Source organism: Herpetosiphon gulosus (assembly GCF_039545135.1).
Lineage (GTDB): Bacteria > Chloroflexota > Chloroflexia > Chloroflexales > Herpetosiphonaceae > Herpetosiphon > Herpetosiphon gulosus.
Window position 1 is genome coordinate 115,343 of sequence record NZ_BAABRU010000005.1, and the last position, 230,686, is coordinate 346,028.

At 50.4% G+C, this 230,686-nt stretch carries 172 protein-coding genes, 3 tRNA genes, 2 pseudogenes, 2 riboswitches and 1 other annotated feature (2 of these 180 cut by a window edge); of the genes and pseudogenes, 88 read left to right on the forward strand and 89 right to left on the reverse strand.

What is annotated here, in order from left to right; translation table 11 throughout:
• Positions 1-1,491, forward strand: partial view of a phosphoenolpyruvate carboxykinase (GTP) gene (locus tag ABEB26_RS08145; RefSeq protein WP_345721474.1) — the 3' portion only. Its footprint begins 339 nt before the window's first position; 1,491 of the gene's 1,830 nt are visible here — the last part of the coding sequence; its start codon lies beyond the left edge, outside the window; the stop codon is at positions 1,489-1,491.
• A 344-nt stretch (positions 1,492-1,835) separates the two neighbouring features.
• On the opposite strand, the gene ABEB26_RS08150 is transcribed toward ABEB26_RS08145, so the two are convergent.
• Positions 1,836-2,888, reverse strand: a complete 1,053-nt coding sequence (locus ABEB26_RS08150; protein WP_345721475.1) for a ParB/RepB/Spo0J family partition protein — start codon at positions 2,886-2,888, stop codon at positions 1,836-1,838.
• A 143-nt stretch (positions 2,889-3,031) separates the two neighbouring features.
• Positions 3,032-4,510, reverse strand: coding sequence for a phytoene desaturase (locus tag ABEB26_RS08155; RefSeq protein ID WP_345721476.1), 1,479 nt, complete (start codon positions 4,508-4,510; stop codon positions 3,032-3,034).
• A 119-nt stretch (positions 4,511-4,629) separates the two neighbouring features.
• Between ABEB26_RS08155 and ABEB26_RS08160 the strand changes: the two genes are divergently transcribed.
• A complete protein-coding gene (locus ABEB26_RS08160; RefSeq protein WP_345721477.1) occupies positions 4,630-5,415 on the forward strand; it encodes a tetratricopeptide repeat protein in 786 nt (261 codons plus the stop codon).
• Here the strand turns inward: ABEB26_RS08160 and ABEB26_RS08165 are convergent.
• The 3 genes from ABEB26_RS08165 to ABEB26_RS08175 form a co-directional block, all read right to left on the reverse strand.
• Entirely contained in the window at positions 5,412-6,182 is a 771-nt protein-coding gene (locus ABEB26_RS08165) for an ABC transporter substrate-binding protein (protein WP_345721478.1), read from the reverse strand. The two genes, ABEB26_RS08160 and ABEB26_RS08165, sit on opposite strands and share 4 nt — an antisense overlap.
• A gap of 10 nt (positions 6,183-6,192) precedes the next feature.
• Positions 6,193-8,049 (reverse strand): MutS-related protein, encoded by a 1,857-nt coding sequence (locus ABEB26_RS08170; protein WP_345721479.1) that lies wholly within the window; start codon positions 8,047-8,049, stop codon positions 6,193-6,195.
• Between the two features lie 287 nt (positions 8,050-8,336).
• Entirely contained in the window at positions 8,337-8,594 is a 258-nt protein-coding gene (locus tag ABEB26_RS08175; protein WP_345721480.1) for a hypothetical protein, read from the reverse strand.
• Positions 8,595-8,915: 321 nt separating this feature from the next.
• On the opposite strand from ABEB26_RS08175, the gene ABEB26_RS08180 reads away from it, so the two are divergent.
• From ABEB26_RS08180 to ABEB26_RS08190, 3 genes are all read left to right on the forward strand, one after another.
• Positions 8,916-10,979 carry a hypothetical protein gene (locus tag ABEB26_RS08180; protein WP_345721481.1) on the forward strand — a complete coding sequence of 688 codons (2,064 nt, stop codon included), beginning with the start codon at positions 8,916-8,918 and terminating at the stop codon, positions 10,977-10,979.
• 186 nt (positions 10,980-11,165) lie between these two features.
• Positions 11,166-11,600 carry a Fur family transcriptional regulator gene (locus ABEB26_RS08185; RefSeq protein WP_345721482.1) on the forward strand — a complete coding sequence of 145 codons (435 nt, stop codon included), beginning with the start codon at positions 11,166-11,168 and terminating at the stop codon, positions 11,598-11,600.
• A gap of 139 nt (positions 11,601-11,739) precedes the next feature.
• Positions 11,740-13,659 (forward strand): heavy metal translocating P-type ATPase, encoded by a 1,920-nt coding sequence (locus ABEB26_RS08190; RefSeq protein ID WP_345721483.1) that lies wholly within the window; start codon positions 11,740-11,742, stop codon positions 13,657-13,659.
• On the opposite strand, the gene ABEB26_RS08195 is transcribed toward ABEB26_RS08190, so the two are convergent.
• Together ABEB26_RS08195 and ABEB26_RS08200 are read right to left on the reverse strand one after the other, a co-directional pair.
• A complete protein-coding gene (locus ABEB26_RS08195) occupies positions 13,656-13,922 on the reverse strand; it encodes a hypothetical protein (protein ID WP_345721484.1) in 267 nt (88 codons plus the stop codon). The two genes, ABEB26_RS08190 and ABEB26_RS08195, sit on opposite strands and share 4 nt — an antisense overlap.
• A gap of 97 nt (positions 13,923-14,019) precedes the next feature.
• Complete coding sequence (locus tag ABEB26_RS08200; RefSeq protein ID WP_345721485.1) at positions 14,020-15,552, reverse strand: CHASE4 domain-containing protein; 1,533 nt, start codon at positions 15,550-15,552, stop codon at positions 14,020-14,022.
• Between the two features lie 430 nt (positions 15,553-15,982).
• Here ABEB26_RS08200 and ABEB26_RS08205 point away from each other — a divergent pair, with 430 nt between their 5' ends.
• The 4 genes from ABEB26_RS08205 to ABEB26_RS08220 all read left to right on the forward strand — a co-directional run bounded on the left by ABEB26_RS08205 (position 15,983) and on the right by ABEB26_RS08220 (position 20,792).
• Positions 15,983-18,460 (forward strand): S8 family serine peptidase, encoded by a 2,478-nt coding sequence (locus ABEB26_RS08205; protein ID WP_345721486.1) that lies wholly within the window; start codon positions 15,983-15,985, stop codon positions 18,458-18,460.
• 130 nt (positions 18,461-18,590) lie between these two features.
• Complete coding sequence (locus tag ABEB26_RS08210) at positions 18,591-19,199, forward strand: TetR/AcrR family transcriptional regulator (RefSeq protein ID WP_345721487.1); 609 nt, start codon at positions 18,591-18,593, stop codon at positions 19,197-19,199.
• 4 nt (positions 19,200-19,203) lie between these two features.
• Complete coding sequence (locus ABEB26_RS08215; RefSeq protein ID WP_345721488.1) at positions 19,204-20,058, forward strand: ABC transporter ATP-binding protein; 855 nt, start codon at positions 19,204-19,206, stop codon at positions 20,056-20,058.
• Positions 20,055-20,792, forward strand: a complete 738-nt coding sequence (locus ABEB26_RS08220) for an ABC transporter permease (protein WP_345721489.1) — start codon at positions 20,055-20,057, stop codon at positions 20,790-20,792. Before ABEB26_RS08215 ends, ABEB26_RS08220 begins: the two co-directional genes overlap by 4 nt.
• 108 nt (positions 20,793-20,900) lie before the next feature.
• Here ABEB26_RS08220 and ABEB26_RS08225 read toward each other — a convergent pair whose 3' ends face one another.
• The 11 genes from ABEB26_RS08225 to ABEB26_RS08275 form a co-directional block, all read right to left on the reverse strand.
• Positions 20,901-22,016, reverse strand: a complete 1,116-nt coding sequence (locus tag ABEB26_RS08225; protein WP_345721490.1) for a DUF3048 domain-containing protein — start codon at positions 22,014-22,016, stop codon at positions 20,901-20,903.
• Between the two features lie 52 nt (positions 22,017-22,068).
• Positions 22,069-23,442 carry a hypothetical protein gene (locus ABEB26_RS08230; protein WP_345721491.1) on the reverse strand — a complete coding sequence of 458 codons (1,374 nt, stop codon included), beginning with the start codon at positions 23,440-23,442 and terminating at the stop codon, positions 22,069-22,071.
• Positions 23,443-23,501: 59 nt separating this feature from the next.
• On the reverse strand, positions 23,502-24,773 hold the full coding sequence (locus ABEB26_RS08235) for an ABC transporter ATP-binding protein (protein WP_345721492.1): 1,272 nt from the start codon (positions 24,771-24,773) through the stop codon (positions 23,502-23,504).
• Between the two features lie 11 nt (positions 24,774-24,784).
• Complete coding sequence (locus ABEB26_RS08240) at positions 24,785-26,497, reverse strand: ABC transporter permease (RefSeq protein WP_345721493.1); 1,713 nt, start codon at positions 26,495-26,497, stop codon at positions 24,785-24,787.
• Positions 26,464-28,254, reverse strand: a complete 1,791-nt coding sequence (locus tag ABEB26_RS08245; protein ID WP_345721494.1) for a polysaccharide deacetylase family protein — start codon at positions 28,252-28,254, stop codon at positions 26,464-26,466. Before ABEB26_RS08245 ends, ABEB26_RS08240 begins: the two co-directional genes overlap by 34 nt.
• An 89-nt stretch (positions 28,255-28,343) precedes the next feature.
• The gene (locus ABEB26_RS08250) at positions 28,344-29,042 is read right to left on the reverse strand and encodes a 4'-phosphopantetheinyl transferase family protein (RefSeq protein WP_345721495.1); all 699 of its coding nucleotides are present in this window, start codon (positions 29,040-29,042) and stop codon (positions 28,344-28,346) included.
• A 127-nt stretch (positions 29,043-29,169) separates the two neighbouring features.
• Complete coding sequence (locus ABEB26_RS08255; protein WP_345721496.1) at positions 29,170-34,620, reverse strand: non-ribosomal peptide synthetase/MFS transporter; 5,451 nt, start codon at positions 34,618-34,620, stop codon at positions 29,170-29,172.
• Positions 34,617-35,930 carry a glycosyltransferase family 4 protein gene (locus ABEB26_RS08260; protein WP_345721497.1) on the reverse strand — a complete coding sequence of 438 codons (1,314 nt, stop codon included), beginning with the start codon at positions 35,928-35,930 and terminating at the stop codon, positions 34,617-34,619. The genes ABEB26_RS08255 and ABEB26_RS08260 overlap by 4 nt, the downstream gene beginning before the upstream one ends.
• Positions 35,927-37,816, reverse strand: a complete 1,890-nt coding sequence (locus tag ABEB26_RS08265; protein WP_345721498.1) for a non-ribosomal peptide synthetase — start codon at positions 37,814-37,816, stop codon at positions 35,927-35,929. The genes ABEB26_RS08260 and ABEB26_RS08265 overlap by 4 nt, the downstream gene beginning before the upstream one ends.
• A 243-nt stretch (positions 37,817-38,059) precedes the next feature.
• Positions 38,060-40,948, reverse strand: a complete 2,889-nt coding sequence (locus ABEB26_RS08270) for an FAD-binding and (Fe-S)-binding domain-containing protein (protein ID WP_345721499.1) — start codon at positions 40,946-40,948, stop codon at positions 38,060-38,062.
• Positions 40,949-40,951: 3 nt separating this feature from the next.
• Positions 40,952-41,593, reverse strand: a complete 642-nt coding sequence (locus ABEB26_RS08275; RefSeq protein ID WP_345721500.1) for a cysteine hydrolase family protein — start codon at positions 41,591-41,593, stop codon at positions 40,952-40,954.
• 437 nt (positions 41,594-42,030) lie between these two features.
• Between ABEB26_RS08275 and ABEB26_RS08280 the strand changes: the two genes are divergently transcribed.
• The 6 genes from ABEB26_RS08280 (at position 42,031) to ABEB26_RS08305 (ending at position 48,052) form a co-directional block, all read left to right on the forward strand.
• Complete coding sequence (locus tag ABEB26_RS08280) at positions 42,031-42,360, forward strand: FmdB family zinc ribbon protein (RefSeq protein ID WP_345721501.1); 330 nt, start codon at positions 42,031-42,033, stop codon at positions 42,358-42,360.
• Positions 42,361-42,442: 82 nt separating this feature from the next.
• Positions 42,443-43,204 carry a serine O-acetyltransferase gene (gene cysE / locus ABEB26_RS08285; RefSeq protein ID WP_345721502.1) on the forward strand — a complete coding sequence of 254 codons (762 nt, stop codon included), beginning with the start codon at positions 42,443-42,445 and terminating at the stop codon, positions 43,202-43,204.
• Positions 43,205-43,229: 25 nt separating this feature from the next.
• On the forward strand, positions 43,230-44,630 hold the full coding sequence (gene cysS / locus ABEB26_RS08290) for a cysteine--tRNA ligase (RefSeq protein WP_345721503.1): 1,401 nt from the start codon (positions 43,230-43,232) through the stop codon (positions 44,628-44,630).
• A gap of 154 nt (positions 44,631-44,784) precedes the next feature.
• Positions 44,785-45,750: a 50S ribosomal protein L11 methyltransferase gene (locus tag ABEB26_RS08295; RefSeq protein WP_345721504.1), complete on the forward strand. Its 966-nt coding sequence runs from the start codon at positions 44,785-44,787 to the stop codon at positions 45,748-45,750.
• A complete protein-coding gene (locus ABEB26_RS08300) occupies positions 45,750-46,493 on the forward strand; it encodes a 16S rRNA (uracil(1498)-N(3))-methyltransferase (protein WP_345721505.1) in 744 nt (247 codons plus the stop codon). Before ABEB26_RS08295 ends, ABEB26_RS08300 begins: the two co-directional genes overlap by 1 nt.
• 140 nt (positions 46,494-46,633) lie before the next feature.
• Positions 46,634-48,052: a S41 family peptidase gene (locus ABEB26_RS08305; protein WP_345721506.1), complete on the forward strand. Its 1,419-nt coding sequence runs from the start codon at positions 46,634-46,636 to the stop codon at positions 48,050-48,052.
• A gap of 43 nt (positions 48,053-48,095) precedes the next feature.
• Here ABEB26_RS08305 and ABEB26_RS08310 read toward each other — a convergent pair whose 3' ends face one another.
• The 4 genes from ABEB26_RS08310 to pepF all read right to left on the reverse strand — a co-directional run bounded on the left by ABEB26_RS08310 (position 48,096) and on the right by pepF (position 53,205).
• A complete protein-coding gene (locus ABEB26_RS08310) occupies positions 48,096-49,274 on the reverse strand; it encodes a copper amine oxidase (RefSeq protein WP_345721507.1) in 1,179 nt (392 codons plus the stop codon).
• A gap of 10 nt (positions 49,275-49,284) precedes the next feature.
• Positions 49,285-50,049 carry a hypothetical protein gene (locus ABEB26_RS08315; RefSeq protein ID WP_345721508.1) on the reverse strand — a complete coding sequence of 255 codons (765 nt, stop codon included), beginning with the start codon at positions 50,047-50,049 and terminating at the stop codon, positions 49,285-49,287.
• A 178-nt stretch (positions 50,050-50,227) separates the two neighbouring features.
• Positions 50,228-51,331: an aminopeptidase gene (locus ABEB26_RS08320; RefSeq protein WP_345721509.1), complete on the reverse strand. Its 1,104-nt coding sequence runs from the start codon at positions 51,329-51,331 to the stop codon at positions 50,228-50,230.
• Between the two features lie 62 nt (positions 51,332-51,393).
• The gene (pepF, locus tag ABEB26_RS08325) at positions 51,394-53,205 is read right to left on the reverse strand and encodes an oligoendopeptidase F (protein ID WP_345721510.1); all 1,812 of its coding nucleotides are present in this window, start codon (positions 53,203-53,205) and stop codon (positions 51,394-51,396) included.
• Between the two features lie 229 nt (positions 53,206-53,434).
• Here pepF and ABEB26_RS08330 point away from each other — a divergent pair, with 229 nt between their 5' ends.
• From ABEB26_RS08330 to ABEB26_RS26925, 6 genes and pseudogenes are all read left to right on the forward strand, one after another.
• Complete coding sequence (locus ABEB26_RS08330; RefSeq protein WP_345721511.1) at positions 53,435-53,959, forward strand: hypothetical protein; 525 nt, start codon at positions 53,435-53,437, stop codon at positions 53,957-53,959.
• 103 nt (positions 53,960-54,062) lie between these two features.
• Positions 54,063-55,043, forward strand: a complete 981-nt coding sequence (locus tag ABEB26_RS08335) for an ABC transporter ATP-binding protein (RefSeq protein WP_345721512.1) — start codon at positions 54,063-54,065, stop codon at positions 55,041-55,043.
• Positions 55,040-57,328 carry an ABC transporter permease subunit gene (locus ABEB26_RS08340; protein ID WP_345721513.1) on the forward strand — a complete coding sequence of 763 codons (2,289 nt, stop codon included), beginning with the start codon at positions 55,040-55,042 and terminating at the stop codon, positions 57,326-57,328. The genes ABEB26_RS08335 and ABEB26_RS08340 overlap by 4 nt, the downstream gene beginning before the upstream one ends.
• A gap of 70 nt (positions 57,329-57,398) precedes the next feature.
• Positions 57,399-59,480 (forward strand): CHAT domain-containing protein, encoded by a 2,082-nt coding sequence (locus ABEB26_RS08345; RefSeq protein WP_345721514.1) that lies wholly within the window; start codon positions 57,399-57,401, stop codon positions 59,478-59,480.
• A 72-nt stretch (positions 59,481-59,552) separates the two neighbouring features.
• A complete protein-coding gene (locus ABEB26_RS08350) occupies positions 59,553-60,116 on the forward strand; it encodes a hypothetical protein (RefSeq protein ID WP_345721515.1) in 564 nt (187 codons plus the stop codon).
• Between the two features lie 278 nt (positions 60,117-60,394).
• A pseudogene (locus tag ABEB26_RS26925) lies at positions 60,395-60,694 on the forward strand (YbaN family protein); the annotation flags it as partial.
• A 4-nt stretch (positions 60,695-60,698) separates the two neighbouring features.
• Here ABEB26_RS26925 and ABEB26_RS08355 read toward each other — a convergent pair.
• Entirely contained in the window at positions 60,699-62,078 is a 1,380-nt protein-coding gene (locus tag ABEB26_RS08355; RefSeq protein ID WP_345721516.1) for a replication-associated recombination protein A, read from the reverse strand.
• A gap of 41 nt (positions 62,079-62,119) precedes the next feature.
• Between ABEB26_RS08355 and ABEB26_RS08360 the strand changes: the two genes are divergently transcribed.
• From ABEB26_RS08360 to ABEB26_RS08370, 3 genes are all read left to right on the forward strand, one after another.
• Entirely contained in the window at positions 62,120-63,376 is a 1,257-nt protein-coding gene (locus tag ABEB26_RS08360; protein ID WP_345721517.1) for a PQQ-dependent sugar dehydrogenase, read from the forward strand.
• Between the two features lie 315 nt (positions 63,377-63,691).
• Complete coding sequence (locus ABEB26_RS08365; protein WP_345721518.1) at positions 63,692-64,276, forward strand: putative pterin-binding protein; 585 nt, start codon at positions 63,692-63,694, stop codon at positions 64,274-64,276.
• Positions 64,276-65,415 (forward strand): STAS domain-containing protein, encoded by a 1,140-nt coding sequence (locus ABEB26_RS08370; protein WP_345721519.1) that lies wholly within the window; start codon positions 64,276-64,278, stop codon positions 65,413-65,415. The genes ABEB26_RS08365 and ABEB26_RS08370 overlap by 1 nt, the downstream gene beginning before the upstream one ends.
• A gap of 150 nt (positions 65,416-65,565) precedes the next feature.
• Here ABEB26_RS08370 and trmD read toward each other — a convergent pair whose 3' ends face one another.
• Complete coding sequence (gene trmD / locus ABEB26_RS08375; RefSeq protein ID WP_345721520.1) at positions 65,566-66,306, reverse strand: tRNA (guanosine(37)-N1)-methyltransferase TrmD; 741 nt, start codon at positions 66,304-66,306, stop codon at positions 65,566-65,568.
• A 135-nt stretch (positions 66,307-66,441) separates the two neighbouring features.
• On the opposite strand from trmD, the gene ABEB26_RS08380 reads away from it, so the two are divergent.
• The 3 genes from ABEB26_RS08380 (at position 66,442) to ABEB26_RS08390 (ending at position 72,576) form a co-directional block, all read left to right on the forward strand.
• On the forward strand, positions 66,442-69,015 hold the full coding sequence (locus ABEB26_RS08380) for a choice-of-anchor I family protein (protein WP_345721521.1): 2,574 nt from the start codon (positions 66,442-66,444) through the stop codon (positions 69,013-69,015).
• Positions 69,016-69,220: 205 nt separating this feature from the next.
• Complete coding sequence (locus ABEB26_RS08385; protein WP_345721522.1) at positions 69,221-71,545, forward strand: hypothetical protein; 2,325 nt, start codon at positions 69,221-69,223, stop codon at positions 71,543-71,545.
• The gene (locus tag ABEB26_RS08390) at positions 71,542-72,576 is read left to right on the forward strand and encodes a hypothetical protein (RefSeq protein WP_345721523.1); all 1,035 of its coding nucleotides are present in this window, start codon (positions 71,542-71,544) and stop codon (positions 72,574-72,576) included. The genes ABEB26_RS08385 and ABEB26_RS08390 overlap by 4 nt, the downstream gene beginning before the upstream one ends.
• A 232-nt stretch (positions 72,577-72,808) precedes the next feature.
• Here ABEB26_RS08390 and ABEB26_RS08395 read toward each other — a convergent pair whose 3' ends face one another.
• Complete coding sequence (locus tag ABEB26_RS08395) at positions 72,809-75,112, reverse strand: lytic transglycosylase domain-containing protein (RefSeq protein ID WP_345721524.1); 2,304 nt, start codon at positions 75,110-75,112, stop codon at positions 72,809-72,811.
• Positions 75,113-75,336: 224 nt separating this feature from the next.
• On the opposite strand from ABEB26_RS08395, the gene ABEB26_RS08400 reads away from it, so the two are divergent.
• Positions 75,337-75,702 carry a DUF4180 domain-containing protein gene (locus ABEB26_RS08400; RefSeq protein WP_345721525.1) on the forward strand — a complete coding sequence of 122 codons (366 nt, stop codon included), beginning with the start codon at positions 75,337-75,339 and terminating at the stop codon, positions 75,700-75,702.
• On the opposite strand, the gene ABEB26_RS08405 is transcribed toward ABEB26_RS08400, so the two are convergent.
• A complete protein-coding gene (locus ABEB26_RS08405) occupies positions 75,699-76,601 on the reverse strand; it encodes an ATP-grasp domain-containing protein (RefSeq protein WP_345721526.1) in 903 nt (300 codons plus the stop codon). The two genes, ABEB26_RS08400 and ABEB26_RS08405, sit on opposite strands and share 4 nt — an antisense overlap.
• Before the next feature lie 368 nt (positions 76,602-76,969).
• Here ABEB26_RS08405 and ABEB26_RS08410 point away from each other — a divergent pair, with 368 nt between their 5' ends.
• From ABEB26_RS08410 to ABEB26_RS08455, 10 genes and pseudogenes are all read left to right on the forward strand, one after another.
• Positions 76,970-77,326, forward strand: coding sequence for an NADH-quinone oxidoreductase subunit A (locus ABEB26_RS08410; RefSeq protein WP_041304584.1), 357 nt, complete (start codon positions 76,970-76,972; stop codon positions 77,324-77,326).
• Complete coding sequence (locus ABEB26_RS08415) at positions 77,317-77,856, forward strand: NADH-quinone oxidoreductase subunit B (protein ID WP_345721527.1); 540 nt, start codon at positions 77,317-77,319, stop codon at positions 77,854-77,856. Before ABEB26_RS08410 ends, ABEB26_RS08415 begins: the two co-directional genes overlap by 10 nt.
• Positions 77,857-78,008: 152 nt before the next feature.
• Complete coding sequence (locus ABEB26_RS08420; protein WP_345721528.1) at positions 78,009-78,524, forward strand: NADH-quinone oxidoreductase subunit C; 516 nt, start codon at positions 78,009-78,011, stop codon at positions 78,522-78,524.
• 6 nt (positions 78,525-78,530) lie between these two features.
• Positions 78,531-79,799 (forward strand): NADH dehydrogenase (quinone) subunit D, encoded by a 1,269-nt coding sequence (gene nuoD, locus ABEB26_RS08425; protein ID WP_486348299.1) that lies wholly within the window; start codon positions 78,531-78,533, stop codon positions 79,797-79,799.
• Positions 79,800-79,812: 13 nt separating this feature from the next.
• Positions 79,813-80,337: a complex I 24 kDa subunit family protein gene (locus ABEB26_RS08430; protein WP_345721529.1), complete on the forward strand. Its 525-nt coding sequence runs from the start codon at positions 79,813-79,815 to the stop codon at positions 80,335-80,337.
• A 92-nt stretch (positions 80,338-80,429) separates the two neighbouring features.
• The gene (nuoF, locus tag ABEB26_RS08435) at positions 80,430-81,698 is read left to right on the forward strand and encodes an NADH-quinone oxidoreductase subunit NuoF (RefSeq protein WP_345721530.1); all 1,269 of its coding nucleotides are present in this window, start codon (positions 80,430-80,432) and stop codon (positions 81,696-81,698) included.
• Between the two features lie 115 nt (positions 81,699-81,813).
• Positions 81,814-82,185, forward strand: a pseudogene (locus ABEB26_RS08440) (GxxExxY protein).
• 95 nt (positions 82,186-82,280) lie between these two features.
• Positions 82,281-85,022, forward strand: coding sequence for an NADH-quinone oxidoreductase subunit NuoG (gene nuoG, locus ABEB26_RS08445; RefSeq protein ID WP_345721531.1), 2,742 nt, complete (start codon positions 82,281-82,283; stop codon positions 85,020-85,022).
• A 3-nt stretch (positions 85,023-85,025) separates the two neighbouring features.
• Complete coding sequence (gene nuoH, locus ABEB26_RS08450) at positions 85,026-86,099, forward strand: NADH-quinone oxidoreductase subunit NuoH (protein WP_345721532.1); 1,074 nt, start codon at positions 85,026-85,028, stop codon at positions 86,097-86,099.
• Positions 86,100-86,235: 136 nt separating this feature from the next.
• A complete protein-coding gene (locus tag ABEB26_RS08455; RefSeq protein WP_345721533.1) occupies positions 86,236-86,784 on the forward strand; it encodes a GNAT family N-acetyltransferase in 549 nt (182 codons plus the stop codon).
• A gap of 244 nt (positions 86,785-87,028) precedes the next feature.
• Here the strand turns inward: ABEB26_RS08455 and ABEB26_RS08460 are convergent, their stop codons facing one another.
• The 9 genes from ABEB26_RS08460 to ABEB26_RS08500 all read right to left on the reverse strand — a co-directional run bounded on the left by ABEB26_RS08460 (position 87,029) and on the right by ABEB26_RS08500 (position 95,502).
• Positions 87,029-87,910: an SDR family oxidoreductase gene (locus ABEB26_RS08460; RefSeq protein WP_345721534.1), complete on the reverse strand. Its 882-nt coding sequence runs from the start codon at positions 87,908-87,910 to the stop codon at positions 87,029-87,031.
• 96 nt (positions 87,911-88,006) lie between these two features.
• A complete protein-coding gene (locus tag ABEB26_RS08465) occupies positions 88,007-89,152 on the reverse strand; it encodes an NAD(P)/FAD-dependent oxidoreductase (protein WP_345721535.1) in 1,146 nt (381 codons plus the stop codon).
• A complete protein-coding gene (locus ABEB26_RS08470; RefSeq protein ID WP_012190628.1) occupies positions 89,149-89,535 on the reverse strand; it encodes a response regulator in 387 nt (128 codons plus the stop codon). Before ABEB26_RS08470 ends, ABEB26_RS08465 begins: the two co-directional genes overlap by 4 nt.
• Positions 89,536-89,661: 126 nt before the next feature.
• Entirely contained in the window at positions 89,662-90,030 is a 369-nt protein-coding gene (locus ABEB26_RS08475; RefSeq protein WP_345721536.1) for a response regulator, read from the reverse strand.
• Positions 90,031-90,042: 12 nt separating this feature from the next.
• Positions 90,043-90,441: a hypothetical protein gene (locus ABEB26_RS08480; RefSeq protein WP_012190630.1), complete on the reverse strand. Its 399-nt coding sequence runs from the start codon at positions 90,439-90,441 to the stop codon at positions 90,043-90,045.
• Between the two features lie 137 nt (positions 90,442-90,578).
• Positions 90,579-92,084, reverse strand: a complete 1,506-nt coding sequence (locus ABEB26_RS08485; protein WP_345721537.1) for a S1 RNA-binding domain-containing protein — start codon at positions 92,082-92,084, stop codon at positions 90,579-90,581.
• Positions 92,085-92,290: 206 nt separating this feature from the next.
• Positions 92,291-93,145, reverse strand: a complete 855-nt coding sequence (locus tag ABEB26_RS08490) for a vWA domain-containing protein (RefSeq protein ID WP_345721538.1) — start codon at positions 93,143-93,145, stop codon at positions 92,291-92,293.
• Positions 93,146-93,264: 119 nt separating this feature from the next.
• The gene (locus tag ABEB26_RS08495; RefSeq protein WP_345721539.1) at positions 93,265-94,359 is read right to left on the reverse strand and encodes a magnesium chelatase ATPase subunit I; all 1,095 of its coding nucleotides are present in this window, start codon (positions 94,357-94,359) and stop codon (positions 93,265-93,267) included.
• A 285-nt stretch (positions 94,360-94,644) separates the two neighbouring features.
• Positions 94,645-95,502 (reverse strand): DUF1028 domain-containing protein, encoded by an 858-nt coding sequence (locus ABEB26_RS08500; RefSeq protein WP_345721540.1) that lies wholly within the window; start codon positions 95,500-95,502, stop codon positions 94,645-94,647.
• Positions 95,503-95,618: 116 nt separating this feature from the next.
• Between ABEB26_RS08500 and ABEB26_RS08505 the strand changes: the two genes are divergently transcribed.
• On the forward strand, positions 95,619-96,710 hold the full coding sequence (locus ABEB26_RS08505) for a methyltransferase (protein ID WP_345721541.1): 1,092 nt from the start codon (positions 95,619-95,621) through the stop codon (positions 96,708-96,710).
• A gap of 217 nt (positions 96,711-96,927) precedes the next feature.
• Positions 96,928-97,884, forward strand: a complete 957-nt coding sequence (locus ABEB26_RS08510) for an SPFH domain-containing protein (protein WP_345721542.1) — start codon at positions 96,928-96,930, stop codon at positions 97,882-97,884.
• Between the two features lie 65 nt (positions 97,885-97,949).
• On the opposite strand, the gene ABEB26_RS08515 is transcribed toward ABEB26_RS08510, so the two are convergent.
• Complete coding sequence (locus ABEB26_RS08515; RefSeq protein WP_345721543.1) at positions 97,950-98,567, reverse strand: sulfite oxidase-like oxidoreductase; 618 nt, start codon at positions 98,565-98,567, stop codon at positions 97,950-97,952.
• Between the two features lie 126 nt (positions 98,568-98,693).
• On the opposite strand from ABEB26_RS08515, the gene ABEB26_RS08520 reads away from it, so the two are divergent.
• The gene (locus ABEB26_RS08520) at positions 98,694-102,323 is read left to right on the forward strand and encodes a GAF domain-containing protein (protein WP_345721544.1); all 3,630 of its coding nucleotides are present in this window, start codon (positions 98,694-98,696) and stop codon (positions 102,321-102,323) included.
• 72 nt (positions 102,324-102,395) lie between these two features.
• Here ABEB26_RS08520 and secF read toward each other — a convergent pair whose 3' ends face one another.
• The 17 genes from secF to ABEB26_RS08605 form a co-directional block, all read right to left on the reverse strand.
• Complete coding sequence (secF, locus tag ABEB26_RS08525; protein ID WP_345721545.1) at positions 102,396-103,364, reverse strand: protein translocase subunit SecF; 969 nt, start codon at positions 103,362-103,364, stop codon at positions 102,396-102,398.
• A 40-nt stretch (positions 103,365-103,404) separates the two neighbouring features.
• Positions 103,405-104,925 carry a protein translocase subunit SecD gene (secD, locus tag ABEB26_RS08530; RefSeq protein WP_345721546.1) on the reverse strand — a complete coding sequence of 507 codons (1,521 nt, stop codon included), beginning with the start codon at positions 104,923-104,925 and terminating at the stop codon, positions 103,405-103,407.
• 215 nt (positions 104,926-105,140) lie between these two features.
• The gene (locus ABEB26_RS08535) at positions 105,141-107,039 is read right to left on the reverse strand and encodes a M14 family metallopeptidase (RefSeq protein WP_345721547.1); all 1,899 of its coding nucleotides are present in this window, start codon (positions 107,037-107,039) and stop codon (positions 105,141-105,143) included.
• 644 nt (positions 107,040-107,683) lie between these two features.
• On the reverse strand, positions 107,684-110,155 hold the full coding sequence (locus ABEB26_RS08540) for a beta-mannosidase (RefSeq protein ID WP_345721548.1): 2,472 nt from the start codon (positions 110,153-110,155) through the stop codon (positions 107,684-107,686).
• Positions 110,156-110,479: 324 nt separating this feature from the next.
• Positions 110,480-111,460, reverse strand: coding sequence for a type I phosphomannose isomerase catalytic subunit (locus ABEB26_RS08545; protein WP_345721549.1), 981 nt, complete (start codon positions 111,458-111,460; stop codon positions 110,480-110,482).
• Positions 111,457-112,443: an acetylxylan esterase gene (locus ABEB26_RS08550; RefSeq protein ID WP_345721550.1), complete on the reverse strand. Its 987-nt coding sequence runs from the start codon at positions 112,441-112,443 to the stop codon at positions 111,457-111,459. The genes ABEB26_RS08545 and ABEB26_RS08550 overlap by 4 nt, the downstream gene beginning before the upstream one ends.
• 5 nt (positions 112,444-112,448) lie before the next feature.
• Positions 112,449-113,699: an AGE family epimerase/isomerase gene (locus tag ABEB26_RS08555; protein ID WP_345721551.1), complete on the reverse strand. Its 1,251-nt coding sequence runs from the start codon at positions 113,697-113,699 to the stop codon at positions 112,449-112,451.
• On the reverse strand, positions 113,699-114,712 hold the full coding sequence (locus ABEB26_RS08560) for a glycoside hydrolase family 5 protein (RefSeq protein WP_345721552.1): 1,014 nt from the start codon (positions 114,710-114,712) through the stop codon (positions 113,699-113,701). The genes ABEB26_RS08555 and ABEB26_RS08560 overlap by 1 nt, the downstream gene beginning before the upstream one ends.
• Before the next feature lie 145 nt (positions 114,713-114,857).
• A complete protein-coding gene (locus tag ABEB26_RS08565; RefSeq protein ID WP_345721553.1) occupies positions 114,858-116,633 on the reverse strand; it encodes a DUF5060 domain-containing protein in 1,776 nt (591 codons plus the stop codon).
• A gap of 48 nt (positions 116,634-116,681) precedes the next feature.
• Positions 116,682-118,034 (reverse strand): sugar ABC transporter substrate-binding protein, encoded by a 1,353-nt coding sequence (locus tag ABEB26_RS08570; RefSeq protein ID WP_345721554.1) that lies wholly within the window; start codon positions 118,032-118,034, stop codon positions 116,682-116,684.
• Between the two features lie 230 nt (positions 118,035-118,264).
• Positions 118,265-119,263: a glycoside hydrolase family 130 protein gene (locus ABEB26_RS08575; RefSeq protein WP_345721555.1), complete on the reverse strand. Its 999-nt coding sequence runs from the start codon at positions 119,261-119,263 to the stop codon at positions 118,265-118,267.
• A gap of 23 nt (positions 119,264-119,286) precedes the next feature.
• Entirely contained in the window at positions 119,287-120,327 is a 1,041-nt protein-coding gene (locus tag ABEB26_RS08580) for a LacI family DNA-binding transcriptional regulator (RefSeq protein WP_345721556.1), read from the reverse strand.
• 492 nt (positions 120,328-120,819) lie between these two features.
• Positions 120,820-122,928 (reverse strand): two-component system response regulator, encoded by a 2,109-nt coding sequence (locus tag ABEB26_RS08585; protein WP_345721557.1) that lies wholly within the window; start codon positions 122,926-122,928, stop codon positions 120,820-120,822.
• Positions 122,929-122,938: 10 nt separating this feature from the next.
• Positions 122,939-125,557, reverse strand: a complete 2,619-nt coding sequence (locus tag ABEB26_RS08590) for a histidine kinase dimerization/phosphoacceptor domain -containing protein (protein ID WP_345721558.1) — start codon at positions 125,555-125,557, stop codon at positions 122,939-122,941.
• A 128-nt stretch (positions 125,558-125,685) separates the two neighbouring features.
• Positions 125,686-126,552, reverse strand: coding sequence for an alpha/beta fold hydrolase (locus ABEB26_RS08595; RefSeq protein WP_345721559.1), 867 nt, complete (start codon positions 126,550-126,552; stop codon positions 125,686-125,688).
• Entirely contained in the window at positions 126,552-126,773 is a 222-nt protein-coding gene (locus ABEB26_RS08600; protein WP_345721560.1) for a hypothetical protein, read from the reverse strand. Before ABEB26_RS08600 ends, ABEB26_RS08595 begins: the two co-directional genes overlap by 1 nt.
• 2 nt (positions 126,774-126,775) lie before the next feature.
• Positions 126,776-126,973, reverse strand: coding sequence for a hypothetical protein (locus tag ABEB26_RS08605; RefSeq protein WP_345721561.1), 198 nt, complete (start codon positions 126,971-126,973; stop codon positions 126,776-126,778).
• Between the two features lie 138 nt (positions 126,974-127,111).
• On the opposite strand from ABEB26_RS08605, the gene ABEB26_RS08610 reads away from it, so the two are divergent.
• Positions 127,112-128,566 carry a protein kinase domain-containing protein gene (locus ABEB26_RS08610; protein ID WP_345721562.1) on the forward strand — a complete coding sequence of 485 codons (1,455 nt, stop codon included), beginning with the start codon at positions 127,112-127,114 and terminating at the stop codon, positions 128,564-128,566.
• Positions 128,567-128,592: 26 nt separating this feature from the next.
• Entirely contained in the window at positions 128,593-129,633 is a 1,041-nt protein-coding gene (locus tag ABEB26_RS08615) for a glycosyltransferase family 4 protein (protein ID WP_345721563.1), read from the forward strand.
• 70 nt (positions 129,634-129,703) lie between these two features.
• Here the strand turns inward: ABEB26_RS08615 and ABEB26_RS08620 are convergent, their stop codons facing one another.
• From ABEB26_RS08620 to egtB, 5 genes are all read right to left on the reverse strand, one after another.
• Positions 129,704-130,117 (reverse strand): hypothetical protein, encoded by a 414-nt coding sequence (locus tag ABEB26_RS08620; RefSeq protein ID WP_345721564.1) that lies wholly within the window; start codon positions 130,115-130,117, stop codon positions 129,704-129,706.
• 44 nt (positions 130,118-130,161) lie between these two features.
• A complete protein-coding gene (locus tag ABEB26_RS08625) occupies positions 130,162-130,569 on the reverse strand; it encodes a hypothetical protein (protein WP_345721565.1) in 408 nt (135 codons plus the stop codon).
• Between the two features lie 49 nt (positions 130,570-130,618).
• Positions 130,619-130,990, reverse strand: a complete 372-nt coding sequence (locus ABEB26_RS08630; RefSeq protein ID WP_345721566.1) for a hypothetical protein — start codon at positions 130,988-130,990, stop codon at positions 130,619-130,621.
• Positions 130,991-131,072: 82 nt separating this feature from the next.
• Complete coding sequence (gene egtD / locus ABEB26_RS08635) at positions 131,073-132,053, reverse strand: L-histidine N(alpha)-methyltransferase (RefSeq protein ID WP_345721567.1); 981 nt, start codon at positions 132,051-132,053, stop codon at positions 131,073-131,075.
• The gene (gene egtB, locus ABEB26_RS08640) at positions 132,050-133,354 is read right to left on the reverse strand and encodes an ergothioneine biosynthesis protein EgtB (protein ID WP_345721568.1); all 1,305 of its coding nucleotides are present in this window, start codon (positions 133,352-133,354) and stop codon (positions 132,050-132,052) included. Before egtB ends, egtD begins: the two co-directional genes overlap by 4 nt.
• Before the next feature lie 263 nt (positions 133,355-133,617).
• Between egtB and ABEB26_RS08645 the strand changes: the two genes are divergently transcribed.
• Positions 133,618-133,830: a hypothetical protein gene (locus ABEB26_RS08645; protein ID WP_345721569.1), complete on the forward strand. Its 213-nt coding sequence runs from the start codon at positions 133,618-133,620 to the stop codon at positions 133,828-133,830.
• On the opposite strand, the gene ABEB26_RS08650 is transcribed toward ABEB26_RS08645, so the two are convergent.
• Positions 133,827-134,267: a YccF domain-containing protein gene (locus tag ABEB26_RS08650; protein WP_345721570.1), complete on the reverse strand. Its 441-nt coding sequence runs from the start codon at positions 134,265-134,267 to the stop codon at positions 133,827-133,829. The two genes, ABEB26_RS08645 and ABEB26_RS08650, sit on opposite strands and share 4 nt — an antisense overlap.
• Before the next feature lie 259 nt (positions 134,268-134,526).
• Here ABEB26_RS08650 and ABEB26_RS08655 point away from each other — a divergent pair, with 259 nt between their 5' ends.
• Positions 134,527-135,201 carry a DUF4397 domain-containing protein gene (locus ABEB26_RS08655; RefSeq protein WP_345721571.1) on the forward strand — a complete coding sequence of 225 codons (675 nt, stop codon included), beginning with the start codon at positions 134,527-134,529 and terminating at the stop codon, positions 135,199-135,201.
• A gap of 201 nt (positions 135,202-135,402) precedes the next feature.
• On the opposite strand, the gene acs is transcribed toward ABEB26_RS08655, so the two are convergent.
• A complete protein-coding gene (gene acs / locus ABEB26_RS08660; RefSeq protein ID WP_345721572.1) occupies positions 135,403-137,364 on the reverse strand; it encodes an acetate--CoA ligase in 1,962 nt (653 codons plus the stop codon).
• A 340-nt stretch (positions 137,365-137,704) separates the two neighbouring features.
• On the opposite strand from acs, the gene hemW reads away from it, so the two are divergent.
• The 11 genes from hemW (at position 137,705) to ABEB26_RS08715 (ending at position 153,006) form a co-directional block, all read left to right on the forward strand.
• Complete coding sequence (gene hemW, locus ABEB26_RS08665) at positions 137,705-139,030, forward strand: radical SAM family heme chaperone HemW (protein WP_345721573.1); 1,326 nt, start codon at positions 137,705-137,707, stop codon at positions 139,028-139,030.
• A gap of 256 nt (positions 139,031-139,286) precedes the next feature.
• Positions 139,287-139,430: riboswitch (cobalamin riboswitch) on the forward strand.
• A gap of 136 nt (positions 139,431-139,566) precedes the next feature.
• Positions 139,567-140,598: a cob(I)yrinic acid a,c-diamide adenosyltransferase gene (cobO, locus tag ABEB26_RS08670; protein WP_345721574.1), complete on the forward strand. Its 1,032-nt coding sequence runs from the start codon at positions 139,567-139,569 to the stop codon at positions 140,596-140,598.
• Positions 140,598-144,902, forward strand: coding sequence for a cobaltochelatase subunit CobN (locus ABEB26_RS08675; protein WP_345721575.1), 4,305 nt, complete (start codon positions 140,598-140,600; stop codon positions 144,900-144,902). Before cobO ends, ABEB26_RS08675 begins: the two co-directional genes overlap by 1 nt.
• Positions 144,899-145,663, forward strand: a complete 765-nt coding sequence (locus ABEB26_RS08680; protein ID WP_345721576.1) for an SAM-dependent methyltransferase — start codon at positions 144,899-144,901, stop codon at positions 145,661-145,663. Before ABEB26_RS08675 ends, ABEB26_RS08680 begins: the two co-directional genes overlap by 4 nt.
• Positions 145,656-146,594, forward strand: a complete 939-nt coding sequence (cbiB, locus tag ABEB26_RS08685; protein WP_345721577.1) for an adenosylcobinamide-phosphate synthase CbiB — start codon at positions 145,656-145,658, stop codon at positions 146,592-146,594. The genes ABEB26_RS08680 and cbiB overlap by 8 nt, the downstream gene beginning before the upstream one ends.
• A 109-nt stretch (positions 146,595-146,703) precedes the next feature.
• Positions 146,704-147,729, forward strand: coding sequence for an ABC transporter substrate-binding protein (locus ABEB26_RS08690; RefSeq protein WP_345721578.1), 1,026 nt, complete (start codon positions 146,704-146,706; stop codon positions 147,727-147,729).
• A 77-nt stretch (positions 147,730-147,806) separates the two neighbouring features.
• Positions 147,807-148,841, forward strand: a complete 1,035-nt coding sequence (locus tag ABEB26_RS08695; protein WP_345721579.1) for a FecCD family ABC transporter permease — start codon at positions 147,807-147,809, stop codon at positions 148,839-148,841.
• Between the two features lie 166 nt (positions 148,842-149,007).
• Positions 149,008-149,817, forward strand: coding sequence for an ABC transporter ATP-binding protein (locus ABEB26_RS08700; protein WP_345721580.1), 810 nt, complete (start codon positions 149,008-149,010; stop codon positions 149,815-149,817).
• Entirely contained in the window at positions 149,805-150,350 is a 546-nt protein-coding gene (gene cobU, locus ABEB26_RS08705) for a bifunctional adenosylcobinamide kinase/adenosylcobinamide-phosphate guanylyltransferase (protein ID WP_345721581.1), read from the forward strand. The genes ABEB26_RS08700 and cobU overlap by 13 nt, the downstream gene beginning before the upstream one ends.
• A complete protein-coding gene (locus ABEB26_RS08710) occupies positions 150,350-151,564 on the forward strand; it encodes a pyridoxal phosphate-dependent aminotransferase (RefSeq protein WP_345721582.1) in 1,215 nt (404 codons plus the stop codon). Before cobU ends, ABEB26_RS08710 begins: the two co-directional genes overlap by 1 nt.
• On the forward strand, positions 151,546-153,006 hold the full coding sequence (locus ABEB26_RS08715) for a cobyric acid synthase (protein ID WP_345721583.1): 1,461 nt from the start codon (positions 151,546-151,548) through the stop codon (positions 153,004-153,006). Before ABEB26_RS08710 ends, ABEB26_RS08715 begins: the two co-directional genes overlap by 19 nt.
• A gap of 204 nt (positions 153,007-153,210) precedes the next feature.
• On the opposite strand, the gene ABEB26_RS08720 is transcribed toward ABEB26_RS08715, so the two are convergent.
• From ABEB26_RS08720 to ABEB26_RS08740, 5 genes are all read right to left on the reverse strand, one after another.
• Positions 153,211-154,020, reverse strand: coding sequence for an ECF transporter S component (locus ABEB26_RS08720; protein WP_345721584.1), 810 nt, complete (start codon positions 154,018-154,020; stop codon positions 153,211-153,213).
• Positions 154,017-154,988 (reverse strand): RluA family pseudouridine synthase, encoded by a 972-nt coding sequence (locus tag ABEB26_RS08725; RefSeq protein WP_345721585.1) that lies wholly within the window; start codon positions 154,986-154,988, stop codon positions 154,017-154,019. Before ABEB26_RS08725 ends, ABEB26_RS08720 begins: the two co-directional genes overlap by 4 nt.
• A gap of 24 nt (positions 154,989-155,012) precedes the next feature.
• Complete coding sequence (locus ABEB26_RS08730) at positions 155,013-155,369, reverse strand: TraR/DksA family transcriptional regulator (protein WP_345721586.1); 357 nt, start codon at positions 155,367-155,369, stop codon at positions 155,013-155,015.
• A gap of 158 nt (positions 155,370-155,527) precedes the next feature.
• A complete protein-coding gene (locus ABEB26_RS08735) occupies positions 155,528-156,604 on the reverse strand; it encodes a TolB family protein (RefSeq protein WP_345721587.1) in 1,077 nt (358 codons plus the stop codon).
• 76 nt (positions 156,605-156,680) lie between these two features.
• Positions 156,681-159,299, reverse strand: a complete 2,619-nt coding sequence (locus tag ABEB26_RS08740) for a bifunctional metallophosphatase/5'-nucleotidase (RefSeq protein ID WP_345721588.1) — start codon at positions 159,297-159,299, stop codon at positions 156,681-156,683.
• 378 nt (positions 159,300-159,677) lie between these two features.
• Between ABEB26_RS08740 and ABEB26_RS08745 the strand changes: the two genes are divergently transcribed.
• On the forward strand, positions 159,678-160,808 hold the full coding sequence (locus tag ABEB26_RS08745; RefSeq protein ID WP_345721589.1) for a M23 family metallopeptidase: 1,131 nt from the start codon (positions 159,678-159,680) through the stop codon (positions 160,806-160,808).
• A gap of 134 nt (positions 160,809-160,942) precedes the next feature.
• Positions 160,943-161,734: an E3 ubiquitin ligase family protein gene (locus ABEB26_RS08750; RefSeq protein WP_345721590.1), complete on the forward strand. Its 792-nt coding sequence runs from the start codon at positions 160,943-160,945 to the stop codon at positions 161,732-161,734.
• Positions 161,735-161,736: 2 nt separating this feature from the next.
• Here ABEB26_RS08750 and ABEB26_RS08755 read toward each other — a convergent pair whose 3' ends face one another.
• The 3 genes from ABEB26_RS08755 to ABEB26_RS08765 all read right to left on the reverse strand — a co-directional run bounded on the left by ABEB26_RS08755 (position 161,737) and on the right by ABEB26_RS08765 (position 165,524).
• Positions 161,737-163,689 (reverse strand): hypothetical protein, encoded by a 1,953-nt coding sequence (locus tag ABEB26_RS08755; RefSeq protein WP_345721591.1) that lies wholly within the window; start codon positions 163,687-163,689, stop codon positions 161,737-161,739.
• 107 nt (positions 163,690-163,796) lie between these two features.
• The gene (locus tag ABEB26_RS08760) at positions 163,797-165,047 is read right to left on the reverse strand and encodes a M48 family metallopeptidase (protein WP_345721592.1); all 1,251 of its coding nucleotides are present in this window, start codon (positions 165,045-165,047) and stop codon (positions 163,797-163,799) included.
• An 81-nt stretch (positions 165,048-165,128) separates the two neighbouring features.
• On the reverse strand, positions 165,129-165,524 hold the full coding sequence (locus tag ABEB26_RS08765) for an acyl-CoA thioesterase (RefSeq protein WP_345721593.1): 396 nt from the start codon (positions 165,522-165,524) through the stop codon (positions 165,129-165,131).
• A 195-nt stretch (positions 165,525-165,719) separates the two neighbouring features.
• Between ABEB26_RS08765 and ABEB26_RS08770 the strand changes: the two genes are divergently transcribed.
• From ABEB26_RS08770 to ABEB26_RS08800, 7 genes are all read left to right on the forward strand, one after another.
• A complete protein-coding gene (locus tag ABEB26_RS08770; protein ID WP_345721594.1) occupies positions 165,720-166,271 on the forward strand; it encodes a DnaJ family domain-containing protein in 552 nt (183 codons plus the stop codon).
• Between the two features lie 2 nt (positions 166,272-166,273).
• Positions 166,274-167,191, forward strand: coding sequence for a cation diffusion facilitator family transporter (locus tag ABEB26_RS08775; protein ID WP_345721595.1), 918 nt, complete (start codon positions 166,274-166,276; stop codon positions 167,189-167,191).
• A gap of 109 nt (positions 167,192-167,300) precedes the next feature.
• Positions 167,301-167,377, forward strand: a tRNA-Asp gene (locus tag ABEB26_RS08780).
• 32 nt (positions 167,378-167,409) lie between these two features.
• Positions 167,410-167,486: transfer RNA gene (locus tag ABEB26_RS08785), tRNA-Asp, on the forward strand.
• A gap of 59 nt (positions 167,487-167,545) precedes the next feature.
• On the forward strand, positions 167,546-167,881 hold the full coding sequence (locus tag ABEB26_RS08790) for a hypothetical protein (protein ID WP_345721596.1): 336 nt from the start codon (positions 167,546-167,548) through the stop codon (positions 167,879-167,881).
• A 55-nt stretch (positions 167,882-167,936) separates the two neighbouring features.
• Complete coding sequence (locus ABEB26_RS08795) at positions 167,937-168,977, forward strand: sensor histidine kinase (RefSeq protein ID WP_345721597.1); 1,041 nt, start codon at positions 167,937-167,939, stop codon at positions 168,975-168,977.
• 11 nt (positions 168,978-168,988) lie between these two features.
• Positions 168,989-169,630 carry a response regulator gene (locus ABEB26_RS08800; RefSeq protein ID WP_345721598.1) on the forward strand — a complete coding sequence of 214 codons (642 nt, stop codon included), beginning with the start codon at positions 168,989-168,991 and terminating at the stop codon, positions 169,628-169,630.
• 63 nt (positions 169,631-169,693) lie between these two features.
• Here ABEB26_RS08800 and ABEB26_RS08805 read toward each other — a convergent pair whose 3' ends face one another.
• On the reverse strand, positions 169,694-175,195 hold the full coding sequence (locus ABEB26_RS08805; RefSeq protein WP_345721661.1) for an RHS repeat-associated core domain-containing protein: 5,502 nt from the start codon (positions 175,193-175,195) through the stop codon (positions 169,694-169,696).
• A gap of 498 nt (positions 175,196-175,693) precedes the next feature.
• Between ABEB26_RS08805 and ABEB26_RS08810 the strand changes: the two genes are divergently transcribed.
• From ABEB26_RS08810 to ABEB26_RS08825, 4 genes are all read left to right on the forward strand, one after another.
• Positions 175,694-177,139, forward strand: a complete 1,446-nt coding sequence (locus tag ABEB26_RS08810) for an MFS transporter (protein WP_345721599.1) — start codon at positions 175,694-175,696, stop codon at positions 177,137-177,139.
• Between the two features lie 117 nt (positions 177,140-177,256).
• Positions 177,257-178,153 carry a lipoyl synthase gene (lipA, locus tag ABEB26_RS08815; protein WP_345721600.1) on the forward strand — a complete coding sequence of 299 codons (897 nt, stop codon included), beginning with the start codon at positions 177,257-177,259 and terminating at the stop codon, positions 178,151-178,153.
• Positions 178,154-178,352: 199 nt separating this feature from the next.
• Positions 178,353-178,609 (forward strand) — a binding site (T-box leader).
• A 44-nt stretch (positions 178,610-178,653) separates the two neighbouring features.
• Positions 178,654-181,839: an isoleucine--tRNA ligase gene (ileS, locus tag ABEB26_RS08820; RefSeq protein ID WP_345721601.1), complete on the forward strand. Its 3,186-nt coding sequence runs from the start codon at positions 178,654-178,656 to the stop codon at positions 181,837-181,839.
• A gap of 75 nt (positions 181,840-181,914) precedes the next feature.
• A complete protein-coding gene (locus ABEB26_RS08825; RefSeq protein ID WP_345721602.1) occupies positions 181,915-182,250 on the forward strand; it encodes a DUF952 domain-containing protein in 336 nt (111 codons plus the stop codon).
• Positions 182,251-182,470: 220 nt separating this feature from the next.
• On the opposite strand, the gene ABEB26_RS08830 is transcribed toward ABEB26_RS08825, so the two are convergent.
• From ABEB26_RS08830 to ABEB26_RS08840, 3 genes are read right to left on the reverse strand one after another with little or no spacing between them, the layout of a single operon-like run.
• Entirely contained in the window at positions 182,471-183,556 is a 1,086-nt protein-coding gene (locus ABEB26_RS08830; protein WP_345721603.1) for a phosphotransferase, read from the reverse strand.
• 25 nt (positions 183,557-183,581) lie between these two features.
• The gene (locus ABEB26_RS08835) at positions 183,582-185,231 is read right to left on the reverse strand and encodes a PAS domain-containing protein (protein ID WP_345721604.1); all 1,650 of its coding nucleotides are present in this window, start codon (positions 185,229-185,231) and stop codon (positions 183,582-183,584) included.
• Between the two features lie 54 nt (positions 185,232-185,285).
• Positions 185,286-186,143 carry an alpha/beta fold hydrolase gene (locus ABEB26_RS08840; RefSeq protein WP_345721605.1) on the reverse strand — a complete coding sequence of 286 codons (858 nt, stop codon included), beginning with the start codon at positions 186,141-186,143 and terminating at the stop codon, positions 185,286-185,288.
• Positions 186,144-186,238: 95 nt separating this feature from the next.
• On the opposite strand from ABEB26_RS08840, the gene ABEB26_RS08845 reads away from it, so the two are divergent.
• The gene (locus ABEB26_RS08845; protein ID WP_345721606.1) at positions 186,239-186,850 is read left to right on the forward strand and encodes a TetR/AcrR family transcriptional regulator; all 612 of its coding nucleotides are present in this window, start codon (positions 186,239-186,241) and stop codon (positions 186,848-186,850) included.
• On the opposite strand, the gene ABEB26_RS08850 is transcribed toward ABEB26_RS08845, so the two are convergent.
• The 11 genes from ABEB26_RS08850 to ABEB26_RS08900 form a co-directional block, all read right to left on the reverse strand.
• Positions 186,847-187,680, reverse strand: a complete 834-nt coding sequence (locus tag ABEB26_RS08850; protein ID WP_345721608.1) for an alpha/beta hydrolase — start codon at positions 187,678-187,680, stop codon at positions 186,847-186,849. The genes ABEB26_RS08845 and ABEB26_RS08850 overlap by 4 nt on opposite strands.
• A 198-nt stretch (positions 187,681-187,878) precedes the next feature.
• Positions 187,879-189,165 (reverse strand): glycosyltransferase family 4 protein, encoded by a 1,287-nt coding sequence (locus ABEB26_RS08855; protein ID WP_345721609.1) that lies wholly within the window; start codon positions 189,163-189,165, stop codon positions 187,879-187,881.
• 9 nt (positions 189,166-189,174) lie between these two features.
• Complete coding sequence (locus ABEB26_RS08860) at positions 189,175-190,389, reverse strand: phospholipase D-like domain-containing protein (RefSeq protein WP_345721610.1); 1,215 nt, start codon at positions 190,387-190,389, stop codon at positions 189,175-189,177.
• A 153-nt stretch (positions 190,390-190,542) separates the two neighbouring features.
• Positions 190,543-191,034: a hypothetical protein gene (locus tag ABEB26_RS08865; RefSeq protein WP_345721611.1), complete on the reverse strand. Its 492-nt coding sequence runs from the start codon at positions 191,032-191,034 to the stop codon at positions 190,543-190,545.
• Between the two features lie 43 nt (positions 191,035-191,077).
• Positions 191,078-192,886 carry a Stk1 family PASTA domain-containing Ser/Thr kinase gene (gene pknB, locus ABEB26_RS08870; RefSeq protein ID WP_345721612.1) on the reverse strand — a complete coding sequence of 603 codons (1,809 nt, stop codon included), beginning with the start codon at positions 192,884-192,886 and terminating at the stop codon, positions 191,078-191,080.
• A 7-nt stretch (positions 192,887-192,893) separates the two neighbouring features.
• A complete protein-coding gene (locus ABEB26_RS08875; protein WP_345721613.1) occupies positions 192,894-193,442 on the reverse strand; it encodes a ribonuclease H-like domain-containing protein in 549 nt (182 codons plus the stop codon).
• A gap of 148 nt (positions 193,443-193,590) precedes the next feature.
• Positions 193,591-195,108, reverse strand: coding sequence for an anthranilate synthase component I (trpE, locus tag ABEB26_RS08880; RefSeq protein ID WP_345721614.1), 1,518 nt, complete (start codon positions 195,106-195,108; stop codon positions 193,591-193,593).
• 130 nt (positions 195,109-195,238) lie between these two features.
• The gene (locus tag ABEB26_RS08885) at positions 195,239-195,667 is read right to left on the reverse strand and encodes an RrF2 family transcriptional regulator (protein WP_345721615.1); all 429 of its coding nucleotides are present in this window, start codon (positions 195,665-195,667) and stop codon (positions 195,239-195,241) included.
• An 84-nt stretch (positions 195,668-195,751) separates the two neighbouring features.
• Complete coding sequence (locus ABEB26_RS08890) at positions 195,752-196,267, reverse strand: tetratricopeptide repeat protein (RefSeq protein WP_345721616.1); 516 nt, start codon at positions 196,265-196,267, stop codon at positions 195,752-195,754.
• A gap of 25 nt (positions 196,268-196,292) precedes the next feature.
• Positions 196,293-197,633, reverse strand: a complete 1,341-nt coding sequence (gene selA / locus ABEB26_RS08895; protein WP_345721617.1) for an L-seryl-tRNA(Sec) selenium transferase — start codon at positions 197,631-197,633, stop codon at positions 196,293-196,295.
• A 9-nt stretch (positions 197,634-197,642) separates the two neighbouring features.
• A complete protein-coding gene (locus ABEB26_RS08900; protein ID WP_345721618.1) occupies positions 197,643-199,352 on the reverse strand; it encodes a serine/threonine-protein kinase in 1,710 nt (569 codons plus the stop codon).
• A gap of 152 nt (positions 199,353-199,504) precedes the next feature.
• Here ABEB26_RS08900 and ABEB26_RS08905 point away from each other — a divergent pair, with 152 nt between their 5' ends.
• On the forward strand, positions 199,505-200,161 hold the full coding sequence (locus tag ABEB26_RS08905; RefSeq protein ID WP_345721619.1) for a winged helix-turn-helix domain-containing protein: 657 nt from the start codon (positions 199,505-199,507) through the stop codon (positions 200,159-200,161).
• Positions 200,162-200,380: 219 nt separating this feature from the next.
• The gene (locus ABEB26_RS08910; RefSeq protein ID WP_345721620.1) at positions 200,381-202,132 is read left to right on the forward strand and encodes a dynamin family protein; all 1,752 of its coding nucleotides are present in this window, start codon (positions 200,381-200,383) and stop codon (positions 202,130-202,132) included.
• Positions 202,133-202,188: 56 nt separating this feature from the next.
• Here ABEB26_RS08910 and ABEB26_RS08915 read toward each other — a convergent pair whose 3' ends face one another.
• Positions 202,189-203,763: an alpha-amylase family glycosyl hydrolase gene (locus ABEB26_RS08915; protein ID WP_345721621.1), complete on the reverse strand. Its 1,575-nt coding sequence runs from the start codon at positions 203,761-203,763 to the stop codon at positions 202,189-202,191.
• A 440-nt stretch (positions 203,764-204,203) separates the two neighbouring features.
• On the opposite strand from ABEB26_RS08915, the gene ABEB26_RS08920 reads away from it, so the two are divergent.
• The 10 genes from ABEB26_RS08920 to ABEB26_RS08965 all read left to right on the forward strand — a co-directional run bounded on the left by ABEB26_RS08920 (position 204,204) and on the right by ABEB26_RS08965 (position 218,485).
• Positions 204,204-207,389, forward strand: coding sequence for a M14 family zinc carboxypeptidase (locus ABEB26_RS08920; protein ID WP_345721622.1), 3,186 nt, complete (start codon positions 204,204-204,206; stop codon positions 207,387-207,389).
• A gap of 432 nt (positions 207,390-207,821) precedes the next feature.
• Positions 207,822-208,982 carry an ROK family protein gene (locus ABEB26_RS08925; RefSeq protein ID WP_345721623.1) on the forward strand — a complete coding sequence of 387 codons (1,161 nt, stop codon included), beginning with the start codon at positions 207,822-207,824 and terminating at the stop codon, positions 208,980-208,982.
• Positions 208,983-209,041: 59 nt separating this feature from the next.
• On the forward strand, positions 209,042-210,052 hold the full coding sequence (locus ABEB26_RS08930; protein WP_345721624.1) for an ROK family protein: 1,011 nt from the start codon (positions 209,042-209,044) through the stop codon (positions 210,050-210,052).
• 136 nt (positions 210,053-210,188) lie between these two features.
• Positions 210,189-211,646: an ABC transporter substrate-binding protein gene (locus ABEB26_RS08935; RefSeq protein ID WP_345721625.1), complete on the forward strand. Its 1,458-nt coding sequence runs from the start codon at positions 210,189-210,191 to the stop codon at positions 211,644-211,646.
• A 462-nt stretch (positions 211,647-212,108) separates the two neighbouring features.
• Complete coding sequence (locus ABEB26_RS08940) at positions 212,109-213,206, forward strand: carbohydrate ABC transporter permease (protein WP_345721626.1); 1,098 nt, start codon at positions 212,109-212,111, stop codon at positions 213,204-213,206.
• Positions 213,207-213,208: 2 nt separating this feature from the next.
• Positions 213,209-214,054: a carbohydrate ABC transporter permease gene (locus tag ABEB26_RS08945; RefSeq protein ID WP_345721627.1), complete on the forward strand. Its 846-nt coding sequence runs from the start codon at positions 213,209-213,211 to the stop codon at positions 214,052-214,054.
• A gap of 4 nt (positions 214,055-214,058) precedes the next feature.
• The gene (locus ABEB26_RS08950; protein ID WP_345721628.1) at positions 214,059-215,858 is read left to right on the forward strand and encodes a beta-N-acetylhexosaminidase; all 1,800 of its coding nucleotides are present in this window, start codon (positions 214,059-214,061) and stop codon (positions 215,856-215,858) included.
• On the forward strand, positions 215,851-216,312 hold the full coding sequence (locus tag ABEB26_RS08955; protein WP_345721629.1) for a GNAT family N-acetyltransferase: 462 nt from the start codon (positions 215,851-215,853) through the stop codon (positions 216,310-216,312). Before ABEB26_RS08950 ends, ABEB26_RS08955 begins: the two co-directional genes overlap by 8 nt.
• Positions 216,309-217,445 (forward strand): N-acetylglucosamine-6-phosphate deacetylase, encoded by a 1,137-nt coding sequence (gene nagA, locus ABEB26_RS08960; RefSeq protein WP_345721630.1) that lies wholly within the window; start codon positions 216,309-216,311, stop codon positions 217,443-217,445. Before ABEB26_RS08955 ends, nagA begins: the two co-directional genes overlap by 4 nt.
• A complete protein-coding gene (locus ABEB26_RS08965) occupies positions 217,439-218,485 on the forward strand; it encodes an SIS domain-containing protein (RefSeq protein ID WP_345721631.1) in 1,047 nt (348 codons plus the stop codon). The genes nagA and ABEB26_RS08965 overlap by 7 nt, the downstream gene beginning before the upstream one ends.
• Before the next feature lie 78 nt (positions 218,486-218,563).
• Here the strand turns inward: ABEB26_RS08965 and ABEB26_RS08970 are convergent, their stop codons facing one another.
• Positions 218,564-219,064, reverse strand: a complete 501-nt coding sequence (locus tag ABEB26_RS08970; protein WP_345721632.1) for a hypothetical protein — start codon at positions 219,062-219,064, stop codon at positions 218,564-218,566.
• A 311-nt stretch (positions 219,065-219,375) separates the two neighbouring features.
• Between ABEB26_RS08970 and ABEB26_RS08975 the strand changes: the two genes are divergently transcribed.
• The 3 genes from ABEB26_RS08975 (at position 219,376) to ABEB26_RS08985 (ending at position 221,272) form a co-directional block, all read left to right on the forward strand.
• Positions 219,376-219,714: a hypothetical protein gene (locus ABEB26_RS08975; protein ID WP_345721633.1), complete on the forward strand. Its 339-nt coding sequence runs from the start codon at positions 219,376-219,378 to the stop codon at positions 219,712-219,714.
• A gap of 1 nt (position 219,715) precedes the next feature.
• Positions 219,716-220,120 carry a type II toxin-antitoxin system VapC family toxin gene (locus tag ABEB26_RS08980; protein ID WP_345721634.1) on the forward strand — a complete coding sequence of 135 codons (405 nt, stop codon included), beginning with the start codon at positions 219,716-219,718 and terminating at the stop codon, positions 220,118-220,120.
• A gap of 156 nt (positions 220,121-220,276) precedes the next feature.
• Complete coding sequence (locus ABEB26_RS08985) at positions 220,277-221,272, forward strand: aldo/keto reductase (RefSeq protein WP_345721635.1); 996 nt, start codon at positions 220,277-220,279, stop codon at positions 221,270-221,272.
• A gap of 39 nt (positions 221,273-221,311) precedes the next feature.
• On the opposite strand, the gene ABEB26_RS08990 is transcribed toward ABEB26_RS08985, so the two are convergent.
• Positions 221,312-222,019, reverse strand: coding sequence for a hypothetical protein (locus ABEB26_RS08990; RefSeq protein ID WP_345721636.1), 708 nt, complete (start codon positions 222,017-222,019; stop codon positions 221,312-221,314).
• A gap of 333 nt (positions 222,020-222,352) precedes the next feature.
• Between ABEB26_RS08990 and ABEB26_RS08995 the strand changes: the two genes are divergently transcribed.
• Genes ABEB26_RS08995 through ABEB26_RS09005 form a run of 3 tightly spaced genes read left to right on the forward strand, consistent with a single transcriptional unit; the run spans position 222,353 to position 226,251 of the window.
• Positions 222,353-224,434, forward strand: a complete 2,082-nt coding sequence (locus tag ABEB26_RS08995; RefSeq protein ID WP_345721637.1) for a hypothetical protein — start codon at positions 222,353-222,355, stop codon at positions 224,432-224,434.
• Between the two features lie 12 nt (positions 224,435-224,446).
• Positions 224,447-225,490 (forward strand): RluA family pseudouridine synthase, encoded by a 1,044-nt coding sequence (locus tag ABEB26_RS09000; protein WP_345721638.1) that lies wholly within the window; start codon positions 224,447-224,449, stop codon positions 225,488-225,490.
• Positions 225,487-226,251, forward strand: coding sequence for a sulfite exporter TauE/SafE family protein (locus ABEB26_RS09005; protein ID WP_345721639.1), 765 nt, complete (start codon positions 225,487-225,489; stop codon positions 226,249-226,251). The genes ABEB26_RS09000 and ABEB26_RS09005 overlap by 4 nt, the downstream gene beginning before the upstream one ends.
• A gap of 172 nt (positions 226,252-226,423) precedes the next feature.
• Here the strand turns inward: ABEB26_RS09005 and metH are convergent, their stop codons facing one another.
• The 3 genes from metH to ABEB26_RS09020 all read right to left on the reverse strand — a co-directional run.
• Positions 226,424-229,966 (reverse strand): methionine synthase, encoded by a 3,543-nt coding sequence (metH, locus tag ABEB26_RS09010; RefSeq protein WP_345721640.1) that lies wholly within the window; start codon positions 229,964-229,966, stop codon positions 226,424-226,426.
• Between the two features lie 100 nt (positions 229,967-230,066).
• Positions 230,067-230,169, reverse strand: a riboswitch (SAM riboswitch).
• A 97-nt stretch (positions 230,170-230,266) separates the two neighbouring features.
• Positions 230,267-230,342, reverse strand: a tRNA-Ile gene (locus ABEB26_RS09015).
• Between the two features lie 167 nt (positions 230,343-230,509).
• Positions 230,510-230,686: the 3' end of a S9 family peptidase gene (locus ABEB26_RS09020; protein WP_345721641.1), read on the reverse strand. 1,710 nt of this gene lie beyond the right edge of the window; 177 of the gene's 1,887 nt are visible here — the last part of the coding sequence; its start codon lies beyond the right edge, outside the window — the gene reads right to left on this strand; its stop codon occupies positions 230,510-230,512.

The window sequence follows — 230,686 nt, forward strand, 5'->3', positions numbered from 1 at the left end:
CGTGGTCGCACCATGTACGTCGTTCCATTCAGCATGGGACCACTTGGCTCGCCAATCGCCCACATTGGGGTTGAATTGACCGACTCGCCCTATGTTGTGGTCAATATGAAGATTATGACCCGCATGAGCAGTGATGTCTATGCGGTGCTGGGCGAAACAGGTCACTTTATTCCTTGTTTGCACTCGGTTGGTGCACCACTGCAACCAGGCCAAGCCGATGTTTCGTGGCCGTGTAACGAAAAAGAAAAATATATCGTGCACTTCCCCGAAGAACGCTCGATTTGGTCGTATGGTAGTGGTTATGGTGGCAATGCCTTGCTTGGCAAGAAATGCTTCGCCCTGCGGATTGCCTCGAATATGGCTCGCGACGAAGGCTGGTTGGCCGAACATATGTTGGTACTTGGGGTTGAATCGCCAGTTGGTGAAAAAACTTATGTGGCTGCTGCCTTCCCAAGTGCTTGTGGCAAAACCAACTTTGCAATGCTGATTCCACCAACCGCAATGGATGGTTGGAAGGTAACCACGGTCGGCGATGATATTGCTTGGATTAAACCTGGCAAAGATGGCAAATTGTATGCAATCAATCCAGAAAGCGGCTACTTTGGCGTAGCTCCAGGCACGTCTGAGGAAACCAATCCAAACGCCATGGCCGCCTTGAGCAAAAATACAATCTTTACCAACGTTGCGCTCACGCCTGAAGGTGATATTTGGTGGGAAGGTATGACCAAAACCCCACCAGCCAAAGCAATCGACTGGACGGGCCAAGAATGGACTCCTGACTGTGGCCGCAAAGCTGCGCACGCTAATGCCCGCTTTACCGCACCAGCCAGCCAATGTCCAAGTATCGACCCAGCTTGGGAAGATCCCCAAGGTGTGCCGATCGAGGCCTTTATCTTTGGCGGTCGCCGTAGCACCTTGATGCCATTGGTTTACCAAGCCTTCAACTGGACATACGGGGTTTATCAAGCAGCAACCATGGGTTCGGAAACCACGGCAGCAGCAATGTCGGCAGTTGGCGAAGTGCGCCGCGACCCAATGGCAATGCTTCCATTTGTGGGCTATCATATGGCCGACTACTTCAACCACTGGTTGCAGTTTGGTCGTACCATTCCAAACCCACCACGGATCTTCAGTGTCAACTGGTTCCGTAAAGACAAAAATGGCAAGTTCCTGTGGCCAGGCTTCGGCGAAAATATGCGGGTGCTCAAGTGGGTGGTCGAACGTGCTCACGGTCACGCAGTCGCCATCGAAAGCCCAATTGGCTGGATGCCACGCTACCAAGATCTTGATTGGAGTGGCCTAAACTTCAGTGAAGACCAATTCCATGAGTTGATGTCGGTTGATCGCGACGATTGGAATAAGGAAATTCTTTCACACGAAGAATTGTTCATCAAACTTTACGACCGCTTGCCAAAAGAATTTCTCTCGATTCGCGAGCTAATTCTTTCAAGCTTGTGGCGATCACCTGAACACTGGGAAGCGTTCGAATAAGCGTTGGCTTGATCAGCCATAACCCTAATCGTCAAAGGCGGTTGCAAGGTTACTTGCAGCCGCCCTTGTTATCAGTAAGGGGTCAGTTGTCAGGGGCTAGGGGTCAGCAACCGCGAAGATTGATCCACGAAGAGCACGAAGGACACGAAGGAACGGAACCGCGAAGCACGCGAAGATCGCGAAGGCTTCTTTAGCCACAGATTCCACAGATTTACCCTCGTCCTTCATCCCTCATCCCTCAGCCGTCATCCTTCTCAACGCTCTGCGCCGCTGCGTTAAAACCTAACCCTACTTCCTGACCCCTGACCCCTCGCCCCTAAATCCTCGCCCCTAAATCCTTCGGTTCACTCCTCGTTTTCCCAGCCTTGGTCTTGCAAGGTGCTGCGCAGAGCTTTGCTCAGGGTTTCGATTTGCTTGAGCACGAGCCGTACTTTGAATGGCGCATTTTCATCGCTTTCCAGCCATTTGCTGAAATCGCCCTCGTGCACTGCCCGTGAAATCCGATCAGTTTCATCGACCATTTGATCGAGCGAGCGAATGCGGAAAACCCGTGATTTATTCTTCTTGGCTTCGGTTTCTTCAACGACCGCGAAGAATTGATCGTGCTCTTGCTGAATGCGCTCGTCTTCATCATCCCAAATATCAGCATCATCGGGGTCAAGGCCAGCGCTCTCGGTCGAGCCACGGCTTAATCGTCCACCAGTTTGCTCGACTTCGCCGATGCGTTCGGTGCGTAATTCCAAGCCACCTTCGAGCGCATCGAGGGCGGCCTCAACCGAAAGCTCGGGGTTGGCAGTCAGATAGGCAGCCAAGCCGCTAATTTGGGCCGCCGACATACCTTCATCAGCAGCATAACGGGCTAGCTCAACTTGGCGGCGTTCGTTGGGCAAACGCCGAATATGCTGAGCTTGGGTTACATTCAAATCGCCATTGCGCAGCAAGGCTTGAACTTCCTCAGGTAGATCAAGCAAGCTCAAATAGCGGCGCACCGAGCGGCCAACCAAGCCAACTCGCTTGCCAACTTCCTCATCGAGGTCGCCATTTACCCCAACTTCATTCAGTTGATCGCGTAGTCGTTTGAAGGCCACGGCTTTTTCTAAATCATTCAGATCCAAGCGAGCCACATTTTCGGCCAATTGCTGGGTTAGGCGGTCAGCTTCTTGCAGATCAAGCTTGATGCATGGCACGCGTTCGTAGCCGAGCGAGCTAATTGCTGCCAAGCGTCGCCCGCCATAAACCACGCGATAGCGATCTGCGCCAATGCCGATAACCCCAAGTGGTTGCAACAGGCCTTGTTCGGCAATCGTTGCGGCTAGCGCGGCAATATCGCCTTGATCTTGGCGAATCCCGTTCGGGTCGGCTTCTAGTTGATCTAAGCTTAAATAGAGTAATTGCATAAATTTGGAGCCTCGTGTTGATTTGGCAAAACACCGTGATTATAGCACACCTATTCTGGTTCAATCTAGTCGCTTGCTGGCGGTTAAAGCAAACTCACCACGATTAAGCCATAATCGTGGTGAGGTCTCAACGAATAATTGATTTAGGCTCCAATCAAATCTTCGACGATTTTGGCGCTGGATAATACGCCTGGCAAGCCAGCCCCAGGATGGGTTCCCGCCCCGACAAAGTAAAGATTGGGGATTTCTTCCGAGCGATTGTGCGGACGGAACCATGCCGATTGAGTTAGGATTGGCTCGACCGAGAAGGCGCTGCCTTGGTAGCTATTTAGGGTTTCGGCAAAATGCAAGGGCGTGATCATATGCTCGCTGACAATGTGTTTGGATAAATTGGGCAAGTAGCGATCTTCCAAAAAGTTCATAATTCGGTCGCGATATGGCTTGGCTGCTTGCCGCCAATCGGTGCCCGAACCAAGGTGCGGTACTGGCGAGAGCACATAAAAAGCCTCACAGCCTGCTGGTGCTAATGAAGGATCGGTCAAGGTTGGCATATGCAAATACAGCGAGAAATCATCGGCAAGCTGTTTTTTCGTGAAAATATCATCAAGCAAGGGCTGGTAGCGTGGTCCCAAAATAATATCGTGATGGGCGAGTTTTGGCCCATCTTGGCCGCGATATTGCCGATCAGTGCCAAAATAGATCACGACCAGCGACATCGAATAGCGCATACGAGCGAGCTTGCGGTCAGTGTATTTTTTGCGCACACTGCTAGGCAAGAGGTTTTGGTAGGCCCAAGCCACTTCGCTATTGCAAACCACTGCATCGGCTTTGATCTCGCTGCCATCGCGCAGGCGCACGCCCGTGGCCTTGCCATTGTAGGTGCTAATTTCAGCCACATCGCGATTGAACTCGATTTTGCCGCCCAAATCTTCAAATAATTTGACCAAGGCTTGAACGAGTGCCCCTGTGCCGCCTTTGGCAAACCACACGCCCCATTTACGTTCGAGAAAGTTGATCAAGGTATAAATGCTGGTAGTTTGGAAGGGGTTGCCGCCGACCAGCAACGGGTGAAAACTGAGCACTTGGCGCAAACGCTCATCTTGCACAAATTTAGAAACAAAGCCATAGACCGTGCGATACGACTCAAGTTTGATCATATCGGGCACAATTTTGAGCATATCAGCCAATTTCAAAAAAGGCTGATCGGCTAATTCAGTAAAGCCTTTGTTGAAAATCTGCTCGGCTCGGCGCACAAACTCCAAATACCCATCAACATCAGCAGGGTTCCATTCGCGAATTTGGCGCACCATGCTTGGTAGGTCATCGGAATAATCGAAATGGCTTTGATCGTGGAAAAAGATTCGATAAAATGGACTGACTGGCATCATCGTGACATAATCTTCGGTTTTGCGGCCCGCCAAGGTAAATAAATCATCAATCATAAATGGCGCGGTGATCACAGTTGGCCCGCCATCAAATTTAAAACCATCTTGCTCATAGACATAAGCTCGACCACCAGGCTTATCGCGCTTCTCCAAAATCGTCACATCGTGGCCTTTGGCTTGCAAGCGAATCGCCGCACCCAAACCGCCGAACCCACTGCCAATCACAACAATTCGCATCGAAATATTCCTCAAACAACCAAAAAACGGTATGATTAACGCTAATAAGCGCATTCTATGCCATGCTACGCGGATCATCGTGCGCTGGATGGTTGTAGAGGCCATGAAAGGAGAATTTTGTGCTTGACCTTGAACAAACTGAAGATGTTGGAACCTTGTTGAGTGCTGGGCGTGAGGCGGCGCAACGTGGCGATAAAACGACTGCCCGTAATGCCTTGCGTAAAGCCAATCGGCTTGCTCCAAATGATGTCGCTGTGTTAATTGCTTTGGCTGAAGTAGTGGGGACATTTAACGAGCGGCGGTTGTTGCTTGAGCAGGCGCTGCAAGTAGAGCCAGAAAATATTGCCGCCCAAGGAGCGTTGGCGGCGCTCAAAAGTGGCGCGGCTAATCCACACCCAGCGGTTAATTTGCCGCCGATTGACCCAACCCCGTTGATGGCTCCCACGAGCGAAACGCTCTATTGCTATCGCCATCCGACGGTCGAAACCGGCTTGCGCTGTATTCAATGTGCGCGGCCAATCTGCTCGAAATGCAGCGAACGCACGCCTGTGGGCTTTATTTGCCCTGAATGTCGTAAAGAACGCCGATCGCCAATTTACCAAGTTGAGCCGCTTGATGCAGTTAAGGCTGGGGCGATTAGCTTGGTGATTGGTGGAATTGGAGCCTATATTTGTAGCTTTTTCCCGCTGTTTCTCTTCTTTTTTATGGGTGCTGTGATTGGCGAAACAATTATGCGGGTGATCGATTGGGCCACGCGTAAACGTGGCTTGATGATGCAGATTGCTGGGGCGGGTGCGTTTGCCGTTGGGGCGATTTTGGCAGCACTATTTGCCGTTGGCTTCAATATTGGGCTAATTATTTTCTTGGTGATTGGGGTTAGCACGCTGGTGGCGCGTTTGCGCTAAGGAAACCATTTCTGGTTGAGCTTGGCGATCCAGCCTTCGGTGTGGAGTTGACCAAGCTCACGATTAATTTGGTTATGCAATTCGTAGGCAGTAATTGGCATCGCCAAGACAAATGGCTCGTAGCTGAGGCTTGCAAGGGTACGGGTTTGCTGGCGATTGTTGGTTTCTAAGGCGGTTAGATTCCCAACAATCGCTGCATCTGAAAAACCCCGTACCACCAGATCGGCAGTAGCAATTTCGATGTATGGGCTATTGTCGATCTGTTGCGGGTTGAACATTTGGCGGGCTAAGCTCTCACCTGGCGAGCCAAGTTGGACTGAAATCAAGCCAGTTAATTGGTTTTGTTGGGTGATTGGGTTGTTAGAGCTAACCAACAATTGTTGGCCGCCATCAAGGTAGGCTTGGCTATAGCGTGCCCGCCACCCCTCAGCTGGATTCTGAATAATTCCGGCGGCAATCAGATCAACTTGATTGGGATTGACTGGATCAATCGCCGGAAACAAGCCATCGTAGCCAATTTGCCGCCATTCAACGGTTAAATCGAGGCGGCGAGCGATTTCCTCAACCAAATCCACATCGTAGCCCGTTGGTTGTTGGCCTTCTAATTGGGCAAATGGCAAGAAACCAAAATCGGTGCCAACCACCAAGACACCCCGCGCCTTGGCACGTTGCCAGACGGGATCATCAGCGCCACCTTGGCTGCGAGTTGCCAGCCAAGCGTAGCCCAAAAGCACACAAATTGCCAAAATATCAAACAGTCGGCGCATAATGGGCCTGCTAACTATTGGCGGCAACGTTCAGCGGCACATCCTGATCAACCAACCCAACGATTTCCATCAGTTTGAGGGCGTTGGTACTGGGCGCTAAACCAGCTCGCAATTGATAATCGAAGGTCATGCTTGGGCCGTCTTCGCCACGCTCGAAATGCTCAGTCAGATACCACGGTTGGCTGATGGCGGCAATATCGGGCGCGGTTGCCAGTGACAAATCATGAGTTGAAACCGCGCCAATCGCACCCAAGCCAATTAAGCGGGCAATAATATGGCGAGCAGCAACGGTACGCTCACGGGTATTGGTGCCATGCAAAATCTCATCCAACAAGAAGAGCGCTGGTTGGCCTGCTGCCCGCGCCTGTTCAACCTCGCCCAAAACCATTTTGAGCCGCAACAATTCGGCCATATAGTACGAAACGCCTTGTTCTAGCGAGTCGTTGATGCGCATGCTGGTGGCTAGCCGTAGCACTGGCAGTTGCAAATTGCTGGCACATACCACGCTGCCCGTTTGAGCTAGCACAATATTGAGGCCGATAGCTCGCATCAAGGTGCTTTTGCCTGCCATATTCGAGCCAGTAATCAAAAAGAGCGTGCCTGCTGGCCCGATGCTGAGATCATTTGCCACCGCTTTATCTGGCCGCAACAACGGATGGGCCAAACCGGTAGCAATAACCTGATCGTTGGTCTGCAATTGGGCTTGCGTCCAATTCGGATGGTCGGCTTGCAAAGTGGCGAGGGCAGCCAGCGCTTCAATTTCGCCCAAGGTTGTGAGCCACGCGCGGGCTTGACCACGCACATCGCGCTGCCAACGCTCAAGCAACCAGCCGATGTGAATATTCCACAAACTAAAGCCTTGCAACACAATATAAAAATAGCTAAATCGCTGATCGGCAAGGCTCAACAAGCGGCTCAAACGAGCCATCTGATGATCGGCGCGAACCTCATTGGCAGTTAATTGGCTTTGGGCTTGGCGCAACAAAGTGGCTTGAAATTGTGGCTCGTTGATTGCTCGAAACAATGCGCCAAAGCCAGCAAAGCCTTTGCGCCGCGCACTGACCGCCATAATCACCTGATTGGCCCATAAGCCTAAGCCATTGCTGACGATGATATTGAGAATAAACAACACCAACCAATAGGGCACATTCGTCCAGCCAGCCAAATAGGCCACCAAGCCAGCAATTGGCCCGATTGGCAACAACCGTGCTAGCCAAACCACCCACATACGGTTGAGCACTCGGGCTGGCTGTTCTGTCCAAACCAGAAATTGCTCAAAATCGGCACGTTCAGCGCTGACATGATGGGCTGCTACGTGCAAATCTTCGCGCAATTGTAAGTTTTGGGCTAGCTCAGCAATGGCCTGTTGGCGCGATGTAATGGTGCTGGGGGTTGCTGGAGCCAGTAGCCAACTCAAAAGCGTATCCAAACCCAAGGCCGTAGGCAGATGCCCAAGTAAGTGCAATAACGAAGCGCGACCCACCAAATCCAAATCGTTGGCATATGAATCGGCAGGAATTTCGAGGCTTGGCAGGCGCAAGGGCAAATTAACCCAATCGCGCTCCAAGCGTTGCACGCCATATTGATTTAATTGATAGAGTGCTTGGCTGCGTTGGCGCTGCTCTTCAACCGTATTATGTTGAATCAAAATCCAGACAAAGCCAATCAGCAAAGCAGCCGCCACTACAAACCACCATGGTGCATTGGCAAAGCCAAAAATCACCGCAAATAGCGCTGTGCCGAACAATACTAATCGGAGATTGGCAAAGCGATCCGAGCGTTGGCGGAGCTGCTCTAATTCAATCTGATAGCTGGCACTGCGTTGGCGATAGGTCTCGATTGGGGTGGCTTGATTTGGGAGTGACATGATTGTTCCTGCGCTACTCGACTCTTTGGTGGGTAAACCCATGTCATCATACCATATAGAGTAGGGGTCAGGGGCTAGATTGGATTTACGAAGGATACAGCAGGCTCTAGGCTATGGGCTTTTGGCTATCGAAGATCATAGGGAAGGCTCAAATTGTTCCGATAGCCGATAGCCTTTAGCCAATAGCCATCGCTCCTCTGCGTCTCTGCGCCAAAGTCCTGACTGCTGCTCCCTAGCCCCTGACGGCTGGCCCCTACTCCCGATCCCCAATATCATAATAAACCAAGCTACGTATTTGGCCATGGGTTGGGTAGTAATTTCAAGCGAACCAGCAAGCGCGATAACAATGTATTGCGATATCGAAATGGGATGACGCTAAGCGGCAGGGCTGCGCCTGTTTCAGTATCATAGGCAGCACTTGGGGCGAGGAGTGGTCGCGTGCCTGGCCCAATGGCAATCCACTCGCTTAGAGGAGTTTCAATAGTACCAAAAGGATGATTAATCGTAACCATAATGTGGTCGAGATCAGGTTTACGTTGCTGCATGTTGTTAGCTCCAAAATTGTTGGGTTAGGCTGTTTGATCCACGAAGGACACGAAGAGCACGAAGGATACAGCAGGCTCTAGGCTATGGGCTTTTGGCTATCGAAGATCATAGGGAAGGCTCAAATTGTTCCGATAGCCGATAGCCTTTAGCCAATAGCCATCGCTCCTCTGCGTCTCTGCGCCAAAGTCCTGACTGCTGCTCCCTAGCCCCTGACGGCTGGCCCCTACTCCCGATCCCCAAGCCCAAAATCGTGCGCACAATCCGATTTAGCTAGCGTATAGTAAAGCAATCGTGTGTGTGTAGTAGGAAGGATGATTGCAGTGGCAAGAAAACCATTTCGAACGCTGGTCAGTTTGACCTTGGCCGTGGGCGTGATGATGGGCGGAACGTTGTTGAGTGCAGTAGCTGAACAATCAGCCACATTGCCCCCAATTAATGGTACGTGGGATAGCTCGCTTGGCAACAGCTTTCAAAAAGCTGGCTCGATTGATTCATTGACAGTTGATGCGAGTAATAATCTCTATGTTGCAGGCGATTTTAACTTTATCAATCAAACGGAAGTGAATGGTTTAGCTCGTTGGAATGGCACAAACTGGAATGGCTATGGGCTTCAGCCAAATGATGTTGGCAAAATTCACAAAGTATTGCCATTTGAGAATGAGCTATTTGCGATTGGCGATTTTGAGCGCTTGCAACAAGCCCAAAACAAAATTGCCCGTTGGAATGGTACAAGTTTTCAGCCAATTGGCAATGGCATTACCGGATTATTGCATCGTTTTTCGCCAGATATTACGGTCGCAACCTTGCATAGCTATAGCGAAACCCTCTATATTGGCGGCGAGTTTAGCCAATTTGCTGGCGAATTTGCCTATGCAATTGGGCAATGGAATGGCGCTGTCCAACCGCAAGCCACAATCTTCGATGGTAAAGTTACCAGCTTTGCCTCTGATGCTGATGAATTAATTGCTGGTGGCTATTTTACCCAAATTGATGGCGTGGATAGCCGTTTGGCGCGTTTGGTCGATAATCAATGGGTAGCGCTTGATGTAGGCATTGCTAATAGTGCCTTTACGGTCTACTCAGCGAATAATACGATTTATCTCGTGGGCTATAATCTCACTAATCAAACCTACCAACTGTATAGCTGGGATGGCTCAAACGCAGTTAGTATTGGCAATGTGCTTGATAATTCGATTGATAGTTTAGTGGGTTTAGGCTCCGATCTCTATATTCAAACTAATCAGCAATTATTGAAATTGCAAAATAATCAATGGCAAGCAGCCAATTTGCCATTGACGATTACGAAATTGACCGCCTTGGCCAGCAATGGCTCGACCCTTTACCTTGGCGGCGAATTAGTGCTGAATGCTAATCCAAGCCAAATTGTTGCTTGGAATGGCACCCAAGCCCAAAGTTTGGCGACCTTGACGGTAATTGATGATCAACACTTGGTCAGTGGTGATGCTGGTCGTCCAGTAATTACCGATTATGGAGTTGGTAGTGCCCAAGGTTCAATTCAACGCTGGAATGGCACGAGTTGGGAAACCTTGGCAACCGATACTAACGATTCGTTTGGCCTTTCACAGTTTTATCGCGCCAACAATCAACTTTATAGCTTTTTCCTTGAGCCGCAAGCCTTGGCTACTGGTCAAGCGGCTAGTAATGTTTGGCGTTTGAATGGCACAACCTGGACGAGCGCAAATATTAATGTTTCAGATACAGTTTATTGGTATGAATCAGGCCAACAGATCTTTGCTTATCTGGCTCAACCACAAGCCAGTCAACCAATCACTGGTATTTTGGAGTTTGACGGCACGAGCTTGAATCCACGGCTCCAACCAGATTGGTTCAATCGCTCGGATTATCTCTTTTTCTTCGAGAATAATTTCTATGCAATTAATCTACTCAATGATTTAGACTCGAAATTTTTAGAAATTCAGCGTTGGAATGGCCAAAATTGGCACGAAATTCAGTTTATGGAAGTGCCTAAGGCCCGTTATAGCCTTGACATGTGGCGCGGCCAACTGTTCATGGTCAATACTGCTGGCAATTTCTACGAAATTAATCCCGATGGCAGTTTGGATGAAATTGCTACAGCTGACGGTGGCATTTATACCATGGCTGGGCGTGATGATGGTGCGCTCTATCTTGGCGGCGATTTCAGCACCATTGATGCGGCGACAACAGGCCCAATTGCGAGCTTTGATGGCACGAATTTCCGGGGCTTGCTGAGCCAGCCCAATGGTCGCGTCAACTCACTGAGTGTTGATCGCAATCATGTGTATGTCGCTGGCGATTTTACCAAAGTGGGCACGGTAGCATCGTTGGGTGTGGCGGTCTTTGTGCCGACCAAGCAGGTCTATTTGCCTGCGGCAATGCGTTAATAATCTACGGGGTTAGCTTTAAATCTATGGATGAATGCTACTGAGAGATTCTGATAACAATTGGGGTTTGGCTCTTGCCAAACCCCAATTGTTGTCGAAGCTTAACTTGACGTTACCCGCAAATATTGCTAAAAATGAATCCTGATGCTAGAATAGTAATTAGAATCATTCTAAGGTTGAAGCACAATGGCAATTATGCAACCTGAAGAGCGGGCGCGTCGCCTATTACGCGAATTGGAACATCATGGCTATCGGCCAACGCCGCAGCGCGAAGCGGTTTGTTGGGCGTTGGCTCGTCATGGCGGGCATCCTACTGCTGCTGAGATTGTCGAAGTCGTTAAGCAGCATGGCATTGGTCAGGCCACGGTTTATAACACGATTACAACCTTGGAAAAGCTGGGGGTTATTCAGCCAATGCCGTTGAATACCGATGAGCACACCCGCTATGACCTCGATACAACTCCGCATATGAACTTTGTGTGTTCGCAATGCGGCGCGATTATCGATTGTCATGCACCACAGCTTGATTTGATGCTGGCACAGATCGCCTCAACCGCCGGAGCAACCTTTGAATCAGCCAATGTGGTGGTCTACGGGCGTTGCGAACGTTGTAAAAATTAAATCAGTAAAGAGTGCTTCGGCACTTTTTATTTAGACTCAATTTAGAATCATTCTAAATAAAACTAATAAAACAGGTTTAATAGCCGAAATTTTTTTATCAGCAATTTAGAATGATTCTCATTGCTAAGGAGCAGGTATCATGACTACCACAAGTGTTAATAGCCGCCACCTGCATGCTGAGGCCCAAGCCGAGCTTGATGAGCTAGCAGCATTGCCATGGATGATGCGCCTAACCGCGATTTGTTTGATCGCCACAGGTTTGGGCTGGGTTGCCGGAAGTGTTGCGGGCGTGCCAACTTGGTTGCCTTGGTTATTGTATGTGGTAGCGTTTGCCAGCGGCGGCTGGTTTCCGCTGGGCAATGCATGGGAAAGCCTGCGCCAACGCGAATTCGATGTTAATTTCTTGATGATTGTGGCAGCAATCGGGGCAGCGGCAGTTGGTCAGCCCCGCGAAGGCGCAATTTTGATGTTTTTGTTTGCGCTTTCCAATACGCTCGAAACCTATGCCATGGGTCGAACTCATCGGGCCGTCAATGCACTATTGGAGATGGCTCCCGACCAAGCAACGCTGATCGCTGCCGATGGTACGCAACAAGTGGTGGCCGTCGCCGATTTAGCGATTGGCGATCGGGTATTGGTGCGGCCTGGCGAGCGGATTCCGGTTGATGGGGTTGTGCGGATCGGCGCTTCGTCAATTAACGAAGCAGCAATTACTGGCGAATCAGTGCCAGTTGATAAAGGCGCTGGCAGCAAGGTCTTTGCTGGCACGCTCAATACCACTGGCGCACTGACCATCGAGGTAACCGTGGCGGTTGGTGATACGACCTTGGCACGAATTATTGAAACCGTGGCCGAAGCTCGCAGCCAAAAAGCCAAAGCCCAAGATTTTACCGATCGGGTAATTGGCCAATATTATGCCTATGCCGTGGTGGCCATGACCTTGTTGGCGATTGCGATTCCGTTGCTGTTTCTCGATTGGAGCGTTAAAACCACGCTCTACCGCGCAATGGCACTGATGGTCGTGGCCTCGCCCTGTGCCTTGGTGATTTCAATTCCAGCGGCGATGCTTTCGGCCATGGCCAATGCTGCCCGCCACGGGATGTTATTCAAAGGTGGGCGCTATCTTGAAGCTGCTGCTAAAATTAAAGTCGTGGCCTTGGATAAAACAGGGACGCTCACGACTGGCCAATTGAGCGTGATGCAAACTGTGGATCTTGGTCAACGCTCAACTGAACAATGGCTAACCGCAGCAGCAGCGGTCGAAGCCTTCTCAGAACATCCCTTGGCGAAAGCGATTGTCGCCCATGCTCAAGATCAGAAACTGAACGTCCCAATTGCGGTTGATTTCCAATCGATCACTGGGATGGGTGCGCAAGCTGATGTTCATGGCGAATTGGTGCAGGTTGGTCGGCCCCGTTTATGGGGCGAGGCGGTGCTCGCCCAAGCTGCCAAACTTGAAGCCCAAGGCGCAACCGTGATCGGTGTTGGCACTACCGAACAAGTATGGGGCTTAATTGCCTTGGCTGATACGATTCGGCCTGATGCCAAGCAAGCGATTGCCGCGCTGCACGCTGCGGGTGTGGAACGAGTGGTGCTGTTGACTGGTGATAATCAAGCTGTAGCCCAGCATGTGGCCAGCCAAATTGGCATTGATGATGTTCGTGCTGAACTTTTGCCTGGTGACAAAGCCCAAATTATTGAAGAATTGCAACAACGCTATGGTCCAGTTGCGATGGTTGGCGACGGCGTGAATGATGCGCCAGCCTTGGCTACTGCTCAACTGGGCGTGGCAATGGGCGTTGCTGGCACTGATGTGGCTGTGCAAAGTGCCGATGTGTTGTTGCTGAGTGATGATTTGCTGAAATTGGCTGAAGCTTTACGGCTTGGCCGTCGCACCCAACGCATTGTTTGGCAAAATATTGCCTTTGCTGGCGGCGTGATTGTGGTGCTGATCGCTTCAGCCTTGTTTGGCAATATTCCCCTGCCGTTAGGCGTGGTTGGCCATGAAGGTAGCACGTTATTGGTGGTTGCCAATGGTTTGCGCTTGCTGCGCCGCTAACCAAAGAGCATAAAGGCAAACAGCGACAGCATTGCTGCTAACATAAACCAGGCTAAAGGGTCCTTGCGCAATTGACGATTCAAATTGGGCAAGGGCTTTTTATAGGTATATTCATAGCCACAGTCAATGCACTGGACATAATAGCGAAACATGTGAATACCCGAGGTCAGTAATGGTTTCATCGTTTGCTTCTTGCTACCACATTCAGGGCAAGCAAAACTGACGTGGGTTTGAGCTGCATGCGGAACATGATAATCGGCCATACTTCTGCTCCTTGATTTGGTTCGGGTAAACATTAATAATGGGGAACAAAACTGTTCCCCATCATAGCATGGCCAAAATTGCTTGAGAAGAGCGAATTTAGCGTCGAATACTCCAAGCAATGCCTGCCTGCAAGGTGCTAAATGTGGTAAGTTGGTTCAACTGCTGGCCGAAGCCAACCAACGATTGAGCAATCTCTGGGCTGAGGCCAGTTAGCACTAATTGAGCGCCGAGCAAACGTACAGCCTTGGCGGCTTTGAGCAACATCTCGGCGGTAAAGCCATCAATTTGGGCGACCCCAGTAATATCGATGATGGCGATCCGAGCGTGTTGTTGCTCAACCCCTTGCAATAATGTGCCCAAAATGTGGTTAGCACGGGCTTGATCGATCGCGCCGACCAAGGGCATCACCAGCATATCATCACGGAAGGGAATCAACGGCGTAGCTTGCTCGGCGATCACAAATTCTTGGGCTTTGATCAATTGTTCTTGGAGTGCAAGTTGTTCGGTTTGGGCAGCTAGGGTATTGGCTTGCAGTTGATTGCGCTCAGCTTCTGCGGCTGCGGTTGCGAGCTGCGCTTGTTCGAGCACATTCAAGGTTTGATTAATGCTGGTCGCCAAGCCCGCAACCTCATCGTTGCCCACCACTGCTACCCGTTCATGCAGATTATTGGCAACGTGTTTGATTTCGTTACTCAAGCGCAACACGCGGTTGATGACCACTCGATTGAGCAAAAAATACAATACCAAGCCACCAATAGCCGTCACCACAAAGGTCAAAATCACCACAAACTGCAAGGCATGATGACCTTGGTTGTAGATTGTGCGTGGCCGAATAATATTGATAATCAGGGCTGGGTTACCTTGGAGATCGTTGATTTGCTGCAAGCCACGTAAGGCATGCTCATCGATTGGGATGATTTGGCGGGGATTGACATCGCTCAATTGCTGAATGCTGCTTGTCAGATCGCTTGGTGGATTGAGCACATCTTCCAAACTGAAGGGAAATAATGTGACCGCAGCTAAATCATTAAGCACCTGTTGGTCAAGGTAGCGCCCAAAAATCACCGTGCCGCGAATTGGCCCTTGACCTTGGCTATCAATAATCGGGCGAGCAGCAACCAACACAATTCGCTCTTGAAAACGCACAATGCCCAAGTTGCGTTGGCTGGAGTCACTAAACGTCGTTAGTTGCGGAATTTGCTGCACAAATGGTAAAAAGTTTTCTGGTAAGTCGCTAAATGTATCTGCATCGGCCATTCGTCCATACACCAAGGCTTGTTGTTGGTTGAGAAAGGCCATAATATTAAATGTATAGGTTGCGAAAACATCATCGCCAGCATTGTTGCTAATATAATCAGCATCGGGAGCCTCGATAAAGGCATAGGTATCATCCCAGGTTGACCATGAAACCAAGGCCGTGTCGAGCCGATTTTGCTCAAACTGTAAGGCATTCAATACCCGATCAAGGTCGGTTTGCATTGAGGTCGTTTCAAGCTCGGCAAACGATTGGAGCAGCAACATGCGCAGTGGGAAAATAAGCACAACTACCAGCAGCACGAGGCTGGCTCCTAGCACAATTTTGGTTTGGCGACGCAGCGAGGTCGTGCCAGTTGATGGCGCAGATGTCATAATACGATGCAACCTATCTAGATTGGCTGGGTAGAATTGTGCGCCTATGATAGCACGTTCTCTAGTTAATTGGGGTAGGTTGATCTGCGAAGGAGCACGAAGAGCACGAAGGGGCGAGGGGTCAGGGTTCAGGGACAAGGAGTCTGTTTTGAATTAGCTGGACAATCAGCAATACTGACTCCTGATTGCTGACCCCTGACCTCTATCACCCTCTACGCCTCAGCGGTAAATCCGCTTGCCTGAAGCCTGATTCCAATTCATAGATTCTTTGATCTTTCATCCCTCATAATTCATCCTTCATCCTTTACTCAAATTCACCCTAGTAATTTGGGTAAAAATTTTTTATACTTATACAATTGATTTCCCTCAACGGTGTGCAATATTTATAATTCTCTCGTGGCACACCTACCACAACCACCTGGAGGTCGGCATGCGAATATTTCATGGTCTTTTACTGCTAGGCTTAATTTTTTTAAGCCTAGGAAGCGCGGCTAGCAAACCCCCTAGCGCGACAATCCCGCCCAAGTTGTATCTGCAACGCGGTACGATCGATCTCAACGTGGTGAATCAGGCCAACCAAAATGATCCGTTGTTACAGGCGGTTGCCGAGTATGCGGTTATTCAATTTAGTGGGCCAATTTTGCTCAAGCAGCGGCAAGCACTCGAAGCTACTGGGTTAAGCATTATTGAATATCTACCTGATTATGCCTATTTGGTGCGTGGCTCGGCTGCCCAACAAGCTGCCGCTAGTCGGCTCGATGGTTTTTATGCCCGTGGCGATTGGACGTTGGCTGATAAGTTTCAGCCTGGTTTGTTGAGGCTAATCCAAACTGGGAGCTACCAAGGCTTGCCCTTACGCACAATTGGCTGGGATAACCAACTGGCCAGCGCTGAGCAAGCGGTCAAAGCCCAAGGCCTCAAGCTCGATGCCATCACGACGATTGATCAACTGCTCCAGCTTGCGCGGATTAACGAAGTACGCTGGATTGAAGTATCAAGCACACCTAAATTGGCTGATCAATATGCTCGTCAAGTTCAACAAGTCGAGCCGGTTTGGACTAACCACCAGTTGTATGGCCAAAATCAAATTGTAGCCTACACCGACACAGGCTTGGATACTGGCTCGTTGGCAACGGTCAGCAACGATTTTGCCAATCGAATTCAAGCGACCCATGTGCTCTCTGCTGGAGCGCATTGGGATGATAACCATGGCCACGGAACCCACGTTGCTGGCTCGATTGCTGGGAATGGCGCACTTTCTGGCTCAAACCCAGCTACGCATAGCTATACTGGTTCGATGGCGGGGATTGCGCCTGAAGCTAAGTTAGTCGTCCAAGCCTTTGAGGCTGACCTTAGTGGCAACATTATTGGCCTGCCTACCGATTTTTACCCCATGTTCCAACAAGCCTATGACGCAGGTGCTCGTATCCATAGTAATAGTTGGGGCGATCTGACTGGACCTGTGACTGATACCGAGGCTTCGTTTGGTGGTTACCCCTATAGTGCTCAGCGTACTGACCAATTTCTGTGGGAACACCCCGATTATACGATGCTGTTTGGGGCTGGCAATAGCGGAGCCGATGGAACGGTTGGTGAATTAGGCTTTTGTACTGGCGGTGATGGCGTAGTCGATCCTGATTCGTTATTAGCACCGGGTACGGCCAAAAATGTGATTACGGTTGGCGCTAGCGAAAGCCCACGCCCAACGGGTGGTTATACGGGCTTACCTTGGCTGTTGCTCAGCTTTTGTTTTGCAACCGAGCCAATTCTCTCCGATACGCTTTCTGATGATGCCAATGGCATGGCGGCATTTTCATCGCGTGGGCCAACTGATGATGGCCGAATCAAACCCGATTTGGTTGCGCCTGGCACAAATATCGTTTCAACGCGCTCCTATGGTAGTGGTGCTAGCACCTTATGGGGCGTGCACGAAACCAATGGCAACTATGTGTACTCGGGTGGTACTTCGATGTCCACACCGTTGGTTGCTGGTACGGTTGCGCTTATTCGCGAATGGCTGGCGACCCAAGGTATGATTACCCCAAGTGCAGCAGTGATCAAAGCAATTGCCCTGAATACCACGGTTGATATTGCGCCAGGTCAATATGGCACGGGCGTAACCCAAGAAATTCCCTACAATCGACCAAATAGTGTGGCTGGCTGGGGTCGCAGCAATTTAAGCTTTATTACCAAACCTGCCCCCTATCATTTGTGGGTGGCCGATCGAACTGCTGGCTTGAGCACAGGCCAAACGATTACCTACAATCATACTGCCAACCAGCCGCTAACTGTGCTGACCAATACTCAACCGTTGCGGGTTATGCTCAACTGGACAGATCCGCCAGCCTCGTTGGCAGCGGCCCAACAATTGGTTAACGATCTTGATTTGGTGGTGATTGGGCCTGATGGTACGCGCTATTATGGCAACAATCAGAGCACTGGCGATCGCACCAATAACGTCGAAGGGGTCATTATCAATAATCCGCAAATTGGGGCTTATCAAATTGAGGTTAATGCGCATAATGTGCCAATTGCTAGCCAACCCTATGGCTTAGCCGTAGCTGGCCCGTTGCGCGAAGGCACTGGCGGTAGTACGCCAACTCCAACGCCAACCGCGACAGCAACCAACACACCAACGGCCACGAACACGCCAACCAACACTGCAACGAATACGCCGACCAATACGGCAACGGCCACCAATACACCGACGAATACAGCAACGGCCACCAATACACCGACGAATACAGCAACGATAACTAACACGCCAACCAACACACCGACGGCAACGAATACACTGACGAATACGCCAACCAACACACCGACGAATACACCGACTGACATACCAACTCCGACGAGTACGGCTGTGCTCAACGAGTATGATGTTTGGATACCGTGGGCCAGCAAGTAGCCTAGGCTCCAGCAAAAACGCGATCAAGTTTTTTGATCGCGTTTTTGTTTGTCCAAAATTCCCCTTGACAGCCCTATTTAGATTAGTTATACTCTTGATTGAACGTTCAATCAAGTTTTTGAGGTAAGGTATGACTGATGAACAACAGCAACGGCGCGAGGCTATTCTTGAGGCTGCACGGGCCGAATTTGCCGAAAAAGGCTTTCGGGGGGCCACGATCAAATCAATTGCCGCCCGCGCCCAGATTCAGTCGCCAGCCTTGATCTATTGGTATTTTCCGAACAAAGATGCGTTGCTCGAAGCAGTGATGCAAGTTCAAATGCCGATCTTGCAAAATATGCAATCGCTTGATGGCTTGTTTGATCTAGAGCCACGGCAATTGCTGGGATTATTGGCCAAAGGCTACCTGCAAGCAGGCGATAATCCGCGCACTGTGCAGATGATGCGGGTGCTTTTGGGTGAAATGCTGTTGGGACGTAACCCAACTGAGGTGATCAACCAACAGATTGTGCCGCAGATCAAGCAATTTCTGGAAGGCTATTTGATCCATCAAATTCAGCTTGGCCGGATACGCCAGCACGATACCCGCGCCAGCACCCGCGCCTTTATGGGGATGCTCATGCCTCAAATGCTGAGCAAAGTAATTTTGCCCAGCTTGCAGGCCGATGGATTAACCGACGACGAACATATTGCAACGATTATTGATATTTTTCTGAATGGACTCAAGCCAGAGGAGTAAACCCATGAACGCTGTTGAAGTTCGGGGACTCACCAAACGGTACGGCAATGTCCAAGCCCTTCAAGGTGTCGATTTGACGGTGCCTGAAGGCATGATTTTCGGCTTGCTTGGCTCGAATGGGGCTGGCAAATCAACCTTGATTAAGGCCTTGGTTGGCGCACTCAAGCCCAATAGCGGCGAATGGCAGGTGCTTGGCCTTAATCCATTACGTGATCAAGCTAATCTCCGTGCCTTGATTGGCTATATGCCCCAAGGCGTGGCGCTGTATGAAGATCTCTCGGCCCGCGAAAATTTACGGTTTTTTGGCAGTGCTCACGGCGTGCCCGAGTTGGAGCAACGGATTCAAGCGGCACTTGAATTTACCGAATTAACTGGCCGCGCAGATCATCCGGTGTATGGCTTTTCGGGCGGCATGAAAAAACGGGTCTCGTTAGCCTGTGCTCTGCTGCACAAACCACGTATGCTCTTTCTTGATGAGCCGACTGCGGCAGTCGATCCGCATCTTAAGGTGCGTTCGTGGCAGCTCTTTCGCGAATTGGCGAATGCTGGCACAACCTTATTTATCAGTACCCACTTGATGGATGAAGCCTTGCTCTGCGACCGCCTTGCTATCCAACAAACTGGCAAAATTTTGATTGTCGATACGCCCCAAGCGATTTTGGAGCATGGTCAAACCCGATTAATCATCAAACAAGCTGAGCAAACCACTGACCAGCAAATTGTTAGCACGCCCGACGCATTAGCCGAAGCCTTACATAGCTATGGGCTGAATCCAACAATTCAAACGTTGGCGTTACACCCCGATTCGCTCGAAACGATTGTGCTGCGCATGCTGCAAAAAAGCGAGGTGACCGAATGAGCCGTATTTTAGTTGTTGCCAAACGGGTGCTAACCCAGCTGCGCCACGATAAACGCTTGCTTGGGTTATCGGTCATGGCTCCGTTGCTAATTATTTATCTGTTGAAAATTTTCTTCGATACCATGCCCAAGGGCTTCAATAATGCCCGCTATATCATGCCGATCACTGCATTTATGGTGCATTTTTTGGCATTTTTGCTCTGTGCAATTGTCTTAGTCCAAGAACGCACCGCCGGAACACTAGAGCGGATGTTTATCAATGGCTTTCGGCGGATTGAAATTATCGGCGGCTATGTGCTGGGCTATATTCTGCTGGCCACTTTCCAAGCAGCAATTGCCTTGGCGCAAGCTCTGTGGTTGTTCGATTTAGAATATGCTTGGGCTGATTTGGCGATGTTGTTTGGGGTAATTTGGTTGCTGGCAATTACCTCGGTGATGTTGGGGATGTTTATCTCGACCTTCGCGCGGCATGAAGGCCAAGTTTTCCCCTTTATTCCGATGATTATCCTGCCGTCGGTGTTTCTTTCGGGCTTGTTGATTAATCCTGAGCAATTGCCAACCTGGGCTAATTGGCTTGGTCATGCCTTTCCATTGTTCTATGCCAACGATGCAATTCAAGAAATTATTGGCAAAACGCCCAGCGCGAGCGTGATCTGGACGAATATAGCGATTTTGGTCGGCTATGGCTTGTTTTTATTAACTTTGGCCTCGCGCACCTTGAAAGATGTTGAATGATTGATCCACGAAGGACACGAAGCACCACGAAGATTAATTATTTCGTGCTCTTCGTGTCCTTCGTGGATCAAACCTGATCCCTGACCCCTAACCTCTGATCCCTCGTCCCTACTGATAACTTACATTATCCAAGCTAGGCATGGCGGCGATCCAGATTGGTCCAGCTGGAAACATGATTTCAGCGTTACTCTGATCATAAAAACGCAATGGAGCCGATTCGGAATCCTTGCGCCACGTAGCTTCTTGGAGCGAGCCATTGGCGAAAACCAACGCTCGACCTTCGCCAATCACCTGCTGATCGATGCGGCCTTTATCATCGCCGATGATCGGAGCTTCGAATACTTCCATCGTCACAACACTTTTGAAGGTTAGCTGTGCTCCGCTGACCGCATCGACGTGCGCTGCACCGCGTCGCAAACGGGCATATTCGTTGGTGGCAGGGTCGTAGCGCCAGCCCGCCGGATCTTCGGGGTAGATGAAGAAATAATCAATTGTGCTAACTGGCTCAGCCACCGGAGCTTCTGGCTCAAATAAAAAGCCCACGTCGTTAACATCGGCCTCAGCGCTGTCGCTCGCCCGATCATCAACATATTGGGCAATTTGAGCAGCGCTGGTATACAAATTATGTGGAGCCTCGCGCTGTAACGAGCGGCGGGAGTAATCGAAAATCTGGCGGCTTTCCAAGCTAACCAAATCGATATCAATCACCAAATCATTAGGATCGGCGGCGAGGCGTTCGAGGCCTTCGGGGCTACCACCAGCGTGGGTATAGACCGCTCGAAAACCCATGGCCCATTGCACAAAATAAAGCCGAGCCGAGCGAACTGGCCCCAGATCGCCTGCAACCTCAGCCAATTCGGGCGTAAAAACTGCCATATAGCGAGTAACGCCGTATTCCGCCAAGGCCTCAAACACAACTGCTGCCTGATCCAAGCCAGTTTGCGGATAAGCCGCCGGAAAGTTATCGATCATGGTGATGTAGGGGCGTTGGGTTAGTGTGCCTCGGGCCATGGCAGGTCGCCCAGTGCGGGGGTCGCTGCTGATCGGAGTGGCAGTTGGCACACTGGTTGGGCTAGGCTGGGTTGTCGCCGTTGGTGCTAGGGTTGGGCTGGCCGCTAGCGTGGCGGTTGGGCTGGGTTGGGCTGGCACAGTGGCGGTGGGTGTTCCGGTTGTGCTGCATGCTGTTACAATCAACAGCAAACTGATCGAAAACCATCGACGCATGCAAAACCTCCCTGACGATAATCCAATTTCTTGGCAATATCGTTGAACTAGGCTATGGGCGAGAAAATACTTGATAGGTTTGATTTTGACTGATTACCTGCCAATTATCGGCTTGCAGGTTTTTGCCAATTGGGCTGCCAATTTCTACTAAGGCACATTCAATATTATATTGTTCAAATAATGGTTGATATTGCCCATTATCTTCAGTTTGCATACTGGTATTCATGAAATCGGTCGGATAGGGATCAAAACGATTATCGATAAAAACAGGTCGTTCTGGCAAATACCAAATTAAATCGCCGCCACTATTATAGGTATTATAGATATTCCCAGGACAATTCTTCATTGAATCAAGAATCGCTGGTGATAATAATGGTGTGCGTTGCAGCCAACTAAAAATGACTAAGCCAATTGCAATAATCGCCGTTAAGCCTAAAATAACTCCTTGCATTGGCTCAAAGGCACTCAATTTGCCTGGCTTGTAGGGCGTTACTGCATAGATCTTGAATAATAATAACACTGCCAGAACATCAAAAAAGACATTTTGACGTACTGAACGGAATGCCATTATGCCAAATAAAATTGTTGCAAGCACTAAAAACCATTCATAATTGGTGCTTGGCTTATAACGTCGTCGATACCAAACTAAACCAAGCACCGTAACCAGTAGAAAATAAGGATAGCTCGCAAATTTAGTAAACTTTTGCGGTTGCCATTCTTCGATATAAGCATAGGTGCTGCTATCAAGCGAATTAAGCGTGAATAACCATAATTCATAGCCATGCGGATTGCATAAGCTTGCCAAAAATGAGAGCGCACTGATAGCGAGCCAACGCACAACATCTTGGCGCTGGACAATATTTACCGCAGTAATAATACCAATTAATACCATTCCAACCACGAAGCCAGCATGCAGATTGGCCCAAACCAGCATAAATGGAATAATCCACCAATGATATTTACGATTTTGAATCATCAAAATTAATAGAACAAATAAACAAATGGTGATAATTTGTGGCCGAACACTCCAGCCTTTAGCATTATCTACAATTCCAAGGGTTAGAAATAGAATTGCTAATTTTGGATTGATTTTTTCTGAACGATAGATTAAATGCCATGTAAATACAATGATGCCCGCAAATACCCCAACTAGTAGTGGGAAACCACCAATTGCATAGAATAAATACATTAATGTTTGAGTTAACCATTCGTGATTGGGCCAAAAATTCCCTTGATTGGTCCAGCTATACAGGTCGGTGGTAATAATCGTGCGTTGCTGCACAATATCTTGGCCTGTGCGCAACAACCACCACGTATCACTTTGTAAAGGAACTAATAACGCCATTCCCAGCAGCATTAATCCAGCAATCCATAGGAGAAACCGATCAAACGACCATTCTTGTGGTTTGAGCCAAGTTTTGAGCATAAAGTTCTCCCTGCATTAAACTATTGCGGATTAACCAGCGAATGCTGCTGTGATCCAGTTTATTTATGCCAAGACCATTGCGAAGGAATATAAATTGCGCCAAATTGTTCGCCAATCGAGGCCGCGTAAACCCGTAAATCATGCTTACGGTCTTGATGATCATAGGCATGAGTCAGGGTATGATCATACAATGCTACCGAAAGTTCATAATTGCCTTCCAGCAAAGGCAGGTTTTCGATTTGATAATCAACATAGCCTTGTTCGGCGATTTGGGGAATTTCTAGCCCAGCAAAGCGCGAATTTGGCCCATTGATGTGAAAGCCTGTGCGATGGTGAATCGCCACGCCAAAAACCGGTTTTTCAATTGGTTGGTGGGCTTGATAGTGCATGCGAATGGTTAAGGCTTGGCCTGTGGTTGCGGTCTGAATGACTTCACCAGCAGCATTGAGCAATTCCACCTTGGAGATTTCAGCCTCGCGACTGCCCCAGCGGCGTGCATCAAACTCAATTTCTTCAGCACTTTTGGCTTCTTCTTCGGTGCTGGGTGTTTCTGGTTCGGGGTTTTCGGCGGCTTTTTCGGCCTCGATCCTCGCGGCATCACGTTGGTTGGTTTCCGCTAAATAAGCGTCGATCGCTTCGGTTGGGGCACTGTCAGTCATCAAATTGCCATGGTGAAACCACAAGGCTCGATCACATAAGTCGCGCACTTGGCCCAAGGCATGCGAGACAAATAAAATTGTTTTGCCACGCCGTTTGAGTTGATAAATTCGATCCAAGCATTTGCGCTGAAACAGCTCGTCGCCAACCGCGAGCACTTCGTCGGTGATCAAAATATCGGGATCGACGTTGATTGCCACGGCAAAGCCCAAGCGCATATACATCCCCGATGAATAGTGCTTGACGGGCATGTCGATAAATTCTTGCATCTCGGAGAAGCGAATGATCGCTGGCACTTTTTCGGCCATTTCGATGCGATTGAAGCCGAGCAGTGAGCCATTCAAGAAGATATTTTCGCGACCTGTTAGATCGGGGTGAAAGCCTGAACCAAGCTCAAGCAAGGCCGAAACACGGCCATCGACAATTACCTTGCCGCTGTTGGGTTGCAAAATCCGTGTAATGAGCTTGAGTGTGGTCGATTTACCCGAACCATTGTGGCCAATCAAGCCAACCGTTTCACCACGATTGATCGTAAAACTGACATCGCGCAGCGCCCAAAAATCCTCGTCGGGCATAACTTGGGGCTTGAATAAACCGGCGATGCGTTCCTGAATGCTATTGCGCCGATCACGCTTGATCGTAAAATGCTTGGAAACATTTTCAAAAATAATCATAATTGCCTCGCTTAGAGTTCTTCGCCAAATCTGGCGCTGTAATGGTTGAACACATAGGCTCCGAAACACAGCACAATCAGGGCGGTCAGGCCAGTTCGGGCAACTCCATCGAGGCTGGGCAAGCCAGGCGTTGGATAATCGGGAATCGTTGTGACCCCACCATAGGCAATATCGCGATAGAAATCGACAATCGAGGCCATGGGATTGAGCCAGCGCACCAGTTTGGCATAATTGGCACTGGCAATATTATCTAAAGGATAAAATACTGGCGTGATAAAAAACCACAGTTGCAGCACAATCCCCATAATATGCGAAACATCGCGATAAAACACGATCACCGATGATAAGAATAAAATCATGCCCAAAATAAACATGCTTTCGATCACAATAATCACCGGCATCAATAAAAGTGTGGCTTTGATTGGTGCACCAGTGATGAACATAATCAAAAACATGATCGGTAAGGCCAGCATAAAATTCACCAAATTCGAGATTAATGTGGTGATTGGTAGAATTTCACGTGGAAAATAGACCTTTTTGACCAAATTGGCATTGCTGATTACGCTCATCATCCCTTCAGCCATGCCGCCGATAAAGTAATTCCACGGTAATAACGCCACCATCAAGAAAATATGAAAATGGCGAATATTGGAATTCAGCAGTAGGCCAAAAATTAAATAGAAGATCGAAATCATCAACAATGGATTGAGCAACGACCAAACATAGCCCAAAGCCGAGTTTTTGTAGCGTGAGCGTAAATCGCGCAGCACCAAGTTGCGAATCAATTCGCGATATTCCCACAGCTCACGAACTTTATCGACGATGCCGATTGCCCGATCGGCTAGTACTAACAAAAAGCCGCCAACAATCCCAACAATCAAGGCTAAACCGAATTTAAGCACAAAATTTTGTGAACGAGCTTCGGTTGGCAAGATTGCCGCTTGTTTGACATACGCAGCGCTGATTTGGCTATCGTCTGATTGGTAGCGTGGGTCGGAGTAGAGCACATCGGTTAAGATCGTGCCAATCAAACCACGGGCAGTTTTGAGATCGCGTGCCCGTTCGACAGGCAAATCTGGTTGACGTAACTCAAAAGCAATTTGATCAAAACGCACTTCAAATGCCCGAATCAGATCATTCAAATCTTCGGCATTGATCGTTGGCAGTTCAGTGCTGGCATGCAGCGAAAAATCAAAGGCTTGCACGCCGATTAATTCGCGCAAACGTCGCCCAAGCTCATCGTTGGCGGGCTGATTCTTGAGCAACAAGCCCAGTTCATACTCCATCAAACGGCGCAAACTATCACGACCACCAGCCGCGCGAATTTGCTGAATCAGTTTTTGGGCGGTGTAATCGGCGGCAGCTTGGGCATTTTCGGGCGAAGTGGCTTGAGCGGTTAATACCAAACTGCCATCAGCGGCGGGCGCGGCGCATGCCGAACCAAAGGTATTGCTACCAAATTTGGGCAAAATGCTTTTGACTACATTGCGGCTCGCATCACACAACTGATTTTGTAAAGCTTGCTCGGCCATAAAACTGCGATAGCGCTGGGCATCGAGCTGAATTGTGGCGCTGGCATCGTATTGAACCGTTTGAAAAAACAGAGTTGGCGCTGAAATCAGCAAGGTCATGCCAATCGTCAGCAACAACAAAAACCAATGAAAGCCGCCCAACCGACGACGTTGGCCATTTACGGTACGTGCGGCGTTGATGGTTTGAGCCATATCGTAATCTCCTCGGCGGAGTTTGCTGGTAAATCAAGAATCAGCCGATGGTTAGCCTGATCAAAGTTGCCTCTATCGCTGCCAATGCTCTCAGCCGGAAGCCGCAAGCTAAGCTGGGCTAAATCGAAACGACTGGGATTGGCGAGCTGAAGCCGAAGTTGATCAGGAGTTTGTTTGATGGTGATTTGGAGCGTTTGGAGTGCTCGCCAGCGGTCGGCAATCTCTGGAACCGTGGCGATCCACGCTTGCGCATCTATGGCCTGTTGAATTGCCGTTTGCCAAACGCCAATTTGCTCAGGGTTGTAAATTTCGTAATTATGGGCATAGATATCGATCACGCCGCCGCTAGCGATCGCTCGCTGCAAATAGTTGGTTGCAGTCACGGCAGTTTGTGGGGTCAGGTAGACATCGGGCAAGGCAACCAGATCGTGGCCTGGCAATTGGCGCGGTTGCCACCAGAGCCGATCGATCAACAAGTGGCGATCATTCAAGCCGCGCTGCAAGTTGCTGGCATCGAGCACGCGGGTGCGCACGACGGTGCGAATGCCTGCGGCCTGCAAGGTTTGCCAGTGGGCTTCGGTCATTCCATCGCTGCCGCCATACGGAAAAGCTAAACTGCTAGCAGGTGCAATGCCTTGGCTGATTGCTAAAGCCTGCCACTCGTCGCTGTCGCTAGCTAACTCTTTGGCATGGGCAAATCCAACGTACATATGGCTAAATGTATGACTTTCGATCGTTTGCTGTGCCGTTTGCAGCGGTTCGAGCAAATCGCCAAAATACCAGGCTGGATCGCTCGCGACCGTGCCATAGGGATCATAGCTGAACCACGGGGTTTGCGACCAATCGATGGTTTGCCAACGGCGCGGCGTGCTGGCAGCCCAAGCAAAGGTTGGATCGCCCATCCAAGTGCGGCGCTCTTGGTTGCCAAATAAAAAATTATAGCCATTGCCAAACCATGTGCCGCGAATCTGATGCGGCGCAAACAAGTCCAGCAAATTGTATGTGCCTTGGCGAGCTTGCAAACCCAAGGTTGTGGCGCTGCTGATCGCATTGGTTGGTAAGCTGAGCGAGTGAATCGCCCCGCCCATGGCAGTTTCCCAATCGACGCTAAAACTCACGGCGGCAATTGCGCCCTGCGGATAGGGTTCGATGTAAATGCCAGCCGCTGCCATACTCAAATTATCAAGATAAATTGGGTCATCAGAAAGCGCGTGGATTGAAATTGCTAGCCACGTCGCTTGATTGGGGCTGGGTTCAGTTTCAACCAGCACGGGAGTCCAAGTTGGTGCACCTTGGTTATCGAAGCCCAGCAAAACGGGGGCTTGTTTATCCAGCCGAATATCATCGCCAGCTGCATCGACCCAATGTACCCAAACCTGAATTTGTGCGCCCACGCTACTGCGCTGCGTGCCAGGATCGATCAAGGCTTGAAAACCTAGTCGATAGCGCTGGCCTGCTTGGGTAGTTAAGCGCGGTGAGCGGGCAAAACTATTGACCCCATATAACTGCAAGCTATATTGATCATCGAGCACATAGCCATTGGTGGTGTCGGCGCGTTTGAGGCCATTGCCCGACCAACCGTCAGGAATGCCATTATCGGCGGCGCTGTGCCAATCGGCGTTGGCCAAAATATTGCCGCCTGTCCAGATGCGGGGTGAACGATCAGGGCGTAACCATTGAGCGATCAACAGGCTGCCAAGGCCCAATAAAGCCATGGTCAGAAGAAGAATGATCGAAGATTGGAGAAACCGCTGCATCAAAAGCCCTTCAAGCTAGTGCGTGCTCAACGCAATAGCGCATTTTAACACAGGGCTGGCGGCTTGACAAAAAATGAGGCTTTCACGCTTTACTCGGGCAAGCCCAGCCAATCGCGCTGTTGCACCTGCATTGCTCCAACTACTCGTGGGCAAGCGAGGGCAGCGGCATAGCCAGCGGGTGCGCTGAGTGGCTGAATATGCCATTGATCGACGGTGTTTTCGCGGTTCCATTCGAGGGCTTGGGTAATTTCTGGCTCGATCGAGACCGCAAAGCTAGAGAGTGGCAATGACAAACCCATGCCATGGGCTTTGATATAGGCTTCTTTGCGTGTCCAGCAGCGAAAAAAGGCGGCAGTCTGATCATCAGCATTCAGCACGGCTTGGCGTTCGCTGGGAGCAAAATAATGCTGAGCAATGCCTGCCAAGTCGTCAAGCTGGCGTTGTTCTTCAATATCCACGCCAATTGTTGCGAGTTGGCTGAGGCCAAGCATTCCATAGTTGCCAGCATGTGAGAGGTTAAAGCTCAAATCAACATCGGCCAACAAGGGCTTGCCATAGTTGTTTTGGCTAAATTCGAGGCTGCTTGGATCACGGCCAAGATATTCGGCCAAAATCAGGCGCATTGCTCCACGGCAAATCGTGTAGCGGGTTTGATCACGCTCGAAGTGAAAGCGCAAGGCTCGCGCTTGCTCCTCAGGGTTGAGCACAGCCCAAAAGCGGCTACGTTGAGGTCGCAGCCGCGTTAAGTCGAGGAGCCAAATGTCGATAGTGTTAGGGCTTAAGAGCATAGAACATAGAACATAGAACATAGAACATAGAACATAGGATCAGTTGATCCACGAAGGACACGAAGAGCACGAAGGTTGAATTGGCTATAGCCTATAGTTTAATTTTTCATCCCTCATCCTTCATACTTCATCCTTTCATCGTCACGGCGATTATACCATCGGCTTGGGCTTGAATCGTATCGCGGTCGCTGGCAATTTCAGCGTCAGGGATGGCATCGGGCAGGGCATCTTCCATGTAGCGCAACGGGCGATAGTTGAAGCCGATCAAGGCCCAAATTGCTGCCCCCAAGCCAACCACCACCATCAACAGGCCAATCCCACGATCAGGGCCAACCCCGAAGATCCAACCCAAACTGCTACTGAGTGCACCGTTTGTTTCGAGCAAAGGGCCAAACAATTTATCGGCCAACGGGCCAGCCAGCCAATAGCCTAGCGGGATGCTGAGCATCGCCAGCATTTGGTTGGTTGCTTGGACCCGCCCTTGTAGCTCCAAGCCAACTTTGGTTTGGATGAGCACTTGCCAGTGGGCGTTGACCAACGAAATTGCAAACCACATACCAAACATCGCTAAGGCCACCAGCCATACCGAAGGCCGCAATCCCGCCAAGGCAATGAAAAAGCCTTCGAGGATGACGAAGCCAACCATGCCTTCGGCACGGCGCTGCAAGCCGCCCCATAAGCTCATAAATAAGCCGCCGAGGAAGCCACCCAAAGCACAGGCTGCGCTGACAATGCCCAGCTCGGCAGGCCCGCCAAACGAGAGCACCAACGGACTCATACTGATGCTGGCGATGCCAAACCAAATATTGCCCAAGGCGAAAAACAGCACCATCGCCACCAAACTTGGCCGTTTGATGATATATTCCCATCCGCGCACAATTTCACGCAACAATGGTTCTTCGCGCTTGTGGTAGAGCGTGTTAGGGAAGCGCACCAAGAACAATACCCCGATTCCTAAGCTAAACGAGATGAAATCGAGCAAAAAGACTCCGCCCAAGCCAAAGAAGGCCACCATGCCGCCAGCAATAAATGGCGCAATCAAGCCGCCCGTGGCTGAACCAAGCTGAATCACGCCGTTAGCATGGCCAAGATATTGTTTGGGCACAAGTTGGGTCATGGCTGCGGCATACGCTGGACGCTGGAAGGTTCCAGCAATCGAGCTAATTGCCGCTGTCAGGTAAATATGCCAAACCTCTAGTTTATTGGCCCACAGCAGCATGGCAATTACAATTGTCGAAAGCGCCGAAATCGTATCAGCAATAATCATTATCCAGCGCCGATCCCAGCGGTCGGCGATTGCTCCAGCCAATGGTGAAACCAGCAAACTTGGTAGCATCGAGGCGATTGCGGTAAAGGCAAAATCGCTGACTGTACCAGTGCGTTGATAGATCCAAATGCCCAAGGCAAAGCTCGATAAACTTGAACCAAGCATCGAAACCAGCTGGCCCAAGGCAACCATAAAGAAAATTCGTAGGCTGGGCAGGCTGGTTTTATGCGATTTTGCTTTGGCGGCGGTTGGCTGAATTGGCCTTGGTTGTTGCCATTGTTCAGTTTGTTGCTCGATAATTTGGCCCAATTCAGCCGCTTGGTGTTTAAGAAAATAATGGCCAGCATGGGGAATCACATGCAGCGTGACGTTGTTGCTGAAATATTCCCATTCGCGGTAGCGCTCTTGGTAATATTCGGTCGCCCGATCCATCTCGCCGATAATACAGGCGATTGGCGCTTTGAGTTGTTGCGGCTGTTTTTGGGCAAATGCTTGGGTGAAATAGCGCTCAACTTCACGGGCATCGTGGCGCAAGCTACGCATTACAAACGTTTGTTCTGCTTGATCAACAATTTCGGTGAAGCCTCCCAAAGCGCGGAGAAAATCGCGATATGTCCGATCCGACATCCAACGATCGGCGGGCATAAGTTTGTTGAGCCATTCAAAGAAACGGCCTGGCACTCGCGCCGCCGGAAAATTGCCACCAAGCACAATCCCTTGAACTTCGCGGCCTGCTTGTTCCAACAAGCGCCCAATTTCTACGGTCATGGCGCTGCCAACACAATGGCCATAGAGCACAATTGGGCCTTGGGTTTTGGCTTGAATTTCGCTGGCAAGCTGACTAGCAACCACTTCCAAGGCTTGCAATGGCTCGTCGGGGCGGCTGAAATCGTGGCCAGGTAGCTCAGCGGCCAATAAACGATAGCCCTTGGGCATGGCTTGGGCCAATGGTTGATAGGTGATCGCGCTGCCGCCACCATAGGGAATTGCCACAATCGTGGTGTATTGCTTAGCTTGGGCTTTGGTCAATTCATAGAGCATGCCGCCGCTCTCAGCGCTGCTTGCACCCGAGAGATGGGCGGCCAATTCACGTACTGTCGGATATTTGAACAGGGTCATAACGCTGATATGACTACCAATTTTGCGTACAACCCGAATTGCTTTAAATGATTCGCCGCCTAAATCGAAGAAATTATCGTCGATCCCAACTTGATCTAGCCCCAAAACTTCGGCCCAGATTCCTGCCAATTCGTGTTCAGTGGCGGTTTGCGGGGCAACGTAGCTATCGAGATTGCGCTCGTTGCTGGGGGCAGGCAAGGCACGGCGTTCAATTTTGCCATTGGGATTAAGTGGCAATCCATCCAATTCAACAAAGGCGGTTGGCACCATATAATCGGGCAAACTGTTGCGTAGTGCCTCGCGAATGCTGCCAATATTTAGGCTTTGGCCTGCTTCTGGCACGATATAGGCGACCAGCCGCTTATCGCCTGGCGTGTCTTCGCGCAAAATCACCACGCTATTGGCAACCTGGGCTTGGGCCTGAATCGCAGTTTCGATCTCGCTTAACTCAACCCGATAGCCACGAATTTTGACTTGCAGATCGATCCGACCCAAAAATTCAATCGCGCCATCAGGCTGATAGCGTACCAAATCGCCGCTGCGATAGAGCCGCGCTCCTGCCTCAACACTAAATGGATTTGGTACAAAACGCTCGGCGGTCAGATCGGGCCGCCCGATGTAGCCGCGACCCACGCCAGCGCCACCAACGTAGAGTTCGCCTGGCACACCTTGCGGCGTTGGCTGCAACTGACGATCGAGCACATAAATTTGTACATTGCCCAAGGGTCTCCCAAGTGGCACGGTGCTGCTGGGGTAGCGCGGTTGGCTGGGGATTGGGTAGGTCAGCATCGAAACCGTGGTTTCGGTTGGCCCATAGTGGTTTTGCAGTTGCACACTGGGCTGAAGTTGGCGAATATCCGCTAATTGCTCCCAAAAACTGGCTTCACCCGCCAAAATCAAGCGCTGCTTGGGAATGACATCGGCCAAATTGCTCAAGCCGCGCATGGCTTCGAAATGGCTTGGCACAAGTTTCATCACATCGATGCGATGTTGGCGAAAGTAGGCTGCGAAGGCTTCGGGATCGGTGGCGCGTTCGTAGGCCACAATATGCAATTCGCCGCCACTGCACAAGGCTCCATAAACGTTGGTAGTGCCAAGATCGGCGGCAAAGGTCGAAACCAAGGCATAGCTCCAGCCATCTTCGGCTTCGATCCGTTGCAATAAGCCTTGAATATAATTGACATAATTGCGGTGCTCGATCGCCACACCTTTGGGGCGGCCAGTTGAGCCAGAGGTAAACAGCACATACATCAAACTGCGCGGATCAAACTCCAAATTCAAGTTATGGGTTGGTGCTTGGGCAAGCGTTGGCCAAGCATCGTCAAGGCAAAGCACCTCAAGATCGAGCGCTGGTAAATCGGCGGCTAGCTCGGCATGCGTAATCAGCAAACTCACCGCGCCATCTTCGAGCATGGCGCTAATGCGATCTTGGGGGTAAATTGGGTCGATTGGCACATAGGCCGCGCCCGCCTTGAGAATCCCCAAAGCTCCCACCAACAAATCCAACGAACGATCAATAAACAACCCAACTCGCATATCGCTGCCGATGCCGCGTTGGCGCAAGCTATGGGCTAGTTGGTTGGAGCGTTGATTGAGTTCAGCGTAGCTGAGGGTTTGGCCTTCAAAATGCAAGGCCGTGCGCTCTGGCACTCGCGCCGCCTGGGCTTCGAACAAACTCACAATTGAATCGACTGCTGGATAATTGGCGCTGGTGTTGTTCCAGGTTTGCAGCAATTGTTGGCGTTCGCTGCTGCTCAGCAAGGGCAAATGCTCGATGCTGGCATCGGGATGGGTCACCGCATATTCCAACAAGCTATGGAAATGGCTGGCCATGCGTTCGATCGTGCTACGCTCAAATAGATCGGTGTTGTATTCAAAGGTGGCGCGATTGGCGGCTAAATTCAGATTAATATCAAATTTAGCGCTGCCAGTTTCGATTGCCCCGCCAAATTGCAAGCCAAATTCACCTGAATCGACCGTTTGAATGCTGGTGGTTTGATGCACAAACAAGGCTTGAAATAGTGGGTTATGGCTCAAACTACGTTCAACCTTGAGCACATCAATCAAGTGTTCGAGCGGCATATCTTGATGCTCGAAAGCGGCCAACGAGGTTTGGCGAACTTGGGCAATCAGGTTGCGAAAGCTGGGTGAGCCAGCCAAATTGACCCGAATTGGCAGGGTATTGACGAAAAATCCAATTAAATCTTCGATTTCGCGGCGGGTGCGGTTGGCAATCGGCGTACCAATAATTAAATCGCTTTGGCCCGAATAGCGATAGAGCAAAACTTGAAAGGCTGCCATAAACAGCATAAACGGTGTGGCTCGTTCTTGGCGGCTCAAGCGCTCAACCGCCTCGACCAAACTCCAAGGCAGATGATATTCGACGGTTGCCCCAAGATCGCGTTTGACCGCAGGTCGAGCATGGTCGGTTGGCAAATTGAGCAAGGGTAGCGTGCCGCTTAATTGGGTTTGCCAAAAATTTAAATGTTGCTGATACACTTGCTCAAGCACATAACGTTTATGCCAAACCGCAAAATCGGCATATTGAATTGGCAGCGCTGGTAGCTCAAGCTGCTCGCCGCGTAACCCAGCTTCGTAGAGTTGGCCAAGCTCGCGCAACAAGACCCCAATCGACCAACCATCGCAAGCAATATGGTGAATCGTCAATACCAATTCAGCATGATCATCAGCCGTGTGCAGCAACAACCCGCGCAGCATTAAGTCTTTAGTTAGATCAAATGGCTGCTGACTGTGGCGTTCGATCTGCTGCTGGCGTTGGCTGGCTTGCTGCTCGTTGCTCAGCCCACGGAGATCCAAAATTTCTAACTTAAAGCTACGAAATGGCTGAATAACCTGCATTGGCTCGTCGTTGAGCACTTCGATCGTGCTGCGTAGCACTTCATGGCGCTGAATAATCGTATCAAGACAAGTTTGCAATACAGAAACATTAATTTCACCAGCAATGCTGAATGTTGCTGGAATGTGATAAGCAGCGCTTTCTGGTTGCCACTGGCTTAAAAACCACAAGCGTTGTTGGGCAAACGAAAGTTCAAAGGCTGGACGTTCGCCGATGCGGGCCAGCGCTGGAATGCTGGGTACTGGCTTGGCAGCTTGGCGTTGGCGCAAACGTTGGGCCAACAACGCACGGCGTTCGGGCGAAAGATCTTCAAGCTGGCGTGCGACTTCGGTCATACTTGCTCACCTCGGCGTTGTTTCAGGCGTTGGGCTAAGAGCGCCCGTTGTTCAGCAGGCAGGGCTGCCAACTGAGCGGCTCGTTGCACTTTGGGGTCGGGAGTCAAGCTTGGCACGACGCTAGTTTGGCGCGGTTGCAGGTTGAGAAAATAGCGTTCGAAATGTTCGATGCCAATGTTGTTGATAAAATTGAGCGCAGCGGCTTGCGAACGTTGAGCCAAATCGTTGTAATGCTCACGATCGTTCAGCAAACGCCGCAAGGTGGTTTCCCACGGCGTAACATCTTGGGCTGGCACAACTGGAATTGCCGTATAGACTTTGGCTGAAATGCTGCTATATTCGCGAATTTGGGTGACTGGCAGCAGATATTCCACGCCTAGTTTGGCTTCGGGCAAGCCACCAACATCGCTTGCCAATACTGGAATGCCGCGCAACATTGCATCAACCACCACCTGGCCGAACGATTCGCCCCACAGCGACGGCACCAGCAGCACTTTGACATGCTTGAGCACCTCGTTCATATCGGGTGAGGGCTGAATAAATTGCACATTGGGCAGAGCTTCGAGAATTGCCCGATCTTTGCCAGTGGTTGACCACGTTGGCACGGCGGCAAACTGGACTTCGGGCATGCGCTGGGCTAATTCAATAAAAATTGGGCTGCCCTTGAGCAGCGACGGATTGATCATCGTGACCGCGCCTTGATCGAAGTTGGCAAGGAACGGAAATGGGCCTGTGCCATACGATGGAAAGCGCAGCACGGTCGAATCGAGATTGCCCCATTCTTTGGCATAGCGTTGCAAGTATTCGCTAACGCAGATTAAATCGGCCATTTGTTGCAAGGTACGGGTTTTGGTCGGGTCGTCAACGAAGCATTCGGGGCCGAATGGCAGGGTTGCTTGGCTATGCGAGAGAAAAATAGCGCGGCCTGGATTAGCTTCGTGAGCCACCTCGACCCATAAAAATGAGCGATCTTCGGTGACAATCGTCCAATCGATGTTAAATTCGTTGGTAATCCGATGAATAAGTTTGGTGAAGAAGCTCAGCGAGCCGCCTGAGGCATAGACATCAACCCCGTTCATGTGGTAATGCACCATGTCGGGATGGCTGGCATCAACCACCTGAATTTGGCGTTGTTCCAATTGCTTGAGCAACTTTTCTTTACCATTTTTCTCGCGATTTTCTTCCAGCGGGTAGAGCACGATGCATTTGTGGCCGCGCTGTACGAGGCCTTCCATCAAAAAACGATTGGCTTTATGTGCCCCGCCAGAGACAAACAAATAATCAAGCGGCTGAATCAGCAAAAAGTTCATGCGGTGAGCGCTCCTTCATCAGCTAACAAGGCTTGAATTTCTTCATCGGAGAGGCCATCGAGTTCGTTCAACAGGTCGGCTAGCTCGGCATCATCAGCATTGGCAATTTGATATTGCTCGATCAATTGGGCAGTGGCGGCGATAGTTGGTTCAACTCCGAGCAAGACTGAGAGCGGAATTTCCACCGCAAAAGTGCTGCGAATTGCTGAAACAATTTGGGTTGCCAGTAGCGAGTGGCCGCCAGCATCAAAGAAATCATCAAGCACACCGATGTTGGGGGTATCCAAAATATCTTCCCAAATTGCAGCGATCTGCTGTTCAAGCGGTGTGCGCGGGGCTACATAAATTTCACTAACGGTCAGCAACGCAAAATCTGGCTCGGGCAAGGCGGCTAAATCGAGCTTGCCATTGGGCGTGCGCGGCAATTCTTTTACAACGGTATACGAGAGCGGGACCATATATTTGGGCAGCATGCTCTCCAAATAGCGGTAAATATCACGATAGTAGGGCATCACTTCGCCGTGCAGCACCAAATACGAAACCAAGCGCTCGGTCTGGTTATGGTCGTGATGCAGCGTCACCACGGCGTGGCGCACATTGGGATATTCCATCAACAACATTTCAATTTCACCTGGATCGATGCGATAGCCACGATGTTTAATTTGATGATCGATCCGTCCGCGAAACTCAAGGCTACCATCGCTCAAGCGTCGCACCAAATCGCCAGTGCGATACATGCGACTGCCAGCTTGTTCGCTCCATGGATTAGGCAAAAAGCGCTCGGCAGTTTGCTCGCCAAGGCCAAGATAGCCATGTGCCAAGCCAACACTGCTGACCAATAATTCGCCAACCGCCTCGCCTTCGACCAAATTTAAGTGTTCATCAACGATATAGGTTTGGCTGTTGCTGATCGCATTGCCAATACTGACGGCCATACCATAGCGCAAGGGCTGGCTCATCGTGGTGCAAACCGTGACTTCGGTCGGGCCATAGGCATTGATAAAACGGCGGTTTGTGCCCCAACGAGCCACAATTTCAGCGGTGCATGCCTCGCCAGCCGAAACGATGGTTTGTAAATTGGGCAAGTCGCGTGGGTCGAGTAAAGCCAGCACCGAAGGCGGCAAGGTGGTAACTGTGATTTGGTGATCACGCAGGGTTGTCAATAAGTCTGGGCCGGGTAAAAGATCGTTCGTTGGGGCTACAAACAAAGTCGCAGCCTGAAAAAAAGCCGTTAGCATTTCAGAAATCGAAGCATCGAAGCTGGGCGAGGCAAACTGCAAAATTCGTGATTGGCTGTTGATGTCAAAGCGCTCAGCTTGGGCAGCCGCCAAATTGGCCAAGCCGCGATGGGGTACGAGTACACCTTTGGGCTTGCCAGTCGAGCCAGAGGTATAAATGATGTAAGCCAGATCATCAGGCGTGAGTTGGTGTTCAGGGGCATGGCTTGGCTGTTGTGCCAGCTCAGTGGCTAATTGCTCAAAAATATGCAATTGTTGCTCGGGAAATTGGCTGGCGGTGAGTTGCGTTGCCAGCACCAAACTTGCGCCGCTGTTGCCCAACATATATTTAAGCCGTTCTTGAGGATAACTCGGATCAAGCGGTAAGTAGACTGCGCCTGCTTTCCAAATCGCCACGGCGGCGATCATTGCTTCGACCGAGCGTTCAAAGCAAGCGCCAACCGTGTGGCCACGGCGCACTCCTTGGTGGTGCAAATAATGGGCAAGCTGATTGGTGCGCTGTTCAAACTCAGCATAACTCAACTTGAATTTGCTGGTAGCAATGGCAATAGCCTGTGGTGAATGCTGGGCGTGCGTGCTGATAACATCATGCACAAAAACTGTGCCTGTGCGGTCGGCGGTGATCGGCGCTAATGTCTCTATTGACATAACACGGCTCCTTCGCATCGTTTTAGATTGTAGTTTTAGAATTGTTGCGATGCCTATGGAGCAGCGATAGCCTCAGCGCAACCGCCAAATAGCCCCGTAGGCAGGGCATGGTGATCGGTTAGGGGAATCAAAATACACACGACTCTTCAAGGCCATACTATACGCCAAAGCCATGGCTTTTGTCAATTTGTTGGATGAACAAACAATTGAACAAAGATGAAAATTCCTACGATTGCTTGTAGCTTAATCAGCTAAACAATCGGCCAAAAACACGATTGGATGCTGGGCGATTACGCCTGTGCCAGCCTCAATTTGATGGCGACAGGACATGCCTGCCGCGAGAATTGGCTGTTGGCTGCTGCGAACTGCCGGAAATAGGCGCTGCTCACCACAAGCCATTGAAACCGCGTAATGCTCGCGTTCATAGCCAAACGAGCCAGCCATACCACAACAACCGCTTTCAATTTCGTGGACTGCCAAGTTTGGCACAAGCCGCAACATCGCCAACAATGGGTTGGTGCTGATCAAGGCTTTTTGATAGCAATGACCATGGACTAAAACCTGATCGGCTGGTAATTGTTCTTTCCAAGGCCAAGCAACGCCTTCAGCCGCCAGTTTGACCAAAAATTCTTCAATGAAATAGCTTTGCGCCGCCACAATGTTGGCAGCATTGGTTGATACGAGGGCTGGGTATTCATCGCGAAAACTGGCGATACAACTTGGCTCTAGGCCAATAATTGGCACGCCCAACTCAGCAAATGGCGCAAGCAGTTCGATATTGTGCTCAGCATTGGCACGAGCTTCGGCCAACATTCCCTTCGAAATTAATGGCCTGCCACAACAACGCCGATCTTCGATTAAATAGACCTTGTAGCCAGCGGCGCTAAGAATTTTGACCGCAGCTTGTCCGATTTGTGGTTCGTTGTAAAGCGTAAAGGTATCATCCCACAGAATTAATGGGCCACGCGGTGCGGCTTGAGTTTGGCTTTGGCGTTTAAACCATGTCCGAAATGAGCTAAGCGCTAAGGCTGGCAATTGCCGCCGTTGATCAATGCCCAAGCTGCGATCGAGCAGCCAACGGGTGATTGGTTGGGCCAAAACCCAATTATTCAAGCGGGGAACCAGCATTCCTAGCTGATTGATTTTGGCAATCTGGCCAAACAAACGACTGCGCCACGGCACGCCATGGGTTGCTTGATACTGGGCCAGCCACTCCGATTTAAGCCGTGCCATATCAACAATCGATGGGCATTCACGTTTACACGCCTTGCATTCAAGGCATAAATCCATCGCTTCATTCAATTCAGGGCTGCTCAAACCCTCGGTTCCAAGCTGACCAGTCATCGCTGCACGCAGCGCATTGGCACGGCCACGAGTCGAATTGGCCTCATCGTGAGTCGCCATATATGATGGACACATCACGCCAGCATCATCTTTGCGGCAAACCCCTTGGCCATTACACATCTCAACTAAGCCTGCAAAACCGCCATCGGGCGTAAAATCGAAAAAGGTTACGCTGGGCGCATGCGGCGTTTGGTAGCTGGGGTTGATCCGCAGGATTTCAGGTTGCCATGGCTGGGGTGCTGCTAAAATTTTGCCTGGATTGAAGATTTGGTTGGGGTCGAACAGTTGCTTGATTTCGCCAAAGGCTTGGTGCAATTCTGCGCCATACAATTGTTGGTTGAAGGCTGATCGCGCTAAGCCTTCGCCATGTTCGCCCGTCGTCGTACCGCCAAGGCTCATTGCTAAGCTAGCAACGGCCTGCGAGATTTGAGCCATCTGGGCCAAGCCCTGCTCAGTTTTCAAATTAATTAATGGATTGATATGTAAGCAGCCAACCGAGGCATGAGCATAAAATGTGGCTTCAGTGCCAGCGTCGCGGCAAATTGCTTCAACGCCACGGGCATATTCGGCCAAACGAGCGACTGGCACGGTTGCATCGTCAACAAACGCTAAGGGTTTGGCATCGCCGCGCTGGCTCATCAACAAGCCTAAGCCAGCTTTGCGCACCGCCCAAACATTGGCAATGGCGGCGGGTGTGGTTTCATGCACAATCAGGCCAGTTTCGCCAAGCGCTCGTAAATGCGCTTCTAAGGCGGCATCGTTGGCGGCTAATTCGTTGGAATCGGTTCCCGTCCATTCAACAATTAAGACCACGCGTGGCTCGCCCACCACAAAACTCAAGCGCGAACCATACTCAGGGTTTTGGCGGGTCAAATTAATAAAATAGCGATCAAATAATTCGACCGCACTTGGGTTAAAGCGCAATATTTCGGGTACTAAAGCCAAGGCTCGTTGGAGATCATCAAAATGCCAGAGTGCCAACCGAGTGACCTTTGGCCGTGCTACCAAACTGAGTTGGGCGGCAACCGTCAAGCCGAGCGTGCCCTCGCTACCAACCAAAATTGGCACAGCACTAAACGGTTGTTGCTGTTGCTGATGTTGCAGCATACGTTGGAGATTGTAGCCAGCCACATTGCGCCAAACCTGCGGGTAATCACGCTCGATTGCTGGCGCATACCGCGCCACAATCTGGCCAAGTTGGGCTTGAATCTGCTGTTGGCGGGGATTGTTGGCTGCTTGGGTTGACCAAATTGCCACCGAACTATCATCTAAAATCGTTTCCATGGCGAGAGTATGATCAACGGTCAGGCCATACACAATCGAATGCGAGCCAGTTGAATTATTGCCGAGCATGCCGCCGATCGTGGCCGAAGCACTTGATGAAGGGTCGGGGCCAAACATCAAGCCATGCGGTTTAAGGAAATGATTCAAACGATCAAGCGTGCAGCCAGCTTCAACCCAAATCTGGCGGCTACTCGAATCAAAATCGCCAATTTGGCCGAATGAACGTGAGAGATCAACGATAATTCCCGCGCCAATCGCTTGGCCTGAGAGGCTTGTGCCACCGCCACGCGGCACAATTTGCGCACGGTAGCGTTGAGCAATTTCGACGATTGCCTGCAAATCGTCACGATCGCGCGGAATAACCACCGCTTTGGGCATGACGGCATAGGATGAGGCATCGGTGCTATACAGCGCACATGTCAAGCGGTCGGCGTGAACCTTGCCACGAACCGACCGCTGAAGTGCAGCCAAAACCTCAGCCTGAAGTTCTGCTGCGTGATTCATTGATTAATAGCCGCGACTAGCATTAACCATGGCACTACGTCCGCTCAAAATTTCGAGGAATTGCTGATGATCCATGGGATGCGAGAACATTGGGTAATCTTTGCTGATTGCGCCTTGTTGCTCTTCAGCGCTGGTGGCGGCCACACAATCGGTCAGGGTAATTACATTGTAGCCGCGTTCATAACCTGAGCGCATGGTCGATTCGACGCAGCAGTTGGTCAAAAAGCCCGCCAAAACCAAGTTGGTCAAGCCCCGGCTACGCAAAATAAAATCAAGATTGGTGCTGGCAAAAGTGTCGAGGCCACGCTTGCCCTCGATCACAATATCGTTGCTTGCTGGGGTCAGCACATCAACCAATTCTGCGCCCCACGTGCCCTTGCGAAAGGCGTTGTTATCGACCACGCCTTTAAGAATGCCATAGGGGTGGCTGGTAATTTCGCGGTAGCCTTCGGCAAATGAAATTGGCGCATGAATGATCGTCACGCCTGCTTCCCGCGCTTGTTTGACCGTTTCGATCGCGTTGGCTAGCATATTGGTGGCTTGCATACTTTCGGCGACAGCGCCGTGGAGCGCCCCACCTTCCGAAGTGAAATCGTTTTGAAATTCGATCAAGACGAGCGCGGTTGTGGATGGATCGATCTGCATACTATCTCCCTTGTGGCTGAAATGGAGAACGCTGATCGGGCGGCATTAATGTGAGCTACATTGCCCAATCCCATTATCACAAAGAACCAATTGAAGATCAAGAGCAGGAAAAGGATGAAGGATGAGGGATGAGGGATGAAGATCCAGGAGTTAGGGGCTGGGAATCAGGGGTCAGCGAATCAAGCAAATCTGTGCAATCTGTGGCTAAACATAACCTTCGTGATCTTCGCGATCTTCGCGGTTACAACACGTTGTGTCCTTCGCGAATCAAAACCGATCTCTAGCCCCTGATTCCTGACCTGACCCCTATATTCTATGTTCTTTGCTCTATGTTCTTTGCTCTGGTTGATCAGCAACCATAATTACGGTAAAATGAGCCAGAGTGCCTTTTGGGGCTTTGTTACGTTAAACTTTCATCCTGTCGGAGGTATGGTAGCGTGCCAACCTATGTGTATGCGTGCCAAGCATGTGGCGCACAATTCGAGCAATTTCAACGCTTCTCTGACGAGCCGCTGACGATCTGTCCGCGCTGTCAAGGCACGATCAAGCGTGTGTTTCAACCGGTTGGCGTGGTATTCAAGGGTAGTGGATGGTATATTAATGATAGTCGTGCAGGCAATAATAGCAGCAACAGCAGCAAATCAAGCACTCCAGCACCAGCCAGCAGCGATGCTAGCAGTGCCACGCCTGCTGCTGCTACCAGCGAAAGCAAGCCTGAAGCACCCAAAGCCGAAGCCAGCAAATCAGAATCATCGGCTGCGGCCTAAAGCGACATTCAAGAACCCAAGGTACTTGGCTTAAGGCTAATGGCCTTGGGCTTTCTTTTTGTCTGCGAAAGGATGGATCGTTATGCGGCATTGGTGGCGTTTGGTTCGTGAAGATATTCGGACAATTTTACACAATGATCCTGCTGCTCGCTCAATTTTTGAGGTGCTACTGTATCCGGGTTTTCAAGCGGTGCAAATCCATCGGCTAACCCACTGGCTTTGGGGCATGAACTTGCCGTTTATTCCGCGCTTGCTCTCGCAAATCACGCGTTTTTTCACAGGCATTGAAATTCACCCAGGGGCCACGATTGGCCATCGTCTATTCATTGACCATGGCATGGGCATTGTGGTTGGCGAAACGGCGATTATCGGCGATGATGTGGTGATGTATCAAGGTGTGACCCTCGGCGGGACGGGTAAGGAAATCGGCAAGCGCCACCCAACCATCGGTAATAATGTGGTGATTGGAGTTGGAGCCAAGGTGCTCGGGGCAATTACGATCGGCGATGGCGCTCGGATTGGCGGCGGCGCGGTGGTGGTCAAGCCGGTGCCAGCTCATTCGACCGCGATTGGCGTGCCTGCGCGGGTCGTCGCCACCCGTGATCCGCAAACTGGCCAAACCAACCGTGTCGAAATGTTGCCCGACCCTGAGGGCGCGATGCTGCGCTCCTTGCACGAATCAGTTCAACATTTAAATCAACGGGTGGTTGAGCTTGAAAGCGCTATGGGTAGCCAAGCCTACCATATTGCTGCGCTCAGCGCCCAACGCACCAATGGCGATGATCCCTTCGATTGCCTTGATGATTTGCAAAGTTATGAGATGCACTACGCTGACGGTATTTAATTTTTTGTGTTGAGGAGCCACACTTATGGCATTAGCAATTTACAACACGCTCACCCGCCAGACCGAGCCGTTTACACCGTTGGTTGCTGACCATGTGTCGATGTATGTCTGTGGGCCGACGGTGTATTCTGATGCGCATATTGGCCATGCCATGTCAGCGGTGGTGTTCGATGTGGTGCGGCGCTATTTGGAATGGTCGGGTTATACGGTGCGCCACGTGATGAATTTTACCGATGTTGACGATAAAATTATTCGCCGTGCCAACGAGCAGGGCCGCGACCCCATGGAATTGGCTGAGAGCTATACCTTGGCATTTCTTGATCAATTGGGCCAATTGAATGTGCTGCCCGCCACAGCCTATCCACGCGTTTCAACCACCATCCCACAAATTATTCAATTTATCGAAGGCCTGATTGCCAAAGATGCGGCCTATCACGCCAGCAATGGCGATGTGTATTTTCGGGTGCGAGCCGACGAAGATTATGGCAAACTTTCGCGCCGTGCTGTCGATGATATGCGCTCCGGCGCTCGAATTGCTCCCGATGAAGCCAAAGATGATCCGTTAGATTTTGCGCTTTGGAAATCGGCCAAACCAGGTGAGCCAGCTTGGGAAAGTCCATGGGGTCAAGGACGACCTGGTTGGCATATCGAATGCTCGGCCATGAGTTTGCACGAATTAGCTGAGCAGATTGATATTCATGGTGGTGGCAACGACTTGATCTTCCCCCACCACGAAAATGAAATTGCCCAAACCGAATCATTAACTGGCAAAAATTTCGCCCAAGTGTGGATGCACAATGGCATGCTGCAATTGGCTGGCGAGAAAATGAGCAAATCGCTGGGCAATTTGATCACAATTGATCAATTTTTAAGCGAGCACTCTGCCGATATTATGCGCTTGCTGGTACTTTCTGGCTCGTATCGTGCGCCATTGGTTTATAATGATGAGGTTTTGGCTGATACCCAACGCAAACTTGAGCGCATTATGTCGGCGTTCAAGCCCGCTCATGGCACGGCAACCAGCGGCCCAGTCGTCGATACGCTGAATGCGATTGTTGCCAAAGCGCCAGCCGATTTCCGCGCAGCGATGGATGCTGATTTCAACAGCGCGGCGGCCTTGGCGGTCTTGTTTGATCTGGTGCGTTCGATCAACGCTGCCCGTGATGCAGGCGTTGGTGGTGAGCCGTTCGCAGCAGGTCAAGCCCGTTTACGCGAATTAGCTGCCGTGCTGGGTTTACGCTTAGAGATACATAGCGCCAGCAAAACCGATGCTGCACCTTTTATCGAATTGTTGATTGAGCTACGCGCTGAGTTGCGCAAAGCCAAACAATGGGCACTCTCCGATTTAGTACGCAACCGCCTGAGCGAGCTTGATGTCCAACTCGAAGATGGCCCTAACGGCACAACCTGGACGACGAAAGGATGAGGGATGAGGGATGAGGGATGAGGGATGAGGGATGAGGGATGAGGGATTTATTGTAACGTTGAATTATTTTGGCTATCAAAAAAAGGAGTGAAAGGCTGAGGAATGCTATTTATCCTTCATCCCTCATCCTTCATCCTTCTAAACAGGGGTTTTTATGCAGTGGCTCGAACTGAGCGTGACCGTCGATACCGAAGCGGTCGAAAGTGTGTCGGAATTATTTGCCCAATATGGCTATAACGGTGGTGTGGCAGTCGAAGAGGCGATCATTCCATCACTCGACTCACCTGAATATCAAATTGATACCAATAAACCAGTGATTGTGCGTACCTACCTGCTGGCCAACGAGCAAGCCGCCGATGCTCAAACTCAGATCGAACGCGGTTTGTGGGTGCTGGGCATGATGCGCCCAGTTGGCGATTTGCACGTCAAAACTATTGCTGAGGAAGATTGGGCCAATGCATGGAAGGAGCATTATCGTACTCGCCGCATCGGCCAACGCTTCGTAATTGTACCCTCGTGGCTCGAATATCAGCCTACTGAAAACGATGTTGTGTTGAATCTCGACCCTGGCATGGCCTTTGGCACTGGCTTGCATCCCACCACCCAGCTCTGTCTTGAGTTGATGGAATTGATCGAATTTAACAACACTACAGTGCTTGACCTTGGCTGTGGCTCAGGCATTTTAGCAGTTGGTGCGGCCAAACTTGGCTCCCAACGAGTTTTGGCCTTGGATACCGACCCAATCGCGGTTAAAGCGACTGCCGAAAATGCTCGCATTAATCATGCCGAAACCTTGGTAACCGCCTTGGAAGGTAGTTTGGGCGCTGCACCGTTGGAGCATTGGCTCGGTTGGGAAGGCGCACAACTTGGCACACCCCAAAGCTATCGCCATCACAACGAGTTTGATGTAATTTTAGCAAATATTTTGGCTAAAGTGCATGTTGTGTTGGGCAATGATTACCTCGCAGCGCTCAAACCAGGCGGCGTGCTAATCACCTCGGGCATTATCAACGAGCGCGAAGCCGATGTAGTGGCGGCCTTTGAAGCAGTTGGCTTAGAGCAAGTTGAACGGCGCACCCAAGGCGATTGGGTTGCGTTTACCCATCGCAAACCAGCCTAATGAAAAATACCTATCGCTTTTTTGTGCCCGCCGAGTCGATTCAGGGCGAAGCGTTATTTGTGGCCGAACGTGAATTGCTGCACCAATGGAACAACGTGCTGCGTTTGCGGGTTGGTCAGCATATTGCCTTGCTCGATGGGCTTGGCATGGGCTATATTGCTGAATTGACTAGCCTGAACAAGCGTGAAGCGCAGGGTCGGATTTTGCAACGCTATGCAGCGAATGGCGAGCCAAGCATCAATGTTACGCTTTATTTAGCCCTGACCCGAGGCGAACGTTTTGAAATTGCCTTGCAAAAATGTACCGAACTGGGCGCAACCGCCTTTGTGCCCTTATTGTGTGAGCGTTCGCAAGCTGATGTTTCGGCGACCAAACGCGAACGCTGGCAACGGATTATTCGCGAGGCGGCTGAGCAAGCAGGCCGTGGGCGTTTGCCAAGTTTGCACGAAGCCCAAACCGTAGCCCAAGCCTTGCCTCAAGCCCGTGGCCATTTGCTCTTGGCCGAAACAGGCCAAACCTTGTCCTTCAAGGCGGCATTGGCCTTAGAGCCACGCCAAGAACTAGCAATTTGGAGCGGACCCGAGGGCGGTTGGAGCGACAACGAGCTTGAGGCTGCTCACCAAGCAGGCCTTATAAGCGTTAGTTTAGGCTCGCGCATTTTACGGGCTGAGACAGCTCCGATTGCCGCTTTGGCAGCAGTTATGTTTCAATTTGATCAATGGTTTAGCCCAAATTCGTGCTAGCATGAACCATAGCCTGAGCGTCAACGCGGCCCACCCATTCGATTGCTAATGCCAACCTAACCTACAACTAGGTGCTTAAGTTGTACACTGCTAGACAGGCTGGATTAGCCTAGGTTAAATTGCATGAAACGAGGTTTTCTATGAGCGAATTCCAGCCCACGTCGGGCGGTAACTCTGCATCATCATCAAAAGTATGGGTGGTGTTGAGTGGGATTGTTGGAGTCTTGCTGGTGGTCGCGATTGCCCTTGGGGCTGGCTATTATTGGGGGAGCACCTCGAAAGAACAGGTGATGACGGCGGCTAATCAAGTTTTGGCTACCGAAACTGCCATGATTATGCAAGCTACCGCTCAGGCGTTGCCACCTGCGGGCGCTGATAAAGATTTTCAAACCTTTTGGGAAGTTTGGAATCTGGTCAATAAAGAGTTTTACCATACCGAGCCAATCGACGAAAAACAAATGATGTATGGCGCAATTCGCGGCATGCTCCAATCGCTTGGCGATGATTTTACTGGTTTTCAAGAACCTGAAGCTGCCGAACGCTCACGCGAGGATATGCGCGGCAATTTCGAGGGCATCGGCGCTTATGTCGAATATAAAGAAGGCCAGATCTTAATTGTTTCGCCGATCGAAGGCTCACCTGCTGAAAAAGCCAATGTGCGAGCTGGCGATATTGTGGTCGCGGTCGATGGGAAGCAAATTAGTGAAGTCATTGCGGATCTTGAACGCGATCAAGCGCTTTCCGAAGCAATCAAGCTGATTCGTGGCCCCAAAGGTTCGCAAGTAGTGATCACGGTCTATCGTACCAGCGAAGAGAAACAAATCGATATTACAATTGTGCGTGATACGATTCCATTGATCAGTGTGCGCTCAACCATGATTGGCGATATTGGCTATATTCAATTGAGCGAGTTTAAGCAAACCTCTTACGATGAATTGGATCAAGCGATTGCCAAACTCAAGCCCAATAATCCCAAGGCGATTATTTTTGATTTGCGCAATAACCCAGGCGGTTATGTTACCCAAGCCCAAAATATTCTTGGTCGCTTTACCAAAGATAGCGTGACCCATTATCAAGAAAATAGCAATGGGGTCCAAAGGGAATATCGCACCTTGCAACAAGGCACGCCCCAAGAGTTGTTTGATATTCCAGTCGTGGTTTTGGTGAATGGTGGTTCGGCCAGTGCCTCAGAAATCGTCTCTGGTGCAATGCAAGATACCAAACGCGCAACCTTGATTGGTGAAAAAACCTTTGGCAAGGGTTCAGTCCAAAGTGTGCATACTCTGACTGATAAGTCAGAAGCCCGTATTACCGTGGCCCATTGGCTAACTCCCAACAAGCGAGCGATTCATACGCTGGGGATTACGCCCGATTATGTGGTGCCATTCTCGGATGATGCAAGCCAATATCCGGTTGAATGTATTTTGAATCGCACCCCAGCCGATGGAGCAACCAGTTGTGCCGATTCACAATTGTTCTGGGCGCTGAAGTTCTTGGATGAACAGCAAACGCCGCCACCACCACCAACCCCAACGATTACGCCAACTCCTGGCAAATAGCCATAAAAAACGCCCGCTCAAGCTGAGCGGGCGTTTTGATGTTTTAGCGTTGTTGGCTGGCGTATAAGTCGCGGGGAACCATTTGGAAGCTGCTCCAGTGTGATGACATTAACGGGTCATCCTCGTCGCGGGGCAGGTGATGGAAGGTAATCCCAAACCAAACAATCGGGTCAGTCAGGGTTTGGTTGTTGACAAAACCACTGACATCGTCAGCACAACCACTGCCGTTATTGTGCGAAACCCAACGTTCACATGAGTTGTTTTCGGTCACATACACATCATTATTCGTCCAGGGCTCGAAGGTTGGGCCACGGAATACATGATCCGAATTGGGAATCAACTCGTAGGAAATTGGGTGACCATCAGCATTGGTGACCGTTTTGTTCTTAACCCGCCATGAGCGGAAGGTTTCTGGGTTGAATTTAACTGCGGTTTCGGCGGTGTAGTCTTGCAATTGAAGATTACGCTGAGCAGCACCACTCGAATCGAATTCGATCTGCTCAACCACGTTATTGGTATTGCCACCAAGGGCAAAATCGATTCGCCAGTAGTAATTGTGAATGTGTGATGTGCCATATTGACAGCTACTTGCATCGATTTTCCAGCCATATTTGGCGACATTGGTACATTTTTGCAATTTACCAGTCGCGCCGATGCCTGGCTCAATCGTGGCATCGTCGTGAAAAATCCATTGGCTAACATAATTATATGCACCAATGTGCGAAACCGAGCGCAGTACCAAGGCCGAGCCTTGTTTGACTTGGGCATAGTATTTGTAGGCATAACCAGTTGGTACAACCGTTGCACACAGCACATTGCGATTATTATTTTGAATCAATGTACCATCGGGACAATCTGCTGCCACCATATTATTCAGGTGACCGCCACCCAAGCCATAATCCGAGAGATCATGGAAACGTGCAGTATTATCGTCGTAGGGTACGTGAATTTGGGCCAAATTGATTTGGTTGATCACCGAAATTTGGCTACCACTGGGTGGCGTATAGCGAATGCCGCGCAACACGATGCCTTCGCTACTGCGTTCTTCCCAACATAATGTCCAATTAGCGCCATTTGCCAAGGTTTTATTAATCACAAAATTGCCGCCTGAGCAGCGGTCGCGGGTCTGGGCATTGGCTTCTTGCTGAGTCTGGGTGCTAAACAAACTGACTACAATTAATAGCATCCCAAGCAGCATGCCCCAACGTGCTGAAAGCTTCATCACCAAACTCCTAACGATTCAAACTAACCACAAGGCCATTCGAGAGATCGACAATCGGGGTGCTATTGACCGCCCATTCATTATCGGCGCTGAGCAACAATTGCACACAACGATTTTGTTGGCAACTTCGCAGCACTGCGGCGTTATCAATTTGGGGTTCGGCGATATACACAAAACCAGCAGCGTGAAGTTGGCTAGCTTTGGTCAGGCTCTTTTTCGTCAAGGCTTGGTATTCACCGCGCAGTTGTGGCCCAAATGCTGGGTGATCGAGCACTAATTGTAAGGCGCGAGCGGTTTCACGATCAGTTGGGTGTGGTTGGCTGCCACGGGCTTGCTCCAAGGCATCGACTTTGCCTGTGCTAAGGTTGACCAACACGGCCACCAAGCTATTTTTGGCATAATCGAAAATCAGTACATCAGCGCGACGTTGCCATGAACCCTTATCATAGACAGCTTGGATTTCTTCGTGGCGCTCGGTTTTGACAAACTCTAATTGGGCATCAGCAGGCACGGCCTTATTTTCAACAAATTTGCCGCGTTTGGCTTGCCATTCGGCTAGGGCTAACTTTTGGGCTTGTTCGATTTCGGCTAACGACAATGGATCATAGCCACCCCGATTGCTCTGGTTGGCAATTTCGACCTTACCAGTGGTGATGTTCGGGGCGGCGGTGGCCTGCGGATCACGCCGCAGATAGACGATCAGTAGGGCGATCAACGCGCCGCATGTCAGCCATGCAACGTTTTTGAGCACTGCCCGTGAGCGAGATACGACCATCGGACTCTCCTTACAGCAGAAATGGTTCAATAATCAAGCAGCCGCATTGCGATGGGTGTTGGGCCAGAAACCAACATAACCCAGAACTTGCGTCACTGCCTGAATGATAGCCTAAAGGGTATGAACAGTGTTGTTCATACCCTCGAACATGCTTTAGTTGGGAGTAAAAAGGGAAAGTTTAGACCACGAATGTGCCATTTTTTTGGAACAATTGACCATCGACATAGACTTCGCTATTTTGGCGTAAATCGCAAACCATGTCCCAGTGGATTGCCGATTGGTTTAAGCCGCCAGTTTCAGGGTAGGAAGCGCCGACTGCCATATGGATTGTACCACCCATTTTCTCATCGAATAAGATGTTACGGGTGTAATTTTTGATGTTGGGGTTGGTGCCAAAGGCAAATTCGCCCAAAATCCGTGCGCCAGCATCAACATTCAACATTTGCTCAAGGAAATCTTGGCCGCTCTTGGCTGTTGCCTTGACTACTTTACCATCTTCGAAGGTTAATTGCACATCTTCGACTTCGCGTCCATTATAGATCGCTGGGAACGAAAAGCGTACAACGCCATTGACATTGGTTTCTTCGGGGCCAGTAAAGAACTCGCCATCAGGGAAGTTGGCATCGCCAGCACAATTGACAAAGCTGCGTCCAGCGATCCCCAGCCGAATATCGGTGCCCTCACCTAGGATATGCACTTCGCGCTTATTTTGCAAGAAATTGATCAAATGGGCTTGCATATCGTGAAGTTCTTGCCATTTGGCGATTGGGTCAGCCTCGTTCAAGAAGCATACACCATAGACAAAATCTTCAAAATCGGGCAAGCTCATGTTGGCATCTTGGGCCAAGCCTTCGGTTGGAAACAGTGTAACACACCAACGAAAATTGCCAGCATGAGTGCGCGACATCAATGTGCCCATCAATTCGCGCCGCGATTTTTGAAACACCGATTGGCGCTCGGGGTCCACCTGCGAGAGTTCGCGGGTGTTGCTTTGGGCATCGATTCGAATCCGCACATCGGCGGTTTCAATTCCCAAACGATCGTAGGGCGAGATCCATTGCAATTGTTTATCGTTACCATGATTGAGCAAAATTCGCGAAAGCCCAGGCATAACCGTGTGGGCAACTGGATGCCCGCCAGCCAGCAAAATTTCGCGATACATTGCTTGAACTAAGGGCGCAGCAGCAGGCTCACTCTGCAACACCACCAATTCGCCCTCTTTGATTTTCATCGAATAATTGACCAAGGTATGAGCCATTTTGAGAACCCGTGGATCGGCCATGCCAACTCCTTACACAACACACGCACTCGCCCTTCACAACGAAGGGCGAGCATGAAAGGCGATTAGGCGGTTAATTCATCGAGTTTGGTCACCAAATCGCCGAAGCGATTCATGGCCCGATGAATTGGGTCGGGGGTGGTCATATCAACCCCAGCCCCTTTGAGCAGATCGATTGATGATTTGGAATTACCACCCCGCAAGAAGTTGACGTAATTTTCAGCAGCGCCAGCGCCTTCGGTCAAAATCTTGTCGGCCAAGGCCAAGGCTGCTGAGATGCCTGTGGAATATTGATAGACATAGAATGAGCGATAGAAGTGGGGAATTCTAGCCCATTCAATATCTAATTCTTCGTCGATAACCAATTCAGGGCCATAGTATTGCTCGATCAAACGGCGATACAAGGCGCTCAGATTATCGGCGGTCAGCGCTTCGCCATGCTCGACCATGCGATGGGTTTCGCGCTCGAACTCGGCAAACAAGGTTTGACGCAATAATGTGCCGCGAATATCATCAATTTGCTGGGTAACTAATTGCAAACGCAAAGCTGGGTCATCGCTGGTTTTGAGCATATATTCGGCCAGCAAGGCTTCGTTTAAGGTTGAAGCAACTTCGGCCACAAACAAGGTGTAATGGCCATAGGTGTAGGGTTGATATTTGCGGGTCATCAACGAGTGCATCGAGTGACCAAGCTCGTGAGCCAGGGTAAAGAGGCTATTCAAGTTATTTTTGTAGTTCATCAAAATAAAGGGTTGCGAGGTGTAACAACCCCATGAATAGGCTCCCGAACGTTTATTTTTATTTTCGTAACGATCAACCCAGCGCGATTCTAACCCATGGCCGAGGCTTGAGCTATATTCAGCTCCAAGTGGCTCCAAGGCGCTCAAAATCAACGAAGCACCTTGTTCAAAGTCGATTTTGGTTGGGGCTGCGCCGTTTAATGGCACAAACCAATCGTAGGCGTGCAAGCTATTAACTCCTAAAATGCGCTTGCGAACTGCGCCATAGCGATGCAATTTGGGCAAGTGCTCGTGCACCGTGCTGATCAAATTGTCGTAGACGCTCATGGGAATTTCTTTGGGTTTTAGGCTAGCATCCAAGGCTGAATCGTAGCCACGAGCTTTGGCATAGAAAATATTGCTGCGCACATTGGTAGCATAATTAGCCGCCAACATATTGCGAAATTGGCGATAGGTACGGTGGATGCTCATAAAAGTGTCGCGGCGGATACGTTGGTTGGGATTTTCCAGCAAAACTGCATAGCGGCCCATGGTTACTTCGAGCGGCTTGCCCTGCTCATCTTCAATCGGCGGAAATTTGAGGTCGGCATCGCTAAACATGTTGAAGGTGGTTTGAGCGCCACGACTAATCTCGCCACTTTGGGCTAATAACTCTTCAACTTCGCCTGAACGGGTGTGCTGGCGCAAGCGAATTTGCTCTTCTAAGGCGCGGCGATAGTGTTCGAGGGCGGGCAAACTGCTAATGTAGCCCAGAATTTGCTCATCAGAAAGAGCTAAAAGCTCGGGTTCGATCCATGAGGTAGCGGCACTAACTTTAATTGAGAGGGCAGCGGCGCGTTCTTCGAGCGCTTGGTAATGTTGGTTGGCGGTATCTTCGTCGGCCCGTAGGCTGGCATAGACATAAATTTGTTCGAGCACCATGCCAAGGGCTTCTTGGGCTTGAAAGACTGCCAACAACGCCTCAGGACCATTGGCGAGCGTGCCTTGCAGGCTGGTCAAGGCTGGCAGCAAAGCGTTGCTAATTCGTTCAACATCAGCCTCCCAAGCCGCTTGGTCTGCATAGAGACTACTAATATCCCAAGTGTCTTCGGCGCTTACTTCCTCGCGGGTTGGAACCTGTTCTTCAACCATGGTCATGAGGGATTCTCCAATTTCATGTCAATGCTTCAGTATTGCACCATTGCAGTACTGTTCCAGCAGGCGTAATGATCAATGGATACGGTATGCTGATTTTAGCATAAACTTGGTGATTTGCACTACCCGACTTTTGGCTGAACTGCTGTTAATTTGCTGCAAATCTGCTACTTGGCACAACTTACTGTCGCTATAGTAAAGCAAGATCAATCATTCAAGCAAAAGTGAGGGCATGATGGATTATCACGTTCCTACAATTGAACCTTCTGGCGCAGTTCGTTGGCAACGTTGGTTTTGGCGTAGTTGGGGTCGGCTGATTCTGACCGCGATCGTAGCAAATCTGGTTGGAGTAACGATGTCCAACCTGCTGGGATGGGTGTGGCTCAGCATTTGGTTAGGCGATAAACTGCCCAACCGTGAGTTTTGGCAGATCATGGGTATTAGGCGATATGATTCATATGCTTCGGCAGGGTTGCTCATGGGATTATTTTTTGGATTTTGGATTAGTGCCTTTACGACCTTGCTGCTGCGGAAAAAACTACCTAAACGTTACCAACTCTTTTGGTTTGTGCTGCATTATATGGTTGGGGCTGTAGTTGTGGTTGTGATTGGGTTGTCACTCATCCAGCTCAAGTTTCCGGATATTACGATCTTTCAATTCCAACATCTATTTGAGTTGCCGATAGCAAGTTTTACTGTAGCCAGTGGCTTGGTTGGCTGGCAGATGCAGCGCTGGTTGAAGCGACCTGAGCACTAGCAGCCCAATTGGACTATTGTGCCCTTGACAAGCGAGCGTTTTTGCGGTCTGGTATTGATACGCCCTTTTTGATGATGGTGGCGGTTTGGATAGGAGTTCTGCAATGATCATTGCTGAAGAGTTACGTAAGCAATTTGGAGATTTTCACGCTGTAAAGGGCGTATCGCTTGAAGTTAAGCCTGGCGAAGTCTTGGCATTACTTGGCCCAAATGGTGCTGGCAAAACTACCAGCATCCGCATGCTAGCGGCGATTCTCAAGCCAACCAGTGGGCGGGCAATCGTTGGCGGCTTTAATGTTGAAACCCATGCCCGTGAAGTGCGCCATGCGGTTGGCTTGCTGACTGAATTTCCTGGCCTCTACCATCGCATGAAATCGCTCGATTATTTGCTGTTTTTTGGGCGTTTGCAAGGCATGAATGATCGTGATTGTGGCAATCGGGCAGTGCAATTACTGCAACAATTTGGCCTATGGGAAGCCCGCGAAAAACGCATCGACGGCTATTCCAAAGGCATGAAACAGAAATTAGCCTTGATTCGGGCGATGATTCATGACCCTAATATTTTGTATCTCGATGAGCCAACCACTGCTATGGACCCGCACTCAGCCCGAACCGTGCGCGATGCGATTGCAGGCTTGCGCTCGGCTCAGCGCTCGATCATTTTGTGTACCCATAATTTGAACGAGGCCGAGGAGTTGGCCGACCGCATTGCGGTGGTGCACGATGGTGGAATTGCGGTGCAAGGCACGATTGCTGAGCTGAGCCAACAATTGATGGGTGACCCAATTTGGGAGCTGCGCCTCGCCCAACCCCAACCAGAGCTGGCCAAACGCCTGGCCAATTTGCTAACAATTGAAGATGTTGGTGCTGATTGGTTGCGCTATCGCACGACTGAGCCACATCAGCTTAATCCCGTGTTGATTCAACGGATTAGCGGCTGGGGCTGGCCATTAGTCTCAATCAACGAAGTACAGCGCTCGTTAGAAGATGTCTATCTGACGATTGTTGGTCAAACCCATCGCGAACGGGTCAGTGCTACGCTTGAGCAGCCCAATGCGGCGGCAGTTGCCGAGGTCGCCTTATGAGCAACCAAGCTTTGACGATTACGCGGCGCGATTTACGCGATACGCTCAGCGATTGGCGCACCTTGATTCCGCTATGTATTCTTTCGGTGCTATTACCGCTCATTTTGCGGTCGGGCGTGGCCCAAGCAGTTAGTTTTCTTGACGATGAATTTATCAGTCGCAGCTTAGTGCCGCTTGGTTTGTTGATTGCTGGCTTCTTGCCTGCCTCGCTTTCCTTGATTGGCCCCTTAGAATCGTTTGTCGGCGAGCGCGAACGCTCAACCCTTGAATCGTTGTTGGCGATGCCGATGAGCGATCGTGGCTTATATCTGGCCAAGTTTTTTGCCGCACTCTTGCCACCGGTTGGTTCATCAGCGGTGGCGATGGTCATTTATAGCTTGGCGATTGAACTAGGGCGGCCTGTGCGCATGGCCGCGCTGCCAAATCGAGTTTTTCTGAGCGACTATTTGACCAATGCGTGGATTCTTGGGATTACGGCGATTTTGCTGATTAAAGTCTTCACCATGGTTGCGGCAGCGGTCTATGTTTCTTCGCATACCACCAGCATTCGGGCTGCCAACTTGCTGGCGAGCTTCATCCTCATTCCGATGGCAATTTTGGTGCAGATTGAAGCGCTGATCATCATTAATGGCATGTTTTTGCCGATTGTGCTGATTAATGGCTTGCTGTTGGTGGTTGGCCTGACCATGGTTGGTTGGGGCATGTATAGCTTTAATCGTGAAGAATTGCTCTCGCGTGAGCACGAAACGATCAGCAAACGAAGCTCAACCCAACGCCTGAGCCAATCGACCAAAATCTATGGCCCAGTTATGACAATTCTGCAACGCGAAGCAACCGATACCCTGAGCGACTGGCGGATTTTGATTCCGATTGGGTTGCTGACCTTTTTGGTGCCGATTGGCGCCTTGTTTGGCTCGATCTATGCTTTTTCAAATGTTGATACGCCCGATGGGGTGGTCAATCTGATGCCCTTCATTGTGTTGTTGGTTGGCTTTTTGCCAGCCTCGTTTTCGCTGATTGTGGCACTTGAGGTTTTTGTTGGCGAGCGCGAACGTGGCTCGTTGGAATCACTTTTTTCGATGCCAATCAGCGATGATCAGTTGTATCGTGGTAAGTTGTTAGCGGCGATTGTGCCGCCAATTGGTGCAAGCCTGATTGCCATGCTGCTGTTTGGGGTTGGCCTGAGTTTATTTGCCCCAGCCGCCTTGCTTGAGCGGATCAACCTGAGCATCTTTAGCCAAATGGTGCTGCTGAGCATTGCCCAAGCCTTGGCGATGGTCTCGGCGGCAGTGGTGATTTCGTCGCATACTAATACCGTGCGTTTGGCCAACTTATTAGCCAGTTTTATTTTGGTGCCAGTCGCAATTATGGTACAGCTTGAGGCTGTGCTGATCATCGGCGAACGCTTCGACGTGCTGAATGCGATTATGGCGGTGATGTTAATTTTGACGATTGTGCTAACTCGTACTGGGATTGGCAGTTTTAAGCGCGAATCAATTCTCTCACGTGAGCATTTGGCGCTAAACGTTAGTCAAATCAATCGGGCCTTCAATGCCTTTTTCAGCGAAATTCGCCCAGCAGGTAGCAACCCCGATAACCACTTAGGCGTGTTTTATGTTGAAACTGCACGTGGACCAGAACGCAATGCTCGGGCATGGCTCAAACGCTTCTATCGCCAGGAATTAGCGGTAGTTTGGCGCGAAACCCGACTAGCTTTGGTGGTGGTGCTGCTTTGTTGCGTAGCAGCAATCATTTTTGGCAGCCAATTTACGCCAGTCAGTGATCGCGAACAATCATTAGCGAATCTTATGAGCCGTTTAGACACCAATCAAGCTACGCTGTGGAGTCCCTCGTTTGGCGTGACGGTTGTGCGAAATAGCTTTTCGCTCTTCTTTGCTGGGCTATTTTCAGCGATTAGCCTCGGCTTTTTTGGCCTAACGACTCCAGTGATCAATTTGATGAGCATTAGTTTTCGGGCCAGCACGTTAGCGGCAAGTGGCGGGCTAGCCACAGGTTTAAATTATCTATTAGCCTATGAGTTGCCGCATGGCCTATTGGAAATTCCCTTAAGCATTATGGCAGCGGCGTTAGCGTTACGCTTGGGCGCTTCCTTGGCCTTTGTGCCACCAACCTATAGTGCTGGGCGGCATTTACTCTGGGCTTGGGCGATGTATCTCAAAGTATTTTGCTTAGTGATTGTGCCTGGGCTAGTGCTGGCGGGCTTGATTGAAGTGTTGGTAACCCCAGCTGTCTATCAGATGGTCTATGGGTTTCTACAGATTTAGCCTGTTGACAAGCCATGAAGCTGCTACGTACAATGGAGCTATCACTTGGTACTGCTAGGAGGGTACTTCGATGGTGGCTCCTTCTGCGCTTGCGTTAATTTTGCCTGCGGGTATGCCATTGGCAACCGCTTTGATGATTGTCAATCAACGCCAGATCGATTGGGTGGTGATCACGCCAACTCCCAACCCCAAAGAGGGCGATGCAGCAACGCTGATTGCTGTAGCTGAGCTGAAACAAAGCAATGTTTCGGTGGTTGGCGCATTGGCTGGCCTAACCGTCACGATCACGCGGATCTTTCCGGATCGCACGGTGCATTGGCAAGGCGAAGCAATCACAACCAAACATAATGATGATCGGCGTGGCGATAATGAGGGCATTGAGCCAGAGCCAACTACGCCACGGGTGGTTAATGCAGCACTGTATTATGCCGATGATCCCCCTGATTTAGTTGCCCCAACCACGACCTTAGCAGTCGCAAGTCGTTACCATTTGCGGATTAATATCGGTGAACGGCGGAGTGATTCACGTTTAACTGATGCCCAAGCCTTGCCAACTCCCGATATAAGCGAAGATTTGCCCTTATTTATCAGCGTTGCCAGTCGCGGCGAATATGTGGTGTTTGATGCGCCGATGCAGCGCCTGAGTTTGCCGCCTGCTGGCGATAGCGCCAGCTTGCAATTTAGCCTAACTGCCAAACAGGCAATTGATGATATTCCTATTTGGATCAATGTTTATTACAACTGGACTTTGCTGCAAACCCTTGAATTGCATTTCAAAATTACGCCTGTTGAAGCCGATTTGGCTGCACCGTTGTTGGCGCGGGTCAGCTATTCGCGCACGGCTGGCTTTGCTGATTTAGCGGCAATTCGCCCCAAAAAAATTACTTGTAAATTAACTGGCGATGGCGAATTTTATCGCATGAACGTGGCATGGCCCGATGAAGGCACAAGCACGCGCCGCGAACAACGCGGCTTGAATTTGGTGCTGCCAATCAATGCGGCGAGTCTGAGCAATGAAATTGTGCAAGCACGAAATACGCTCTACGATATTACTTGGCAACCATCGTATCGCCAAGGCAGCCGTGGCAAATTGGCCGAGCGCCGTGAAAGTTTGTATCAACTGGCGGTTGTGGGCAATCGCTTGTATGCGGCTTTATTTGCGCCCAGCGGAGCCAGCGCCGAGCAAGCTGAATCGTTGGCGGCGCTCCGAAGCTGGCTGGAAACAATTAGCGCCGATCAGACCTTGCCAGCCTTGCAAATTATTCACGAAGGCATGCCTAGCGGCGTGCCATGGGGTTTGCTCTATCCTGAGCCAGTCAACGATCCTAACAGCGTTGATTTGAATAAGTTTTGGGGTTGTCGTTATCGTTTGGAAATTATGACCCCGCAACTGGCCCAAAATGCTCAGCAAGCGCCAACCGCCCAAGCCCAATTGCAAATTAGCGGCGGAACCTACAACTTCCGTGTGCCAATCGCCGATACGGTTGTTGATGTGACCCAGCAACATCGTGAAGCGCTGCAAACGTGGAGTACAACGCGGGGCAATGTGGCGCTCGATTTACGCGAAGCAGGCGATAAAAATAGCCTTGGCGGCTTATTCGGCAAAAGCGATATTGTTTATATGTATTGCCATGGACACACCGCCAAAACTCCCGACGATACCTCGGATTGGTTGGCCAAGTTTCGCGATCAAATGGCGCGGTTGGATGACAGCGTGCGCAGCAAATACAGTGATTTGCTGAGTTTGAGCCAGAAAGAATATCAGCCAAGCGACCCAAATATTAGCGATAGCTGGCTGAAATGGAATCAAAGCCTGTTGCCGTTGCGCTTGCTGAGCCAATGGGGATTAAAACTCGAACGCAAACCGTTGGTGATTTTGAATATGTGTGAATCGGCCCAAGTGCTGCCAACCTTGAGCAGCGGCTTTATTCCATTTTTCAGCCAATTGGGGGCGCGTGGTATTTTGGGTACTGAATGCCCGATGCTGGCACCATTTGCTGCCGCCTTTGGCCAAAAACTGATCGAACGTTTGGGGCAGGGCGAGGCGATTGGCGATATTTTGCCAGCGCTCCGCCGCCATTTTATCGAAGAAGAGCGCAATCCCTTGGGCTTGGCCTACACCTACTATGGCGATGCCGATGCCCATGTTTAGGAGTGTGACGTTGGGGCTGTGCGATAACCTTTATCAGCAGCCAAGCATCATTGAGTTATTTAAGGAGTTGCTGTGAGCGATTCAACTAATCAACAAGCCGTGTTGGAAAGCCAAGTTCGTTCCTTGGTGGAGCTTTCGGAAGATGATTTGTTTCGCAAACTTGGGATTCAAGTCAAGCAAGCTGAAGAAGCCGATGCCGCTGCACTAGAAGTAGCCCAAGCCGAAGGCGCATTTGCTGAGCCAGTTGGGGTTGAAATGGGCTTGGGCGAAAATCTACGGGCTTTTGGGGCACGCTGGTGGGCCGAAATCGAGCCAAAACTTTACAATTTGTTGTGTGCGAGCGAAAGCAAAGAGCGCAGCCAAATTTTGGCTCAATTGCCTGAATCGAAGGGTGGCACAGCAGCGGCGGTAGTTGGTGGCGATAGTGGCAATGCAGCCGCCGATAATATTGCCACGGCCTTAGCGCCCTTGTTGATTGGCCTGTTGCCCTTCAATTTGCCAATTATTGCCTCGGTTGGTGCAACGATTGCCGCCAAAATGATTTTGAGTTCAGGCCTCAAAACCACCTGCGAAATGTGGCAAGAATCAATTGAGGCTCGCGAAGAAGCCAAGGCCAAAGAGAAACCTGCCGAATAGCGTTCCCTCACCCCTCACCCCTCACCCCTCTCCCACTGCGGCGGGAGAGGGGCATTCCACCCTTGATGTTATGGTGGTTCCCGCTCGCTCGCTTGGCGGGAGAGGGGGCTAGGGGGTGAGGGCATCGCTATAAGCATTCAGCGCAGCAGAACATTGACCTGCTGCGCTTTTTTGTGGGCAATCGTGATGATGTTTAAGCAAATTAGCCAACAAAAGTTACGGAAACGGCTCCCAAGCAGCGCTATAATAGCAGTAGTATAGATTGAAGGATTCGTGGTATGACATCAATTCGCAAACTGCTTTGGATTAGTCTTGGGACTATTTTTCTAATATTAGGTGTAATTGGCATTTTCGTGCCGTTAATTCCCACTACTGGGCCGTTGTTGGCTTCGGCGGCCTGCTATATGCGTGGCTCACAGCGCTGGTACAACTGGCTGATCAACAATCGCTATTTGGGCAGCTATATTCGCAATTTTCGCGATAAACGGGGCATGCCCTTGCGGGCTAAGGTTGTCACATTGGTGATTTTGTGGCCAACCTTAGCCGTTTCAGCCTGGGCCAAGCCAGTTTGGTGGCTTTGGCTCATCCTTTTGGCGGTGGGGATTGGGGTGTCGTGGCTGATGTGGAAGCTTCCGACATTGCAGCTTGATCCTCAGGGTAACGCCATGCCAAGCGTTGCTGAACCCGCGCCTCATAGCCATGATCTGTCGGGTAGTAATAGCGATGCCCCGCTAAATTCGGCGGTAGATGCTCCTGTTCAACCTGGGCATCTTTGAAATCGTGGGCATATTGGTAGCCCGATCCATAGCCTAAACCCTTCATCAAGCCAGTGACCGCGTTGCGCAGATGCAGCGGCACTGGTTCGTTGCGGGTAGCCTCAACATCGTGTAGCACTGCGCCATAAGCTCGATAAACGGCGTTACTTTTAGGTGCTTGGGCCAGATAAACCACGGCTTGGGCCAACGCCAATGCCCCTTCACCAGCACCCATAAAATGCACAGCTTGCTGGGCCGCCACACAAATTCCCAAGGCCAGTGGGTCGGCTAAGCCAATATCCTCAACCGCCATGCGAATTACGCGGCGGGCCACATACAGCGGGTCTTCGCCGCCCTCAAGCATCCGCGCTAGCCAATATAAGCCGCCATCAGGGTCGCTATCGCGTACTGATTTATGCAAGGCCGAAATCGCGTCGTAATGCAATTCGCCGGTTTTGTCGTAGGCTACGTTGCGGCGTTGATAGGCCTCAACAATCGCCTCAAGATCGATCAGGCGCTGGCCGTTTGGCTCAGGAACTTGGGTTAATGCGGCGGCTTCGAGCGCGGTCAAGGCGGCGCGGGCATCACCACTCGCCAGATGAATCAACATATCGCGGGCTTCGGGGCTAAGTTGAACCTGCTGTTGGCCCAAACCACGTTCGTTGTCGTTTAATGCACGTTCGATAATCGCATCGATCGCGGCATCTTCCAAAGCTTCGAGCACAATCACCCGACAGCGTGAAAGCAAGGCCCGATTGATCTCAAATGAAGGATTTTCGGTGGTTGCCCCAATCAAGGTGACCGTGCCATCCTCAACGGCTGGTAGCACGGCATCCTGTTGCGCTTTATTCCAACGATGAATTTCATCGATAAACAACACCGTGCGCTTGCCGTACATTCCACGGCGTTCTCCAGCCTCTTTAACGACTTTGCGTAATTCGGCCACGCCAGCGCTGACCGCCGATAGTGGCTCGAAATGTGCAGACGATGCTCCAGCGATAATTCGCGCGAGGGTCGTTTTGCCAGTGCCAGGTGGTCCCCATAAAATCAGCGAAATCAATTGATCGCGCTCGATTAGGCGACGCAACAAGCGCCCTTCACCCACAATCTTGGTTTGGCCCTCGTATTCGGCGAGAGTTCGCGGGCGCATGCGAGCCGCCAAGGGGGCATCATTGCTTTGGCTAGCTTGATAGCTAAATAAATCCATGAGTTGTGATACCTTTCTTATGATGATGTTTAGGAGGTACCATGCGCAAAGCTCTGCTTTTGATAAGTTTGCTTGGTTTGTTGGCCGCCTGTGGCGAGCAACAAGTCGATGCGCCGATTGCACCAACCACCGTGCCGCTCAACCAAGCCGCTGGCAGTTCCACCACACCAGTTGCCACCGCAACAACCAGTATTGTACCAAGCCCTGAGCCAACAACAAGTGCTGGCAAACCTGCGCCTAATGCGCCAACCGCTGTGGTCGAGCCAACCGATACGGTTACTTTGCCCGATGGCTTTGGCATTAGTGTGTTTCAGAGTAAACTGGCTGGCCCACGCATGTTGGCAATTGGCCCAGATGGCGCAATTTATACCGCCGAACGTGGCGAGGATCGGATTGTACGCTTGCCCGATCGCAACGCCGATGGTTTGGCGGATGGGGTTGAGGTGATTGCTGATGGCTTCGATTCGCCATCGAGCATGATTTTCGACCAAGCTGGCAATTTGTATGTGGCCGAAACTACCAAAGTGATTAAGTTGACTGAGCCTGACGCTGAGGGCAAATATACCCAACGCCAAACGATCATCGATGGCTTACCTGCTGGTGGTCATAGTACTCGCACCTTGTTATTCAGCCCTGATGAAAGCAAGTTGTATGTGGCGGTTGGCTCATCGTGCAATGTCTGTAACGAAGAAGATGAGCGACGGGCAACCGTGATGGAATATGATCCCGATGGCAGCAATGGCCGAATTTATGCCAAGGGCTTGCGCAACGCCGTGGGCATTACTTGGCGGCCTGGCACAAACGAATTGTGGGCTACCAACAATGGTCGCGATATGTTGGGCGACGACCAACCACCAGAAACCGTCAACGTAGCAACTAGTGCTGGCCTGGATTTTGGCTGGCCTCGCTGTCACTCTGGGCGGATTGCCGACCCTGAATTTGGCAAAGCTGCGAATGCCTGCCAAGGTGTTACGCCGCCTGCGGTCGAGATGCAAGCCCACAGCGCCCCGCTCGGCTTGGCGTTTGGTAATGGCAGCAACTTCCCCGAACCCTATCAAAGCGGCTTGTTTGTGGCCTTCCATGGCTCATGGAATCGCTCAAGTCCAACTGGCTATAAAGTGGTGTTTATTCCAGTGACTGATGGCAAAGCTGGCAATGCCCAAGATTTTGCCACAGGCTGGCTGACTGATGCTGGGGCCGTTTGGGGCCGACCAGTTGACGTAATTGTTGGCCGTGACGGCAGTTTGTATATTTCCGATGACGCTGGCGGCGCGATTTACCGCGTCTTTGCCAAATAACCAAGTTCAGGTTTGCTTACCAAGGGTTGTTGCATAACAACCCTTTTTTGGTTAAATCGGCACTAAACTAACACCAAGCCAACATTTGGTTTAATTTTGGTTTAAGTGTAAAAAATTATTGGCCTGCTGCATCCCCTATGTGGTGGATGAATTTGGTTCAACTATTCCCAATAATGGGGGATGATGGCTACATTAAGACACGACTTTGGGCAAATTGCACAAATTGCTATCTTGGCGTAGCATAGCTATAGGACATATTGCGCTCAAGATTACTTTACACTTTGTCGTTCGCTGTTGGTTTGAGGAGGTTGCCGCATGGGCCGCGCGTTTCACACTGGGTTTCGGTTATTGATGGTTACTATGGTTGTTTTGGGGAGTTTGGTTGCTTGTGGTGAAACCACGATTGATCCGGCGAGCACCTACAAGGTTATTACTCCAGCCTCGATTAAAGCGGGTGAAGCGATTCCTGCTCCAAGCTCAGAGGTTATTTTGAGCCTCAGTGGCCTGATTGGCCAAACCAACAATGCCCAACAACTCGATTTTAGTATGGACACGCTTGAGCAATTGGGCGTGGTTGAATATACCCTCGAAGATCCTTTTTTGGGTCGCACGGTCACCTATCAAGGGGTTTTGATCAGCAGTATTTTTGAGGCGGCTAAGGTTGCTGAGGGAGCCAAAACAGTCAAAGCCGTAGCGCTGAATGACTATAGCATTGATATTCCAATCGATGAATTACGCACAATGCCCGTCATCTTGGCGACCCGCCTTGATGGTGAGCGCATGGCTGTTGCCGATAAAGGCCCGCTAGAAATTGTTTTTCCATACCACGCCTACAAGCTTGAGCATGAAAAATATGTTGGCATGTGGATCTGGCAGTTGCGGAGTATGGAGATTAAATAATGCAACCTCGCCGTTGGATTCAACGATTGGTGCTTGCTGGCACAAGCTTGATCTTTTTGGTCTTGCTTGTACTGTTGGGCTTTAATTTACAAACTTTAGGCGTGGCCACCCGTTTTTTTACGCTTGATGGTGGGATCTGGAACCCAACTCAGCTTGAGCGTGAAATTCTGCGTTTGAGGGTGATTGCCAACGAAATTAGCATGGGCACGCCCAATTTAGGCAATGAGTTTGTGCTGCGGCGTAATTTGGTTGGCAGCCGCATTAATGTGTTGAGTGATTTTTATCGGGTTGAGCAAGATGATCAGCGTAGCATGCTCGAACGGAGTTCATTTGAAGTGATTAAGCGTGAATTCTTTACGCTTGAAAATCAAACCCGCTTCAATATTTCAGAGAATTCAGTGCAAGAATTAATTCCAGTATTAATTAATATGGAATCGAATGCCCGCACGATGGTTAACGAGCGTCGCCAAATTGTTGATCGGGCTTCGCAATTCCAACGTCAATCGCTTGAACGCTTGCGAGTCACGCTCTTATTTATGCTTGGTGGGATTTTAATTCAAGTACCGATTTTCTTTTTGTTAACGCGTCGCCGTTTTGATACTACTCTACAAAAAGCCTATAGCACGTTGCAAGAGCGTTCGACCGCGCTTGAGCAATCGCAGCGCGAATTAGCCAGCTCGCATGCCCATGCCCAGCAACAAAATGAGGCTTTGCAACAAACTTTGGCCGATTTAGAGCAAAGTATGGCTGAACGTAGCGCCTTGCAAACCACCGTTCAGCAGATGCAGTTTCCAATTATTCCGTTGCGCAACCGGATGGCGATTATGCCAGTGATCGGCAATTTATCAGCCGAGCGGGTTCAAATTGCGATCGAATCGGCGACCCATTATGTTGAAGTCAAACGAATTAAAATTCTGCTGTTTGACATAACTGGGGTTTCGGCGATTGATCAAGCGGCGGCGGCCAGCATGCAGCAATTATTGCAAATGTTGCGTTTGCTCGGCTGTGAGCCAGTCTTGGTTGGCGTAACGCCCGCTGTGGCCGAAGAATTAGTCCACACAGGCTTGAGTCAACAGAGCTTGCAAACCTATGCTAACTTGCAGCAAGCAATTGAGGTTACCGCCAAAACGATTGAGTAGGGGCTAGGGATCAGGGATCAGTTGTCAGGGTTGAGCTATTGGCTCTCAAACAATGATTCGTGAAATTCAGGGCTAAAAAGTTCTAGCCCCTGATTCCTGACCCCACTCCCTCTCTGCACCTCTGCGTCAAAGCCCTTCATCCCTCATCCTTCATCCTTCATCCTTCATCCAGCCCCATTCGTTGAGCAATTGACGATCTTTTTTGGAGAGTGTGGCATGGCGCAACATATCGGGGCGACGTTCCAAGGTGCGGCGTAAACGCTGCTCATGTCGCCATTGAGCAATCTTGGCGTGATGTCCACTCAGCAAAATTGGCGGTACGGCAACCCCATCCCACTCGGCGGGCTTGGTATAATGCGGGTATTCCAATAACCCATCGTCGTGGCTTTCGTGAGTTAGCGATTCAGGGTCGAGCACCTCGGGCACCAGGCGGCCAACTGCATCGACAATTGTCATGGCTGCCAATTCTCCGCCAGTTAGCACAAAATCGCCCAGCGACACTTGATCGGTCACATAGCGTTCGATATAGCGCTCGTCGATGCCCTCGTAGTGACCACATACCAACACCAAACGCGGCAGTTGCGCCCATTCGCGGGCGAGGGTTTGGTTAAACACGCGTCCGCTGGGAGTCATCAGTACCACCGGAGCCGGATTGGGATCGGCAGCCAATACGGCTTCGGTGCAGAGCGCCAACGGCCCCGGCTTCATCACCATCCCTGCCCCGCCGCCAGTTGGCGAATCATCGACCATTTTATGCTTGTCGGTGGCGTAATCGCGAATATCATGCAAGTGAAATTGTAATAATTCAGCTTGAGCCGCCCGTTTCAAAATGCTTTCAGTCAGTGGGCCAGCAAACATGGCCGGAAACAAGGTCAAAATATCAAAACGCATTGCAAAAATCCTATCGTAGCAGATTTAACCTGTTGATTGTTGTTTGTTAATCAACGCCTATGATACTCGATGGCTTAGGGCTGGTGCAAAAAATCGCTGTGTGAATAGTATTTATTCTATGAGGAGCAATCGGCTATGCGTTTTCGGCGAACAGCATACGGGCTAGGATTAAGTTTATTGTTAGCAACCCTCCCCCACGCAAGCTTGGCAACCCCAGCGCTCACTACCACTGGCGTTCCAACCGACCCCACTCCGGCAATCAAACTCACGCGAATTGGCCGTTACAACCCAGGCCCGTTTCGTAGCGCTGATCCACGGGCGGCGGAAATTGTTGATTTTGATCCGCAAAGCCAGCGCATGGTCTTGATCAATGGCTTTAACAGCGCCTTAGATATTGTTGATTTGAGCAATCCGGCCAATCCACAGTTGCTTACAACGATCGCCATCACGCCAACCAGCAGCAATGTGCCCAATAGTGTGGCCGTCCACAATGGCTTGGTCGCGGTGGCCGCCAATGCTGCCGTCAAAACTGAGCCTGGGCGGGTGGTGTTGTTCAATCGCGATGGTGTGTTTTTGAATGAAATCACGGTTGGGGCAGTACCCGATATGCTGACCTTCACGCCCGATGGCCGCCGGATCGTGGTGGCGATCGAGGGCGAACCGAACAGCTATAACCAAGTTGATTCGGTTGACCCTGAGGGCGCGGTGGCGATTATCGATTTGCCGCAAAATTTTGCCAGCATTACGACCACCAGCGTGCTTTCCTCAAGTTTGGTTGGTTTTACCGATTTTAATCTTGGTGGCAGCCGCCATGCTGAGCTTGACCCACAAATTCGGATTTTCGGGCCAAATGCTAGTGTTGCCCAAGATTTGGAGCCGGAATATTTAACTATCTCAGCCGATTCGAGCAAGGCCTATGTTACGCTGCAAGAAAATAATGCTTTGGCCTTGATCGATCTCAATGCAGGGCGAGTGCAGTGGCTAAAAGGCTTGGGCTATAAAAATCACAATATCGTGGGCTATGGGCTTGATCCCAGTGATAGCGATGGTGCGAATGCAATTGCGCCATGGCCGGTGTTGGGTATGTATCAACCAGATACGATTAGTAGCTATGATGCCAACAACCAAACCTATTTGGTAACTGCCAATGAAGGTGATGCCCGCGATTACACAGGTTTTACTGAAGAGGTGCGGGTAAAAAATGTCGTGCTTGATTCGAGTGTGTTTACCAATGCAACCAGCCTGCAACAAGATGCCCAGCTTGGCCGCTTGAATATCACGAATACCAAGGGCAGCTTTGGCGGTCTACACCATGCGCTGTATGCATTTGGCGCACGCTCATTTTCAATTTGGGATGGCACGACAGGTCAGTTGGTGTTTGATAGTGGCGATGATTTGGAAACCCGGACTGCCGCCGCTTTTCCAAATAACTTTAATGCCAATAACACCGCCCACAGCCGCGATAACCGCAGTGACGACAAAGGCCCAGAGCCAGAAGCCTTAGCAGTAGCGACGATTGATGGTCGTAGCTATGCTTTTGTCGGCTTGGAGCGGATGGGCGGAATTATGGTCTACGACGTGAGCATCCCGCAAGCGCCGCAATTTCTCGAATATTTCGCTGCGCGTAGTTTCCCCAGCAGCTATGTCACGGGCACACCTGATGATCTTGGGCCTGAAGGTATGCATGTGATCGCAGCCGAAGATAGCCCAACTGGCAAGCCCTTGTTGTTGGTTGCCAACGAAGTTAGCGGCTCGGTCTCGATCTATCAAATTACAGCCCAAACTCCCCACATGTACTTGGGCTTGAGTGATGGTTTGACCAGCGTGCAACCCAACACTCCGGTTATTGCCTCGCTGAGCTTGAATAATCAACAAACTGAGCCAAACGCCCGCCCCGCGACTGAGCTGCAGGTGCAGTATCTTATGCCAAGCCAATTAACCTACAACGATTGTACAATTTCCAGTCCCTTGGTGGGCACATGTAGCCAGCAAAATGGCATAGTAAGTTTCAATCTGACCACGCCATTTTCCTCGGCCAGCCAAGGTTTGTTGCAAGTTTCCACCACGGTCAAGCCTAATGCCACAGGCACAATTGAGCATCAAGCCAGCCTCAGCTATCGCGATACTGGTGAATTGCAAATAACCGTTCAAGCCAGCGATACGACCACAATTGGCATTGCTCCGTTGATTACCAGCGGATTGCCAGCGGCGGCGAGCTATGGCGCGGCCTATAGCCACACGCTAACGGCAAGCGGCATCCCAACCCCAACCCTTAATTTGGTTGGAAACTTGCCAGCAGGCTTGACCTTCGATAGCCAAAGCGGAATCTTGGCGGGTACGCCGACCACCAGCGGTAGTTTCCCAAATTTGATCTTCCAAGTAAGCAACGGAATTGGTACAATGGTAACGCAAAGCTTTACGCTGACTGTTGCCAAAGCGCCATTGCAGGTCGTTGCTGATAACCAACGTCGTTTATTCGGCCAACCCAACCCGCCCTTGAGCTATCAAGTAACTGGCTTGCGCTTGCAAGATACGGCTGCAAGTGCATTAACTGGCACATTAACCACAACCGCAACCCTCACCAGCCCGCTTGGTGAGTATCCAATTAGCCAAGGTAATTTGCAGGCTCAACACTACCACATTAACTTTAGCGCTGGCACACTCACCATCGCAGCCAATGCGGTTTACCTACCCTTGATTGGGAAATAAGCACCAGCAACGATTCGTCAATAGCTCAAAGTGACATACACATGCCCAATCAACAACCTTTAATTGATTGGGCAATACAACGTAAAGACCAAGCGTCGGATTACCCATCGGTGATCCGACGCTGCGCAACCTCACGATCTGACCAGGGTCTTTACGCATAACCGTTTGAGGTGCAGCCATGGCTGGGCTTTAACGGGAGGTAGCTATGATGAGCCGACGTGCTGGAATTTTGATTATTGCCATTCTCAGTTTGGCGCTGCTGGTTGGCCTGATTGGCTATGCCTTATTGGTGCAGCCGGTTGTCGCCCAACTTTCGCCAACGCCGCCAACCCTGTTTACCCAACTGCAATACCCTTTTAATCAGAGTTTGATTCCAGTGGGCAAAGTGCTGACCGTGCATTCGCGCTCGTGGGGCAGCCAGCCGATCGAGAACGTCGAATTATGGGCCGATGGGCAGCCATGGGCGATGCAAGTGGCCAATAATGTCACGCTGTACGAGGGCTTGTTTGCTTGGCAATCGTTGGGCTTAGGCGACCATAGTTTGGTCGCTCGCACCAACGATAGCACTAAAATTCCCTCAACCTCAGCGATTGTACGCTTGAATGCCGTGCTGCCATATGAGCCAGTCGCGACCTTTCAGGTGCAACAATCAGCAGGCGAGAGCCTCGAAAGCCTAAGCAAAGCCTTTGATGTTGCGCCCCAAACCCTACTGAAACTCAACCCCCAACTAGGCAATTTGCCCTTAGACCAAGCCTTGGGTAGCGATCAGAGCATCACAATTCAGCTTGCTGGTCAATTTACCCCAATCAGCAATACCACCAGCCTGAGCACCACTCAAGCGCCACTTCCAGTTGATGTTGCCAGTTTGCCCTTGGCCACGCCCTACGACCCCAATGCTATTTGGTTTGATTTGCAGCGGCGTTTTGGCACAGCTAATTTGCCCTTAGCCCCTGAGGCATTGGTTGGCAGCAGCAATTGCCAAACGCAGTTGGTGTTTACGCCCACCTCAGATGATGCTGATGGCTTTTTTATCTATCGCGCTGGACCGACTCAAAGCCACTTTGAGTTGGTGGCAACCGTTGCCGCCAATGGCGCTAGTCCACAGCTTTGGCAAGAACCAGCCGATTTTGGTCAAACGCTCTATTATGTGGTGGCGTTTAATCCAGCTGGCGCAGCGGCTAGCCCCGTGATAGCGCTAGAGAATGCTGATACGGCCTGTGCCACGCTGCAAGTGCCCCAATTTGCCACCTTGCTGCTTACTCCCAAAATAGCCGTGAGCGATGTTTATTGCTATAGCTCGTTGGCGAACGGCCCATGGCAACGGGTGCCGAATCAAGGCTTTTTGCTGCCAATTGCAGGCGGCTACGATTTAGCTAGCGCCCTACCACTAACCGCGATCAGCGCTAGCCAAAGCTGGAATTTGGAATGTTGGGGCTGGAATGGCACACAGCCACAATTACTGGGCAACACCAGCACCACATTAAATCTTGGGCAGGAGCAAATAATTGCCCTTGATGCTGATTTATTCAGTTTGCAAGGCCAATTAAACACCAGCGCCCAAATCCAGCAAGTGCCTACGCTTAGTACAATTGCGCCACCAATCAACCTCAGTTTGACTACCGATCTTGAAGCATGCGTGCAAGCAGCACCACAGGATGACGATTTTTGGCGGACTGCCTGTAGCACCAATCTAGCGGCAGGGGCAACTGTTTTAACTTGGCAATGGAGCGAACAAACCTGTTTTCCAAGCGACGGCGGCCAAGATTGCAGTGCCAACGCCAATCTCGAAGGCTTTCAAATTAACGATCGTTTGGCTGGAACGCCGCTCGAATTAACCCGAGTTAATCCTGAACAACGCCTGGTGTTTTTGGCTCCACGCACCATGCCCAGCCCAACCGACGAATGTTTGAGTGTGCAAGCCTTTCGTGGTTTGGCCGTTTCGCTGCATAGTGAAGTGCTCTGTTTGCCTGCGCTTAAATTGGCAGCGGGCAGCTATACCCTCGCCCCAAGTTTGTTTAATTTGAATGCAGGTGTGGCTCAGCAAACAGTTGGTGATGGCTGTCCGGCCTTGCCGATCAACCAAAGCCACTCAACCAAACTCAATTATCCCTATGTTAGCAGTTTGTTGCTGCTTCAACGCAATGCTGTAGCCGAAACTGCTTGTCGGCGTTACACTGCCAGCTGGTTTGATGGAAGTGTGAGCTTTATGTTACCGCGACTCGATCAATCAGTCGGTGGCTTGGAATTAAGTTTTAGGGTCACAAGTCAACGTGAGCCAGCCAACGAAGCTTGCCCCGCCAGCGCCAGCTTGCAAATTGGGAGCGCTAGCCAAACAATTGATTTAGCTGCTTGGCCCACGAATGGCGTGGTTACCATAGCTGTTGATCAAGCCTTGCTCGAACAAATTAGGCAATCGAATGACCCCAAATTGAACTTCACGCTTCAAGCCGAGCGCCAACTTGCCAACCGCAACCAACGTTGCAGCAGCGAGCTAAGCGATTTTTCATTGAAACTAACGGTGCAACCATGAAACGATGGCTTGGAATTTTGTTAATTGGCCTCTTGGCTGCATGTCAACAGCAATCAGCAACCGCGCCAAGTCAAGCCCAAATTATGCCGCAAGTCTGGATCGATGCACCACTCACTGGCAGCGCTTTGGAACTAGGCGAGATTCAAGTGCTGGCCCATGGCTATCATCCAATGGGCCTGAGCACGATTGAATTAAGCGTTAATGACCAAGTTGTGGCAACCCAAACGCCAACCATGCGCGGTTCACAATTTGGCTATGCTACCCTTAAATGGCAGCCGAGCCAAGCCGCCGCCTACCGTTTAGTCGTGCGTGCCCAAAGCAGCCAAGGCCAATGGAGTGATCCGGCGAGCGCTGAGGTGGCAGTTGGTCAGATTAATACCCTGCGTGTGGTGGCCCTGCCCAGTGCCACCAGCGTGCCGAGTGTCACCACAACCCCAACCACAACCCCGACTGCTACGCCAACGAGTTCACCAACGTTAACTGCAACACCAACCCGACTAATTCCCAGTAGTACGCCCCGCCCATCGTCAACGATCGTTCGGCCATCAAATACGCCTGTGCGCAGTACCAATACACCAGTGCCGCCGACGACGACCGATACGCCCGTACCGCCAACGCCAACTGAAACGCCTGTGCCACCAACTGCAACCGATACGCCCGTGCCGCCAACGCCAACCGACACGCCTATGCCAATTCTGCCGCCGATTATTGGCGAGCCTGTAGCCTCAACTCGGGCCTTTGCCGAACAAAATCTCTGTGGCATGCCCGACCAAATTACGATCAGCGTGTCAGTCGATAATTTGCCTGCTGGCGATGTTAGCTTGTACTATCACGCTGGGCCAAGCCGCTGGCAATCGACGGTCATGCAAGGTGGTGCTGGTAATTGGAGCCGTACTTTGCTTGCCAGTCGCGAAATGTCAGGCCAACGTTTTGGTTCATTCGAATACTATATTTTGGCTCAAGGTAGCGATGGTCAATCAGCTAAATCACAAGTCTATGGCGGCATCGAGTATTTGCCATGTAACCCTTAACCCAAGGAGGACGGATGAAGGATGAGGGATGAAGAGAAGAATATAGAACATAGGGTTTTTAACGCAGAGGCACAGAGTATTAGGCTATCGGCTATCGGAACGGTTTTTGATTATTTCAAAAATTCTCTACTCCAAAAGCCGATAGCCCAACCTCTCTTTGTGTAGCTTCGTGTCCTTCGTGGATCGATACTCCCAATCTCCTATGTTCATGCTGGTTGTTCTATATTCTTACTTATGGTTGCTGATACAAGCGCCGATAGGCTCCATAGTTGGCGTAAACCACTTCAACATAGTGGCGAGTTTCAGCATAATCAATAATTTCAATAAAACGGTCGGGATCAGCCACAACTCGACCATCTGCCCAACGCTCGGCATTGCCAGGCCCACCGTTATAGGCGGCAAATGCGCCGGGTAGACTGCCACTCATATATTCAATTTGGGCATCGATATAATAAGCTCCAAAACGAATTGAGGTCACCGGATTATACAAATCATCGACACTAAAGCCTTCGATGCCTAAATTCTGGGCAATACCCTCGCCAGTGCTGGGCATCACTTGGGCCAAGCCACGCGCCCCCACCCATGAAGTTGCATTGGGGTTAAAAATACTCTCTTGGCGCATAACTGCATATAACACCCGTGGATCAAGCCCAAACTCTTGGCTTTTGGTCACAACCGCGCTGGGATACGGCGTGGGATAAAGCAATTGGCGAATTGCCACACTTGGCTCCCCAGCCTCAATTGGCGCAAGTTGCACCAACTTTTGAGCTGTAGTCACGGTAGCATAGGGCATATCGCTACGCAACGCTGCCAATGCCACCCGATAGATACTAAATGGATTATTCAAGGCAGCATCACGTGCCGCAATCCACTCGGTTTGGGCTTCGCTATGCAAATCAGTCCAGCTTAGTTCTTCGGCACGCAAACTATATGGCTCAGTATCTAAGGTGTCACTGGTTGGCGCAGTTGACCAACTGGCGATCCATTGCCAGCCTGCTTGCTCAGCCTCGGGGCTAATTGGTGAACCAATCGGCAATTGATCGCCATCGTTAATATTGAGGGCATCAGCAACCCGCGCCGCATAGTAGGAATTGGGATCAGCCGCTTGGGCCGAACGTAGCAATTGTTCGCCTTTTTCCCGATTACCACGGCTAATTTCCAAGCGCCCAAGCCAATAATAGCCCTCAGCGCGGGGCGGCCCAATATTGCTATCACCCAATAATTGCCAAACTGCCGCTGCCTGCTCAACTTGCCCAGTATCCCACGCATAACGGCCTGCGGCATGCAAAGCTTGCTGGCCTTCGTGGCTCCAAGGGTAGCGCTGACCAAGCATAATTTGTGCATTCGCCGTTGCCGCCGGATCGCCGCTCCACGAGATAATTTCGACTATGCGGCGTAAGGCTTCGGGTGCTAACGGATCATCGGGATAGCGCTCGGCAAAATCGAGATAGGCCAAACGCGAACCTTCACGATCACCAGCTTGGCCTTGAGTCTGAATCGCATCAAGTCGTGCTTGGCGGCCAATCGGCAGCTCTGCAAAACGCTCGGCGATGCTATTGAAGGCTGCTTGCGCCCCAGCATAATCATCAAGCTGGCGCAATGCCAAAGCCCGTTTGCGCTCGATTTCAGCGGCTTCTTCGCCAGCAAGACCATTGGCAAGCACTTGGTCGAACAAACTGACAGCATCAAGATATTGACCATGGTTGTAGGCAATGCCAGCGGCAGCCAGCACTGGGGTTGATTCACCCAAAGCAGCCAGTTCATCAATCGCAATTGGCGCTTCGCTCAAACTGGGATGTTGGTTAATGATTTCGCGCAGCCATGTTCGAGCTTGTTCAGTTTTGCCCAAGCGCTGAGCACGTCGTGCCGCATCAAGCAAGGTTGTTGAGCGAAAACTCGGGGTGCGGGCAAAGCTCAAAATAACTTCGATTTGGGCCAATGCTTGTTCAGCCTGACCCGTTTGGTCATAAAATTCTAAGGCTTTGTTTAAACTGGTGACTCGCTGTGGACCAGCCATATCGTAGCGTCCGCTGGCAGCATAGGCCGCAATCGCTTGCTCGGTTTGGTTGGTCGCTTGCAATTGGGCGGCGCGGCGCTGAGCAGCATAGCCACTCAACAAGCCTTTAAGATCTTCATATTGTTGATAGGCTTCGATCGCGATCGCATGATCGCCTTGAATTTCCGCGACCCGTCCCAGCAAAAAGAGCGCTCGCAAATGCCATTGATCGTGGGTTTGCACGTTGATAAAGGCACTTAATTGCGACCACGCAGCGGCCCAATCTTGGCGTAAGAAGGCACTATAAGCCACGCCAAATTTGGCTACTCGTGCTTCGGGCGCATCAGGATATTGCAATAAAACCTGTTGATAATCGCTCAAGGCCAAATCAACTTGGTTGGCTTGTTGATGTTGTTCGGCTTGTTGCAACAATTGGGCAGGGGATGGTAGAGGCGTGGTGGTTGGTTGGCCCACAACATCGCGGCTACAACTAGCTAAAAGCAGCACAATCAAGGCTACGTGTGGAATTTTTTTAAGCATAATAATCTCATCGCGCTTCATGGCAGCCATTGTAGCATAGCGAGCTTGCAAACTCCGTGCCAACTGGCTAAGAACTTGATGAGATTTTTCAGTATTTCGCTTAACAATTGCCAAATCCCGCTTGATACCTAGGCCAAATGCACCCAAAGCCCTAGCGCAATCGCTTAATTGTATGGTTCAATAGCAGCATTGATTTTTGAAATGTGAGATAAGGAGCGATTTCGATGAACTTTGGGCTTGTGGAAAAACCACCCCTACGCTATCTGCTTGGGCCACAGCAACAACCAGTGTTGCAAAAACTGAGTGAAATTAACTTGCTTTTAGAATATTGTTTTGGCGAAAGTTGCGATAATTTAGCATTGTATCCTGAAAATTTAACTGCTGGCTTTTTTGATTTAAGTAGCCGTGAGGCTGGCGAAATTTTAACCAAGCTGCGCCAATATAATATCCATGCCGCAATTATTGTTGATTTAACCACCTATGCCCATAGCCAATATTTTGCCGAAATGGCGTATGAAGAGAATAAACGGGGCTTTTGCTATTTCTGCGCTACGGTTGCCGAAGCAGAGGCTTGGTTTGCCCGCCGCTAATCTGCGAAACGTTGCGCCAAGGCTTGAAATAGCTCTTGGGCGTTAGTATGGTCGGGCAAGCCCGAAACTTGGCCGTCGCCAAGCTCGATAATCAGCCAATCGCCTGTTTGGGTCAAGGCCAGATCTAATGTCCAAAAACGACTTTGGATTTGTTGGGCCAGCGCAGTATAGCGCGACCAATCAGGGTTTGGCTGGCTTGGCTGATGATCCCAGTAGGGTGTAGCCCACAACATCGTTCCATCAAGCCAAAAGCTACGATACTCGTAGGCCAAGGCTAAGCCACTTTGCTGGTGCGTTTGCCAAATCTGCAATGGATGCCATGCCCGTAACACCACCCCGCCAACCAAGGCCTCAGCTTGGCGTTGAATAAATGTTTGAATCACGCGGGCACTTTGGGCTTGGTCTGTGGCGTTGGCAATAAAGCAGGCTTCGTACCATTCATGTTTGCGCGATTTTACATAATCTTTGATGATTAAGGCTTGCTGATCAAAATAGATCGCTGCCCGTGCTGCAATGCTGGCAGCATCCAAACCTTGCTCCTGTGGAAACACCAAACTAGCCGGAGTCTGGTCGCCAAGCAAGGGTAAGACATTCGGCAAGTGATGACAAGCGGCATATGCAGCGGCATCATTAATTAATTGGTAGTTTTTAGCGGCCAAGCCTTGTGCGAGTTGTTGATACTGTGCAAGGTTGAGTATCCACCCACGATAGATTGCGAGGGTTGGTTCAGAAGTAACAGTCACACGGCGCAAGGCCTGCTTGATCGCACCCTCAAGCAACGCCTCAAGATCGATTACCGCCCAAGTCAGCCCTAGTGTTTCGGCGGCAACAGCTTCCGCTGCATACACAGCATCAACGTTGGGCAAATTAAATGGCTCGGCGGGGAAAAGGATTAGCATTATACAGTACCTTTTATTGGTTTATAGTTTGTGTTGAGTGTAGCATACCAAGTTAGTAGTAGCATTTAACGCAGAGGCGAGAGAAAATTAATACTCTGCGCCTCTGCGTTAAACCTAGCCCCTCGCCACTGACCTCTGATCGCTAAACGATACCTTTTGGACTTCATCCCTCATCCCTCATCCTTCATCCTTTTATCAGCTACTCAAAATTGGCTGAATCGGGTATCATAGGCAGTAGAACGCAAAGTCAATTTAGCCGCGTCAGATTGCCGCAAAACGCGGGTGAGCGTACTTTGTCCTTTTTGACACAATCATCAATAAGGATATAATTCGTTATGCCGATTGTGTCCGTGCCGGAGGAGCAGCTTATGCTACGGCCATTTTTGCCGATCTTCATTATCTTTGTTGTTGGGGTGGTGATTCCCGTGGCAGCCTTGGTGCTGTCGGCCATCCTTGGCCCCAAAAAAGCAACAAAGCGCAAACTCATCCCTTACGAATCAGGGATGACCCCGCTGGGCGATGCTATGCAACGGATGCCAGTCCGTTTCTATGTGGTTGCCATGCTGTTCATCTTGTTCGATATTGAAATTATCTTTTTAATGCCCTACGCACTTTATTTCCGCCAAATGGGCCTATTTGGGCTAGCCGAAATGGGCGCATTTATGGGCATTCTGCTAGTTGGTTTTGTCTACATCTGGCGGAAAGGGGCGCTCCGATGGGATTAGAAGAAAAAGCTGGCGATTTGGGGATTGTTACGACAACCCTCGAAGGTGTCGTCAATTGGGGTCGCACCAAGGCCATGTGGCCGATGTTGTTTGGGTTGGCTTGCTGTGCAATCGAAATGATGGCCGGTCAAGCCTCAAATTACGACATGTCACGCTTTGGGCTGGAGTTGATGCGGGCCTCACCGCGCCAAGCCGATTTGATGATTGTGGCTGGGCGGGTCAGCCGTAAAATGGCTCCAGTGTTACGCCGCCTCTACGACCAAATGCCCGAACCCAAGTGGGTTGTGGCCATGGGCGATTGTGCCTCGTGTGGTGGGGTCTACAACAACTATGCGATCGTGCAAGGTGTTGACGAAATTGTGCCAGTCGATGTCTATGTAGCTGGCTGCCCACCCCGCCCTGAAGCCTTGATCGACGGGATTTTGCAATTGCACGAGAAGATCAAGCGCGACAAAATTACCGATCACGCCGATGGCAAGCCGATTCGGCTCGAACAAGCAGAACGTGGCGCACTTAAGCCACTTGGCTAAATTTCGCCAATCTGTCGTGGGGCAATGGGCCTTGATCACCGGCGATCAAGCGCTAAGGCATTGCCCTACGTTGTATTTGGTGCAACCATTACGCTGGCAACGCCCTGTTGCAGCGTCTCGCCGTGGCTGCGTCACTCTTCATTGAGGAAGCTATGATTGATAGAGCAACCTTGGAGCAGCGCGTTTCTGCCCAATTCCCTACCGTTCGCATTGGCGATGAATCCGGCGATTTGTGCTTCACCGTCGAACGCCAGCAATTGCCAGCGCTGGCTGGTTGGCTGCGCGATGAGCCTGATCTCGCCTTTACCTTTTTAAATCAATTATGTGGGGTCGATTACCTCGGACGTGATCCACGCTTTGAGGTAGTGGTTCATTTGACCTCATTTCAAAATAAAATGCGGGTAACGTTGCATATCGAAGTGCCCGAAGCCGAACCAACCATTCCAACTTTGGCTCGGCTGTTTCCAACTGCCAACTTCCAAGAGCGCGAAACCTACGATATGTTTGGCATCATCTTCACGGGGCATCCGGGCTTGGAACGCATTTTGATGCCCGAGGACTGGTTAGGCCATCCCCAGCGCAAGGATCATCCCTTGGGCTATGAGGAAGTGGCCTTCACCCATAACGAAGATTGGATTTATGCCAATAAGCCCTTCGCGAAGGAGTAATGCGCTATGGTGATGCACGCACATGCGTATCCCGATATTGAAATTCCAACACCTTCGCAGATTGCGGCGGTGGCATTAAATAACCAGCCAGATGAAAACGGCGAGCAATCCATGGTGCTAAGCATGGGGCCACAACACCCTTCAACTCACGGGGTGCTACGGCTAGCCGTCGAACTCAATGGCGAAAACGTGGTGCAACTGGCTCCCGACGTGGGCTTTTTGCACACTGGCATCGAAAAAACCATCGAAACCAAAACCTACACCAAATCAATTGTGCTGACCGACCGCATGGATTACCTTGCGCCAATGTCGAACAATATGGTGTATGTGGCGGCGATTGAAAAATTGATGCAGCAAGATGTGCCAGAACGTGCCCAAACCTTGCGGGTGTTGTTGCTGGAACTGACACGGATCAACTCGCACTTGGTTTGGTTGGGCACGCACGCGCTCGACTTGGCCGCAATGAGTGTGTTTTTCTATGCGATGCGCGAACGTGAGTATATTCTCGATATTTTCGAGATGCTAACTGGCGCACGCATGATGACCAGCTATTTCCGCGTTGGCGGCTTGGCATGGGATATTCCCGCCGACTTCATTCCAACTGTGGAAGATTTCTTGACCCACTTTTTGCCCAAGGTCGATGAATATGAAGATTTGTTGACCAACAACTTGTTGTGGAAACAACGCACCAAAGGCGTTGGTGTGGTCAATGCTGCTGATGCAATTGCCCTCGGTTTGTCGGGTGCGAACTTACGCGCCAGCGGTGTCGATTGGGATTTGCGCAAAACTATGCCCTACAGCGGCTACGAAACCTACCAATTCGATGTCCCAGTCGGCCAAGCTGGCGATATTTACGATCGCTATCGCTGTCGGGTGCAAGAAATGCGCGAAAGCGTCAAGATTGCCCGCCAAGCAATCGAACGGGTCAAGCAAATGCATGGCCAGCCCTATGTGACCGAAAATCGTAAGGTTGCACCACCACCCAAGAGCGAAATTACCTACAGCATGGAATCGCTGATTCACCACTTTAAGCTGTGGACGGAAGGCTTCCGCCCACCGCGTGGTTCGGCCTACGCGGCAATCGAATCACCCCGGGGTGAAATTGGCTGTTATGTGGTGAGCGATGGCACTCCCAAACCATGGCGTGTCCACTTCCGCGCACCGTCATTTATTAATTTGCAAGCCTTGCCCCACATCGCCAAAGGCAAATTGATGGCCGACTTGGTGGCATTGATTGCGAGCATCGATCCGGTGCTTGGTGAAGTGGATCGTTAAGAAGGAGCCTCGGGTGCTGTACGAACAACACAAGGCTGAAATTGATGGAATTTTGGCCCGTTATCCTGTAGATCGCAAACGCTCGGCCTTGTTGCCGTTGTTATATTTGGCCCAAGATGTCTATGGCCGCTTGGATCGCGATTCGATTCGCGAAGTGGCCGAGATTCTCGATTTGCCCTATACCGATGTTTTTGAGGTCGTAGGTTTTTATACACTCTTTTATAACGAAGAAGTTGGCAAGGTTGTGCTCGATGTCTGCGACGACGTGCCATGCTGCTTCTGTGGTGCTGAAGAGTTGGTCGCCGATTTGGAAAATCGCCTGGGGATCAAAGCTGGCGAAACCACCAAAGATAAGGTCTTTACCTTGCGCCGCGTGAAATGTATTGCTGCTTGCGATCAAGCCCCAGTGCTGCAAGCCAACTTAGAGTTTCACAACCGCGTCTTGCCCGATAAAGTCGAAGCTATGCTCACCAAGCTGCGCAACGATGTCGAATCTGGCAAGCCCGTGAGCATCTCTGGCCGCCTTGCAGAACGCTAATATAAAGGATGCAGGATGAGGGATGAAAGATGAAGTAGCTACGGTTATGTTCATCCTTCATAATTCATACTTCATCATTCGTGAGGGTGCTTATGCCTAAGACAGAACTCAAAGAATATATTGTGATGCGCAATCGCGAAATTGAAAATATTCGCGATCTTGATGTGTATCTGGCAAATGGCGGTTATTCAATGGCCAAGCAAGCCTTGACCAGCATGACTCCAGCCGCGATTATCGACGAAGTGAAAAAATCGGGCTTGCGCGGTCGTGGCGGCGCTGGCTTCCCCACCGGGGTTAAATGGAGCTTCGTTCCTAAGGAATTAAACCCCAAATATTTGGTGGTTAACGCCGACGAGAGCGAGCCAGGCACGTTCAACAACCACGAAATTATCGATGAAAATCCGCATCAATTGCTCGAAGGGATTGTGATCAGTGCCTTTGCAATTGGTGCACATGTCGCTTATATCTACATTCGCGGCGAATTTGCCTATGGGGCACGCTTCCTTGAGCAAAAAATTGCCGAAGCCCGCGCCCGTGGCTTAATCGGTAAGAATTTGTTTGGCACTGGTTATGATGTGGAAATTTATGTCCATCGCGGAGCTGGAGCTTACATTTGTGGCGAAGAAACCGCTTTGCTCGAATCGCTCGAAGGCAAGATCGGCCAGCCACGCTTGAAGCCACCATTCCCAGCCGTCGCTGGTTTGTATGCCAAGCCAACCGTGGTCAACAACGTTGAAACCTTGACCAATGTGCCGCGCATTATCGAAAAAGGCGCTGATTGGTTCCGCTCGTTTGGCACCGAAAAATCGCCTGGCACCAAAGCAGTTTCAATTAGCGGCCACGTCAAAAACCCGGGCAACTATGAAATTCCCTTGGGTATCACGATTCGCGAGTTCATTTTCGATTGGGCTGGCGGCATGCGCGACCCTAATTTGCCCTTGAAGTTCATTATTCCAGGCGGCGCTTCATCCAACTGGCTCACCGAGCAACACCTCGATTTGCCCATGACTTGGGATGATATGGCCGCTGCTGGCACAATGCTTGGCTCAGGCGCGATGGTTGTGCTGGATACCTCGGTTCCAGTGGTGCGAGCGGCCTTGAAGGTTGACGAGTTCTTCAAACACGAATCGTGTGGCAAGTGTTCGCCCTGCCGCGAAGGCACGCACTTCTTGGTCAAGGTGTGGGAGCGGATCGACGAGGGCCACGGACGAGTTGGCGATATTGAATTATTGGCTGATGTTGGCAAGCAAATGCTTGGCAAGTGTTTCTGCCCACTGGGCGATTCATCAGTTTCAGCCGTCAATAGCGCGATCAAATTCTTTCGGCCTGAGCTTGATGCAGCGATCGATGCACAACACTAAGCATTATTGATCGTTTCAGTTGAAATTTATTTCGCGCACATTTTTAGCCACAGATTGACACAGATGACACAGATGACCATCGATTGGCATTGTGCGAATCACTAAAGGTGTCAAGATGCCTAAATTTATACACGGTGAGTTGACCTACACGCTTATTGGGGCCACGATGGAAGTTCATCAGCAACTTGGGCCAGGTCTGCTAGAATCGGTATATCAAAAGGCCTTAGCTTATGAGTTGCAACAACGCCATGTTCTTTTTGTCGAACAGCAACATTTGCCTGTTTGATATAAACAAATCGTTGTTGGTGATTTTATTGCAGATTTTGTAATTGAGCAGAGCCTCATTATTGAGATTAAAGCAATTGATAAATTGCATCCCAATCATGTTGCGCAAACACTTAATTATTTAGCAATTACACGATTGAATATTGCCTTGTTACTTAATTTTGGCAGTACATCGTTGCAATATAAGCGTTTAGTGCGCTAAATTATCTAATCTGCGCTAATCTGTGCTAATCTGTGGCTAAAAAGTTCGTGGCTAAAGACTAATGAAACGTACTTTATACAAGAAAGGGCAGCCTCATGCCTGATATGGTTACGTTGACGATTGATGGGCAGACGGTCTCGGTGCCAAAAGGCACCTTGGTCGTCGAAGCTGCCCGTCAAGTCGAAAATCTGATTCCGGTGTTCTGCTATCACCCCAAAATGGCTCCCGTTGGCATGTGCCGCATGTGTGTGGTCAAGGTGGGCACGCCTAAAATGGACCCCGCCACCCGCCAGCCAGTCGTTGATGCTGATGGCAAATCAGTGATTGCGATGATGCCACGTTTGCAAACCGCCTGTACCACGCCAGTCAGCGAAGGCATGGTCGTGGTAACCCAAGATGCCGAAGTTGAGCACGCGCAACGTGGGGTTTTGGAAGCATTGCTTACCAGTCACCCGCTCGATTGCCCAGTTTGCGACAAGGGCGGCGAATGCCCATTGCAAAACTTGACCATGGGTTGGGGGCCGGGCAAAACTCGCTTCGACTACAACGATAAAGTTCACTTTGAAAAACCAGTGCCACTGGGCGATTTAATTTATCTCGACCGCGAACGCTGTATCTTGTGCGCCCGTTGTGTGCGCTTCCAAGATGAAATTGCTGGCGATCCAGTGCTCGGTTTCTATAATCGTGGCCGCGCTTGGCATATCATCTCGCAATCCGACCCCGAATTTGATAGCAAGTTCTCGGGCAACACCACCGATATCTGTCCGGTAGGCGCGTTGACTTCAGCCGACTTCCGTTTCAAAGCGCGGGTTTGGGAATTACAGCCAATTCCAACCGTCTGTAATCACTGCTCGGTTGGCTGTAACATGACCTTCGATACCCGCTCCAATGAAATCAAACGGGTCATGCCACGCGAAAACGATGCAGTTAACGAAATTTGGTTGTGTGATCGTGGCCGCTTCGGCCATCACTTCACGAGCAGCAAGCAACGCCTGACCACGCCATTGGTACGCAAGGCGGGCAAACTGCAAGAAGCCTCGTGGGAAGAAGCCTTGACTCTGGTTGCCCAACAACTTGATGGCATTCGCAGCACGACTGGCGGCAAAGCCATTGGTGGCTTGGCAGGCACATCGTTGGCCAACGAAGATCTGTATGCCTTCCAACGCTTCTTCCGCGAAACGCTTGGCTCGGCCAATATCGATCATCGCTCAGGCTCAGCTTTAGATCTGCCGCTTGACGACGTTGGCGCACTCTATGGCATTCGTAGCGGCACCGATCTCTCGACGCTAGGCAAAGGCACGGTCGTGCTGGTATTCGGCGCTGATCCCGAAGAAGAAGCGCCAGTTCATTTGCTGCGGATTCGCGGAATCAACACGCGTGGCGGCAGTGTAATTACCCTCAACGGTCGTCCAACCAAACTCGATAGCATCGCCAAGCAAGCTTTGCGCTACAAATATGGCAGCGAAAGCAGCGTTTTGGCCGCCTTGCTCAAGCCATTGATCGATAGCACCCCAGCCGATGGCAAACGGGCGACCTTGCGCGGCTTCAACGATTTAGTTGCCACACTCAAAGGCTTCAGCCTCGATGAAAACGCTAGCGGCATTAGCGCCGACAAGCTCAAAGCGGTCGCTGATTTGATTGGTGCTGCTGAAAACTTGGTGATTTTCTATGGCCGCGATGCCTTGACGGCTGGCGCAAGTGTGCCTGCTGGCTTGGCCAACCTCTTGGTGATGACCCGCAAAGCTGGTGCTGCCAATAGCGGCTTGATCAGCTTACTCAAAGGCGCAAATGCCCGTGGAGCACTTGATTTGGGCGTGCGGCCTGATCGTGGGCCAAATTATGCCGCCTTGAACAATGCTGGCCTTGATGCCAAGCAAATGCTCAGCGCCGCCCGCGAAGGTAAACTTAAAGCTCTCTATGTGGCTGGGGTCGATCCAGTTGGCGATAATCCTGCCGCTGCTGATAGCTTGAAGAAGCTTGATTTGTTGGTCGTGCAAGAATTGTTCTTGACAGAAACTGCCAAGATGGCCGATGTGGTCTTGCCAGTCTTGAGTGTTGCTGAGCGCGAAGGCACCTACACCAACGCCGAGCGCCGCGTCCAACGCTTCCGCCAAGCGATTCGCCCAACGATCAATGCCCGCCCCGACTGGCAAATTTTGCAAGCTTTGGCTAATCAATTGGTCTCGGATGCGGTGTTGAATGTGGCTGGTAGCGATAAGAGCCGTAAGCAAGCTCGCCGCGACGAGGACAAAGCCCGCACACGGACTGAGTGGACTTATGCCTCGCCCGCCGAAATTCTGATGGATATTCAAGCCAATGTCTCAGGCTACAAGGGCGTGAGTTACGCGACCTTGCAAGGCCCAACTGGCCAATGGGGTCGCCAAGCCAACGAAAATTACTACTTCGATGGCACTTCCTACCAAAATACTGGTGGTTTGGGTGTGCAATTGCCAGCGGCAGTTGAAACCAGCACAACCCTGAGCTTGCAGTCATTCAGCATCAACACCCCAGCTAGCGTTGCCGACCGCCCATGGACGTTGGTTGGCGCAACCTTCTTGTATGATGATGCTGGCTTGATGACCGACACCAGCTTGTTGAGCAGCCGCAAGGCCAAGGCCGTGGCAGCCATCAACCCAGTTGATGCCGACAAGCTTGGGCTCAAAAATGGCGAGCGGATCACCGTTAGCTCGGGCCGTGGCAGCCTCAGTTTGCCAGTTCACCGTACCAAACTTGCGCCTGAAGGCGTGGTAGTCGTACCTGTTGGGGTTAATAATGTCGGCTTGGTCAGCGTCGTCGAAGGTGGCGCAACGCCAGTAGCCATTCGACGGGAGGCCTAAGCCATGCAAGATCGCTCAGTATGGGTGATGATTATCCACGCGGTGGTACTAGCATTTGCTGCCCTAACCAGCTTTGCCTATCTCACCTTGATGGAACGTAAAGTCTTAGCCAAGTTGCAACATCGGGTCGGCCCTAACCAGGCTGGCCCCAATGGCTACTTGCAACCATTGGCCGATGCTGTCAAACTAATGTTCAAAGAAGATATTATGCCGTCGCTGGCCGATAAATGGGTCTTTATTATTGCCCCAATTTTGGCCACGATTCCAGCAATTGTGATCTTCGCAGTGATTCCGCTTGGCCCTGATTTGGTAGTTTTTGGCGAACGGATTCCTTTAGCGTTCGCTAGCTTGAATATTGGCTTGCTGTATTTCTTGGCGGTAACCTCAATCGGGGTGTATGGGATTACCCTCGCTGGTTGGGCCTCGAATAACAAGTATTCAATGCTTGGCGGAGTACGTTCAGCCGCCCAGATGATTAGCTATGAATTGGCCTTTGGGCTTTCAGTGCTGGTTCCGGTGATGTTGACGGCCTCGCGCTCAGCCGACGGACTTGGCTCGCTCGATTTAGTTCAGATGGTCAACGCGCAGGCTGGCACATGGCTGGGCTTTATTCCCAAGTGGTTTGTCTTTACGCCAACTGGCTTTATCGCCTTCTTCTTGTTCTTGATTGCGGCCACCGCTGAAGTGACCCGCGCCCCCTTCGACTTGGTTGAAGCTGAACAAGAGTTGGTTGGTGGCTATGCCACCGAGTATAGCTCGATGAAGTTTGCATTGTTCTTCATGGCCGAATATATGAAATTGATCGCCATGAGCGGCTTTGCAGCGACGATGTTCCTCGGTGGTTGGCGTTTGCCCTACCTCGAAGATATTACGGGCAACTGGGGCGCATTGGTTGGCTTCTTGGTGATTGCCGCCAAAATCTTCTTCTTCTTGTTCTTATCGATCTGGGTTCGCGCCAGCTTACCACGGATTCGCTACGACAAGTTGATGGATTTTGGTTGGAAGCGCTTGTTGCCAGTTTCATTGGCGACGGTTGCCGCAACCGCTGTGATTATTGTTTTGACCAACCCACTTTAAGCACAACGCGTAAATAATTTCCTCACCCCCTCACCCCCTCTCCTGCAAGCGTGGAGAGGGGGAATTTTGTGCTCTGCAAGATTTTAGCCTGCTCAAGGCTCATTGCACCTACATTTTAGATTTCAGGAGAATGGCGATGCTTTTACGTCAAACCGCACGGCTGCAATTGCATGTGCTCGAAGAATACGATGTTCAACGTGTATTGGAGTTCTATCAGGCTAATGCCGAATTTCGCCAACCTTGGTCGCCGACAATGGATGCCAATTTTCTGACGCTTGAAGGCCAACGTGAACGCCTACGTAGCGATCGGATTGGCCGTGATCGTGAGCAAGGCCTTGCTGTATGGCTGACCGAAATTGATCAAACTGAATTGGTTGGCATGGTAGCCTTGCGCAATATTGTGCGTGGAGCGTTTTGGTCGTGCCATCTTGGCTACGAAGTTCATAACGTCTATGCCAAGCGTGGCTATATCAGCGAAGCCTTGCAAGCCGTTGTGGAGTATGCCTTTGTGGATTTACGCCTGCACCGCATCGAAGCCAACATTATGCCGCGCAACCAACGCTCAATTGGGGTGGTGGAGAAACTTGGGTTTGAGCACGAAGGCCTCGCCCGTAAATACCTCAAAATCAATGGCACGTGGGAAGATCATATCCATTATGTGCTTTTGAATGCGGCAGTCGAGTAAGAATCAAATCAAAAGTCAAAAGGCAAAAATCAAAATAAGCTATCGAAATAGTTTCAACCAATTTAGATGGTTGACTAGGGTGTGAGGATTCAGGGTCGAGGGATAAGGAGTTTGAAACAGGGTGCTTTAAACTGATCCCTAATCCCTGAATCCTAGCACCTTCGTGCTCTTCGTGTTCTTCGTGGTTAAATTCCACCTCTGTTGCTCTACGAGCTTTTTGCCTTTTGACTTCTGCCTTTTGATTTTATGCTTGTTCTAGGACTTTGGCATAATACGCGCCCCAGTTGGGCTGGCGACCATCGACATCGTAGAAACCATATTCTTCCATCAAGGTCCAAGAAGCCCAGGTTTTGCCAGCTTTTTGGGCAACATTAGGGTCGCTTGCCAAGGCTACGATCGCCCGACCCAAGTAATAGGGCGTTTCGGATTCGCTATAGTGAGGATCTTTGGCGATGGCATCACGCCAGTTTTCCTCGCTGACCCCAAAATAATCAAGCATTTCCTCGGAGCGTAAAAAGCCTGGAGTTACGGCTAAGGCCGTTACGCCATGCTCCTTCAAATCTTCGTGCATACCAACTGCAATGCGCATAACGCTGGTTTTGACCAAATCGTAGATGCTATGGCCGCGATAATTCAACGTATCGCCATCAGTTACTTCAATAATCAAGCCTTGACCACGGGCAACCATCAGTGGCGCTGCATAAAACGAGGTAATTAAGTGGGTATCAATTGAATTATGCAAGAGGTTTAGATTGGTGTGAATATCACCTTGCCAAAACTTCTGCTCCCAAACCAGTGCATGCTGGCCACCCCAAATATCATTCACAACAATATCAAGCTGGCCAGATTGTTCAGTGTTAATCCGTTGAATCAAGGCTTCAACTTGGGCAGGATCGTTATGATCAACTTGGATGGCAATGCCCTGACCACCAGCCGCCGTCACCATTTCCGCAGTATCGTCAATTGTTTCAGCTCGATTGATTGGCGAACGCTGATTGCGGGTAGTGCGGCCTGTGCAATAGACAGTTGCGCCCGCCTCGCCCAAACTTACCGCGATGCCACGGCCACAACCACGGGTTGCTCCAGCTACCAAGGCCACTTTTCCGGCTAAAGGTTTAGTTGTCATCAAGCTGATCCTCCTAAAACAACAATCGCACGAACGCAGAGTGTAATGCAAGCAGCACAATCACTCAACGGTCGTGCGACCGATGTGTCAGCCTGATCAACTGAACAGGTGGGCAGTTTCGCTAAAACGCCGAGCGCTAAACAAAACAGCAGGAGTGCCAGCTAACTCGGCGAGCAGTTCGTCAGCGGCAACCAAGCCTAATCCAAGGCCATGGCCACTAAAACCCACGGCAAAGGCAATTCGATCATCACGCCGTAAGCGCCCAACCAAGGGCCGATGATCCGGTGCAAAGCCCATTGTGCCCGCCCAACGCCGCTCAATCGGTGCAGCAGCAGCCTCAGGGAAGTGACGCTGCAAAAAGCCATCAAGCAAATCTTGAATCAACGGTGTAGTGCAATCGGCAAAAGTTTGTTCTTCGGCAACCGCGCGATTGCGAAAACCACCCAGCACCAAATTGCCAGTAGGCGTTTGCTGAAAATAGGTAAAACCATAATCGCAATAGCAAGCTTGGCTCAAAATTGGCTCGATTGGGTCGGTTGCCAACAACTGGCCGCGGGCTGGAATCACCAACTGGCTAAATTCAGGCAATAGTAGGCCTGTCCAAGCATTGGTGGCTACTAAAACCCGTTGGGCTAGCCAATTGCCAGTCCGTGCTCGCACCAAAACACCATCGGCAGTTGATTCGAGCGCATAGACCTCGCTAGCTTCATACAGCTGTGCACCACTTTCGCGCAAGAGTGCCGCAGTCAACAAGGCGGCTTGAATTGCACCATCATCGGGGTTATGCAATGCGCCCCAAAAACCACGCTTAGTTGGATCTTCGGCGTGCCATTCGGTGCTAAAACCATCTTCATGCATCAAGGCTGCTGCATTGGCAAGCTCGGCATGTTCTTGCTCGCTATAGGCAAAAATTAACGAACCACAACGCCGTACAGGTGAGCCAAGCTTGGTCGCCCATTCGATCATCAACTCACGATTACGAATCGTCGTGCGCCACAGGGTTTGGGCTAAATCGCGGCCATATTCAGCGCAAGCCGCCTGATACGAATTGGCAATGCCAGTCAATAACAAGCCACCGTTGCGCCCCGAAGCGCCGCCAGCAACGTGACGGGCATCGAGCACAACGTCGGCTTGGCTTTGCAAGGCTAAGTACGAGCCAATCAAGCCCGCACCAATCACCAAGGTTTCTACAAGCTTGGGCTGGGCTGTTGGCTCAGGAGTTTGCCACAGCCCAACACTCATACTTTGCCTAGCACTTCCTTGATAATTTGCTCCAAGCGATCAAGCGAGAAGGGCTTGGTCAGGAAGTAATCAACGCCAGCAGTGCGGGCAGTTCGCTCGACCTCAGGGGTTGCATAGGCCGTGATAATGATCACCTTCGTGTCAACATAATCTTGCTTGACCACTTGGGTTAGCTGAGTTCCAGTCATACCTGGCATGTTATGGTCGGTGATCAATAAAGGGCATGAGCGTTCAGTCAGCACCCCAAGCGCATCTTGGGCACTATTGACGGTGACGATATCGTAGCCACCAGTCAAATCGCGCATAATCCGATGCAAAATGATCAAGATATCAGGTTCGTCTTCAACCAAAATAATAGCGGGGTTGCGAACAGCATTCGTCATCGTCGCCTCCACAAAGGTACCTCTAAGCGAGCGTAATTAAACTTTTTTCAGGGTGCAAACGTGCGCCATAAAAACAGATGCAGTATAACGGATAGCGCCATCTTAGGCAATGCACGATCCTAGTACTTAGCCTGCGCTTGGCTGGCGTACTAGGGTAGCAATTAAGCCCGGGAGATCACTACTGAATTTGGAATTTGCCACCACTTTATCACAACCAGCCTCACGGGCGGCTTTTTGGCGCTCGACATCAACATGCGAGCCAAAGGCCAACACTGGCAAGCTTGGGTCGAGCGCCTTAGCTGCTTGCACCAAGGCACTAGTTGCGCTGGTCTCACCACGTAAATCAACAATCAACAAAGCCAAATCTGGCGCTAAAGCTTGTTGGGCGGCAGCTAAACTATCAGCAACCAAGGCCTGATAGCCAAGTTGTTGCAGCACATCACGCACGCGCACCCCGAACATTAAATCTGGCACATAGGCCACAATTGTTGACATAAGCGATATTCCTTATTCTAATGAGCTTTTTTGCAGGGTACGTTTGGCGATATAGTTGGCCGCCAAAGCCGCGCCCAGCGTTGCCACACATTGGGTAATCAACATCGCCAAGGTAAAGCTATTTTGCTCCAGCGGCGAATCAAACAGCATGAGCAAGCCCCAACCGCCAACCAACGCGCCAGCTGGCGTAGGGTTTTCCAACGATAGCCGACCAGCCACACCACCGCCGATCGTGGTCATCAAGGCGGGCAAGATCAGCGCCACCACGATATGCAACGGATTATTCAATTGAATATCGCTGATAGTGCTAATATCAAGCGCAGCATAGCCAAGCGGCACAATCAGCATGGTCAAGAAATAATCAACCATCCAACCAGCAGCGCTGGCCCAAATCATGCGAAACGTCCGCATGGCATCCAATCCTCACAACATAAAATCCAGTAGCTATCAAACGTCGCTAATGCTTGATAGGTTGCACTAAGTATACGCTTAAACGCCAACAGGGATGAGCCAAAGCCCATCCCTGTTGCTTGAAGCTTGACAACGAATTAGTCTTCGAGTGAATCGCGCAAAGTGCGGCGAATTGCATCGCGGCGAGCACGTGATTCGCGGTTCTCGAAGCCGTCTTCTTCTTGCTCTTCAGGCTTTTCGTAGCGGCGGCGAGCTGAGCGGCGATCGTCGTGGCCTGAACCAAACTTCGACAACAAGTCGTCGAGGGTTGCATTACCACCAAAATCTTCTTCTTCAGTTCCACCAACGCTATAGATTTCTGGTTCGCGGGCTGGGCGTTCGCGGCGTTCGTTGCGGCGGCCACCACCAGCGTTGCCACCAGGGTTACCACCACCAACAGCGCGACGTTCTTCGCGTGGGCGATCTTCGCGGCTTGCTGGGTTTGTCCAGTCGCGATCCAAGCGTGATGAACCGCTGGTTGAGATTGGGGTGGTTGGAGCTTCTTCAACCCGCATGGTCAAGCTGATCCGTTTTGAATCGGGATCGACTTCCAACACGCGAACTTTGACTGGATCGCCAACTTTAACCACATCGTCAACTTTACCAACCCGACCTTCGGAAAGCTCTGAGATGTGGACCAAACCATCGCGGCCAACGCCAAGGTCAACGAATGCGCCGAAAGGAGCAATCCCGCTGACTTTGCCATCGAGCACGGTGCCTGGAGCAATCACATCCAAGTTAACTTCGCGGCGGCGTGGGGCTTTTGGCCGTTCTTGGAAATCTTCTTTGGCGCGGCGCAAGCTCAAGCTAATGCGTTGAGCGCCAGTGTCAACTTCCAACACGCGGAAGGTGTAGCTTTGGCCAACGGTGACAGCATCTTCAGCTTTTTCCACCCGGTTTTCTGAAAGCTCAGAAATGTGGACTAAGCCATCTTTGCCAACACCGATGTCAACGAACACGCCGAATGGCGCGATGCCGTTAACCGTACCATCAACCAAATCGCCTGGCTTCAATTCGCCCAATTTGTCGTTGTTGACTTCAGGGCGTTTGGGAGCGCGGCGGCGGCCTTCTGAACGAGGCGAGCGCATTGTCAAGCTGATACGGCGAGCATCTGGATCAACACTCTTGACGCGAACTTTGACAATATCACCGATTTGCACAACATCGGTTGGCGATTCGATGCGTTGGTCGCTCATTTCTGAGATGTGAACCAAGCCATCGCGGCCAACACCGATATCAACAAACACACCGTACAAGGCGGTGCTGGTGACCTTACCATCAAGCTCCATCCCAGCGTGCAAGTCGGCCAAACGTCGTGGCGTAGTGCCATCTTCGTCGCCGCTTGGTTCAAAGGTTGCGCCAGCTTCTTCGGTAGCTTCTTCATCACTACCTAAGCCAACTCGCTCTTTGACTTCAGCCAAGACTTCGCTCGCTTTTTCGCGGGCTTCAGCCAATGCTTCGCCAATTTCTTCCTTCACTTCGGCCAATTCTTCCTTCACTTCGGCGACTACTTCGCGGGCTTTGTCGGCCAGCTTTTGCAATACGCCCTCTTCTTGTTCCTCTCCACCGTTAGTCGCGCTGACATTTTGCGCTTCGTCCGTCATTCGAGCAGCCTCCATAGCAGATCACATGCGTTTCCAACCCAATACCGCAGCCTTCGCGACCTTGTTGTTGCCATGTTGGGTGGCATAGCAACTCAAGATCGTGCCATCAAATCCAACTAATGGTGCTTCAGCTCAATGATTGTGGGGAAACGCTGCATTCACAATCATCAGAGTAAAGACCAAAATGTATCGTCGAGCTACACGCACTAAATATTAATACGTGATAATTCTTGGTGTGAGCGTACCAGTTCAGCAAGGCCAACACTCAGTTCTTCCAGTTGATAGTACGAGCCATTCAATCGATCAGCTAGCTCTTTGGCGAGGCCACGATAGAAATTTGGCAATTCAGTATCAATCACCACAGTCGGAATTTGTTGGCTGGCGATAAACTCGGCCAGTTGGTAGGCTTCTTGTTGCGGTGGCTGGCCAGTCATCGAGACATTGGCATGACCATCAGTCAACAACACCATCAAGGGTAAAATTTCGCGATCGCGCAATTTGGCACGGGCAAGCAATTCAAAGCCTGCCATCATCCCACGACTGAGCGGGGTTTTGCCCCCAGTTGGCATCGTCCGCAAGCGTTGCTGAGCCATTTCGACGCTGTTGGTTAGTGGCAAGAGCACCGTCGCCCGATCGCGGGCGAAGCTCACCAATCCAACCAAATCGCGCCGTTGATAGGCATCGCGTAATAGCGAGAGCACCGCTGCTTTGGTCGCTTGCATCCGCGTTTCGGCGGCCATTGACCAGCTAGCATCAACCACAAAACAAACAGCATTGCGGGTGCGACGAACGCGCACTTTTTCACGTAAATCGCTGCGATGTAACACCACAGCCCGTTTGATATGCGGCTGGCGGCGTTGGCGCTGAAAGGGTGCGGCCACCCGTAGCGTCGCATCAAACGCCACATCGGTTAATTCGCCCCGTGGCACGCGGCTGGTGATATAGCGACCTTGTTTGCGCTCGGTACGGGTGCGAGTGCGCCGACCACCAGCCTTGCGCCGCATTGAATCGGCTTGGGTTTCCAAACGCTTGGGGCGATATTCTTGGGCAATATTAAACACTTTGCCATCGCCTTTTTCTGCTTGGCTACTGGTTTGGGGTGGTGAGCCTTTCGGTGCCCCAGTCGGTGGTTCTTCATCGCCCGCTTCTTCGCTATCGCTGGACGCTTCCTCCGACGGGGCTAAGCTTTTTTTAGCTCGTCACGCCCCGCTGTCTCTTCGTTGCCGCGTTGGCGCTCTTGAGCCGCTTTGTTCAGCACATCGCTGAGTTGCTGCTCATCGAGCCGCACTTCGGCAAACGGTTGGCGACGCATGCGGTGAGGCAAGGCCAATTGGGCCGCGACCCGAATATCTTCGAGCGAAATCGTGGTGCGACCCTCTAAGGCGGCATGAGTTCGCGCCGTTTCGAGAATTGCCAGGTCGGCACGGTGACCATCAACGCCCAATTCAAGCGAGAGCATTGCCACCGCCGCCATATCTTGCTCAGAAATCTGCACCTGTGGCAAGAGTTTTTTGGCCGCCGCAATTTCTTCAGTCAAATGATGCTCGTTGCTGCTCCAGCGTTGCACAAATTGCTCAGGATCAGCATCGTATTCCATGCGGCGTTGAATTACATCAACCCGTTCGCGTACATTTTTCAAGCCACCAATTTCAACCACCAAGCCAAAGCGATCCAGCAATTGAGGCCGAAGTTCGCCTTCTTCAGGGTTCATGGTGCCAACCAAAATAAAGCGAGCTGGGTGCGAAATTGAAATACCTTCGCGTTCGACCGTGTTAATGCCCATGGCCGCAGCATCAAGCAAAATATCAACCAAGTGGTCATCCAAAAGATTCACTTCATCGACATACAGCAAGCCACGATTAACTTGAGCCAATAAACCTGGCTCAAAGCGGCGTTGGCCTTCAACCAACGCATGTTCAAGGTCAAGCGAGCCAACCAAACGATCTTCCGAGGCGCTGACTGGCAATTCGACCAAACGAGTTGTGCGTTGCTGCAACGGCAAATCTTCGCCAGCTTGCAAACGACCACGACATGAACCACACATACGATCAAGCTGATCTGGCGGGCAGCTATAAGGGCAATCGGCTACCACCGTAATTAATGGCAGCAAATGTGCTAATGCCCGTACAGCCGTCGATTTGGCAGTGCCTTTTTCGCCACGAATGAGCACACCGCCGATTCGGGGATTGACCGCATTAAGCACCAGTGCTTGTTTCAAGCGAGGCTGACCAACAAGCGCACTAAATGGGTAGGTTGGTCGAATATATGGTTGCATAGTCGTCTTTCGTTACCACAAGCGGTTACACAAAAATAAGCCCGCATCACAGGGCTGCCAATTGGAGGATTCCAAATAGTGAGGGAATGTGTTTACGCTTTTGAGGCAGAGGATGAATCCCGTCAATGTTCACGATCCCAACGCATGTCCCTACTGTCTGGCCCTTCCAGACACCGCACGCGCCATTATCGCACACACCTGAGCCTGAGTCAACTAGTTCAAGGCTGTTTTTAGGGCCAATTTGGCGCTTTTTTTTACCAATTTTGGCCCCAAGCGTTTATTCAATCAACGCACAACGTGCTGGCGTAAATAATTCAAGACCTGTTGATCGATGTGGGTTTCGCTGATCAAGCGTTCTTCGAGGTTTTCGACTCCACCATAAGCTTGCAAAGCAGCATGAGTGGCTGCATCATAATTGCCAGAACATTCACCCTGATAATAGCCAACTTGCTGCAAAATTGTCTGAATTTCGAGCGCAATCGACTGATCAATCGGCAGCAAATCTTCGGGCTTGGGCGGTGTGAGATAAAAGCGATGCAATTCTAGCAAACGTTGGAGTTCGGGCACAGGATTTTGATGATCATCAACCCGCAGATCGATATAGCGATCGAGTACGCCGCCATATGCCCCGCCCTTCCGCGCCACATACAGCGCCGCCGATTGTCGCCCACGCTGATCTCCACCCGCCAAATCGCCAGCCAGCAAGGCTGCCAGCAAACGCTCAGCCAACTCGCCCTGGGTTTGCTCGAAGGTCATTGCCATTGCTTCAACTACATCGGCTCCAGTTAAAATGTTGCCTTGGGCCGCATAACCAGCACCAGTCCGGCCACCCGCCCAGCTATGGCAAGCGTTGCCCGTCCAAGTGGCCGCGTTACCTTGGGCATCGACCACCCCAACTTGGCGTTGCTCACGGCCTGCGTCAGCAGCCAATAATTGCTCAAGCGTGGCCTGAGCTGAAGTTCCTTGAGCCAGTAAGGCCAAGCCATCGGGGCCAAAGCTGAGATTGGCATACGATTGGGTCGCAATCGCGCCTGCACCCGCTTGCGCCCACGAAACCACCGAGCCAACTGCCAAAAATTTAGAGGCCACCGCCACACCCAAATCACCAGTCGTCGGGTCGTAGCCCACAATCGAAAATGTCATGCTATCCTTCCTCAAAACGATCAATAGCGCAACCAGCCAATCGCGATTAAAATGATGCAGCTATTCTACCAAAAGCAGGTGGGCTAGCGCTGTACTATTTTAAGGATGTAATGCGTATGAATGCATGGTTGTTGCCAGTACCCTTTGATACCGAACGTGACGATTGGGGCGCAACTTTATTGGCTGAATGGGGAGCCAGCGTGGTTACGCCAGGCCAGCAAGCGTTGGTGATCGGCGCAGGCACTGGCCGGATTGGCTTGGCATTGGCGCGGGCGGGTGCACAGGTCAGTTTTGCTGATGATTCGATTGTGGCCTTGGCCGCTGCTCGCCAAAGCTTTGCCCAAGCCAAGTTGACAGCCCAATTTTTTAGCACCACCGATTTAACGCCCAGCAAGCTGTTTGATCTGGTGTTAATTAATATTCTGTGGTGGAGCGATAACCAGCGTGGCGCAGAACTGATTAATTTGGCGGCGCAACACACCAATGCTGGCGGGATTGTGGCGATTGGCGGTGGTAAACAAGCTGGATTAAGCGGAGCAACCACGCTGCTCGAACAGATTGTCGGGCCAAGCGTCAAAACCCTTTATAAAAAAGGCCATCATGTGGTGATGGCGTTTCGGCCTTTGCATTGGCAAGCTCGGCCAAGCCAAACAACCCAGCATCAGCTCAATCATGGCGACTATGCATTAACTATCGAAGCAACCGCTGGCGTATTTGCTCAAGGTCAGCTTGATCCAGCCAGCGCCATGTTATTGGATGCAGTGCCAATTCAACCCAACCAGCGTGTGCTTGATCTTGGTTGTGGTGCTGGGATTTTGGGCATGTTTTTGCAACAGCGCGAAGCCACCCTTGCTTTAACCTACATCGATAGTACCATGGTAGCAATTGAAGCCACCAAGCGAAATTTACAAACCAACCAATTAACAGGCCGAGTACTCGCATCTGATGGCATTCAGGCCGTTAATGGTGAGCAATTTGATCTGGTTGTATCGAATCCACCATTTCATGTTGGTCGAGTTCAAAGCCCACAACTGGCCGAAAATCTCTTAAAGCAGGCTGCCCAAGTGTTGGCTCCCAATGGCCAATTGGTGATTGTTGCCAATCGCTTTTTGCGCTATGAACCATTGCTAGAAACTGTTTTGAGTAATGTGCATGAGCTAGCAGGCGATCAACGCTACAAAGTTTTGGTTGGCACAAAAGCAAATTAGCTCATTAATGTAACCAAGTTTTAGCAGCTGCGTATTTCATGCTGTGAGTATTTGTGCTCACAGGAGGCTCTTATGAGTAGAACATTAGGCGAAATCGTTATAGCCATCGTCGTGCTCGTCTTATGCTATCGCTTAGGACTTGAACTAGCACCCATGATTATGGATTGGTGGCGTGGTTTCCGTTCCGATACCTCTGATGACACTGAAAGGAATGACCATGAGCAACGCTAAAAATCGCCCGTCGGGCCGTCGCATTGGTACGATTGCCATTGCGCTCGTCATTGCTGTGATTGGCTTAGTCTTGCTCACGGCCTCGTGGAAGACGATTCCACCAGGTTATGTTGGGATTGCCTTCAACAAGGCTAACAATAATGTCACGACTGCGATTGATCCAGGCTGGACGTTAATTAACCCATTTACCACCGCCATCCAGCAATATCCAGTCACAATCCAGACCTATATTATGGTCCAAAGCGATAACGAAGGCCAAACTGCTGGCGATGATTCAATCAAGATTCAATCCAGCGAAGCCCAACAACTTAACCTTGATGTGGCTGTGCAGTATCGGGTGAAAAAAGAAGAAGCTGCGGTGCTCTACACTGATTGGGGTGGCCAAAGCCTTGATGTGATTGAACTGCAAGTCGTGCGCCAACAAACCCGTTCAATCTTAACGACTTTGGCTGGTCGCTATTCATGGGAAGATATCAGCGGTGAGAAACGGGCTGAATTAGCTGACAAAGTTAAAGAACAATTGACAACCGAATTTGAACGTCGGCACTTGATTTTAGAAGATTTTGTGATTCGTGAAGTGCACTTGCCCGATAATTTGAAGCAAGCCTTGGAAAACAAAATCACCGCCCAACAAGCGGCTGAGCGCCAAAAATACGAGCTTGAACAAGCTCAAATCAAGGCCGAACAAGATAAAGTTGAAGCCCAAGGTCGTGCCGAAGCCCAACGCGCTACGGCCAAAGGTGATGCTGACTCAATTTTGATTCGGGCTGAAGCCCAGGCTGATGCCAACCGTTTGCTGGCCGAAAGTGTCACCGAGGTCTTGATTCGTTATCAAATGGCTTTACGCTGGGATGGTAAATTGCCAGTCTTTAATGGCGGCGGCGCAACCCCGTTGGTCGATGTTAGTGAATTGATCGATTCGACCCAACCGATTAGCCGCTAAACTTAATCAAAAGAACGCTGGTTAAATGATAACCAGCGTTCTTTGCTATTTAAACCTAATGCATGTTAATCAGCGTGACGTTCTTCTTGCCAGGGGTCGGCGTTGTTGTGATAGCCGTAACGTTCCCAAAATCCTAAGCGATCAGCGCTCATAAATTCGATGCCGCGTAGCCATTTGGCGCTCTTCCAAAAGTATTTTTTGGGCACAAACAAACGTAACGGGAAGCCATGATCGGGCGCTAGCTCCTCGCCTTCGTATAAATAGGCCAGCAATACATCATCATCATACATAATTTCTAAGGGCATGTTGGCGGTATAGCCGCCCTCAGAGTGGGCCAGCACATATTTGGCGCTGGGCTTGAGCGCTGGAATATGCGTAAGAAAATCGCGGAAGCGCACACCCGTCCAGCTTGTGGCGAGTTTGCTCCAACGCGTAACGCAGTGAATATCAATATTTTCGATGGTGACGGTTGGTAAAGCTCGAAATTCGTTGTATGAAAAGGTTTTTGGAGCTTCAATTTCGCCAAAAACCCGTAGATCCCAAGTTTGTTCAAGTTCTTTGTAGATCGGAGTCTCGCCATAGTGCAAGACTGGAAATTTTTGGGTAACATACTGGCCAGGCGGAACGCGTTCTTCCATTCCTTCAGGGGTTGCATCAAACTTTCTTTTGAATGCATCAAACATGAATTGACTCCTTCTTGCACAATGTAGTTATTGTAGCACTGCTTAGGCCAGCAACCAAGCTACGAGCTTTGTCAAAACGTCTAAGGTTTGGTAAGATAGGCCAGTCACATGTGAGGCGTGATGTGTATGCAATCCCAAAAACAGGCATTTGAAGATTCCTCAGCCCGCTTTTTACGTGAGTGGCTTCCGCGTTTGGCAACCGCCACGAGTATTAATGGGTTGCACACAACCTTGAGCGCCGCCCTCAGTCAATTTCGCCATAATCCCCACTATCATTTGATTTGGCTTGATCTGGCCGAAACTCAGCCCGAAATTCCCTTAGAATTAATGCTTTCTAGCAGCCAACAAGCGCAGCTTGAGCAAGGCGCGATTTTAACTATTACCACCGCCGATGCCACGCAATGGACGATGCTGCCACTGTTGCACATTACCTTGCGCGGTTGGTTGGCCTTGCCCGAAGCAACCACAAACGATCAATTGCTCTTGCCCTTGGCGCTGCAAACTGCCGCCAGCATGTGCACGATTAGCAATAATCAACAGTTAGTGGCTGAGCTGCGCGAACTAACGCAATTTAATTTGATCAGCCAACGCTTGAATAGTTCGCTGGAGCTTGGGCCATTGATCGAGGCAGTTTATCGCGGTATCCAACAGATGTTTGGCCCGCAAAATCTATTTGTCTCGTTGTATGATCCTGAATCCCAACTGTTTCAAGTGGCAGCGCATTTTTACGCTGATGGCCGCAGCACTACTCCCAATTCGCAATGGACAGTTGCCCATGGCTTAACTGGGGTAATTATTCGGCGTAACGAGCCAATTATTACCGATCGCTATCTTGAAACCTGTGCCCAATATCATGTCACACCATTGTTTATTGATGATGATATTCCGCCGCTGTTTTGGGCAGGCGTGCCGTTGCGCTTCGGCGAACGGGTGCTTGGCACGTTGGTGATCTACACGCTTGAGCCAGATGTGCGCTACAATGCCGACACATTGCGCAAATTAGAGATGTTGGCCCATCGCGCCGCTGATAATTTTGAGCAAGCTCGACTCTACGAACGCACGACGCGCCAAGCTCGCCAACTTGAATTATTAAATGAACTTGGCCGTACAATCACCTCAACGCTCGATTTTGAGGCTGTGCCATCGTTGATCATGGGGCGAGTGCAAGAGCTTTTGAATGTTGAAGAAGGGTCGTTGCTGTTGCTCGACGAAGCAACCAACGAATTAGTCTTCCGCTATAGCCTGAGTCCGGTGGGCCAGCAATTGTTGGGCAATCGTATTCCGGCCAATGTCGGGATCGCTGGCTTGGTGTTGCGCACAGGCGAATCGTTGATTGCCAATCGTGCAGGCGATCATCCGGCCTTTTACACGGGCATTGATATGTTGGTGGGCCACGAAACCCGTGATCTGCTATGCGTGCCATTGTTGGGTGCTGGCGGGGTCAAAGGGGTGATCGAAATTCTCAATCATCGCAATGGCTTGCCATTTACTGCCGCCGACCGTGCCTTGCTCGAAGCGGTGGCCGACCAAGCAGTAATTGCTATCGAGAACTCCAATCTCTACACCCAAACCGATCAAGCCCTGACCCGCCGCATCAGCGAACTCGACCAACGCAATAAGCAATTTCAAGAGATCGTGCAAATTGGCAATGCGCTCAAGGCTGCATCTAACCTTGGGTCGGTCTTGCCTGCCTTGGCCGAGGCTGTGCAAAGCGCTACGGGCTTCAACCAAGTAACGATTAGCCTCGTCCAAACTACGCCAGGCCATAAAGCAATTATCAAACGGGTCGTCAGCGCAGGGATCGATCGCCAAATTTTCGAAGCCCAAGCTAGCATTACGATTGAGCCTGAGCGCGTCGAGGCTTTGCTCAAACCGCAATATCGGCGTGGCGAATCGACCTACTATATCGATCATCGGCGCAATGGTGATGCGCGTTTATGGCCTGATCCCTCAAATGGAGTCGATGTGCCAGAGCTACGGACTGGCATGTGGCATCCCAACGATAGCTTATTTGCGGTGTTACGCAGCACCAGCGGCGATCTTTTAGGTCTTTTGACGGTCTATGCACCAAAAAATGGCCTGCAACCAACCACTGATCAAATTCAAATGCTGGAGATTTTCGCCACGCAATTGGCAGTTGCGCTCGAAAACAATCGGCTCTACGAACGCCAACGCCAAACCGTCGAAGGCTTGACTGCCTTGAGTGCGCTTGGCATGGCGATCAACAGTACCTTCAGCAATGCTCAATCAATTTGGCAATTTACGGTTGGCGGGATGGTCGATTGGACTGGTGCCCTCGGCGCGGGTGTATTGCTTAGCGATCCGAATGATCCCACGACCTTGCAACCAATTGTTGGCTTGGGAATTGAGCACACACCTGACGAGGCGATTATTCAATTTGCCCATAAAGTGCTAGAGCGTGATAAGCCGTTGTTGCTTGGTGATAGTAGCAAATTACCCAGTGTCTTGCGCGATTTGGGTGGTCAAGCCTTGGTGATGTTACCGTTGTTGGCAACGCACCAAACCTTGGGCGTGATCTACTTGTGGTATCCCGAAACCTTGCCCAACCGCGAAGCCCAAGATTTACTCTCGCTGTTTGTGGGCCAGGCCGCTGTGGCGGTCGAAACTCGGCGTTTGGCTGAAGAAGTCAGCAATGGCCGCGATCGCTTAGCCTCGATTTTGGCTTCGACCGAAGAAGGCATTATTTTGCTCAGCGCCGATTTACGGGTGGTCGAGGTCAATGCCGCCGCCCAAACCATGATCGGCAGCAACGAAGTCGCCGAATTGCTGGGCGAGCCAGTCGATTTGCTCTTGACTCACTGGTGCGCCCAGTGGAATAAATCTGAGGAAGCTTGGAGCGAACTAACGCTGGCGATCTACAAAGTTAGTCGCGGGCGCTTGGCTGAGGCGCGGGGCCAATTGGAATTGGGCGGTTTGCGCAGCCAATGGCTCGAATGGACAACCTTGCCAGTTCAAAGCGCGGCCAATCAAAGCCCCCACCCGATTATTATTGTGCTACGCGACATTACCACCGAGATCGAGGCCGAAAACCTACGCCATGACCTGACGTATATGATGATTCACGATTTGCGTGGGCCATTGAGTTCAGTGATGACCTCGTTGGATATGCTGGCCAAAAAGATGGTTGGCGACCTGAGCGAAGGCCAAGATAAGATTGTTAAAATCGCCTTGCGCAGCAGCGCCCGCCTGCTCGATATGGTTAATTTGCTGATGGATATTAGCAAACTTGAAGCAGGCCAGATGCCAATCACGCCAATTACGGTGGCGGTTGATGATGTGGTTCGTTCGGTGATGCAAAACTATGAGCCATTACTCAACGAGCGCAAAGTCCATGTAGCGCTGAATATTGCTGAAAATACCCCTAAAGCCTCGGTTGATATCCAAACCCTAGAGCGGGTCGTGCAAAACTTGATTGATAACGCGATTAAGTTCAGCCCAGCCTTATCAACAATCACGATTAGCGCCAACAAAGTTCAAGCCAATCAACTACCAAGCGATCACCCAACTGGTCAATGGATTTTGTTGGGCGTGCGTGATGCTGGGCCTGGCATTCCAGCACAATATCGCGAACGGGTCTTTGAAAAGTTTGCCCAAGTCAAACAAACTGGCATCAAAGGCACTGGGCTAGGCTTGACCTACTGTCGCTTGGCGGTCGAAACCCATGGTGGACGCATTTGGGTCGCCAATGATGATGGCCCTGGCGCACTCTTCCTGCTGACTATTCCGATTGCCTAACATCACATAACAGAAGACCCCGCTCGTTGCTACGAGCGGGGCATTTTTGGATCTGCGATGGGCAGGATCAATTTAGGCAGCGGTGGCTGGCTTAACGTTATCTTTGCCACGGCCAAACCAGTTGCGCCATTCGCGGTTTTCCCACACCACCAACAATTGGGCAGCGTTGAAAATTGACGAATAGGTACCGCTGATCAAACCAAGCAACAGAATCAAGACAAACGAGCGAATGCTTTCGCCGCCAAACAGCAACAAGGCGGTCAAGGTAAAGAACGAAGTAAATTGGGTGTTGATCGAACGCGTCAAGGTTTGAACGATCGAGCGGTTGACCACCCGTTCGTAATCGTCGCTTGAGCGGCGCACATTTTCACGCACGCGGTCGAACACCACAATCGTGTCGTGGACTGAGAAGCTAATTACGGTCAAGACGGCGGTCATAAACAGCGCATCAACTTCGAGGCCGATTAACCAGCCGAGAATTGAAGCCATCCCGATCACCACCAACACGTCGTGCAACATCGCGATGATTGCACACACGCCGTAGCGAAGTGGGTTGGGAGTGCCACGGAAGGCCGCCCATAAATAGCCCATGATCGCCAAGGAAGCAATAAAGACTGCCACAATTGCATTGCGAATTGAGCGACCACGCACGGTTTCACCAACGGTTTGCACGGTTTCGATCCGCGTATCCGCACCAAACTTGCTAGTCAAGCCAGTTTCCACCGCTTTGCGTTCAGCCGAATCGCTTTGCACCGACTTTGAGCGCACAAAGGCAATCACAAATTGTTGATTGTTGGTCGTGCCTTGTGATAGTTGAGTTCGCGCACCTTCAATACCGCTCTCAGTGAAAACAGCATTAATATCGTTTTCTAAGCCATCACGGGTTTCGCTAATGCTTGGGATATGAATTTCCCAGCGAGCACCACCCGAAAAGTCCACCCCAAGGTTCAAACCAAATACCAGCATGCTAATTAAGCCTGGAATAATGGTCAGAATTGAAATCGCAAACCATAAATAGCGCCGACGCACTAAATCTAACATAGCCCAATCCTTTATCGATGGTATAGCTGAAAATCAGCTATTAAGCTTGCTCTGACGACAAGGCTGCCACATCAGCAGCATCTTCTTCGGGGTTAACCCCAAACCAACGTGGGTTCGAAACCCCAAGATCAATCGTCAAGCGCAACAACATGCGCGAAACGGTGATTGCCGTAAACAAGCTGACGATAATCCCCAAGGCCAAAGTCAATGCAAAGCCTTGAATGATACTTACGCCAAGCCCGTTACCCAAGACATACAAGATAAAGCTTGTAATCAAGGTTGAGGCATTGGAGTCGCGGATTGATGGCCAAGCGTGGTTGAAGCCATCTTCGACTGCCCGTTCCAATGAGCGGCCACGGTGCAATTCTTCTTTGATCCGCGCGAAAATCAACACGTTCGCGTCAACCGCCAAACCAATCGACAAAATAAAGCCTGCGATCCCTGGCAAGGTCAATGTGACCGGAACCAAGTTGTAAATCGCAAATGAGAGGATGGTGTAAACGATCAAGGCAATGTCGGCTAATAAGCCAGGCAAGCGATAGTACATCAACATAAACAGCATAACCGCAATCAAACCAATCGCGCCAGCAATTTTACTTGCGTCAATTGAGTCGTTGCCCAGGGTTGCACTGATGCTACGGTTACTATCTTCGATCAAGGTTACTGGCAAAGCGCCATATTTGAGTTGGTTTTGCAGGGCTTGAGCTTGTGAATTTTGCTCAGCAACCGTCGTGCCAGTCGAACCCATGGTAATGATCCCTTCGCCAGGCAAAGAGCCATTAATTTGTGGGCTTGAAATCACGCGGTTATCAACCACAATCGACATTGGCCGGCCAACGTTTTGGCTGGTAAAGCTAGCGATTTGGGTAGCTGACTCTGAGCCAGTTTGGAAGCGGAAGAACACTGCTGGACGGCCAGCTTGATCAGTTGTCAAGGCAACTTGGCTGGTGTCGAGATCGCTACCACGCGCAATCGTGGTATAGGGCGCTTCACAAGGGCGCTCAGTCGGAGTAACTGGGGTTGTGGTCGTCAAATTATTGCTTGACGACAACGGATTGGTGCTACTCAAGCTGTCGGTGGTGGTTACCCCAGTTGTGCCAGTGACACTGCTTGGCAACTGCACAGTGATTGGGTAACGTGGTGTAGCGGTGGTACAAACTTCGGTGCCATCGGGCAAATATTGACCTTGAGGATCAATAAATTCGAGGTTACCAGCGCCTTTGAGGGCTTCCGAAGCTGCCGCAGGATCTTTGACCCCAGGCAATTCGACCACAATACTATCGCTGTTGACAACTTGGACAACCGATTCGCTTACGCCCAAGCCATTGACGCGGCGCTCGATCACACCAGCGGCATTTTCGAGTTTGGCGGCCAAATCGGCTTCGTTAGGGTCGGCGGGACGTAAAAAGATTTGCGAGCCGCCTTGTAGGTCGAGACCTAAGTGGGTTGAAACATCGCGACCAGTCAGGCTTTGGAACGACTTAGGAAAGAATACAATCCAAGTCGCTAAAGCAACTGCCACAATCGTCACGACGAGGGCACTAATTACTTGCTTACGCACGACGAACGCTGCCTCCGTGTTTGGTGAAGGATGGGCGTGGCGAGGAATACAGCCCACCCAGAGATACCTAAAGAAACTCCCATCGCAACAGCGCATTATAGGCGCGATACCCACTCGCGTCAAACGCCCTCCCACGTTATGACGAGTTAAGCAAACCCCACCTGTGTGGTTTAGGCACAGGCGGGGCTAGCTAGAAATTGCGCTGAGCTAGAGCTTTAGCGCTGGGTCACGCTAACATTATCCACAGCTGCTTCTACCAAGCTAGCAGTGCTGGCATCGGAAGCCTCAATCAAGATTCGCACCGATTGGCCTGCGTAGCTATTTAAGCTGACGCTAGCGGCTGTCCAAGCAGCATCAACATCGGTTGCGCTGCCCAATTTTTCAAAGACTTTGACTGTGCCTGAGCTAGTAACTACCGATACACGGAAGTAATCGGCGCTGCTAGCATTCGAGCCATGAGCCAAGTAGTAGCTGAAACTCAAGCTCAAGTTACCCGAGTTTGGCAAGGTAAATGCTGGCGAACGTACTGATGACGAGCCGCCATCAAGGTCGTAGGCTCCGGCTGAGCTACCAGCCAAACGCCCGGTTACAAGGTTGTTGCTGCCGCTGACGGTTGTGCCAAGCTGCTTGGCTCCGCTGCTATCGGTTGCTTCAGGGTCGCCCCGTTCCCATGCGCCCGTGGTTGCGGTATCAGTCGCATTGGGGTTGGTTGTCCAGCCTTGATTGGTTTCAAAATCATCGCTAAATACAGTAACGACTGGGTTTGGTGTAGCAGTTGGGCCAGGAGTTGCGGTTGGCGCTGGGGTTGCGGTTGGGGTTGGCGTACCACCACCGCTACAATATTGGCTTTCTTTGCCAATCACGCGATATGGACAATCGGTTTGTTCCAATAAATACAAGACTGATTCACGATTGCGGGTGGTTTCACGGCTAATCACTTCGTCAGGTGGGTAGAAACCTGGACTCGAAGATCGAGGATACATTTCAAAGGTGTAGGCAAAAATGCGATGCACGCCATAAGCCCAATCTTCATATGTGCCATCAGCGACATACAAATCGCTGGCTTGTTGCGGCGTATAACCATTGCTTGAGGCCATATTGCGGCCAAGTGCAGCCATCGCATCATAATCGTCGCGCTGCATATCGCTGGGGTAAGCATCGTAGGTGTAGCCATAGGGCCATAACACTAGCTCACTATAGGTATGGAATGAAATCGAGGTTTTGATTTGTTGCTTGCCACCAATCACCCGACTTGCCACAAAATTGCGAATAGCTTGGGTTTCGGGAGCCGTAAAGGCCGCTGTGCCACGATAGGTATCGCTCGAGGTTGAGCCACTTGAGCCACCGCAGCAGCCCCATTTGTAGCTATAGTTGCGGTTAAGGTCGATCCCAACGTAGGATGAGCCGCTGTTCGGTTGGCGATTTTTACGCCAGCTACGGTAGCTGCCAGTTGCCACGTCGTATTCGCTGCCATCAGGGTTCAAACTGAAGACGATGTAGATTTCGCGGTTATTGACAATGTTGGTAATTCGATTGTCAATGCCATAGTTATCGACCAGCAAATGCAACAGATACAGGGTCATTTCGACGGTCAAGTGTTCGCGGGCATGGTGTTGGCCAATGAACAAGGCTTCTGGCTCGTTCTCATCGGTTGCAACGTTATCGCTAATTTTAACCGCAATCAAATCGCGATTTTCATATGAGCGGCCAATGCTAAAGCGGCTCACAATGCTCGGCTTGCTGGCAACAACTGCCGCAATGTTGCTGGTCATCTCAGCATAATTGTGGTAGGCCGAATCTGCGCCTGGAAAATCGGTCAATTCAGGCAGTTCGACCAATTTAAAGCCCAAGCGCTCAATCGCCGCAGCTTCTTCGGCATTGGCGGTAATATCCAACACCTTACCATGAACGGCATCAATTGAAGCACCAGTTGCGGCAATCGCATTGCGATCTTCACGCGTGGTCACGCCTTCAAGATGATAGGCCCGCGATTGATCAAGCGGCTCCGTTTGCTGAACTGGCTGCCGCGTTTGCCCTAAAGCACTCAGCGGAGCCATAAGACCTACGGCTAATGCGAGTGAACCAACCAACCGAACGATGCGTGACGGCTTCATGAACCCTCCTGTAGAGATAGGGATTGCACCAACCACACGAACAACCTTGTTCGCTTGATAGTGTCCAAATGCCACTAATTCGACACAGGTGGCGTTGTCACTTGCTAGTGGTGTCGCTTGATGGTTTGGGGTGGATAGCAAATATATTAAATGATCTTAATAAAATTGTCAAAAAAGTATTAATAGGTGAGGGGCTAGGGATCAGGGGTCAGAGGTCAGGAATTGAGGCAAGGTTTTAACGCAGAGGCGCAGAGCGCTGAATGGCTGGGGCTAGCGGAATAGTTGATGGGATTTAGGCGATTTGTCGTGCAAACGGGATTTTTTTAGCAGAGAAGTGTAGCGCATAAATGGCTATGGGCTGTAGGCTATTGGCTATTGGATCATTCAAAACCCACATGTCAATAGCCTACTCATCCTTCGTGTGCTTCGTGTCCTTCGTGGATCAAAATCTATGTTCTATATGTAATGGTTTATCGTGTTAACAACGGCCAGCATGCCCTCACCCCCTGACCCCCTCTCTCGCACGCGAGGCGAGGGGGAACCGCTCCAGGCGTGCTCCCCTCGCCCGCCGCCGTGGGTGAGGGGCTGGGGGTGAGGGAACGGAAGCATTGGTTATTAACTCAATGAACCATTACATCTATGCTCTATGCTCTTTGCTGATCCCAATGCAACCACTTAATGTCAATCGGCTGTTGGCCTAAGCCACAAGCGTGAATCCGTTGCGGTTGGTTGGGCAATAGATCAAGCAAATTATCGCTCCAATCGATTTCAGCCTCAGTTTGCAGCCAAACCCCTTTGGCTGGGCGTTGGCTGCTAATTTCTAGCCAATCGTCGGCAAGGCGGGTGACGCTAATTTGTGGATCATAGGCTGGAAGATATTTAAATGGCTCGGGCCATGTGCTGGCTCTCGCCACAACCATACCATCAACCAAGACTTGCATGCCAACCACGGTTTGCTCGCTCAATTCTAAGTTTAGGTTGGGAATCGGGTTGGCTTGATTAGCAGCTAATTCACATTCAATGTTTTGCTCAAATAGTAATTTGCCATACAAATCGTATCCAATTAATTGAACTATGGCTACTTTTGCTACTACCGTGCCATTGACCACCCACGCCTCGATTCTTGCACCATTGCGCTGTAATCCGGCGCTGATTGGGGCTAGCTCGCGGCCAATGCTATAGATGGCGGGCTTTTTGCGCAAGGCCGAATCGATAATGGCCCAGCTAATCACTGGCCAGCAATCGTTAAGTTGCCACACTAAAGCTCCTGCGACTGCATAGCGGCCTGTGCCACCCCAACGTCGTCGCCAGCCGCGATAGGCCGCTGCCAAAGCCTCAGCTTGCATAAATTGGGTAGCATAGACATACGATTCAAGCGTGTTTTCAAAGCGCAAGGTATCGTTGAGATAAACCGCCAAACGGCGTGCGCCGCCTTCCGATTTGTTGTGGTGCTCGACCGTGCGACTTTGGGGATAGCGCTCGTGCTCAGGAATGACGCTCAGCAGCGTGGATAAAGCTGCACACGATTCCATGCCAAACTCGCTAACAAAACGCCCTTCGTATTTGGGATAATCTTGGTAGGGAGCCATCGCGCTGTGCCAAACATCCCATGTATGGCGATCGCCACGGGTTTTATCGTAGACATCGGCTCCGCCATACGGGCTGCCAGGCCAATAAATCGTGGTTGGATCATAATTGGCACAGACCTTGGGCAATAAGCGTTCGTAAATTTCGCGAGCCGGAAAGCTGGTTTTGGTGAAATCGCCTTGAAAACTGTGATCATAGGCGTTGAAAGTTTGGGCAATTTGGTAATCTTCGTTGTTGCCACACCACAGCACAATCGAAGGATGATGGCGCAAGCGCTGAACTTGGGCAATTGCTTCGGCCTCAACGCTAGCCAAAAATGCTGGATGGGCTGGATACATGCCGCAGGCAAACATAAAATCTTGCCAAACCAACAAGCCTAGCTCATCGCAAAGATCATAAAAATAGTCAACTTCGTAGATTCCGCCGCCCCAAATCCGAATCATCAGCATATGGCTATCAACCGCTGCCTGCAACAAGCGTCGATAGTGCTCATTGCTCACACGATTGGTCAGCAGATCGGCAGGAATCCAATTAGCTCCGCCGCTAAACATTGGCACATTGTTGATTTCAAACAAAAATGTTTCGCCTGCTTCATCGAGCAATGGCTCTTGTACCAAACGCACGCGCCGCACGCCAAGCTGTAATTCCTGTTGATCGAGCACCGTTTGACCAGCAAAAATACTGACAACCAAGCGATAGCGATCTTGCTGACCATAGCCATGCGGCCACCACAAACTTGGTTGTTCAACCGTGATTGAATGTTGCACCGTGGTGTCAACAACCAATTGTTGCTGTTCAGCGATTAACTCGCCTGCTGGATTCCTCAATTGAATCAGCACCGCAGTATCAGCGAGCGCATCCGCAACGGTTGCAGTTACAGCAAAAACCGCCGTGTTACAATCATCAGCTACATTGATTGGACAAGCCAGATCGCTCAAACGAGTTGCGCCCAATTCGAGGGTGATGGGCATCCACGGCCCAGCTGTTAACAGTGCTGGACCCCAATCCCAGCCATAGTGATATTGGGCTTTGCGCAGATACAAACGGCTAGGATCGCCATTCCACACGCCAAGTTGGCCCATTTCGGCTTGCAAGGCGTGGCCATGCTTCAATGCCGAGCGAAATTCGATCAGCAACATGTTTGTGCCAACCTGAATTTGGTTACTGACAACCACTCGTTGAGGCACAAACATATTGTCGCTGTTTAATATTTCTTGATCATTAAGCCAAACCGTGGCGATCGTATCCAAGCCTGCGACGTGCAAGGCGGCTGGTTGGTTGGCTTGCTCAGCGGTTAATTCAAAATCGCAACGATAGAGCCAATCGACCTCAGCCACCCATTGCACCGCCAGCTCATTCAAGCCATCGAAAGGATCGGGAATGCGCTCAGCGGCGATCAAGGCTTCGTAAATTGTGCCAGGCACAGGCGCGGCCATCCAGCCCTCACTGCTCGTACTATCAGCGAGCACAGTGCGTTGCGGATCACGTTGTTTGGCCTGCCATGCCTGCTGCAATGCGAGCTTTTGCATGAATTATTGATGCTTTCTCTGCCACAGATGGTTTGTGGCAAGCTATATAGTAGGGGTCAGGGGCTAGGGATCAGGGATCAGATCTAAAATAAGGCTAATCCTGAATCCTGACCTTTCAAGAGTAGGTTTTAAGACCCCTCACCCCCGACTCCTCTCCCACTGCGGCGAGAGAGGGGAGATCCAATCCAATGTTTCCCCTCGCCTCGCCGGGCGGGAGAGGGGGGCAGGGGGTGAGGGAACGATATAACCCAATGACCCATTACAGTTAGTTCTTAGCTTTCACCTGAATCCTGACCCCTGAATCCTGACCCCTGACCCCTCGTCCTACACATACGCCCGAAGCAATTCAGCGTTTGGTTCAGGGTAGAGTTGATATTGGCCTAATTGAGCAGGCACGATTACCGACATACCATGGCGCAGATCAAGGCTGCCTTCGCTCCAAACCAAGCTACAAGCTCCATTGATCACCGTCCAACAATCGAAACTCGTTATCGAGGTGCTGAGTGCTTGGATGTGGTTGAGTTGCCAGTGCTCCAAGCTGAAAAATGGACAGCGTACCAGCAAACTTACATCAGCATTCAGCTTGGTCGGTGTGACTAAGGCTGGCGCAGTTGCCGCAAAATCCAATACCTCGAAAGCTTGCTCAAGATGTAGTTGGCGTGGCAAGCCTGTGGCAGCATCACGTCGATCATAATCGTAGACCCGATAGGTCAGATCCGATTTTTGCTGAATTTCGAACAGCACCACCCCAGGATTGATTGCATGAATCGTTTTGGCGGGCACAAACACCAAATCGCCTGCTTGCACTGCTACTTGACGTAATAAATCAGGCAGTGTATTGGTGGCTAAGGCCGCTTCGCAGGCTTGGCGATTGGTTGCCTCGCGAAAGCCATGCACAACTTCGGCTCCGTTTTCGGCTTCGAGAATGTACCAAGCCTCGGTTTTGCCGTGAAATCCGGTGGCGGCCTCGCGGCTGTGGGCATACTCATCATCGGGATGCACCTGTACCGAGAGCGGTTGGGCAGCAGCGATGAATTTCAACAGCAATGGGAAATCGTTGCCATAACGTTCGCTGGTGGTTGTGCCAACCAAGGCCGCCCCAAATTGACTAGTGACTTGGGCTAAACTTTGGCCAGCCAAAGCGCCATTGACGATCAGATTTTGATCGTAGACTTGCCAAACTTCGCCGAGCTTGCTTTGCTCTGGTTCCGGCAAGTGCAGCCAGTGAGCCAATTGGGGGCCACCCCAAATTGGCTCGACATAGCGTGCTTGAGTGAGCAACGGATAGAGCTCGATCACGCTCATGCGGTGCGTTCCTCGTTGCCCCAGAGTTTGGCGAGAAATTTCAATTTTTCCAAGGTTTGGAAGTTCTCGCCGCCTTCATGGCGATTAAATTGCCAAATCGTGATCTCTTTTGGCCCAGCATAATGGTTGTAGGCAGCAAAAACGGTCGATGGCGGACAAACATCATCCATCAAGCCAACTGAGAACAGCGTAGGGCAGGTGGCGCGAGCGGCGAATTGCATGCCATCGAAATAATCCAAGGTGTTGAATACTTGCTCGATTTTAGTGCGATGGCGAGCGCAATATTGGGCAACCTCGGCGTAGGGATAGCTATCGACCATGGTGGTGGCGCGGCGATAGTGACACAAAAATGGCACATCGGGCAGCACCGCCGCCACATCTGGTTGCAAGCCAGCCGCTGCCAGCGAGATGCCGCCACCTTGACTGCCGCCCGCCAAAGCCACTTTGCCAGCATCCACCAAGGGATGCGAACGAGCAGCTTCGATTGCCCGCACGGCATCGGTGAACAAGCGGCGGTAGTAGTAGGTTTGTGGGTTGAGCACGCCGCGCGTCATAAAACCTGGAATTTGGGGATTGCCACCCTCAATTTCGGTGTCGGGCGTATCGCCAGTGCGCCAATTTGAGCCTTGGCCGCGATTATCCATAGCGAAGACGGCATAGCCCGCAGTTGGCCACAACAGCCAATCGATCGCCAAGCCACGCCCGCCGCCATAACCAATATATTCGACCACGCAGGGAATGGGCTTGGTGGTATTGCGGGGCAGCAAGAACCAACCCTTAATTGGCTGACCACCATAGCCGTTAAAGGTCACATCGTAGGCTTCGATCAAGGGTAAGCCCATAGCGTAAGGTTCAAAGATGGCGTTTAATGGGTATTGGCGGGCAGCGGCTAAAGTAGTTTGCCAAAATTGGTCAAAATCGGCTGGCTCGTTGCGTTCAGGGCGATATTCGCGCAGTTGTTCTAAGGGCATATCAAAATGCATGGCAGTTACCCTCGCATCTGAACACTCACATTGTGTTCAGCTAAACGTTCGATCATTTCAAAACAAACGCGAGCATGGTGATACGGGCATTCCCATGGCCCAACTTTTGGAATCGCTCCCAACGGTTGGTTTTGAGCATCCAAAATCTTGAACCAATCACCATGATCGTGGTCGATAAAATAGCGTTGAATAAAATTCCAACTATCATAGGCGGCTTGGGCAAACTCTGGTTTGCCAGTGGCCTGATAGGCGTTGTAGAAGCCAACAACGGCTTCAGCTTGTGGCCACCAATGGCGCTCCAAATTAATCGAGCCATCGGGAGCACGTTCGTGAATAATGCTGCCATCGGCGTGGCGGCCATTGCGATAGACTGCATCGGCCATACCAAGTGCTAAAGTTTCGGCCTTGGCAATTAAGTGTTCGTCGCCCAGCACATGGGCGGCTTCCATTAACAACCAACTACCTTCAATATCGTGGCCATAGGAAATGCCATGTTCGTGGTGGTTCCATTGGTCATCGAAAAAGAGATGAAAGCGACCTTGCACAGGGTCGATAATATGTTCGCAGCAGGCCTCGATCAGGCTAGCTAATTGCTGACGTACATCAGCCACGTCCCAAACCCGCAGCAAGTTGGCATAGGCTTCCATCATATGCAACATGGTGTTCATGGTTTTGCGGGCTTCTGGCTCGAGCTTGCTCAGGCGGCTATCGCCCAATGGTTGCCAAACCCGATCACAGCCCTCGATATAGCCGCCATAGACTGAATCAAAGGCATGATGTTCGATTAAGTGAAACAGAGTTTGGGCCAATTCCAAGGCGCTCTGATCGCCTGTCGCTCGGACATATTCAGCCAAACCGTAGATAGCGAACGATTGAGCATAGGTTTGTTTATGGTCGGCCAACGGCTGGCCATTGGCATCGATCGACCAATACAATCCGCCGTAAGTTTGATCCCAAAAAGCCTGTTTAAGGTAGGCATAGGCATACTCAGCCACCGCCAAATCGCGGGGATCGCCAAGCATGCGATAGGCACAGGCAAACGTCCAGAGAATCCGGCCACATAATACGGCTGAGCGAGGAAACTCATTATGGATTGTCAGATCGTTGGTTAAGCCGCCATAAAAGCCACCGTGCTCGTGATCAAGCGTGTGGTTTGCCCAAAATGGCAAAATATTGCCCAACACTTCATCGCGAAACTGCGCTTGCCACATTTCGCGCAAGCCATGATCAAAGCCGCCATCTACGAGATTCGCCATTATTGTATTCCTTCTGGCGCTTCGGGTATACGGGCAGCGAGGAGCAAATCGAGTAAATCACGGTCAACGGAGTAGCCGTCAACAACTTCGTAGCGAGCATGTGGTCGGCCATGATTAATAATTCCAAATGCTCCTTCAAACTCCCAGAGACCGAAGCCCCAACCAAATTCTTGATAAACGCTGAGCAGATCGCGGAACCAACGCAGGGCAACATCATTGGGGGTACGGTTGTAGCAGCCAAATTCACCAATATGGATGGCGACGTTCCGCGCTTGTACGTCGCGCCATGGTTGGTAAAATTCGACTAAGCCGGCCCGATCCCAATAATGGTTGTACCAGGTTACCGGGTAGGTTGGTTCTGCTAAACCTTCGTGACCATCCCACCAACTCGCTTGATAGTGGCTCACCGCCATTGGCTGATAGCCGCGCCCACTGTGGGTTACGCCCAAATCAGCGAGTTCAGGCATCGCCAAGTGCCCACCACCAAGCCCATCGATCACAATCGCCCGTTGGGGATCGATTGCGCGAATTGCTGCGACCGTCCGTTGCATGATCGCCGCATGGTTGAGTCGCGTCAAGCCATACTGATCGACGTTGGGCGGTTCGTTGAGCAAATCGAAGCTTAATTCGCTAGCCGAAATACCCTTGTAGCGTTGGGCGAAATACTCCCACAGCCACACGAAGCCTGCCTGAGCTTCGGCATCCAGCCATAAATTATGTCGTTCGAGATCGTTCCCATTGATACAATAGCCGGGCGCTCGATGCAAATTAAGGCTGACATGCAGGCCATATTCACGACATGCTGCGATATAACGGTCAATATACCCGATGATCGTCTCATCAGGGTTGGTATACTGCCAATCGCGAGTCCAAAACCAATAATTAGTTGGAATCCGAATGAAATTAAAGCCTTGTTTGGCGATCCAGTTTAAGGCTTTATGGTCAGGCTCGGCTGGTAACTGGCCTGGAACATAATGATACATCCATTGTAAATTGAAGCCATAATGTGGCATGAAACCATCCTTCGGGCTATTTTTGCCAATAAAAAGCCACATAGGCCGCTGAGCGCCACTATCACGCACGCAACTGATTGATAATTGTGCAACTGATAGCGACGACCCAACACCTACATGGCCAATGTTTGCCTTGCAATAAAGCTTATTGCTTGATTAATTTCAAGGCTAAATCGTAATTGAAGCTTGGCACAGCAATGCTGGATTGGTTCGCTTCAAGGGTAATCGTCGTTGGTTGCGACCATGCACCAGTTTGCGGGTCGTACCAGGTTGCTTGGTAGCTTCCGGCCTCTAGCCCATTCAGCTTAAGCGTCAAATCGGCGTAGGTCGGTGGTACATATTCCCATGTATCGTTAAATTCACGCTTTTTGAGCGCTTCTTCGTAGGCTTTGGTTAATGCTTCAGGCTCATATTCGTTGCTGCGTACCCAGACCAAGGCCTGCGATTTGGTTTGTAAGGCCAAGGCTCGCGCCTTCAACGGTGACACTTGGGCCACAACTGGATTGTAGGCAGTTAGATCTTGGTCTTTGAAAAATTCAGCCAACTTGTTGTATTCGCTCCACAAGTTGTCGGGATCGACCAAGGTGTCCCACCACCAATACATGCCGCTGCCAGCAAAGCCGCTGAATGGTGCGGCCCACAAGCCTTGATGAAACTGCCACACATCTCGATTGATCACCTCATCGCGCCCAGTGCCAGCATAGCCAAGCTCGCTGACTAAGGCTGGTTTTTGTGGTGCTGCGGCATTCAACTCACGGATCACTAAGGGGAAGGCTTGGCCTAAATCGCGGCCTGTGTAATCGTGGTGTTGGGTGAAGTTGATCTCTGGTTGTGCCCACATCGAGGTACTGGTATTGCTGGCGTAGCTGGTCGACACCAAATGTTGATAGGGATCAAACTGCGCCAAGTGACGGGTCATTTCGCTGATCCATGGCTGCATCAAGGCATCGTTGATCGGTGTCCAGTTGGCTTCGTTCCACCATTCCCAGGCAAACAAGCTCGGTGAGTGGGCCCAACGCGCCGCGATGTAACGCACGCGATGCTTGAAAAATTCGCGCGATTGAATGTCGGTGGCAAATAAGCGTGGCTCGGCAATTGGCCCGCCATTCGCCGCGTTATACGGATTACTATCCCACTCTGAATCAGTACTGGTGCTGAACGCGCCATGGTTGATCAGAGTTAACATAATTGTGATGTTGCGTTGTTCGGCCAATTTGAAAATTTGGTCGAGCATCCACGCTTGTTGCATGCGCTTGGAATAATCGCCCAAGCCGGTATCTTGCCATTCGATGCCAAACGACCACGAGGCCATCCAAATTCGCGCAATATTGCCACCGTTTTTGCTTAATTGATCAAACCAGTGTTCGTATTCGCGCAAAATGCCCGTGCCTTGTTGGGTAGACCAACCCAAATTGAGGCCGATCGGCATAAAGAATGTGCCATCTTGGCGGGCGAAATAGCGTGGATTGCTGGTGTTGATCCGCACAAAGCCAGGTGATTGCTTGTTCGCCGAAACTTCAATCGTGATCACATCGCTGCTCAGGGCTGGCTTGGCTAGCTCGGCCTTGACTTGCCATGCCCCTGGTTCGCTCGGCGTGAAGCGCACTCGCCACTCAGGGTTGCCTTTGGGTTGCAGCGAAAGTTGATCAAAATCTTGATACCAAAAGGCTGGCACGCGATAGATTTGGCCCGTTGCTGAGATAAAACTCACCATCAGATCGATTTGATTGGGATCGTAAGGATTGGCAACGGTGATAGTGGTATCAATCGCCAACTCAATTGTGCCAAAAACCGCAGCATTGCCGGTTAAGGTACGTAAGCTCAGCGTTTGGTTGCCACCCGATTCGCCAGCTTGGGTGCAGGCTGCAATCAGTAGCAGCAGAACCAGCCATAGGTGTAAGCGATAAAGCCATCGACGCATAAATCCCCCTGTACAACTTCAAATCCCGAAGCGGCGCAATTTATAACCCTATTGTTGTAAATTGCGATTCATGACCTCCGCTGCTTGATCTAAAGCATCTTGGGGATCAGCGTTGTTGAACACGACTTCTTGCAATAGTTTTTGGACATCGGTGGTGCTTTCTTCCCAGCCGACACACTTGGGTGGACCTGCCGATTGCTCTAACAAGCCACGGAAGCCAGCTTCGATATGGCTCGGCATTTTGGCGGCGCTCAGCAAGGGCAAACTTGGCGGCACATAATAATTATTGGCGCTTTGCGCATAGGCCGATTGAGCGGCAACCGCTTCTTCAGTATACAAAAAGCGAATAAATTCTGCTGCGATGTCTTTGTTTTGCGAGGCTTCCATTACGCCGATGACCCGTCCGCCAAGGAACGCGACGCTTTGGCCTTTGGGGCTTTTGGGCAGCGGAGCTAAGGCCCATTTGCCTGCCAATTCAGGCCGATTGAATTCGATGCTCGCAACACTCCATGTTCCAGCATAGCTCACCAGATAATCGCCACTTTCGAGTCCGCCTTCAATATCAAGGGCAGTATCGGTGGGAATTTGATATTTGGTGTAGAGATCGCGGAAGTAGGTCAATGCTTGCAAGCCAGCCGCCGAATTAATCGTCGCTTTAGAGCAGTCGTCGTTATACAAACTGCCGCCAGCCGAATATAAAAAGGTAAAGTAGCTGATCCAGCCAGCGTTATCCCAGCCAATCGCAAAGCCTTTTTTATTGATCGTGCGGGCTTTTTCGAGCACTTTGGTCAGTTCAGTCCAGTTTTGGGGCGCTTGCTCCATGCCCACTAAATCGCGCAGCAGATCGGTGCGATAGAACATCCCCATGAGCGCCACATCAAGTTGTAATGCATAGACCTCACCCGTATCCAAGAATAATGAATCTTGGAGTTGTGGCAACATCTTTTGCTTAACATCGCTTACTACATTGGGATAAGCCTTTTGCAGATCGATCATGCCACCAAGTTTGCCAAACTCGATGCCCCACGACATTCCGCCAGCCATCAGATCCGGCCCACGATCAGCGGCGATAGCCTCAAGCATTTGAGTATGGGCATCGCTCCAGGGCAAGGCTTGAACTTTAATCAAGACCCCAGGATTTTTCTGGACAAAGACATCGGCGGCTGCTTGAATTGAAAGTGCCTCAACCTCTGAGCCGGTTGACCAAATGACTAAGGCCTTATCTGCCGAGTTGGCGAGGTCGGGCACGGCGGTTGGGGGCGTATCGGTGGGTAAACTAGTTGGGTTGATTTGGGTTGGTGGCGTGGCTGCTTGACCACAGGCAGCTAAAATCAGCAGGACAATCAAGCTGAATCCTAGGCTACGAACTGTGCGGTGTGGCTGAGATGGCTTACGGTGCATAACGCTGACCTCCCTTGGCCTATACATGCATCGATGCAGGTTGTTTGGGGGTTGGTAGGTTGTGCATCGATAACCCTTCCCAAACATAGTTAAGTATATATGTTAGTGCAAGTCCAGCGCTATCCCTTGGGCCAGCATCAATCTTCCTATTACGAGGTAGGTACGTTAGGTGAACAACCTACCTCGTTGGGAACGCCGCTCTAGACCGAATAGCCTAGTACTAGAACATTCTAGACTTCTGAATTAGCCTTGAGGAAGCTCAGCACTTCATCGACTTGAGTAAAGGCGATGCCCGTAACGGTATCAGCACAGCCATAATAAATGGCAATTCGGCCTGTGGCGGCATCGGTCAAGGCAGCACAAGGGAAGGCCACATTCGGCACATCGCCAACGCATTCATATAAGGTTTGGGGTGCCAGCAGATAGGGCGCGGTGCGATAGCGCACTTTCCATGGCTGCTCTAAATCGAGCAAGGCTGCCCCAAAGCTATAGACAAAGCCATTGCACGAATTTAACACGCCGTGATAGAACAACAACCAGCCTTCGGTCGTTTCGATCGGAGTTGGGCCTGCGCCGATTTTGGTGCTTTGCCAACCGCCTTTCGTGCCCATCACAAAGCGATGTTTGCCCCAGTGTTCCATATCGGGGCTTTCGCTGTAGTAAATATCGCCAAATGGCGTGTGGCCGTTATCGCTGGGGCGACTGACCATGGCATATTTGCCATTGATTCGGCGTGGGAAGAGCACCCCATTGCGATTAAACGGCAAGAAGGCATTTTCCAACTGATGGAATGTTTCAAAATCGTAGGTATAGGCTACGCCGATGGTTGGGCCGTGATAGCCATTACACCAGGTGACATAATAGCGATCTTCGATCCAACAGACACGGGGGTCGTAGCGATATTCAAAGGCCGTAACTTCGGGATCGCCCAAAAATTCCAAAGGCTTGGGATCGATCTCCCAATTGACGGCATCTTTGCTAAATCCACGGTGAATATTCATCACGCGGCGTTTATCATCGCAGCGAAACACGCCAGCAAAGCCATCGTTGAAGGGCACAACAGCGCTGTTGAAAATACTATTTGAGGTGGGGATGGCATCACGCGGAATCACCGGATTGCCGCTGTAGCGCCAAACAACATCTGAATTGCCGACTGGACGTTCTTCCCATGGAATTGAGGGGAGCGCACTTCCAAGGATGGTGGTGGATTGAAGCGTCGCTGCTTCCATAGCTGATACTCCTACAAGGCAACCTACTTTGGTGGTTGCAAACGTTGAACTGATTGGCGTTCAAGCAGCCGTGGCCGCAGCGAGATTGTGGCCGGAGCCTGTTCTGGGTATTCGGCTCGGTTGGCTAACAATTGCACTGCAAAGCGCCCCATGCTCACTTTATCGACATGCATTGTGGTAAGCGCTGGGGCAACATGCTGCGCCAGATCAATATTATCGAAACCAATAATTGATAAATCTTGAGGAATTTGGCGATGTAAAGCCCGAGCGGCTTGGGTTGCCCCAATTGCCATCATATCGTTGGCACAAAAAAGCGCCGTGATTTGTGGATGGCGTTGCAACAGAATGCTGGAAGTATCGCTACCTTCATGCATTGTGAGTAGGCAATCACCAAAATACTGCTCTTGGATGCCATGATCGGTTAAGGCTTGAATATAGCCTTTGCGCCGTTCGGCGATGCTAGGGTAGGCCTCTTTGGCTGTACCAATCAGGCCAATATGACGATGTCCATAGCTAATCAGATAGCTGACTGCCTCGTAAGCGGCGCGGAAGTTATCCGAAACAACTGAATCATAGACGTGTTCATGCGAGTAGCCATCGACCAAAACCGCCGGAATGCCCTCACGTTGCAAGAGTTTGGTGATGGTTGCATCGGCGAATGCGCCAACCAACAATACCCCATCAAGATGATCTTCTGACAGCAAACGAGGCATCTCTTGAGGATGATTATCCATATCAACTGGCACGGTGGCATACATCAAGTTAATATGCATTTTGCGACAGGCTGCTTCGATACCTGCGACGATCGGGGCATAAAATGGGTTGGTTAGTGGGCTGTCGTCGCCAATTGAGGCCTTAACAATTACGCCTGCATTATGCAACGATTGCGAAACCAACTTCTCATGATTCAAGCGCTTGCGATAACCAAGATCACGGGCAATATCCAACACGCGGCGGCGTGTCTCGTCGTTAATCCCAGGCTTGTCGCGTAATACTAATGATACTGTGGCCAACGAGACACCGCTTTGCCGCGCAATGTCTTCCATCGTGATCCGCTGTGTCATACATGTTCTCCTAGTCACCTTTGAATAGGCTCTCATGATGCCATAAAATAACACTTTGGTTATCAAGCAACTTTATTGAAAAATTTAGAATAGTTTCAGCAACTCAATTCAGGTTATGATCACGCTTGGCACGCTGTGCATTTAGGCCATACCCCAACTGCTGCTGTAAAATTCTGTAAATTTTATCTAAAATTTTAGTAGAATTTCACTAAATATACTTCATCATAATCTAAATGTCAAGCCTAAATTTTAGCAATTATGCCCAATATTGCATAGGGTTTTAGTGAGGTTTAAGCTGTTGATTTTAGGGTTTCAAACATAACTGAAGCGTAAACAGGATGTTCAAGTCCTGCTTACGCCTTGGATACGCTGACGATTGTGATGGAAGTTAAGTTGTAGGAGGGTTAGTGTATGGTGAGAGGTAATCAGTCATAACCGCCTAGACTGGTATCGAGCAGCAATCTATCCGAAATACGGCGTTTAATCAGACTCCTATTGGGCAACTTTGGCATTCAGTGGAACCATTACGGTACCTTGGGCAAAGTTGCGAATTAATGCTCGCGCTTCTTCTGGTGGCAAAGCTTTGGAATACCACCAGCCTTGGCCAAAATCACAACCCATTTCGATCAACATTTGGGCGGTTTGAGCATCTTCCACACCCTCGGCGACCACGGCACAACCCAACGAGCGTGCCATCAAACTAATTAACTGAGCGATTGAGTGCTTGCTGGCTCCGCTCTCGGGCTGAATAAACGTCCGATCAATCTTCAAAACATCAATTGGGGCACTATGCAACAAACTTAGTGAGGCATAGCCAGTGCCAAAATCGTCGATATGCACTTGCACACCTAAATCATGCAATTCGTGCATCACTTCGACCGCGCGATTACTCTGCATCATCACGCCTTCGGTAATTTCGGCGCACAAATGTCGCGCAGGCATGCCAGTTTCAGCCAAAATGCTTTGAACTTGTTGAATCAGATTGGCTTGGAAAAATTGACGATGGGTAAAATTAACGCTCAATTCTAAGGGCGGATGAAACTGAAACTCGTTTTGCCAAGCACAAATTTGTTGGCACGATTCGCGTAAGAGTTTCCAGCCAATTTGAGCCAAAATTCCTGTTTCTTCGGCAATGGCAAAAAACGAAGCTGGGCCAATCACGCCTTGAGTCGGGTGATTCCAACGCAACAAGGCCTCAAAGCCCGATAATTCTCCGGTTGCTAGTTTGATAATTGGCTGATAGTGCAAACATAATTCATCACGCTCAACCGCGCGGCGTAATTCGACCTCAAGTTGCAGCGTGCGCAAGGCCTCAACATGCATCTCTTCATCAAATACTGCGCGACAACCACGACCTTGCGATTTAGCTCGATACATCGCGCTATCGACATCGCGCAAAACTTCGTGATAATGCTTGTAATGATCGTCAATCACCACAATTCCAATGCTGGCTGCGGTAAAAACTTTATAGCCATCAATATGATATGGCTCGGCAACAACGCTTAATAAACGATCGGTAACTCGTAACACATCATGCAGATCATTAACTCCATCAAGCAAAATGGTAAATTCATCGCCACCCAGCCGTGCTACTAAATCATGCGAGCGAATACAACGCTCTAAACGTTGGCCAACTTGAATTAATAATTTATCACCAACAATATGCCCTAAGCTATCATTAATAATCTTGAATCGATCAAGGTCAATAAATAGTACGGCGTGATGATGGTGCAAATGATAATGATCAAGAATATATTGCAAACGGTTGATAAAAACATTCCGATTGGCTAAGCCAGTTAGCGCATCGTGCAAGGCTTGATGGCGAATATGCTCCTCAGCCGCATCAAGATCGCGCATATCACGCAGCACTAAAACAATACCGGCAATCGCTTCATCTTCTTCGCGAATTTGCGAAATACTTGGCGCGACCACAAATTCAGCTTGGTCATTGACCAGAATCTGGCGTGGCAATAGTAAATGATGATTCGTTTGTTGAATTAAATAAGCTAAATCGAATTGATAGGTTATTTTGGTTTCACGATCCAGCAAATTAACTACATCGCCAATAAATTGGCCAATTAAGGCATCATTCGGTCGATTTAACAAAATACTAGCAGTCGGATTGGAAAATTTAATCAATCCATGAATATCTGTTGTGATAATTGCATCGTCAACGCTGTTTAAGGTACTTGAATATAAACGTTCCATGCGCCGCAAGCGTTGATCGACCCGATGGCGATATAAACCCATTTCGATTGCACTCAGCAAATCGCGATCTTCAAAGGGCTTGACCAAATAGGCATACGGTTCGGTTGCCTTGGCGCGGCTCAAAGTCTCTGGGTCAGAGTAGGCGGTCAGATAAATAATCGGCAAGCCATAACGTTTCTGAATCTGTTCGGCGGTGCTGATGCCATCAAGTTGGCCCTGCAAATGAATATCCATCACGATCAAATCGGGGCATTGTTCGGCAATAAATTCGAGCGCAGCTTCACCGCAACTAAAGCTGCCAATCACGTTATAGCCCGCTGCCTTGAGCGCTTGCGCCATATCCAAGGCCACAATTACTTCATCTTCAACTATCACAATGTTTGCTTTGCTCATATCTGGTCCTTTATTTACGTGGAATTGTTAACTTAAACACAGTGCCAGCCGTTGAAAGTTGCTGAATCGAGGCACCAAGTTGGCGAATCAGGGCATGGACTAATTCAAGCCCCATCGAGTTGGATGGTTGACGATCAAGTGGCATCCCAATGCCGTCATCGCCAATTTCTAGCTCAACAAACTGCTGATCATAGCTTCCCTTCAGCCAAATCAAGCCGGTCTCTTGGGCAATAAAGGCATGTTTGAAGCTATTAGTCAGTAATTCGTTGATAATTAATCCCAACTGAATCGTTGTATCAGTATTTAGATTGACTGGCTCAACACTTAGATTAATTGAAATTGTTGGACGATTAGTATGTGATCGTCGAAAAAACTGCACAAGATGCTTGATATATTCGGCTAAATCAATATACCGTAAATCTGATGAACGATAGAGTTGTTCGTGCACAAGTGCCATTGCATGAATGCGGCTTTGGCTTTCAAGAAAACGATCACGGGTATCTCTGTCGCTAATTTGGCGAGCTTGTAAATTGAGCAGGCTTGAAACAATTTGCAAATTGTTCTTGACTCGATGATGAATTTCTTGCAATAACACCATTTTTTCTTCTAATGATGCTTGCAATTGTTCACGATGCGAATAGAGCTCGCTGACATCTTGCAATGCCGATAGAATTGAGGTAGCATATCCTGTTTCATCAGTTTGAAATACCGTATCATAGCCAATAATCCAGCGCCATTGGCCATCACGATGCTTAATTCGAAAGCGGTTTTGAATAATTGTACCTGGCTTGGAAGTATACAAACTTGGCAAATAAGCATCAATTTGGATTAAATCATCAGGATGAATTAAGCTACGTAAATCCATTTCTTGCATTTCGAGCATTTCGCTCGCTGCATACCCAAGCATCGATTCTAATGAGCGATTGATATAGGTTATTTGATTGAGCTTTACATCATATTTATAGACAATACATGGAATCGAAGCATTAATTTGTTCGACAAGGTGCTTACTTTCTTCCAACGATTGCTGGAGATTACGACTTGCAGTGATATCTTCGAGCACAAAACAAAAACGTTGGCCAATTGGTGAAGCGGTATTGACTGGGCCAATTGTTGCAGTATACATAATTGCTGGATCGAATGGATCATTATAATCAAAGCGTTCGGGCTGGCCTTTGGTGCGGCTACGTTGAAAATATTGAATCCAGCGATCAATATCGGTTTGGGGTATCCCAAGCTGGATCATGGTCATTTCACAATAGTTTGGTGCAAGATTCCATTGCTTAACCGTCATAGTATTTGCGGTCAGCAAGACTAAATCAGCTTCTGGGGTAATTTCAACCACACCCATCATCACCGGAGTGCTAGCATAGAAACTGCGCAATAAGGCTTGACTCTCGACTAAGGCCTCTTCGGTTTTCCGTCGCCGATCGAGTTCGCGATTGAGCTGGACATTAATATTTGATAGCTCATTTGTACGTTCCTCAACTCGTTCTTCTAAACGCCGAACCATCAGCATTAATGCCTGTTCTTGTTCACGCAACTCAGCATATAAACGGGTTTGTTCGAGTGCTTCAACAAAACGCGTGCCAATATCACGAGCAATCTCAAGATCTTCTTGCATAAACGGCAAATTGATGTGAGTACGCAATAAACTTAATATGCCAACTGGATGTTCATTCCAATAGAGTCCAACCATAAGTATACTGTGTAACTTATATTCACCTAACAGCGGTTGGAATTCACTCGATTCAAGTAGTAATTGATGTTCATAAATATTTAATGCTAAAGGTTGATTCGAAATAAGCACTTGATAGCGTAATGAATCAGGCGCTAGCTGATCAGCCCATTCTGCCGACATGCGATAGAGCTGAGTGCGATAGTCGGCTTGTTGATGATGAAAAATCTCTTGCTGAATCTGGTTGGTTTGGCTCATACTCAGAATTTGAATCATACAGCCATCACTAAAATGCTGGCACAAATGCTTACTCAACGCCATCAGCATTCGATCCAAATTCAAGCCAGTGTGCGCCAAAATATGCGACGATTCGCTCATCATCTGCATGCGTTGATAGGCTTGCACCTCGTATTCGCGGGCATAGCGAGCATCCAAATGCAGACTGAGATTGGCAATCGCTTGGGCTAACATGACATAAAGCGGATGTTCACTTGGTGGGCTAGCCTCAGCGATTTCGAGCACGACAATGCCCCACAAACGATCATAGGCTTGTAAGGGAATGAGCCAAACTGGTTCGTTTGTGCTAGGCAATGGTAAACCAAATTCGGTTGGTTTAGCCAAACGCTGAGGAGCTAAAAGCGCCTGTGGAGCGTTGAAATAATACTGCTCTAGCCAAGCTAAACGGGTTGCTTGCGCTAACTGTTGATAGCGATCTGGTTGGCCCAACACAAAACTTTGCAGCAAGGTTTTAGGATCGGTAGGAATAAACAGTAACCATGTAGTTAGGTGGGTTAGCCAAGGCTTAAAATAGTGGGCTAGGCTTTCAGAACCTAAACTTTCGTTGGCAACCCAGGTTACAAACTGATTGAGTGCCAATTGCCAAGGCGTAGCTTGCTGCCCGAGGGCGATAGTTGGCACAGCATCGGCATCAGATTGTTGCAGAAAACTCATGCAGCTACCACCTTTCATAATCGGCCAATTGCGCAAGGCTGATCATAGCAAGGCTTCACAGGTTCGTCAGGATGACTAGCGCCTTATTTGGAGGGTAGACATCTGGTCTACCCTGCTTCACCATGGTTCTACCACTCACCCCGTACAAATGGGATCAACACAGCATTCACCTCATTGGGCGCTTCTTGCTGTACCCAATGGCTCACATCGCTTAGGTAGCGGATGCGTAAATCGGTCACATAGCGCTCAGTGCCATAGGTTAATTCTTGGCCAAGCGCCGTATCAGCAGTGCCCCAAATTAATAAGGTTGGCACATGAATATGATGCGTCGATAGTTGCCGTAGATAGCGCAAGCCTTGGCGTACATAGGCTCGATACCAATGAATCATCGCCCGTAATGCTCCAGGTTGGCCCCAAGCCTGATGATAGGCCTGAATATCTTCAGCGCTAAATACCCCAGGCCGTTGGACTGCGCCAGTTAAGGCTTTGGTCAGCACTTGAAAGTTGTTGCGTTTGGCCGACCACTCAGGGAAATGGGGTACTTGAAAGGCAAAGATATACCACGAACGTAGCATTTGGCGTGGATTAGTCCAAAGATTTTTGGCCATCAGCAGCGGATGCGGCACATTCATAATTACCAAACGTTCAACATACCCATGATAGCGCATGGCAAACATCCAAGCTACTGCTGCGCCCCAATCGTGGCCCACAATTGTCGCTCGCTCAAAGCCCAAATGCTCGATGAGCGCCCGTACATCATCAATTAATAAATCAATTGTGTAGTGCTGCCACAACGCTGGTTTATCCGAGAGGTTGTAGCCACGTTGATCGAGTGCAACCACCGTGTGGGTTTCGGCCAAAGCTGGAATTTGATGCCGCCATGAATACCAAAATTCAGGAAAGCCATGCAATAGCACCACCAACGGCCCGCTGCCCGCCCGTACATAATGCAAATTAAGCCCATTGAGCAAGGCCATTGCATGTTCAAGTTCCATTAGTCGTCCTCTTTTTTCAGTAGTGTCTCGCGGGCATTGGCGGCTTTGGCGGCGAGCAAACGCAAGGCATATTCAGTTTCCGAATCGTTATGCAAGTGGGCGGGTTTCATTAATAGGCCTGCCATTTGCTGCAAATGGGCCAATTCGGCTGGGTTTTTGGCTTCAATCGCTTCGGCAATTGCTTGGCGTAGGTGTTGTTGAATAAACTCAATTGTTAACATGATTAAGCTCCTTTCACAGCCTGCGCTAAATGAGCAAAGCGTTGGGCATTGGCTGAATCATCGGCTTGCCGGGCCAGATCGGCCAAAAATTCACATAAACGCTGCATCTGGCGTAATTCAATTTGACCACCATCAAGCGTTTTACGCGCAATCAAGGCCTCGGCATACTCGTAAATTGCATCAATTGATAAAGCCATCATCACCCTCCATACACCAATAATTTGTTAATTGAGGATTGCTGCCATCATTGAAACTTCTGTGTTAGACTGTGCAACAGTTGCTCATAGCATAGCGTAGCATACAGCAGGAAATGGTGCTGAGCCTAAGGAACCATAGATATGAGTATAGCAACCGAGCGAACGTTGTGTCCAATCTGTGGCACCGATAATCGCAATGATGCCAAATTCTGCCAGCAATGTGGCAATAATATAGTCTTGAACAATCGCTATCGCATCACTCGTGCCATCAAGGAAGGCGGCATGGGCGCGGTCTATGCTGCCACCGATCAAAGTGGCAAACGCTACGCGCTTAAATCATTGATCGATCGTTTCAACGATAAAGCCGAACGGGATGAAGCGATTGAACGTTTTAAAGAAGAAGCCTCGATTCTACGCGAATTGCAGCACCCGCAAATTCCCCATGTATATGGCGATTTTTTGCATGGTGGGCGCTACTACCTCGCGATGGATTTTGTTGAGGGCGACGATTTAGAAGATTTGCAGCGCCACCAAGCCAATGAGCAATTCGATGAACCGACTGTGTTGCGCTGGGCTGAGCAAATTGCCAATGTGCTCGATTATTTGCACGAACGGCGTTTGATCTATCGCGATGTCAAGCCATCCAATATTATGATCGAACGTAAAACCGGCAATGTTAAAGTTGTTGATTTTGGCATCGCCAAATTGTTTCAGCCCAACGAGCGCGGCACATTAATTGGCACGCCTGGCTATTCGCCGCCCGAGCAATATCAAGGCCAAGCTACACCACAATCGGATATTTACGCTTTGGGCGCGACCTTGCATCATTTATTAACAGGTCGCGATCCACGTGATGAAGCGCCCTTTTCCTTTCCACCAGTGCGCCAGCTTGCACCCAACGTTTCGCTGGCCACCGAGCAGGCCATCAGCAAAGCCTTAGAAATGGAAATTAGCAAGCGTTGGAAAAGTGCAGCAGCATTTCGCGCCGCATTGCCCTTGGAATCATTGCGCAAACCTAAGCCTAAACCCAAGCCCCAAGCAACGGTGATTCTGGAACAAAAACCACAAAAACCAGCCATGGCCGCCAGTGTTGGCGCGATTCCGCAACCGCAAAAGGCTGCGCCAACCAGCAGTACCAAACCCAAACCCAAGCCCAAAAGCCAACCCTTGCCAGCGAAACCCAAGCCAAGCGCCAAGCCCAAAAAGCGCTTCCGGCCATGGATTCCGCTGCTAACAATTTTGATTGTTGGGGTATTGCTGGCGCTCGGCATTCCAGGTATGGATCAAAAGATCTTGAATTTGTTCAACTCAAGCACAGCCACCAGCGTTACGCCAATTCCACAGGCGGCAACCACCCGCTGGGTTGAGCGCAATATTGTGGTGAGTGTTGTTGAAGGCACAAGCGATACCGAGATTGCCAATCAACTGAAACAACAATATCGCCAAGCAATAGTTGCTGAATTTGGCAATACTGCTAAAATCAACGAGGCATTGATGACCTTTGTGGGTGGAAATCCCCGCAATATCGGCACTGATGCTAGTGGTATCCGCTACGAAGTAACAATTCGCGCCTCGGTTGCCATTCCTAAGCCCTAATCCGCACGAGGAAGTTGCAGACATTTATGCTAAAACCCCTCTACATCTCGCCGCTCGGCAAGGGCGGCGTTGATATTGGCATTCAAAATATCACCCGTTCGATGCAACGAGCTGGCCATCAACCAAGTTTACGCCGTTTATCGCACCTATTTAACTTTGCCCCAATGGCTGCAAAATTGGCGCTTGGCCGCAATTGGTGGCAAGGCCATGATCTGGTTCAGGCGCGTTCTCGTTGCGCATGGGCCTTACGTGCCCCAGGCCTGCCATTGGTCACGACCGTGCATCACATCGTGACCGATCCGCTGCTTCAGCCCTATAGCTCGCCGCAACAACGCTTGTTTTATCGCTTGGTCGAAAAAACCTATGATGGCTTATCGGTACGCTTAGCTGATGAGGTGATTTGTGTCAGCCGCTACACGCAGGAGCAAACCCGCCTAACCTACGGCGATCGCTCGACTACCGTGATTTACGATGGGATTGATACTGAAGCTTTTACACCAGCCCCTGATTTTCAGCGCACCAACGATTTGCCTGCGCATGCTGCGCCGATTCGTTTGCTGTTTGTTGGCAATCGCACACGGCGCAAAGGTTTTGATCTGCTGCCTAAAATTATGGATCAACTTGGGCCGCAATATGTGTTGTATTACACTGAGTCGTTTCAAGGGGTACAGGCAGCGCCGCCGCATCCGCAGATGGTGCGGATCGGCACGCCCGACCGTGACGGTTTGATTGCGGCCTATCGTTCCTGTGATCTATTGCTGTTTCCGGCGCGAGTTGAAGGCTTTGGGATTGTTGCAGCCGAGGCGGGAGCTTGTGGCAAGCCCGTAATCACCACCAATGCCTCGGCGCTGCCCGAAGTGGTCAATCATGGCGAAACTGGGCTGCTCTGCGAATTGGATAATGTCCAAGCCTTTGTTCAAGCGATCCAAGAGTTGGGCGAAGATCCGACTCGGCGTTTGCAGATGGGCCAAGCCGCCCGCGAACGAGTGGCCAGCAATTTTGGCTACGATGTCTTGGCGCGAGAGCTAGAAGCAGTATATCGTCGCGCTTTATTTGTCACTGCCTAGAAAACGAATATTTCGTAATAAAAAAGCAGTAGTTTGATGCTACTGCTTTTTCGATTTAATGTTGCTCATTTTATTTGTTTGGGGCAAACCATGCGCGAGTTTTTTCGCGCGATAAATACCAAATAATCAACATACTAATCATTATCGAAATAGTTTGCCATAGTTCTGGTTCATAATCAAAGAAAAATCGTAAAATCCAATATAAAACCACAATAATTGATTCCAAGATAACCACAAGTTTTCTAATTTTTTCGCGAAACCCAAATAGACCTTGGACGATTTTGACATGTAAAAATGTAAAAGCTCCATAAAACAGTACCATAAAGCCATATGGCAGCAAATAGCCTGGCGGCAGATCAAGAAATCTTAGCGCAAAAATCAACATCATTCCGCCTGTAAAGGTAGCTCGTGCTGCAAATATAAAACCAATCAAAAGAATCCCTAATGGTTTTTTACCGTATTTTACTTGCTGAATCTGTTGCATAGTAACAAAATTCCTTCGTATGGAGGTTCTTAACACAATTTGATTTAGGCTTCGTAGAAATAATCTAAGGTTTCAGTTCGGCGTAAATACCAAATGACCGCAATGCTGATGCCAATTGAAACCAAATCCGATAGTGCAAGACTTCCGGTTAGCAGATCAAAGGCTGAAAGTGCCAACGCCAGAAATTCAAGGAAAACTCCAAGCCGGCGGGCACGCTCGCGTTGTTTAAAAATGCCCCAAGTAACCCGAGCATACAACACGGTTATGCCAGTATAGGCCAATACCAGCAGTAACGGGATGAAGAAGTCTGGCCCAAACCATGTTTTCAACTCAAACCCAAGCAATAGGGTTAATCCGGCCATCAGCAGTGTGCCTAGAGCATATCGCACACCAACGAGCTTGAGACCAAGTGGGGCAGGCAATTTGGTTTGATTTGCGGGAACGCTATACATACTCTCTCCAATTCAAAAGAAGGTTCGCAGGCTGATACGCACAAACTGCTTAACGGTTGCACAAAACTACAAGCTTTTGGCGGGTGAGATACCATAGGCAAACCCAACTTACGACCCAATTGATCAGCCCAAACCACGACATGTTCCATAACCAACCAATGATCCGCAACATTTCAAGTATCACCGCAGTTCGGCGAGCCTCAGATTTGTGTTTGCTCAGGCCATTGCCAACCCAAGCAAGTAGCCAAGCAATCGCACCAAACAACCCGCCCATAAACAGCCACAGCCCTAAATCAAAGGCTGCACTTTGGCTGATGAGCGTGTAGAAAGTTATTGCAGCGCTGAGGTAATAGCGCCAACTGATTAATTTAAGTCCCAAAGGGGTTGGGCTAAAAAGTGCTGCTGAATGATCACGTTGCATCGTGATTGTCCTCTCTCGTACAATAATTTGGGATTAAATACGCCGCCGAGCTGCATATTGTTGGCAACTCGGCGGTTTTAGTTCAAGCAATCGGGCGTAAATAGTGCACGCTGAACAGGTTTTGGGGGTCTGTCCAAACTTCGGCTACCTCAAGTTGGGCTTGGGCGGCCAATGCGGCAAATTCTTGCAGATGATATTTGTAAGAACATTCAGTCCAAATTGGCTCACCACAGCGAAAGTCAATTTGCTGATCGCCAATCCACACCGTTTGATCGTGCAAGCTGACCAAGTGCATTTCAATTCGGCCTTGAATTGGGTTGTAGCAGGCATAATGGCGAAAGTTGGCTAGCTCGAAATTGGCATCAAGCTCACGATTAATTCGCGCCAGTAGATTGAGATTAAATGCCGCAGTCACTCCAGCAGCGTCGTTGTAGGCCGCATGCAACAGACTGGGATCTTTTTTGAGATCAACGCCGAGGAGCACGCCACCCTCAGGCAAGCACAGCTCACGCATCATTTTTAAAAAGCTCAACGCTTCGTCAGGGTGAAAATTGCCAATTGTCGAGCCTGGATAAAACACCACTGTGCGACCAACTGGGCGTTGAGCCTGTGGCAAGCTCAACGGCTGGGTGTAATCGGCACATATTGGCAAAATTTCGATTGACGGGTAATGCTCGGCTAAATCTTGACTAGCGGCGATCAAATGTTCGCGCGAAATATCAATCGGTAGATAGGCCGCTGGTGTTTCAAGTTGATCAAGCAGCAAACGGGTTTTGAGGCTGGCTCCGCTGCCATATTCAACCAAACGGACATCAGGTCCAATCCAGTGGCGAATTGCGGGCATGGCCTGCTGCAAAATTGCTAGTTCGGTGCGGGTTGGGTAGTATTCGGCTAGTTCACAAATGGCCTCGAAAAGCTGCGAGCCTTCAGCATCGTAGAAAAATTTACAGGGCAAGGTTTTGATTGGTTGACGCAAACCATCAAGCACTTCGCTACGAAAGCAGGCTAGAGTAGGGGCGGCATCAAGCAAACGTACCTTGGCTAATTGTTGGGTTTCGCTCATGCTTCACCATCCGCTGCCAAGCGCAAGCCGCTAAATTGCCAACGAGCATCGGGCGGAAAGAAATTGCGGTAGGTCAGTCGCGCATGGGAGCGCGAGGTGGCACACGAAGCGCCGCGCAACACATATTGCCCCGACATAAATTTGCCATTGTATTCGCCTAGTGCGCCTGCTGCTGGCTGAAACCCAGGATATGGTGAGTAGGCACTTTGGGTCCATTGCCAAACTTCGCCAAACATTTGTTGGGGCAAATTGCTGCTATCAACATTGAGTGCTGCTGGATGATAGCGGCCTGCGTCAGCGTATGAGCCATCGAGCGCTACGGTTTGGGCCGCCAGTTCCCACTCGGCCTCGGTTGGCAAGCGCTTGCCCGCCCAACGCGCAAAAGCATCAGCCTCGTAATAGCTGAGGTGACAAACTGGTTCGGCTAGATCAAGCGGACGCAAACCGCCAAGCGTCATCTGATGCCACACGCCATCGAGTTGCTCCCAATACATCGGCGCAGTCCAGCCGGTATCTTCGCGGGTGTACCAGCCTGAGGAGAGCCACAAATCTTGGCGGGTATAGCCAGCATCTTCGATAAAGGCCAAATATTCGCCATTGGTGACAAGCCGTGAGGCCAATTGAAAACTATGCACAAATTGGCGATGACGTGGCGATTCATTATCGAAGGCAAAGCTTTGGCCCTCGTAGCCAAGCCAAACAATGCCTTCGGGATAGCTGAGCCAACGTAATGGTGCGGCAGGCTGTTGGTTGCTTGGGGCAAATTCACGGTAAGCTGGACGTAAAGGATTTTCAGAAAAAACATGCTTGAGGTCAGTCAGCATTAATTCTTGATGCTGCTGCTCATGGTGAATCCCCAAATCGAGAATTGGCTCCCAACGGGCAAAGGTTTCGGCATCCATCGCCTGCAATAAGGCCAACATTTGCTGATCAACATAGGCACGGTAGCGGTAGGTTTCCTCGACCGTGGGACGCGAAATCAAGCCGCGTTTGGGGCGACAATGGCGTTTGCCAAGCGTTACATAATACGAATTAAAAAGGTAAGCATATTGGGGGTGCAATGTTTGATAGTTGGGCACAGCTTGGGTTAGTACAAACGTTTCAAAAAACCAACTCGTATGCGCAAGATGCCACTTAGTTGGGCTAACATCGGGCATCGACTGAATCACATAATCTTCGGTTACAAGCGGCTCACAAAGATACTCCGAGAATTGGCGCACTGTCTGATAGTGTTCGATCAAACGAGCTTGGCGGGCTTGCACAGGCATCGCTGAAAGCGACGAATCCATCAGTGTCTCCATCGACTGCATCCTTTGCTATTGCCCCAAAGTACACACACTCAAGGGCGGCGGTTGACGAACAGAGGTCAGTTGGTAGATAACCAACATGAGGCAACTCTTGGTGTCGCGACGCGATAAAGGTGGGATGAGTGCCAAAAAAACGGCGTTGTCATGGCAGCCGGCAATGCCATGACAAATGGACGAAGGCAGTGTAGCATAACCCAAGTCGCTTGAACATAGCAAAATCCGCAAATTTGTTCAAGCATTCTTTAAGGAGTTTTTCGATGCAGTATGAGCTTGTTGTGCGCGTTGAGGCTGGGCAGTATCGAGCAATTTGTCCACAAATTGCTGGAGTGGTCGGCTATGGAGCCAGCCCAGGAGCTGCTTTGGATGCAGCGTTGGCTGCCTTACAAAATTTTTGCATTCAGCATAACTTGCCCGTGCCACAGTTGGACGTAACGCGGGCAAGCCTTAGAACCAGCAGTGGTCGCGCTTAGCCTAAGGTTGTAATCGCTGGCACACGGTTGAACATCCAAAACGATATCGGCAGGCCCAAGCCAAAACTAAACCCAGCGATTGCCCAAGCCGTTGCTAGCCAAATGCCGCTGAGCCACCAACCAATAAGGATGAAGTAGATCGCCCGAATGATAAATGCTTGTTGAGGGCGACCGTAGCCAACGACCACCTGGCCATTCGAGAGCACTACCATTTGGGCATTGGCCGGATTTGGGCGCAAAGTCATCATTTGCGGCAGTCGGTTGAGCAACATCAGGCCTAGTGGCAAGCCGATAATGCTAACGATTAGAAACCATGCCAAACCTGTGACCACTGCTCCCAACCACAAGCCCACAAAAATAAACCACAAGCCGCGAATCAAGCAGCCAGGCCCAGTATTGCCATTGTTGATGATCACGGTTGGCGGTGGATAACTCATTGGATTCCCTTTCTAACGCTAGATACTTGAGCTTAGCATACCTCATTTGCTGTTCACAAATGTGGATTATCTACTTGAACTAGATCGGATTTTGATTAATCATTGATGAGTTTAGATATTTGTTCATGAATTGTCGATCTTTTGTACATCCATCAAAAGCTTGCTCGCGTAAAACGAGACAATAGCGCTATAACGAGTTGAGATAGGTCAGGGTTAACTAGTTTCGCTGAAGATTGTTGTTTTTTTGGAGGATTCTAAAATGGTACGACGTTTGATGTTGCTTACATTGGCTTTGTTGGCAGTTGTCGGGTTGAGCACACCGCAGGCGAGCAAAGCAGCAACGATGAATTATGTTCGGGTTATGCACGCCTCGCCCGATGCCCCAGCAGTCGATATTTTTGTCGATGGCAAAGCCGTATTAACCAGTGTGCCATTCTTTGCACTGAGCGGACAATTAGCCTTACCAGATGGCACATACACAATTGATATTGCTCCAGCCGGTGCAGGTGTCGCAGCGTCAGTCTTCGAAACCAAATTAACGCTTGAAGGCGGTTATACTGGCACGGTTGCTGCGGTTGGTAGCTTGGGTTTAGGTAATTTTGATGTCAAATTGTATGAAGATAATTATTCGATGACTGGTGCTGGGATGAGCCGCGTGCGGGTTATTCACGGCTCACCTGATGCACCAGCAGTCGATATCAAAATTGCTGGCACGCAAAATGTTGTGGTCAAAGGAGCTAAATTTGGCGACGCAGCAACTTTAGAAGTTCCAGCAGGCACGTATAGCTTTGATATTAGCCCAGCTGGTAGCTCGACCGTGTTGTTTACCACGCCAGCCTTGCGCTTCGAATCAGGTTGGGGCTATAGCTTGGTCGCTAGCGGCTTCGCCAGCAAGAATTTTTGGGTTCAATCACGGGTTGATATGGTCAAATAACAAGCATCCAATGCTGGATTGGTAGGGTTCGCCACCCTTCCGTCCCGCCGCTGGCGGGAAACGCAGGGGGTTTTCATCCCCCTGCACCCCCTAAAGTTCAATCCATGGGACGGAAGGCATCAATTGAAGCATCGAAACCGATCGTTCTAAGTGTAAAAACATATACCGTGCTGTGATGGACAAGATCGCAGCACGGTTATTTTATTGCTCCAAGGTGCTCAAATCGCCTTCGGGCAAGCCTAGGGCACGGGCTTTGAGTACGCGGCGCATAATTTTGCCCGAGCGGGTTTTGGGCAAACTTGGCACAAATTGAACTGCTTCAGGGCGAGCAATTGGCCCCATCACCTTGCCAACGTGGGCAATCAGCGCATCCTCAAGATCTTGATTGGCTTCGTAGCCATTTTTCAAAATCACAAAGGTATGAATCGCATTGCCCTTGACTTCGTGGGGCAAGCCAATTGCAGCGGCTTCGGCAACTGATGGATGCGAAACCAGAGCTGATTCGACTTCAGCCGTGCCCAGCCGATAGCCTGAAACCTTGATTACATCATCGATCCGACCAATCACCCAGAAATAGCCGTCTTCGTCTTTGCGAGCGGAATCGCCTGCGGTGTACACGCCTGGAATTCGGCTCCAATATTGCTCAATATAGCGGTCGGGGTTGTTGTAGATAGTGCGCAACATCGATGGCCATGGATTGCGGATAATCAATAAGCCATCTTCATCATCGCTGGCATGCTCGCCCTGATCGTTGACCACATCGGCATCGATGCCAAACGAGGCGCGAGTGCCCGAGCCTGGCTTGAGTGGCGTAGTTGGATTAGGCGTGATCATCATGCTGCCTGTTTCAGTTTGCCACCAAGTATCCATAATTGGGCAATTGTTGCGGCCAATCACCCGATGATACCAGCGCCATGCCTCGGGGTTAATTGGTTCGCCGACCGAGCCAAGCAAACGTAATGAGCCGAGATCATGGCGATTGGGCCAGGCTTCGCCAAAACGCATCAAGCCCCGAATTGCCGTCGGTGCAGTGTAGAGCACGGTTACGCCATAGCGCTCAACAATATTCCACCAGCGGTTGGGGAAGGGGAAGGTTGGTGCGCCTTCATACATCACTTGGGTTGCGCCCAACATCAAGGGGCCATAGACAATGTAGGAGTGGCCAGTGACCCAGCCGGGATCGGCGGCACACCAATACACATCTTCTTCTTTAATATCGAGATTAAAGTGCAGGGTCGTCGCAACCCCAACCTGATAGCCGCCATGGGTATGTACTAAGCCTTTGGGAGCGCCAGTCGTGCCCGAGGTATAGAGCATATATAAAGGATGTTCAGCATCGAGTTGCTCGGTTTCGCACTTGGTCGAAGCGATCGGCAGCGCCATCAATTCTTCATACCACAAGTCGCGGCCTTGTTGCATTTCGACTTCGTGGCCCGTGCGCTTGACCACAATCACAATTTCAACTACAGGCGAGTGCTTAATTGCATCGTCGGTGATCTTCTTCAGCTCAACGACTTTGCCATTCATATAGCCGCCATCGGAAGTAATCACTACTCGCGACTGAGCATCTTGAATGCGGGTGTGCAATGCTTCGACGCTAAAACCACCATAAACTACGCTATGCATCGCGCCAATTTTGGCACAAGCCAACATGGCAATCACAATTTCGGGAACCCGTGGCAAATAGATCGTCACGGTATCGCCCTTTTTGACCCCCATCGATTTGAGCACATTGGCAAATTTATTGACCCGTTTGAACAATTGCCAATAGCTATAGGTCTTGTTATCGCCTTTTTCACTTTCCCAAATCAGGGCCAACTTGTTCTTACGCCAGGTTTTGACATGGCGATCAAGTGCATTGTGCACAATGTTGATCTTGCCATCGTTAAACCATTGGTAAAACGGTGCTTTGCTATCGTCGAGTACTTTGCTAAATGGCACATACCAATCGACCATTCGGGTCGCCATGTCGGCCCAAAAATCCTGATAATGCTCGATCGACCATTGACGCATTGCTTCGACATCGGCGAAGCCTTTTTCACGAGCGTAGGCCAGCACGTTCGAATTCTCAACTAAGGCAGCAGGTGGGTAGTAGAATACTGATTCAGCGTCGTTGCTTGCCGAAAATTGCCCAACAGTAGTTGGTGCAGCATGCTCAGTCATTGAGATGCCTCCTAATTATTACTCACAAGCGGCGGGACAAGTGCGAGGTCTGCCCCAATTGTAGCCTTGATGCTTGGGTTATGTCAAAGTTCTTAGGAGTGAGAACATAGAGCAAAGAACATAGGGCTTGGGGACCCTTGGGTGGGCGTGGTTTACGTACTGGCTGATTTGCGTGAGAACATAGAGCAAAGAACATAGGGCTTGGGGACTGGTCGTTGGGGACTAGGGATCGGAAATAACGATGCAGGATGCATTATGAAGGGTGAAATGGATAGTTCGGGCAATTTGTGGCTAAAACAGCCTTTGTTCCCTTCATGTCCTTCGTGGATTAAATTCTCGCATGCTCAGTTTCTTCATGGCGCAAAGCCTCAAATCGCACTACAATAGTGCAATGACAACACACGATTTAAAACATCTCTATATTCATATTCCGTTTTGCCAAACTCGTTGCGCCTACTGCGATTTCAATACCTTTGCCAATCGTGAAGATTTTATGCAGCGCTATATTGATGCGCTGTGTTTGCATCTTGAACGTATGGTGAGCGGCGAAACCAGCGTTGACCCAACGTGGCCAAAAATAGCAACCCACGCAATTCCATGGGCTAAATATGAGCTGCATGATCTCACGGGGCCGTTGCAGCAAGCCGATTTGCCAGCAACGGTGTTTTTGGGCGGTGGCACACCAACCGCACTCCCCCTGCCTTTGCTTGAAAAACTCATGCAAACAATTGGGCGGATTATTCCGCTAGAGCAGGCCGAAGTTACCAGCGAAGCCAACCCAGGCACGGTGCTTGACCTGAATTACTTGCGAGCCATGCGTTCGATGGGCATTAATCGCCTGAGTATGGGCGTGCAAACCCTGCATGATCCAACCTTGCGCGTGTTGGGCCGGATTCATACTGCCAGCGAAGCACTTGCTTCGTATCAGGCTGCGCGAAAAGTTGGCTTTGAAAATATTAATCTTGATTTTATGTTTGGCTTGCCAGGCCAAGATATTGCTCAATGGCGAGCGATGCTGAAGCAAATTGTGGGCTGGGATACTGAACATTTTGCCTTGTATTCGTTGATTGTTGAGCCAACTACCCCACTAGCAGCCCAAGTAACCGCTGGCCGGGTAAGCATCCCCAACGATGATGCAACTGGCGAGATGTATGAAGTTGCAATGGATATTTTAGGCACAGCTGGTTATGGCCATTATGAGATTTCTAATTGGGCTAAAACCCAAAGCTCAAACTTTAATCCAAGTGAAAGCTTGCCAGCCTACGCCTCACGTCACAACGTTGCCTATTGGCTCAACGCCGATTATTTGGGAGTTGGAGCAGGTGCTCATAGCCATTGGCGTGGCTGGCGCTGGGTTGATCAACGGGTGCTGGAGCCGTTCGCCCAGCAGGTTGAAGGTGGCCAAGCACCATTAATTGATATTCAGCAGTGCGAACCACATGATCGCGATTTTGAAACGATTATGATGGGATTGCGGCTGAATTGTGGTTTAGGGTTTACCCATTTTCAACAGCGCACTGACCACGATTTGCTCGAACGCTATCAGCCAGTGATCGATCAATTAATTGCACAAGGCATGCTTGAGCAAACCCCAAATGCGATTCGCTTTACGCCGCGTGGACGCATGGTCGGCAATCAAGTGATCGAACGCTTTTTGGTTGATTGAAACGTGGGAGCAGTTAATTTTTAACCACGAAGGACACGAAGGGCACGAATGTTGGGTTTGGAAGTACTATTGGATTTGAAAGCAATTCAAACATTCAGCAAATGCACCTTTGCGTCCTTCGTGCTCTTCGCGGTTAACATGTTCATCCCTCATCCTTCATTACTTCATCCCTTCTTTTCTCTGCGCCTCTGTGTTAAATGTCTTTGCTTTTGACTTTTGACTTTAACTCAGGATTGCCCGTATAATCGCGAATGCAATTTACAAGTTTGTTTGTGGTGCGTTGCTGTCCCGGATGACACACACGCGCAATGGGGGAAGCCAGTCCAAGTCTGGCGCTGTCCCGCAACGGTAGGAAGCCCACGCTTCAAGCCCGATAACCCGCCACAAACTCATCGACACTCCAACATTTCCCTCGCGGATCAGGGAAGGAGTTGCTAGACCCTGCTGGGTTTAGTGCCTCTTTTCCTCTTTGGCATGAGCCGAAGAGGTTTTTTCTTGGCTGTTTGCATGCTGGTGTGTCGTCCAACGGAGCCAGCATGAGCGATGCCCCACTGACGATGCGTGCCTATGGCCGCCATTTATTTATTTGTACTGGTGATCAATGTAATGGCGACGCTGACGGCGCGGCCTTAGCCCAATACGCCCTCGAACAACTCGGCGAGCGACGCAAATTACGCAATCCTGAACGGGTCAAATGCTCGACCGTTAGTTGTTTGGGGGTCTGCCAGCGCGGCCCAATTGCGGTGGTTTACCCCGAAGGTATTTGGTATAGCCAGCTTGATCACGATTTGGTTGAACAAATTGTGCAAGCGCATTTGATTAATGGCGAGCCAGTTGAGGCCGCGATTTTTCATCGGTTGTATCCAGTGGATCAAGAGCCGGAATACGCTCCAGCAGTGCGCGGCGATCAAGCGGTTAATCCAATTGAATTGCAGCATGATCAGGCAGTTGAGCAATTAGAGCCAATCGTCGTTGCTGGCACGCAACTGCATTCAACCGAGGAAAAACAGCGCTATCGTGAACAAGTACGCAAATTGCGCAAAGGCAAAAAAGGCCTTGTGATCGTCAATACTGGCAATGGTAAGGGCAAAACCTCGGCAGCATTGGGCGTGATGACCCGGGCGTGGGGCCGTGATCTCAAGGTTAAAGTCATTCAATTTCTCAAACACGAAAACGCCAAGTTTGGTGAATCGCGGGCAGCTGCCAAGATGGAGATTGAGTTTGGTGGTACTGGTGATGGGTTCACTTGGACCTCAAAAGATCTTGATGCGACCAAAGCCAAAGCCCTGCATGGCTGGGAACTGGCCAAAACCGCGATTAGCTCGAATCAGTATCAAATTGTGATTCTCGATGAATTTACCTATGTGATGGCCTTTGGATGGCTCGATGTCAACGAGGTTGTGGCTTGGTTGGCGACCAACAAGCCCGAATTATTGCATGTGATTATCACAGGCCGCGATGCTCCCGCTGCTCTGATCGAGCACGCCGACCTCGTGACCGAGATGCGCGAAATTAAACATCCTTTTACAACTCAAGGCATTCGTGCCCAGATCGGAATTGACTTCTGATGACTGAACGTTTGCAACGCAATATGGTCGAGCGCATCGATGGGCGCATGGTCAACGCTGGTTTCAAGCGCGGAATGTTGTTTATCTGCGCTCATGGCTGCTGCTGCGGGATTACCGAGCGTGGTTTTGCCCCGGTTTGGCCGGAAATTCACCAGCATGAATGGGAAAGCCGCAAATTGCGCAATATCGTTCATTTGAATATGGGCGGTTGTTTGGGGCCATGCCCGTTGGCGAATGTGGCGATGTTGATGTTCGATGGTCAGCCGATTTGGTTTCATTCGCTCAACCAGCCTGAGTTGGTGGTCGCGCTCTACGACTACATCGAAGCCATGATTCAAGCCGATCAGGTGCTGCCTGCACCACCTAATCTCAAAGCCCATGTCTTCAATGGCTTTAAATGGGATGGGCAGGCGACCGCCGCAATTAGCCAAGTGCCAGCGCCAATTAGCCAACCTAGTTTGGGCAATGGCATCGTATTTTTGACCCAAGCTGATACGGATATTCTGTTGATTGAGCAAGCGCGTCGCCAATTGCCCAGCGATTTTGCCAACCTACAAACCGCCAACGTGGGCGATGCCGAGGATCAAACTGCACTTGATGGCTTGCTTGATCGCTTGTTGCCCCAAGCCGAAATTGTGGTGATGCGCTTGATTACGGGCAGCCGTGGCTTTGAACATGGTATCGAACGTTTGCAGCAATGGAGCCAACAAACCAATGGCTTTGTGTTGTATTTGCCTGGCTTCGAGGCGCTTGACCCTGAGTTGATGGCGCTCTCGAATGTTGGCGTGCCGCTGGCGCACCTGATCAGCACTTATTTTATGCAGGGCGGCCTAGAAAACGTGGTTAATGCCTTGGCCTGTTTGAGCGATCACTTATTACTCACTGGTTGGGGCTATGATGCGCCACAGGAATTACCACGCCATGGTATCTACACGCCAGCAGCAAATCGCTGCGAAGGTTGCGCTGGCTCGCAATGCCAAACCAATCAGCAACCTGCCAAACCAACTGTGGGCGTGCTGTTTTATCGGGCGCACATGCTCAGCGGTAACACCGATTTTGTTGATGCGATTTGTTGGGCAATCGAGGCTCAGGGTATGCAAGCACGGGCGGTGTATACCCACTCGCTCAAGGAAGGTGGCACGCATAATCTACCAGCCGCCTTGGAATGCTTGCAAGCTGAGGGTCCAATTGATGCCTTGATTTGCAGTTTGTCGTTTGCCTTGGGCAACGTCAATACCGAAGGCCCAACCCTCGCAGGCTGGGAAATCGATCTGCTGCAACAAATGAATGTGCCAATTATTCAAGCGATTGCCAGTGGCCGCTCGCGAGAGCAATGGCAACGCGCAGGCCGAGGATTAAGCTCGCTCGATACAGCGATTAATGTGGCGATTCCCGAATTTGATGGCCGGATTATTACCGTGCCAATCTCATTCAAAGAGCAAGACCCCAACTCTGGCGGTGTGCGCTATGTGCCAGATCTCGAACGGGTTGAGCGAGTGGTCGGGATTACGCGGCGCTTAGTCAATTTGCGCCATAAACCCAACGCTGAAAAACGCATCGCCTTTGTGTTTACCAACAGCAGCGCCAAAGCCTCACGGGTTGGCAATGCGGTCGGCTTGGATGCGCCAGCTTCGTTATTGAGCTTGCTCCACGCCATGCAGGCCGAGGGTTATCAGGTTGGAAATTTACCAGCTAGCAGCGATCAATTATTGCTCGATTTGATCGATCGTTGTTCGTATGATCAAACCTGGCTGACTGAGCAACAATTAGCCCAAGCGGTGCATGTGCCAGTCGCGCAATATCAACAATGGTTTAGCGAATTGCCCGCCAATTTACAAGCCAGCATGATCAAACAATGGGGTGAAGCGCCTGGCACGGCCTATTTGAGTGAACAAGGATTGGCCTTGGCGGGCTTGGAGTTTGGCAATGTGTTTGTGGCTTTGCAGCCGCCACGTGGTTATGGCATGGACCCCAACGCAATTTACCATATGCCCGATTTGCCGCCGCCGCACAGTTATTATGCACTTTATCGCTGGCTACGCGATGGTTGGCAGGCCGATGCCTTGGTGCATATGGGCAAACACGGCACGCTGGAATGGCTGCCTGGCAAGAGCGTTGGCCTGAGCCGCGAGTGCTTCCCCGATGCCTTGATCGGCGATTTGCCAGTGATTTATCCATTTATTATCAACGATCCAGGTGAGGGCAATCAAGCTAAACGCCGCAGCCATGCCGTGATCATCGACCATATGACTCCGCCGATGACCAGCGCTGGAGCCTATGGTCAGTTGGCCGAATTGGCGCAATTGGTCAATGAATATTATCAAGTTGAGCAACTCGACCCGAATAAATTGCCCCTGTTGCAGCGCCAAATTTGGAACTTGCTGCAAACCAGCAATCTCAGCGATGATTTGCAATTTATTCTCAAGGCCAACCACGGCGACCACACCCACGATTGGGATGGCTCGTTCCTTGAGGATGGCACGCCCACCGCCTTTGCCGAGATGGAAGGCCGCCAAGTCGCCCACTTACTCGAAGATATTGAAGGCTATTTGTGCGAACTGACCGGAGCGCAAATTCGCGATGGCTTGCACATTTTGGGAACCTTGGCAGAGGGCGACCAATTGCCAGAATTGTTGTTTCACCTGACCAAGCTGCCCAATCTTGATGTACCAAGTTTGCCGCTGGTGGTTGGCAAACTGTATGGTTTGGATTGGAATAATTTGCAAGCCACTTTGGGCGAGCGCTTAGCTCAGCCGTTGCAATTGGCCGACCAAACCCTTTACAGCAATGGCGATGTGGCGGCTTGGCTCGAACAGCATTGCAAAATAATTTTACATAACCTTGAGCGGCAAAACTGGCAAATTGCTGCAATTCCTTCGGTTTTAGACGCTAGTTTATTGCCCAGCGCCGCAGCTTGGGATGAAACCGTCGTTGCGCCATTGGAATTTATCTGCAACCAATTAATTCCCAATTTGCATGAAAGTGCGCGGGCCGAGATTGCCAGCCTGCTGCATGGCTTGAATGGCGGCTATATTCCGGCGGGACCAAGCGGAGCGCCAACCCGTGGTATGGCCCATGTACTACCGACAGGCCGCAACTTCTATGCGGTTGATCCGCGTTCATTGCCCAGCGCGGCGGCTTGGCAAGTTGGTCAGCATTTGGCCGATGATTTGATTCGGCGCTATCAACGTGAAGAAGGCAGCTACCCGCGCAGCGTTGGTATCAGCATTTGGGGCACTAGTGCTATGCGCACTTACGGCGATGATATTGCCCAAGTGCTGGCTTTATTGGGCGTGCGGCCAGTGTGGCAAGCCGAAAATCGCCGGATCACGGGCGTTGAAGTGATTCCGTTGGTCGAGCTTGGTCGCCCACGGATTAATGTAGTTTGTCGAATTAGCGGCTTCTTCCGCGATGCTTTTCCACACTTGGTCAGTTTGCTTGACCAAGCAGCCCAAACCGTGATTGCACTTGATGAGCCGCTCGATCAAAATTTCGCTCGCCAACAGGCCTTTGTGGCAACCGAGCAGCTAATTAAAACTGGTTTGGCTCCCGAGATTGCCCAGCAACAAGCGCGTTATCGGGTTTGGGGTTGCAAGCCAGGGAGTTATGGCGCAGGCATTTTGCCCTTGATCGATAGCCAAAATTGGCAGGATGACGCTGATTTTGCTCGGGCCTACATTGCTTGGGGTGGTTATGCCTACACCAGCAACGATTATGGGGTTGAAGCCGCCGATGCGTTTGGCACAGCCTTGAGCGAAGTCCAAGTTGCTACCAAAAATCAAGATAATCGCGAACACGATATTTTTGATAGCGACGATTATATGCAATATCACGGCGGCATGATCGCCACGATTCGCGCCTTGACTGGCCACAACCCACGCCGCTACTTTGGCGATTCGAGCAACCCACAGCGCCCGCAAACCCGTGATCTGCGTGAAGAAGCGCGACGGGTGTTTCGCAGTCGGGTGGTTAATCCCAAATGGATCGAAAGCATGCGCCGCCACGGCTACAAGGGTGCGTTGGAGTTAGCCGCCACCGTCGATTATCTGTTTGGCTACGATGCTACGGCTCAAGTTGTCGATGATTGGATGTATCACTCGATTGCTGAGCACTATTTGCGTGATGAGGAGATGCAGCAATTTTTTGCTGATAGCAACCCATGGGCTTGGCAAGCGATTGCCGAACGCTTGCTCGAAGCGATTGATCGCGATTTATGGCACGACCCTGAACAACACGATATCGATCTGCTCAAAGCCGCCCAAGCGTTGGGTTTGAGCAATTTACAACAGCGAGGCCAGCTATGAACAACAACGATTGGTATCGCTATTTTGCGCCGCGCCAAGTTGCTACATTGAGCGTCGAACGCCAACAAGCCGATTATGCTGCCGCCCAGCTCGATCTCGATTTTGTGCTGGCTCAGATTGGCATTGGCCCAAACGCCAGCATTCTAGAAATTGGCTGCGGGTGGGGTCGGCATAGCGTGGCCTTGGCCGAACGTGGGTTTGCGCACGTTTTGAGCATCGACATTGCGCCCGAATTGCTGCAAGCGGCCCAAGCCTTTGCCCTGCAACGCGGCCAAGCTTGCCAATTCCACCAACAAGATTTTATTGAAATTGATGCGCAACCGTTCGATGCGATCTTCTCGTTGTATGACCGCAGTTGTTGTGGCTACCCCAGCGAGGCTGCTGATGCCCAAAGTTTGCAGCATTTAGCCAATTTGCTGCAACCCAATGGCTGGCTCATTTTTGGCATCAACGATTGGCCGTTTGCCTTGCCTGAAGCCAGTCAACGCTGGGCCGAAACTGAACAAGGCTTGGAGTTGTACGAGGTGATTGCTGATCGCAGCGCCATGACTTGTACCGATCGCTTGACCGTACTTAACTCGGGCCAACGCACCAGCTATGAATTGACGCGCCGCCATTATTACGTGCCCGAATTACAACGCTTGCTCAGCAATGCAGGCTTGCGTTTGATCAGCGCTTGGCATTGCTTAGATCACAATCGACCGTATGGCGATGGCAGTAATGGCCTGTTTATTTTCGCCCAGCGAGCGAGCAATGGCTAAACGAGCGCTGAGTGGTTTATTAGCCTTGGCCTGCGATGCGCTCTTGCCTGAATTGCCCAATCAGCTGCATCCGGTGGTTTGGATGGGCAAATGGATCAAGCGGGGCGAGCAGTTCGCGCCCAATAACGAGGCTGTCCGTTTGGTTTGGGGCGCAGTTTGGCTCGGCGCGGGCATGGGCTTGAGTGCAGGCTTGGTAGCCTGTATCCCCAAATATCCACTGGCTCAAGCCTTGGTTGCCCAAAGCTTATTGGCCTATCGAGCGCTTGATCGGGCGGTGGGTGAAGTGCAAACAGCGCTCGTCGCCAACGATTTGATTGAAGCACGGCGCTTGTTAAGCTGGCATTTGGTCAGTCGCGATACAGCAGAGCTAAGCCCAAGCGACGTTGCCGCCGCCGCAATTGAATCGCTGGCCGAAAATCTTTCGGATAGCGTAATTGCCCCGTTGTTTTGGTATTTGGTGGCTGGTTTGCCAGGTTTGGCCGCCTATCGCATGAGCAATACTTTCGATGCGATGTGGGGCTATCGCAATCAACGGTTTGAATATCTTGGCAAAGTTGCCGCCCGTTGCGATGATGCACTCAATTTGATTCCAGCACGTTTGACTGCTGGCCTGCTTTGGCTGATTGCCCATGGCCAACGTCAACGCACTTGGCAGATAGTTTGGCGTGATCATGGCAAAACAGCCTCGCCCAATGCTGGTTGGCCAATGGCGGCTATGGCTGGGGCTTTAGATACCCAGTTGATCAAAATCGACCATTATCAACTAGGTGATGGTCTGGTTCAGCCTGACCCAGCTTTGATGCAACAAGCCCGCCAGTTAGCCCGCCGCGTGATTTTTCTGGTCGTGGCTGGTTTAGTTGTTGGGAGTATCAAAGAACATAGAACAAAGAGCATAGAACATAGGGAATGGGGAGCAGAAACTAAGAATTAGTGAGTAAAGTTTTAACCGTTAAGATCGCGAAGGACACGAAGAGCCGATTTAACAATTTCATCCTTCATCCCTCATACTTCATCCTTTATAAAAATGGGGTTCAATTCACATGACCAAGCTTCGATTTAGCCGATTTTTGAGCGTTTTTTTGTTATTAAGCAGTTTGATTGCGTGTGGCGCTGCCGAAAATGGCATTACCCAAGCGCCTGCCACAACTGTGCCCGCAACCGCAACAACTGCTAGCGCTGGCGTAGCCCCAACTGCCGAATTGACTCCAACTGCAACGAGTAGCGTCAGCTATCCCTTAACAATTAAAGATAGCCTTGGGCGTGAAGTTACCTTGCTAGCAGCACCTAGCCGGATCGTTTCGTTAGCGCCCTCGAACACCGAAATTCTGTTTGCGGTTGGCGCGGGCGATGCCTTGGTCGGTGTGACCAAATATTGTAATTACCCCGAAACTGCCAAAAGTATCGATCAAATTGGCGGCTTCTCGGCCAAATCGATCAGCCTCGAAACCATTGTTGCGCTCAAGCCCGATGTTGTATTTTCGGGCGATGAGAGCCAACAAACTGTGATCGATGCCTTAGCTCAAGCCAATATTCCAGTCATTGCGATCAAAGCTGAAACCTTCGAGGCCGTCTATCAAAATATTAATTTGATTGGTCAAGCGACTAATCATCCAACAGAAGCGGCCCAAGTTGTGGCTGATATGCAAGCTCGGATCGGCGCAGTAACCGCTAAAACTAGCACTCTGGCTGCTGCCGATAAATTAAGCGTCTTCTATGAGGTTTATGATGAGCCATTGATGACTGCTGGCCCGCAAACCTTTATCGGCCAAATGCTTGAACTGGCTGGAGCGACCAATATTTTTGCTGATGTTAGCGAAGAGTATCCCGAAATCAGTGCCGAAGAGGTCGTCAATCGGCAACCAGCGGTGATCATCGGGCCTGAATCACATGGTGATAAACTGACGATTGATCTGATCGCCCAACGCCCAGGCTGGGGCGCAATCAAGGCAGTCAAGGATGGCAAGATCGTCGTTTTGAATGGTGATATGCTTTCGCGGCCAGGCCCACGTTTGGCCGATGCCTTAGAAGCACTCAGCCAAGCCTTATATCCCGAATTGTTTAAATAAGCCTGATTAAGCTTAATCAGCGTTTGCCAAGCAGCGTCAGCAATGGCGCTGCTTGCTCCAGTTTTGAAGGGTTGGTTTTGGCACGATTAATATCCAAGCCCTATTGGCGCGATTTGCTGGCATTTGGTGGGCTACTTGGGTTGTTGTTCTTAACGATGGTGCTAAGCCTTGGCATCGGCGCGGTGCAATTTAGCCCCAGCGAAGTGCTACAAGCGATCATTCAGCCTCAGCATCCTAGCACCAATGCCACTGCTGTCACGATCGTTTGGGATTTGCGGCTGGCTCGCATGCTCTTGGCGGCCTTGATTGGCGCTGGTTTAGCAAGTGCCGGAGCGGCATTTCAGGGCTTATTTCAAAATCCCTTGGCTGATCCATTTGCTATCGGTGCATCGGGTGGGGCGGCCTTGGGCGCAACTTTAGCGATTGTGCTGCGAATTCAGTGGCAATGGCTGGGGTTTAGTGCGGTTGCCCTGTGTGCCTTTATTGGTGCTTTATTGGCGGTTGGGGTGGTGTATACGATTGCCGAAGTTGGTGGACAAGCACCACACACGGCCTTGCTCTTGGCGGGAGCAGCGCTCAGCACCATGCTTTCGGCCACCGTTTCGTTATTGTTATTGATGAACGAGCAACCGTTGTATGAGGTGTTTGCCTGGTTGCTAGGCGGTTTATCAGGCCGTAGCTGGGATAATTTGTGCAGCAGCTTGCCGTTTGTGGTACTAGGTATTGCGTGGCTTTGGCTGCTAGCACGGCGAATCGATGCCCTCAGTTGTGGCGATGAAGTGGCCCAAAGTTTGGGCTTATCGCTGTGGCGTACTCGTAGCGCCGTGATTGCCGCCGCCAGCATCACGACTGCCGCAACCGTCGCCAATGGCGGCATTATTGGCTTTGTTGGTTTGATTGCGCCGCACATTGCCCGCTTGCTGTTTGGAGCCAACCATGCCCGTTTGATTCCTGCCAGCGGTTTAGTTGGGGCGATGTTGTTGGTGCTGGCTGATACAACGGCCCGCACAATCGCCGCACCCTTGGAATTACCGGTTGGCATTTTGACTGCCATGCTCGGCGGCCCATTCTTTTTGTATCTGCTCAAGCGGTCGCGAGGAGTCATGATGTAGGGATGAAGTCAAAAGTCAAAAGTCAGGAGCCCATAGCATGATCATAACAAATTTATTGCCAAAAAATAATCATTCGTGGAATTCGTGGCGAAAAACAGCCTTCGTGATCTTCGCGATCTTCGCGGTTTCGGCTCCTTCGTGAATAATTCCTAGAAAGCCTTAATCCATGTCAAACCCAATTCTCACAATCGAGCAGCTTGGCTGTCGTTATGGCTCGCGCACAGTATTCGAGCAACTTGATTTACATGCTGCCAAAGGCGAAGTTTTGGCACTGCTTGGGCCGAATGGCGCTGGCAAAAGCACATTATTGCGTTGTTTGGCACGCTTGCAACGCCCGCAACAAGGCCAAATCTGGCTTGATGGACAGCCGTTGTGGCAAATAAAACCACGTTTGGTTGCTCAGCAAATTGCCTTTGCTCCGCAGCAATCTGGCTTAAACCCCGAATTAAGCGTTGAGCAAATGCTGTTGCTGGGCCGTACGCCGCATCGAGGTTGGCTGCTACCAATGACAAAAGCTGATCGAACGATTGTTGAGCAAATGCTTGAGCGCTTTAATTTAATCAAGTATCGGCGGCAAAGTCTGGCTGAGCTTTCGGGTGGCGAACAACGGCGGGTGATTATTGCCCGAGCCTTGGCGCAGCAGCCCAAAATTTTATTGCTTGATGAACCAACTGCCCATCTTGATTTGAAATATCAACTGGAAATTATGCAATTGGTCAGCGATTTAGCGCATAACGATGGGGTTTGTGTGATTTTGACTCTGCATGATCTAAATCAAGCCAGCTTGTGTGCCGACCGGATCGCCTTGCTAGCGCATGGCCGCTTGCAGGCCGTTGGCGCACCAAGCGCTGTGTTGCGCAGCGAATTGATTGAAGCGGCTTATGAAGTGCCAATTCAGCTGATCGAACATCCTAACCATAACTTACCGCTGGTGATGCTTCAACCACAGCGCAAGGAACCAGCATGGCCCAATTAATTCTATTCACGGGCGGCGCTCGCAGCGGCAAAAGCTGGCGAGCTGAACAATATGCCAGTCAACAAGCCGAGCATATCGTTTATATCGCCACTGCTCAGGCTGGCGATGCTGAAATGCAACACCGGATTGACCTGCACCAATCCCAACGCCCCAGCCATTGGCAAACCATCGAAGCACCACTGGTGGCCAGCCAAACTCTAGCGCAACTCCCAATTGGTAGCGTGGTGTTGCTCGATTGTCTAACCTTGCTGGTGAGCAACCTGTTGCTTGCCAATGAAATCCGGCCCGAACCGATAGTGCAAGCCGAAATTCAGGCAATCTTGGCGGCTCAGCAAGCCCGTGATTTACACTTGATTGTTGTGACCAATGAAGTTGGTATGGGCATTGTACCCGCCTATGCCTTGGGTCGAGTCTATCGCGACCTGATTGGGCGGGCCAACCAGCAAATCGCCGCCGCTGCCAACGCAGTTTATCTGGTTGTAGCGGGCATGCCCATCGACATTCGCCAACTGCAAGCAGCGTGGGCCAAGTAATGCAACATCCAATTCATGGCGCAATTGATTATGCTGAATTGCAGCAACGTGGGCTTGCAGCTAACCAAATCGACGATTTCAGCAGCAATGTTAACCCGCTTGGCACGCCGAGTTTTGTTCGTGAAGCCTTGGCAACTATTGATTTGGCACATTACCCTGATCGTCAATCGTTGGCGTTGCGTGCGGCCTTGGCCAAACACCATGCTTGTGAAATTGAACAGATTTTGATTGGCAATGGCAGCAATGAGTTAATTCATTTGATTGCGCGGGCTTTGCTGCAACCGAACGATGCTGTTTTACTCATCGAGCCAACTTTTGGTGAATATGCCTATGCTAGCAGTTTGGCGGGCGCTCAATTGCTGCACTATCGGGCAACTGCCGAAACTGGCTTTGCGATTGATGTTGTGGCTTGTTGTCATTTGATCAATCAATATCGCCCACGCTTGATTTGGCTGTGCAATCCTAACAATCCAACTGGCATGTATTTGGATTCTGAAGCGATTGAACAACTGCAAGCCGCCTGTGCCGCAGTTGAGGGCTATTTGGTACTCGATTTGGCCTATGCTGATCTAGGGGTCAGGGGTCAGGGGTTAGGGAGAAGGGGCCAAGAGTCTCAGTATATTCGAATCTTAACTGAAGAAGAGCAAGTTAGGGGTCAGGGGTCAGAGGTCAGGGAGCAGGGAGATGGGGTTAAGAAATGGGGAGCGGATTGGTATGGGCATCAACTTTCTGACCCCCAACCCCCAACCCCCAGCCCCCATAACATCATTCAACTTTACTCGCTGACCAAAAGCTATGCCTTGGCAGGGTTGCGCTTGGGCTATCTTATGGCTGAGCCAACAATCATCGCTAGCTTGCAGCGCTGGCAGCCGCAATGGAGCGTCAATAGTTTGGCTCAGGCTGCTGGACTAGCGATTTGCCAACATCCGCGTTGGCTGAACCAAAATCTTGCTCAATGGTGGGCTTGGAGCAAGCAATTACGCCAGAGTTTGAGCCAACTTGGCTTGAATGTTTTGCCAAGCTGCCTGCCATTTTTCTTAGTTGAAGTTGCTAACGCCCAGCAAACCCGCAGTGCTCTGCTTGACCACGCTTGCTTGGTGCGCGATTGTAGCTCGTTTGGCTTGCCGCAGTTTGTACGGATTGCCCCGCGCCAACCAGCCGCAAATCAACGCTTGATTACTGCTTGGAGATGTGTATGCTCGCCCCTGTTTTGATGGTTGTCGGAACCGCCTCGTCGGTTGGTAAAAGCACCTTGGTTAGTGCACTTTGCCGAATTGCTGCCCGTCGTGGCATTCGCGTTGCCCCCTTCAAAGCCCAAAATATGAGCAATAATGCTGCGGTTACCGCCAACGGCGAAGAAATTGCCCGTAGCATTGCCGTCCAAGCAGCGGCAGCTAAGCTTACGCCTAGTGTGCAGATGAACCCAATTTTGATCAAGCCTGAGGGCCAGCGCCGCAGCCAAATTATTGTGCAAGGCCGACCATGGCAGACGCTTGAGGCAATCGATTATTGGCAACGCAAACACATGCTCTGGGAAATTGTTACCAGTAATCTCGATAGTTTGCGCCAAACATACGATTTGGTGATTGCTGAGGGCGCAGGCAGTCCAGTTGAATTAAATCTCAAAACTCACGATATTACCAATATGCGGGTGGCAACCTATGCTCAAGCCCAAACCTTATTGGTTGGCGATATTGACGTTGGCGGAATTTTTGCGGCAATGCTGGGCACATTGATGCTGCTGGAGCCAGAGGAACGCCAATTAATCGCTGGCTTGATCGTCAATCGCTTTCGTGGCGACCCCGATTTATTTACTGATGGAATTCAAATTCTCGAACAACGCAGCCATAAACCAGTCTTGGGCGTTGTGCCATGGTTGCCGCAGCTGGGCTTGCCTGAGGAAGATGCGGTTGCCTTGGAACGACCTGATCAAACAACCAACAATGCGGCTCTAACGATTGGGGTGATTCATCTGCCTGCAATCGCCAACTTCGACGATTTTGATCCCTTGGCCCAAGAGTCGGGCGTGGCAGTGCGCTACATCAACCAGCCACATGAATTACAGCATTGCCAAGCGCTGATTTTGCCAGGCACAAAGCACACGCTTGCTGCGCGACAGTGGCTCGCCGAACAAGGCTTCGATCAAGCAATTCAACAATTTCAAGGGCCAATTGTCGGAATTTGCGGCGGCTATCAGTTGCTTGGCCAGCAAATTGATGATCCAAATGCAGTTGAAGGCACTGGCGGTGGCATGGCAGGCTTAGGTTTATTACCAATCACCACGATCTTTCAGCGCCACAAGCAAACTCGCCAAGTTCAGGCGATCAGCAATTTACCGTGGGCCAACAACTACCCACTGACTGGCTATGAAATTCATATGGGGCAAACTGAACTGTTGGCTGATCAACCAGCCTTTAGGATTGAACAAGCTGAATCAACCCATGCTGATGGCTGTATGCGGGCTGATGGCAAGGTTTGGGGCTGTTACATTCATGGTATTTTTGCCAATACCGAGTTTCGCCAAGCTTGGCTGAGCAGCCTTGGTTGGCAGGTTCAGCCTGCGATTCAAGCAATCGATCCCTTTGAGCGGCTCGCCGACCATGTTGAGCAACATTTGGAGCCGAATTTATTAGCAAGATTGTTGGAAATTTCGTGATTGAGGGCAAATGAATGTTAACGCAGAGGAGTGAGGGATCAGGGGCTAGGCTTAACGCAGAGTCATAGCAGAAACAAGTTGGGCTTTGCGGCATGTAGCGTAATCACATCCATCTGTGTCAATCTGTGGCTAAAAAAGAGCCTTCGCGCTCTTCGCGGTTTCAATCCTGTGTATCCTTTGTGGATAAAACCTGATCCTGATGTTCTATGTTCTATGTTCTAGGCTCTGATCAGTTTGCCAATTGAGCCGGAGCTGAAATCGCCGCAAGACTGCCAGAATTGGCTTACCAAAAGCCATAATCAGCAAAACATTGAATAAGGCGCGTGTGGCATCCCAGCCCAACGAAGTTAGCAGATAAAAGGCCCAATAGCGCTCTAAGGTTGGGCCAAGCCCCAAACCTGGTTGCCACGAAATTGCGCTTTCACCTGTGCTAAATGGCCAAAATGTCAGGTTCATCAAGCCGCCGAAGAGCAAGCCCCAAACCCAGCCAAACGCTGCCAGCAGCACGACTTCGCCCCACCCAGCATCGGCCAATTTCAACCAGCGTTTGAGCGGCTGCAACAAGCCGGTGCTTAATCCCAGCCAGCCCATTGCCAACATCTGAAACGGCATCCACGGGCCAATGCCTGCTACCAACAAGGCTGAAACTGCTAAACTTAAGCTGCCCAGCAAAAAGCCAAAGCGCCCACCATACACAAAGCCCGCCAAGATCACCAAAAAGAAAAAGGTTGGGCTATCACCTGGGCCAGCAGGCAAGCGCAGCACTGCATTGATCGCCACCAACATTCCCAAGGCCGCCACCACCCGCGAATTCATCGCATGACTATTGAGATCTGCCAGAATAATCCCGAGCAATAATGGCCCAAGCAACAGCATTATTAAGGGGGCATCGGCAGCATGATTATCGCCAGCCTGCACTTCGCTCAGAAAAAATGGATAAAAAAAGCCAACCAGCCCAATCAGGCTGGTTACCCCCACCAAAATACGGCTGGCAACCGGGGTGGCTCGGCTCATGAAACAGCTTCAATCAATGGGTCGGGATACACAATTGTTTCGTAGCGGGTGCGCAAGGTTGTCAGAATTTTCTCTAATTCAACTGGTAGCGGGACTTCCCACGAGCGCCATTCGCCAGTACTTGGCAGGCGAAAACCCAAATGATAGGCATGCAAAAAGTGGCGTTCGATGCCAAACGTTTCTTTGGGCTTGCGATGACCATACAAGGCATCATTTAAAATTGGCCGATTGCGATAGGAAAAATGCACCCGAATTTGATGGGTGCGACCTGTTTCGAGGGTTGCACGAACCAATGAATAAGGGCCAAGCACCTCAAGCACCTGATAATGAGTCACTGCATAACGACCTTCGGGCATCACCATCATCCGCAAACGGTTATTGGGGTTGCGGCCAATTGGCGCATCGATTGTACCAGTTGGTTCACGCCAATGGCCTTCGACCAAGGCCAGATATTTTTTATGCATCCGTCGCGCCATCTGTTGCTCAGTTAGCATCATTCGTGCTTGATCATGCTTGGCAATCACCAATAAGCCTGAGGTGTCTTTATCCAAGCGATGCACAATACCTGGTCGTAAATCGCCGCTGGTGGTCAAATGGGGATAACGATAGAGTAAGGCATTGACCAATGTGCCAGTGGTATGGCCAGGCGCAGGATGCACGACCATACCTGCTGCCTTGTTGACCAACAGCACATCGGCATCTTCGTAGATCACATCAAGCGGTAAATCTTCGGCCACGATATCGGTCGGCTTAGCCAGCGGCAGAAAGATTTCAATCTGATCGCCAATTTGCATTGGTAAACTGGATTTTGCGCCGCGCCCATTGACTCGAATATGTAAATCGGTAATTAATTGTTGAACATACGTCCGCGATAAATCAGGCATATTGGCAGAAACAAGCCGATCTAAACGTTGGCCTGCTTCTGCTTCGCCCACCTGAATTGTGGTTAAATTGGCCGTTGGCTCCATCGCTCAATCCTCTGCTGTACTGGGTTAACTAGTGGCGGCCTCAATTGAAAGCGCTGCATACGGCAACACCTCAAGCCGTTCAATCGGAATCGGCTTGCCAGTTTTAAGGCAAATACCATAGGTGCCATGATCAATGCGATCAAGCGCAGCTTCAACCTCGCCAATCAAGCGTTGGCGATCTTCAATTAAGGCAAAATTCTTTTCACGCTCAAAAATATCCGAGGCATCATCGGCAATATGATTACTAACCCCAAACTCAGCATCTTGATTAAGCTGGTTGGTGGCCTCTTCCAAACGCTGAACTTCTTCATTCAGATGGTTATGTATATCGTGCAAGCGATCTTTGAAATAGCCTAATTGCGCTTTTGATAAAGTCATCATGTACTCCCACACAAATTTTAAGCCAGGATTATAGCACGCTCATGGGCAAGACTCTAGCCATGAACCGTGATTTTGCCCAAATCTTGTAGAGATCTAACGCTTTTGCTGCTTGTGTGGATGGATCGTGGCGCTATTGTACACGATATTTAGCTATATGCTTAGTGGCTAGCCCACTCTAAAAACCAATAGGGTTGCACTGGTGTCAACGGGCGATCTTCGCCAGTTGCCAAGGTATATTCCATCAAGCCATCGTAGCCATGGATAAACAGAAAGTGCTTGCCATCGGGATTCCAGGCAGTGCGGCCATCATCAATATTTTGAGCTAGCGGCTTCAATGCTCCATCGCTGGCGTTAACTTGCCATAATGAAACTGGCTCGCCATGAGCGCTGGCAATCTCGACCCCGAGCAACACTTCCCACCAAGCCAACGTTGGCTCTGCGCCGCCACCAATTGCGCCAGGCCCGCCGCCAACCGTCATCACAATGCTTTTACCATCGGGCGACCAACGTGGAGCCACAATCGATTTGAAGGGCGGATCAGGCTGGCCCAACGGCTGAGCATTGCTGCCATCAAGCTTGGCTAGCATCAACGAGGGAAAGCCAATTTCAACATTCGGCTGAACATAGACCAGCTGTTGACCATCGGGCGAAAGGGCAGGCGTAGTAGCACCTTCAACCACAACCGTTTCTTGGTTGCTGCCCAAAGCATAGCGTGCCACGGCAATTTCTTCGCCAACAAATTGGTTTTTCGCATCGAGCAGGGTGCGACGGCGGGTCAAATATAATGATTGATTATCGCTAGCCCAACTGGGCTCGCTTAGCGAAACATCGATGTTGCCATAGGCCAAAAGACTGCCTTTGCCCGTGGCCGCATCGACCCCACAGACAATGCTCGATTGCAACCAAGGAATCGCCAAATCAATTGGCGGCAACATCAACGAATAGGCTAAGGTTTTGCGATCATGCGACCAAGCAGCATCACGAATCAGGGTGCGTTCCTTGACGGTGGTCAATTGGCTGGCCTCAGTGCCATCGCCATTGATCGACCACATATTGCCTTCGAGGCCGACGATCACTGGTTTGATGATCGGCTCTGTATCAACACAATAGCCAGCCAAGTTAGCAGCATCGGGTGATGTTGGAACTTGGGGAGCAGTTGTAACGCTATTCGAGGCTGCGCCACAGCCAGCTAAACCAACAATTAAACCAACAATTAAAAGCTGTTTTTTCATCATAATTGTGCCATTTGATTAAAACAAACCGCTGAGTGCAAACCACTCAGCGGTATTGTAACGCGTTTTTGCGAATCGTTTATTTGCCAACTAATGGCAGATAAAGCTTGTTGTTGACCACAGTTACCACAAAGGTGCGTTCGAAGGTGTCTTCGCCATCATCGACGGTAACCGTGATGGTGGTTGTACCAGTTTGGCCAGTAGCTGGAGTCAAACTCAAGGTGCGTTCTGAGCCAGTGCCAACAATTGAAATATTGGCATTTGGTACCAAGGTCGTGTTTGATGATTCAGCAGTAACGGTTAAGGTGGCGGCGGCATCATCAATATCGGCCACGGTAAACAGAATTGGCCCAAGGGTTGAATTGACGTTGATCGTTTCATCCATAAAGGCCGAAAGCTCAGGCGCATCGTTGACCGCATTGACGGTCAAAGCCACCGTGCGGGTATAGGCTGAAACGCCATCCTGAACAAAGAAGTTCAGGTTGGTTGTGCCCGAAGCATTCAAGACTGGCGCGATTGTAAAGGTACGGGTATAGGCATTGGTTGCGCCAGTTTCCACAATATCAGCATCGGCAACCAAATCTTGATCACCCGATAAGCCAGTAATCGTAATATCGCTAGCCCTGGTGTCGCTATCGGTTACGCCAATATCGATTGTTACCGAAGCATCTTCATCGGTGGTAAGGCTGGCAACACTGTTGGCGGTTGGCTTATCGTTAACCACTATCACAAAGGTGTCGCTGGCTGAGCCTTGACCATTAACCCGAATTTGAATGGTCACTGTGCCTGTACGGCCAGCCACTGGCGTGACCGTTACCGTTCGATTGATGCCACTACCGGTCAAAACAATATTGGCATTAGGAACCAAGGTTACGTTTGATGAAGTTCCAGTCAAGGTTACGGTGGTGGTATTAGGATCGGTCGTCAAACGTGGATCGCTAATCATGAAGTTCATGGCCCCAGTGGTGCCATCCTTTGGAATGATCCGATCGTGAATATCCTCGATACGGGTCACATCAAGCAAGCGATCTTGGATGCTTGGGATAATTGGTGTTGTTTGGCTGATATACTCCAACACCACATCGGCCATAACCGCTAAGGTTGTGCCTTTGCCATCGTTGAGCATAGTATAGCCGTCGCCGCCAGCGTTGGTAAAGTCGTTGGTTGCGAGGGTATAGATCGAGGTGGTATTTGAAAGCACCTGGGTGCCATCATCTAAGGTGATCGATTGAATTTGTTGACCGATCGCTTTGGATGAATCGAAGGTTACTTTGAAGCCCGAAATTTGCGGGAAGCGGCCATTGGCCCCAGGCAACGCGCCCAAGCCAAATTCCATTACTTGCCACAATTGGCCCCCGGTAACTGTTCGGGTCACAACCGTATTACCGAATGGCAAGACCGCATAGATATCACCTAAGACCAAATCGTAGCCTGGGCCAGTTGGGTAGCCGACGCTCGCCCGGCGCAAGTTTCGATTGATTGGTGTGTAAGACGATGGCAAGGTATCACGCAGACCACCGCCGTTGGTAAAGGCAATCTGCGTGCCATATTTGACCCGCATGGCATCGGTGACCAAATTGCCCAACGGCACCTCAGCAACCCGTTCGACGTTATTGCCACGGGTGTAGAAGCCACCGGTCGTACCAATCGGGGTGTCAAATTGTTGTGCTAATTGTGCCCGATAGGGCGCTAACATGGCTTCAATCGCAGCAACTTTAGGTACGTTGGCGGTTGGGGTAACAAAGGTAGCGCTCTTATTGGTTACGGTTTCGGTCGTGGTATCGTAGGTCAAATTAACCTTAAGATACTGCAAGCCTTTGCTTTTGTTTTCGGTAACCAATGCCCCGTTGATCGTATTTTGGAAGTTCAAGTCAGTGTGATCGCCTAAGATTAAATCGAAGCCAGTCACGCCGTTAGCAAAGTCGATCAATGGGCCTTGATTTGGGGCAGTGATCCCTTTGTGGGTGATTGCCACAAATACATCAGCGCCTTCAGCTTCGGCTTGGGCTTTGGCTGCCATGGCCGCAGCAACTGAATCGGTAATTTGAATTGGCCCGAAGTTGCCTGGCTTGACCAAGCTTGGAGCTTCTTCGTTCACCAAACCGATGATCGCAACTTGCACGCCTTGGAATTCAAAAATCTTGTAAGGAGCTACGCCAGTCAACACGCCAGTGGTGTTGATCAAGTTAGCGGCTACATAGTGAAAAGGAATCCCATTATTATAGATTGAACTAGGAGTTAATGGGCTCGTTGGCGAGCCAGCCAATTCGATCATCTGTTGCAAGTGCGCAACGCCACGGTCGAAGTTGTGGTTGCCAAAGGTATTCACCTGAATACCCATCATGCGTTGAGCCAACACAGCGGGAACTTCATCGAACATCCCCGAAAGTGGAGGAGTCGCCCCAAAGTCATCGCCAGCAGTCAAGGTAATGGTGTTGGGATTGGCAGCGCGATCAGCATTCCAATAGGTTGCAATCGTCGAGGCTCCCCCAGCTGCTGGTGTCCCACTTGGGTCGAGTTGCCCGTGCCAGTCGGAAACATTCAACAATTGAATATCGACAATAGCAACCGGCGCGGCACTGGTCAAGGTTGAGCTGAGCGGAACAAGCGCACTCAAGATGGCGCAGAGGGCAACAAGGACAAGTAGTTTTCGCTTCGTCATAACCAGGTGATGACAGAGGTTTGGCACCTTTGCCATCGTTCCTCCTTTCGTGGAAGGGCAATGATTTATTAAGAGTGTTGGCTGATTTGACACAATCTATTGTACTCGATCTTAATAACCGAGCAACTATTAGAATTATTTAATAGTGGGTTAAATTTAGGTTATGGTTCGTCATTAAAGCTAAATATTTGATGAGAATGCCAAAATACTCTAGGAGCGGTTTCATGCTCGATTATGAGAAAAATATTTACGAACGAGGGGCAATCGTAGATGTTTTTTAATCTTTTTGCTGGTGAATTATGTTGACGAAATCTGTAAGCCTTGGTATCCTCCCCCGCCGATACACCATGCATTGTGTATTGCATCCTAGTTTCGATGGTGGCTCCATGTTGAGCCTGGTTTTCTGGAGGTTCCATGGTGAAACGGACACTGCGCTCGGTGTTGTTTGGGGTTATCGGGGTCGCGGTGTTGCTGGGGTTTGCTCAATCGGCACAGGCCGAAGGCAAGCCAACATTGTATCTACCAACGCCACCAGGCCAAACGTGGGAAGTGATTCAAGGCTATAACTGCGGGACACACGACGGTTGGGGCCGACTCTCGTTCGATTTGGTCAATACTGAAGGGCCAACGACTGGCGCACCAATCTATGCCGCAGCTGATGGCACAATCTTTTTCTGGACAGGCCGCTCTGGTTCGCTGATTCTCGCCCACGGTGATGGCTACTACACGATGTATTCACACTTATCGTCGTGGATCGAAGCTCCAGTTGGCACTTCGGTCAAACGTGGTCAATATATCGGCAACGCAGGCGCGACCAATCCCACACCCACAGTTCCCCACTTACACTTTACCTTCTTCCGTGGCGATGGCCCATATGCCTACAATCGCCAACCAGTGGCTTTAGCCTTTGCTGAAGGCCACGATTTTCCGGATACTGGCAAATGTAATCAATATGCTGGTACGCAATTAGTTGCGAATGGCGAAGCCGATAGCGTTGCGCCAACCCTCGAATGGGCTGGTCCAGCCGAACGCACGTGGGTCAACAGTGGGCGGCTCGATTGGCAATTAGCCGATAACCAAAGCATTCTGGGTTTTAGCCAAAATTGGGATGCCCCCGCCGCGACTGAAAAACCGCAATTTGCCGCCAACACAGGCTACCTTGAATTACTCGCAGGGCAACACACGGCCTATGTAACCGCTTGGGATGCTGCTGGCAATCAAGCAAGTTTCCAACGAGAAATTTGGTTTGATCCCACTGCTCCCAGTTTGCCAACCACTACGGTGACCGAAAGCCTCAAACTTAACGGTAGCCAAGCCAGTTTGGTGCTCAATTGGCAATCAGCCAGCGATGTCGATTCAGGGGTTAAGGGCTATCAAGTCTATTTTGGCACTGATCCGCTGGGCACAAGCGAATGGTTTGTGGCTGAGCAACAAGTTGATGTTGGCTTGCGCGAATCAGGCTTCTACTACTTCCGAATTCGCAGCGAAGATAACGCCCATAATTTCAGTGAATGGACGACCCTGCAAACGGTGCAAATTAATTAAACCTAGCGGGTAATTTCCTGCCTGAAATAGCATATCAGCGATCTCCACAAACGTGCTAGCGGAGTGTCATTGCCAAGCGTGCTAATGACCTTTATACTCAGCTTAGCCCACTAAATCTTGGGAGGATCGCTGATATGGTGTTCTTTGGGATCGTCTTGCTGATCGCGGCTGTCATCTGCTTCTTCTTTGCCCGCAGTCAATCCAACAAATTGGCCGATCTGAATGCTACCGACACCTATACAACTCAAATGTTGCATGATTTGCACAAAAACGTTGTAGAAACGCTCGGGGCCGAGGCGCTGGCCGAACCCTGCGAAATTGAAGGACAAGTTAGTTGCGATAATCCATTGGTCGCCCCGATTTCTGGTCAAACCTGTATTGCCTACCGTTTTTCTTTAACTCGTGAATATAGCGAAGTCGTGCATGATACCGATAGCGAAGGTCGCAAACGCACCCGTACCCAAACTGGCAGCGAAACGATTAAATCCGAGGAAGAGTGTGCCTATTTCTGGATCAACGATAATTTTGGCAAGGCTTGGGTTGACCCAACTGATGCTGAGATCGATTATGAAGCGGGCCAAAATATTCTGTTGCCTTCGCCAGATAAGGCCTCAATTCTGCATTTTGGCGATTTTGAATTTGCCGCCCCAGCCTCAAACAATGGTGCTCGCCGCACGACTGGCTATCGTGCTCAAGAAGAGCTTTTTACCGATGATGGGCGAGCTTACATCCTTGGTTGCGTGACCGATGATGAAGGTGAACCAACCATCGCCTACAATGAAAAGAAACTTAAGCGCATGATCATCAGCCGCAAAACTGAACGTGAATTGGCCAACAGCGCCGCTGGTTGGTCACGAAACCTCTATTATGGCGCTGCTGGCTCAGCCGTGGCTGGCATCATCTTCACGATTTGGGGTTTGTTGTAAAGCTATTTCAAGCTCCCATACACTCGTAAAATTGGATCAATTGCGCTGAGGTGGCTCAAGGCCCAAGCCAAACTTATGGCCTGAACTGCCTCAGCTAACCAACGACTGCCCTTCGGCCAACGCCAAGCCTGCCCCCGCAACCACTCCAACCAATAGGCTCCAAGCACCAACAACAATGGCACAATCGGTAGGTAAAAGCGATCTTTGTTCCACGTTAGGGCAATAATTGGAATATAGCTTAAACTCAGCCATGCCAACAAGCTCAAACGCGGGTCTGCCCGTTTCAGTACGGCTAATCCAAGCCCTAAGAGCATCAATAAGCCAAAGGGCCAAATAAAGATTGTGTGCAAGGTAAAGCTGAAAAATTGGCTTAAATTGGCTTGCCAATGGCGAAACAATCCATATGGGTCAAACGCCACAATATCGTATAAGCCTGTATCGCTGGGCGCGGTAGCAATTGCCTCGGGGCTATCGGCAGCTACCACCGCATCAACTCGATTGTAGGCGGCTTGCCAAATATTTTCATATTGCTGCGAGAAGAAAGGCCGTCCTGTATCACGAATATCGAGCACCCACTGCGGCGCAGAGCCAAGCAAAAATCCGACCAAAAGCAAACTTGGGGCAAACCAACGGGCTAAGCGTTGCGGCCAACGCGGCGGGCTAGGTAGGCGTTGCAGCCACAACCACGGCAGCATTAACACCATAATTACTATCGATTGAAACCGGAATAAATAGGCCAACCCCAAGCACAAACCAGCGAGCGCCACGCGACGTGAAGTCAGATCTGGTTGCCAAACTAAGATTAATAATGCCGCTAAATAGGCTGGCAATTGGACACTATCGCTGCTGGCCACCACCCCAAAAGCCAATAATAACGGGGTTGCTAAGGCCAAGATCAAGGCTACAATTGCGCCGCGCAAGGCCAATATGCGATAGGCCAATATGCCTGTGAGCAACAACGTCAAGAGCATGCTGATGAATCCAGCGGTTTGCCCAATCGCTAGTTGATCGCCATTCCACAACAAACCAAGCCATAAAATCAGTGGAAATCCCAATGGATAGAAGGGATGCGCCCGAAACACCGATTCGGCGGAACTGCCATGATTGGCATGCCAGCCAAAATCTGGCCCCTCAACCGCCCACCACTGACGTGAGAGCAGCATCACAATTGCCGCAATGCCAATTAAACCAACGAATGGCACGGCTTGCCACCACGCTTGCCACGGCCAACGCACGAGCGCCAACCCCACCAAGGGCAAAATCAACAAACTTGGCGCAAAGCGTAACGGCCACCAAACGCTTTGATCGCTAGAGAGCCACGTTAAGCCACCGAGTATTAGGCTTAAACCAATGGCTGTTGCTGCCAACCACAGCCATTCACGCCGTTGCTGTGGCCTGATTAATGCCGCTAAACTCAGCACCAATGCTGTAATCCAGGCAAATGGCAACAATGAAATGTCGCCAGTGGGTGACCAACCTAGGCTTTGTAAGACCACTCCTAATTGGCGTTGATCGCTACCCTCAAGCATTTGCAACTCGCTATTGAGCGTAAGTTGCTGGTCGCTAGCCCAACGCAGCCAATTCAGTGAAGCCTTCGGTTGCCAGAAAATATGATAGGAGCGTGGCGCATTGCTAATCGGCAGATCAAGCACGCGATGCCCAGCTTGATTCAATTGCACAATTGTGGTGGTTAGTGGCGAAACCAAACCCACGCTCAGCAGATAGCTGGTGTGGGTTGCCGGTGAGCCAATCATTCCATGGCCATTGGTCCAACGGTAGGCTCCTAATTCTGATTGTTCTTTGGTCTGAAAGCCCTCAACGAGCCATGGCGAATCGTATTTGCCACCAATTGAAATCTGGGCCGGGCTTCGTTGCAGCACCCAGATCAAGGTTATAGCTAAACAAAGCCCTAAAAGAGCCAGAAAACTGCTTATTTGAATAATTCTACGCTGCACAATGAATCCAATCCTCGTTGAACAAATCACGTCCGTGCCTATCCTAGCACATAGGTTGCTCAACGAGGATTTAATCGGTCTGTTTTGGATTAATTGCTAATTAAGATTTAGCCATTGCGAATCCATTGGCTGCGCAAGCGTTGGATAATTTGGCTTTCATAGCCAAGTAACTCGTTGGTAATTGCCGTCATGGTATTCGTTTCAGGCTGAATGGTGACCTGTTGGGGAGCAATTGTGCTAAGAAACTCAATTCGCTGAGCGGTTGGCGGATGTGATGCATCAAGTAACGAGCCTTCTAAACGAGCTACTCGCCGCAAGCGTTCGCGCTCATGATCTGGGATAGTTGCTACATGCTCGGCCATATGCTGCAAAATATGCGGTTTGGCTGGGTTAAGTACGGCCCGCTGAATCGCTAAATGACATGAATCGTCAAGGTGAATCCGATCCAGCAAATCGATTGCGGCGGCACTGCCACCTAATTCAGCTGCCTTATAATCGGCTAAATACTCAGCTCGTTGGCTTTCGCGGCCAGCCAATAGCACCATGATCTTCATCCAACCGAGCAACAACCAACACACGCCGCGCAGCAACAGATTAAACGGTAACAACAAAAAGCCTTTTAATCCAAGCTCAGGCTGTACCAGCTCGACTGGATAGATCGTTTCAATCCACGTAGCTAATGCGTTAACTGCCGAATGAATTAAGAACGAGCGATTAATATCATTATTGATGCTATGCCCAATCTCATGGGCAATTAGGGCCACTCGTTCTTGATTACTCAAGCTGAGCCATAAGGGCAGTCCAAGGCCAATCGCTGGCGTTCGATGCCAACCCAAACGGTTGAACCAAGCATTAAAATGTTCATCAACCAACACAACTTCAATCGGTTTTGCCCCAAGCTGAGTAGTCATTTGGTTAAGCAAGTTAAACAAGGTTGGGGCTTCTTTGGGCGTTAGAATTAATCCATCTTTGGGAAATGTAGCCAACGTTGGCCGCAAAAGCCAAACCATGCCCAACAAGACTACCCCAAAAACCACCGCAAAGGCATTCGGCCAGCCATCAATTATCAAGAGCAAGGCTAAAACGAAGAAAAGCAGGGTAAACCCATGAATCAACCCAGCCATCAAGCCGACAATGACTTTGCTGAGCGTCCAACGTGGTTTAAGATCATTCAGCGACTGCATTTGGCGTAGCATTTGGTTGCCCAAACGCCGACTTACATTGGTATAGAGCTTGTCGAACATGCCATAGGTTTCAGGCAGTGAACGTGGCTTGATATTCCAGCCACATTCACACCATGGCAAATAAGCAGGGTTGAGCGCAAGCTGACGCTGGCATTGGGGGCATTGTTGTTGCATCGGTTCTCTCTTCAAATATTTTAGGAATTGTGCCAGTTTAGTCTAGCTCGACGCTCGTTGCATCCTGCTTATGGCCGAGATTTAGGGGCGTTGATAGCTGGCAACTTGCTGGCGAAATGAATCAGGAATGGGCACAGATCGTTGAGTTTTATAATCAAACCAGATTAATTCGGTTGAGCCTTGGGTCACAATTTCGTTGCCCCGCTTGATTGTGTAAATCATGGTAAAGCTCTTATGCCCAATCCGCGAGACATCGACGCTACCTTGGAGCTGATCACCAAAAAACACTGGCTTGAGAAAGCGCACTGAAATTTCGCCCAAAATAAACGGCACTTCGGCCAAATGGGCTACGCCCAATAATTCGAGCGCAAAATGTAAACGCAAGGTCTCGAAATAGGTCAAATAGACTGCATTATTGACATGGCCAAGCCCATCCAAATCACGAAAACGGACTTCTAGTGGATACTGAAACGACATCGATGTCCTCCAACCATCCAAAGTACATATGGATATAGGCATATTGTAACAAATTTCTCAAAATTTTGATGTTGTTGATAACCTTGTCGCCAGCCAATCTTTGTGATATTCTGCACATAAGCCTGTGGTGAGGTTTGGGCACATGCATGGGGTATGTGATTCGGCCATACCACAGCAACACAAGGGGGTTTTAGCATGAGCGATAATCCATTTCTTGACCGATTTCGTGAGCAAAGCCGCACTTCAGGCAAAATTAAGCCACAAGTACCCGCTTCCGACCCCAACGCCGACAGCGAAAAACCGAAAAAAAGCCCATCACTCACGGCTCAACGCGCAGGATCAATTGCTGAGCAGCGGATTCAGGCGGCTATGGAAGATGGTATGTTTGATAATTTGCCAGGCGAAGGCCAACCAATCGATTTAAATGATGATATGTATATTCCTGCTGAGCTGCGCATGGCCTTTCGGGTGATGAAAGGCAGCCAACAAGGTGCGCCATGGGTTGCCTTGCAACACGATTATAATAACCACATCAATCGCTATCAGATTTGGTTGCGCAATAATCGTGAGACATGGGCCATTACCAGCTTTAACCAACAAGCACGGTTGCGCCAAGAGTTGCAGGTTTGGGTGCGTGATTTGAATACTATCATTCATCAACTTAATGCCATGGTGCCAAACGACAGCCTACGGGTTGGCTTAGTGGTTTATGAGCGCGAATTGCGAGCCTTAGAAAGCGCCTTATAACTATGTTTAGTGGGAAACAGCGCTATGCTTTATTATCAATTGTCGCCGCATGTGTGACGATTGGTTTGAAGTTTGGCGCTTATCTTTTGACCGGATCAATCGGGCTTTTTTCGGATGCGGCGGAATCGGTTGTTAACTTGATTGCCGCGATTATGGCTCTGTGGATGTTGACGATTGCTATGCGTCCACCTGATCATGACCATGCGTTTGGCCACTCCAAGGCTGAATATTTTGCCAGTGGTTTAGAGGGCATGTTGATTATGTTGGCTGCTGGCAGCATCATCTGGACGGCTTGGCCACGGGTTTTGAACCCAACTCCAATCACTCGGCTTGACCTTGGCTTAGGGCTTTCGATCTTTGCAACCGCCATCAACGGCGGCGTAGCATGGATCATCATGCGGGCAGGTAAACGCTTACGCTCAATCACCTTGCAAGCCGATGCCCACCATCTATTTACTGATGTTTGGACAACGATTGGGGTAATTGGCGGGATTTTACTAACTAAATTGTCGGGTTGGCTGGTGCTTGATCCATTAATTGCGATTGCAGTTGCCCTCCACATTATCTGGATTGGCTTTCGGATTTTGCGTGAATCGGGCTATGGTTTGCTTGATAGTGCCCTGCCCGACGAAGATCAAGCAGTGATTGAAGATATTCTGTCGCGTTATCGGCAACGCGGCTTACAATTCCATGCCTTGCGCACGCGAGTTGCGGGACCACGCCGTTTTATCTCGTTGCATGTGCTGGTGCCTGGCTCGTGGAGTGTCCAAAAAGGCCATGATCTGTGTGAAACAATTGAGTTGGCGATTGCCGCCGCCCTGCCCGATAGTCATGCGATCACCCACCTTGAGCCACTCGAAGATCCCGCCGCCTGGGACGATGAAGGGCTTGATCGGGTCAATCATGAGCCAATCAATTAGCTCGTAGGCGAAGAGTTGAGGATGAAGGCAACCATGAGCCTCGCTCTATTTGCAAAAAAAACGAGTCTGTGGTAGTATATACCCGTTGTCGCGAGGCAAGCAAAAACGCGGGCTCGTGGTGTAGCGGCCTAACATGCCACTCTGTCACAGTGGAGATCGGGGGTTCGAATCCCCTCGGGCCCGCCAATTGAACTGCTAGCGCAACAACAACCTGATCAGGGCTCGTGGTGTAGCGGCCTAACATGCCACTCTGTCACAGTGGAGATCGGGGGTTCGAATCCCCTCGGGCCCGCCAGACGATACGGATGTAGAACACTCTACGTCCGTATTTTGTTTTAGCATTGCGAGGATGCTGTGCTACGCACAAAAATCCGTTTTATTACAAGCTTATGGCTGGTGGCTGGGCTAATTGGCAGCGCTGCACTGGTTAATCTGCTGTGGCAGCCATTTTCCTGGGCCTTGCTGCTACAAACCATTGTGCATAGCTGCGTTGCCGGATTAATCGCCACCTATGGCTTGGCGGTTCAAGCCAGCCCAAACCACCATCATCGCTATCGTCGTAGCCTTGGCGATTTGCTGGGCCTACGCTTTAGCTGGATGCCTTGGCACTTTGCGCGTTTGGCATATGCTTTGGTCTTAGTTGGCTGTGCGGCGGGCCTTGGGATCGTTCTACTCGTTCTAATCGGCTAAAAACTATGGCTCAATCTTGGTTCATAAGATTGATGGTTGATGATACAATACTGCTATGCGACGGATACCACTGATTTACCAGATTTTAATCGGCAATAGTGCAATAGTTTGTTTGGGCGCAATCGCTGGCACGGCGATCACCCGCCGCTTAGCAACGACCGAAGGCTTGACCTTAACGGTTGTTTTTTCGTTGATCGGGGTTGTGCTTAGCGTTGCGGTTAATTATGCAGTCTTGCGGGTGGCGTTGCGCCCACTTACCAATCTGCAAATTGCTGCTGAGCGCGTGACCGATGGCGATTTGAGTGTGCGTGTGCCTCAGCCCAGTGCTGGCGATACCCAAATTGCGCAACTTTCGCAAGCTTTCAATGCGATGCTTGACCAAGTTGAGGATGACACGCGGGCTATCGAGCGTTCCCGCGCCCTGACTGAGCGCCTAACTCAGCAAGTGATCAACGCTCAAGAAGAAGAACGGCGACGGATCGCCCGTGAATTGCATGACGATACGGCCCAAGCCTTGGCAACCTTGGTGATCTATGCTGAAACTGCTGCCCAAAATCCCCAAGCCCAAGCGGTGCGTGAACGGCTGATTGGGCTGCGCGATTTGGCTGGTACGACCCTCGAGGGCGTGCGCACAATCATCGCCGATTTACGTCCATCGCAGCTTGATGACCTTGGTTTGGCCGCCGCCGTGCGTGCTCAAGCCGCCGAACGTTTAGCCCATCGCGGGATTCGGGTTGATGTCCAAGTTCGTGGCGAGGAGCGCCGCTTACCATCAGCAGTCGAAACCGCGCTCTATCGCATGCTGCAAGAAGCATTTAGTAATATTGTGAAACATGCCCAAGCCTCGTATGTTGAGGTCGATATCGACCTGACGAATCCCCAAATTGTACGAGCAAGGGTTGAAGATAATGGCGTTGGCTTTGACCCCAATACAATTAACCCTGAACGTGATGGCCGTGGAGTTGGCATGTTCGGAATGTATGAGCGGGTTAATCTTCTCGGCGGAACGATGGCGATCGATAGTGCCCCCAGCATTGGCACTGAATTAACGATCACAGTTCCCTTGGAGCCAGCAACCCAAGCCAGCGCCGCCTAAAGGATTGTGCTATGGCAATTGCCGAAATAACAATTTTATTGGCCGATGATCACGCCGTAATGCGTGATGGCGTGCGTATGGTGTTGGAAGCTCAGCCCGATTTTCGGGTGATTGGCACTGCCAACGATGGCACAGAGGCGGTTGATCTGGCTGATGCGCTACATCCTGATTTAGCCGTGCTAGATATTGCTATGCCTGGCATGAATGGTTTGGCCGCCGCCCGCGAAATTCGCACCCGTTCGCCCGAAACCAAAGTGATTTTTTTGAGTATGCACGAAGGCGAGGAGTATCTTAAGGAAGCTTTGCGCGCAGGCGCAACCGGCTATGTGCTCAAACGTGCTGCGGCAACTGAGTTAGTTTCGGCGATTCGCGCCGTCCAACGTGGCGATTCGTATCTCGACCCCGCTTTGATTGCCAAACTCAACCAATTGGGCGATAGCGATACCGTGAAGCTGGCCGATCTCACTGATCGCGAATTAGAGGTTTTGAAATTGGTTGCCGAGGGCTTAACTAACCGCCAAATTGCCGCTCAATTGGTGATTAGTGTGAAAACTGTGCAAAGTCATCGCACCAATATTATGGAAAAGCTCGACCTGCATGATCGGACTGATCTGGTCAAATATGCGATTCGCCGTGGCATGATCGAGCCATAAAAAATTTGCAGGTTCCTGCCATAACCTTTATTTGGTTATGGCAGGAGCACATAAAATTAATGCTTAATTCTGTTGTAATTGAAGTAGATAGTTCTTGATCGCGATTTCCGAATACTCATAAATCGTATCCGCATAATCATAGGTTTCTTTAGCAAACTCCAAAAACTCCTTATTTAGTCCATTAGGCAGATTTATAAAGAAGAGATCGATAAAACCATCTTCGACTTTACCTTCCATATAGGCCTTTACGCTGTCACCAATTGCTAGCTCCCAATCAACACAGGCCTTTGCCAACAGCTGGTCGAAAACATTATTACCAAATTTTGGCAAGAAGTCTGTCAACAAGTCCCAGGCAATTTTGCCAAGAAAGCTCTTGAAGCCTTTCTTTCCTGAAGGATCGATTTGATTAATCGGATCATTGCCAACATAACGATAGAGGTTCGGATCACCGCCAGCGAACCCAATCGGATCTTTAGCCGTCCAATGGCCTGTTAGGGCATCGTAATTGCGTACACCAAAACGCGTTAACCTTGTATTTGGGTCGTATAGCCCTCCTGCAAAACCGAACGGCTGAAATCCTGGATTACTATCGCTGAGCAAGTTGCCCCATGGGTCATAGGTTAATGCCTGTGCAATTGCTCCAGTATCGGCATTAACTACAAAACGTGGACTCCCAAGATGATCGGTGATGATCTGATAGGTTTGGCCATGCTTGATCATCAGATTGGGAACATAGCGATTAACACTATAAATAAATTGGGCTACAACGTTGCCTGTGCTATCAAGCTCAGCAATTGGATTCAGGCCATCGGCATAGAGCCATCCTTGCACTAGTGACCCATTGACTTGCTTACCAATCCGCCGATTAAGCCCATCGTGGAGATAACGAATGGTGGTGGTATTCGGTAAACTCACTTCTAGCAAATTTCCATGAGCATCATAGCTATAGGTTGTTGTATCAATGCCGTTGGTTTGGCTTGAACGCTCGCCGTTGGCTGTATAGGTATAGCTCGTTGAACCCCAGCGAATCAGACGATCTTGGGAATCATAGGTTGCCGTAATGCTACTCGTGGGGGTTGTCGTTGTAAGTCGATTGCCATTAAGATCATAGGTATAGTTGGCAATTGGAGTGCCATTTTGGCTAACCGAAATCAATTGTCCAATTTGATCATAACCATACTGAATTGGTGCGATTGCCGAAGTTAAGCGATATTCGGTAAGTGTAGTAATTTGATCAAGCGCATTATAGGTATAGGTGGTGCCATAATTTAATTCACCTAGCCCACGTTTATCATACCATTCGGTAGTATAGGCTTGGGGATTACCAAATTGGTTATATTGCCAACGTGCATCGATTAGCCCTAGGGATGTACTATCGATTAAGCCCGTTTGCGGATTGTAATTAACCACTTGTTCGCCAGCTTGGCTTAAACGACCGCTCGGATCATAAACGTAGTCGATCGGGGGAAGTTGGTTAATTTGTTGACTAATTGGTTGATCATGGAGATTGAAGGCTTGAATAAGCTGGCCATTAATTGAACCACTCCAAATTGTCCTAATTGGTTGCTGATTCAGATTATAGGTTGTGCTAATAATGCCATCAGGCGCAATAATTGTCGCTGGCAGACTGCTAATTGGATCATAATCAATGCTCGTTATACCTTGAGCCGTGGTAATGGTTGTAGTTCGTCCAAGCAGATCATAGGCTAGGCTTAAATTTAATCCACCGGGTCGTTGAATTTCGGTTAAATTACCAAGTAGATCATATTGGAAATTTGTTTCAACCGCCAATGAGTCAAGTGCTGGTGGTAAATATTGGCTTAGCAATGGTGATTGGATCATTTGATGGCTGAAACCATTCGGTGGAGTAATACTTTGCATCCCCTCGGCAGGATTGTTTGCGAAATGAATCGTTGCATTATTCGCTAGTTTTTGGCTGATGCGACGATTTTGGGCATCGTAGGTAAAACTGGTTACTTGTTGACGTGGGTTAGTAATTTTAATCAGATTACCAGCAGGATCATAATTAAATGATGTTGTACGAACGACGATTGGCTGATTATTATTGCGTCGATTTGGTTGCTCCTTGATTTCGACAATTTGATCATTGGCATCATATCTGATTGTTTGACGCACTCCACTCGGGCGAACGGCAGTTACAACTCGGCCAAGCGAATCATGCGTCCATTGGCTACCATAACCATTGCTATCAAGCAGAGAAACCAAATCTCCAGCATTATTATAATCAAGATTAACGGTAATTCCTGAATTATTAATTGACTGTAATAACTGCTTCCATCCATGAGTATCGGCGTAGCTGGCTTGAATGGTCTTACCACCATTAGTTGTGATCGAGGCAAGGTTTGGGCCTTGATAGGTCAGGTTAATCGCATGGTCAACAGTATCAGTAATCGTCGTTAGCATCCCCCAATCATCGTAAGTCAAGAAGACTGCTTGATTGGCAGGATTAGTAATTTGGATCGGCTGACCACGCTCATTATAGGCAAAGGTAGTAGTTTGATTGAGGGCATTGGTAATCGTGGTTGGTTTACGGGTTTGGGTGTAGCCAGTATAACGAGTCGAACGACCATGTGAATCATCGATCTTACGCAATAATCCATCCGAACCATAAATCAAGGTTGTAACGGTATTTTGTTGATCAGTAATTGTGGTCGTTAATAGCAACGGAGGCGAAGCAACATTCATCCCTGCTGCATTGGTAGCTCCCATAAGGTTGCTAGTATCCGAGACAACCGCATAAGATAACGTTAAATCTTGGCCTTGATTGTTGACTTGATGGATAACCCGTCCGCGTTGATCATACTGATTGATAAAGACTGAATTTCCTCTAGGATCAAGCTTTGATTTGAGCAGCCAACCGCCTTCTTGAGGCTGATCGAGAATACTGTGGTAGCTTGCGTAGTGGTAAGTTGAAGTTTGGTTTAATGGATCAGTGACCTGACTCAAACGGCCATAATCATCATAACCAAAGCGTACTTGCCGTCCGGTATGATCAGTTACAGCAGTTAATTGTTGAGGTCGATAATAATCATACGCAAACCATAAATAACGTCCGCCTAAGGCATCAACTCGCGCTAGCCGAGTGCCTTGATCTTGTTCGTGGGCAAATTGTTCATAGGTCAACCAGATCTGATTGCCATTCGGATCTTGTTGAGAAATCAGCCGCCCCGTAGCATCAAAGACATCGATTCGACGATCACGATGCACAACTAACCAACCACCGTCAGCTCGCTTAACTAAAGTTTGATGTGAACCAGGTGCACTAGCATAGACTTGATTGCCAACATCTTGGAATAGAGCATAGCCACCAGTGCGTTGGAGCAGGACTAATGTCCCATATGTGTGGATTCGTTGCTCATAATTATGAGTCCACGCTGCCCCAAGTGTCCCTCCTTGTAGGAGTGTTCGCTGATAGGAGCGGGTAAAATGGAGGTCTATATCCTCACAGCCAGTTGTAATCCCCAGATCTTGCTCTACCAAAAAGAACCGCCCGCTCCGGGTATCGATTGGGTCACCAACAGTAGTAACTTCAGATCGATTGCTGCCGTCGCAACTGAGATCCTCTACAGGAGTTGCGAGAGCCTCAGCAAAGCCCCCGGAATTTCCTCCTCCATGAACATTGATATGCGCTGCTTGGGCGGTTATACCAGCCGCTTCGCTTAGCCCTGGCCCAAGATGCCCCACCCCATCATTGTTGAAATAGGTACTCCAACCACTTAACCAAACCGTTGAAGTTGCTAGGTTACCATCTTCTTGGGTAGGGGCATTAAATGTTGGATCTTGGTGCGGCAGATAGCCAATGCCAACCCCTGATTCACGATGATCGGCAGGCGGATTTTCCCAACCCAGATAAACGGCCATATAGTAGCTGCTATATTCCCATTCCCAGCCACCTTTTTGAACATTCCCAGTGACAATATAGCGAGTACCTGGGCCTGATGGAACAGTTTCTTGGGGATAGCCTTGCCAGACTGAGCTGGGTAAGTATTGGGCCATCTCCATCGGTGCACCCCACCCATACGCCATTACTGGCGGTAATGGTAGTGTCGCTGGGAGTGTTTCTACCACTGGTGGATTCGTTGCCTGTGGAATCGAAGGGATTGGTGGAAGGGTGGTAATTAAGGCTGGACTACTAATCGTCATCGCTGGATTAGCCCGATCTGTGATCGTAATACTATGCGTTCCGGCTGACAAAAACCCCCAGCTACTAAAGCTGTGAATCCCTGCATCCTCAGCCGTAAACGTATAATCGGCAATAGCTTGGAAGGCACTTTGGGGTAACCCAATCGTCGTTGTACTCGCATTGATGTCAATGCCACCACGATAGCCTTGAACCCGATTGCCCTGAGTATCCACGATCTCAAGCGTCATGGTAAAGGCCCGATCACGGGCAACGGCAATCGTTCGATTGAATGTTAGCCGAAAAGCCGTGGCCCCAATAAATACCTGATTAGTAACAACTGAACGGGCTGGATTCGTGCGATCGATAATGGTTATCTGGGGTGAACCATTGCTGGCAAACCCCCAGTTATTAAAAACCTTATGCCCAGCATCGAGGGCAGTGAAGGTATAATCGGGAATTCCATTAAGTGGACTCTGATATAAGCCAATGACACTAGCACTAGGGTTGATATTAAGTGGTGCTCGATAGCCTGGAACCAGATTACCAAGCAGATCACGCGCCTCGATCGTCAACACAAGATTTGGTTGGCCTGCTAACGCCACAGTTGGTGAGATACTCGCGTGCAGGAATACTTCTGCAACCGTAACCAGATTAGAGGTTGCACGGCGCAACGGTGCAGCCCGATCAATCACGGTGATCGAATGCTCCCCAGCGGTCGTAAAACCCCAATTTGCGAAGACTTTCCGGCCAGCATCAGCGGCAGTAAATGTATAATCGGCCACGCCTTGCAAAGGGCTTTGATATAACCCTAGAACACCTGTACTTGGATTGATATCAAGTGAACCGCGATACGTTGGAACTAAAGTGCCACTCATTGTGCGGGCTTCAACTATCAGGCTTAATGATTGATCGCTTGCATAAGCAGCAGTGGTCTCAAACAGAGCATGGAGCACAACTTCTTGGACATCAACGCTATTAGTGGTTGAAAAACGACTGTTATCAGCCCGATCAATCACGATTATTGATTGCTGACCAGCAGTTGCAAAGCCCCAATTTGCGAAAACTTTTCGGCCAGCATCAGCAGCAGTAAACGTATAATCAGGCACGCCTTGCAAGGGGCTTTGATATAACCCTAAAACGCTGGTGCTTGGATTGATGTCAATTGAACCGCGATAATCGAGGTCAAGCTCACCATGAATCGTTCGAGCTTCAATGACCAATATCAATGATTGATCACCTGCATGAGCCGTTGATTGGCTGATACTTGCATGGAGACTTGTGGTTGTGCTAGTGCTTTGAGGGTCTGATTGGTGAGGAGCAACTGGTGTGGCAGCCGCAGGGATCGCCATTCCAAAGCCAAGGATTCCGATCATGAGCAAGCCTAAAAGCCGACCGAACCGACGAAGGTCAAGCCTATCCATCACACGACACATCCTTTGATCTTGAAGATCACACTAAAAAGGCTGATTACCCGAGGCGTATCCAATGAGGACTAGATTGAAGATGGGATGTTGCCGAGGTATACGCCCTACCTAGAGAGATGTTTCAAGAAAATTAATCAATATACTTAACAATCGTAACTATCATTTGAGTGTACATAAATCTGCTTGACATATCGATACTCTAGTGCTATTGTAGCGCCGACATAACGGCTTTAAGTAAAATTTAACTTCTTTTTGCATCAGCCACGCATCCTTCAATCTAGGCAACTGATGCCCAACCCTACTGAATTGCTCCACGCAGAGAGTTCAAAAACCAGGCTGTTATGCCAAACATCCTCAATTTGGCTCACGTTAATGTAGGAGGTGTATGGGTTTTCGCTTGGAAGGATATCCCCGTTAATTTCCTCATGGTATGTTCGCTGTCTAGGGCACACACAATTTGGGTTGAATTTGTTGTTGCAATGAAGGAGCAACACGATGTCAAACACACCCATGCCATCACAGCATTCCACCGTTGTATCGCAATCCACAATTTGGAAGGTTATCATTGCATCGGCTTTGGGTACCATGATTGAATGGTACGATTTCTACATTTTTGGCAGCCTGGCTGCGGTCATTGCGACAAATTTCTATCAGTCGGGCAACGAAACGGCGGCCTTACTGGAAACCTTTGCCACCTTTGGAGCGGGCTTCGCGGCGCGACCGTTCGGAGCACTGGTGTTTGGGCGGATTGGCGATATCGTTGGGCGCAAATATGCCTTTTTGGTCACGTTGTTGATCATGGGCGGCGCAACCACAGTAATTGGGATTTTGCCCACCTATGCCTCAATTGGCATTCTCGCCCCGATCATTTTAGTGATTATTCGGATCATCCAAGGTTTGGCGCTTGGTGGTGAATATGGCGGTGCGGCGGTTTATGTCGCTGAACATGTTCCCGACCATAAGCGCGGTTTTTACACCAGTTTTATTCAAATTACTGCCACCCTGGGCTTATTTGTCTCGTTGTTGGTAATTTTGATTGTGCGCACCTCGATGAGCAAGGAAGCCTTTGATAGCTGGGGCTGGCGGATTCCCTTCTTGCTCTCAATCGTCTTGGTTGGCGTTTCAGTCTACATTCGCTCGAAGATGAGTGAATCGCCGTTGTTTACCAAACTCAAACATGCGGGCAAAACCTCGAAAGCTCCGCTCAAAGATAGCTTTGGTAATCGGCGTAATTGGAAGGTGATTTTGACGGTATTATTTGGAGCCGCTGCTGGCCAAGCAGTAATCTGGTATACCGCTCAATTTTACGTGAACTCGTGGCTCAAAACTCAAGCCAAAGTGCCAGCCAATACTGTTGATACGATCGTAGCAATTGCTTTGTTTTTAGGTATGCCGTTTTTTGTGGTCATGGGAGCGCTTTCAGATAAATGGGGGCGCAAAACGGTGATGATGGCAGGCAACTTAATCGGTGCAATTGCGATTTATCCCGCCTTTATGGCTTTGAAAGCGGCGGCTGGCCCAATTACCCCAGCAGTGCTTGATGCGAGTGGAAAGGTTATCACGCCTGCGGTCGCCAACAATCCTAACACCGTTTTGCTCACGTTGATCATTTTTGGGTTGGTGTTATGTGTCTGTATGGTGTATGGCCCGATTGCGGCCTTTTTGGTGGAATCGTTTCCTGCCAAAATTCGCTATACCTCGATTTCGCTGCCCTATCACGTTGGCAACGGCTATTTTGGTGGTTGGTTGCCCTTTATCGCCACGGCAGTGGTCAGCAGCACTGGCAATATCTATGCAGGTCTGTGGTTCCCGATCGCAATCGCCTTGTTGACCTTTGTGGTTGGCATGGTTTTGCTCAAAGAAACCAAGGATAATTCGCTGCACGACGAAGCGAGTGATAACCCAATGTCCACTGAAATGGACTTAATTGCTCAGTCGTAATTAACATAGAGTTCAATGTGATCGATGGCTCACCCTTGGATGCATGACAAGCAGCAAAAGCACGTTACAATATGAGCAAGAGCAAATGCTGCTCGTTGCGTTATCCAAGGGGTTTTCATGGATACAATTACACTCTTTGAAGCGCCCAAAGCTGCGCCGGTGGCCCCGCGCCGCCCAGCATGGCTGAAAGCTCGCGCTCCGATAGGGGAAAACTACGAGGATGTGCATGGCCTCATGCGCGAACTCGATTTGCATACGGTCTGCGAAGAAGCCCATTGCCCCAATATCGGCGAATGTTGGAATCATCGCACAGCGACTTTTCTATTACTTGGCGATACCTGTACTCGTGGTTGTCGCTACTGCGCGATTGGCAAAGGCAAGCCCAAACCAATCGATGAACAAGAGCCACAGCGAATTGCGGCTGCGGTTGCGCATCTCAAACTTAAACATGTGGTGCTGACCTCGGTCAATCGCGATGATCAAGCTGATGGCGGCGCACATATTTTTGCCGAATCGATCAATTTAATTCGTCAGCAATTGCCCGAATGTAAAATCGAGGTGCTGATTCCCGATTTTGATGGCAATTGGGATGCCTTGCGAATTGTGATGGATGCGCGGCCTGACGTGTTGAATCACAATATCGAAACTGTACCGCGTTTGTTTCGCAAGTTCCGCCCGCGGGCCAACTTCTATCAAAGCCTCGAATTGTTACGCTTGGCGCGCGACCTTCAGCCTAGCATCGTGACCAAAAGTGGCTTGATGGTTGGGGCTGGCGAAACTGATGAAGAAGTGCTGACCGTGATGGATGCACTGCGGCGCTCCGATGTTGACGTAATGACGATTGGCCAATATCTCTCGCCATCTGGCGACCATTGGCCGATCGACCGTTATGTACCACCCGAAACCTTTACTTGGTTCCGTGAGCAAGGCTTAGCCCGTGGCTTCCGCCACGTCGAATCTGGCCCGATGGTACGCTCGTCGTATCACGCCCACGAACACGTCGCAGGTTTGTAAGCGATAGGGATCAGGGGTTGGGGATCAGGGATCAGTTAAATTAACTGACTACTGAATTCTGACCTCTGGCCCCTGAATCCTGACCCCTACCACCCTCTGCGTTAAACTTGCTCTATGCTCTTTGTTCTATGTTCTTTCCTCCCTCATAATTCATACTTTAGTCCTTTGACGGCTGACTTTTAAGTATGGTACAATCGGGTCACAGGCGTTGACGGAGCCGAGTAGTTGGGCTAAATCCTGAATCAGCGAGCGTGCAAATGGTGTAAGGCACGTATCAGCAACCCCAACCAAAATCTCTCCTGAGCTGAACGCTGAACCCTTTGGCAGTAAGCGAACCGGATATCCCCCGTTATCGGGATGACGTTGTGATGGCAACGGCTTAAAGTGGGTAGTTCGTGCAAACGACTATCAAGCAGGGTGGTACCGCGAGGTCTTTTTGATAACCTCGTCCCAGCAGTGTGGGGCGGGGCTTTGTGTTTTTAGTCAACGAGGAGTCAACAATGGCGTTTGCAGCAGTTGATCCCAAGGTGTCGTTTCCGACGCTTGAGGATGAGATCGCCGCTTGGTGGGAAGCCCATGGCATCGTCAAAAAGACGCTTGACCATGGTGATGCTTCGCGTCCGTTTGTCTTTTTTGAAGGGCCACCTACGGCTAATGGTCGCCCGGGGATTCACCACGTCGAGGCTCGTTCGTCTAAAGATATTATGGTGCGCTTCAACCGCATGCTTGGTAAAAAGGTCATCGGCGCTCGCGGTGGCTGGGATACCCACGGCTTGCCAGTTGAACTGGAAGTTGAAAAGAAATTAGGCTTCGCGGGCAAGCCCGACATCGAAAAATATGGCATCACCGAATTTAACGCTGCTTGTCGTCAATCAGTTTGGGATTACATCCAAGAATGGGAAAAACTGACCCAGCGGATCGCCTTCTGGATCGATCTTGAAGATCCCTATATCACGTATGATAACAAATATATCGAGTCGTTGTGGTGGATCTTCAAGCAATTGCACGAGCGTGAATTGCTGTATCGTGATTATAAAGTGACGATGCATTGCCCACGCTGTGGGACATCGCTCTCGGATCACGAGGTAGCTCAAGGCTACCAAGATAACACTGACGATCCATCGGTGTGGGTACGTTTTCGACATACGTCTAGTGACCATGCTTTAGATGCTCAAGTTGCCGATGCCGCCTTCTTGGCATGGACGACGACACCTTGGACCTTGCCGGCTAACGCTGGTTTGGCGGTTAATCCTGAGGCAACGTATGTGCTGGCTGAGCACGAAGGTCAGCGCTATATCTTGGCCGAGGCTTTGGTTGGCGCGGTGTTGGGCGAAACTGCCACCACACTCGCCAGCTTTGTTGGAGCCGATCTGCGTGGCTTGCGCTATACACCGCTATTTCCAGGGGTTGGCGATAATGGCGCAGCAATCGATTTGAGCAGTGCCCATCGGGTGGTTGCCGATGAGTTCGTGTCGTTGGAAGATGGTACGGGCATCGTGCACATCGCGCCAGCTTATGGCGACTTGGAAATTGGCCGTAAGTATGGCTTGCCAACCTTGTTCTCGGTTGATTTAGCGGGCAAAGTACTGAGCAGCTTTGAAAGCTTTGGCTTTGCAGGCATGTTCTTCAAAGAAGCTGATCCCAAAATCACGCGCTATTTGAAAGAACAAGGCTTATTGTTCAAATCAGGGCGGGTGCTGCACACCTATCCATTCTGTTGGCGCTGTAAAACGCCGTTGCTGTTCTATGCCAAGCAATCGTGGTATATCCGCACGACGGCCTTGAAGCAACAGTTGATCGCCAACAACAAAAAGATCAATTGGGTGCCTGAGCACATCCAAGCTGGGCGCTTTGGCAATTGGCTCGAAAATAACATCGACTGGGCGATCAGCCGTGAGCGCTATTGGGGCACGCCGCTGCCAGTCTGGGCCTGCGATAATTGTCAACATATCGATGTGCTTGGTTCGTTGGCGGAGCTTGGCGAACGTTGGGGCCAAGATACTGCCAATCTGGATATGCACCGCCCATTTGTTGATGCGCCTACGTGGTCATGCCCTGAGTGCGAAGCTGGTACGATGCAGCGCATTCCTGATGTAGCCGATTGTTGGTTTGATTCAGGTGCGATGCCCGTTGCACAGTGGCATTATCCATTTGAAAATCAAGAATTATTCGAAGTTGCCGGCCAAGCCGATTTTATCTCGGAAGCAATCGACCAAACCCGTGGTTGGTTCTACACCTTGCACGCGGTTTCGACCTTGCTCTTCGATCGTCCAGCCTACAAGAATGTGATCTGTTTGGGGCACTTGTTGGATGGCAAAGGCGAGAAGATGTCCAAATCCAAGGGCAACATCGTTTCGCCATGGGAAATGGTCGAGAAGTATGGTGCTGATGCGGTGCGCTGGTATATGTTTGCTGCTGGTCAGCCTTACAACCCACGCCGTTTCTCAGCCGATTTGGTCAGCGAATCGTTGCGTCAGTTCTTGTTGACCTTGTGGAATACCTATAGCTTTTTCACAACCTACGCCAATGTTGATGGTTGGACACCTGAATTGGCGCAAGGCGATTTGGCAGCGATCGATCGTTGGGCCATGGCACGACTCAACGCTTTGGTGCGCGATGTGCGTAATGATCTGAGCAATTACGATATGAATACGCCAGCCAAGCGGCTCGAACAATTCGTTGATGAGCTTTCAAACTGGTATGTGCGGCGTAATCGGCGGCGTTTCTGGGGCAGCGAGATGAACGGCGATAAGCAAGCTGCCTATTCAACCTTGTACACCTGTTTGGTGACGATCTCCAAACTGATGGCTCCATTCACGCCATTTGTGGCCGAATCGTTGTATCAAAATCTGGTGCGCAGCTACGACCAAACTGCCGCCGAAAGTGTGCATATGGCGCTGTATCCCGAAGCCAATTTGGCAGTGATCGATGAAGAATTGATCCGTAAAACCGACTTGTTGCTCAAGGCCGTGAGCTTGGGCCGTGCCGCTCGCAAGAACGCTGGGATGCGCGTGCGTCAACCACTCAGCGAAGTGTTGGTGCGCTTGCCACGCGGCGAGCAACTTGACGAACTGAGCGCTGAACTGAGCGACGAACTCAATATCAAGTCGGTGCGCTGGCTTGGCGTGGGCGATGGCTTGGTCAGCTATCGTTTCAAGCCCAATTTGCGCTCAGTGGGCAAAAAGTTTGGCAAACTGGTTCCAGCCTTGCGTGAAGTATTGGCGAATCTCAGCAGCGAGCAAGCCGCCGATGCTGCGCATAAAGTTGAAACTGGGGCTAGCTTCGAGGTTGCAGTTGAAGGTGAGACATTAACCCTCGCCGCTGACGATGTATTGATGGAAGCCTCATCGCCCGAAGGCTACGCCGTTGCTGAAGGTGAGGGCTTGTTGGTAGCGTTGGTTACGACGCTGACTGACGAATTGCTGCGCGAAGGCATCGCCCGCGAAATCGTGCGCAACCTTAACGATGCTCGCAAGGCCGCAGATCTCGCGATCACCGATAAGATCAACGCAACTTTGGGGACTGAAGTTGATTTGGCGGCAGTCGTGGCTGAATATGCCGAGTATATCAAGGCCGAAACTTTGTGTGAGGTGTTGAGCGTTGGCGATGCTAACGATAACCATCACACCAGCAGTATGGAATTGGAACAAGGCAAACTTAGCCTCGGCATTAGCAAAATCGGCTAATCCGAGTACAATCAATGCGGCGCATACAGGCTGTGTATGCGCCGCATTGATTCATTGTTTGCTAGAGGAATGTCCATGTTGTTGCACATTATTTCTCCCACCGAGTGGCAGCAAGCCGTCGCTGCTGGTGAATATCGCCCAGCTTCGCTGGCTGAAGAAGGCTTTATTCATTGTTCGACTCCTGAGCAATTACTAACTCCCGCCAATTCGTTTTATCGTGGCCAAGCCAATTTACAATTATTATGTATCGATCCAGCGCAGCTCCACGCCAAACTGGTCTATGAAGATTGCTACGAGACTGGCATGCAATTTCCCCATATCTATGGGCCGCTCAATCTTGATGCCGTTTATAAGATCGTGGAATTTCCGGTTAATCCCGATGGTACATTTGATTTGCCGAAGCTAGATTAGTTGGAGATTGGGGATTAGTTGTTAGGGATCGGTAACAAACGATGAGCATGCCCTCACCCCCTAGCCCCCTAGCCCACCCAGCGAGGCGAGGGGGAACCAGTCCATCATGATCACTTGGAACGCCCCTGGTCCGCCGCAGTGGGAGAGGGGTTGGGGTGAGGGCATTACTAGTTGTTAACCGTATAAACCATTACATCTCTGCTCTCTACTCTCCGCGCTTTTAGCGCCATAACTGTTCGGATTGCCATTCATCGTTGGCAGCGGCGAGGCATTGAAGTTTGGGCCACCAATAGGCCTGATCTGCGCCATCGATAGCATTTCCAATTGGCTCGAAAAGCATATAAGCCAACATCAAACGATAATCGCTGCAAAGCTGTTGCCATGAATAATCGATGCCTGCGCCGATTAAGCCTGCCAAATAGCGCCGCAATAGTTGCTCTTCATAGAACGCGCGTTGGGTTGGATTCCAAAATGTTGCCAGCAACGTGACCAAATCGTAGGTTGGCAAATTGGCCGAAGCAGTGCTAAAATCCAATAGATAGGCATGATCTTCTTGGGGATTTTTGGGGCAGAAGAATTGGTTGAAAGCGCAAGCACCATGCGAGAGGGTTAATTGGCGACGGCTGCTGATCCGTGGCTCCAACCAGCGTTGCCATAACGTGGGCAAGGCTGCCAAGGTTGAAGCTAAACGATCATGAATTGTATCGGTGAGGATTGCGCCATACTGAGCCAGAAATTGCTGCCATTCGGCTTGGCGATGTTGCACATGCTGGGCATGCGCCGCTGAATCGTTGTACCACACGCGCAGCGCAAACGGCGGATCAGCCGCACCAATCACAGGTACTTGCCACCACGAACTATGCAGTTGAGCCAAGCTATCAATGCACATAAAACGCCGCTGCTCATTAGGAACATGCTCGCCAGTGAGTAATGAATGGCGAGCAATTGCTGGCTCATAGGTTTCGCTTAAATCGGCCAATAAAAGATTTGAAACCCCCGAAACCGGATCATAGCTAGCGCCAAAACATTGCACAAACGGCAAATGATTAAGATCGTTGGCCTGCGCATACTGATAAATTGCCACTTCATGAGCGCCATGCTGCTCATGATTAATTTTAAGTAGCAACTGACGTGGCGCTTTGATCGGCGTGCGAAACAATTGTAATTGAATATGACCAAGCTGCGAATTGGGCGTATGCGCTTCGATCAGCTGCATATGCTTGATCATGCCTGAGCCTAACCAAGGCTGCAAGTGTTCGGTCAACCACGCCAATGAAAGATCACTCAGTGAATGCAGGATGGTCATGATTGCTCCCTTTGCAGCCTAGCGATCAATTCCCGCGATACCTCACATTCAGTTGCTGTCCACGGGTCGCATTGATCGCATAGGTAATTCCTTGTTGCAGGCTACTATGCGTCATAATCGAGCGGAAATCAACCCCCAAGGTAACCAAAGTTTGAGCCAATTCAGGTCGAATACCAGTGATAATTACGCGTGCTCCTAGTAGCTGGACGCTGGTTGCAGCTCGAATGAGTAGGCCTGCTACTTGAGTATCCATCACCGGAACGCCCGTTACATCGACAATTGCGATTTGGGCTTTATTGGTATGTACACCTTCAAGCAAGGTTTCCATAAATTGCTGTGCTCGTGCGGTATCGACGCTACCAACCAATGGCAAGAGCACCACTGTATCAGCAATTGGAATCAGTGGGGTTGAAAGCTCGATCAAGGCTTGTTGTTGAGTGCGAATAACTTCTTCGTGCAAGCGTTGGCGCTCAGCCTCAGCCTGTTTTTGGTCACTAATATCATGGGCGATCATCGAGAAAAAGCTGGGTTGGTGGTCGATATCATAGTGACATAACATTTGATACATCACAGGTAGCTGTTGGCCTTGGGCCGTTTTTAGTTGATGCTCGCCCATCCACGAGCCATGAATTTGGGCATGGTGCAAGGTTTTGGCTAGCCATGTTTGCTCGGTTTTGTCGGGATGCAAATCATACCAGGTTAATTGGCTGACTTGATCGGTAGGCTCAAGTCGCAACAAGCGCCGTGCTGCTGGATTCAAATATTGCATCTGGCCTGAAAGATCTGCAATCGCTACCAAGTCAGGAGTCGAGCTTAGAATGGTATCGAAGCGGCCCAATAAGGCTTCAGCCTGTTTTTGTTGGGTAATATTCAGCAGCAAACCATCCCATAAAATTGCCCCATTGGCTAATTTTGTGGGCCGCGAAGCCCCTTGTAGCCAATTTTCTTGGCCATTGATATAAACTCGACCTTCCCAGCGCCATGGTTCAAGCGTTTGAGCCGAAGCCATAATCGCCTCTTGAAAGCGCAAACGGTCGGTTGGATTGACGGCCTCGGTCACAATGCTGGCATTTTGCATAATCGCTTCTGGTTCTAGGCCATAAATATCGCGACTGCCAGTGCTCACAAAGGGAAAACGCATTGTATGATCTGGCTCAAGCAAAAATTGATAGACCATGCCAGGTACATTCTCAATGATTCGTTGTAAGCGGGCCTCGTTATCGGTTAGAGCAGCCGAGGCCGCTACCTCGTTGCTCAGATCGCGTGAAATGCCAACTGTGCCAATGATCGAGCCATCGTGATTACGGATTGGGTGTTTGGTGGTTGCAAACAGATGCACCTCGCCTGTATAACGCGTGACTGGCTCAGAATTGATCACCAAGGCTTGACCTGTTTGAAACACCTGAGCATCATCGCGAATATATTGCTCGGTATAACTCGGTTGGTTAAAATCAGCGTCGATCAAATCTTGGAGCTGCTGGCTATCCATGCCATAGTATTCCCGAAAAGCGCGATTGGCGTAGCGAATATGCGAACCTGGGCCTTTGTATAAAATCAAATCGGGGATAGCATCTAAAATTTGTTCGTAGATCGAGTTCTGGGCACGCAAGTTGATGATGGTTTGGTGTAGGTCAATAGTCGTTTCATCCCGATCCACATACACATCAGTCCCCATTGCGTGCCTCCTCGATTTAATTTTTTGTAATTACTCTAGTGTCCCCCATGTGGGCTAACCTGCGCCTCCCACAAAGGTCACGATCTTATCTAGTACTTCTGTCGAATGGAGGATGCCACTATGGCCCAATTTGTTGGTCGCCAATAGTTCTGCATTAGGCCAGTGTTGCTGTAATTCTTGCGCATAGCGAAAATCAACCCGTAGATCATTGCGATCATGGACAATCAAGGCTGGTGGTAAATGCTGGGTTGGCATTGATTTCATGGCATAATGGCTGGCTGGTTGGCCAAATTGACGTTGCAAAGCTTGATCAAATAAACGCTTAAGCCGTTGCGATAAACCAAATCCATCGGCAAACGCGCCAGTCATATATTCGCCGCTAGTTGGTGCACCCATCAACACAACCCGCTGCGGTAGCGCGATATCAAGCGTACCCAGCATCCAAGCGCTGCAAGCTGCTCCAAACGAGTGTGCAATAATCACATCGAACGGGCCAAGTTGCTGCACGGTCGCCGCCAAAGCTGCGCTAAAATCAGGGATACTGGTGGTTTTGCCTTCAGAAGCGCCATGGGCTGGGCCATCGATCGCCGTTACTTCGTAGCCTAAACCAGCTAAGTGTGGGGCCAAGGCATGCCAACGCCGAGCATCGTGTTCCCAGCCATGCACCAGCAACACTTTGCGTGAGCCAGCACCCCAACGATAGGCTTGCAAACGCCGCCCGGCATGCTCAACATTCAACCGTTGGGCTGATTGCAGAAATTTTGAGGGTTTAGTGCTGGTTGCCCGCCGTGGTTGTAAAAAAAGCTGAAGCACCATGCGCCCAGCCAGTTGCGGTGCAAGATAGCTCAAGCCGCCAATGCTATTGCGCAGTAGCCGCGCTTGCCATGGAAGTTTGATCGATTGAGTTGCCATATGTTCCCCCTAGGAATTGCCAATTTGTGTCTAGCCAAATGTATGATAATTATTGTAATAAGCAATGTTACCACTGTCAACATTGAGGTAGCCAAATGATTGAAGAACGGTATCATCATGGTGATTTGCGCCAAGCCCTTTTGACGCTCGCCAAGCAGCAGCTCACCAGCCAAGGAATCGAATCGTTGAGTTTACGCGCGATCAGTCGTGAGGCAGGCGTGAGCCATGCAGCGGCCTACCGCCATTTTCCCAATAAAGAGGCCTTGGTGGCGGCTTTGGCCTGCGCTGGGTTTGAGCAATTACAAACGTTCGTTGCTGGAGAAGTGGCCGAGTATACAGCTGATCCAACTGAGCAATTTTTTCAATGTGGCATTGCCTATGTAAAATTTGCTCTCAATAATGCCACCTTATTTCGTTTGATGTTTGGGGTTTCTGGGGTTGATCGTTTGCAATACCCCGCCACCCATGCCGCTGCCCAAGCTAGTTTTGGGGTGCTGGTTGGCACAATCGAACGCGGCCAAGCGGCAGGCTTAATTGGCTCAGGTGAGCCACGCCAACTAGCATTTACGGCCTGGGCCGCCGTTCATGGCTTAGCAACCTTAGCGCTCCAAGATCAAATCACACCGCAAGGCACAATCGATCCTGAGCGCTTGGTTCGCAATACGGCAAAATTGCTTTGGCATGGCTTGAAATATGGGCAAATTTAGGCCATGTGGGCATCAAGCCATTCAATAACGAGGGGGATTAATGTGGTTTGTTCTGGTTCGTTCAGCACTTCATGATACAAGCCAGGGTAGCTATGCAGGGTTTTATCTTGTGATTTGAACAATCCAAAGGCATGAATCGCTCCAGCTGGACTAACCAAACGATCGGCCAAGCCTTGCAATAACAACACAGGCAAGCTAATTTCATTGGCACGTTGATCGATCACCCGCGTTGCGTTGATCATCGCGTTGCCCATTTGCGCTTTGATGCCTCCTTTGTAATTCAATGGATCAGCCTTGAAGGCCTCGACCACCTTGGGATCACGGCTGTTCCACTGGGGATCGAATGGCGCAACTGGTAAATTCGGCAGAAATTTGCTGATAAATGCGCCAACTTTAACCACCACTTTGGGCGTGGTGGCATCAACTTTGAAAGCTGGGCCAGTCAAGACCAAACCATGCAAATTGTGCCCATATTCCAAGGTGTAGAGGGTGCTGATCAAGCCACCCATGCTATGGCCGAGCATAAATAACGGACCATTTGGCTCTTTATCGCGTACCAATCGCACAAAACTAGCTAAATCGTTGACAAATTCATCAAAATGTTTGACCGTTGCGCGATTGCCCTGCGATTGACCATGGCCGCGATGATCAAGCGCCCAAACGCTATAGTTGGCCGCCACCAAAGCCTTGGCTACATGTTGATAACGTCCGCTGTGTTCGGCATAGCCATGCACCACTACCACTGTGGCCTTGGGCGCAGCTGGCCGCCATGTTTGATAAAAAATCGTCGTGTTGTTACCGCCCGTAAATGTTGCCGTTGTATGTTCCATTCACTAGCCTTTCTAAACGAGGGGTCAGGGGTCAGGGGTCGGGGATCAGGGTTGAAACCACCAAGGGCGCGAAGCACGCGAAAGATTCTCATTCCATCATTCGTGCATTTTATCCCCAATTCCGCTAGAGTAAAGTCTGGCTCCTGATCTCTAACCCCATCTCATAACTCTGCGCCTCTGCGTTAAATAGTCTGAATCCTAGCCCCTGATCCCTGACCCCTGAATCCTAGCCTCAACAAGCTCCGCGTAAACCGCCCGAATTTGAGCATATTTGTGCTCCCACGTTAGCTCGGCTAAAGTTTGCGCGTAGCCCTGTTGTCCAAGTCGTTGGGCTAACTCAGGGTTGGTCAGCAATTGAGTCAAGGCTGCTGTAAGTTGGGCAACATTGCCATAATCGACCAACAAGCCTGTTTCGCCCTCGCGAATAACCGCTGGAACGCCACCAGCTCGCGCACCAATCACAGGCAAGCGATATAACCAAGCCTCAAGATACACGATTCCAAATGAGTCGGTGCGTGAGGGCATGGCGAACAGTGTGGCAGCGGCCAAGGCATCGCGTTTGCGTTCTTGCGGCGCTCGCGCAAACACATGAATCCGCTGCTTGCTGGCAGGATCCAGCATTTCCCAAAGTTGCTCGAAATGGGCCATTGGTGTGCCAACCATCACCAGATGCTCGCTGCGCCCACTGGCCCAAAGCTGCTCCATCGCACGAATCAGGTCGAATGCGCCCTTTTCTTTGGCCAATGTGCCGATATACAGCACAAATGGTTGCTGAATCCCCGTTTCTTGGCGAAAACGCTCAGCATCGCCGCCCGCCAATTCATGTGGCTCAACCCCTACGCCAATGCAGCGCAAGGTTGAGCGCGAAATTCCACAATCGGCCAAATAATCGGCCTCAAGCGGCGTTTGCACAATCACCCGATCGGCTTGCTGCATCAATTTAATCTGATGGGGCATGGTGTAATAGCGCACCAACGAGCGATCACCAGGCACGCCCAAATGCACATATGGCGAAAGTACAAACGGAATTTTAGCCTGCTTGGCATATTTCAAGGCTGGGATCAGCATAAAATCTAAGGTAATGTTCGCCGCATGAACTAGCTCGAATTGCCCAATTTCTTGGCTTAGGGCACGATTAAATGCTGGCATGCGCGGCGTAATTTGGCTGAGCGCCATCAACAAACTGCTTGTGGCTGGCAAACGCCCAAGTTCCAGCATTGCTCGCCGCAAGATTGGGTACACCAAGGCTGGGCCAGGTGCACGCACGATCGGAAAGCGCCGAATCGCTACGCCATTGTGTTGCTCGGTTGGCTGATCGATCGTGCGCCGACCGCTAGCCCAGAAATGATCGAGATCCCAGGCATTGCTCGTCCAAACATCGACCGTATGCCCTTCGGCGGCCAACCGTTCAGCAATTACTTGGCAAACCTGCTCCGAACCACCGATATATGGGTAATAGCGCTGAATAACGTGTAAAATCCGCATGAATACTCGCTAACGGCCACAACCAGCAGGATTTTCGGCTTGGGCATACAGCCGATCAAATTCAGCCAAATAATGGCGAGCCAAATCGGGATCAGTAATAATCAATAAATTTTCATCGTTATTATTTTCAGCCGCCGCAGTAAAATTATATGAGCCAGTAATCACAATCTTTTCGTCGATTACAATTGTCTTATTATGTAAAATATAACAATTAGCGTCACGTAAAACTGGAATTCCAGCATCTTCCAAAATACCAAATTCAGAGCCAAGGCCTTCAGCATTGCGTGACTCCATCACGACTTGAACCTCCAAGCCAGCCTCATGACGATCGATCAAGGCTTGGGCGGTATCATCATCGGTAAATGAAAATGCAAGTACATTCACCGATTGCTTGGCTTTTTTAATATAATTGACGATTTTGGAGCGCGGCTTATCAACTGGTGAAAAATAGGTTTCGATCTGCACTCCACCAGCCAATTTAATTACTGGATTAGGCGTATTTTTGGGAGCTTTGCCACCCATCTTGCCAGCAAACATATCGAGAAAGCGTTGGCGATAATTGGCAACCAGCTCTGGTATGGTTGAACGAATCATATTATTGTTATTACGATAAACATCGTTCACAACCAAATTCATCGAGCCAGTCCAAACAATTGTATCGTCAATTACCACGATTTTGTTGTGCATAAATGCTGAACGCTCATCCCACGTAATTGGGATTTTGGCTGCTTCCAAACGTCCAGTCGTTTCAGCAACTTCCGGTGAAGCCAAATTTTCATCATCAACCACCAGTTGAACTTTGACTTTACGCTTTTTGGCACGAATCAAGGCATCGGTCATTAATTCTAAATCAAAATCGAACGATGCAATATAAATTGTGCTTTTGGCTGCATCAATATCGGCAATCATCACCGCATCAACCCCGCCTTTACGTCCAGCTGCTTTTTCAGGGTAACTTGGGCGGGTAAAAAACACCTGATACCAGGCTCCTTCGGCGACATAGGCTTTATCTGGATCAAGCGCCGCGATCACATTATTGGGATCGGCCATTGTTGGTGGATTTGTGGGTGTCGTTGGCCCAGCCACGCTGGTTGGCTCAACGCTAGTACGGCCCAGCCAACGATCAAAATAGCCCGCCTGATAGGCATAAACCAACCCAGCAATCACCAGGATCACGACAATTTGCCAAGGCTTGAGCTTCGTGGTCGATGTACTACGCGCCATAATCCAGCCTTTCGATATGTGGGTAGGGTTTAGGGGCTAGGTTTTAGGGATCAGATTTGTTAGCCACGAATTGCACGAATTCCACGAATTATTTAATTTCATCCCTCATCCTTCCCTCTGAACCCTATGTTCTATGCTCTATGCTCTATGTTCTTATCCTCGCCAGCCCCGGCGGCGCTTGATGCGGTGTGAGCGGGGCCGAGCATTTGCCCCTAACATTTGGCCCATGCGATCGAGCTTGGCAGTGATGACGTTTTGTTTGGCGGCTTGACCAGCCCCATCAAGTACATTTTGACCAAGTTTGGTCATTTGCTCGACCACACTTGGAATTAATTGACTCAGTGCGTTGGCAGCCGCTTGACCAGCTTGGGCAGCTGGATCGACTGGTTGCGGTGTTTCTGCAACAATTGCTTTATGCGCTTGATTCAACGCTGAGTTAGCTGCCGCCAGAACCTCGTTTACCTCAACAATATCATCACGATTCGCTTGACGCGCCGCTTGGAGCACATCGGCCTCAGCCACGCCAGCCTGAAGTTGTTGCTCAGCCCAACGCAATAATGCTTTCGCCGTCACATCAGTCAAATTGTCGGTCAATCGTTCGTTGTTGGCGAGGCGTTCAAATGCCGCTTGGCGATCAAGGCTCATTGGAATCCTCCTGTTGATCAATCTAGCGATCGGCCCAATCTGATTACGGGCGACGCACCCCAAGCACAATTATGCTACCACGTGGAATCAAAGCTCCATTATCGACTGGCTGACCATTGGCGGTTGCACTCACCACCATATTCGCCGCAATACTATCAAAATTGGGAATCAAATCTGGCCCTTGCTCATCGACAATATCGAGGCGTAGATCGCTGCGCGTTGCCAAAATCGCCTCAGCCTCAGCCCGTTGGCGACCAATTAGATCAGGGAAAATCACCAGATCGCCGACGCTCACGACTAATTCAATCTCGCTGCCTTGGGCCAATTTCAAGCCCGCTGGCGGATTTTGGCGCAAGACAAAGCCCGCCGGAATGGTTTGATCGGGCGTGTCGGTGCGCCGAACTTTAAACCCAGCCCGAACTAAGGCATCCGAGGCCGCATCAAATTGTTGGCGGGTTACATCAGGAATTTCAACTTGGGCTGGCCCCAAACTCAAGGTAAACGGAATGACCGTGCCTTTGGCGACCTTGGTTCCAGCAGCAACATCTTGGCCGATCACGGTTGCGGCTGGGGCGAGATCGTTGCGTGGCTCTTTGCGTTGTTCGCCAAGTTCAAGCGATTTGAGCAGATCAAGCGCTTCGCTTTCGGTTCTGCCAACCAAATCTGGGACTTCGACCATCTCGGGAGCTGGGGTGGGTTCACCAGTTGGGGTAACTTGGGTCGCCTTATTACCACCAAATGCTTGACTGATTGAATCCATGACATTGGTAAACATCAGCACATAGACCAAACCGCCAATTCCAACTAATAATAAGGTTGCAATCACCCATAAGCCGCAGCCAGACGATTGACGGGCCTGCGGTTGATTCATTGGTACAGGTTGTTGGGCAGCCAAGGGCGGAGCATAATTTTGGCGTGGACGAGCTTGTGGCGCTGGTTGTTGGCGTGGTGGACGTACCTCGGCAGGCTCTTGGGTTTGTGGCAAACGCCCAGCATTCGCTGAAGGTACGGCCATGGTCGCTTGGTTGCCACGCTCACGATACAGCCGCAATAACTCGGCAAACGCTCGCGCCGATTGCGGGCGTTGAGCAGGATCTTTCGACATCGCTTGGAGCACAATCGCCTCAAGCTGCGGTGGAATCGACGGGTTATAGCTGCGCAAAGGCGGCGGTGCTGCTTGGATATGCTGCAAGGCGACTGCCAAGGGCGAATCGCCACTAAACGGCAAACGTCCGGTCAGCATCTCATAGGTTAGCACGCCCAAGGCATAGACATCGGAAAGCGGAGTTGCCCCCAAACCTTGAGCCTGTTCTGGCGCGAGATAATCGGCAGTTCCAAAGGTTGTGCCTGGATCAGTTAATGCCGAGGATTGCTTGCTTTTGGCGATGCCAAAATCGCTCAGCCGGGCATAATCGTTTGCATCAATTAAGACATTTTGCGGCTTGACATCACGGTGCACCAAGCCACTATCATGGGCTGCTTGCAAAGCTTCGGCTACTTGGCGCACAATCGCCAAGGTGCGTGGCACGGGCAAGGGTGCTTGCAACGAAATAATTTCTTTGAGATCGGTACCTTGGACATATTCCATCACAATGTAGTGGAGATCGCCCTCGGCTCCGATATCATATACCCGCACAATATTGGGGTGACCCAACTGGGCGGCAGCATCGGCTTCGTGCTTAAAGCGGCGCAAAAATTGCTCGTCACTGGCATATTGGCCATGTAACACTTTAATTGCAACTGGTCGATTGAGTCGCAAATCGCGCCCAAGATACACCGTTGCCATGCCGCCTTGGCCTAGTTTTCGCTCTAATTGATAGCGATTATTGAGAATTCGTGGTTGTTCGCTCATCGCCCCACTAATACTCCTCGTCGCTCAATGGCGACAGCAACGATTGCTCGGACGCATGCCAAATCGTAACATGCGGGTGCAAATCAGGCTCAGCTAGTTTATGTAAATAACAACGCAAGCGTGGTAGATGAATAATATCGTCGCGATTGTAGCGTAATAATAAATCTAAAGCAGTTTGATCGTTATAGTTTTCGTAGGCTTGCCACAAGCGCAAAGCGTCACGACCATCAAGTCCATGAGTAGAACGAGCAATCCCGATCTTTTGTTCAACAATTTTCAAGCCACCGCGCAGATTTTGCCGCCGACATTCGCGCAACAAATCGCAATGCCCAAATTCTCGCTTCAAATCTGCACCGAGTGCTTTGTAAATAATCGGCAGATCAAAACTTGCTCCATTAAAGGTGTAGATCGTTTCGACTCCTGCCAAGGCCGCGTACAAATTAACATCACTAACCCCAGCGCCAACCAGTTGAACTGTACCACGCCGGGGCAAGTAAATCCCAATCACACTAATCGTGCGCTGCCAGGTTGTTTCAATATCAAGGTATGCGTCCATAATTTGTGAGGGGCCAGAGGTCAGGGGCTAGGGATTAGGAACGTAGTTAGACTATTGAGATTATAGCAATTCATACCTAGCTAACGTATCATTCAGAGCAAACAATGGATATATTCTGACCCCTGACCCCTAGCCTCTAATCCCTCATTTACAACTCCAACATCTCGGCGACGTGCAAGGCTCGAATCAGCGAACCAGCTTTGTTGCGGGTTTCGAGATCTTCCAATTTAACATCGCTATCGGCAACAATCCCCGCGCCAGCTTGCATATAGGCCACACCATCTTTAATGACCATTGTGCGAATAGTAATCGCTGTGTCAAGCGATAGCCCGCCAAACGAGACATAACCAACGCAACCACCATATGGCCCGCGTTGAGTTGGCTCTAATTCCGCGATAATTTCCATGGCCCGCACCTTGGGCGCACCGGTCAGCGTGCCAGCAGGGAAGCAGGCACGTAAGGCATGCAACGGCGAGTAGCGCGAGGTATCCAACGTGCCTTTAACCACCGAAACTAAGTGCATCACATGCGAATATTTTTCAATTTGCATAAATTTGGGCACGTGGACAGTGCCAGGCAGCGAAACCCGCCCCACATCGTTGCGCCCTAGATCAACCAACATCAAATGTTCAGCGCGTTCTTTTTCGTCGGCTAATAATTCAGCCTGCATCCGCGCTTCATCCTCGGCATCACGGCCACGGCGGCGCGTGCCAGCAATTGGGTGGGTCTCGATAATCCCATCTTCAACCCGCACCAACATTTCGGGCGATGCCCCAATAATCGCCGCATCAGGCACATTCAAAAAGAACATGTAGGGCGATGGATTGACCGTGCGCAGCGCTCGATAGACGGCAAATGGCTCGGCATCAGTTTCACGCTGAAAACGCTGTGATAACACCACTTGGAAAATATCGCCAGCCCGAATATACTCGCGAGCTTTTTCAATTGCGGCGCTAAATTCGCTAAATGATTGATTTGATTGCAACTGTTCGTTGAGTTCGGGCAAACTAGGCGAGGCGGCACTTGAGCTATAGACTTCGGGCGCTAATGGCCGCACTAATTTTTTGGTCATGGCCTCGATGGCTTGGTTGGCTTCGGCGAATTGAGTTGCCAAATCCACTGCAGCATCAAACACCAGCGTGCTCATAATTTTGATCGTATGCCGCACATGGTCGAAAGCCAAAACCGTTTTGACCACCATCCACACGCCATCGGGAATTTGCAATGGGCGCAGAGTTGGCGCGGGCAAACGTTCAAAGGTACGCACGGTTTCATAGCCTAAAAAGCCGACTGCCCCGCCCGTAAAGCGTGGCAAGTCGGGTTGAGGCGCTGGATTGGCGCGTTGTGTACCAACCACCAAGCGTTCTAATTGATCAAGCGTCGTCAGATCATCATAGCTGGTGCGTTCACCATTGGCCGTTTCAATAATACTTTGCTGGCCGAGACCGCGAATAATCAAATGCGGTTCGCAGCCAATAAATGAATAGCGACCAATTTGCTCGCCACCTTCAACACTTTCAAGCAAGAAACTATAGTGGCCCTGAGCAACCTTCAAGTACGCCGACACTGGCGTTTCCAAATCGGCGACTAACTCACGATAGACTGCACATTGGGTGTAGCCAGCCGCAGCCCATGCTTGCACTTGTTCAAATGTTGGCGAAGCCATGAACGCTCCATAAAAACTATAAGAAGAGGGGTCAGGGGTCAGATGCTAGGGATCAGTCAGAGGAATGTAAAATAAAAGATCAAGCGTAAATCAAGCCAACTCCTGACCCCTAATCCCTAGCCCCTGATCCCTAAATATAATACATCGGCGAATCGAGTTGCTGGTGTTTGCGTTGACAGAGATCGGCGATAGTCATTTCGCTGAGATGGCCTTCGATCACGGCGCGTAATTCGCCCCAAACTTCGCCCAACAAACCAGCATCAAACGTATCGAGGCTTGCACCTTCGGGTGTTGGCAACAATGGCCCTTCCAACACCAAAATGGCATCAAGCAAGCTAATTGCTTGTGGCGGACGGGCCAACTGATGACCACCTTGAGGGCCACGCACGCTGGTAATTAGGCCAGCTTTGCGCAATGCGATTAACAATTGATTGAGATAATTTTCTGAGATAGCTTGGCGCTCGGCAATGTCGTGGCTTTGCACTAAACCCTCGCCATAGTGCTGAGCCAAATCAAATAATGCTCGCACGCCATATTCACCTTTGGTTGATAATCGCATTCTGCCTCATTGCTGCTATATACAATCAATTCAGATAGCCGCCATGCTAGCATTAGGGGCCAGAGAAGTCAAAAGCCAACCTTATTAAATTGGTCGCCACCACGGGCAACAGTTGGGCATTTGCTCCGATTGAATTGCTTGCTCGGTTTTACATTCAACATAGCCATTAAAAATACAATTGGCACAGCAGCGCACATGCACATGGCAACGCCAACAAAAGGTCGCACTGGCATACAATTGGGCATCGCAGGCATAACAACAGACTGGCAACTCGGCCAATTGGCTCAAACTCAATGGCTCGGGCGGGTTCCATGGCGGCAACGGCTCTGGCTCGGCCACAATCGGCTCAAATGGGCCGCGCAAACTGACCAAACCGCGAATCGCTGCATGATTATAAGGATTGATCGCTAGCACCCGTTCCAAGCAGGCAATTTGCTGTTCGGGCAGTTCAACCGCGCCACTCAACCAGAGCAAGGCAATTTCGTTATAGGGTTCTAGGGCTAAAGCTTGGGTTAAATAAACCCGGGCGCTGCGACGGTCGCCAGCATATAACGCCGCCACCGCTGTTTCCAGCAGCGCTGCCGTTTGATTTGAAGTCATAGCTTGCGTCCCTCTCTATGACAGGTTAGGCTGGATCGAGGGCTGCTAACGCCGCCATAAGCACTGCATCCTGCTCAGGTAGCACAGTCCGCAGATCAAGGATTAGGCGCTGCGCTTGAATTCGGCCAACAATGGGTGGGTCGTTGGCACGAAGTTGTGTGCTCAAAGCTTCAATTGCGCCGTCAAGGGCTAGCCCTCGGCTTGGTAGGCTTGAGCCAGGCAGCGAACCACCGCCAATGGTAGCATGAGTTGCCACAAGTTGGGCAGCGGGATAGTGCGCCAGCAGCGCTATTGCACGTTGCTCAAGTTGCTCAAGCGAACTGGTGACCATGCGCCAGATGGGAATTTCGCTGCTTGCTCGCTGGGTTTCATAGGCCAAGAGCGTTGCGCTCAAGGCAGCAATCGTCAATTTATCAACCCGTAGCGCCCGCAATAATGGATGTTTACGCAGTTGATCGATCAGCTGGCGTTTGCCGACAATCACCCCTGCTTGCGGGCCACCAAGTAATTTATCGCCGCTAAACACTACTAAATCAGCATTAGTTTGAACCATCATCGCAACGGTTGGCTCGACTGCCAAGCCAAAGGCTTGAGTGTCCAGCAATGCGCCGCTGCCAAGATCGCAAATCAAGAGTTTTTGATGATCATGGGCTGCTTGGGCTAATTCGGCCACACTTGGCTCGTGAGTAAAGCCTAGCACCTGAAAATTCGAGGCATGGACATGCAATAACGCTGCCGTTTGGCTGGTAATCGCCGCCGTGTAATCGTGCAAATAGCTGCGGTTGGTGGTACCAACATCAACTAAAGTACAACCACTTTGGCGCAAAATATCGGGAATCCGAAAGCCACCGCCAATTTCAACTGCATGGCCACGACTCACAATTACTTCCTGCCCTTGGGCAAAACAACTCAAGCAAAGCAACATTGCCGCTGCAGCATTATTGACCACCAACGCCGCTTCGGCTCCGGTCAGGCGTTGCAGTTGTGGCTCCAACAGGCTATTGCGTGAACCACGCTCGCCCTCAGTCAGATCATATTCGAGGTTGCTATAGCCTGCACTGGCCGTAATCATGGCCTGATGGGCCGCAGCACTGAGCGGCGCACGCCCAAGATTGGTATGCAAAATTACGCCTGTAGCATTAATGACTTGGCGCAGTGGAGGTTGTTGGCGCTGGAGGATTAAGTGCTCAGCTTGAGCCAAAATCTGCTCAATTGAACATTCAGCAGCATGGTTGCGAATCGCGTGGCGAGCCTGCTCAATGCTAGTTCGGGCAGCCTCAAGCAACCATTGAGCAGGCAATTCGGGGAAGCGTTCGGCTAACAGGCCAATTAGCCCATGCACCGCTGGCAAATTGCGCAAACGCACCAGCCAACCTCAGGAGATCGGCGACGGCGCAGGCCGTGGCAACGGATAAACAACGGTTGGCTCAACCCCAGGATTCGTCACGGTTGGTAGATCTTGGGTCGGCGCAGCGGTTGGGCCATTGGTTGGGGTTGGTGGTGGCACATCAGTTGGCGTTGCTTGAATTGGCGTTGGCTCAACTGGCGTGTTCGATGGCACAACCGTGGTTGGTTGGGTCGTGCGCGTCGGTGGCACAGTACGCGTTGGTTGAGTTGTGCGGGTCGGTGTATTCGATGGCACAGTTGCGCTTGGCTCAGGCGTTATGCTGGGCGGCTCGGTTGGCGCATCGGTTGGGGTGGGTTCAGGCGTATTGCTCGGAATCGCCGTGGGAATCCGCGTCGATTCGGGCACAAATGGCCCTGATAAGCTGCTGGTTTGGGTGGCAGTTGGAAGCGAAATCAAACCACGATTGCCTTGACCAATCCGTTGCCAAAAGACAATTCCCAAGACAGCTAGGGTTATAATGATCGCCACAGGGTAAATTATTTTTAAAGGATCGCTGGTCGTGGCCGTGCGCATCACCGGACGGGTGCGCATACGAGGCCGAGCAGCATTGCTGGAGTTGGGCGGGGTTGGGCGGGGCCGTGGCTGAGCAGGAGCAGCTTGAGGCCGCGATTGGGCACTCGGCGCAACTCGTGCCGTCGGATTCGGATTACTTGGGCGAGGCACAGGTTGCGGCACAGGCGCGGCAGGTCGGGCTTGCGGCTGAATTGACCCAACATCGGTTTGGGCATTCGGATCATGTTGACGTTGCAAGGAGGGCAGCGCATTCATCGCCACCGTCGCTTTGCCAGCCGAAGAACCAGCCGGAACCGCCAAGCCGCGCAATTCGTCTTTGCTAGGAATCGTAATGCCAACCCGGCTGGAGAGCGTGCGTAAGGCATCAATAAAGGCAACTGCCGAAGGCGGGCGGTCGCTTGGTTGCTTGGCCAATGCTCGCTCAAAGACCTTATCGAAAGCCGCTGGTAAGCCAGGTACAAGGCTGGTGATCGCTGGCGGCGGCGTGTAGGTGTGAGCAACCAGCAACTCTGGAACCGTTCCAGTAAAGGGAACTTGGCCAGTGATCACTTCAAAAGCCACAATCCCTAAAGAATATAAATCGGAGCGGCCATCAACCAATTGAGCCGAGGCTTGTTCAGGGGCAATATATTCTGGCGTGCCCATAAACATACCGGCTCGCGTTAGACGCTTATCATTAACAACTGGTGCTTGAGCAATTCCGAAGTCGGTTAATAACACCCGACCATCGGCATTGAGCAAGATATTGTGGGGTTTGACATCACGATGGACTGCTTGCTGCGAATGGGCATAATCTATGGCCTCAGCCACGGGCATTAACAACGCCACGGCGTAGCCCAATCCAAGCGCACCTTGTTCATCGATGACTGCTTGGAGCGAACGACCAGCAATATATTCCATGGCGATGTAGGGCAAGCCTTCGGCCTCGCCAACATCAAAAATGGTGACAATATTAGGGTGATGCAAATTGCCAGCGGTAATTGCTTCGCGCTCAAAGCGCTGGCTCGATTCGGGGTCACTCGCCAGCTGAGGCGCAAGAATCTTAAGCGCAACCGTTCGTTGTAAGGTGGTATCAGTCGCACGAAAAACGCGGGCCATACCACCCCGCCCAACTTCGTTGTGCAAAACATACTTGCCAAATTGGCGACCATTCCAAGAAGTCAAACGCCTGCTCCTTGCGCCTCTAGCGCATTCAGAAGCCCTATGTTAGAATCGCGTCACATTCTAGCATAGCCCTTTTGCTTTGTCTCTGACTAAGACTCTAGCATACCATACCACGCCTCTCCATGCATCGTGTGTTTGAGGAGGAATTTTTTATGAGCGATCAGCCAGTGCCATCGCTAACAATTAAGAACCAAGATGTGCCACCGCGACTTATGCCATGGGAACAAACCATTCTCACCATCGGGCGTGATGTGGCCAACGATATTGTCATCGATCATCGTTTAGCATCTCGCCGTCACGCCCGCTTAGAACGCGATGAAGCCGGCTGTTATATTCGCGATCTCGATAGCACCAACGGAACCTATTTAAATGGGGTTAAGGTCAATGGCCTCGCACCCTTACGCAATAACGATGAAGTTTGGGTCGCCGATACGGTGATCATCTTCCGTGACCCCGAAGCAACCATGAAAGGCACGCCGCCGCCTGTGGTCATGCATCGGATCGCCACCCAAGATCAAGCTGAATTGCACGTTGATAGCGCTGCCAAGGAAGTCTATGTGCGTGGCAAACGGCTTGATCCACAACTCACCGCCAAAGAATTTCAGCTGCTGGAGTTGCTCTACAATCGCCGTGGCGAAGTCGTGAGCAAAGAGCAAATTGCGATTGGCGTGTGGGATTACGAGGTCTACGATTACAACGCCATTGATGCCTTGATCTATCGCTTGCGCCAGCGCATCGAGATCGATCCATCTGCGCCACGCTTTGTGCTAACCGTGCGCGGCTTTGGCTATAAATTGAGCTTGGATTAAATCCCTCACCCCTAGCCCCCTCTCCCGCCCAGCAGGCGAGGGGGAATCCTTCATCATGATGATTTGAACGCCCCTCGCCCGCCGCAGTGGGAGAGGGGGCGGGGGTGAGGGCACGTTTATGGCACGAGTTGTGATTAATCAACAATAGCATTGCAACTTTAGGTGAGTAATCGCAGTCAGATTGAGTAGCACCCTACTCATAGAGATAAGGACCCATTCATGGCCCATGTTGGCGCTCAATCCATTCTTGGTGAACGTGAAGCTGAGCTACGCGCTGCCGAGCAAAGCTTATTTGATCGTTTGCATCATGCGTTGGAGCAATTTGGCGCTGATGTGACCGCCGCTGATGCTGCTCGTTTACGCGAAGCCACTGAACAACTGGCCGAACTCTTTTTAATTGTGGTCGCTGGCGAGTTCAACGCTGGTAAATCGAGCTTTATCAATGCCTTGCTCGGCGATCGTGTGTTGCCTGAAGGGGTTACGCCAACCACCGATCGCATTAATATTTTGCGCTTTGGCGAACAGCCTGATTCGCAATTGCTCGAAGATTTTCTGTTGTTGCGCACCCATCCTGCGCCCTTGCTTGGCGATTTGAATATCGTTGATACGCCTGGCACCAATGCGATTATTCGCCGCCATGAGGAATTGACCAAACGCTTTGTGCCACGTTCGGATCTGGTTTTGTTTATCACGTCAGCCGATCGGCCATTTACCGAGAGCGAGCGCACCTTCCTTGAGCATATTCGCGAATGGGGCAAAAAAATCGTCTTGGTGATCAACAAAATCGATATTCTCGATGAAAAAGGCCGGGGCGAGGTGATCGAATTTGTGCGTAGTAATGCCACAACCTTGCTTGGTAGCACCCCGATGATTTTCGCAGTTTCGGCTCGCTCGGCCTTACGCGCCCACGAAAACGACGACCCCAAGCTTTGGTCTGAAAGTGGCTTCAACGCCATGGAAGAATATTTGCTGCGCACGCTTGATCAAGGCGAACGAGTACGGCTCAAATTGCTCAATCCCTTGGGCGTTGGTCAAAAGCTTGCCACCACCTATCGTACTGCTTCTGATGAGCGCTTACACACCCTGAGCGAAGATATCAAGGCAATCAATAATATCGAAGGCCAAATTCAAGTCTATAAAGCTGATATGCAACGTGATTTCACCCCACGCATCGCCCAGCTCGAAAATTTGATTCATGAATTTGAGCAGCGTGGCCATACGTTTTTCGATGAACAAATTCGCTTGGGCCGAGCACGCGATTTAATCAAAAAAGATTTACTTGAACAACGTTTTCGCGATCAAGTGGTGAGCGATCTTGATGCTGAAACTGATCGCATCACCCAGCAAATTATCGATTGGTTGATCGAGCGCAATCTCAAACTCTGGCAAGATGTCAATGCCTATATTGATCGTCGCCAAATTTCACGCCACAAAGATGAGATGGTTGGCAATGTTGGCCAAAATTTCAACTACAATCGCCAAGCGTTGATCGATTCAGTTGGCCGCAGCACCAGCCAAATTGTACAAAGCTACAATCGCGATGCCGAAGCCAAACAATTGGCCATGGATTTGCAAGGGACGATTGCCACAACCGCCTTGACCGGAGTTGGCGCGGTTGGTTTTGGCGCATTATTTGTGATTTTGGCCCATGGTGCGTTACTCGATTTTACCGGCATCAGCTTGAGTGTGTTGGCGGTTGCTGGCGGAGCCTATTTGATCCCGGCCAAGCGTGCCCAGGCCAAGCGCGAGTTTCACAAAAAAGTTAGTGAGCTACGGGATAAAATTGTGCGTTCGTTGAGCAAGCAAGTCTACGCCGAAATCGATCAATCGATCGAGCGCGTGACTGAAACTGTTGCGCCTTACACCCGTTTCGTCAAATTTCAAAACGAGCAACTGCAAGAAGCTCGCAACGAACTAGCCAGCGTCGAGCAAGCCCTCGGTCGTTTGCGCGGCGAAATCGAGGCGTTGTAGCTAGCAAGCCTAGCGCCAGACCTGTTTCAGGCTTGGCGCTGGGCTTGCTGCCAGCATTAGCGGGTGTAGATCAACACCTGCTTTGGTTGCAAGGCACAATTCATTTCGCCACTTTTGACACTCATTTGGCCGCTACCAAGCGCATCAGTCAGCACCTCACCATCAGCAATTTCAGTCAAGCCAGTTACTGCTAAATCGATCGGTTTCCAGGTGTTGTTGATACAAACCACAACCGTATCGTTGCCCGCCGTGCGCTGGAAGGCCCACGCATCGCCAGCGGAGCTGCGACTTTCGAGTGTGCCACGTTGTAAGGCTGGGTGGGCTTGGCGAATCTGGTTGAGTTGGCTGATCCATTGATAGACTGGAGTATCGGTAGAATTCAATTCAAAAGCATCTTCGCGGTTGAAGGGATCTTTGCAGCCGTTGAGTTCTTGCTCAGTGCCATAATAGACAATCGGAATGCCACGCAAACTATAGAGTACGGCCAAAGCTTGGCGCAATTGAGTGGTTTTATCGGCATTGGGGCCGCCCGTTGCCAAGCACAAAAAGCGCTCATTATCGTGGTTATCGAGAAATGTGCCATTAACATGCACATTGCGATACTGTTGATCAGCATTTTCGAGCACCCGCTGAATCACCAACAGCGTTCGACCACCGACTAAACTTTCTTTAAAGGCGCTATGCAAGGGGTAATCCAAAATTGCATCGTTAAATTCGGTGTAGGGCGCAACATAGCCGGCATCGCTGCTAAATACTTCAGCTAATGAAAACGTATTGGCCGCTTGATCAAACTCACGCAGAAAATCTTTGGGTAGATGTTTGGCTGTATCAACCCGCAAGCCATCAAGCCCGATTTCAGTTTTGAGCCAAGCGATCCATTTGAGCAATTCAGCCCGAGTCGCTGGATTATCCTGATCTAAGTCATCAAGCCCCAATAAATCGCCATCTTCAACCTCTTGTTGATTGCCGTAATTTTGAATGTTGCCCTTGTTGTGATACCAGGTTGGGTCATCGAACGGCGGGGCAGCCTGCGAGCCAGGTAAGAAATCGCCCATATGATTGGGTACAACATCGAGCATCACCAACATATCGCGTTTGTGAGCTTCGCTGACCAATTCGCGCAATTCTTCCAGTGTGCCAAAATGCGGGTCAATTTGGTAGGGGTCGTATTGCCAGTAGCCATGGTAGGCATTGGTTGAATTTTGCTTGCTGACAGGTGTAATCCAAATGCCGCCAAAGCCCATGCCTTTGATGTAATCGAGCCGCTCGATAATACCGCGAAAATCGCCGCCATGCCACCGCCGTGGGTCGCTACGATCGGCTGCAAAGCCATCAGCGTTGTCGTTGCTTGGGTCGCCATTGGCAAAGCGATCGATCATAATGAAGTAGATCGAACGGCCCGCCCAACGCTCATCATCAGCAGTAAAGACTGGAGCAGTTGGTTTGGTTGGCAATGGGGTTGGTGTAATTGGGTTATCAACCACCGTTGCCGAAGTTGCGGTTGGATTCAGCGCTTGGGTCGTTGGGAGTGCTTGGCTGGTCGCCGTCGCTGGAACAGCGGTTGGGGTAGCTTGGCCACCACAGCCCACAATCACCCCAGCTAAAAGCATACCACTCAAAAGCTTCTTCATATTCAGTCCTTCACTAATAGGGTGCTTGGGCTATTGTAGCGGTATTTGCGAATTGGGGATCGGTTTTGATCCACAAAGGACACGAAGAGCACGAAGGACGAAACCGCGAAGATCGCGAAGGGTTGTTTTGCCACAGATTGGCACAGATTTGCCAGATTATGCTCCTATTCCAGAGACTAGACTAGATTTTGTCGGTGTTTCCTAACCCCTGACCCCTATCCCCTCTCGCCATCTATGTTCTTTGCTCTATGTTCTGACGTTCATTCCTCATAATTCATCCTTTTGATTTAATCGCATATCGTCAAGCCTGCATTACGAATACTTAATAATGATAAAATAGAGCCTCAATGAAGAGTTGGTATTCCCCAAAACTTCCCTAGCGTAAAATCGAAGGAGATTCTGGCACGGCGCTAGGCTCACACTGTGTGGAGGTCGCTTATATGGACCGTCTGAGGCATCGTTGGTCGTTAATTGGGACAATCCTAGCGTTGATTGGCTTGTGGAGTAGCTTGGTGGTGATTTCGCTGCCCCAACGTACCCAAGCCCAGCCTGTGGTCGAAGAACAACGAATTGTGGCGCGGATTGAGGCCAAAGATCGCACTGATTCGCTGGCACTTAGTGCGCGTGGCCTTGATTTGTTGGAGATGCGTGATAAGCACGATTTGTTTGCCCTGATTACACCAAGCGAATTGGCCAAATTGCAACAAGATGGCTTTACTGCTGAGGTCGATCAAGAGCAAACTCGTTTGTTGCAAGAACCGTCAATCATGCCAGTCCAAGGTGGATTTCGCACGGTTGAAGAAGGCTATGCCTTGCTTGATCAATGGCATGCGAGCTATCCCAACCTAACGGAATTGTTCACCTATGGAACTTCATGGGATAAAGTGACCGCTGGTGGGCCAGCAGGCTACGATTTACGTGGCATCACGCTGACCAATTCGTTGATTCCTGGGCCAAAGCCAACCTTCTTTTTAATGTCGGCGATTCATGCTCGTGAAATGTCAACCGCTGAATTGACCTTGCGTTATACCGAGTATTTGCTTTCGCGCTACGAAACCGACCCTGATGTGCATTGGTTGCTTGATGAACACACAATTGTGATTGTGCCTTTTGTCAATCCCGATGGGCGCAAAATTGCCGAGCAAAGCTTATCGCAACGTAAAAACCGTAATACGGTTGATACTTCAAGTTGTAGCGGCGTGAATATTGGGATCGACCTCAACCGCAACTCATCATTCCATTGGGGCGAAGTTGATAGCCCGAATGGTGATCGTTGTGGTGCAACATGGCCTGGCGTTTCAGCTGCTTCAGAGCCAGAAGTTGCCACCCTACAACAATGGATTCGCGGTGTATTTGCTGATCAACGTGGGCCAAGTGATACTGATCCTGCTCCAGATAGCACAACTGGGGTCTATATCTCAATTCACTCATATAGCGATTTGGTCTTGTGGCCCTATGGTCACTCAGCTCAACTTGCGCCAAACGATGCCGATTTGCGTGGTTTGGGCAAGAAATTCGCTAGTTACAATGGCTACACACCGCAAAAATCCGACGAGTTGTATCCAACCAGCGGCACAACCGACGATTGGGCCTATGGTGAGTTAGGGGTAGCGGCCTATACCTTCGAAATTGGGCCGGAATCAGGCACATGTAGCGGCTTCTTCCCAGCCTTTACCTGTTTGGATGGCCAAGCGCCTGGTAATTTCTGGGGTCGCAACTTGCCAGCTTTCTTGTATGCCTCGAAAGTTGCACGCACGCCGTATTTGCTGCAACGTGGCCCAGATGCTTTGAATGTAACCACCCAATCGTCCAGCAATGGTTACAAATTGATGGCAACGATTAATGATGTAAACAATGGCAACCAAACAATTGCTGCTGCCGAAGCCTATGTTGATACGCCACCATGGCGATCTGGAGCAACCGCAATTAGCCTGAGCGCAACCGATGGCAGCTTCAATAGCATCCAAGAAGCGGTTAATGCAACCATTCCCCAAAACTTAAGTGCTGGTCGCCACTTGGTCTACTTCCGTGGGCGCGATGCTGCGGGCAATTGGGGGCCAGTCAGCGCTCAATGGCTTGATGTTGCACCACAAGGCTTGGTTGGGTTTGTCCGAGCAAGCGATAATAATCAGCCGCTTGCCAATGCGACGATTGTCGCCACAACAGGCACATTTACCAGTACGACGACCAGCGGCACTGATGGCAGCTATCGTTTGGAATTGCCAGTTGGTAGCTACACGCTCAAGGCAAGCGGTGTTGGCTTGACTCCTGCAAGCTACAACCTGACTGTTAGCAGCAATACGTTTACAACTCAAGATATTAGTTTGGCGCAGTTGGCAGTCTTGACGACCTCGCCCAGCCCATTGACATTCAACGTGACCAGTGGCAGCCAAGATCGCACCTTGGTAGTGGGCAACGCTGGTGGTACAAGTTTGAATGCAGCCATCTCACTCGCGCCAACTGGCTATGAAGTTAAGAGCAGTGACGATGCTGGTGGCCCAAGCTATAACTGGAACGATATCAGTAGCACCGGCACACGCCTCAGTTTGGGCGATGATACCTGTTCGGTGGTGAACTTGCCAAGCAGCTTCAATTACTATGGCACTGCCTATAGCAAATTGATTGTGAACAGTAATGGCTTCGTTAGCCCAACCAACGCTACCACCTGTAGCTCAACTGGTACATCCACCAATGGAGTTGTGCCAAGCACTTCAACTCCCAACAACGTGATTGCAGCCTTATGGGACGACCTTGATCCAGAGAACTTGACGGGCACAAATGGGGTCTTTACCTATAACGATAGTGCCAACAATCAATTTATTGTTGAATTTAGTGGCGTGCCACACTGGGCCAGTGGTGGCAACTTTAGCCCCGAAGATTTTCAATTTGTGCTGAATCTAACGACTGGCGATGTTACGCTCAATTATCAGAACATTGATACCCAAAATAGCGTTAGCGTGGGCATCGAAGATAGCACTGGGGCCAATGGCTATCAGTGGGTCTATAACAGCACTGGCCGTTTGCACGATAATTTGACAATTCAATTTGCGGCCTATGCTGGCAGTGCGCCATGGCTCAGTTGGATACCCAGCAATATTGATGTAGCAGCGCGTGGTTCAGCAAATGTGCAAGTTACTGCCAATGCTACAGGCCTGGCCAATGGCACCTATCGTACTCGCTTGCGGGTTAACGCGGGAGCCAACACGATCAACGGCGACCAAACGGTTCCGGTCATTTTCACGATTGGTAGCTCGACCGTCCACGATGTTGCAGTCAGTGCGCCTCAAGCTGCTTTGAGCGGTTTGGTAGGTTCAACCATTACCTACACGCTGAGTGTTACCAACACTGGCAATGTCAGCGATAGCTTTAACCTGAGCTTGAGTGGCAACACCTGGCCAACCACCTTGAGCCAAACTAGCGTTAATTTGGCGGCTGGGGCAAGCACTACGATTCAAGTTTCAGTGGCAATTCCGGCCAACGCTGCTGCCAATAGCACCGATAACGTGACTGTTACGGCAATGTCGGCTGCCGATAGTAGTGCAACCAACAGCATCAGCTTGGTTTCAACCGCTAATAGCATTCCAGTCAGTCAATATAAGGTATTTATGCCGTATATTGTGAAGTAGTTCGAGAAGTTGGGGATCGGTAACGTGGTTGTTATCGATCCCTTTTTTGATCCACGAAGGCAATTTTAGCCACGAATTGCACGAATTCCACGAATAATTATTATTTTAGCCACAGATTGACTCAGATTTTTTAGATTCTGGTCCTGCTGCCTTCATCCCTCATAATTCATAATTCATCCTTTTCCATATGTTCTATGTACTTAATGCTGACACCTGATCCCTAGCCCCTGACCCCTACTTATCAATTATCGGATAAAATAGAACCGCATTCAGAAATAGTCGCCTCAACGCTTCAATGGAAGCGATTACACTCTCCCAAAATCAGACTATTCTGATACCCAAAGCTCAGCCTTTTGCACCTCGCAAAGCTGCGCTTGACAAATTGAGCCGCTTGTGGGATACTCTCACTTAGTAAATTCATTGGAATAAGTTATGCAGGGACTGCCCAAGAAAGCCAGTCGGGAGCAAAGCAAGCTTCACAACTACCGACTTGTCTTCAAAGCCATCTACGACGGTGGCGCGATTAGTCGGGTGGATGTAGCACGCTTAACCAACCTCACGCCAACCACGGTTTCGAGTAACGTCGCGATCCTACTCGAAGAAGAATTGGTGCAAGAAGTCGGGTTAGCGCCCTCTGGTGGTGGAAAGCCAGCGACATTGCTGAGCGTATTGGATGATGGTCGCCACTTGATCGGTTTGGATGTTGCGGGACACGAACTGCGGGGCACGATCATCAACTTACGTGGGGCAATTCGCCAACGCCAAACGCTCGCGCTGAATGGGGGCAATGTTCTCGAACAATTGTATCAACTGATTGATCAATTGCTAGCGAACACCCACAGCCCAGTTCTCGGAATTGGCATCGGCGCACCAGGGGTGATTAACACCACCGCTGGCATTGTTCAACAAGCGGTCAACCTTGGTTGGCACAATCTCGCACTGCGCGATTTGTTGGGCAAGCGTTATGGGTTACCGGTCTATTTGGCCAACGATAGTCATGTGACGGCGATTGCTGAACACACGTTTGGCAGCCAGCGCAACGCAGCTAACCTCGTGGTGATCAACGTTGGGCATGGCATCGGCGCAGGCATTTTTATCAATGGTCGAATTGTTGGTGGTGATGCTTGGGGAGCGGGTGAAATCGGTCACGTCGTGGTTCAACCTCATGGAACTCTCTGCCGTTGTGGCCATTATGGCTGCCTCGAAACGGTTGCCAGCACAAGTGCGTTGCTAACAAAACTTGATGCAACCCAACCACAATCGGAGCCATGGACGATTGCCGCAGTCCAAGCGGCTTTAGCCGCCAACGACCCGACTGTCCGAGCTTTGGTTGACGAAGCCGCCTACTATCTTGGTATCGCCATTGCGAATGTAGTGGGTTTGCTCAACGCTCAATCAATTATCCTCGCTGGGTCGCTGGCCCAACTTGGCAATGATTTACTCCAACCGTTACGCCGTTCGCTAGCACAACACGCTTTGCAGACTTTGGTCGCCGCCACCGATGTGCAAGTGAGCACCCTCGGCAGCGATATCGTTACCCTAGGTGCAGCAGCTCTGTTACTAGCCAATGAGCTAGGCATTGTTCGGGATTAAGTTCCAGCAAACCACCCCCGACAGGCTTAGCCACTTAGTTCCTTGTATAGGGGGTTTGCGTGGATCAACGACAGCGCCGGAACGCCAATGGCTGGCGACTGGGAGTCGATGTAGGGGGAACGAAAATTGCCACCCTACTTGTCGATGGCGATAATCGGGTTTGGGCCAGCGTTCAACGCCCAACCGATACCCAAACTCCCGACCATGCCCTCCAATCTCTTGCTGACACGATTTGGGAAACCTTGAAACAAGCCGACCTGCCCATTCGGCTCCTTGCGGGCATTGGGATTGGCATTCCAGGCCAAGTCGATACGCAGAGCGGGATTGTCCGGCACGCCGTCAATCTTGGCTGGCAAGCAGTTGATCTGCGTGGATTCATCAACGCAACCTTTGGCACGGCCTGTGTGATTGAAAACGATGTTCGAGCAGCAGCACTTGGCATTCAACGCTATTGGTTGGCTGGTTCGATCGATTCGATTTTATATGTTAGTATAGGCACTGGCATAGCCGCTGGCATGATTCTTGATGGTACTGTCTATCGTGGTAGTCACGGGATGGCGGGCGAAATCGGTCATGCACGTTTCGGATCATCAACAATTCGCTGTCGCTGTGGCAATTATGGCTGTCTTGAAGCCATCGTTGCTGGGCCAGCAATTGCCAACTATGCACACTCTCTGCTCTCAACATTCCCGCATAGCCAACTCCATCAGCTTGATTCGATAACCACTCCAGCAGTTTACGCCGCTGCTGAAGCTGGCGATGATTTAGCGTTGGCAGTTGCCCACATGGTTGGCGAACAACTTGCTCAAGCCCTCTATACCATGGTGCTTGCCTACGATTGCGACCATATTGTGCTCGGAGGCGGTGTTAGCCGCGCAGGCTCAGCCTTCTTCGCACCAATCGAACAAGCACTTAATGTCTTACGTCAGCAAAGTTCTCTAGCAACATCATTACTTCCGACAGGGCGAGTTAAGCTCTTAGATCGTGATTTTGCTGCTGGTGCATGGGGCGGAATCGCCTTGCTCGATAGCCAAGCGTTGGCGCGGGTTGCGCAAACGCAACTGGCATAACTCGCCAAGGGATTGGCACAGAATCCCACGGCAAAACCATACCAGTACCACATCGATTTAGGTTGGATTAGGGGAAACCTACGGGTTATGGGTCACGCATAGCCCACTATTCCCCACACTAGGAGGAACAATCAAGATGAAACATCGCAGTTTCCTGTTGTTACTGCTGATCAGCATGCTGATCGCCGCTTGTGGTGGTAGCACAACACCTACGACCGCACCAACCGCTGACACTGCTGCTCAAGCCACCACGGCTCCAGCCGCAACCGAAGCACTAGCCGCGACCGAAGCGCCCGCCGCGACCGAAGCACCAGCCGCAACCAAAACTACAGATAGCACTGGCAGCGTCCCAGCAGTCAACCCAAACTATGCCGAATTAGTCCGCGCCGAAGCTGGCGAATTCAAAGGCACCAAAGTTAGCATTTTCGGTTTGTGGGTTGAAGCAGAAGACACGGCTTTCAATCAAACCTTGGCTGCCTTCGAAGCCCGCACTGGCATCGATGTTCAGTACGAAGGCTCGAAAGATTTCGAAACCTTGATTCCGGTTCGCGCCGAAGGTGGCAACGCCCCTGACATCGCTGGTTTCTCACAACCAGGCTTGATGGCAACCTTGGCTCGCAAGAACAAGTTGGTCGATATCTCAAGCTTTATCAAACCAGAAGACTTGCAAAAAGATTACATCCAGTCATGGATCGATCTTGGCTCAGTTGATAACACCCTTTACGGTGTCTTCTTCCGCGCCAGCACCAAGAGCATCGTCTGGTATCCAGTTCCAGCCTTCGAAGAAGCTGGCTACACCATTCCAGAAACCTGGGATGAATTGACCGCTTTGAGCGACAAGATGGTTGCTGATGGCAACACTCCATGGTGTATCGGCTTGGAACACGGCAACGTGACCGGCTGGGTTGCTACCGACTGGATGGAAGACATCATGTTGCGCACCGCTGGCGCTGAAACCTACGACAAGTGGGTTAGCCACGAAATTCCTTTCACCGACCCAAGCGTCAAGAACGCCGCTGAAGTGATGGGCAAAATCTGGTTCAACGAAACCTACGTTGCTGGTGGCCGTGAAGGTATCTTGACCACCACCGTGGCTGATACCCAAACCCCCATGTTCAATGCCGATAAACCAGGCTGCTGGTTGCACCGCCAAGCTGGCTGGATTCCATCATTCTTCCCTGAAGGCAAGAAAGCTGGCACCGACAGCAACTTCTTCTACTTGCCACCAATTGATCCAGCACAAGGCAAGCCTGTCTTGGGTGGCGGCGACGTGTTCGCAATGTTCAACGACCGCCCCGAAGTTCGCGCCGTGTTGCAATACTTGGCTAGCCCAGAATCAGCCAAAGGCTGGGTCGAAGCTGGTGGCTTTATCTCACCAAACAAGAGTGTAGATTTGGCTTGGTATGGTAACGACATCGACCGCCGCCAAGCTGAAATCATCAAGGAAGCTACCGTATTCCGCTTCGATGCTTCCGACTTGATGCCAGCCGAAGTGGGCGTAGGTACCTTCTGGAAAGGTATGGTCGATTACGTGAACAACACCGAAATCGACACTGTATTGCAAACCATCGAAGAAAGCTGGCCACAAAACTAATCAGCCTCCCTCGATGACGATGCGCTGCATCTGAAACTCTGCGCGAGGTAGGTAGCTTATGCCTACCTCGCGTTGTAGCATTAGTAGAACATAGATGTAATGCGCCCTCACCCCCAGCCCCTCTCCCACTGCGGCGGGCGAGGGGAGAAACTCCTAGAACGGTTCCCCCTCGCCTCGCGGGCGGGAGAGGGGGCTAGGGGGTGAGGGAAGAAGATCATTGCTAATACAATAAACCATTACACAAGAGATGAAGGGTGAATTATGAGGGAGGAAATTAAATCATTCGTGGAATTCGTGGAATTCGTGGCTAAAAAACTTAATTTTGTGCTTTTCGTGTCCTTCGTGGATCAAAACATAGCACAGAGAACAGCGGAATCGACCAAATTCATCTGTTCTCTGGACTCTGTTCTCGGTAATCGCACAGTGCCTAGTTAGCACTGTTCCTCAGCAAGGAGTTGTGGCATGTCATCACAACCACAAACAGGCACGCAGCCGCTCTCAGGCAATAACGTCGGGATAGTGCGCATGCTGCTTGTGCCTCTCGCATTAATTATTTCAATCTTGGTCGGGCGTTGGAGCCTTGGCGTTATGAAAGATGCCGAAGCGCCACGGTTGTTGGTGGTTGGGGTGGCCTTGCTCGTCGGGGTCTTTGGCATCTGGATTGCCTACTGGCTCTGTAACGAGTTGCTCAATCTGATTCCTTCTGAGACGCTGCGCGAGAAGATTCGCCCAATAATTTTTGTTGGCCCGGCACTGGCGCTGCTAATTATCTACTTGGTTTACCCAACCGTGATGACGGCCTACTATAGTGTGCTCGATAAAAATAGCGAGGCCTTTGTTGGCCTTGATAATTTTGTCTTTGCCTTCAAAAATCGCACCATCCAAATTGCGCTGCGCAATAATCTCTATTGGATTGTTGGCGTAACTACATTTAGCGTAGTTGGTGGCTTGATTATGGCGGTGCTGTTCGATAAAGTGCGCTATGAATCAGTTGCCAAATCGATGATCTTCATGCCGATGATTATTTCGTTCGTCGGCGCAGGCGTGATTTGGCGCTTTATGTATGCCAGCAACCCGCCAGGTGTGGGCTTGTTGAATGCCTTTATCAGCAATTTCGACTACAAACCTGTTGCATGGCTGATTAATAAGAGCGTCAATAATATCTCGTTGATCGTGATTATGATTTGGCTGCAAACAGGCTTTTGTCTGGTGATTCTCTCGGCGGCGCTCAAGGCGATTCCTGCCGATATTATCGATGCAGCCCGGGTAGACGGCGCAAGTGAGCTAGATATCTTCTGGCGGATTATCATTCCTTCGCTCAAAACCACGATTTTGACCGTGGTAACGACGGTTGTGATCGCAGTGTTGAAGGTGTTCGACATTGTGTTTGTGATGACCAACGGCAACTACGAAACCGAAGTGATCGCCAACCGCATGTTTACCGAGTTCTTCCGCAACCAAAACTATGGCCTTAGTAGCGCCTTGACCATGATTTTGGTGATCGCCGTGCTGCCAGTGATGATTATTAATGTGCGGAACGCCCGCCGTCAGCGAGGGTAATCATGCGTATCCAACGTTTTTTCTCACGTTCATTTGTTCACTTCGCAGTTATTACGATTGCCTTTCTCTGGACGTTGCCAACCGTCGGAGTGTTAGTTAGCTCGCTCCGACCCGAAAACGATGTCAAAACCTCGGGCTGGTGGAATGCGCTCAAACATCCATTCGAAGAATCGGTTTGGACGTTCAAAAACTATTCGGATGTGATCAATGCCAACGGCATTGACGAAGCTTTTGTCAATACCTTGGTCGTAACAATTCCGGCCACGATTCTGCCAATTACCGTGGCGGCCTTTGCTGCTTATGCCTTTGCATGGATGAAATTTCCAGGCCGCGATTGGCTGTTTGCCATGGTGATTGGCTTAATGGTTGTGCCCTTGCAAGTGGCCTTGATCCCAATTTTGCGCTTGTATACCGCGACGGGGATCGCCGGAACCTTCCTTGGATTATGGCTGGCGCATACGGGTTTTGGCTTGCCGCTGGCGATTTATCTGCTCTACAACTATATTTCGCAACTCCCCGCCGATTTGATTGAATCGGCCAAAATCGATGGTGCTTCCGATTTCACCGCCTTTATGAAAATTGTACTGCCTCTTTCGACCCCCGCAATCGCCTCGTTTGCGATCTTCCAATTCCTTTGGATTTGGAATGACCTGCTGGTTTCGTTGGTGTTCTTGGGCACAAATAAAGTGTTGACGGTCAAACTTTCTGAATTAACTGGCTCGCTCGGCAATAAATGGCACTTGCTAACCGCTGGCGCGTTTGTCTCGATGGTCGTGCCGTTGGCGGTGTTCTTTGCCCTGCAGCGCTATTTCGTGCGTGGTTTGCTAGCCGGTTCAGTCAAGGGATAAATACATGCAATTATTACCAAAACCAAAAAGCCTTCAGCTTGCTGAGGGAAGCTATGCTTTACCCAAAATCTGGCAAATTAGCCTACCAACCCAGCTTGATCAACGGGTTGCAGCCAGTTTGGCTGCACTTGGCGAATATCAAATAGTTGAGCAAGCCGCCAATTTGGTGCTAAAGCTTGATTCAAGCATTGCTCACGCCGATGGTTATCGTTTGCAAATTGCTGCTGATGGTGTGCAAATTATTGCCCAAACTGCGGCTGGCCTATTTTATGGCCTGCAAACGCTGCGCCAAATTCAACAACAATCAGCCGAGCAATTATCCTATCTATTAATTGATGATGTGCCTGATTTTGTGGTACGTGGCTTTATGCTCGATATTAGCCGCGATAAAGTGCCAACCATTGCCACACTCTATGCGCTAATCGACGAATTGGCTAGCTGGAAAATCAACCAAATTCAACTCTACATCGAGCATACCTTTGCCTACCAAAACCACCCCACGGTTTGGGCTGATGCTTCGCCGCTGACCGCCGAGGAAGTACGGGCGCTCGATGATTTCTGTCTTGAGCGCTTTATCGAATTAGTGCCCAACCAAAATTGTTTTGGTCATATGCGCCGTTGGCTGACCAAACCTGCTTATCGTGATTTGGCCGAGTGCCCCGATGGCTGCGATACTGGCGACCCCGATTGGGGCTATTTCGAAGAACCCTTCACCTTGGCTCCCGAACACCCTGGTAGCATCGAATTGGTGCGTAGCATGCTCGACGAACTGTTGCCCAACTTCCGCACTCGCACGCTCAACGTCGGCTGCGACGAAACGGTTGAATTAGGTTTGGGGGCGAGTGCGGTGGCGGTTGCTGAGCGCGGCAAAGGTCGGGTTTATCTCGAATTTTTGCAAAAACTCTACCACGAAGCCCATTCACGCGGCTATGTGATGCAATTCTGGAGCGATATCATTTTGCATTATCCAGAGTTGGTCAGCGAATTGCCACGCGATGCCGAGGTGCTGATTTGGGGCTACGAGTCGCATCATCCCTTTGAAGAACAAGCCGCCACAATTGCCAAAGCTGGCTTGCCCTTCTACGTTTGCCCAGGCACTTCAAGCTGGAATACAATTGCAGGCCGTACCACCAATGCCTTGGAAAATATCGCTAGCGCCGCCAAACATGGCTTGAACCACGGAGCAAAAGGCTTTTTGATGACCGATTGGGGCGATAATGGTCACTGGCAACCGTTAGTCACCAGCTATCTCGGCTTGGCGATCGGTGCTGCCCGCGCTTGGAACGCCCTCGCTGAGCTTGATGTGGTTGCGTTGCTCGATACGGTGGTTTTTGCTGATAACAATAAGGTTTTGGGCAATTTAGTTTATCAATTGGGCGATGTCTATCGTGCGGTGCCGCCGTTGTTGCACAATACCTCATCGTTATTCCGCATTTTACAGGCCAACCCCGCAGTGATTGCCGAATTAAACCTTGATTGTGAAGATTTACATAATGCCGACGAGATTTTGCTGCAACTGCGCAATGATTTGCAAACCACCAAACCGCAACGCGCTGATGGTGAGCTTTGCCAAGTGGAGTTAGCTTGGGCGATCGATTTGCTGCGCCATGCAGTGCAGCGCGGTTTGTGGGTGCTTGATCAACAGCCAAGCGAGGTTGCCAGTAAATTGCAACCAGAAATTGATGCACTGATCGAGCGTTTCCAACAAGTTTGGCTGAGCCGCAATCGCCCAGGTGGCTTGCAAGATAGCTTGAAACATTTTGCAAGCTTGCGCGATAGCTATGGCGAGGTGCGTTATGCCTGATCTTTTGGTCAAATTGTATGAACTACCAAGCATCCCCAGCATTGCGGGCGTGACAATTCGTCGCGCCCTTGCCCCTGAACGCCATGTGGTGCTCGATTGGGTGGCGCGATTTTTCTACCCCGCTTGGCGTAGCGAGTGTGCAGTAGCCTTCAGTCAATCACCAATTAGCTGCATGATTGCCATCGAAGAGCAAAAGCTCTTGGGCTTTGCCTGCTACGATACCACTACTCGCAATTTCTTTGGCCCAACTGGCGTTGACCCCGATTGTCGTGGGCGTGGGGTTGGCACGGCTTTGTTGATCGCGACCTTGGATGCGATGAAACAACTTGGTTATGGCTATGCGATTGTCGGCGATGCTGGCCCAGTTGAGTTTTATCAACGCACAGTTGGTGCAATTGTCATCCCCGATTCGACTCCTGGGGTCTATCGTGGGATGTTGCAAGGGGACGCATGAGCAGCCTACGTTTTGAAAATGCCACGATCTATACACCTGAGCTAAGTGCGGCGCGAAGCTTGGCAATAGCTGATGGTCTTGTGGCGGAAGCTGCTCCCACAGCACCCTGCTACGATCTGACCGATCTGATTGTTGTGCCGGGCTTGATCGATTTGCAACTCAACGGGGCATTTGGTCACGATTTTACTAGCGATCCTAAAACGATTAGCGCGGTTGCTGTTGGCTTGCCGCAATATGGCGTGACAGCCTTTTTGCCAACAATTATCACCTCGCCGCTCAGCCAAGTTGCGGCGGCTCAACAGGTGGTGCAGCAGGGTAATTTTGCTGGTTCGCGGGTGTTGGGCTTGCATCTCGAAGGGCCGTTTCTCAACCCAGCCAAGCGTGGTGCGCATAATCCCAACCATTTGCAAAACCCCAGTTTGGCAGCGATTAAAACATGGTCGTCAGCCAATGGCGTGCGCTTGGTAACCTTGGCTCCCGAGCTTGATGCCGCCGACGAAGTGATTCAAGCCTTGGTCGAGCGAGGCGTGTTGGTCAGTGCTGGCCATTCCGAAGCCACGTTTGCAGAAGCTGAGGCCAGTTTTAATCAAGGCATTCGTGCGGTAACCCATTTGTTCAACGCCATGCCGCCATTGCACCATCGTGAGCCAGGTTTAGCCGGAGCCGCCTTGAGCGATCAACGCATCACGATCGGCTTGATTCCCGATGGTGTCCACGTTCATGCTGGCTTGGTACGCCATATTTGGCACAGCGCTAGCCAACGGATTGCAATTGTTAGCGATGCTCAAGCTGCGCTCGGCATGCCCGATGGCGAATATCTGCTTGGCGACACGACCCTGACCGTGGCTAATGGCGAGGCCCGCCGCAGCGATGGCCGTTTGGCGGGCAGCGTGTTGGCGATGGATCAAGCTTTACGTAATATTCAGGCTTGGACGAATAGCCCACTTGAGCAGATTTTGCCAGCCTTTACCACGATTCCGGCTAATTTGTTGGGCTTGGCTCACTATGGCCGCATCGCAATCAATAACCCTGCTGATTTAGTGATTTTTGATCAGCACTATCACGTTGTTGCCACGCTTGTTGGCGGCAACATCGTCTATGGTTCTACAACCTTGGAGCAACGTCAATGCTAACCCAAAGCCATCTTTATCGCGAAATTTATGAGCAACCCCAATCGTTGGCGCGGCTACTTGAGGCCGAAAAAGCGACGGTTGCCAAATTGGCGGCGGCCATTCGCGAACGTAATATTAGCCAAATTGTAATTGCCGCGCGTGGCACCAGCGATAATGCTGCTCGCTACGCCCAATATTTGCTTGGCTCACTCAACGGTATTTTAGTCACCTTAGCCACACCCAGTCTGTTTTCAATCTATCAACGCCCACCGATTTTGGGCAATGTCTGTGTCTTGGGCATCAGCCAAAGTGGCAAAAGCCCCGACATCGTGGCTGTACTGACCGAAGCTCGCAAACAAGGCGCACTAACCGCCGCAATCACCAACAAAACCGATTCGCCCTTAGCCCAAGTTGGCGATTTTGTGATCGATTTACACGCTGGTGAGGAATTGGCAGTTGCTGCAACTAAAAGTTATACTGCTCAACTGGCCGCGATTGCCTTGCTCAGTACTGCCTTGGCCGATGATCCGGCCATGAACCAAGCCTTGGAGCGCTTGCCCCGTGTTGTTGGCGACACCCTGAGCAACTTGCCTGATATGGCGAATGTGGTGCAGCGCTATCGTTATATGCAGCAATGTGTCGTGATTGGCCGAGGCTACAATTATTCAACCGCCTTTGAATTAGCGCTTAAACTCAAAGAATTGACCTATACGATTGTGCAGCCCTACAGCAGCGCCGACTTTTTGCATGGCCCTGTGGCAGTGCTCGAACAGGGCTTTCCGGTAGTTGTAATCGCGCCAAGTGGTCAGATGTTGCCCGAAATGCAAAGTTTTATCCAAACCATTCGTGAGCGTGGCGCAGAAATTCTGGCAATCAGCGATGATCACGATACTCTGCGGTTGAGCCGCACCGCCTTGCGTACGCCAACTGGCTTGCCCGAATGGCTCTCGCCAATTATCAATATTGTGCCCGGCCAACTGCTGGCCTTGCATCTGGCTCACACCCGCGATTTCGATGTTGATCAGCCACGTGGTTTACGCAAAGTTACTGAAACTCGCTAAATGTTCAAACAATCGATTTACTACCAAGCCTTGCGATATTGCAAGGCTTGTGGTTTTTAGCAGACTAAGAGTTTGTGACTATTCTGCTTCTAAGTTGGCACAAGGGATTTTTACATCATAAAAATTCTCAAGGTAGGTGACACCAAAACTAATTGACAAAGGTGTCTGGAATCCCTGATAACTATATAGTAATAGATAGATTCCTGGCTCAAGTGCTGGCAATGTCCATTCATACTGGATTTCAGGATCATTTGGTTGGAGTATGATTGGATCGGGTGATTGCCAGTCGAACTGCTGCTGGCTTGTCGCCCGAAACGGGCCTTTCACCATAAATGTCAGTTGGTCAAACTCTAGATCGACTGTGCCTGCTTGGAGTGTAATCTGAATGGTTATCGGTTCATCACGCTCAAAACAGTTTTTTGCAATATGAATGAGGGCTTGGTCACCAAAAAGATTCCCTTGTTCATCAAGTTTATAGGTTATTGGCCCTGAGGTTGGATCGGGTTGGGTCGGGCCACACGATCCAAAAATGGGCATAAAAGCCAGCGCTACAATCAAACTCATCCAAATATGTCTCATTAAGCTAACTCCTTGGTCATAGCAATACATGATCATCTATGGTGATCGTAGCACCCAGAAATGGCTTTAAACTGGATTTTTCTTCAAAGCACACCGCCTGTTTACATCCATTGCGAGGATATGCCGAATTGATTGTGGAGTTTAAGTAGGAGTGCATAGGATACCGATATTGTCGTTTCACAATAGCTTAGCAATATGTGCAAAATCCAGAAACATTCAAAAAATTTATCATAGAAGCGGTGATTAGCTTGCCGTCAGAACATGGCAATGCTAAACTATGCTTCCTGTGATATACGGCAAGGAGACGTGCAATGCCTACAATTACTGTTCCTGAAGCCTTGGCGCTGCGCTTACAACAACATGCTTTGGCCCACCATCAATCGGTGGACACACTGGCTATCAGCTTATTAACAAGTGCTTTAGATACCGTGGCCGATCCTCAGGTGCTTGCTGTCGTCCAACGAATTCAATCTATGCCGCCCAACCCAACCCAAATTCGGCCAGCCCAAGGATCACTCGCAGCAGCACTTCACGATGATCAGGGATCTGATCCTGTGATTGGTCAGGCGTGGGATGCAGCGTGGCAAGAGGTTGAAACCACAATTCATCGACTGAATGCTGATGATGCAGCCCACGAGAGACCTCGCTAGGATGGCAATTTACCTGTTAGATACGAATCACGCCTCGCCATTAATTACCGCAGGCCATCCGCTGCGACACCGCGTGATCACGGCGATTGCCAGTGGGGAAACCTTTGCGATCTATGTTCCGATGGTGACTGAACTGATTTTTGGAATTGGTCTGCTACCGCGTGCAGTGGCGAATCGAGCAGCATGGGCGCAGATCCAACCGTTATTTCCGTGTTATTTACCTGATGAGGTTGATGCTGTTCATGCGGCTGATCTCCAAATCGCCTTACGCCGCCAAGGTCGCCAATTAGCGACTGTCGATGCCTTGATTGCAACTCTCGCCCTGCGCTATGGCTTAGTATTGCTAACCACCGATAAGGACTTCGACGCAGTTCCAGAACTTCGCATTGAAAACTGGCTTTGCTGATCATAAATCAATCATTCGTATAATTCGTGACTAAAAACTCCGCAGAAAAACCAAACCTTAGAGCATTGGGCAATAAGCTAAGAGAAATAGGCAAGTGATTATCGCCCCAAGATCTATACTGTTGCTAGCATAAATTTCAGCTGCAAGGAGCTTGCAATGCACCAACGAACGCTTGGCACGACTGGCTTGGTTGTCTCGGAAATTGGCTTGGGCTGTATGGGCATGAGCCAAAGCTATGGCCCTGGTGGCGATAAACAATCAGCAATTAACTTAATCCATACAGCGGTTGAGCGTGGCGTGACCTTCTTCGATACTGCCGAAGTCTATGGCCCCTACATCAACGAAGAATTAGTTGGCGAGGCGCTTGAGCCATATCGCAACCAAGTCGTGATTGCTACTAAGTTTGGTTTTAATTTACATCCCGATGGCAAGCCAGGCTGGTCGGGAGTCAATAGCCATCCTGATCAAATTAAACGGGTGGCGGAAGCGTCGCTCAAACGCCTGCGGATCGAAGCAATCGATCTGTTCTATCAACATCGCGTCGATCCGAATGTGCCAATTGAAGAAGTTGCTGGCGCAGTCAAGGAGCTGATTCAACACGGCAAAGTTAAGCATTTTGGGCTTTCCGAGGCTGGCGCACAAACCATTCGCCGTGCCCACGCGGTTCAGCCAGTTGCCGCCTTGCAAAGCGAATATTCCTTGTGGACACGCGAACCAGAAGCGGAAATTATGCCTACGCTGGCAGAATTGGGGATTGGCTTTGTACCATTCAGTCCACTGGGCAAGGGCTTTTTGACTGGCAAAATCGACCAAAGCACGGTCTTTGCGCAGGGCGATATTCGTAATCGAATTCCACGGTTTTCGCCTGAAGCACTGCAAGCCAACCAAGCCTTGATCGATTTGCTAGAAGCAATTGCTGCGCAAAAACAGGCCACTACTGCCCAAATTGCCTTGGCATGGCTACTAGCCCAAAAACCATGGATCGTGCCGATTCCAGGCACGCGCCGCGTGGAACGCTTGGAAGAAAATCTGGGCGCGGCAGCAATTCGCCTGAACGAGGCTGATTTACAAGCAATCGAGCAAGCTGCCGCTTCAGTGAACATTCAAGGCGCACGCTACCCCGAAGATTTAGAAAAAATGACTGGTTTGTAGGAAATGTACTGAGGCGTTGGATGTTTCCAGCGCCTCTTTTTATTTATCAGGTGGATTTGGCCCAGGAATTGGCTCTGGTTCAACGATTGGCTCAAGCCCAGTTAATTCGCTGCCCAACCGCCCTAACAACACCTTAAATTGGTCGGGATTATCAGGATGCCACTCAAAGCGAGCGCGTTCAAACCATTGGGTAATCACTTGGTCGCCATCAGCATTAATTTCATATTGAGCGCTGGTTAGCGGCAATCCAAACAATTGCAACGAACGCGCATAGCTATCCAAGCCAGCGGTGGTTGTGCCATGGCTCTCCCAATATTGCTTAAAGCCCATCCCCAGATCTTGATTACAGACATTATGGCCAGTTTCGCCAAACCACAAACAATCGGCGGCTGGGCGGCGGGCGGCTGGCTCCAATTCGCGGTTGAGTTGGGCGAGGCGCTCTTTGCCCAGCAAGCCAATTTGAATCTCGTAGGGCGTGCCTGTCAAATTGCTATGATGCTCCAAGCGTTGGCGTTCAGTCCATTGGATGCTTAGAGTTGGGCCATGATCGGGAGCTTGGTAGCGTGCTTTGGCCGTAATTGGGTAGCCAAAAACTGGCAGGCCGCCGTTATCACGCCAATAATTGTCAAATGGCGCTTCAACACAATAGGCCTTGAGTTCGGGGAAACAATAGCTGCTAGCGGCGGTACTAGCATGAATTGGCACAATTAACAGAATTGCCAGCATCAACCATTTCAATTGCTTCATCGCAAAACTCCTTGCTTTTGATTGCGAGTATAGCACAAACCATATAGCTCTAACCGCTTTTTTAACCACGAAGAGCACGAAGGTGAGGGACGAAAATAGACAATAATAATCCACAACACACATATTAGGGGTGCAGGGGATGAAACCCCCTGCGTTTCCCGCCTTGAGGCGGGACGGAAGGGTGGTGAACCATTACGAATGATATAGATCAATGAATCAGCCATGATGAACCCTAGATTAATTTTAGTGAATAATTACTAAATTTTTTAAGTTTATTCTTTAGATATTTTTACTATAATCTAGCTATGTTCAATGATGATCAGGAGGCTAGGAATGCGACGTTTGGTTCAACTTTCGCTGCTGATGGTGTTGGGTGTCGCATGGCTCGGTTCGACGCGGGCACATACCGCGATTCCCAACGGAACGTCGATTGTGTTTGATGAAGCGTTGGCTACCGGTTGGCAAAATTGGTCGTGGAGCACGACGGCGGCGTTTGATAGCACTGCCCAAGCGCATACAGGTACGAAATCGACGGCAATAACCTTTGAGGCGTGGGGCGGTTTTTCGTTGCACTCACCTGGGTTGATTCCCGCCGAAGCCTTGACTGGGATTAGTTTTTGGGTCTATGGTGGCACTGGTGGCGCACAGTTTAATGCTGGGGTCACGACGACTGATAGTGGTAATATTGTCACTCCTGTGCTTGTGAATGCTCCCGCTGGCCAATGGACGCAGGTTCAATTGACCATGGCCCAGTTGGGCAACCCCAGCACAGTTTCACGGATTAACTTACAAGAATCCACGGGTACAGCCCAAGCAACCTTCTATATCGATGATCTTATTCTCAATATTACTGATTTTGCCCCACCAGGCACAGTTAATGTGACGATCGACACCGATCAAACCGTGCTTGACTTTAGTGCTCGCAATGCACTTGGCACCAATTACGGCATGTGGGGGGTTGAGGCTGCGGCTAATTCAACCTTTTTGGCACGCAGTGGGGCGTTGGGCAATATGACCATTCGCTTGCCTGGCGGCTCGATGAGCCAGAATCATGGGGCAATCAACTGCGAATTGGGCACAGGCAACACCATTGCCGATGCATGGCCTTGTAATTATGAATGGGCCATGACCCCAAGCGATTTTATTGAATTTCTGAGCGCAACTAATCGCGATGCAATCTGGACGATCAATACCAATGTAACTTCAGGCGAAGCTGCTGCTTTGGTCGCCTTCTTCAATGGCGATGTTAGCGATCAACGCTCACTTGGCACCGATCACAAAGGTGTGAATTGGCAAACAGTCGGTTATTGGGCGCAACTGCGGGCGAGCCATGGCAATGCTACACCAGTTGGCATCAAGTATTGGGATTTCGGCAACGAAACCTATGGATCATGTGTCCCCGACTGGGAAATTAGCTGGACCTGCGATGGCGCTGAATACATCAATGGTGTAACAACGCCTAATCGCCACGAAGGCTATATCGATGTTCGCGCAGCAATGAAAGCAGTTGACCCTACGATTATGGTCGGCGTAACGGGCTTGGCTAATCCAACTGAATTCAACAATTGGACAACTAAAGTGCTGACCGAGGGCGGCGATGTGATTGATTACCTCGCGATTCACCCCTATTCCTTTGTTGATGTACCAAATAACGATGCTCTTGGCCGTTATTTAATGCTTTCACGCCCGCAAAAGCAATGGCCAGAGGTCTTTGCCAGCACCCGTCAGGCAATCGCCGATTTTGCTGATGGTCGCGATATTCCGATTATGATTGGCGAATACAATTTGAGCGCTGGTTGGCCGTATGACCCCCAAGCGATGATGACCAAAGCACTCAATATGTTGTTTATTGCTGATACAACGGGCCAAATTATCCAAGGCGATGTGTTGGCTGCCAACCATTGGCTGTTGAATGGCAATGTGCAAAGCAATGGCACCGATTATGGCTTGATTGGCGACGTGCCAACCTACACTCGCAGTCCGCAATATTATGCCTTCCATCTCTGGCAATTTTTTGGCAATCGCCTGCTCGACTATACCAGCGATGCTGATGCCGAAACCCAAATTAGCTTCTATGCTGGTAGTGATGGCCATACATTCTCGCTGATGGCAATCAACAAAACAGGCCAAGCGACCACCACCAATGTCCAACTCCGCGCTGGTGGTGTGGTCATTCCAGCAATTTCTGGCTCGATTGATGTGGCCCAAGCCGCTAGCCTCGATGCAACCACAATCACGTATAATGGCCAAACCAATGTGAACGATGATTTTAGTAATGCGCAGACGGTTGAATTGACCGAAGTCGGCGAAACCACCACGGTCACGCTGCCCGCTTACTCAATCACGCTCTTACGGTTTGCAACCGATGACGGCACCTATACGCTGTATAATCCGCTGGTGCTGCTCAACAAATAGAACGGATAGATTGTGTTCAACCCGCTAGCCGAGCTGTCGGCACTTGATCAAAGGGTACTGTGCGATTTAGCCGCACAGTACCCTATTAAATTAACCCTTGAAGCCAAAACTACCGGAATGCCACTTTGGCAACTCTTGATAGAACGCCTTAACCTCTCGCCAACCCTGGCCCAAACCCTGATGGTGCGCGGCGCGATTTGGATCAACAGCGTGCGAGTTAATAATCCCTTGGCTGAGGCTCCACCTGAGGGTGAGTTGGTAGTACATACACCGCCTGCCGGTTTATATGTCAACCCCGTGGTAACTCCTAGCGACATCTTATTTGAGGATGAATGGATTTTGGTGCTCAATAAGCCAGCTGCTTGGTATAGTGTGGCCACACCGTGGGATACCTTTGGGCATCTCGAAGGCGCGTTACAGCGCTTTTTTCTTCAGCGCGATGGCGAAGCCGTGCCGTTTCACCTTGTGCATCGGCTTGATCATGGCACTTCAGGCGCGTTGATCGTCTCCAAAAATCCTAGCCTCAATAGTCGTTTTCAGCGCATGTTTAATGAAGGTCGGGTGCAGAAAACCTACCTTGCGCTGTGCAGTGGCGTGCCCGATTGGACAGAACTAGAGGTTGTAACGGGCCATTCACGCGGCGAGTTTGGGCTGTGGTCGGTTTACCCCGAAGCAATGATTGATCAATTGTATGGCCCCAAGGATCGGCGGGTGCGGCGGGCGCATACCAGTTTTAGCGTGCAAGCAGTTGGAAACGAAGCGGCTTTGCTGGCTGCTCGCTTGCACACTGGCCGCACTCATCAGATTCGTTTGCACGCGAAACATGTTGGGCATCCACTGGTGGGCGATCAACGCTATGGTGGCGTAACCCAGTTTGGCAATATAAGCATTCCTGATCAATTATTACACGCTGCATGGCTGCAATTTCCCCATCCCCGTTATGGCTCAACGCTTGAGTTAATTGCGCCAGTGCCAAGGGTATGGCACGCAGTTGGAGCGGCAGTCGGAATTGATCTGCAAACTGGATTGCTCAAAGAAGGGTATTCAGCACCATGACCTTGTTGATTTTATGCGGGTTTGCCTTGTTGGCTGGGTTTATTGATGCAGTGGCTGGTGGCGGCGGCTTAATTCAACTGCCACCGTTGTTAATTACCCAAAAAGAGGTCGCTCCAGCCTTTATCCTTGGAACCAATAAATTTGCCGCAGTTACGGGCACGGCCACGGCAGCAGTCAGTTACAATCGACGGGTCAAGGTCAATTGGCGGATCGTCGTGCCAGGTATGATCAGCGCGGCCATTTGTTCATGGCTGGGGGCGCGGGCCGTCAGCTTGATTCGACCAGAGCTTTTTCGGCCAATTATGCTGGTGTTGATCATCGCCATGGCACTGTATACCTTTAAACGTAAAGATTTTGGTAGCGCAGCCCGCCAAACCAAAGCCTCGCTCACGCCAATTCCCTATGTGCTGGGTTTTTGTGGATTAATTGGTTTTTATGATGGGATTTTCGGGCCGGGCACTGGCAGTTTATTGATGTTTGCCTTTGTGGGCATTTTGGGCTTTGATTTTCTGCAAGCCTCAGCCACCACCAAAATTATTAATGTAACCACCAATGTCGCGGCCTTAGTGCAATTTCTGGGCGCAGGCCAAATTATTTGGCACTTGGCTGTGCCGATGGCGGTTTGCAATATTTTGGGCGGCATCATTGGCTCGCGTATGGCCATGGCTAAGGGTAGTCAGTTTGTGCGCGTAGTCTTTTTGGTGGTGGTGGTTGGGGTGATTTTGCGCTACGGCTATGATATTATCCAAGAATTTATCTAGAAAGTATGGTTTAACGCAGAGCCGCAGAGTTGAGAAGGATGAAGTATGAGGGATGAAACGGTGGAAAATGCACAAATATTCTTGATCAGCCTTAACGCAGAGGCGCAGAGAATTAAAATTTTCTCTGCGCCTCTGCGTTAAAGCTCAACCTTTATATTTTCATCCCGCATCCTTAATTGGCGATTTCAGCGACATCGCTTTCGGCGCGTTCGGCGACTGAGCCAATTGAGAAATATTTGGCATCAGGGTGGTGCACGACGATCGCGGCGGTGCTTTGCTCAGGGTCAAGCTGGAAGGCCGATGTCAAGCTGACATCAATCTCTTTGGCGGGCAAAACGCTAAACAGCTTGGTATGCTCCTCGAGATCGGGGCAGGCTGGATAGCCCCATGAATAGCGTTTGGCTGGATAGCTCAAGCCTAAGCCTTGGCTGATAATTTTGTTGGTGAATTCGGCCAAGGCTTCGGCATAGGTGGTGCTCAAGCCATGGCTAAAGAACGATTCGCTATAATCGTTGGCTTTTTGCAACGTTTCGACCCGCTCTGCCGCAACATGGCCCATGGTGACGATTTGCAGGCCAACCACATCAAACTCGCCGCTAACGACTGGTCGGAAGTAATCAGCTAAACATAAGCGTTCGCGGCTTGGTTGGCGTGGGAAGGCAAAACGAGTCAGTACGGTTTTGCGATCCTTGGGATCGTAGACTACCAACTCTTCGCCAGCGGCTTGGGCTGGAAAGTAGCCATAGACTGCTTGGGGTTGCAGCCAGCCATTGCGCTTGGCATCGTCGATCATGCGGCGCAAACGTGGCTTGAATTCGTCGTTGACCACGCGATCGTATTCAGCGCCCTTGAGATTTTTGATGCCCCAACCTAAACGCCAAAGGGTGTTCAAATCGAGATAGGGCGTAACATCATCGAGCCGAATTTTTTTGGCAACCTGTACGCCCCAGAATGGTGGAGTTGGCACGGGATTATCGTTACGAGTGGCTGAACGCACACCACTAGGATTATTTTTGCCTAATTTTTCCAACAGCGTGCGACCACGCTCTGGGGCTTTCAACGATTCGCGGGCAGCATCTTCCATCACGCTCAAATACTCTTCGCGCACGGTTGGGTCAGAGAGTTTATCCATGGTTTCGAGGCCTTCAAAGGCATCTTTGCAATAGAAAACCCCGCCGCTGTAGGCTACTTCTGGTTCAGGGAAGAGAATGCGTTGGCCATATTGGCGATTAATTGCCGCGCCACCAACCAGCACTGGGAAAGCCAAATTACGTTTGTGCAACTCCTGCACACACAAGGGCATTTGCTTCGAGGTGCTGACCAGCAAAGCCGAAAGCCCAATTGCATCGGCCCCAACTTCAAGGGCTTTTTCGATGATCGTATTGACTGGAACTTGCTTGCCAAGGTCGTAAACGGTGTAGCCATTATTCGACAAAATCGTGTAGACCAAGTTTTTGCCAATGTCATGCACATCGCCATAGACCGTGGCTAGCACAACTTTGCCCTTGGTTGTGCCTTCGACCCGATCAAGGAATTGTTCGAGGTGAGCGACAGCGCGTTTCATGACTTCGGCAGATTGCAGCACATAGGGTAAAATCAATTCGCCAGCGCCGAATTTATCGCCAACTTCTTTCATTGCGGGCAGCATCACGCCATTGAGAATATCGATGGCTGCTTCGCCTTGGGTTTGGCCGCCAGCTTCGCGCCATGCCCGCGATTCGTCGATATCGGCTTCGATGCCATCTTTTTTGCGATGCAAAATCTTCCAATGAATCCGTTCTTCGGCGTTCATGGTGGCGGTTGGGTCAACTTTGGCTTCACCAGCAACCGCAGTATTGGCTTCGAAATATTGGATGAAGCGAGGCAAGGCTTCTTCGTCGCTGTTGAAAATCACATCTTCACAGACTTTGCGGGTTTCGGCTGGAATTTCGGCAAAAGGCATGAGGTGGGTTGGGTTGATGATCGCTGCATCAAGCCCAGCCTTGACCGCGTGATATAAAAAGACCGAGTTGAGCGCTGAACGGGCATGCGGCTGAATTCCGAATGAGAGATTCGAAACGCCTAGCACGGTCATTGCGCCTGGAATTTCGGCCTTGATTCGCCGAATGCCTTCCATGGTTTCCTTGGCCGATTCGCGTAATTCGGCTTGGCCGGTGGTTAATGGGAAGGTCAGCGCATCAAATAGCCAAGCATCATTTTGCACGCCATATTCTTGGCGGCCCATTTCGGCCATGCGTTTGGCGATGGCAACTTTGGCCTCAGCGGTATGGGCCATGCCTTCTTCATCGATCGTCAAGGCAATAATTGCCGCGCCATAGCGAGCGACCAAGGGCATCGTTTTATCGAATTTCTGCTCGCGCCCGCCTTCGAGCGAGGTTGAGTTGATGATCGCCCTGCCTGGATAGATTTGCAGAGCTGCGTCGATCACTTCATGCTCGGTTGAGTCGATCACCAAAGGCAATTCAACGCCCATGGTTAATTTTTTGAGCAGCTTTTGCATTTGCTCTTTTTCATCGGAGCGTTCGGTCATGGCAACACAGACATCAAGCGCGTGCGAACCACTATCGGCCTGCTCACGGGCAATTTGCAACACACCATCATAATCATCTTTGAGCAATAATTTTTTTACTTTGCGCGAACCAACCGAATTAACCCGTTCGCCAATGATAAATGGGCCTGGATCTTGGTGCAGCGCCAAGGAACGCATGGCCGAGGAAACTTGCTGAACGGTGGGAGCTTGGTTGGGTTTGGGTGGGCAATCGTTGCCAATTGAATCGACCAAAGCGCGTAGGTGAGCCGGAGTTGTGCCACAACAACCGCCAACCACACGTACCCCTAAATCTTGTACAAACTCGGTCAGCGTTTTGGCAAAGCCTGCTGGCTCCAAGGGAAACACGGTTTCGCCGTTGACTTCCATTGGCAAGCCCGCGTTTGGTATACACGAAATTGGCAATTTGGAGTTAGCGGCGAGGAAGGTGATTGCAGGGCGCATGTGTTCAGGGCCAGTTGAACAATTCAAGCCAATTACATCGACATCAGCCAAAGCTTCGAGCGTAACCATGGTTGCTTGAATATCCGTGCCCAGCAACATGCGCCCTGAAAGATCCAAAAAAACTTGGGCTTGGATGGCAATATCAGGGCGTTTGAGTTCAGCGAGGCCACGCCGAATGCCGTCGATTGCAGCCTTGACTTCAAGAATATCAACGCTGGTTTCGACCAATAGCACATCAACGCCACCTTCAACCAAGGCGATCGTCTGCTCTTTAAAGGTATCCGAGAGCGCATCCCAAGTAATATTTGAAAGGGTTGGATCGTCGGATGAAGGCAAAAATCCGGTTGGCCCCATCGAGCCAGCCACAAAACGTTTGCGGCCATCCTTCGCTTGATAGCGGTCGGCGACGCTACGAGCAAGTTGGGCCGCTTTAAAATTTTGCTCGTAGGTTTTATCAGCCAAGCCCCATTCATGCAAGCGAATCCGGGTTGATTGGAAGGTATTAGTTTCCAAGACATCAACCCCCGCTTCCATAAACGAGCTATGAATTTGTTCGATGATATCGGGGCGCGTCAAGGCGAGATAATCGCGTGCGCCGAAGTACTGTTCGCCGCCAAAATCCTCAGGCTTGAGATCATACAAATCCAAGCTAGTACCCATTGCGCCGTCGTAAATCAGAACACGTTTCGCCAATTCGGCGACGTAAGGTTTTATACTGGTCATGACGCATTCCCTTATTTGTATGGCCTACGCTGCCAAAGCGCTAAACCAAGGTTAAAAAAAACTCCTCGCACACTGGCGAGGGCTTCAATCATTGAGTTGCCACTCATCTATCAGCGCGATTGCTGCTGGAAGAAGCACCTTTCTCGGCGAGACGGTTGCTGGAGTGTCATCGGGCCAGATCCCTCGACTCCTCGTGATGAGGTATTCAATTATGGGCAGTATAGCAAATCTTAGTTAAAAAGCAAAAGTAGCGGCATTAAGCTTGAGGATTTGGTTTGGTGGAGATTGGTGAGAGGTTAATGGTGGGCCATGAGGGATTCGAACCCCCAACCAAGCGGGTATGAGCCGCGTGCTCTAACCGTTGAGCTAATGGCCCTACTCACCGCAGTGTATAGTACCACACTTTTTAAACAATGGTGCAGCATTTGATCAACATTTCGTGGAACCCAAGGGTTTCATCCCTGCGTTCCACGAAATGATCAAATGCTAGATTCTAATAGTTCAATCCTGACCCCTTCGCCCCTGAACCCCGATCCCTACCTTCTAGAGATGTTGGCTGAAAAAGTCGGTGATCCGGTTGTAGCAGGTCACTTTGTTGGCGTACTTCAAGACATCGTGGCCTTCATCGCTGAACAACAGATAATCAACGTTTTTGCCTAAGGCTTGCAACTCATGCACCACTTCGCTCGATTCACGCTCGATCACCCGTGGATCGTTGGC

Excerpts from the sequence above, each read along its gene's own strand:
- ABEB26_RS08150 (WP_345721475.1), bottom strand. The coding sequence starts at position 2,888 with ATGCAATTACTCTATTTAAGCTTAGATCAACTAGAAGCCGACCCGAAC.
- ABEB26_RS08155 (WP_345721476.1), bottom strand. The coding sequence starts at position 4,510 with ATGCGAATTGTTGTGATTGGCAGTGGGTTCGGCGGTTTGGGTGCGGCG.
- ABEB26_RS08165 (WP_345721478.1), bottom strand. The coding sequence starts at position 6,182 with ATGCGCCGACTGTTTGATATTTTGGCAATTTGTGTGCTTTTGGGCTAC.
- ABEB26_RS08170 (WP_345721479.1), bottom strand. The coding sequence starts at position 8,049 with ATGTCACTCCCAAATCAAGCCACCCCAATCGAGACCTATCGCCAACGC.
- ABEB26_RS08175 (WP_345721480.1), bottom strand. The coding sequence starts at position 8,594 with ATGCAGCAACGTAAACCTGATCTCGACCACATTATGGTTACGATTAAT.
- ABEB26_RS08185 (WP_345721482.1), top strand. The coding sequence starts at position 11,166 with ATGGCAATTATGCAACCTGAAGAGCGGGCGCGTCGCCTATTACGCGAA.
- ABEB26_RS08190 (WP_345721483.1), top strand. The coding sequence starts at position 11,740 with ATGACTACCACAAGTGTTAATAGCCGCCACCTGCATGCTGAGGCCCAA.
- ABEB26_RS08195 (WP_345721484.1), bottom strand. The coding sequence starts at position 13,922 with ATGGCCGATTATCATGTTCCGCATGCAGCTCAAACCCACGTCAGTTTT.
- ABEB26_RS08200 (WP_345721485.1), bottom strand. The coding sequence starts at position 15,552 with ATGACATCTGCGCCATCAACTGGCACGACCTCGCTGCGTCGCCAAACC.
- ABEB26_RS08205 (WP_345721486.1), top strand. The coding sequence starts at position 15,983 with ATGCGAATATTTCATGGTCTTTTACTGCTAGGCTTAATTTTTTTAAGC.
- ABEB26_RS08210 (WP_345721487.1), top strand. The coding sequence starts at position 18,591 with ATGACTGATGAACAACAGCAACGGCGCGAGGCTATTCTTGAGGCTGCA.
- ABEB26_RS08215 (WP_345721488.1), top strand. The coding sequence starts at position 19,204 with ATGAACGCTGTTGAAGTTCGGGGACTCACCAAACGGTACGGCAATGTC.
- ABEB26_RS08220 (WP_345721489.1), top strand. The coding sequence starts at position 20,055 with ATGAGCCGTATTTTAGTTGTTGCCAAACGGGTGCTAACCCAGCTGCGC.
- ABEB26_RS08225 (WP_345721490.1), bottom strand. The coding sequence starts at position 22,016 with ATGCGTCGATGGTTTTCGATCAGTTTGCTGTTGATTGTAACAGCATGC.
- ABEB26_RS08230 (WP_345721491.1), bottom strand. The coding sequence starts at position 23,442 with ATGCTCAAAACTTGGCTCAAACCACAAGAATGGTCGTTTGATCGGTTT.
- ABEB26_RS08235 (WP_345721492.1), bottom strand. The coding sequence starts at position 24,773 with ATGATTATTTTTGAAAATGTTTCCAAGCATTTTACGATCAAGCGTGAT.
- ABEB26_RS08240 (WP_345721493.1), bottom strand. The coding sequence starts at position 26,497 with ATGGCTCAAACCATCAACGCCGCACGTACCGTAAATGGCCAACGTCGT.
- ABEB26_RS08245 (WP_345721494.1), bottom strand. The coding sequence starts at position 28,254 with ATGCAGCGGTTTCTCCAATCTTCGATCATTCTTCTTCTGACCATGGCT.
- ABEB26_RS08250 (WP_345721495.1), bottom strand. The coding sequence starts at position 29,042 with ATGCTCTTAAGCCCTAACACTATCGACATTTGGCTCCTCGACTTAACG.
- ABEB26_RS08255 (WP_345721496.1), bottom strand. The coding sequence starts at position 34,620 with ATGACCGAAGTCGCACGCCAGCTTGAAGATCTTTCGCCCGAACGCCGT.
- ABEB26_RS08260 (WP_345721497.1), bottom strand. The coding sequence starts at position 35,930 with ATGAACTTTTTGCTGATTCAGCCGCTTGATTATTTGTTTGTCTCTGGC.
- ABEB26_RS08265 (WP_345721498.1), bottom strand. The coding sequence starts at position 37,816 with ATGTCAATAGAGACATTAGCGCCGATCACCGCCGACCGCACAGGCACA.
- ABEB26_RS08270 (WP_345721499.1), bottom strand. The coding sequence starts at position 40,948 with ATGAATCACGCAGCAGAACTTCAGGCTGAGGTTTTGGCTGCACTTCAG.
- ABEB26_RS08275 (WP_345721500.1), bottom strand. The coding sequence starts at position 41,593 with ATGCAGATCGATCCATCCACAACCGCGCTCGTCTTGATCGAATTTCAA.
- cysE (WP_345721502.1), top strand. The coding sequence starts at position 42,443 with ATGCGGCATTGGTGGCGTTTGGTTCGTGAAGATATTCGGACAATTTTA.
- cysS (WP_345721503.1), top strand. The coding sequence starts at position 43,230 with ATGGCATTAGCAATTTACAACACGCTCACCCGCCAGACCGAGCCGTTT.
- ABEB26_RS08295 (WP_345721504.1), top strand. The coding sequence starts at position 44,785 with ATGCAGTGGCTCGAACTGAGCGTGACCGTCGATACCGAAGCGGTCGAA.
- ABEB26_RS08300 (WP_345721505.1), top strand. The coding sequence starts at position 45,750 with ATGAAAAATACCTATCGCTTTTTTGTGCCCGCCGAGTCGATTCAGGGC.
- ABEB26_RS08305 (WP_345721506.1), top strand. The coding sequence starts at position 46,634 with ATGAGCGAATTCCAGCCCACGTCGGGCGGTAACTCTGCATCATCATCA.
- ABEB26_RS08310 (WP_345721507.1), bottom strand. The coding sequence starts at position 49,274 with ATGAAGCTTTCAGCACGTTGGGGCATGCTGCTTGGGATGCTATTAATT.
- ABEB26_RS08315 (WP_345721508.1), bottom strand. The coding sequence starts at position 50,049 with ATGGTCGTATCTCGCTCACGGGCAGTGCTCAAAAACGTTGCATGGCTG.
- ABEB26_RS08320 (WP_345721509.1), bottom strand. The coding sequence starts at position 51,331 with ATGGCCGATCCACGGGTTCTCAAAATGGCTCATACCTTGGTCAATTAT.
- pepF (WP_345721510.1), bottom strand. The coding sequence starts at position 53,205 with ATGACCATGGTTGAAGAACAGGTTCCAACCCGCGAGGAAGTAAGCGCC.
- ABEB26_RS08330 (WP_345721511.1), top strand. The coding sequence starts at position 53,435 with ATGATGGATTATCACGTTCCTACAATTGAACCTTCTGGCGCAGTTCGT.
- ABEB26_RS08335 (WP_345721512.1), top strand. The coding sequence starts at position 54,063 with ATGATCATTGCTGAAGAGTTACGTAAGCAATTTGGAGATTTTCACGCT.
- ABEB26_RS08340 (WP_345721513.1), top strand. The coding sequence starts at position 55,040 with ATGAGCAACCAAGCTTTGACGATTACGCGGCGCGATTTACGCGATACG.
- ABEB26_RS08345 (WP_345721514.1), top strand. The coding sequence starts at position 57,399 with ATGGTGGCTCCTTCTGCGCTTGCGTTAATTTTGCCTGCGGGTATGCCA.
- ABEB26_RS08355 (WP_345721516.1), bottom strand. The coding sequence starts at position 62,078 with ATGGATTTATTTAGCTATCAAGCTAGCCAAAGCAATGATGCCCCCTTG.
- ABEB26_RS08360 (WP_345721517.1), top strand. The coding sequence starts at position 62,120 with ATGCGCAAAGCTCTGCTTTTGATAAGTTTGCTTGGTTTGTTGGCCGCC.
- ABEB26_RS08365 (WP_345721518.1), top strand. The coding sequence starts at position 63,692 with ATGGGCCGCGCGTTTCACACTGGGTTTCGGTTATTGATGGTTACTATG.
- ABEB26_RS08370 (WP_345721519.1), top strand. The coding sequence starts at position 64,276 with ATGCAACCTCGCCGTTGGATTCAACGATTGGTGCTTGCTGGCACAAGC.
- trmD (WP_345721520.1), bottom strand. The coding sequence starts at position 66,306 with ATGCGTTTTGATATTTTGACCTTGTTTCCGGCCATGTTTGCTGGCCCA.
- ABEB26_RS08380 (WP_345721521.1), top strand. The coding sequence starts at position 66,442 with ATGCGTTTTCGGCGAACAGCATACGGGCTAGGATTAAGTTTATTGTTA.
- ABEB26_RS08385 (WP_345721522.1), top strand. The coding sequence starts at position 69,221 with ATGATGAGCCGACGTGCTGGAATTTTGATTATTGCCATTCTCAGTTTG.
- ABEB26_RS08390 (WP_345721523.1), top strand. The coding sequence starts at position 71,542 with ATGAAACGATGGCTTGGAATTTTGTTAATTGGCCTCTTGGCTGCATGT.
- ABEB26_RS08395 (WP_345721524.1), bottom strand. The coding sequence starts at position 75,112 with ATGCTTAAAAAAATTCCACACGTAGCCTTGATTGTGCTGCTTTTAGCT.
- ABEB26_RS08400 (WP_345721525.1), top strand. The coding sequence starts at position 75,337 with ATGAACTTTGGGCTTGTGGAAAAACCACCCCTACGCTATCTGCTTGGG.
- ABEB26_RS08405 (WP_345721526.1), bottom strand. The coding sequence starts at position 76,601 with ATGCTAATCCTTTTCCCCGCCGAGCCATTTAATTTGCCCAACGTTGAT.
- ABEB26_RS08410 (WP_041304584.1), top strand. The coding sequence starts at position 76,970 with ATGCTACGGCCATTTTTGCCGATCTTCATTATCTTTGTTGTTGGGGTG.
- ABEB26_RS08415 (WP_345721527.1), top strand. The coding sequence starts at position 77,317 with ATGGGATTAGAAGAAAAAGCTGGCGATTTGGGGATTGTTACGACAACC.
- ABEB26_RS08420 (WP_345721528.1), top strand. The coding sequence starts at position 78,009 with ATGATTGATAGAGCAACCTTGGAGCAGCGCGTTTCTGCCCAATTCCCT.
- nuoD (WP_486348299.1), top strand. The coding sequence starts at position 78,531 with ATGGTGATGCACGCACATGCGTATCCCGATATTGAAATTCCAACACCT.
- nuoF (WP_345721530.1), top strand. The coding sequence starts at position 80,430 with ATGCCTAAGACAGAACTCAAAGAATATATTGTGATGCGCAATCGCGAA.
- nuoG (WP_345721531.1), top strand. The coding sequence starts at position 82,281 with ATGCCTGATATGGTTACGTTGACGATTGATGGGCAGACGGTCTCGGTG.
- nuoH (WP_345721532.1), top strand. The coding sequence starts at position 85,026 with ATGCAAGATCGCTCAGTATGGGTGATGATTATCCACGCGGTGGTACTA.
- ABEB26_RS08455 (WP_345721533.1), top strand. The coding sequence starts at position 86,236 with ATGCTTTTACGTCAAACCGCACGGCTGCAATTGCATGTGCTCGAAGAA.
- ABEB26_RS08460 (WP_345721534.1), bottom strand. The coding sequence starts at position 87,910 with ATGACAACTAAACCTTTAGCCGGAAAAGTGGCCTTGGTAGCTGGAGCA.
- ABEB26_RS08465 (WP_345721535.1), bottom strand. The coding sequence starts at position 89,152 with ATGAGTGTTGGGCTGTGGCAAACTCCTGAGCCAACAGCCCAGCCCAAG.
- ABEB26_RS08470 (WP_012190628.1), bottom strand. The coding sequence starts at position 89,535 with ATGACGAATGCTGTTCGCAACCCCGCTATTATTTTGGTTGAAGACGAA.
- ABEB26_RS08475 (WP_345721536.1), bottom strand. The coding sequence starts at position 90,030 with ATGTCAACAATTGTGGCCTATGTGCCAGATTTAATGTTCGGGGTGCGC.
- ABEB26_RS08480 (WP_012190630.1), bottom strand. The coding sequence starts at position 90,441 with ATGCGGACGTTTCGCATGATTTGGGCCAGCGCTGCTGGTTGGATGGTT.
- ABEB26_RS08485 (WP_345721537.1), bottom strand. The coding sequence starts at position 92,084 with ATGACGGACGAAGCGCAAAATGTCAGCGCGACTAACGGTGGAGAGGAA.
- ABEB26_RS08495 (WP_345721539.1), bottom strand. The coding sequence starts at position 94,359 with ATGCAACCATATATTCGACCAACCTACCCATTTAGTGCGCTTGTTGGT.
- ABEB26_RS08500 (WP_345721540.1), bottom strand. The coding sequence starts at position 95,502 with ATGACATTTTCGATTGTGGGCTACGACCCGACGACTGGTGATTTGGGT.
- ABEB26_RS08505 (WP_345721541.1), top strand. The coding sequence starts at position 95,619 with ATGAATGCATGGTTGTTGCCAGTACCCTTTGATACCGAACGTGACGAT.
- ABEB26_RS08510 (WP_345721542.1), top strand. The coding sequence starts at position 96,928 with ATGAGCAACGCTAAAAATCGCCCGTCGGGCCGTCGCATTGGTACGATT.
- ABEB26_RS08515 (WP_345721543.1), bottom strand. The coding sequence starts at position 98,567 with ATGTTTGATGCATTCAAAAGAAAGTTTGATGCAACCCCTGAAGGAATG.
- ABEB26_RS08520 (WP_345721544.1), top strand. The coding sequence starts at position 98,694 with ATGCAATCCCAAAAACAGGCATTTGAAGATTCCTCAGCCCGCTTTTTA.
- secF (WP_345721545.1), bottom strand. The coding sequence starts at position 103,364 with ATGTTAGATTTAGTGCGTCGGCGCTATTTATGGTTTGCGATTTCAATT.
- ABEB26_RS08535 (WP_345721547.1), bottom strand. The coding sequence starts at position 107,039 with ATGAAGCCGTCACGCATCGTTCGGTTGGTTGGTTCACTCGCATTAGCC.
- ABEB26_RS08540 (WP_345721548.1), bottom strand. The coding sequence starts at position 110,155 with ATGCAAAAGCTCGCATTGCAGCAGGCATGGCAGGCCAAACAACGTGAT.
- ABEB26_RS08545 (WP_345721549.1), bottom strand. The coding sequence starts at position 111,460 with ATGAGCGTGATCGAGCTCTATCCGTTGCTCACTCAAGCACGCTATGTC.
- ABEB26_RS08550 (WP_345721550.1), bottom strand. The coding sequence starts at position 112,443 with ATGCATTTTGATATGCCCTTAGAACAACTGCGCGAATATCGCCCTGAA.
- ABEB26_RS08555 (WP_345721551.1), bottom strand. The coding sequence starts at position 113,699 with ATGGCGAATCTCGTAGATGGCGGCTTTGATCATGGCTTGCGCGAAATG.
- ABEB26_RS08560 (WP_345721552.1), bottom strand. The coding sequence starts at position 114,712 with ATGCCACATTATGGCTTCAATTTACAATGGATGTATCATTATGTTCCA.
- ABEB26_RS08565 (WP_345721553.1), bottom strand. The coding sequence starts at position 116,633 with ATGCGTCGATGGCTTTATCGCTTACACCTATGGCTGGTTCTGCTGCTA.
- ABEB26_RS08570 (WP_345721554.1), bottom strand. The coding sequence starts at position 118,034 with ATGCACCGTAAGCCATCTCAGCCACACCGCACAGTTCGTAGCCTAGGA.
- ABEB26_RS08575 (WP_345721555.1), bottom strand. The coding sequence starts at position 119,263 with ATGGAAGCAGCGACGCTTCAATCCACCACCATCCTTGGAAGTGCGCTC.
- ABEB26_RS08580 (WP_345721556.1), bottom strand. The coding sequence starts at position 120,327 with ATGACACAGCGGATCACGATGGAAGACATTGCGCGGCAAAGCGGTGTC.
- ABEB26_RS08585 (WP_345721557.1), bottom strand. The coding sequence starts at position 122,928 with ATGAGCAAAGCAAACATTGTGATAGTTGAAGATGAAGTAATTGTGGCC.
- ABEB26_RS08590 (WP_345721558.1), bottom strand. The coding sequence starts at position 125,557 with ATGAGTTTTCTGCAACAATCTGATGCCGATGCTGTGCCAACTATCGCC.
- ABEB26_RS08595 (WP_345721559.1), bottom strand. The coding sequence starts at position 126,552 with ATGGAACTTGAACATGCAATGGCCTTGCTCAATGGGCTTAATTTGCAT.
- ABEB26_RS08600 (WP_345721560.1), bottom strand. The coding sequence starts at position 126,773 with ATGTTAACAATTGAGTTTATTCAACAACACCTACGCCAAGCAATTGCC.
- ABEB26_RS08605 (WP_345721561.1), bottom strand. The coding sequence starts at position 126,973 with ATGATGGCTTTATCAATTGATGCAATTTACGAGTATGCCGAGGCCTTG.
- ABEB26_RS08610 (WP_345721562.1), top strand. The coding sequence starts at position 127,112 with ATGAGTATAGCAACCGAGCGAACGTTGTGTCCAATCTGTGGCACCGAT.
- ABEB26_RS08615 (WP_345721563.1), top strand. The coding sequence starts at position 128,593 with ATGCTAAAACCCCTCTACATCTCGCCGCTCGGCAAGGGCGGCGTTGAT.
- ABEB26_RS08620 (WP_345721564.1), bottom strand. The coding sequence starts at position 130,117 with ATGCAACAGATTCAGCAAGTAAAATACGGTAAAAAACCATTAGGGATT.
- ABEB26_RS08625 (WP_345721565.1), bottom strand. The coding sequence starts at position 130,569 with ATGTATAGCGTTCCCGCAAATCAAACCAAATTGCCTGCCCCACTTGGT.
- ABEB26_RS08630 (WP_345721566.1), bottom strand. The coding sequence starts at position 130,990 with ATGCAACGTGATCATTCAGCAGCACTTTTTAGCCCAACCCCTTTGGGA.
- egtD (WP_345721567.1), bottom strand. The coding sequence starts at position 132,053 with ATGAGCGAAACCCAACAATTAGCCAAGGTACGTTTGCTTGATGCCGCC.
- egtB (WP_345721568.1), bottom strand. The coding sequence starts at position 133,354 with ATGGAGACACTGATGGATTCGTCGCTTTCAGCGATGCCTGTGCAAGCC.
- ABEB26_RS08645 (WP_345721569.1), top strand. The coding sequence starts at position 133,618 with ATGCAGTATGAGCTTGTTGTGCGCGTTGAGGCTGGGCAGTATCGAGCA.
- ABEB26_RS08650 (WP_345721570.1), bottom strand. The coding sequence starts at position 134,267 with ATGAGTTATCCACCGCCAACCGTGATCATCAACAATGGCAATACTGGG.
- ABEB26_RS08655 (WP_345721571.1), top strand. The coding sequence starts at position 134,527 with ATGGTACGACGTTTGATGTTGCTTACATTGGCTTTGTTGGCAGTTGTC.
- acs (WP_345721572.1), bottom strand. The coding sequence starts at position 137,364 with ATGACTGAGCATGCTGCACCAACTACTGTTGGGCAATTTTCGGCAAGC.
- hemW (WP_345721573.1), top strand. The coding sequence starts at position 137,705 with ATGCTCAGTTTCTTCATGGCGCAAAGCCTCAAATCGCACTACAATAGT.
- cobO (WP_345721574.1), top strand. The coding sequence starts at position 139,567 with ATGAGCGATGCCCCACTGACGATGCGTGCCTATGGCCGCCATTTATTT.
- ABEB26_RS08675 (WP_345721575.1), top strand. The coding sequence starts at position 140,598 with ATGACTGAACGTTTGCAACGCAATATGGTCGAGCGCATCGATGGGCGC.
- ABEB26_RS08680 (WP_345721576.1), top strand. The coding sequence starts at position 144,899 with ATGAACAACAACGATTGGTATCGCTATTTTGCGCCGCGCCAAGTTGCT.
- cbiB (WP_345721577.1), top strand. The coding sequence starts at position 145,656 with ATGGCTAAACGAGCGCTGAGTGGTTTATTAGCCTTGGCCTGCGATGCG.
- ABEB26_RS08690 (WP_345721578.1), top strand. The coding sequence starts at position 146,704 with ATGACCAAGCTTCGATTTAGCCGATTTTTGAGCGTTTTTTTGTTATTA.
- ABEB26_RS08700 (WP_345721580.1), top strand. The coding sequence starts at position 149,008 with ATGTCAAACCCAATTCTCACAATCGAGCAGCTTGGCTGTCGTTATGGC.
- cobU (WP_345721581.1), top strand. The coding sequence starts at position 149,805 with ATGGCCCAATTAATTCTATTCACGGGCGGCGCTCGCAGCGGCAAAAGC.
- ABEB26_RS08710 (WP_345721582.1), top strand. The coding sequence starts at position 150,350 with ATGCAACATCCAATTCATGGCGCAATTGATTATGCTGAATTGCAGCAA.
- ABEB26_RS08715 (WP_345721583.1), top strand. The coding sequence starts at position 151,546 with ATGCTCGCCCCTGTTTTGATGGTTGTCGGAACCGCCTCGTCGGTTGGT.
- ABEB26_RS08720 (WP_345721584.1), bottom strand. The coding sequence starts at position 154,020 with ATGAGCCGAGCCACCCCGGTTGCCAGCCGTATTTTGGTGGGGGTAACC.
- ABEB26_RS08725 (WP_345721585.1), bottom strand. The coding sequence starts at position 154,988 with ATGGAGCCAACGGCCAATTTAACCACAATTCAGGTGGGCGAAGCAGAA.
- ABEB26_RS08730 (WP_345721586.1), bottom strand. The coding sequence starts at position 155,369 with ATGATGACTTTATCAAAAGCGCAATTAGGCTATTTCAAAGATCGCTTG.
- ABEB26_RS08735 (WP_345721587.1), bottom strand. The coding sequence starts at position 156,604 with ATGATGAAAAAACAGCTTTTAATTGTTGGTTTAATTGTTGGTTTAGCT.
- ABEB26_RS08740 (WP_345721588.1), bottom strand. The coding sequence starts at position 159,299 with ATGGCAAAGGTGCCAAACCTCTGTCATCACCTGGTTATGACGAAGCGA.
- ABEB26_RS08745 (WP_345721589.1), top strand. The coding sequence starts at position 159,678 with ATGGTGAAACGGACACTGCGCTCGGTGTTGTTTGGGGTTATCGGGGTC.
- ABEB26_RS08750 (WP_345721590.1), top strand. The coding sequence starts at position 160,943 with ATGGTGTTCTTTGGGATCGTCTTGCTGATCGCGGCTGTCATCTGCTTC.
- ABEB26_RS08760 (WP_345721592.1), bottom strand. The coding sequence starts at position 165,047 with ATGCAACAACAATGCCCCCAATGCCAGCGTCAGCTTGCGCTCAACCCT.
- ABEB26_RS08765 (WP_345721593.1), bottom strand. The coding sequence starts at position 165,524 with ATGTCGTTTCAGTATCCACTAGAAGTCCGTTTTCGTGATTTGGATGGG.
- ABEB26_RS08770 (WP_345721594.1), top strand. The coding sequence starts at position 165,720 with ATGAGCGATAATCCATTTCTTGACCGATTTCGTGAGCAAAGCCGCACT.
- ABEB26_RS08775 (WP_345721595.1), top strand. The coding sequence starts at position 166,274 with ATGTTTAGTGGGAAACAGCGCTATGCTTTATTATCAATTGTCGCCGCA.
- ABEB26_RS08795 (WP_345721597.1), top strand. The coding sequence starts at position 167,937 with ATGCGACGGATACCACTGATTTACCAGATTTTAATCGGCAATAGTGCA.
- ABEB26_RS08800 (WP_345721598.1), top strand. The coding sequence starts at position 168,989 with ATGGCAATTGCCGAAATAACAATTTTATTGGCCGATGATCACGCCGTA.
- ABEB26_RS08805 (WP_345721661.1), bottom strand. The coding sequence starts at position 175,195 with ATGGATAGGCTTGACCTTCGTCGGTTCGGTCGGCTTTTAGGCTTGCTC.
- ABEB26_RS08810 (WP_345721599.1), top strand. The coding sequence starts at position 175,694 with ATGTCAAACACACCCATGCCATCACAGCATTCCACCGTTGTATCGCAA.
- lipA (WP_345721600.1), top strand. The coding sequence starts at position 177,257 with ATGGATACAATTACACTCTTTGAAGCGCCCAAAGCTGCGCCGGTGGCC.
- ileS (WP_345721601.1), top strand. The coding sequence starts at position 178,654 with ATGGCGTTTGCAGCAGTTGATCCCAAGGTGTCGTTTCCGACGCTTGAG.
- ABEB26_RS08825 (WP_345721602.1), top strand. The coding sequence starts at position 181,915 with ATGTTGTTGCACATTATTTCTCCCACCGAGTGGCAGCAAGCCGTCGCT.
- ABEB26_RS08830 (WP_345721603.1), bottom strand. The coding sequence starts at position 183,556 with ATGACCATCCTGCATTCACTGAGTGATCTTTCATTGGCGTGGTTGACC.
- ABEB26_RS08835 (WP_345721604.1), bottom strand. The coding sequence starts at position 185,231 with ATGGGGACTGATGTGTATGTGGATCGGGATGAAACGACTATTGACCTA.
- ABEB26_RS08840 (WP_345721605.1), bottom strand. The coding sequence starts at position 186,143 with ATGGCAACTCAATCGATCAAACTTCCATGGCAAGCGCGGCTACTGCGC.
- ABEB26_RS08845 (WP_345721606.1), top strand. The coding sequence starts at position 186,239 with ATGATTGAAGAACGGTATCATCATGGTGATTTGCGCCAAGCCCTTTTG.
- ABEB26_RS08850 (WP_345721608.1), bottom strand. The coding sequence starts at position 187,680 with ATGGAACATACAACGGCAACATTTACGGGCGGTAACAACACGACGATT.
- ABEB26_RS08855 (WP_345721609.1), bottom strand. The coding sequence starts at position 189,165 with ATGCGGATTTTACACGTTATTCAGCGCTATTACCCATATATCGGTGGT.
- ABEB26_RS08860 (WP_345721610.1), bottom strand. The coding sequence starts at position 190,389 with ATGGCGCGTAGTACATCGACCACGAAGCTCAAGCCTTGGCAAATTGTC.
- ABEB26_RS08865 (WP_345721611.1), bottom strand. The coding sequence starts at position 191,034 with ATGAGCCTTGATCGCCAAGCGGCATTTGAACGCCTCGCCAACAACGAA.
- pknB (WP_345721612.1), bottom strand. The coding sequence starts at position 192,886 with ATGAGCGAACAACCACGAATTCTCAATAATCGCTATCAATTAGAGCGA.
- ABEB26_RS08875 (WP_345721613.1), bottom strand. The coding sequence starts at position 193,442 with ATGGACGCATACCTTGATATTGAAACAACCTGGCAGCGCACGATTAGT.
- trpE (WP_345721614.1), bottom strand. The coding sequence starts at position 195,108 with ATGGCTTCGCCAACATTTGAACAAGTGCAAGCATGGGCTGCGGCTGGC.
- ABEB26_RS08885 (WP_345721615.1), bottom strand. The coding sequence starts at position 195,667 with ATGCGATTATCAACCAAAGGTGAATATGGCGTGCGAGCATTATTTGAT.
- ABEB26_RS08890 (WP_345721616.1), bottom strand. The coding sequence starts at position 196,267 with ATGACTTCAAATCAAACGGCAGCGCTGCTGGAAACAGCGGTGGCGGCG.
- ABEB26_RS08905 (WP_345721619.1), top strand. The coding sequence starts at position 199,505 with ATGAGCGATCAGCCAGTGCCATCGCTAACAATTAAGAACCAAGATGTG.
- ABEB26_RS08910 (WP_345721620.1), top strand. The coding sequence starts at position 200,381 with ATGGCCCATGTTGGCGCTCAATCCATTCTTGGTGAACGTGAAGCTGAG.
- ABEB26_RS08915 (WP_345721621.1), bottom strand. The coding sequence starts at position 203,763 with ATGAAGAAGCTTTTGAGTGGTATGCTTTTAGCTGGGGTGATTGTGGGC.
- ABEB26_RS08920 (WP_345721622.1), top strand. The coding sequence starts at position 204,204 with ATGGACCGTCTGAGGCATCGTTGGTCGTTAATTGGGACAATCCTAGCG.
- ABEB26_RS08925 (WP_345721623.1), top strand. The coding sequence starts at position 207,822 with ATGCAGGGACTGCCCAAGAAAGCCAGTCGGGAGCAAAGCAAGCTTCAC.
- ABEB26_RS08935 (WP_345721625.1), top strand. The coding sequence starts at position 210,189 with ATGAAACATCGCAGTTTCCTGTTGTTACTGCTGATCAGCATGCTGATC.
- ABEB26_RS08940 (WP_345721626.1), top strand. The coding sequence starts at position 212,109 with ATGTCATCACAACCACAAACAGGCACGCAGCCGCTCTCAGGCAATAAC.
- ABEB26_RS08945 (WP_345721627.1), top strand. The coding sequence starts at position 213,209 with ATGCGTATCCAACGTTTTTTCTCACGTTCATTTGTTCACTTCGCAGTT.
- ABEB26_RS08950 (WP_345721628.1), top strand. The coding sequence starts at position 214,059 with ATGCAATTATTACCAAAACCAAAAAGCCTTCAGCTTGCTGAGGGAAGC.
- ABEB26_RS08955 (WP_345721629.1), top strand. The coding sequence starts at position 215,851 with ATGCCTGATCTTTTGGTCAAATTGTATGAACTACCAAGCATCCCCAGC.
- nagA (WP_345721630.1), top strand. The coding sequence starts at position 216,309 with ATGAGCAGCCTACGTTTTGAAAATGCCACGATCTATACACCTGAGCTA.
- ABEB26_RS08965 (WP_345721631.1), top strand. The coding sequence starts at position 217,439 with ATGCTAACCCAAAGCCATCTTTATCGCGAAATTTATGAGCAACCCCAA.
- ABEB26_RS08970 (WP_345721632.1), bottom strand. The coding sequence starts at position 219,064 with ATGAGACATATTTGGATGAGTTTGATTGTAGCGCTGGCTTTTATGCCC.
- ABEB26_RS08975 (WP_345721633.1), top strand. The coding sequence starts at position 219,376 with ATGCCTACAATTACTGTTCCTGAAGCCTTGGCGCTGCGCTTACAACAA.
- ABEB26_RS08980 (WP_345721634.1), top strand. The coding sequence starts at position 219,716 with ATGGCAATTTACCTGTTAGATACGAATCACGCCTCGCCATTAATTACC.
- ABEB26_RS08985 (WP_345721635.1), top strand. The coding sequence starts at position 220,277 with ATGCACCAACGAACGCTTGGCACGACTGGCTTGGTTGTCTCGGAAATT.
- ABEB26_RS08990 (WP_345721636.1), bottom strand. The coding sequence starts at position 222,019 with ATGAAGCAATTGAAATGGTTGATGCTGGCAATTCTGTTAATTGTGCCA.
- ABEB26_RS08995 (WP_345721637.1), top strand. The coding sequence starts at position 222,353 with ATGCGACGTTTGGTTCAACTTTCGCTGCTGATGGTGTTGGGTGTCGCA.
- ABEB26_RS09005 (WP_345721639.1), top strand. The coding sequence starts at position 225,487 with ATGACCTTGTTGATTTTATGCGGGTTTGCCTTGTTGGCTGGGTTTATT.
- metH (WP_345721640.1), bottom strand. The coding sequence starts at position 229,966 with ATGACCAGTATAAAACCTTACGTCGCCGAATTGGCGAAACGTGTTCTG.